Origin of the sequence: Streptomyces sp. SudanB25_2051 (assembly GCF_964272635.1) — a bacterium.
GTDB lineage: Bacteria > Actinomycetota > Actinomycetes > Streptomycetales > Streptomycetaceae > Streptomyces.
The window spans coordinates 4,532,729-4,763,414 of sequence record NZ_OZ186787.1 but is presented as its reverse complement, the minus strand read 5'-3'; the positions used below and the strand labels follow the sequence as shown (position 1 = coordinate 4,763,414).

General features: G+C 73.7%; 187 protein-coding genes, 1 tRNA gene, 2 pseudogenes and 1 riboswitch (2 of these 191 cut by a window edge). Of the genes and pseudogenes, 70 read left to right on the top strand and 120 right to left on the bottom strand.

Going from position 1 to position 230,686, the window contains the following annotated elements:
• Together ACSUPT_RS21485 and ACSUPT_RS21480 are read right to left on the bottom strand one after the other, a co-directional pair.
• Positions 1 to 816 carry the 5' portion of an acyl-CoA carboxylase subunit beta gene (locus tag ACSUPT_RS21485; protein ID WP_351966748.1) on the bottom strand. Its footprint begins 768 nt before the window's first position, so only the first 816 of its 1,584 coding nucleotides appear in the window; it begins with the start codon at positions 814 to 816; the stop codon falls past the left edge of the window.
• 175 nt (positions 817 to 991) lie between these two features.
• The gene (locus ACSUPT_RS21480; RefSeq protein WP_436946247.1) at positions 992 to 3,505 is read right to left on the bottom strand and encodes a polysaccharide lyase 8 family protein; all 2,514 of its coding nucleotides are present in this window, start codon (positions 3,503 to 3,505) and stop codon (positions 992 to 994) included.
• Between the two features lie 149 nt (positions 3,506 to 3,654).
• On the opposite strand from ACSUPT_RS21480, the gene ACSUPT_RS21475 reads away from it, so the two are divergent.
• Both ACSUPT_RS21475 and ACSUPT_RS21470 read left to right on the top strand, forming a co-directional pair.
• Complete coding sequence (locus ACSUPT_RS21475; protein WP_351966750.1) at positions 3,655 to 4,269, top strand: YceI family protein; 615 nt, start codon at positions 3,655 to 3,657, stop codon at positions 4,267 to 4,269.
• A 272-nt stretch (positions 4,270 to 4,541) separates the two neighbouring features.
• The gene (locus ACSUPT_RS21470; protein WP_436945306.1) at positions 4,542 to 5,699 is read left to right on the top strand and encodes an acyltransferase family protein; all 1,158 of its coding nucleotides are present in this window, start codon (positions 4,542 to 4,544) and stop codon (positions 5,697 to 5,699) included.
• A 126-nt stretch (positions 5,700 to 5,825) separates the two neighbouring features.
• Here the strand turns inward: ACSUPT_RS21470 and ACSUPT_RS21465 are convergent, their stop codons facing one another.
• From ACSUPT_RS21465 to ACSUPT_RS21400, 14 genes are all read right to left on the bottom strand, one after another.
• Entirely contained in the window at positions 5,826 to 7,175 is a 1,350-nt protein-coding gene (locus ACSUPT_RS21465) for a hypothetical protein (RefSeq protein WP_361658656.1), read from the bottom strand.
• 46 nt (positions 7,176 to 7,221) lie between these two features.
• Entirely contained in the window at positions 7,222 to 8,829 is a 1,608-nt protein-coding gene (cimA, locus tag ACSUPT_RS21460; protein WP_351966753.1) for a citramalate synthase, read from the bottom strand.
• A gap of 347 nt (positions 8,830 to 9,176) precedes the next feature.
• Positions 9,177 to 9,746 (bottom strand): TetR/AcrR family transcriptional regulator, encoded by a 570-nt coding sequence (locus ACSUPT_RS21455; RefSeq protein WP_351966821.1) that lies wholly within the window; start codon positions 9,744 to 9,746, stop codon positions 9,177 to 9,179.
• Positions 9,747 to 9,922: 176 nt separating this feature from the next.
• Positions 9,923 to 10,441, bottom strand: a complete 519-nt coding sequence (locus ACSUPT_RS21450; protein ID WP_436945305.1) for a hypothetical protein — start codon at positions 10,439 to 10,441, stop codon at positions 9,923 to 9,925.
• A gap of 61 nt (positions 10,442 to 10,502) precedes the next feature.
• On the bottom strand, positions 10,503 to 11,516 hold the full coding sequence (locus ACSUPT_RS21445) for an agmatine/peptidylarginine deiminase (RefSeq protein ID WP_399219833.1): 1,014 nt from the start codon (positions 11,514 to 11,516) through the stop codon (positions 10,503 to 10,505).
• An 11-nt stretch (positions 11,517 to 11,527) separates the two neighbouring features.
• Positions 11,528 to 13,210, bottom strand: a complete 1,683-nt coding sequence (locus ACSUPT_RS21440; protein ID WP_361658650.1) for an urease subunit alpha — start codon at positions 13,208 to 13,210, stop codon at positions 11,528 to 11,530.
• Positions 13,210 to 14,016, bottom strand: coding sequence for an urease subunit gamma (gene ureA / locus ACSUPT_RS21435; RefSeq protein WP_436945304.1), 807 nt, complete (start codon positions 14,014 to 14,016; stop codon positions 13,210 to 13,212). The genes ACSUPT_RS21440 and ureA overlap by 1 nt, the downstream gene beginning before the upstream one ends.
• 353 nt (positions 14,017 to 14,369) lie before the next feature.
• Complete coding sequence (locus tag ACSUPT_RS21430; RefSeq protein ID WP_361658644.1) at positions 14,370 to 15,461, bottom strand: branched-chain amino acid aminotransferase; 1,092 nt, start codon at positions 15,459 to 15,461, stop codon at positions 14,370 to 14,372.
• 261 nt (positions 15,462 to 15,722) lie between these two features.
• Positions 15,723 to 16,766, bottom strand: a complete 1,044-nt coding sequence (locus tag ACSUPT_RS21425; RefSeq protein WP_351966759.1) for a 3-isopropylmalate dehydrogenase — start codon at positions 16,764 to 16,766, stop codon at positions 15,723 to 15,725.
• A 168-nt stretch (positions 16,767 to 16,934) separates the two neighbouring features.
• Positions 16,935 to 17,069, bottom strand: coding sequence for a hypothetical protein (locus ACSUPT_RS21420; RefSeq protein WP_351966760.1), 135 nt, complete (start codon positions 17,067 to 17,069; stop codon positions 16,935 to 16,937).
• A 371-nt stretch (positions 17,070 to 17,440) separates the two neighbouring features.
• Positions 17,441 to 17,989: a GNAT family N-acetyltransferase gene (locus ACSUPT_RS21415; protein WP_351966761.1), complete on the bottom strand. Its 549-nt coding sequence runs from the start codon at positions 17,987 to 17,989 to the stop codon at positions 17,441 to 17,443.
• 41 nt (positions 17,990 to 18,030) lie between these two features.
• Positions 18,031 to 19,101, bottom strand: coding sequence for a S1 family peptidase (locus ACSUPT_RS21410; RefSeq protein ID WP_436945301.1), 1,071 nt, complete (start codon positions 19,099 to 19,101; stop codon positions 18,031 to 18,033).
• Positions 19,102 to 19,302: 201 nt separating this feature from the next.
• The gene (gene pruA, locus ACSUPT_RS21405) at positions 19,303 to 20,934 is read right to left on the bottom strand and encodes an L-glutamate gamma-semialdehyde dehydrogenase (protein ID WP_361658637.1); all 1,632 of its coding nucleotides are present in this window, start codon (positions 20,932 to 20,934) and stop codon (positions 19,303 to 19,305) included.
• Between the two features lie 58 nt (positions 20,935 to 20,992).
• Positions 20,993 to 21,919, bottom strand: coding sequence for a proline dehydrogenase family protein (locus tag ACSUPT_RS21400; protein WP_351966764.1), 927 nt, complete (start codon positions 21,917 to 21,919; stop codon positions 20,993 to 20,995).
• A 183-nt stretch (positions 21,920 to 22,102) separates the two neighbouring features.
• Between ACSUPT_RS21400 and ACSUPT_RS21395 the strand changes: the two genes are divergently transcribed.
• The 6 genes from ACSUPT_RS21395 (at position 22,103) to ACSUPT_RS21370 (ending at position 29,878) form a co-directional block, all read left to right on the top strand.
• Positions 22,103 to 23,347 carry a PucR family transcriptional regulator gene (locus tag ACSUPT_RS21395; protein ID WP_436945298.1) on the top strand — a complete coding sequence of 415 codons (1,245 nt, stop codon included), beginning with the start codon at positions 22,103 to 22,105 and terminating at the stop codon, positions 23,345 to 23,347.
• A gap of 140 nt (positions 23,348 to 23,487) precedes the next feature.
• Positions 23,488 to 24,984, top strand: coding sequence for an ABC transporter substrate-binding protein (locus ACSUPT_RS21390; protein ID WP_351966766.1), 1,497 nt, complete (start codon positions 23,488 to 23,490; stop codon positions 24,982 to 24,984).
• A gap of 59 nt (positions 24,985 to 25,043) precedes the next feature.
• Positions 25,044 to 26,759 (top strand): ABC transporter permease subunit, encoded by a 1,716-nt coding sequence (locus ACSUPT_RS21385; RefSeq protein ID WP_399219871.1) that lies wholly within the window; start codon positions 25,044 to 25,046, stop codon positions 26,757 to 26,759.
• A gap of 1 nt (position 26,760) precedes the next feature.
• A complete protein-coding gene (locus ACSUPT_RS21380; protein WP_436945296.1) occupies positions 26,761 to 27,801 on the top strand; it encodes an ABC transporter ATP-binding protein in 1,041 nt (346 codons plus the stop codon).
• Positions 27,798 to 28,478 (top strand): dipeptide/oligopeptide/nickel ABC transporter ATP-binding protein, encoded by a 681-nt coding sequence (locus tag ACSUPT_RS21375; protein ID WP_351966768.1) that lies wholly within the window; start codon positions 27,798 to 27,800, stop codon positions 28,476 to 28,478. Before ACSUPT_RS21380 ends, ACSUPT_RS21375 begins: the two co-directional genes overlap by 4 nt.
• Positions 28,475 to 29,878 (top strand): MFS transporter, encoded by a 1,404-nt coding sequence (locus ACSUPT_RS21370; RefSeq protein WP_436945293.1) that lies wholly within the window; start codon positions 28,475 to 28,477, stop codon positions 29,876 to 29,878. The genes ACSUPT_RS21375 and ACSUPT_RS21370 overlap by 4 nt, the downstream gene beginning before the upstream one ends.
• A gap of 114 nt (positions 29,879 to 29,992) precedes the next feature.
• Here the strand turns inward: ACSUPT_RS21370 and serA are convergent, their stop codons facing one another.
• The 6 genes from serA to ACSUPT_RS21340 all read right to left on the bottom strand — a co-directional run bounded on the left by serA (position 29,993) and on the right by ACSUPT_RS21340 (position 39,881).
• Positions 29,993 to 31,582 (bottom strand): phosphoglycerate dehydrogenase, encoded by a 1,590-nt coding sequence (gene serA / locus ACSUPT_RS21365; protein WP_365727054.1) that lies wholly within the window; start codon positions 31,580 to 31,582, stop codon positions 29,993 to 29,995.
• A gap of 269 nt (positions 31,583 to 31,851) precedes the next feature.
• Positions 31,852 to 32,853 (bottom strand): ketol-acid reductoisomerase, encoded by a 1,002-nt coding sequence (gene ilvC, locus ACSUPT_RS21360; protein WP_361658618.1) that lies wholly within the window; start codon positions 32,851 to 32,853, stop codon positions 31,852 to 31,854.
• A gap of 84 nt (positions 32,854 to 32,937) precedes the next feature.
• The gene (gene ilvN, locus ACSUPT_RS21355) at positions 32,938 to 33,462 is read right to left on the bottom strand and encodes an acetolactate synthase small subunit (RefSeq protein WP_071263920.1); all 525 of its coding nucleotides are present in this window, start codon (positions 33,460 to 33,462) and stop codon (positions 32,938 to 32,940) included.
• A 22-nt stretch (positions 33,463 to 33,484) separates the two neighbouring features.
• On the bottom strand, positions 33,485 to 35,338 hold the full coding sequence (locus ACSUPT_RS21350) for an acetolactate synthase large subunit (RefSeq protein WP_361658616.1): 1,854 nt from the start codon (positions 35,336 to 35,338) through the stop codon (positions 33,485 to 33,487).
• Positions 35,339 to 35,581: 243 nt separating this feature from the next.
• A complete protein-coding gene (locus ACSUPT_RS21345; RefSeq protein ID WP_351966773.1) occupies positions 35,582 to 38,479 on the bottom strand; it encodes a putative bifunctional diguanylate cyclase/phosphodiesterase in 2,898 nt (965 codons plus the stop codon).
• Positions 38,480 to 38,915: 436 nt separating this feature from the next.
• A complete protein-coding gene (locus ACSUPT_RS21340; RefSeq protein WP_351966774.1) occupies positions 38,916 to 39,881 on the bottom strand; it encodes a 2-hydroxyacid dehydrogenase in 966 nt (321 codons plus the stop codon).
• A gap of 73 nt (positions 39,882 to 39,954) precedes the next feature.
• Here ACSUPT_RS21340 and ACSUPT_RS21335 point away from each other — a divergent pair, with 73 nt between their 5' ends.
• Together ACSUPT_RS21335 and ACSUPT_RS21330 are read left to right on the top strand one after the other, a co-directional pair.
• The gene (locus ACSUPT_RS21335; RefSeq protein ID WP_351966775.1) at positions 39,955 to 40,965 is read left to right on the top strand and encodes an aldo/keto reductase; all 1,011 of its coding nucleotides are present in this window, start codon (positions 39,955 to 39,957) and stop codon (positions 40,963 to 40,965) included.
• Positions 40,966 to 41,212: 247 nt separating this feature from the next.
• Positions 41,213 to 42,373, top strand: coding sequence for a PQQ-dependent sugar dehydrogenase (locus ACSUPT_RS21330; RefSeq protein ID WP_365727056.1), 1,161 nt, complete (start codon positions 41,213 to 41,215; stop codon positions 42,371 to 42,373).
• Positions 42,374 to 42,380: 7 nt separating this feature from the next.
• On the opposite strand, the gene ACSUPT_RS21325 is transcribed toward ACSUPT_RS21330, so the two are convergent.
• The 12 genes from ACSUPT_RS21325 to ACSUPT_RS21270 all read right to left on the bottom strand — a co-directional run bounded on the left by ACSUPT_RS21325 (position 42,381) and on the right by ACSUPT_RS21270 (position 59,276).
• Complete coding sequence (locus ACSUPT_RS21325; RefSeq protein WP_436945290.1) at positions 42,381 to 45,443, bottom strand: helix-turn-helix transcriptional regulator; 3,063 nt, start codon at positions 45,441 to 45,443, stop codon at positions 42,381 to 42,383.
• Positions 45,444 to 45,457: 14 nt separating this feature from the next.
• Complete coding sequence (locus tag ACSUPT_RS21320) at positions 45,458 to 45,652, bottom strand: hypothetical protein (RefSeq protein WP_351966777.1); 195 nt, start codon at positions 45,650 to 45,652, stop codon at positions 45,458 to 45,460.
• 210 nt (positions 45,653 to 45,862) lie between these two features.
• Positions 45,863 to 48,064: an MMPL family transporter gene (locus ACSUPT_RS21315; RefSeq protein WP_351966778.1), complete on the bottom strand. Its 2,202-nt coding sequence runs from the start codon at positions 48,062 to 48,064 to the stop codon at positions 45,863 to 45,865.
• Between the two features lie 291 nt (positions 48,065 to 48,355).
• On the bottom strand, positions 48,356 to 49,870 hold the full coding sequence (gene gatB, locus ACSUPT_RS21310) for an Asp-tRNA(Asn)/Glu-tRNA(Gln) amidotransferase subunit GatB (protein WP_351966779.1): 1,515 nt from the start codon (positions 49,868 to 49,870) through the stop codon (positions 48,356 to 48,358).
• 17 nt (positions 49,871 to 49,887) lie between these two features.
• Positions 49,888 to 50,127, bottom strand: a complete 240-nt coding sequence (locus tag ACSUPT_RS21305; RefSeq protein WP_351966780.1) for a hypothetical protein — start codon at positions 50,125 to 50,127, stop codon at positions 49,888 to 49,890.
• A 272-nt stretch (positions 50,128 to 50,399) separates the two neighbouring features.
• Entirely contained in the window at positions 50,400 to 51,899 is a 1,500-nt protein-coding gene (gene gatA, locus ACSUPT_RS21300; RefSeq protein WP_399219845.1) for an Asp-tRNA(Asn)/Glu-tRNA(Gln) amidotransferase subunit GatA, read from the bottom strand.
• Positions 51,900 to 51,904: 5 nt separating this feature from the next.
• Positions 51,905 to 52,201, bottom strand: coding sequence for an Asp-tRNA(Asn)/Glu-tRNA(Gln) amidotransferase subunit GatC (gene gatC, locus ACSUPT_RS21295; RefSeq protein ID WP_351966781.1), 297 nt, complete (start codon positions 52,199 to 52,201; stop codon positions 51,905 to 51,907).
• A gap of 166 nt (positions 52,202 to 52,367) precedes the next feature.
• On the bottom strand, positions 52,368 to 54,536 hold the full coding sequence (locus ACSUPT_RS21290) for a putative bifunctional diguanylate cyclase/phosphodiesterase (RefSeq protein WP_351966782.1): 2,169 nt from the start codon (positions 54,534 to 54,536) through the stop codon (positions 52,368 to 52,370).
• 242 nt (positions 54,537 to 54,778) lie between these two features.
• Positions 54,779 to 56,971, bottom strand: coding sequence for an NAD-dependent DNA ligase LigA (gene ligA / locus ACSUPT_RS21285; RefSeq protein WP_361658603.1), 2,193 nt, complete (start codon positions 56,969 to 56,971; stop codon positions 54,779 to 54,781).
• Positions 56,972 to 56,984: 13 nt separating this feature from the next.
• Positions 56,985 to 57,998, bottom strand: a complete 1,014-nt coding sequence (locus tag ACSUPT_RS21280) for a methionine synthase (RefSeq protein ID WP_436945285.1) — start codon at positions 57,996 to 57,998, stop codon at positions 56,985 to 56,987.
• Positions 57,999 to 58,021: 23 nt separating this feature from the next.
• Positions 58,022 to 58,711, bottom strand: a complete 690-nt coding sequence (locus tag ACSUPT_RS21275; RefSeq protein ID WP_351966785.1) for an SDR family oxidoreductase — start codon at positions 58,709 to 58,711, stop codon at positions 58,022 to 58,024.
• 25 nt (positions 58,712 to 58,736) lie between these two features.
• Positions 58,737 to 59,276 carry a TIGR00730 family Rossman fold protein gene (locus tag ACSUPT_RS21270; RefSeq protein ID WP_436945283.1) on the bottom strand — a complete coding sequence of 180 codons (540 nt, stop codon included), beginning with the start codon at positions 59,274 to 59,276 and terminating at the stop codon, positions 58,737 to 58,739.
• Positions 59,277 to 59,339: 63 nt separating this feature from the next.
• On the opposite strand from ACSUPT_RS21270, the gene ACSUPT_RS21265 reads away from it, so the two are divergent.
• Complete coding sequence (locus ACSUPT_RS21265; RefSeq protein ID WP_404149387.1) at positions 59,340 to 59,666, top strand: DUF427 domain-containing protein; 327 nt, start codon at positions 59,340 to 59,342, stop codon at positions 59,664 to 59,666.
• Between the two features lie 95 nt (positions 59,667 to 59,761).
• A complete protein-coding gene (locus ACSUPT_RS21260; protein WP_404149384.1) occupies positions 59,762 to 60,379 on the top strand; it encodes an alpha/beta fold hydrolase in 618 nt (205 codons plus the stop codon).
• Between the two features lie 136 nt (positions 60,380 to 60,515).
• Here ACSUPT_RS21260 and mnmA read toward each other — a convergent pair whose 3' ends face one another.
• Positions 60,516 to 61,646: a tRNA 2-thiouridine(34) synthase MnmA gene (gene mnmA / locus ACSUPT_RS21255; protein WP_351966789.1), complete on the bottom strand. Its 1,131-nt coding sequence runs from the start codon at positions 61,644 to 61,646 to the stop codon at positions 60,516 to 60,518.
• A 61-nt stretch (positions 61,647 to 61,707) separates the two neighbouring features.
• Here mnmA and ACSUPT_RS21250 point away from each other — a divergent pair, with 61 nt between their 5' ends.
• Positions 61,708 to 62,403 (top strand): N-acetylmuramoyl-L-alanine amidase, encoded by a 696-nt coding sequence (locus ACSUPT_RS21250; RefSeq protein WP_351966825.1) that lies wholly within the window; start codon positions 61,708 to 61,710, stop codon positions 62,401 to 62,403.
• Positions 62,404 to 62,518: 115 nt separating this feature from the next.
• Here ACSUPT_RS21250 and ACSUPT_RS21245 read toward each other — a convergent pair whose 3' ends face one another.
• Complete coding sequence (locus ACSUPT_RS21245) at positions 62,519 to 62,965, bottom strand: anthrone oxygenase family protein (RefSeq protein ID WP_399219850.1); 447 nt, start codon at positions 62,963 to 62,965, stop codon at positions 62,519 to 62,521.
• 90 nt (positions 62,966 to 63,055) lie between these two features.
• On the opposite strand from ACSUPT_RS21245, the gene ACSUPT_RS21240 reads away from it, so the two are divergent.
• Complete coding sequence (locus ACSUPT_RS21240) at positions 63,056 to 63,634, top strand: TetR/AcrR family transcriptional regulator (protein WP_399219851.1); 579 nt, start codon at positions 63,056 to 63,058, stop codon at positions 63,632 to 63,634.
• Positions 63,635 to 63,766: 132 nt separating this feature from the next.
• Here ACSUPT_RS21240 and ACSUPT_RS21235 read toward each other — a convergent pair whose 3' ends face one another.
• The 3 genes from ACSUPT_RS21235 to ACSUPT_RS21225 all read right to left on the bottom strand — a co-directional run bounded on the left by ACSUPT_RS21235 (position 63,767) and on the right by ACSUPT_RS21225 (position 65,523).
• Positions 63,767 to 64,930: a cysteine desulfurase family protein gene (locus ACSUPT_RS21235; RefSeq protein ID WP_351966792.1), complete on the bottom strand. Its 1,164-nt coding sequence runs from the start codon at positions 64,928 to 64,930 to the stop codon at positions 63,767 to 63,769.
• Between the two features lie 80 nt (positions 64,931 to 65,010).
• Positions 65,011 to 65,352 (bottom strand): DUF4190 domain-containing protein, encoded by a 342-nt coding sequence (locus ACSUPT_RS21230; RefSeq protein ID WP_351966793.1) that lies wholly within the window; start codon positions 65,350 to 65,352, stop codon positions 65,011 to 65,013.
• Between the two features lie 12 nt (positions 65,353 to 65,364).
• Positions 65,365 to 65,523 (bottom strand): hypothetical protein, encoded by a 159-nt coding sequence (locus tag ACSUPT_RS21225; RefSeq protein WP_351966794.1) that lies wholly within the window; start codon positions 65,521 to 65,523, stop codon positions 65,365 to 65,367.
• A gap of 99 nt (positions 65,524 to 65,622) precedes the next feature.
• Between ACSUPT_RS21225 and ACSUPT_RS21220 the strand changes: the two genes are divergently transcribed.
• Entirely contained in the window at positions 65,623 to 66,264 is a 642-nt protein-coding gene (locus tag ACSUPT_RS21220; protein ID WP_436945280.1) for a TetR family transcriptional regulator, read from the top strand.
• A 37-nt stretch (positions 66,265 to 66,301) separates the two neighbouring features.
• On the opposite strand, the gene ACSUPT_RS21215 is transcribed toward ACSUPT_RS21220, so the two are convergent.
• The 10 genes from ACSUPT_RS21215 to ACSUPT_RS21170 form a co-directional block, all read right to left on the bottom strand.
• Positions 66,302 to 67,132 (bottom strand): thioesterase family protein, encoded by an 831-nt coding sequence (locus tag ACSUPT_RS21215; RefSeq protein ID WP_351966796.1) that lies wholly within the window; start codon positions 67,130 to 67,132, stop codon positions 66,302 to 66,304.
• A 26-nt stretch (positions 67,133 to 67,158) separates the two neighbouring features.
• Positions 67,159 to 67,836, bottom strand: a complete 678-nt coding sequence (locus tag ACSUPT_RS21210; protein WP_351966797.1) for a trimeric intracellular cation channel family protein — start codon at positions 67,834 to 67,836, stop codon at positions 67,159 to 67,161.
• 281 nt (positions 67,837 to 68,117) lie between these two features.
• Complete coding sequence (locus ACSUPT_RS21205) at positions 68,118 to 69,227, bottom strand: ABC transporter ATP-binding protein (protein ID WP_351966798.1); 1,110 nt, start codon at positions 69,225 to 69,227, stop codon at positions 68,118 to 68,120.
• Positions 69,224 to 70,225 (bottom strand): ABC transporter ATP-binding protein, encoded by a 1,002-nt coding sequence (locus ACSUPT_RS21200; protein ID WP_351966799.1) that lies wholly within the window; start codon positions 70,223 to 70,225, stop codon positions 69,224 to 69,226. Before ACSUPT_RS21200 ends, ACSUPT_RS21205 begins: the two co-directional genes overlap by 4 nt.
• A 6-nt stretch (positions 70,226 to 70,231) precedes the next feature.
• Positions 70,232 to 71,185: an ABC transporter permease gene (locus tag ACSUPT_RS21195; RefSeq protein WP_351966800.1), complete on the bottom strand. Its 954-nt coding sequence runs from the start codon at positions 71,183 to 71,185 to the stop codon at positions 70,232 to 70,234.
• Position 71,186: 1 nt separating this feature from the next.
• Positions 71,187 to 72,191 (bottom strand): ABC transporter permease, encoded by a 1,005-nt coding sequence (locus ACSUPT_RS21190; RefSeq protein WP_351966801.1) that lies wholly within the window; start codon positions 72,189 to 72,191, stop codon positions 71,187 to 71,189.
• Positions 72,192 to 72,281: 90 nt separating this feature from the next.
• The gene (locus ACSUPT_RS21185; protein ID WP_351966802.1) at positions 72,282 to 73,952 is read right to left on the bottom strand and encodes an ABC transporter substrate-binding protein; all 1,671 of its coding nucleotides are present in this window, start codon (positions 73,950 to 73,952) and stop codon (positions 72,282 to 72,284) included.
• Positions 73,953 to 74,159: 207 nt separating this feature from the next.
• Positions 74,160 to 74,939 carry an enhanced serine sensitivity protein SseB C-terminal domain-containing protein gene (locus ACSUPT_RS21180; RefSeq protein ID WP_351966803.1) on the bottom strand — a complete coding sequence of 260 codons (780 nt, stop codon included), beginning with the start codon at positions 74,937 to 74,939 and terminating at the stop codon, positions 74,160 to 74,162.
• A gap of 52 nt (positions 74,940 to 74,991) precedes the next feature.
• Positions 74,992 to 75,792, bottom strand: coding sequence for an enhanced serine sensitivity protein SseB (locus tag ACSUPT_RS21175; RefSeq protein ID WP_436945276.1), 801 nt, complete (start codon positions 75,790 to 75,792; stop codon positions 74,992 to 74,994).
• Between the two features lie 136 nt (positions 75,793 to 75,928).
• Complete coding sequence (locus ACSUPT_RS21170) at positions 75,929 to 76,582, bottom strand: AAA family ATPase (protein ID WP_361658560.1); 654 nt, start codon at positions 76,580 to 76,582, stop codon at positions 75,929 to 75,931.
• 148 nt (positions 76,583 to 76,730) lie between these two features.
• Positions 76,731 to 76,826: riboswitch (glycine riboswitch) on the top strand.
• A gap of 160 nt (positions 76,827 to 76,986) precedes the next feature.
• On the opposite strand from ACSUPT_RS21170, the gene gcvT reads away from it, so the two are divergent.
• The 4 genes from gcvT to ACSUPT_RS21150 all read left to right on the top strand — a co-directional run bounded on the left by gcvT (position 76,987) and on the right by ACSUPT_RS21150 (position 81,431).
• On the top strand, positions 76,987 to 78,102 hold the full coding sequence (gene gcvT / locus ACSUPT_RS21165; protein WP_404149356.1) for a glycine cleavage system aminomethyltransferase GcvT: 1,116 nt from the start codon (positions 76,987 to 76,989) through the stop codon (positions 78,100 to 78,102).
• A 96-nt stretch (positions 78,103 to 78,198) separates the two neighbouring features.
• Positions 78,199 to 78,573, top strand: a complete 375-nt coding sequence (gene gcvH / locus ACSUPT_RS21160) for a glycine cleavage system protein GcvH (RefSeq protein WP_351966807.1) — start codon at positions 78,199 to 78,201, stop codon at positions 78,571 to 78,573.
• 34 nt (positions 78,574 to 78,607) lie between these two features.
• Positions 78,608 to 79,867, top strand: a complete 1,260-nt coding sequence (glyA, locus tag ACSUPT_RS21155; protein ID WP_351966808.1) for a serine hydroxymethyltransferase — start codon at positions 78,608 to 78,610, stop codon at positions 79,865 to 79,867.
• 196 nt (positions 79,868 to 80,063) lie between these two features.
• The gene (locus ACSUPT_RS21150; protein ID WP_351966809.1) at positions 80,064 to 81,431 is read left to right on the top strand and encodes an L-serine ammonia-lyase; all 1,368 of its coding nucleotides are present in this window, start codon (positions 80,064 to 80,066) and stop codon (positions 81,429 to 81,431) included.
• A 72-nt stretch (positions 81,432 to 81,503) separates the two neighbouring features.
• On the opposite strand, the gene ACSUPT_RS21145 is transcribed toward ACSUPT_RS21150, so the two are convergent.
• Positions 81,504 to 81,719, bottom strand: a complete 216-nt coding sequence (locus ACSUPT_RS21145) for an EF-hand domain-containing protein (protein ID WP_351966810.1) — start codon at positions 81,717 to 81,719, stop codon at positions 81,504 to 81,506.
• A 92-nt stretch (positions 81,720 to 81,811) separates the two neighbouring features.
• Between ACSUPT_RS21145 and ACSUPT_RS21140 the strand changes: the two genes are divergently transcribed.
• Positions 81,812 to 82,450, top strand: coding sequence for a GNAT family N-acetyltransferase (locus ACSUPT_RS21140; protein WP_436945274.1), 639 nt, complete (start codon positions 81,812 to 81,814; stop codon positions 82,448 to 82,450).
• Positions 82,451 to 82,749: 299 nt separating this feature from the next.
• Here the strand turns inward: ACSUPT_RS21140 and ACSUPT_RS21135 are convergent, their stop codons facing one another.
• The 4 genes from ACSUPT_RS21135 to ACSUPT_RS21120 form a co-directional block, all read right to left on the bottom strand.
• Positions 82,750 to 83,256 carry an ATP-binding protein gene (locus ACSUPT_RS21135; RefSeq protein ID WP_351966812.1) on the bottom strand — a complete coding sequence of 169 codons (507 nt, stop codon included), beginning with the start codon at positions 83,254 to 83,256 and terminating at the stop codon, positions 82,750 to 82,752.
• Positions 83,257 to 83,701: 445 nt separating this feature from the next.
• Positions 83,702 to 84,469, bottom strand: a complete 768-nt coding sequence (locus tag ACSUPT_RS21130) for an enoyl-CoA hydratase/isomerase family protein (protein WP_023586458.1) — start codon at positions 84,467 to 84,469, stop codon at positions 83,702 to 83,704.
• Positions 84,470 to 84,556: 87 nt separating this feature from the next.
• Entirely contained in the window at positions 84,557 to 85,813 is a 1,257-nt protein-coding gene (locus ACSUPT_RS21125) for an Ig-like domain-containing protein (protein WP_436945273.1), read from the bottom strand.
• 285 nt (positions 85,814 to 86,098) lie between these two features.
• Positions 86,099 to 87,340 carry a L,D-transpeptidase gene (locus ACSUPT_RS21120; RefSeq protein WP_436945272.1) on the bottom strand — a complete coding sequence of 414 codons (1,242 nt, stop codon included), beginning with the start codon at positions 87,338 to 87,340 and terminating at the stop codon, positions 86,099 to 86,101.
• A 292-nt stretch (positions 87,341 to 87,632) separates the two neighbouring features.
• Between ACSUPT_RS21120 and glgX the strand changes: the two genes are divergently transcribed.
• The 3 genes from glgX to ACSUPT_RS21105 all read left to right on the top strand — a co-directional run bounded on the left by glgX (position 87,633) and on the right by ACSUPT_RS21105 (position 93,660).
• Positions 87,633 to 89,843 (top strand): glycogen debranching protein GlgX, encoded by a 2,211-nt coding sequence (glgX, locus tag ACSUPT_RS21115; RefSeq protein ID WP_436945270.1) that lies wholly within the window; start codon positions 87,633 to 87,635, stop codon positions 89,841 to 89,843.
• 77 nt (positions 89,844 to 89,920) lie between these two features.
• Positions 89,921 to 91,768, top strand: coding sequence for an ABC transporter ATP-binding protein (locus tag ACSUPT_RS21110; protein WP_365724947.1), 1,848 nt, complete (start codon positions 89,921 to 89,923; stop codon positions 91,766 to 91,768).
• A complete protein-coding gene (locus tag ACSUPT_RS21105; RefSeq protein WP_436945269.1) occupies positions 91,765 to 93,660 on the top strand; it encodes an ABC transporter ATP-binding protein in 1,896 nt (631 codons plus the stop codon). The genes ACSUPT_RS21110 and ACSUPT_RS21105 overlap by 4 nt, the downstream gene beginning before the upstream one ends.
• A 93-nt stretch (positions 93,661 to 93,753) precedes the next feature.
• Here the strand turns inward: ACSUPT_RS21105 and ACSUPT_RS21100 are convergent, their stop codons facing one another.
• From ACSUPT_RS21100 to ACSUPT_RS21090, 3 genes are all read right to left on the bottom strand, one after another.
• The gene (locus ACSUPT_RS21100; protein WP_361658538.1) at positions 93,754 to 94,395 is read right to left on the bottom strand and encodes a hypothetical protein; all 642 of its coding nucleotides are present in this window, start codon (positions 94,393 to 94,395) and stop codon (positions 93,754 to 93,756) included.
• A gap of 77 nt (positions 94,396 to 94,472) precedes the next feature.
• Positions 94,473 to 94,817, bottom strand: coding sequence for a hypothetical protein (locus ACSUPT_RS21095; protein ID WP_351966818.1), 345 nt, complete (start codon positions 94,815 to 94,817; stop codon positions 94,473 to 94,475).
• Between the two features lie 32 nt (positions 94,818 to 94,849).
• Positions 94,850 to 95,740, bottom strand: coding sequence for a serine hydrolase domain-containing protein (locus tag ACSUPT_RS21090; RefSeq protein WP_436945268.1), 891 nt, complete (start codon positions 95,738 to 95,740; stop codon positions 94,850 to 94,852).
• A 313-nt stretch (positions 95,741 to 96,053) separates the two neighbouring features.
• On the opposite strand from ACSUPT_RS21090, the gene ACSUPT_RS21085 reads away from it, so the two are divergent.
• Together ACSUPT_RS21085 and ACSUPT_RS21080 are read left to right on the top strand one after the other, a co-directional pair.
• Positions 96,054 to 96,893 (top strand): oxidoreductase, encoded by an 840-nt coding sequence (locus ACSUPT_RS21085; protein ID WP_351966820.1) that lies wholly within the window; start codon positions 96,054 to 96,056, stop codon positions 96,891 to 96,893.
• 545 nt (positions 96,894 to 97,438) lie between these two features.
• Complete coding sequence (locus ACSUPT_RS21080) at positions 97,439 to 99,481, top strand: M4 family metallopeptidase (protein ID WP_351967816.1); 2,043 nt, start codon at positions 97,439 to 97,441, stop codon at positions 99,479 to 99,481.
• 286 nt (positions 99,482 to 99,767) lie between these two features.
• Here the strand turns inward: ACSUPT_RS21080 and glgP are convergent, their stop codons facing one another.
• Positions 99,768 to 102,407 (bottom strand): alpha-glucan family phosphorylase, encoded by a 2,640-nt coding sequence (glgP, locus tag ACSUPT_RS21075; protein ID WP_361658527.1) that lies wholly within the window; start codon positions 102,405 to 102,407, stop codon positions 99,768 to 99,770.
• Positions 102,408 to 102,931: 524 nt separating this feature from the next.
• On the opposite strand from glgP, the gene ACSUPT_RS21070 reads away from it, so the two are divergent.
• The 4 genes and pseudogenes from ACSUPT_RS21070 to glgB all read left to right on the top strand — a co-directional run bounded on the left by ACSUPT_RS21070 (position 102,932) and on the right by glgB (position 111,061).
• Positions 102,932 to 104,968 (top strand): alpha-1,4-glucan--maltose-1-phosphate maltosyltransferase, encoded by a 2,037-nt coding sequence (locus tag ACSUPT_RS21070; protein ID WP_399219872.1) that lies wholly within the window; start codon positions 102,932 to 102,934, stop codon positions 104,966 to 104,968.
• Positions 104,965 to 106,656, top strand: a pseudogene (gene treS / locus ACSUPT_RS21065) (maltose alpha-D-glucosyltransferase); the annotation flags it as partial. The gene ACSUPT_RS21070 and the pseudogene treS, both read left to right, overlap by 4 nt.
• 454 nt (positions 106,657 to 107,110) lie before the next feature.
• A complete protein-coding gene (locus ACSUPT_RS21060) occupies positions 107,111 to 108,562 on the top strand; it encodes a maltokinase N-terminal cap-like domain-containing protein (RefSeq protein WP_361658524.1) in 1,452 nt (483 codons plus the stop codon).
• Positions 108,563 to 108,622: 60 nt separating this feature from the next.
• The gene (gene glgB / locus ACSUPT_RS21055; protein ID WP_404149318.1) at positions 108,623 to 111,061 is read left to right on the top strand and encodes a 1,4-alpha-glucan branching enzyme; all 2,439 of its coding nucleotides are present in this window, start codon (positions 108,623 to 108,625) and stop codon (positions 111,059 to 111,061) included.
• On the opposite strand, the gene ACSUPT_RS21050 is transcribed toward glgB, so the two are convergent.
• Positions 111,048 to 113,291, bottom strand: a complete 2,244-nt coding sequence (locus ACSUPT_RS21050; RefSeq protein WP_365728033.1) for a HelD family protein — start codon at positions 113,289 to 113,291, stop codon at positions 111,048 to 111,050. The two genes, glgB and ACSUPT_RS21050, sit on opposite strands and share 14 nt — an antisense overlap.
• Positions 113,292 to 113,572: 281 nt before the next feature.
• Between ACSUPT_RS21050 and ACSUPT_RS21045 the strand changes: the two genes are divergently transcribed.
• Complete coding sequence (locus ACSUPT_RS21045) at positions 113,573 to 113,887, top strand: hypothetical protein (RefSeq protein ID WP_365728035.1); 315 nt, start codon at positions 113,573 to 113,575, stop codon at positions 113,885 to 113,887.
• 97 nt (positions 113,888 to 113,984) lie between these two features.
• Here ACSUPT_RS21045 and ACSUPT_RS21040 read toward each other — a convergent pair whose 3' ends face one another.
• The 4 genes from ACSUPT_RS21040 to ACSUPT_RS21025 form a co-directional block, all read right to left on the bottom strand.
• Complete coding sequence (locus ACSUPT_RS21040; protein ID WP_361663202.1) at positions 113,985 to 114,314, bottom strand: thioredoxin family protein; 330 nt, start codon at positions 114,312 to 114,314, stop codon at positions 113,985 to 113,987.
• Positions 114,311 to 114,748 carry a MerR family transcriptional regulator gene (locus ACSUPT_RS21035; protein WP_351967823.1) on the bottom strand — a complete coding sequence of 146 codons (438 nt, stop codon included), beginning with the start codon at positions 114,746 to 114,748 and terminating at the stop codon, positions 114,311 to 114,313. The genes ACSUPT_RS21040 and ACSUPT_RS21035 overlap by 4 nt, the downstream gene beginning before the upstream one ends.
• A gap of 45 nt (positions 114,749 to 114,793) precedes the next feature.
• The gene (locus ACSUPT_RS21030; protein WP_361663205.1) at positions 114,794 to 116,038 is read right to left on the bottom strand and encodes a YncE family protein; all 1,245 of its coding nucleotides are present in this window, start codon (positions 116,036 to 116,038) and stop codon (positions 114,794 to 114,796) included.
• A gap of 289 nt (positions 116,039 to 116,327) precedes the next feature.
• A complete protein-coding gene (locus ACSUPT_RS21025) occupies positions 116,328 to 117,692 on the bottom strand; it encodes a cation:dicarboxylate symporter family transporter (protein WP_436945264.1) in 1,365 nt (454 codons plus the stop codon).
• Positions 117,693 to 117,818: 126 nt separating this feature from the next.
• Here ACSUPT_RS21025 and ACSUPT_RS21020 point away from each other — a divergent pair, with 126 nt between their 5' ends.
• The 3 genes from ACSUPT_RS21020 to ACSUPT_RS21010 all read left to right on the top strand — a co-directional run bounded on the left by ACSUPT_RS21020 (position 117,819) and on the right by ACSUPT_RS21010 (position 121,235).
• A complete protein-coding gene (locus tag ACSUPT_RS21020; RefSeq protein ID WP_436945263.1) occupies positions 117,819 to 119,693 on the top strand; it encodes a sensor histidine kinase in 1,875 nt (624 codons plus the stop codon).
• A gap of 110 nt (positions 119,694 to 119,803) precedes the next feature.
• Positions 119,804 to 120,466, top strand: coding sequence for a response regulator (locus ACSUPT_RS21015; protein WP_436946246.1), 663 nt, complete (start codon positions 119,804 to 119,806; stop codon positions 120,464 to 120,466).
• A gap of 157 nt (positions 120,467 to 120,623) precedes the next feature.
• Positions 120,624 to 121,235 carry a helix-turn-helix domain-containing protein gene (locus ACSUPT_RS21010; protein WP_361663265.1) on the top strand — a complete coding sequence of 204 codons (612 nt, stop codon included), beginning with the start codon at positions 120,624 to 120,626 and terminating at the stop codon, positions 121,233 to 121,235.
• A 60-nt stretch (positions 121,236 to 121,295) separates the two neighbouring features.
• Here the strand turns inward: ACSUPT_RS21010 and ACSUPT_RS21005 are convergent, their stop codons facing one another.
• Both ACSUPT_RS21005 and ACSUPT_RS21000 read right to left on the bottom strand, forming a co-directional pair.
• Positions 121,296 to 122,678, bottom strand: a complete 1,383-nt coding sequence (locus tag ACSUPT_RS21005; protein WP_436945261.1) for a helix-turn-helix domain-containing protein — start codon at positions 122,676 to 122,678, stop codon at positions 121,296 to 121,298.
• Positions 122,679 to 122,884: 206 nt separating this feature from the next.
• Complete coding sequence (locus tag ACSUPT_RS21000; RefSeq protein ID WP_351967828.1) at positions 122,885 to 123,910, bottom strand: ATP-dependent 6-phosphofructokinase; 1,026 nt, start codon at positions 123,908 to 123,910, stop codon at positions 122,885 to 122,887.
• A gap of 326 nt (positions 123,911 to 124,236) precedes the next feature.
• Between ACSUPT_RS21000 and pta the strand changes: the two genes are divergently transcribed.
• From pta to pyk, 3 genes are all read left to right on the top strand, one after another.
• Positions 124,237 to 126,321: a phosphate acetyltransferase gene (gene pta, locus ACSUPT_RS20995; protein ID WP_404149299.1), complete on the top strand. Its 2,085-nt coding sequence runs from the start codon at positions 124,237 to 124,239 to the stop codon at positions 126,319 to 126,321.
• A gap of 61 nt (positions 126,322 to 126,382) precedes the next feature.
• Positions 126,383 to 127,585, top strand: a complete 1,203-nt coding sequence (locus ACSUPT_RS20990) for an acetate kinase (RefSeq protein WP_436945260.1) — start codon at positions 126,383 to 126,385, stop codon at positions 127,583 to 127,585.
• A 112-nt stretch (positions 127,586 to 127,697) separates the two neighbouring features.
• Entirely contained in the window at positions 127,698 to 129,128 is a 1,431-nt protein-coding gene (pyk, locus tag ACSUPT_RS20985) for a pyruvate kinase (RefSeq protein ID WP_351967831.1), read from the top strand.
• Between the two features lie 78 nt (positions 129,129 to 129,206).
• On the opposite strand, the gene ACSUPT_RS20980 is transcribed toward pyk, so the two are convergent.
• From ACSUPT_RS20980 to ACSUPT_RS20965, 4 genes are all read right to left on the bottom strand, one after another.
• Positions 129,207 to 130,535 carry a hypothetical protein gene (locus ACSUPT_RS20980; protein ID WP_436945258.1) on the bottom strand — a complete coding sequence of 443 codons (1,329 nt, stop codon included), beginning with the start codon at positions 130,533 to 130,535 and terminating at the stop codon, positions 129,207 to 129,209.
• Complete coding sequence (locus tag ACSUPT_RS20975) at positions 130,525 to 131,052, bottom strand: DUF6114 domain-containing protein (RefSeq protein WP_365726138.1); 528 nt, start codon at positions 131,050 to 131,052, stop codon at positions 130,525 to 130,527. Before ACSUPT_RS20975 ends, ACSUPT_RS20980 begins: the two co-directional genes overlap by 11 nt.
• A 94-nt stretch (positions 131,053 to 131,146) precedes the next feature.
• Complete coding sequence (locus ACSUPT_RS20970; protein ID WP_361663226.1) at positions 131,147 to 131,821, bottom strand: DUF6230 family protein; 675 nt, start codon at positions 131,819 to 131,821, stop codon at positions 131,147 to 131,149.
• Between the two features lie 650 nt (positions 131,822 to 132,471).
• Positions 132,472 to 133,440, bottom strand: a complete 969-nt coding sequence (locus tag ACSUPT_RS20965; RefSeq protein WP_351967835.1) for a tetratricopeptide repeat protein — start codon at positions 133,438 to 133,440, stop codon at positions 132,472 to 132,474.
• Positions 133,441 to 133,667: 227 nt separating this feature from the next.
• Between ACSUPT_RS20965 and ACSUPT_RS20960 the strand changes: the two genes are divergently transcribed.
• Positions 133,668 to 134,321, top strand: a complete 654-nt coding sequence (locus ACSUPT_RS20960; protein ID WP_361663229.1) for a TetR/AcrR family transcriptional regulator — start codon at positions 133,668 to 133,670, stop codon at positions 134,319 to 134,321.
• Positions 134,322 to 134,410: 89 nt separating this feature from the next.
• Here ACSUPT_RS20960 and ACSUPT_RS20955 read toward each other — a convergent pair whose 3' ends face one another.
• The 7 genes from ACSUPT_RS20955 to ACSUPT_RS20925 all read right to left on the bottom strand — a co-directional run bounded on the left by ACSUPT_RS20955 (position 134,411) and on the right by ACSUPT_RS20925 (position 139,148).
• Positions 134,411 to 134,905 (bottom strand): N-acetyltransferase family protein, encoded by a 495-nt coding sequence (locus tag ACSUPT_RS20955; protein ID WP_436945256.1) that lies wholly within the window; start codon positions 134,903 to 134,905, stop codon positions 134,411 to 134,413.
• Between the two features lie 57 nt (positions 134,906 to 134,962).
• Positions 134,963 to 136,663: an acyl-CoA mutase large subunit family protein gene (locus tag ACSUPT_RS20950; RefSeq protein ID WP_361663234.1), complete on the bottom strand. Its 1,701-nt coding sequence runs from the start codon at positions 136,661 to 136,663 to the stop codon at positions 134,963 to 134,965.
• 94 nt (positions 136,664 to 136,757) lie between these two features.
• On the bottom strand, positions 136,758 to 137,090 hold the full coding sequence (locus ACSUPT_RS20945) for a DUF3817 domain-containing protein (protein WP_351967839.1): 333 nt from the start codon (positions 137,088 to 137,090) through the stop codon (positions 136,758 to 136,760).
• A gap of 75 nt (positions 137,091 to 137,165) precedes the next feature.
• Complete coding sequence (locus tag ACSUPT_RS20940) at positions 137,166 to 137,675, bottom strand: MarR family winged helix-turn-helix transcriptional regulator (RefSeq protein WP_351967840.1); 510 nt, start codon at positions 137,673 to 137,675, stop codon at positions 137,166 to 137,168.
• Positions 137,676 to 137,836: 161 nt separating this feature from the next.
• Entirely contained in the window at positions 137,837 to 138,364 is a 528-nt protein-coding gene (locus ACSUPT_RS20935; protein ID WP_436945255.1) for a GNAT family N-acetyltransferase, read from the bottom strand.
• A 152-nt stretch (positions 138,365 to 138,516) separates the two neighbouring features.
• On the bottom strand, positions 138,517 to 138,807 hold the full coding sequence (locus ACSUPT_RS20930; RefSeq protein ID WP_351967842.1) for an MTH1187 family thiamine-binding protein: 291 nt from the start codon (positions 138,805 to 138,807) through the stop codon (positions 138,517 to 138,519).
• Entirely contained in the window at positions 138,804 to 139,148 is a 345-nt protein-coding gene (locus ACSUPT_RS20925; RefSeq protein ID WP_351967843.1) for a DUF3817 domain-containing protein, read from the bottom strand. Before ACSUPT_RS20925 ends, ACSUPT_RS20930 begins: the two co-directional genes overlap by 4 nt.
• A gap of 177 nt (positions 139,149 to 139,325) precedes the next feature.
• Between ACSUPT_RS20925 and ACSUPT_RS20920 the strand changes: the two genes are divergently transcribed.
• The 4 genes from ACSUPT_RS20920 (at position 139,326) to ACSUPT_RS20905 (ending at position 142,011) form a co-directional block, all read left to right on the top strand.
• Entirely contained in the window at positions 139,326 to 139,964 is a 639-nt protein-coding gene (locus tag ACSUPT_RS20920) for an AIM24 family protein (protein ID WP_351967844.1), read from the top strand.
• Complete coding sequence (locus ACSUPT_RS20915; RefSeq protein ID WP_351967845.1) at positions 139,964 to 140,614, top strand: AIM24 family protein; 651 nt, start codon at positions 139,964 to 139,966, stop codon at positions 140,612 to 140,614. Before ACSUPT_RS20920 ends, ACSUPT_RS20915 begins: the two co-directional genes overlap by 1 nt.
• Positions 140,611 to 141,396 (top strand): AIM24 family protein, encoded by a 786-nt coding sequence (locus tag ACSUPT_RS20910; protein ID WP_351967846.1) that lies wholly within the window; start codon positions 140,611 to 140,613, stop codon positions 141,394 to 141,396. The genes ACSUPT_RS20915 and ACSUPT_RS20910 overlap by 4 nt, the downstream gene beginning before the upstream one ends.
• 138 nt (positions 141,397 to 141,534) lie before the next feature.
• Positions 141,535 to 142,011 (top strand): MarR family winged helix-turn-helix transcriptional regulator, encoded by a 477-nt coding sequence (locus ACSUPT_RS20905; RefSeq protein ID WP_351967847.1) that lies wholly within the window; start codon positions 141,535 to 141,537, stop codon positions 142,009 to 142,011.
• A gap of 205 nt (positions 142,012 to 142,216) precedes the next feature.
• Here the strand turns inward: ACSUPT_RS20905 and meaB are convergent, their stop codons facing one another.
• Both meaB and ACSUPT_RS20895 read right to left on the bottom strand, forming a co-directional pair.
• On the bottom strand, positions 142,217 to 143,173 hold the full coding sequence (meaB, locus tag ACSUPT_RS20900; RefSeq protein WP_351967848.1) for a methylmalonyl Co-A mutase-associated GTPase MeaB: 957 nt from the start codon (positions 143,171 to 143,173) through the stop codon (positions 142,217 to 142,219).
• 15 nt (positions 143,174 to 143,188) lie between these two features.
• On the bottom strand, positions 143,189 to 144,400 hold the full coding sequence (locus tag ACSUPT_RS20895) for an acetyl-CoA C-acetyltransferase (protein WP_351967849.1): 1,212 nt from the start codon (positions 144,398 to 144,400) through the stop codon (positions 143,189 to 143,191).
• A gap of 148 nt (positions 144,401 to 144,548) precedes the next feature.
• Between ACSUPT_RS20895 and mce the strand changes: the two genes are divergently transcribed.
• The 8 genes from mce to rfbB all read left to right on the top strand — a co-directional run bounded on the left by mce (position 144,549) and on the right by rfbB (position 155,499).
• On the top strand, positions 144,549 to 144,989 hold the full coding sequence (mce, locus tag ACSUPT_RS20890; RefSeq protein ID WP_351967850.1) for a methylmalonyl-CoA epimerase: 441 nt from the start codon (positions 144,549 to 144,551) through the stop codon (positions 144,987 to 144,989).
• A gap of 176 nt (positions 144,990 to 145,165) precedes the next feature.
• On the top strand, positions 145,166 to 149,131 hold the full coding sequence (gene scy / locus ACSUPT_RS20885) for a polarized growth protein Scy (RefSeq protein ID WP_436945253.1): 3,966 nt from the start codon (positions 145,166 to 145,168) through the stop codon (positions 149,129 to 149,131).
• A gap of 115 nt (positions 149,132 to 149,246) precedes the next feature.
• A complete protein-coding gene (locus ACSUPT_RS20880) occupies positions 149,247 to 150,182 on the top strand; it encodes a cellulose-binding protein (protein ID WP_351967852.1) in 936 nt (311 codons plus the stop codon).
• A 144-nt stretch (positions 150,183 to 150,326) separates the two neighbouring features.
• Positions 150,327 to 151,271, top strand: a complete 945-nt coding sequence (locus tag ACSUPT_RS20875; protein WP_351967853.1) for an ABC transporter ATP-binding protein — start codon at positions 150,327 to 150,329, stop codon at positions 151,269 to 151,271.
• 3 nt (positions 151,272 to 151,274) lie between these two features.
• Positions 151,275 to 152,054, top strand: a complete 780-nt coding sequence (locus ACSUPT_RS20870; protein ID WP_351967854.1) for an ABC transporter permease — start codon at positions 151,275 to 151,277, stop codon at positions 152,052 to 152,054.
• Between the two features lie 137 nt (positions 152,055 to 152,191).
• A complete protein-coding gene (locus ACSUPT_RS20865; protein WP_351967855.1) occupies positions 152,192 to 153,313 on the top strand; it encodes an ABC transporter ATP-binding protein in 1,122 nt (373 codons plus the stop codon).
• Positions 153,310 to 154,122: an ABC transporter permease gene (locus tag ACSUPT_RS20860; protein WP_351967856.1), complete on the top strand. Its 813-nt coding sequence runs from the start codon at positions 153,310 to 153,312 to the stop codon at positions 154,120 to 154,122. The genes ACSUPT_RS20865 and ACSUPT_RS20860 overlap by 4 nt, the downstream gene beginning before the upstream one ends.
• A gap of 393 nt (positions 154,123 to 154,515) precedes the next feature.
• Positions 154,516 to 155,499, top strand: coding sequence for a dTDP-glucose 4,6-dehydratase (gene rfbB / locus ACSUPT_RS20855; protein WP_361663259.1), 984 nt, complete (start codon positions 154,516 to 154,518; stop codon positions 155,497 to 155,499).
• Positions 155,500 to 155,566: 67 nt separating this feature from the next.
• Here the strand turns inward: rfbB and ACSUPT_RS20850 are convergent, their stop codons facing one another.
• Both ACSUPT_RS20850 and ACSUPT_RS20845 read right to left on the bottom strand, forming a co-directional pair.
• Positions 155,567 to 156,964: an NDP-hexose 2,3-dehydratase family protein gene (locus ACSUPT_RS20850; protein ID WP_403505441.1), complete on the bottom strand. Its 1,398-nt coding sequence runs from the start codon at positions 156,962 to 156,964 to the stop codon at positions 155,567 to 155,569.
• A 211-nt stretch (positions 156,965 to 157,175) separates the two neighbouring features.
• Positions 157,176 to 158,300 carry a DegT/DnrJ/EryC1/StrS family aminotransferase gene (locus tag ACSUPT_RS20845; protein ID WP_436945251.1) on the bottom strand — a complete coding sequence of 375 codons (1,125 nt, stop codon included), beginning with the start codon at positions 158,298 to 158,300 and terminating at the stop codon, positions 157,176 to 157,178.
• Between the two features lie 561 nt (positions 158,301 to 158,861).
• On the opposite strand from ACSUPT_RS20845, the gene ACSUPT_RS20840 reads away from it, so the two are divergent.
• The gene (locus tag ACSUPT_RS20840; RefSeq protein WP_436945250.1) at positions 158,862 to 159,167 is read left to right on the top strand and encodes a cupin domain-containing protein; all 306 of its coding nucleotides are present in this window, start codon (positions 158,862 to 158,864) and stop codon (positions 159,165 to 159,167) included.
• Between the two features lie 222 nt (positions 159,168 to 159,389).
• Here ACSUPT_RS20840 and ACSUPT_RS20835 read toward each other — a convergent pair whose 3' ends face one another.
• Positions 159,390 to 159,728, bottom strand: a complete 339-nt coding sequence (locus tag ACSUPT_RS20835; protein WP_351965760.1) for an ATP/GTP-binding protein — start codon at positions 159,726 to 159,728, stop codon at positions 159,390 to 159,392.
• A gap of 233 nt (positions 159,729 to 159,961) precedes the next feature.
• Between ACSUPT_RS20835 and ACSUPT_RS20830 the strand changes: the two genes are divergently transcribed.
• The gene (locus tag ACSUPT_RS20830; RefSeq protein ID WP_351965761.1) at positions 159,962 to 160,996 is read left to right on the top strand and encodes an LLM class flavin-dependent oxidoreductase; all 1,035 of its coding nucleotides are present in this window, start codon (positions 159,962 to 159,964) and stop codon (positions 160,994 to 160,996) included.
• Between the two features lie 73 nt (positions 160,997 to 161,069).
• On the opposite strand, the gene ACSUPT_RS20825 is transcribed toward ACSUPT_RS20830, so the two are convergent.
• Positions 161,070 to 161,462, bottom strand: coding sequence for an SCO5389 family protein (locus ACSUPT_RS20825; protein ID WP_351965762.1), 393 nt, complete (start codon positions 161,460 to 161,462; stop codon positions 161,070 to 161,072).
• Between the two features lie 220 nt (positions 161,463 to 161,682).
• Here ACSUPT_RS20825 and nucS point away from each other — a divergent pair, with 220 nt between their 5' ends.
• Complete coding sequence (nucS, locus tag ACSUPT_RS20820; protein WP_351965763.1) at positions 161,683 to 162,354, top strand: endonuclease NucS; 672 nt, start codon at positions 161,683 to 161,685, stop codon at positions 162,352 to 162,354.
• Positions 162,355 to 162,454: 100 nt separating this feature from the next.
• On the opposite strand, the gene ACSUPT_RS20815 is transcribed toward nucS, so the two are convergent.
• From ACSUPT_RS20815 to ACSUPT_RS20805, 3 genes are all read right to left on the bottom strand, one after another.
• Positions 162,455 to 165,346 (bottom strand): ATP-binding protein, encoded by a 2,892-nt coding sequence (locus tag ACSUPT_RS20815; RefSeq protein ID WP_436945248.1) that lies wholly within the window; start codon positions 165,344 to 165,346, stop codon positions 162,455 to 162,457.
• Positions 165,347 to 165,931: 585 nt separating this feature from the next.
• A complete protein-coding gene (locus tag ACSUPT_RS20810; RefSeq protein ID WP_351965765.1) occupies positions 165,932 to 166,255 on the bottom strand; it encodes an STAS domain-containing protein in 324 nt (107 codons plus the stop codon).
• Positions 166,256 to 166,400: 145 nt separating this feature from the next.
• Entirely contained in the window at positions 166,401 to 167,249 is an 849-nt protein-coding gene (locus ACSUPT_RS20805; protein WP_351965766.1) for a 3-hydroxyacyl-CoA dehydrogenase family protein, read from the bottom strand.
• A gap of 203 nt (positions 167,250 to 167,452) precedes the next feature.
• On the opposite strand from ACSUPT_RS20805, the gene ACSUPT_RS20800 reads away from it, so the two are divergent.
• A complete protein-coding gene (locus ACSUPT_RS20800; protein WP_361664708.1) occupies positions 167,453 to 168,025 on the top strand; it encodes a cob(I)yrinic acid a,c-diamide adenosyltransferase in 573 nt (190 codons plus the stop codon).
• Between the two features lie 69 nt (positions 168,026 to 168,094).
• On the opposite strand, the gene ACSUPT_RS20795 is transcribed toward ACSUPT_RS20800, so the two are convergent.
• Entirely contained in the window at positions 168,095 to 168,676 is a 582-nt protein-coding gene (locus ACSUPT_RS20795; protein ID WP_436945245.1) for a hypothetical protein, read from the bottom strand.
• Positions 168,677 to 168,810: 134 nt separating this feature from the next.
• On the opposite strand from ACSUPT_RS20795, the gene ACSUPT_RS20790 reads away from it, so the two are divergent.
• The 3 genes from ACSUPT_RS20790 (at position 168,811) to ACSUPT_RS20780 (ending at position 172,754) form a co-directional block, all read left to right on the top strand.
• Entirely contained in the window at positions 168,811 to 170,034 is a 1,224-nt protein-coding gene (locus ACSUPT_RS20790) for a sensor histidine kinase (protein ID WP_399216798.1), read from the top strand.
• A complete protein-coding gene (locus ACSUPT_RS20785) occupies positions 170,031 to 170,759 on the top strand; it encodes a response regulator (RefSeq protein WP_436945244.1) in 729 nt (242 codons plus the stop codon). Before ACSUPT_RS20790 ends, ACSUPT_RS20785 begins: the two co-directional genes overlap by 4 nt.
• 219 nt (positions 170,760 to 170,978) lie before the next feature.
• On the top strand, positions 170,979 to 172,754 hold the full coding sequence (locus ACSUPT_RS20780) for a glycosyl hydrolase family 18 protein (protein ID WP_399217100.1): 1,776 nt from the start codon (positions 170,979 to 170,981) through the stop codon (positions 172,752 to 172,754).
• A gap of 365 nt (positions 172,755 to 173,119) precedes the next feature.
• On the opposite strand, the gene ACSUPT_RS20775 is transcribed toward ACSUPT_RS20780, so the two are convergent.
• The 26 genes from ACSUPT_RS20775 to ACSUPT_RS20650 all read right to left on the bottom strand — a co-directional run bounded on the left by ACSUPT_RS20775 (position 173,120) and on the right by ACSUPT_RS20650 (position 202,124).
• A complete protein-coding gene (locus ACSUPT_RS20775; RefSeq protein WP_351965772.1) occupies positions 173,120 to 173,566 on the bottom strand; it encodes a DUF2550 domain-containing protein in 447 nt (148 codons plus the stop codon).
• A 158-nt stretch (positions 173,567 to 173,724) separates the two neighbouring features.
• Positions 173,725 to 174,099 (bottom strand): F0F1 ATP synthase subunit epsilon, encoded by a 375-nt coding sequence (locus ACSUPT_RS20770; protein WP_351965773.1) that lies wholly within the window; start codon positions 174,097 to 174,099, stop codon positions 173,725 to 173,727.
• A gap of 214 nt (positions 174,100 to 174,313) precedes the next feature.
• The gene (gene atpD, locus ACSUPT_RS20765) at positions 174,314 to 175,756 is read right to left on the bottom strand and encodes a F0F1 ATP synthase subunit beta (protein ID WP_351965774.1); all 1,443 of its coding nucleotides are present in this window, start codon (positions 175,754 to 175,756) and stop codon (positions 174,314 to 174,316) included.
• Positions 175,756 to 176,673, bottom strand: a complete 918-nt coding sequence (locus tag ACSUPT_RS20760) for a F0F1 ATP synthase subunit gamma (RefSeq protein WP_351965775.1) — start codon at positions 176,671 to 176,673, stop codon at positions 175,756 to 175,758. Before ACSUPT_RS20760 ends, atpD begins: the two co-directional genes overlap by 1 nt.
• Before the next feature lie 20 nt (positions 176,674 to 176,693).
• Complete coding sequence (atpA, locus tag ACSUPT_RS20755) at positions 176,694 to 178,292, bottom strand: F0F1 ATP synthase subunit alpha (protein ID WP_351965776.1); 1,599 nt, start codon at positions 178,290 to 178,292, stop codon at positions 176,694 to 176,696.
• Positions 178,293 to 178,429: 137 nt separating this feature from the next.
• Entirely contained in the window at positions 178,430 to 179,245 is an 816-nt protein-coding gene (locus tag ACSUPT_RS20750; protein ID WP_351965777.1) for a F0F1 ATP synthase subunit delta, read from the bottom strand.
• On the bottom strand, positions 179,242 to 179,784 hold the full coding sequence (locus tag ACSUPT_RS20745) for a F0F1 ATP synthase subunit B (protein WP_351965778.1): 543 nt from the start codon (positions 179,782 to 179,784) through the stop codon (positions 179,242 to 179,244). Before ACSUPT_RS20745 ends, ACSUPT_RS20750 begins: the two co-directional genes overlap by 4 nt.
• A gap of 42 nt (positions 179,785 to 179,826) precedes the next feature.
• Positions 179,827 to 180,069, bottom strand: coding sequence for an ATP synthase F0 subunit C (gene atpE / locus ACSUPT_RS20740; RefSeq protein WP_023586533.1), 243 nt, complete (start codon positions 180,067 to 180,069; stop codon positions 179,827 to 179,829).
• A 79-nt stretch (positions 180,070 to 180,148) separates the two neighbouring features.
• Complete coding sequence (atpB, locus tag ACSUPT_RS20735; RefSeq protein ID WP_351965779.1) at positions 180,149 to 180,958, bottom strand: F0F1 ATP synthase subunit A; 810 nt, start codon at positions 180,956 to 180,958, stop codon at positions 180,149 to 180,151.
• Positions 180,959 to 181,183: 225 nt separating this feature from the next.
• A complete protein-coding gene (locus ACSUPT_RS20730; protein ID WP_361658842.1) occupies positions 181,184 to 181,621 on the bottom strand; it encodes a hypothetical protein in 438 nt (145 codons plus the stop codon).
• 261 nt (positions 181,622 to 181,882) lie between these two features.
• Positions 181,883 to 183,280 carry an MraY family glycosyltransferase gene (locus tag ACSUPT_RS20725; RefSeq protein WP_399216801.1) on the bottom strand — a complete coding sequence of 466 codons (1,398 nt, stop codon included), beginning with the start codon at positions 183,278 to 183,280 and terminating at the stop codon, positions 181,883 to 181,885.
• A 221-nt stretch (positions 183,281 to 183,501) separates the two neighbouring features.
• Positions 183,502 to 184,788: a serine hydroxymethyltransferase gene (glyA, locus tag ACSUPT_RS20720; protein ID WP_436945241.1), complete on the bottom strand. Its 1,287-nt coding sequence runs from the start codon at positions 184,786 to 184,788 to the stop codon at positions 183,502 to 183,504.
• Between the two features lie 115 nt (positions 184,789 to 184,903).
• On the bottom strand, positions 184,904 to 185,542 hold the full coding sequence (locus ACSUPT_RS20715; protein WP_351965783.1) for a protein-tyrosine-phosphatase: 639 nt from the start codon (positions 185,540 to 185,542) through the stop codon (positions 184,904 to 184,906).
• Positions 185,539 to 186,186, bottom strand: a complete 648-nt coding sequence (locus tag ACSUPT_RS20710) for an L-threonylcarbamoyladenylate synthase (RefSeq protein WP_351965784.1) — start codon at positions 186,184 to 186,186, stop codon at positions 185,539 to 185,541. Before ACSUPT_RS20710 ends, ACSUPT_RS20715 begins: the two co-directional genes overlap by 4 nt.
• Before the next feature lie 145 nt (positions 186,187 to 186,331).
• On the bottom strand, positions 186,332 to 187,213 hold the full coding sequence (prmC, locus tag ACSUPT_RS20705) for a peptide chain release factor N(5)-glutamine methyltransferase (RefSeq protein ID WP_351965785.1): 882 nt from the start codon (positions 187,211 to 187,213) through the stop codon (positions 186,332 to 186,334).
• 115 nt (positions 187,214 to 187,328) lie between these two features.
• Positions 187,329 to 188,405, bottom strand: coding sequence for a peptide chain release factor 1 (gene prfA / locus ACSUPT_RS20700; RefSeq protein WP_351965786.1), 1,077 nt, complete (start codon positions 188,403 to 188,405; stop codon positions 187,329 to 187,331).
• Positions 188,406 to 188,542: 137 nt separating this feature from the next.
• Positions 188,543 to 188,764 (bottom strand): 50S ribosomal protein L31, encoded by a 222-nt coding sequence (rpmE, locus tag ACSUPT_RS20695; RefSeq protein WP_023586542.1) that lies wholly within the window; start codon positions 188,762 to 188,764, stop codon positions 188,543 to 188,545.
• Positions 188,765 to 188,958: 194 nt separating this feature from the next.
• Positions 188,959 to 190,047 (bottom strand): LCP family protein, encoded by a 1,089-nt coding sequence (locus tag ACSUPT_RS20690; protein ID WP_436945239.1) that lies wholly within the window; start codon positions 190,045 to 190,047, stop codon positions 188,959 to 188,961.
• A gap of 224 nt (positions 190,048 to 190,271) precedes the next feature.
• Entirely contained in the window at positions 190,272 to 192,059 is a 1,788-nt protein-coding gene (locus ACSUPT_RS20685) for a trypsin-like serine protease (protein ID WP_436945237.1), read from the bottom strand.
• Between the two features lie 251 nt (positions 192,060 to 192,310).
• Positions 192,311 to 194,362, bottom strand: a complete 2,052-nt coding sequence (rho, locus tag ACSUPT_RS20680; RefSeq protein WP_436945235.1) for a transcription termination factor Rho — start codon at positions 194,360 to 194,362, stop codon at positions 192,311 to 192,313.
• A gap of 423 nt (positions 194,363 to 194,785) precedes the next feature.
• Positions 194,786 to 195,703: a homoserine kinase gene (gene thrB, locus ACSUPT_RS20675; protein ID WP_351965790.1), complete on the bottom strand. Its 918-nt coding sequence runs from the start codon at positions 195,701 to 195,703 to the stop codon at positions 194,786 to 194,788.
• Positions 195,704 to 196,217: 514 nt separating this feature from the next.
• Positions 196,218 to 197,288: a threonine synthase gene (gene thrC / locus ACSUPT_RS20670; protein ID WP_403498649.1), complete on the bottom strand. Its 1,071-nt coding sequence runs from the start codon at positions 197,286 to 197,288 to the stop codon at positions 196,218 to 196,220.
• Between the two features lie 7 nt (positions 197,289 to 197,295).
• Entirely contained in the window at positions 197,296 to 198,585 is a 1,290-nt protein-coding gene (locus tag ACSUPT_RS20665; protein ID WP_404144699.1) for a homoserine dehydrogenase, read from the bottom strand.
• Between the two features lie 106 nt (positions 198,586 to 198,691).
• Complete coding sequence (gene lysA / locus ACSUPT_RS20660) at positions 198,692 to 200,083, bottom strand: diaminopimelate decarboxylase (protein ID WP_361658815.1); 1,392 nt, start codon at positions 200,081 to 200,083, stop codon at positions 198,692 to 198,694.
• 16 nt (positions 200,084 to 200,099) lie between these two features.
• Complete coding sequence (nrtL, locus tag ACSUPT_RS20655; protein ID WP_436945233.1) at positions 200,100 to 201,311, bottom strand: ArgS-related anticodon-binding protein NrtL; 1,212 nt, start codon at positions 201,309 to 201,311, stop codon at positions 200,100 to 200,102.
• A 288-nt stretch (positions 201,312 to 201,599) separates the two neighbouring features.
• The gene (locus tag ACSUPT_RS20650; protein ID WP_436945231.1) at positions 201,600 to 202,124 is read right to left on the bottom strand and encodes a response regulator; all 525 of its coding nucleotides are present in this window, start codon (positions 202,122 to 202,124) and stop codon (positions 201,600 to 201,602) included.
• Positions 202,125 to 202,180: 56 nt separating this feature from the next.
• Between ACSUPT_RS20650 and ACSUPT_RS20645 the strand changes: the two genes are divergently transcribed.
• Positions 202,181 to 202,252: transfer RNA gene (locus ACSUPT_RS20645), tRNA-Arg, on the top strand.
• Positions 202,253 to 202,507: 255 nt separating this feature from the next.
• Here ACSUPT_RS20645 and ACSUPT_RS20640 read toward each other — a convergent pair.
• Entirely contained in the window at positions 202,508 to 203,758 is a 1,251-nt protein-coding gene (locus ACSUPT_RS20640) for a hypothetical protein (RefSeq protein ID WP_436945229.1), read from the bottom strand.
• 642 nt (positions 203,759 to 204,400) lie between these two features.
• Here ACSUPT_RS20640 and ACSUPT_RS20635 point away from each other — a divergent pair.
• Both ACSUPT_RS20635 and ACSUPT_RS20630 read left to right on the top strand, forming a co-directional pair.
• Positions 204,401 to 205,027, top strand: a complete 627-nt coding sequence (locus tag ACSUPT_RS20635) for a hemerythrin domain-containing protein (RefSeq protein ID WP_436945228.1) — start codon at positions 204,401 to 204,403, stop codon at positions 205,025 to 205,027.
• 291 nt (positions 205,028 to 205,318) lie between these two features.
• Entirely contained in the window at positions 205,319 to 206,290 is a 972-nt protein-coding gene (locus ACSUPT_RS20630; RefSeq protein WP_351965809.1) for a type VII secretion protein, read from the top strand.
• Between the two features lie 12 nt (positions 206,291 to 206,302).
• On the opposite strand, the gene ACSUPT_RS20625 is transcribed toward ACSUPT_RS20630, so the two are convergent.
• The 6 genes from ACSUPT_RS20625 to ACSUPT_RS20600 form a co-directional block, all read right to left on the bottom strand.
• Entirely contained in the window at positions 206,303 to 207,622 is a 1,320-nt protein-coding gene (locus tag ACSUPT_RS20625) for an ABC transporter substrate-binding protein (protein ID WP_436945227.1), read from the bottom strand.
• Positions 207,619 to 208,545: a hypothetical protein gene (locus ACSUPT_RS20620; protein WP_436945226.1), complete on the bottom strand. Its 927-nt coding sequence runs from the start codon at positions 208,543 to 208,545 to the stop codon at positions 207,619 to 207,621. The genes ACSUPT_RS20625 and ACSUPT_RS20620 overlap by 4 nt, the downstream gene beginning before the upstream one ends.
• A 70-nt stretch (positions 208,546 to 208,615) precedes the next feature.
• On the bottom strand, positions 208,616 to 210,148 hold the full coding sequence (locus tag ACSUPT_RS20615; RefSeq protein ID WP_436945224.1) for a VWA domain-containing protein: 1,533 nt from the start codon (positions 210,146 to 210,148) through the stop codon (positions 208,616 to 208,618).
• A gap of 33 nt (positions 210,149 to 210,181) precedes the next feature.
• The gene (locus ACSUPT_RS20610; protein WP_436945223.1) at positions 210,182 to 212,671 is read right to left on the bottom strand and encodes a tetratricopeptide repeat protein; all 2,490 of its coding nucleotides are present in this window, start codon (positions 212,669 to 212,671) and stop codon (positions 210,182 to 210,184) included.
• Positions 212,668 to 214,623 carry a trypsin-like peptidase domain-containing protein gene (locus ACSUPT_RS20605; protein WP_436945222.1) on the bottom strand — a complete coding sequence of 652 codons (1,956 nt, stop codon included), beginning with the start codon at positions 214,621 to 214,623 and terminating at the stop codon, positions 212,668 to 212,670. Before ACSUPT_RS20605 ends, ACSUPT_RS20610 begins: the two co-directional genes overlap by 4 nt.
• A gap of 305 nt (positions 214,624 to 214,928) precedes the next feature.
• Positions 214,929 to 216,050: a Ku protein gene (locus ACSUPT_RS20600; protein ID WP_436945220.1), complete on the bottom strand. Its 1,122-nt coding sequence runs from the start codon at positions 216,048 to 216,050 to the stop codon at positions 214,929 to 214,931.
• A 41-nt stretch (positions 216,051 to 216,091) separates the two neighbouring features.
• Here ACSUPT_RS20600 and ligD point away from each other — a divergent pair, with 41 nt between their 5' ends.
• The 7 genes and pseudogenes from ligD to ACSUPT_RS20565 all read left to right on the top strand — a co-directional run bounded on the left by ligD (position 216,092) and on the right by ACSUPT_RS20565 (position 225,871).
• Positions 216,092 to 216,985 carry a non-homologous end-joining DNA ligase gene (gene ligD / locus ACSUPT_RS20595; protein WP_361658759.1) on the top strand — a complete coding sequence of 298 codons (894 nt, stop codon included), beginning with the start codon at positions 216,092 to 216,094 and terminating at the stop codon, positions 216,983 to 216,985.
• Positions 216,986 to 217,005: 20 nt separating this feature from the next.
• Complete coding sequence (locus tag ACSUPT_RS20590; RefSeq protein ID WP_351965866.1) at positions 217,006 to 217,896, top strand: ATP-dependent DNA ligase; 891 nt, start codon at positions 217,006 to 217,008, stop codon at positions 217,894 to 217,896.
• 275 nt (positions 217,897 to 218,171) lie between these two features.
• Entirely contained in the window at positions 218,172 to 220,463 is a 2,292-nt protein-coding gene (locus ACSUPT_RS20585) for a HEAT repeat domain-containing protein (protein WP_436945218.1), read from the top strand.
• A gap of 251 nt (positions 220,464 to 220,714) precedes the next feature.
• On the top strand, positions 220,715 to 221,563 hold the full coding sequence (locus ACSUPT_RS20580) for a hypothetical protein (RefSeq protein WP_436945217.1): 849 nt from the start codon (positions 220,715 to 220,717) through the stop codon (positions 221,561 to 221,563).
• Positions 221,560 to 222,909 (top strand): ATP-binding protein, encoded by a 1,350-nt coding sequence (locus tag ACSUPT_RS20575; RefSeq protein WP_436945216.1) that lies wholly within the window; start codon positions 221,560 to 221,562, stop codon positions 222,907 to 222,909. Before ACSUPT_RS20580 ends, ACSUPT_RS20575 begins: the two co-directional genes overlap by 4 nt.
• Positions 222,910 to 222,945: 36 nt before the next feature.
• Positions 222,946 to 224,396: pseudogene (locus tag ACSUPT_RS20570) on the top strand (FtsW/RodA/SpoVE family cell cycle protein).
• Positions 224,393 to 225,871 (top strand): penicillin-binding transpeptidase domain-containing protein, encoded by a 1,479-nt coding sequence (locus tag ACSUPT_RS20565; protein WP_436945214.1) that lies wholly within the window; start codon positions 224,393 to 224,395, stop codon positions 225,869 to 225,871. Before ACSUPT_RS20570 ends, ACSUPT_RS20565 begins: the two are co-directional and overlap by 4 nt.
• 126 nt (positions 225,872 to 225,997) lie before the next feature.
• On the opposite strand, the gene ACSUPT_RS20560 is transcribed toward ACSUPT_RS20565, so the two are convergent.
• The gene (locus tag ACSUPT_RS20560; protein ID WP_351965821.1) at positions 225,998 to 227,104 is read right to left on the bottom strand and encodes a ferritin-like domain-containing protein; all 1,107 of its coding nucleotides are present in this window, start codon (positions 227,102 to 227,104) and stop codon (positions 225,998 to 226,000) included.
• A 399-nt stretch (positions 227,105 to 227,503) separates the two neighbouring features.
• On the opposite strand from ACSUPT_RS20560, the gene ACSUPT_RS20555 reads away from it, so the two are divergent.
• The 4 genes from ACSUPT_RS20555 to ACSUPT_RS20540 all read left to right on the top strand — a co-directional run.
• Positions 227,504 to 228,439 carry an AurF N-oxygenase family protein gene (locus tag ACSUPT_RS20555; RefSeq protein WP_351965822.1) on the top strand — a complete coding sequence of 312 codons (936 nt, stop codon included), beginning with the start codon at positions 227,504 to 227,506 and terminating at the stop codon, positions 228,437 to 228,439.
• Between the two features lie 243 nt (positions 228,440 to 228,682).
• Positions 228,683 to 229,405 (top strand): TetR/AcrR family transcriptional regulator, encoded by a 723-nt coding sequence (locus ACSUPT_RS20550; RefSeq protein ID WP_351965823.1) that lies wholly within the window; start codon positions 228,683 to 228,685, stop codon positions 229,403 to 229,405.
• A 49-nt stretch (positions 229,406 to 229,454) separates the two neighbouring features.
• Positions 229,455 to 229,733, top strand: a complete 279-nt coding sequence (locus ACSUPT_RS20545; protein ID WP_351965824.1) for a hypothetical protein — start codon at positions 229,455 to 229,457, stop codon at positions 229,731 to 229,733.
• Positions 229,734 to 229,832: 99 nt separating this feature from the next.
• Positions 229,833 to 230,686, top strand: partial view of a C40 family peptidase gene (locus tag ACSUPT_RS20540; RefSeq protein WP_436945212.1) — the 5' portion only. 244 nt of this gene lie beyond the right edge of the window; 854 of the gene's 1,098 nt are visible here — the first part of the coding sequence; its start codon is at positions 229,833 to 229,835; its stop codon lies off the right edge, out of view.

The window sequence follows — 230,686 nt, the reverse complement described above, 5'->3', positions numbered from 1 at the left end:
GTCGCTGGGGTGGACCGGCGGGTTCTCGCGGTTGTTGGAGGGCAGCATCGACAGGAGGTAGCGGACCTCCGCGATGCAGGTCTCCTCGTCGTCGTACGCGAAGTGCGCGACGCCGGAGGTCTCCGCGTGGACGTCGGCGCCGCCGAGCCCGTTCTGGGTGATCTCCTCGCCGGTGACGGCCTTCACGACGTCGGGGCCGGTGATGAACATCTGCGAGGTGTCGCGGACCATGAAGACGAAGTCCGTGAGGGCGGGGCTGTAGGCCGCGCCGCCGGCGCAGGGGCCGAGCATCACGGAGATCTGCGGGATGACCCCGGACGCCTTCGTGTTGCGCTGGAAGATGCCGCCGTACCCGGCGAGGGCGGAGACGCCCTCCTGGATGCGGGCGCCGGCGCCGTCGTTGAGGGAGACGAGCGGGGCGCCGGCCGCGATGGCCATGTCCATGATCTTGTGGATCTTGGTGGCGTGGGCCTCGCCGAGGGCGCCGCCGAAGATCCGGAAGTCGTGCGCGTAGACGAAGACGGTACGGCCGTCGACGGTGCCCCAGCCGGTGATGACACCGTCGGTGTAGGGCTTCTTGCTCTCCAGGCCGAATCCGGTCGCCCGGTGCCGGCGCAGTTGCTCGACCTCCCGGAACGACCCCTCGTCCAGCAGGAGGTCGATGCGCTCCCGGGCGGTCAGCTTGCCCTTGGCGTGCTGCGCCTCGGTGGCGCGCTCACTCGGGCCGCGCCGGGCCGCCTCGCGCAGGGCGTGCAGCTCGGCCACACGCCCGCGGGCGTCGGCGGGCTCTCCCTGGGTTTCGTCCACAACGGTCATGCACCGACCCTACGGAGCCGACCAAGCAAAACCCGCCGTTGACTCCGTACAGTCTCCGGACTGATCTGCTGTGTGCCTTGAACAGAACCGTCTCGGAGGGCAGGCGAAGTACCAGCTTTTGGCCCTATGTGATTGTGGGGTTCCCATAAGGACCGGGTCTGGCGCCGGGCCCGGTTCAGGGGAGAACCACCTCGCAGCGGTGCGGGGCGCAGAGGGTGCCCGGGGTGATCCGCAGGCGCAGGGCGGGCCGCAGGGAGAGTACCCGGACGGCCGGGTCGTGGGCGATGACGCCGTGGGCGGGGCGGTGCCAGGTGATCTCCAGGGGGCGGCCGGTGCGGGTGGGCTCGGCGATGTGGAGGGTGGCGGTGCGGCGCCTTCGCCGCAGGAGGACGGAGGCGGGGGCGGTGGCGGTGAGGGGCCCGGTGGTGCCGGGGCGCCAGAAGTGGGCGAAGGTGAGGCCGAGGGCGCGCACGCGGACGGCCTGGCGGGCGGCGGTGTTGTCGAGGATCTCCAGCCAGCGCGGATCGGCGGCGCGGGCGGCGACGGTGCGGCGGGCGGCGCCCGGCATCACCAGATAGGCGTACGCCGTGTCGGCGGGGTCGGTGCCGTGGTCGAGCCAGAGGGTCTGGTAGCGGCGGGTGCGGCGCTCGGCGCTGGAGGCGGTGTTGATGTCGCGCCAGGCGCCGGTGCGGTCCTCGCGCAGGGTGCGGAGGGCCGCCGTGCCGTACGGCGGTGCGGGCCGCGGCGGACCGGTCCGGGCGTACGCGCCGGGGGCGGGCGGGTCGTACCCGCCGGGGCGTGACGGGTCGTACGCGCCGGGGGCGGGCGGGTCGTACGCGCCGGGGCCGGGCCTGCCGGGCGGGTGGGGTGCGTCGGGGCCGGCCGGGAAGACCCAGCCGCCGTGGCCCTCCAGGTGCGCCCAGCCGGGTCCCGTGGTGAAGCGGGCGCCGCCGTCCTCGCCGAGGTTCCGGTTGTCCACGACCGTCTCGACGGGGACGCCGTCGGCGCAGGTGATGCCCGCACCCAGGCAGACGACGGCGTCGTCGGTGAAGAACCACGCCTTGCGGGCCTCCAGGGTGGAGCCGAGTCCGCGCAGGTGCTGGCCGACCGCGGCGTACCGGCCGTCCGTCACTCCCCCGACCCAGCGCGCGTCGGGCCGGGGCGCTCCCCACTCGCCGCCCTCCCGGTCGCGCAGGCGGCGGGTCGAGACGGTCGTGCCGGGCAGCCGGTACGGGTCGACGGTGGGCCAGAACCAGTCGGTGTACTGGCCGTCGCCCGCGGTGCCGGGGCCGGGCCCCCACCAGGTGAGCATGCCGGCGCCGGTGTGCCAGCCGCGCGGGTTCTCGCCGTTGCCGCACTCGTAGTGGGCGACGCGGTGCGAGGCCATGGCGACGCAGGCGGCCCAGCCGGGGCGGTGGTGGACGGCGCGGTCCATGGCGGCGAACAGCGTGTGGCCGGCCGGCTCGGGCGCGGCGGGCACGGGCGCGGCGGCGACGGCGTGGAGCCGGGCGAGGTCGGCCACGTCGAAGCGGGGGGAGGTCAGGACGGGGCTGGTCGTGTCGCGGGCGATCCAGCCCTTGAGCAGGCGGTGCCAGCGGTCGCGCCGGTCCGCGGGGACGCTCAGCGAGAGGAGGGCGATCGCGGCGATGACGCCGTGCCCGTGGTAGTGGTCGCCGCGCAGGACGCCCGGTTCGCCGCGCAGGAGGCCGCGGCTGACGGCGCGTCCGCTGACGGCGTCCATCATCAGGCCGTTGCGCAGGAGCGGGGCGTACGCCCGCTCGACCGCGTCCAGGACGGTGTGTCGCGCCGGGTCGGTGACCTCCCAGGGGCTTCCCGCGAGCAGCGCGAAGAGGCGGGCCAGGCCGTCGAGGAGGACCTGGCCGTACGTGCCGGTGTACGGGACCGCGCCGTGCTGGATGAAGCTGCCGTCCTCGTACAGGCCGTCGCCCTCGGTCACGTACGGGAAGACGGGGGACAGCGCGTCGCGGGCGAGGGCCAGTTTGCCGGGGCGGCGGCCGAGGATGCCGCGCAGGGCGACGGAGCGGCACAGGTCGACGCGGTTGGCGCCGGTGGAGGTGCCGGAGTAGTCGCGCAGGGCGCCGTCCGGGACGAAGTGGTCGACGGCGGCGCAGGCGGCCGCGACCCGGTCCGGGGTGAGGTGGTCGTGGAGCGCGGCGACCGTGTCGAGGAGGAGGCGGGGGCTGCCGATACGCCACTCCCACCAGTTGCCGTACGGGGTGGTGGCCGGGTGGTAGACGCGGTCGGCGAGGTGGTCGAGGCCGGCGCGCACGGCGTCGAGGAGCGCGGGGTCCCCGGTGTGGCCGGTGGCGGGCTGGACGTACGCCTGGGCCATGGTCCACAGGCGGCGGTAGGAGCGGGTGATGCCGGCGGGCGGGTCGAAGGGGTCGCCGGGCCAGAGCGAGCGGGCGGTGGGCGCCATGGTGGCCAGGTGGCGGGCGGCGAGCGCGCCGGTCGCGGCGAGGCGGGTGGCGTACGGCTCGGTGGCGGGGTCGTAGTGGCCGGTGCCGAGCTGGAGGGTGAGCCAGCGTCGGCGCAGGGCGTCGTAGTCAGGGTCGTACAGGTCGCGGGTGGTGGCGGCGCGGGCGGGGGCCGGGAGGGCTGCGGTGGTCGCGGTGGTGACGGCGGCGGCGACGAGGGCGCGGCGGGAGCAGTCGGGCACGGGTCGGATTGTGCGGGTCAGAGGGGCCGCCCAGGGCGCAGCCACGCGGAGGGGCAGATCTCTCCACAGAAGTTGTTGAAGATTGAACGGAATAGGTCTACAGTCGAGGTAGTTCAAGCTTCAACGAACGCACGGAACCTCTCACCAAGGAGCACGTCATGGGTCTGTTCAACCGCAACTCCGGCACGAAGACCGCCACCGCCACCGTCCCCGCCCCGGCCGTCGACCCGGCGCTCGCCGCGCTGACCGGCACGTACCAGATCGACGCCGCGCACAGCTCGATCGGCTTCACCGCCCGCCACGCGATGGTGACCAACGTCCGCGGCGCCTTCACCGACTACGAGGGCACTCTCGTGCTGGACGGCTCGGACCCGTCCGCGTCGTCCGCGTCCATCGACGTCCGCATGGCGTCCGTCGACACGGGCAGCGCCGACCGTGACGGGCACCTGCGCGCGGCCGACTTCTTCGACGTCGAGCAGTTCCCGCTCATGACGTTCCGCTCCACCTCGGCCGAGGCGCTGGGCGGCTCGGACTACCGGATCAACGGCGACCTGACCATCAAGGGCGTGACCCGCCCGGTCAGCATCGACCTGGAGTTCAACGGCGCCGCGAAGGACCCGTTCGGCAACGAGCGCGTCGGCTTCGAGGGCAAGGCCGAGATCCTGCGCTCGGACTGGGGCCTGACCTGGAACGCCGCCCTGGAGACCGGCGGCGTGCTGGTCAGCGACAAGATCAAGCTGACGTTCGAGATCTCCGCGATCCGCACGGCGTAAGCACCACCCGCCGCGCCTGCCTGCCGCACCACCCCACAGCGCCCACCCACCGCCGCCCCGGCGGCCGAGGTGGGCGCTGGGCGTTGCGCGTTGCGCGCGTACGCCGCGGACCGGGCGGGCTCGGGCGCTCCCCCGGCGCACCTCGGGCCCCGGGCCGAATTCGCGCACCGCTCCGGCACCCTCCGGAACCCCGGCTGGGCTCGGGCGCTGCTCCGGCACCCCTCCGGGCCCCCGACCGGTCGCCCCCGCTCCCCCGCGCCCATAATCGCGGGATGCCCCGCACCGCCCGCCCCGTACGCCGCCCCGGCCCGGACCTCGCCGCGCGGGACCGCCTGCCGTCCCTGACCGGCCTGCGCTTCTGGGCCGCCCTCGTGGTCGTCCTCTACCACCTGTCGCGCCAGACCGGCACGATCCCGTGGATCAGCGACGCCACCTGGTACGGCCGCAGCGGGGTGACGTTCTTCTTCGTCCTGTCCGGGTTCGTCCTGGCGTGGACGTACGACGGGCAGCGCGTCCCGGCGAAGGTGTTCCTGTGGCGGAGGTTCGCCCGGATCTGGCCGCTGCTCGCCGTGACGACGGCGCTGTCCGTGGCGGCGTATACCGCCCTCGGCACGGACGTGACGCTCCGGTCGGTCGCGGCGACGCTCCTGCTGGTCAACGCCTGGCTGCCGGTCCCGGACCTGCTGCGCGGCGGCAACCCGGCCGCGTGGTCGCTGAGCGACGAGGCGTGGTTCTACCTGTTGTTCCCGCTGCTGACGGCCCTGCCGTGGCTGCGCTCGGCGCGCGGCCGGCTCGGCGTGGCGGTCGCCGCGAGCGCGGGCGGGCTGGCCGTGTGGCTGTGCGGGGCGGTGATCGCGGACCCGGTCGTACGGTCCTGGGCGCTCGGGTACTTCCCGGTGACCCGCACCCTGCAGTTCGCGCTGGGCGTGGCGGCGGGGCTGGCCGTGGCGCGTGGGTGGCGGCCCCGGGTGCCGCTGGGCGCGGCGGTCGCGCTGGTCGTGGCGTGGCACCTGGTGCTGATCCCCTGGTCGAGGGCGGTGCCGGACGCGCTCTGGTACAGCCCGTACCAGGCGTCGCAGCTGCTGTCGGCGCCGCTGTTCGCGCTGCTGGTCGCCGCGGCTGCCGGTGCCGACCTGGAGGGCCGCCGGACGGGGCTGGGCGGCCAGTGGGCGATCCGGCTCGGGCACTGGTCGTTCGCCTGGTACCTGGTCCACGAAATCGTGATCCGCCTCTGGCTGGGCGCGTACGGCCGCCCGGTGGGCCTGGCGGCGACGGCGGGCGTCTGGCTCCTGGTCCTCGCGGCGAGCCTGGCCCTGTCGGCCGCCGCGTACCACGGGGTGGAGCACCCCCTGGAACGCCGTCTGCGCAAGGCGGGCCCGCAGCCCGCGCGCCCGTCCACCGGGCCGAGTACGCGAGGGGCCGCCTCGTGAACGGGAAGTCCGGCGACGTACCGACGGCGTGTTCCGCCGGGACCGCCCGCCGCGCTTCCTGACGGACGCCGAGCGCGAGAGCATCGCGGCCACTGGACAAGACCCCTGGGCCTGAGAGCCGGTAGGTCAGAAGCCGCCGCCGAAGTCGCCGCCTCCGCCACCGCCGCCGAAGTCGCCGAAGCCTCCGCCTCCGCCTCCGAAGTCGCCGCCGAAGTCCGACGCGCTGAAGTCGCCGCCGGAGAAGTCGCCGCCCTCGAAGCCCTCGCCGCCGTATTCGCCCGCGTACGCCGGGGTGGCCAGGGTCGTGCCGAGCATCGTGCCGATCAGCAGGCCCGGCAGGAGCGCGCCGCCGTAGTAGCCGCCCGCCCAGGGGCCGTACGCCGGGCCCGCCTCCCAGTACGGGCGGGGGCCCCACTCCGTGGCCACCTGGCGGGCCGCCGGGTCCTGGCCGGCCTTGATGCGGGACTCGTCCGCCGCGCACACCGGGACCTCGCGGGGCGCGCCGCCGTGCGGGGCCCACGACAGGTCGGTGACGGACGGGCCGTGGCGCGGGTCGAAGAAGCAGGGTGCCCGCCGCTCGGGAAGCGGGCGGCCCTCGCGGCGGGCGGCGAGGACGGCCAGCGCGTGGCGGCCGTCCGCGAGGGCCTCGGTCACGCCCCGGACGTCGTGGGGGTGACGGGCCCCGGCCATCAGCTGCTTCGCCTTGTCGTACGCGTCCAGCGCCCGCTCGTAGTCGCGGCGCTGCGCGTCGTCGGCCGACGGGTCGGCGGGGTGGAAGTCCAGGCGGTCCAGCTCCTCGCCGTACGCCGTGATGTCCTCGTCCACCACCACGCGGAGCTTGTCCAGCGCCTCGCGCTCCTCGGACCGCTTGCGGTTGCGGCTGCGCGCGGTCGTCAGCGCCACGCCGCCCGCCACCGCCGCGAGCAGCACGCCGATGGTGATCAGGCCGCCGGCCGGTACGCCGTCGCCCGGTACGCCCTCCCAGGAGGACGGCGCCGAGCCGCGCAGCTGCGGCAGCGCCTGGTCGACGAAGGCGTTCAGCTCCGTCGCCGCGTCGACGCCCGGCTGGTGGACGGCCGAGACCAGGTTGTCCACCGCGCGCGGGGACATGACCGCCCGGTCGGCGCCCGCGTCGAAGGCGTCGCCGAGCCGGACCGCGTACACCCCGGTCACACCGGTCAGGGTGCGCAGGTCGCGCAGGAGCGTCTCCTCCGGGAACTCCGCCGTGTCCGGCAGGACGGCCACCATCAGCGGCTTGTCCGCGTCCAGGATCTTGCGCTCCAGCGCCTCCGCCTCCCCCGTCGGCAGCTCGCCGGCCGCCGCGGGGTGCACGTACACGGGGCCCTGGCGCAGCGCCTCGGCCGCCTCGCGCACCCCGTCGGACGCCTTCGCGGACGCACCGGGGGCCAGAGCCAGGAGGACCGCCAGTGCCAGGCCCACCACGACTGCCAGGAAAGAGAGGGGATTCCTCCTCATATCATCGACGGTACCCCATGTGGGCTATTTCACGAGGTTCCGTGCGCTACTTCTCCGTCGGCTTGACGCCCGCCTTCAGCAGGCCGTACGTGTACGCGTCCACCAGCGCCTGCCAGGACGCGGCGATGACGTTCTCGGCCACGCCCACCGTCGACCACTCGGTGTCGCCGTCGCTGGTGGTGATCAGGACGCGGGTCGTGGACTCCGTGCCGTGGCGGCCCTCCAGGATGCGGACCTTGTAGTCGACCAGCTCGAACTTGGCCATCTGCGGGTAGATCCGCTCCAGCGCCACCAGCAGCGCCCGGTCCAGGGCGTTCACCGGGCCGTTGCCCTCGGCGGTGGCGACGATGCGCTCGCCGTCGGCCCACACCTTGACGGTCGCCTCGTTGGCGTGCGAGCCGTCGGGGCGGTCCTCGGCGATGGCCCGCCACGACTCCGTACGGAAGAAGCGCAGCGGGCGGCCCTCGACCTCCTCGCGCAGCAGCAGCTCGAACGACGCGTCGGCCGCCTCGTACGTGTAGCCGCGCAGCTCCCGGTCCTTGACGCGGTCCACGACGCGGCCGACGAGCTCGCGGTCGTCGCCCAGGTCGACGCCGAGCTCCTTGCCCTTCAGCTCGACGGACGCGCGGCCGGCCATGTCGGAGACCAGCATCCGCATGGTGTTGCCGACCAGCTCGGGGTCGATGTGCTGGTACAGGTCCGGGTCGACCTTGATGGCGGAGGCGTGCAGGCCGGCCTTGTGGGCGAACGCGGAGACGCCGACGTACGGCTGGTGGGTGGACGGGGTGAGGTTGACGACCTCGGCGATGGCGTGGGAGATCCGGGTCATCTCCGCGAGGGAGCCCTCGGGCAGGACGCGGCGGCCGTACTTCAGCTCCAGCGCGGCGACGACGGGGAAGAGGTTGGCGTTGCCGACGCGCTCGCCGTAGCCGTTGGCGGTGCACTGGACGTGGGTGGCGCCGCCGTCGACGGCGGCCAGGGTGTTGGCGACGGCGCAGCCCGTGTCGTCCTGGGCGTGGATGCCGAGGCGGGCGCCGGTCTCGGCGGCGACGGCCGAGACGACGGCCTGGACCTGCGCCGGGAGCATGCCGCCGTTGGTGTCGCACAGGACGACGACGTCGGCGCCGGCCTCGTGGGCGGCGCGCACGACGGCCTTGGCGTACTCGGGGTTGGCCCGGTGGCCGTCGAAGAAGTGCTCGCAGTCGACGAAGACGCGGCGGCCCTGCTCGCGCAGGTACCGCACGGTGTCGCGGACCATGGCGAGGTTCTCGTCCAGGGTGGTGCGCAGCGCCAGTTCCACATGGCGGTCGTGGGACTTGGCGACCAGGGTGATCACCGGGGCGCCGGAGTCGAGGAGCGCCTTGACCTGCGGGTCGTCCGCGGCGCGGATGCCGGCGCGGCGGGTGGCGCCGAACGCGACGAGCTGGGCGTGCTTGAAGTCGATCTCGGCGAGGGCGCGGGCGAAGAACTCGGTGTCGCGCGGGTTCGCTCCGGGCCAGCCGCCCTCGATGAAGCCCACGCCGAAGTCGTCCAGGTGCCGGGCGATGGTCAGCTTGTCGGCGACGGTGAGGTTGATGCCCTCGCGCTGGGCTCCGTCGCGCAGGGTCGTGTCGAAGACATGGAAGCTGTCGTCGACGGGCTGATCCGTGGTCATGGCTGTCCTGCTCCTGTCGGATGGGCTCCGGTGCGGTCCTTCCCCGCCCGGGCCGGACGGGGGTGGGGACCCGGGACGGGGGAATGGGGGGGGTCGATCCGCTCGTCCCCATTCTCGCGCGCTCGCCGCCGGCCCTCGGGTGGGGCCGGAAAACGAAAAGACCCCTCGCGGGTGCGAGAGGTCTGCGCGCGGGTCTGAGACACGGTGTCCGCTGCCACGACGGGGTCGCTGTCGGGTCAGCGGTCACTGCGGACCGGCGCGCTGCTGCCGATAATCATCGGGTTTGCGAGCACGGCGGCAGTGTGCCACAGCCGCGCCACCTGACGGGCAGAGGTCTCACGATGCGGTCAGGCCCCGGTGCCGGGCGCGTCCTCGCGGCGCAGCAGCGTCTCGTCGAGGTGTTCGCGCACCTGGGCGAGGACCTGCTCGCGGCCGGTCCCGGGCAGGCCGACGGCGACATGGACGCTGAACCCGTCGAGGAGGGCGCGCAGCCGGGCCGCGTACCGGTCGGGGTCGACGGGGCGCAGCTCGCCGCGCGAGACGCCCTCGGCGATGAGGGCGACGAGGTCCCGGTGCCAGGCGCCCTCGATGGCGGCCTGCCGGTCGCGCGCCTCGGCGTCGGCGTTCTGCGAGCGGGTCCACACCTCCAGCCAGAGCGTCCAGTGCGGGTCGCGGGGGCCGTCGGGGACGTACAGCCCGACGTACGAGGCGAGGCGGGCGGCGACGGGCAGGTCGTGGCGCGACAGCAGGGCGCTGCGCTCGGCGCCGAGGCGGCCCTCGCTCCACTCCAGGGTGCGCAGGAGCAGCTCGTCCTTGGTGCGGAAGTAGTAGAGGAGGTGGCCGCTGCTCATGCCGACCTGCCGGCCGAGCCCGGCCATGGTGAGCCCGTCGAGGCCGCGTTCCGCGATGGTCGCCATGGCGGCGGCGAGCACGTCCTCGCGCGGCGGAGCGGTGTTGCGGCGCCGGGCGGCACGGGCGGCGGAGGCGCCGGCGGGGCCCTCGGCGGCACGCGCGTCGGCGGGGCCCTCGGCGGCGCGGGCGCGGCCTTCGGTGCGGGCCGACGGGCCTTCGGCGGGGCTGGCTTGGGCGTCGTTCACCCGTCCGTTGTACCCGATCTCCATCCGGCCTCGGTCATCCGTCCGCGCAGGGCCGCCACGGCGGCGGGGGTGGGCGGCGGCCCGGCCAGGGCGGCCGTGTCGAGGCTGAGTACCTCCAGGACGACGGCCGCCACCTGGTCGGCGGGCAGCACGCCGGAGAGCAGGGCGAGCAGGGCCGGGCCGTCCTCGTCGTCCCAGCCGTCACGCACCACCTCGCGCAGCGCCACGACCGTGTCCACGGCGGCGGGCGGCAGCTTCGTCCAGGCGCGGATGGCCCGCACCTCGTCGGCCGCCTCCGCCATGAACCACTCCATCACCTCGTACGGCACGTCGTGCCCGTCCGGGGCGAAGAGGTGGAAGGACGGCTCGCGCGCCGGGTCCTCGTCGGGGATGACGGCGGTGACCAGGCACTTCGCGTCGCGGTGGTCGAGTTCGATGTGCCAGGCGTCCTCGTGCAGGACGTAGATCCGGGTGATCCGGTAGTCGGGGTGCGGGGCGGGGCGCAGGTGGGCCATGGGCGGCAGGCTGTCAGCCGCGCCCATGGCCTGGCCAGCGGTTTTCCGTACGGGAGGGTCGTCAGACCTTGGGCTGCTGCTGGGTGATGCAGTGGATGCCGCCGCCGTGGGCGAAGACCGGGCGGGCGTCGACCAGGGTGACCGTGCGGTCGGGGAAGAGGCGGCGGAAGATCCCGGCGGCGAGCTCGTCGCGCGGGTCGCCGAAGGCGCACAGGACGACGCCGCCGTTGCACAGGTAGTGGTTGATGTACGAGTAGTCGACCCACTCGCCGTCCGCCTGGAGGACCGTCGGCGCGGGGACCTCCACCACCTCCAGGGCACGGCCGCGGGCGTCGGTCTGGGAGCGCAGCAGGGCGACGGTCTCCTGGCACGGTTCGTGGTCGGGGTGGGCCGGGTCGGGCTGGGTGTGGGCGACGACGACGCCGGGGCGGGCGAAGGCGGCGACGATGTCGACATGGCCGCGCGTGCCGTAGTCGCCGTAGTCGGCGGTCAGTCCGCGCGGCAGCCAGATCGCCTTGGTGGTGCCGAGCTTCGCGTGGATCTCCGCCTCGACCTCGGCGCGGGTCCAGCCGGGGTTGCGCTCGGGGCCGAGCTGGACCGTGTCGGTGAGCAGGACCGTGCCCTCGCCGTCGACGTGGATCGCGCCGCCCTCGTTGACGAGGGGGCTGGCGTGCACGGGGACGCCGGAGAGGTCCGCGACATGGCGGGCGATCTTCGCGTCGTGCTCCCAGCGGGCCCAGTCGGCGGCGCCCCAGCCGTTGAACACCCAGTCCACGGCGGCCAGCCGGCGCCCGTCGGTGACGAACGTGGGGCCGATGTCCCGCATCCAGGCGTCGTCGAGGTCCCGCTCCACCAGGTCGACGCCGTCGCCGAGGAGGGAGCGGGCCGACGCGGTGTCGCCGGGCGCGACGACCATGGTGACCGGTTCGAAGCGGCGTACGGCACGGGCGACGTCCGCCCAGGCGGCGCGGGCCTCGGCGAGTGCCTCGGGGGTGCCGAAGGTGGGGTTGGCGGTGGGCCACGCCATCCAGGTGCGCTCGTGCGGCGTCCACTCGGCGGGCATGCGGAAGGTCATGGGGGCGGTCCTCAGAGGAAGTAGAGGCGGTTGAGGGAGACGGAGTCGGCGGGCTCGGAGCGGACCGGGTCGCCGTCGAGGGTGACCAGGCCGGTCCGGGCGTCCACGGCGACCTCGCCGATGCGGGAGTTGAGGCGCAGGTCGGCCGGGCCGATGCCGCGCGTGCCGCGCACGGCGACCCGTCGGCGGCGGGTGGGCATCAGGTCGGCGCCCAGCTGGGCGGCCGCGCCCGAGACGAACGCCACGGAGATGTCCGCGGCCGTCGCGCCGTGCGCGCCGAACTGCGGGCCCAGTACGAGCGGTTCGCAGGTGTCCGTGGCGGCGTTCGGATCGCCGACGACCCCGTACGCGGGGAAGCCGGCCTTCAGGACGAGCTGCGGCTTCGCACCGAAGAACTCGGGCCGCCACAGCACGATGTCCGCGAGCTTGCCCGGCTCGATGGAGCCGACCTCGTGGGCGAGGCCGTGCGCGATCGCCGGGTTGATGGTCAGCTTGGCCATGTACCGCAGCACGCGGGCGTTGTCGTCGCCGTCCCCGTCGCCCTCCAGCGGGCCGAGCTCGGCCTTCATCTTGCCGGCCATGGCGAACGTGCGGCGCACGGTCTCCCCCGCGCGGCCCATGCCCTGGGCGTCCGACGAGGTGATGCCGATCGCGCCCAGGTCGTGCAGCACGTCCTCGGCGCCCATCGTCCCGGCGCGGATGCGGTCGCGGGCCATGGCGGCGTCGCCGGGCAGGTCGGTCTTCAGGTCGTGGACGGAGACGATCATGCCGTAGTGCTCGGCGACCGCGTCCCGGCCGAAGGGCAGCGTGGGATTGGTGGACGAGCCGATGACGTTGGGGACGCCCGCCATCTTCAGGACGTTGGGGACGTGGCCGCCGCCGCAGCCCTCGATGTGGAAGGCGTGGATGGTGCGGCCTTCGAGGACCTTGAGGGTGTCCTCCACGGAGAGGCACTCGTTGAGGCCGTCGCTGTGCAGGGCGACCTGGACGTCGTGCTCCTCCGCGACCCGCAGCGCCGTGTCGAGGGCGCGGGTGTGGGCGCCCATGTCCTCGTGGACCTTGAAGCCGGAGGCGCCGCCCTCCGCGAGCGCCTCCACCAGCGGGGCGGCGTCCGAGGACGAGCCGCGCGCCAGGAAGCCGATGTTGACGGGCCAGGCGTCGAAGGCGTTGAACGCGTGGCGCAGCGCCCACGGCGAGTTGACGCCGACGCCCCACACGGGCCCGAACTCCTGGCCGATGATGGTGGTCACGCCGGAGGCCAGCGACGCCTCCATGATGCGGGGCGACAGCAGGTGGACGTGGGTGTCGACGGCTCCGGCGGTGGCGATCAGGCCCTCGCCGGACACGATGGACGTGCCGGTGCCGACGACCACGTCCACCCCGTCGAGGGTGTCCGGGTTCCCGGCCCGCCCGATGGCGTGGATGCGGCCCTCGCGGATGCCGATGGACACCTTGCGGATGCCCTGGACGGCGTCGATGACCAGGACGTTGCTGATGACCAGGTCGCAGGTCTCGCGTACGGCGGCGGCCTTCAGGTGCAGTCCGTCGCGCGCGGTCTTGCCGAACCCGGCCAGGAACTCGTCGCCCGGCCTCTGCGCGTCGGACTCGACCCGGACGGTGAGCCCGGAGTCGCCCAGGCGGACGCGGTCACCGGCGCGGGGGCCGTGCACGGAGGCGTACTCGTAGGGGTCCATCAGGCGTTCTCCTCCGCTCCGGCGGCGGTCTCACGGTCGTGTACGGGACGGGGCCCGGCCCCGGGTACGGCTGCCGGCCCGGCCCCCGGCGCCGCCGGTACGGCCTCCGGTACGGCCTCCGGTGGAGCTTCGGCGCCCAGGTAGCCGCAGGCGGCGGCCCTGCGCAGGGCCTCCTCCTTGGCGCCGGGCGCGTCGAGCGGGCCGTCCACCAGCCCGGCGAACCCGATCGCCACCCGGTCGCCGCCGATGGGCACGAGCCCCACCTCGGCCTCGCCGCCCGGGTCGAACCGGACGGACGAACCCGCCGGGACGCACAGCCGCATCCCGTACGCCGCCGCCCGGTCGAAGCGCAGCCGGGGATTGGCCTCGAAGAAGTGGAAGTGCGAGGTGACGCTGACCGGCACGGCGGCGGTGTTCCGCACGGTGAGGGTGGTGACGGGGGCCGGTTCCTCGTATCCGGGTCCCGGCAGCAGCGCGCCGGGGGCGTCGTGGCCGGCGGAGGCGCCGCCGATGGGGTCGGTGACGACGGCCAGGCGGGAGCCGTCGTCGAAGACGGCCTCGACGTGGACCTCGGTCACCACGTCGGCCACGCCCGGCATGACGTCGTCGGGGCCGAGGACCGAGCGGGCCGCCTCGATCGCCTCGGCGAGCCGGCGGCCGTCGCGGGCCGCCTCGCAGACCGTGTCGGCGATGAGGGCGGTGGCCTCGGGGACGTTGAGCCGCAGCCCGCGGGCGCGGCGGGCCCGGGCGAGTTCGGCGGCCCCGAAGAGGAGCAGCCGGTCGCGTTCCGTGGGGGTCAGGCGCACGGCCTCGCACCTCCTGGCGTAGACGACGGGATTTAGAGTGTCACTCTAAAGTGGGTGCACCGCAAAGGGAAGACAGCCACCGGAATCGGCGCTCCAACGTATTGAGCATCACTCGAACAAGAAGCCCGCCGGTCCGGTGCGGGACCGACGGGCGCGGGGTGCGGGTACGGGAGGGGCCGGGGTGCGGGGATGTGTGGCAGCGCGTGCGGGCCTCCCGTACAAGAAGGTCCGGGGAAGGCCCGCACCGTGAAACGCGCCGCGCCCGCCGGGCCCGCGCAACCGCCGGACGGCGGTGGGCGGGCCGCGGCGGGCGCGGCGCGACAGGTGCGAGAGTGCGGGAAGCCCCGCGGAGGTCAGGCGACCGGGTGGGTCCAGCCGTGGGTGTCCTCGGCGGCGCCCGTCTGGATGTCCAGCAGCGCGCGGCGGAGCTTCAGGGTGACCTCGCCCGGCCGGCCGTCGCCCTGGGTCCACTCACCGGAGGCCGACTTGACCGTGCCGACCGGGGTGATCACGGCGGCCGTACCGCAGGCGAAGACCTCGGTGAGGGTGCCATTCTCGGTGTCGCGGCGCCACTGCTCGGTGGAGATGCGGCCCTCCTCCGACTCGTAGCCGAGGTCACGGGCGACCTGGAGGAGCGAGTCACGGGTGATGCCGGCCAGCAGCGAGCCGGTCAGCTCCGGGGTGACGATCTTGTTCCCGTACACGAAGTACAGGTTCATGCCGCCCATCTCCTCGACCCACTTGTGCTCCAGCGCGTCGAGCCAGACGACCTGGTCGCAGCCCTCCGCGGCGGCCTCGGCCTGGGCGAGCAGGGACGCGGCGTAGTTGCCGCCCGTCTTGGCGAAGCCCATGCCGCCGGGGACGGCGCGGACGTAGTTCTCCGACAGCCAGACCGAGACCGGCTTCACGCCGCCGGGGAAGTACGCGCCGGCGGGCGAGGCGATGACGATGAACAGGTACTCGTTGGCCGGCCGGACGCCGAGGCCGACCTCGGTGGCGATCATGAACGGGCGCAGGTAGAGGGACTCCTCGCCGCCGTGCGGCGGGACCCACGCCTCGTCCTGCCGGACCAGCGCGTCGCACGCCTCGACGAACGTCTCGACCGGCAGCTCCGGCATGGCGAGGCGGCGGGCGGAGCGCTGGAACCGCTCGGCGTTGGCCTCGGGGCGGAACAGGGAGACCGAGCCGTCGGGGCGGCGGTACGCCTTGAGGCCCTCGAAGATCTCCTGCGCGTAGTGCAGCGTCATGTTGGCGGGGTCGAGGGACAGCGGGGCGTACGGCGTGAGCTGCGCGTCGTGCCAGCCGCGGCCCTCCGTCCACTTGATCGTCACCATGTGATCGGTGAAGTGGCGGCCGAAGCCGGGGTTGGCCAGGATCGCCTCGCGCTGGGCGGCGGACAGCGGGTTCGAGGAGGGCTTGAGCTCGATCGTCGTGGGCGTCGTCATGGGTGCTGTGTCCTTCACCGGTTTGTGTGGGTCGGACCGCGCTCACGCCGCCGCTCCAGCCGCTGCCGCGGCTGCTGTCAGGACGTCCGAGCTGTACCGCATGCCGCGGCCCCGCGTTCGATTATCGCTCGCGGGCGGCGGCGGGGAAACGGGTGTACCGCGGTCCAATGGGTTCGATGGTGGCACCCCGCGGCCGCACAGGAGAAGCCGCCGGGCGCTTGTGCGACCCGGCGGCTGTGTTCTGGTGCTCCAGTCGACGGGTCAGGTCGCTACGCGTACCGCGAGCGCGTCGCCGATCTCGTCCGTGGTGCGCGCGGGCGCGCCGGCCCGCTCGGCGAGGTCGGCGGCGACCGCCTCCTCGATGCGGGCTGCCTCGGCCTCGTAGCCGATGTGGCGCAGGAGCAGCGCGACGGACAGGACGGTCGCGGTGGGGTCGGCCTTGCCCTGGCCCGCGATGTCGGGCGCGGAGCCGTGGACGGGCTCGAACATCGACGGGAACGCGCCCGTCGGGTTGATGTTGCCGGAGGCGGCCAGGCCGATGCCGCCGGTGACGGCCGCGGCGAGGTCGGTGAGGATGTCGCCGAAGAGGTTGTCGGTGACGATGACGTCGAAGCGCTCGGGCTGGGTGACGAAGAAGATCGTCGCGGCGTCGACGTGGAGGTAGTCGGTGGTGACCTCGGGGTACTCCTCGCCGACCTTGTCGAAGATCTTCTTCCACATGTGTCCGGCGTGGACGAGGACGTTGTTCTTGTGGACCAGCGTCAGCTTCCTGCGGGGGCGGGCCTTGGCGCGCTCGTACGCGTCGCGGACGACGCGCTCGACGCCGTACGCCGTGTTGACGCTGACCTCGGTGGCGACCTCGGCCGGGGTGCCGGTGCGCAGGCTGCCGCCGTTGCCCGTGTACGGGCCCTCGGTGCCCTCGCGGACGACGACGAAGTCGATGTCGGGGTGGCCGGCCAGCGGGGACGCCGTGTGCGGGAAGAGCTTCGACGGGCGCAGGTTCACATAGTGGTCGAACGCGAAGCGCAGCTTCAGCAGCAGGCCGCGCTCCAGCACGCCGGACGGCACGGACGGGTCTCCGATCGCGCCGAGCAGGATGGCGTCGTGGCCCTTGAGGGCCTCCAGCTCCGCGTCGGGGAGGGTCTCCCCGGTGCGGTGCCAGCGCTGGGCGCCGAGGTCGTACTCCCGGGTCTCCAGCTTCACGTCCTGCGGGAGGACCGCGGACAGGACCTTGAGCCCCTGGGACACGACCTCCTGGCCGATGCCGTCACCGGGGATCACTGCGAGATTGATGCTGCGAGACATGCCGGGCACCCTACTCCTCGTCCCACTGCCTGACACGGACTGTCCGCCATTCGGACTGTCCATGGTGCCGGGCGGCGGTCGGCGGGAGGTCGGACGGCGGCCGCGCCACCGAAGGGGGCGGCCGCCGTACGGGCTGGTCAGCGCGGGCCCGGGCCGGCCGGGCGCGGCTCAGTGGCCGGTGGAGCCGCCGTTGTCGCGGCGGTCCAGGGCGCGCTGGAGGGCGGCCGCGGCGTTCTGGCGCTCGGTCTCGGAGGGGCGGGTGCCCGAGTGGCGGACACGGCGGCGGGAGGTGGCAGCGGTCATGGCGGGGCTCCTTGGCGGGGCGAGGCTCGGGGAGGCGCCGGAAGGGGCGGGGAGCGCCGCCGCAGGGGTGACCTGCCAGAGGGCGTGCGCGCTCCTGTCCGCCGTTCGCTGATGGAGCGAGACGTTCGGCTCCTTCCAAGCTAAGCGAGGACGCCGCCGCTGTCTCCGTGATTACTCGGACTTCCTACTATCTGAGACGGGCGGTCCGGGAGCGGGCGTCCCAGCTCCCTCCAGGCTCCCCGCCGGCCCCGCGCACCCCGCCGTGCGGGCGCATCCCGCCGGGCCCGCGCACCCCGCCGGTGCCGATACGCCCCGCGGACCCCCGCGCCCCACTGGCACCCGTGCGTTTTGCCGTGCGGGCCCGTTCCGGGTCAGAGCACGTCGCCGTCCCGCCAGTCGAACTGCAGGGGGCCGCCCTCCGGCGCGGGCAGCGGCCGACCCGCGGCGGGGCGAAGGAACGTGCTGTCCTCCTCGCCCTCCAGCCGGGTCACGCCGTGCGGGCCGTACGCCTCGACGCGGCCGTTCCACAGGTGCCAGCCGCGGGAGCGGTACAGCGCGGCGCCCTCGTCGGACGCGGACAGGGCGCCGAAGTCGTACGCGCCGTCGACGACCTCCTCCAGCGCGGCCATCACCAGGGCGCCGAGCCCCTGGCGGCGGCGATCCGCCCGTACGCCCACGGCCTCGACGTAGCCGACGCGGTGGGCGCGCCCCGCGTGGACGACGCGGCGCATGACGACGCTGCCGTGCGCGGCGATCCGCCCCCGGTCGTCCTGGACGTACGCGTGGACGCCGCCGAGGCCGTGCTCCCAGTCCTCCTCGCCCAGGTCGCCGTCGAAGGCGTCCTCCAGCATGGCGCGGATCGCCGCGAGCACGGCCGGATCCAACTCGTAGGTGTGGGCGGTATGGAGACGATCGCTCATACCGCCCACTGTGGCACCACTCCCGCCGGGGGTGGGCGCGACTAGTACACGTTCACGCCATAGGCGGCCAGCGCCTCGCGGACCGGCTGGTGGATGGCCGAGCCGCTGGTGCCCGTGCAGCCGGAGCTGCCGGAGTGGATGCCGAGCGCGACCGAGCCGGCGAAGTGGGCGCCGCCGCTGTCGCCGCCGGCGGAGCAGGCGGTGGTGCGGACCATGCCGTAGACGGGGCCGTCGCTGTAGTTGACGGTGACGTTCACGGCGGTGACGCTGCCGCTGGTCACCTTGGTCGTGGAGCCGCTCTTCCTGATGGCCTGGCCGACGACGGCGTCGGCGGCCGAGGCGATGTCCTGGTAGCTGCCGTTGTAGAGGTTGACCCGGCCGCCGAGGTTGGTGGTCGTCGTGTAGCGGACGATGCCGTAGTCGTTGGTCGGGAAGCTGGTGCCCTCGCGCACGCCGATGGAGGTGCCGCCGGAGGTGTCCGACCAGGTGGACGAGATGTTGGTGCAGTGGCCGGCGGTCAGGAAGTACCGGACGTTGTTCTTGGTGACGTTGAACGCCGCCGAGCAGCGGGAGCCTCCGCCGTAGATGGCGTCGCCGCCGGCCACCTCGCGCGTGAAGACACCGGGGACGCGGCTGACGCGCACGGCGCCGTCGAGGGACGCGGCGACCTGGCGGAGCCGGGCGAGGTCGCGGGCGGAGACCGAGGAGTCGGCCTCGACGGCGATCTGGTTGGTGCGCGGGTCCAGGCCCCACGAGGTGCCGGGGATCTTCGCCCTGGCCTCCAGCGCGGCCATCGCGGCATCGAGCTGGGCGGCGCTGCGCTGGACCAGTTCGGCCTTGGCGCCGGCGGCGCGGGCCTTGGAGGCGGCGGCCTCGGTGGTGACGGTGACGACGAGTTCACCGGTGGCGGCGTCCACGTAGGTGCCGGCGCTCTCGTCGCCGAGGGTCCGCTCCACGGTGGCGTCGAGCGCGTGGAGGGTGGCGGCCGCGTCGGGGGCCGGGGTGGGGGTGAGGGGTGCGTCCGCGGCTCCGGCCGGGGTGGCGGCGAAGCCGAGGGAGGCGGCGACGAGCAGGGCGGACAGTCCGGTGCGCGCACGGGTGGTGCGTCTCATGCCGGTGGTCTCCTTCGTCGGTGACGGGTGGGACGTACCGCGAAGGAATTTGACATGGACCCTTCATTACCGCAAGGGGGCGCGGCGGGGCCGGGCATGGAGACGGCCCGTCGGGGGCCGGGCATGGAAACCGCCCCCGTCCGGCGTGGGGGCCGGGCGGGGGCGGTGCCTGGGGGCGGCCCGGTGGGGCCGCGGGGCGGGTCAGCCCATGTGCGGGTAGCCGTACTCGGTCGGCGGGACCAGCGTCTCCTTGATGGCGCGGGTCAGCGTCCAGCGCATCAGGTTCTGCGGGGCGCCGGCCTTGTCGTTGGTGCCGGAGGCGCGGCCGCCGCCGAAGGGCTGCTGGCCGACCACGGCGCCGGTCGACTTGTCGTTGATGTAGAAGTTGCCCGCGGCGTACCGCAGCTTCTCCATCGTGTGGGCCACCGCGGCACGGTCCTTGGCGATGACCGAACCGGTCAGCGCGTAGGCGGACACCGACTCCATCTGGTCGAGCATGGCGTCGTACTGGTCGTCCTCGTACACGTACACGGCGAGGATGGGGCCGAAGTACTCGTCCCGGAAGACCTCGTTCTCCGGGTCGGAGCACTCGATGACGGTCGGGCGGACGAAGTAGCCGACCGAGTCGTCGTACGTGCCGCCCGCGACGATCTCGCAGGCCGGGTCGGCCTTGGCGCGGTCGATCGCGGCCTTGTTCTTGGCGAAGGCGCGTTCGTCGATGACGGCGCCGATGAAGTTCGTCAGGTCGGTGACGTCACCCATCTTGATGCCGTCGACCTCGGCCGCGAACTCCTCCTTGAAGCCGGAGTTCCAGATCGAGGCCGGGATGTACGCGCGCGAGGTCGCCGAGCACTTCTGGCCCTGGAACTCGAAGGCGCCACGCGTGAGCGCGGTCTTCAGGACGGCGCGGTCGGCGCTCGGGTGGGCGACGACGAAGTCCTTGCCGCCCGTCTCGCCGACGATCCGCGGGTAGGAGCGGTACTTCTCGATGTTGTTGCCGACCGTCTTCCACAGGTGCTGGAAGGTGCGGGTCGAGCCGGTGAAGTGGATGCCCGCGAGCATCGGGTGCTCCAGGGCCACCTCGGAGACGGCGATGCCGTCGCCGGTCACCAGGTTGATGACGCCCTTGGGCAGGCCCGCCTCCTCCAGCAGCTCCATGAGCAGCACGGCGGCGTGGGTCTGCGTCGGGGACGGCTTCCACACCACGACGTTGCCCATGAGCGCCGGGGCGGTGGGCAGGTTGCCCGCGATGGCGGTGAAGTTGAACGGCGTGATCGCGTAGACGAAGCCCTCCAGCGGGCGGTGGTCCAGGCGGTTCCACACACCGGGCGCGTTCGCCGGGGGCTGCTCGGCGAGCAGGTCGCGGGCGTACTTGACGTTGAAGCGCCAGAAGTCGACGAGCTCGCAGGGCGTGTCGATCTCGGCCTGCTGGGCGGTCTTCGACTGGCCGAGCATCGTCGAGGCGGCCAGCGTCTCGCGCCACGGGCCGGACAGCAGCTCGGCGGCGCGCAGGAAGATCGCGGCGCGGTCGTCGAAGGACATCGCGCGCCACGCCGGCGCGGCGGCCAGGGCGGCGTCGATCGCGTCCTGCGCGTCCTGCTGGGTCGCGGCGGCGAAGGTGCCGATCACGGCCCGGTGGTTGTGCGGCTGCACGACGTCCACCCGCTCGCCGCCGCCCATGCGCTTGACGCCGTTGATGGTCATCGGCAGGTCGATCGGGTTCTCGGCCAGCTCCTTGAGCTTGGCCTCCAGCCGGGCCCGCTCCGGGGAGCCGGGGGCGTAGCCGTGCACCGGCTCGTTGACCGGGGCGGGGACCTGGGTCACAGCGTCCATGGGTCTCGTAACTCCTTTGGTGAGGGGTGTCAGGGGCGTGGCCCCCACGGGCTCCGGATCAGTTCTTGGTGATCATCGAGCGGACGAAGAACAGCAGGTTGGCCGGCTTCTCCGCGAGACGGCGCATGAAATATCCGTACCAGTCGGTGCCGTAGGCCGTGTAGACCCGCATGCGGTGTCCCTCGGCGGCGAGCCGGACGTGCTCGTCGCTGCGGATGCCGTACAGCATCTGGAACTCGTACTCGTCCAGTTTGCGCCCGTGGCGGCGCGCGAGCTCCTGCGTGATGGCGATGAGCCGCGGGTCGTGCGAGCCGATCATGGGGTAGCCCTCGCCCGCCATGAGGATCTTGAGGATGCGCACGTACGCGCGGTCGATCTCCGCCTTGTCCTGGTACGCCACGGAGGCCGGCTCCTTGTAGGCCCCCTTCACCAGGCGGACGCGGCTGCCGTTCGCGGCGAGGCGGCGGGCGTCCTCCTCGGTGCGGAAGAGGTACGCCTGGATGACGCAGCCGGTGCGCGGGAAGTCCTTCCGGAGCTCCTCGTGGATGGCGAACATCGAGTCGAGCGTCGTGTGGTCCTCGGCGTCCAGCGTGACGGTGGTGCCGATCGCGGCGGCCGCCTCGACGACCGGGCGGACGTTGGCGAGGGCCAGCTCGTGGCCGCCGTCCAGCGCCTGGCCGAACATCGAGAGCTTGACGGACATCTCCGCCCGCTCGCCGAGGCCGAGCGGCTCCAGGCGGCGGATGAGCTCCAGGTAGGCGTCGCGGGCGGCGGTCGCCTGCTCCGGGGTGGTGATGTCCTCGCCGACGACGTCGAGGGTGACCTCCAGGCCCTTGTCCGCGAGTTCCGTGACGATGGGGATGACCTGGTCGACCGTCTCACCGGGGATGAACCGGTCGACGACCGGCTTGGTCACCGGGGCCGCCGACACAATGCGGCGCATCTTGTCGCTGCGCGAGGCGGCGAGAATCACGGGACCCAGCACGGGGCACCTCCACGAACACGGGTTGACAACAGGATGAAGCGGCCGGAATCCGACGTCTTGGAAACGGCACGGAGAACCACCGTGAAACCTAAGGATCGCCCCGCCGCCGGGCCATCGACAGCTGTCACGCATCCGTGCCGCGGATCTCAGACATCTGTCTGAAAGCAGTGGCAGAATGTCCGGGTGAAGGGCGATTACCAAGAACTGGTGGACGAGATCTCGGCGCTTCTCGGCGCACCGGCCACGCTGGAGAACCGGGATTTCGGACTGATCGCCTTCGGCGCGCACGACAGCGACGACGCCTCCGCGATGGACCCGGTCCGCACGCGCTCGATCCTCACCCGCAAGTCCACTCCCGCCGTGCGCGCCTGGTTCGAGGGGTTCGGCATCGCCCGCGCGACCGGTCCGGTGCGCATCCCCGCCGCCCCGGACGCGGGCGTCTACCGGGACCGGCTCTGCCTGCCCGTACGGCACCGGGGCGTCGTCCACGGATACGTGTGGCTGCTCGACACCTCGCCGGGGCCCGCGCCCGAGCGGCTGGAGGCGGCCATGGAGGTCGCCGCCCGGATCGGGGCGCTGCTCGCCGAGGAGGAGCGGGCCGGCGCCGACCTGTCGCGGGAGCTGCGGGCGGCCCTGACGGCGGAGCGGGAGTGGAGCTACGACCTGGCGCTGGCCACCCTGCGCTCGGCGCTCGGCCCGGACGCCGACGGGCTGCACGCGCTGGTGTGCGTGGCGCCGTGGCCGGGCGGCGACAGCCCCTCGGTGCGTACGGCTCCGGGCCTCGCCGCCCTGTGCACGGCGCCCTGGCCGGGGCGCGGCGCACCGGGCCCCGGCGCATCGGGGCCCGCGCCGGGCGGGGGCGGCGCGCCGGGTGCGGGCGCGGCCGGCGCGGCACGGGCGGGCGGGCAGGTGCTCGGCGCCCTGGTCCGCCTCCGCTCCCCCGACGCGCTCGCGCCCGCGCTGACGGCCGGCGCCCGGCTGTGCGAGGCGGCGGGCCCGGGCGCCGTCGCCGGGGTGGCCGCCCCGCGGCGGGGCCTGCCGGAGCTGGCCGCGGCCTGGGCGGAGGCGGCGTCGGCGGCGCGCGCGGCGCTGGCCCAGCCCCGCCTCGGGCCGGTCGCGCCCTGGACGTCCATCGGCCCGTACCGGCTGCTCACGACGGTGCCGCAGGACGCCGCCGACGACCCGGTGGTACGGCCGCTGCTGGGCCGGGCGCACGCCGAGCTGGCCCGTACCGCCGAGGTGTTCCTCGACCACGCGGGCCAGGCGGGCCGCACGGCCGCCGCCCTGGGCATCCACCGGCAGACGCTGTACTACCGGCTCTCCCGCGTCGAGCAGCTCACCGGCCTGGACCTCGACGACGGCGAGGACCGGCTGCTGCTGCACATGTCCCTGAAGGCCCACCGGCTGCACGGCGGCGGCACGGGCTGAGCCCGGCACCGGGGCCGGGCGGGCGGTCCGGCCGTCGGCCCGGGCGCGGGGCAAGCGCTTCACCCAGTTGTTGAAAATAATAATCATTATGCTAGCGTCCGGGCACCGCGACCGTCCCCTGCCCGGAAGGGTGCTCCCCCGTGCGCCACCAGCCTGTCCGCCGCCGACTCCTGCCCGCCGCCGCCCTCGTCTCGGCGTCCCTCCTGCTCGCCGGGTGCTTCGCCGCACCGGACGGCGACGGCGCGGCCGACGGCGGCAAGCGGATACGGGTGGCGATGATGAACCCGCCCCGCTCCGGTCTCTCCCCGCTCTCCGACGACGCGTTCAAGCTGTCCCGCTGGTCGACCGCCGAGACGCTCGTCACCCTCGACGCGGCCGGCGACCCCCGCCCGGCCCTCGCCACCTCCTGGAAGCAGGACGGCACCCGCTGGACCTTCACCGTCCGCGACGGCGTCACCTTCCACGACGGCACCCCGCTCACCGCCCGCGACGCCGCCCGCTCCCTGACGCGCGCCGCGACCGCGTCCCCCAAGCCCCGCATCCTCGACGGCGTGGAGCTCACCGCGACCGCGTCCGGGAAGACCGTCACCGTCACCACCGCCACCCCCGACCCGCTCGTCCCGCAGCGGCTCAGCTCCCCGCAGCTGTCGATCCTCTCCGCCAAGGCGTACCGGGGGAAGACCGTCGACCCGGTCGGCACCGGCACCGGCGCCTTCCGCCTGACCCGGGTGAACGGCTCCGCCTCCGCCTCCCTCGACCGGTACGACGGCTACTGGGGCGGCAGGGCCAAGGCCCCCGGCATCGATGTGACGTTCATCCCCGACGGCACCGCCCGCGCCGCCGCCCTGCGCGCCGGCGAGGCCGACATCGTGGAGGCCGTCCCCGTCTCGCAGGCCGCCCTCCTCGACCGGGACCTCGTCACGGAGGTCCCGATGCCGCGCACCAACACCCTGTACCTGAACACCTCCAAGGGCCCCTTCAAGGACCCCGCGCTGCGGGCCGCCGTCCGCCGGGCCGTCGACGCCCGGCCGATCGTCCAGGACGTGTACGAGGGCCGCGCCGACCTCGCCGAAGGACTGCTCGGGCCCGCCGTCACCTGGGCCGACGCCCTCCGCGCGCCCCGCCGCCCGGCCCGCGCCGCCGACCCGCGCGGCGCCACCGTCACCATCGGCACCTTCACCGACCGCGCCGAGCTGCCCGAGGTCGCCCAGACCCTCCAGCAGCAGCTGCGCAAGGCCGGCTTCGACGTCCGCCTGGAGGTCCGCGAGTACGCCGCCATCGAGGCGGACGCGCTGGCCGGGGCGTTCGACGCGTTCCTCCTCTCCCGCGCGACCGTCCTGGACTCCGGCGACCCCGCCGCCTACCTGTACAGCGACTTCGCCTCGCGCGGCTCCTTCAACCTCTCCCAGCTCGCCGACCCGGCCGTCGACGCGGCGCTCGACAAGGCCGCGGCCGCGCCCTCCGGAGACGCCCGCCGCCGGGCCGTCATGGCCGCGGAGGCGGCCGTCCTCGCCACCGACGCCGCCGTGCCGCTCCTGCACGAGCGGGTCGTCCAGGGCGACGCCGCCGGTGTGGTGGGCGCCGCCCACGACCCGCGCGAGCGGCTGCTGGTCACGCCCGACACCCACGTCAGGTGACGGCGCCCGCCGCCGGGCCGCGCGCCCGGGCCGCCCGCACCCTCGCACCCGCCGCCGGGCTGCGCGCCGGGGCCGCCCGCGCCCTCGCGCTCGCCGCCGTCGTGGCCGCCGTGGGACTGCTGCCCTGGTACTCCGGGCGCGACCCCGCCCTGACCGTCCTGCGCGCACGCTCCGCCGAACAGGAGCCCACCGCCGAGGCGCTCGCCGCCGTCCGCGCCGACCTCGGCCTGGACGCGGGCCCCGCCGCGCTCCTCGCCGGCTGGCTCTCGCGCGTGGCGCGCGGCGACCTGGGCGCCTCCTGGGTGTCCGGTGCCGACGTGCTGCCGACCGTCACGGCCGGGCTGCGGGTGTCGCTCGGCCTCATGGGCGCCGCGCTCGCCGTGGCGCTGGTCCTCGCCGCCGTGCTCGCCGCCTCCGTGCCGGCGCGGGGCAGGGGCACGTCCGGGGCCGTCGCCGCGATGCTCGCCGCCGTGCCGGAGTTCCTCCTCGCCACCGTCGCCCTGGTCGTCGGAGCGGTCTGGCTCGGCTGGTTCCCGGCGGCGGGCTGGCAGGGCCCCGCCCATCTGGTGCTGCCCGCCCTCGCGCTGGGCGTCCCGGCGGGCGGGCTGCTGGGCAGGCTCGCCGCCGACGCGCTGCCCGCCGTCCTCGACGAGCGGTGGGCCGAACTGTGGCGCGCCGCCGGGGTGTCCCGGACGCGGATCGCCCGGGCCGCGCTGCGCCGCGCCCTGCCGCCGCTCGTGCCGCAGGCCGGTCTGGTCGTCGTCGGGCTGACGGGCGGGGCGGTCGCCGTCGAGACGGTGTTCGCCGTCCCGGGCATCGGCCGTACGGCGCTGGGCGCGGCCCGCTCCCAGGACCTTCCGCTGCTCCAGGGCTCCGTACTCGCCCTGCTCCTGCTCGGCCTCGCGGTCGGCGGTACCTGCGCGCTCGTACGGCGCCGGCTGCTCGGTCCGGGGCTGCGCGACGCCGGGCTGACGCTGCCGGCGCCCCGGCCGCCACGCGTCGGGCCGGCCCTGCCGCTGGCCCTGGCCGCCGTGCTGCTGGGGACGGTCGGCTGGGGTCTGCTGCGCGACCCGTACGTGCTGGACACCGCCGCCCGGCTCGCCCCGCCCTCGTACGCCCACCCGCTGGGCACCGACGGGCTCGGCAGGGACGTGCTGGCCCGCCTCGGGCACGGCGCGGCCGCGACCGTCGGCACGGCCGCCGCCGTGTGCGCGGGGAGCCTGCTGCTCGCGCTGGCCCTCGGGTTCGCGCCGCGCGCCGCGTCGGGCGTCTCCGACATCGCCAACGCGCTGCCGCCGGTGATCACCGGCATCCTCGTCGCGGCGGCGTACGGGCCCGGCGCGGGCGGAGCCGCCCTCGCGGTCGCCCTCGTGTCGTGGCCGCCGCTCGCCGCGCACGCCGCCGCCCTGGTGCAGGAGGTCCGCGCGTCCGGCTTCCTGCTGGCGCAGCGGGCGATCGGCGCCGGACCGGTGTGGGTGCTCACCCGGCACGTCCTGCCCTCCGTGGCGGGACCGGTCGCCCGGCACGCCCTGCTGCGCCTGCCGGGCACGGCCCTGGCGCTGGCGTCGCTGGGCTTCATCGGTCTGGGCGCCCAGCCGCCGGCGCCCGAGTGGGGGCTGCTCCTCGACGAGTCCCGGGCCTATGTGGAACGGGCCCCCTGGGCCGCCCTCGCACCGGCCGCCGCCCTGGCCGTGCTCGCCGCGCTCGCCGTGTCCGCCGCCGCGTACGGCGCGTCGGCCCGCACCCCCCGCCCCCGCGACCGGAAGGCCCTGTGACGTGTCCGCTGAGGAACCCCTGCTGTCCGTCCGCGACCTGCGGATCTCCTTCGACGGCGCCGAAGCCGTGCGCGGCCTGTCCTTCGACGTACGCGCCGGCGAGGTGCTGGCCCTCGCCGGAGAGTCCGGCGCGGGCAAGTCCCTCACCGCCCGGGCCCTGCTCGGCCTCGTGCCGCGCGACGCCGCCGTGCGCGGCTCCGTGCGGCTGCGCGGCCGGGGCCCGTCCGGGCAGCGCGCCGCCGGGACCGAACTCGTCGGCGCCTCCCGCCGTACGCTCGCCGGACTGTGGGGCCGCCGTGTCGCCTTCGTCCCGCAGGACGCCCTGTCCGCCCTCTCCCCCGTCCACCCGGTCGGCGACCAGATCGCCGCCGCCGTGCGGTCCCTGCACGGTGTCACGCGCCGCGAGGCCCAGGGCCGCGCCGCCGGGGCCCTCGACCGGGTCGGCGTCCCCGCCGCACGGCTCGGCGCCTACCCGCACGAGCTGTCCGGCGGCATGCGGCAGCGGGCCGTCATCGCCCTGGCGACGGCCGGCGACCCGGAGCTCGTCGTCGCCGACGAGCCGACCACCGCCCTCGACCCGGTCCTGCGCGACCAGGTGCTGGGCCTGCTCGCCGAGCGGCGCGAGACGACCGGCGGGTCGCTCGTCCTCGTCACCCACGACCTGGAGGCCGTGCGGGAGCACGCCGACCGCGTCCTCGTCCTGTACGCCGGCCGGCACGCCGAGTCGGGCCCCGCCGCGCCTGTACTCGCCCGCCCCCGCGCCCCGTACACGGCCGGGCTGCTCGCCTCCCTCCCACCCGCCGTGCCGGTGCCCGGCCGGGGCAGGCGGCTGCCCGCGATCGGCGGCACACCGCCCGCCCCCGGCGAGCCCGCCACCGGGTGCGCGTTCGCCCCGCGCTGCCCCCTGGCCGACGGACGCTGCCGCGCCGAGGTGCCCGCGCCGCGGCCCGTGGGCGCCCCGGCGGACGGCCGGGAGGTCTCCTGCCACCACGCGGCCGGACTCCCCGCGTCCCTCACCGCCTTGTTCCGGGAGGCGGCGTGAACACCCTGCTGGAGGTACGCGACCTGGTCGTCCGGTACGGGACGCGGACCGCCGTGGACGGGGTGTCGTTCGACGTGCGCGCCGGCGAGACCCTCGCCCTGGTGGGCCCCTCCGGCTGCGGCAAGTCGTCCACCGCGGCGGCCGCGCTGCTGCTGCGCCGCCCCGACGGCGGCCGCGTGCGGTTCGAGGGCCGCGAGCTGACCGGGCTGCCGGAGCGAGAACTGCGGGCGGTGCGCCCGGCCATGCAGCCGGTGTTCCAGGACCCGTACGGCTCGCTCAGCCCCCGGCAGCGGATCCGCGACGCGATCGCCGAACCGCTGCGCGTGCGGGGCCGCTGGGACCGGGACACCGGGCCGGCGCGGGTGGCGGAGCTGCTGGCGATGGTCGGCCTCGACGCCGCGCACGGCGCGCGCAGGCCGCACGAGCTGTCCGGCGGCCAGTGCCAGCGCGCCGGCATCGCCCGCGCCCTGGCGGGCGAGCCCCGGCTGCTGGTCCTCGACGAGCCCGTCTCCGCCCTCGATCCCAGCGTGCGGGCGGGTGTGCTGAACCTGCTGGCCGCCCTCCAGGAGTCGCTGGGCCTGGGCTATCTGTTCATCAGCCACGACCGGGCGCTGGTGCGGCACTTCGCCGACCGTACGGCCGAGATGCGCGCCGGCCGCCTGGTGGGCGTCTCATGAGCCCCCTCGCCCGGCTGCTGATCGCCAGCCAGTTCGCCTTCAACACCGGCTTCTTCGCCGTACTGCCGTATCTCGCCGGCCATCTGGGCGGCACGCTCGGACTGGGCGGCTGGCTGGTGGGCCTCGTCCTGGGCCTGCGCACCTTCAGCCAGCAGGGGCTGTTCGTCGTGGGCGGCGCCCTGACCGACCGGTTCGGCCCCCGCCCCGTGGTGCTGGCCGGATGCGCGCTGCGGGTGGCGGGCTTCGCCTGGCTCGCGTGGGCGGAGGCGGTGTGGGCGGTGATCGCGGCGGTGGTCCTCGTCGGGTTCGCCGCCGCCCTGTTCTCGCCCGCCGTCGAGTCCGAGGCGGCCCGGGAGGCCGTACGGCTGGAGGACACCGCCGGTCTGCCGCGCACCCGGCTCCTGGCCCGGTTCTCCGCGGCGGGCCAGGCCGGGGCGCTGCTCGGGCCCGTCCTGGGCGCGGCGCTGTCGGCGGGGGGCTTCCGGACGGCGTGCGCGGCCGGCGCCGTGGTGTTCCTGCTGGTGCTGGCCGGCCACGCGCGGCTCATGCCGGGCCGGGCGGCGGACACGACCGGCCGGGCGCGGACGGCGCGGCGGCCGGGCGCGGGTGGCACACCCGCGGAGCCGGGCCGGGCGCTGCGCCACCGGCCGTTCCTCGCGCTCACGGCCGCGTACGCCGCGTACCTGGTGGCGTACAACCAGCTCTATCTGGCGCTGCCGGCCGAGCTCGACCGGGCGACGGGCTCCCAGGCGGCCCTGGGGTGGCTGTTCGCGCTGTCGTCCGCGCTGGTGGTGGCCGGGCAGCTGCCGTTGGAGCGGTGGGCGGCGCGGCGGATGTCGTGGGCCGCGTCCCTGCGGGCCGGCCTGGTCGTCGTCGCGGGGGCGTTCGCGGCGGGCGGGGCACTGCGGGGCGCGGGCGGGCTGTGGTCGCTGGTGGTTTTCGTGGTGCTGCTGTCGATCGGCCAGATGCTGGTCTCCCCCGCCGTACGGGCGTGGCTGCCGGACCTGGTGGACGCGCGGCGGCTCGGGCTGTACACGGGGGCGATGTCGTCGCTGGCGGGCCTGGCCGTGCTGGCGGGCGGCGCCCCGGCGGGAGCCCTGGCGGGGACGGCGTGGTACTGGCCCGTCCTCGCGGCCGTCGCGCTGCTGGGCGTGGCGGCGGTGCCCCGCGGGCCGACCGCGCAGCGGGGCGGCGCGGACGGTGCCGCGGCCGGACGGGACCTGCCCGGCACGGACGGCGACATGCCCGCACCGGACCCGTCCGGTGCGGGCCGGGATCCGGACGGTGCGGAGGGGACCCGTACCGGTGCGGAGGGGAGCCGTACCGGCCCGGACGGCAGCCGTACCGGCGCGGACGGGGTGGCGGACGGTCCCGCGACCCTGCGGGCCCCGCGCTCCTGAGCTCCACGGGGTCCGCCCGCACACCCACCCCGGCCCCGCGCGGCGGGCCGCCGGACGCACGGCGCCCCCGCGCCGCACGGATGCGGGCGGGGGCGCCGGGGTGTCGCGGGTGTCTCAGACCAGGTTGACCGAGCGGACGGAGGTGGCGCCCACCTCGGCGGCCAGCTCCGTGAGGACCGGCTGCGGCACCGTGTCGTCGACGGTGAGGACCGCGAGGGCCTCGCCGCCCTCCTCGGCGCGGGAGACCTGCATGCCCGCGATGTTCAGCCCCGCCTCGCCGAGGATCCGGCCGACCGTGCCGACGACACCGGGGCGGTCCTCGTAGCGCAGGACGACCATGTGGTCGGCGAGCGCGAGGTCGATGTCGAAGTCACCGACGGCGACGATCTTCTGAAGGTGCTTCGGGCCGACCAGCGTGCCGGAGACCGCGACCTCCTCGCCGTTGCCGAGGGTGCCCCGGACGGTGATGACGTTGCGGTGGTCGGGGGACTCGCTGCTGGTGGTGAGGCGCACCTCGACACCGCGCTCCTGAGCGAACAGCGGGGCGTTGACGTACGACACGGTCTCGTCGACGACGTCCTCGAAGACGCCCTTCAGCGCGGACAGCTCCAGCACCTTCACATCGTGCTGGGTGATCTCGCCGTACACCTCCACGTCGAGGCGGACGGCGACCTCGCCGGCCAGCGCCGTGAAGATCCGGCCGAGGCGCTCGGCGAGCGGCAGGCCCGGCTTGACGTCCTCGGCGATGACCCCGCCCTGGACGTTCACCGCGTCGGGGACGAGCTCACCGGCGAGGGCCAGGCGCACGGAGCGGGCCACGGCGATGCCGGCCTTCTCCTGCGCCTCGTCCGTCGACGCGCCGAGGTGCGGGGTGCAGACGACCTGGTCGAACTGGAACAGCGGCGAGTCGGTGCACGGCTCCTTGGCGTACACGTCGAGGCCGGCGCCGGCGACGCGGCCCTCCTTCAGCGCCGAGTACAGCGCCTCCTCGTCCACGATGCCGCCGCGCGCGGCGTTGACGATGCGGACGGTCGGCTTGACCTTGTGCAGCGCCTCGTCGCCGATGAGGCCGATCGTCTCGGGGGTCTTCGGCAGGTGGACGGTGATGAAGTCGGAGACCTCAAGCAGCTCGTCCAGGGAGAGCAGCTTGACGCCCATCTGCGCGGCGCGGGCCGGCTGCACGTAGGGGTCGTAGGCGACGATCTTCATGCCGAACGCGGACATGCGCTGGGCGACCAGGACGCCGATGCGGCCGAGGCCGACGACGCCGAGGGTCTTCTCGCTCAGCTCCACGCCGGTGTACTTGCTGCGCTTCCACTCGCCGTTCTTCAGCGCCGTGTTGGCCTGCGGGATGTTGCGGGCCGTGGCGACGAGCAGGCCGCAGGCGAGCTCGGCGGCGGTGACGATGTTGGACGTCGGGGCGTTGACGACCATCACGCCGGCCTTGGTCGCGGCGGAGACGTCGACGTTGTCCAGGCCCACGCCGGCACGGGCGACGACCTTCAGCCGGTTCGCGGCGGCGATGGCCTCGGCGTCGACCTTGGTGGCGGAGCGGATCAGGATCGCGTCGACGTCGGCGATGGCCGGGAGCAGCTCCTCGCGGTTCGCGCCGTTGCAGTGCCGGATCTCGAAGTCGGGGCCGAGGGCGTCGACGGTGGCGGGCGACAGCTCTTCAGCGATGAGTACGACGGGTTTCGAGCTCACGTGAGGTCCTCACAAGTCCAGTGCGGACGGCCGTCCCGACGGCCGCAGGCGGTGGAGGGGGGCTTGCCGCGTGGAAGACGCACGACGCTGTGGGCCTGACGCGTATTGCTGGCCAGTGTAGTGGCGGCCGAGGCCGGTTTCTGCGCCTCGGTGGAAGGATCACCCACACGAGGCTGGACGCCGTGGACAAGCCTTCGACGGGCGGGTACGGGCTGGCGGGCGCACGGCCGCGGGGCCGGGCGCGTCGCCCGGCCCCGCGGCCGCGAGGCTCACGCCTCGTCGTTGTCGACCCAGCTCATGAGCTTGCGCAGCTCCTTGCCGGTGGTCTCCAGCAGGTGCTCGGAGTCCTGGGTCTTGTACTCGTTGTACTTCTTCAGGCCGCCGTGGTACTCGTCCATCCAGTTCTTGGCGAACGTGCCGTCCTGGATCTCGCCGAGGACCTTCTTCATCTCGGCCTTGGTGGCGTCGGTGATGATGCGCGGGCCCGTGACGTAGTCGCCCCACTCGGCGGTCTCGGAGACCGACCAGCGCATCTTCTCCAGGCCGCCCTCGTACATGAGGTCGACGATCAGCTTCAGCTCGTGCAGGCACTCGAAGTAGGCGATCTCCGGCTGGTAGCCGGCCTCGACCAGGGTCTCGAAGCCCGCCTTCACCAGCGCGGAGGCGCCGCCGCAGAGCACGGCCTGCTCGCCGAACAGGTCGGTCTCGGTCTCCTCGGTGAAGGTCGTCTTGATGACGCCGGCGCGGGTGCCGCCGATGGCCTTGGCGTACGACAGGGCCAGCGCGAAGGCGTTGCCGGTGGCGTCCTGCTCGACGGCGGCGATCGCCGGGACGCCGCGGCCCTCCTCGTACTGGCGGCGGACCAGGTGGCCCGGGCCCTTGGGGGCGACGAGCGCGACGTCGACGCCGGCCGGGGGCTTGATGAAGCCGAAGCGGACGTTGAAGCCGTGGGCGAAGAACAGCGCGTCGCCGTCCTTCAGGTTGTCCTTGATGGAGTCCTCGTAGACCTGCGCCTGGATCGGGTCCGGGATCAGGATCATGATCACGTCGGCTTCGGCGGCGGCCTCCGCCGGGGTCACGACGCGCAGGCCCTGCTCCTCGGCCTTCGCCTTGGACTTGGAGCCCTCGTGCAGACCGACGCGGACGTCGACACCGGAGTCGCGGAGCGACAGCGCGTGGGCGTGGCCCTGGCTGCCGTAGCCGATCACCGCGACCTTGCGGCCCTGGATGATGGACAGGTCGGCGTCGTCGTCGTAGAACAGCTCGGCCACTGGGTTTCTCCTTGGGTTTTCTGGTGGTGCGTCCCACCGTACGGCGGGGAGGGAAGGGGATGTCGGGGGGTCTCGGTACGCGGACTACGCCGAGCGGTCGAGAGCGCGCAGCGACCGGTCCGTGATGGAGCGGGCACCGCGCCCTATGGCGATCGTGCCGGACTGGACGAGCTCCTTGATGCCGAACTGCTCCAGCATCTTGAGCATCGCCTCGAGCTTGTCACTCGATCCGGTGGCCTCGATGGTCACCGCCTCGGGCGAGACGTCGACGGTCTTGGCGCGGAACAGCTGGACGATCTCGACGATCTGGGAGCGGGTCTCGTTGTCGGCGCGGACCTTCACCAGGACGAGCTCGCGCTGGATCGCGGCGCCGGGCTCGAGTTCGACGATCTTCAGGACGTTGACCAGCTTGTTGAGCTGCTTGGTCACCTGCTCCAGCGGCAGGTCCTCGACATTGACCACGATGGTGATGCGGGAGATGTCGGGGTGCTCGGTGACGCCGACGGCGAGCGAGTCGATGTTGAAGCCGCGGCGGGAGAAGAGGGCGGCGATCCGGGCCAGGATGCCGGGGGTGTTCTCCACCAGGACGGAGAGCGTGTGCTTGGACATGGGTGGTGGACTCAGCTCTCTCTCAGTCGTCTTCGCTGTCGCCGAAGTCGGGGCGGACGCCGCGGGCGGCCATGACCTCGTCGTTGGAGGTGCCGGCGGCGACCATCGGCCACACCTGGGCGTCCTCGTGGACGATGAAGTCGATGACGACGGGGCGGTCGTTGATGGCGTTGGCCTCGGCGATGACCTTGTCCAGGTCGTCGGGGCTCTCGCAGCGCATCGCGACGCAGCCCATCGCCTCGGACAGCTTCACGAAGTCCGGGATGCGGGTGCCGGCGCTCGACTCCTTGCCGGTGGCGTCGGGGCCGGAGTGCAGGACGGTGTTGGAGTAGCGCTGGTTGTAGAACAGCGTCTGCCACTGGCGGACCATGCCGAGGGCGCCGTTGTTGATGATGGCGACCTTGATCGGGATGTTGTTCAGCGCGCAGGTGACCAGTTCCTGGTTGGTCATCTGGAAGCAGCCGTCGCCGTCGATGGCCCACACCGTGCGGTCCGGGGCGCCGGCCTTGGCGCCCATGGCGGCCGGGACGGCGTAGCCCATGGTGCCCGCGCCGCCGGAGTTGAGCCAGGTGGCGGGCTGGTCGTAGTCGATGAAGTGGGCGGCCCACATCTGGTGCTGGCCGACACCGGCGGCGAAGATGGTGCCCTCCGGGGCCAGTTGGCCGATGCGCTGGATGACCTGCTGCGGGGCGAGGCTGCCGTCCTCGGGCTGGTCGTAGCCGAGGGGGTAGGTCTCGCGCCAGCGGTTGAGGTCCTTCCACCAGGCGCTGTAGTCGCCGGTGTGGCCGGCGGTGTGCTCGGCCTGGACGGCCTGGACCAGGTCGGCGATGACCTCGCGGGCGTCACCGACGATCGGCACGTCGGCGGCGCGGTTCTTGCCGATCTCGGCCGGGTCGATGTCGGCGTGGACGACCTTGGCGTACGGGGCGAAGCTGTCCAGCTTGCCGGTGACGCGGTCGTCGAAGCGGGCGCCCAGCGCGACGATCAGGTCGGCCTTCTGCAGGGCGGTGACGGCGGTGACGGAGCCGTGCATGCCGGGCATGCCGACGTGCTGCGGGTGGGTGTCGGGGAAGGCGCCCAGGGCCATCAGGGTGGTGGTGACGGGGGCGCCGGTCAGCTCGGCGAGGACCTTCAGCTCGGCGGTGGCGCCGGCCTTGAGGACGCCGCCGCCGACGTACAGGACGGGGCGCTTGGCCGAGGTGATCAGCTTGGCGGCCTCGCGGATCTGCTTGGCGTGCGGCTTGGTGACCGGGCGGTAGCCGGGCAGGTCCGTCTGCGGGGGCCAGCTGAAGGTGGTCTTCGCCTGCAGGGCGTCCTTGGCGATGTCGACGAGGACGGGGCCGGGGCGGCCGGTGGAGGCGATGTGGAAGGCCTCGGCGATGGTCCGGGGGATGTCCTCGGCCTTGGTGACCAGGAAGTTGTGCTTGGTGATCGGCATGGTGATGCCGCAGATGTCGGCTTCCTGGAAGGCGTCGGTGCCGATGGCCTTGGAGGAGACCTGGCCGGTGATCGCGACCAGCGGGACGGAGTCCATGTGGGCGTCGGCGATCGGGGTGACCAGGTTGGTGGCGCCGGGGCCCGAGGTGGCCATGCAGACGCCCACCTTGCCGGTGGCCTGGGCGTAGCCGGTCGCGGCGTGGCCGGCGCCCTGCTCGTGGCGGACCAGGATGTGGCGGACCCGCTGCGAGTCCATCATCGGGTCGTAGGCGGGCAGGATCGCGCCGCCGGGGATGCCGAATACCGTCTCGGCCCCGACTTCCTCGAGCGAGCGGATCAGGGACTGGGCTCCCGTGACGTGCTCAACGGTGGCGGCGGGCTGTCCGCCGGAACGGGGCCGTGGCTGCGGGTGGTGGGCCCCGGTGGCCTGCTCGGTCATCGACTGTCTCTTCTCGAAGCTGAGGGTTTTGACGAGAGTTTTTCGGCGGGTCTGTCGGTGTCTGTCAGGGTGTGTCGCGACGCCCCGGTGCAACAAAAAACCCCTCGTGCCGTGAGGCAAGCGAGGGGAGCGCGCCGGTGGGAGTCCGCAGGGCCATGGTGGACCTGCTCAGCCGACGCGCTTTCCAAGTACGAGAATTCGGGTGCGCATGGCACTGACCCTCCACCCGGCGCACTGTCAGTGTCAAGTGGGTGGGACGCGCGTCTCATTATGTGAGCGCATGGAGGGAAGCGAACGAGACGGGAGGACCTGGGCGGGGACCGCGCCACCGCTCAGCACGGGCAGCGGGACCTTGCCGGGGACGGGGTAGGCGTCGCGCGCCAGGGCGCGGCGGAGCCGGTGCTCGTCCAGCGGCCCGGAGAAGGCCGTCCCCTGGGCGTGGGTGCAGCCCATGGCCCGCAGGGCGCGGACCTGCTCCGGTACGTCGACGCCCTCGGCGACGGACTTCAGGCCGAGGTCGCCGGCGATCCTGAGGAGCCCGCCGGTGATCTTGTGGAGCCGGGCGGACTCGACCACGCCCTCCACGAGGCCGCGGTCCAGTTTCAGTATGTCGACCGGGAGCCTGCGCAGCGCGTTGATCGCGGCGTACCCGCTGCCGAAGCCGTCGAGGGCGATGCGGACGCCGAGGCGGCGCAGGGCGACGAGCCGCTGCTCCAGCTCCTCGAAGGAGAGGCGGGGGTCGCTGTCGGCGAGCTCCACGACGAGGGCGCCGGCGGGCAGGCCGTGCCGGGTGAGCAGCGCCTCGACCGTGCCGAGCGGTACGGACCGGTCGAGGAGGCGGCGGGCCGGTACGCGGACGGAGACGGGGGTGCGGTGGCCGTGGCGGTGGCGTTCGGCCGCCTGGGCGATGGCCTCCTCCAGCATCCAGCGGCTGAGCTCGGCGGAGCGCTCCCCCGCGTCGTCCGTGACCCGCAGGAACTCGGCGGGGGTGAACAGGATGCCCTGGGCGGAGCGCCAGCGGGGCTGCGCGGCGACGGCGGCGACCTGCCCGGTGGCCAGGTCCACGACCGGCTGGTGGAGCAGGGCGAACTCGCCGTCGTGCAGCGCCGTGCGCAGCCGGGTGGCCAGCTCGGTGCGGCGGACGACCTCGGCCTGCATCTGGGGGGCGTACAGCTCGACGCGGTTCTTGCCGCCGGCCTTGGCGCGGTACATCGCGAGGTCGGCGTTGCGCAGCAGTTCCCCGGCGGTGATGCCGGGCTCGGCGAAGGCGACGCCGATGGACGCGGCGACGCGGACCTCGGTGCCCTCGACCTCGTACGGCTGGGAGAGCGTGAGGCGGAGGCGGTCGGCGATCTCGTGGATCTGGAACTCGCGGGCGGCGGGGTCCTGGCCGGCGTCGCCGGTGATGAGCGCGGCGAACTCGTCGCCGCCGAGGCGGGCGGCGGTGTCCCCGGCCCGTACGGACTCCTGGAGGCGGCGGGCGGCGTGGACGAGCAGCTCGTCGCCTGCCTGGTGGCCGAGGCGGTCGTTGACGCCCTTGAAGCCGTCGAGGTCGATGAAGAGCACGGCCGTGCCCGAGTCGCCGGAGCGGCGGCCGCCGAGGGCCTGGCGGACCCGCCGGGTGAACAGGGCGCGGTTGGGCAGGTCGGTCAGCGGGTCGTGCTCGGCGCTGTGCTGGAGCTGCGCCTGGAGGCGGACCCTCTCGGTGACGTCGCGGCTGTTGAAGATCAGGCCGCCCTCGTGGCGGTTGACGGTGGACTCGACGTTGAGCCAGTCGCCCGTGCCGGACCTGAACCGGCACTCGATGCGGGTGGTGGGCTCGTCGGACGGCGGGGCGGCGAGGAACCTGCGCACCTCGTGGACGACGCCGCCGAGGTCGTCGGGGTGGATGAGCGCGGACAGCTCCGTGCCCATCAGCTCCTCGGCGTCCCGCCCGTACACCCCGGACGCGGCGGGGCTGACGTAGCGCAGGACGCCGTCGGGGTCGGCGATCATGATGACGTCGCTGGAGCTCTGGACCAGGGACCGGAAGTGGTTCTCCTTCTGGGCCAGTTCCTGGGCGAGCGCGATGTTCTCCAGGAGCATGATGCCCTGCCGGACGACGAGGGCGAGGACGACCGTGCAGCCGGTGAAGACGACGAAGCGGTCCACGCGGCGGCCTTCGACGAAGAAGTACAGGATGCTGAGGGTGCACACCCCGGCCGCGAGGTACGGCGTGAGCGCGGCGAGCGAGCCGGCGATGCGGCGCGGGTGGCGCTGCTGGCGCTGGCCGCGCCGGCCGTGCTCCGGGGGCGGCTGCACGGCCGGCCTGCGCACCCCCCAGGGGGCGTACGCGAGGAGCAGGGAGCCGGCGAACCAGCCCGCGTCGAGGAGCTGCCCGGAGCGGTAGGTGTCCCGCAGCAGCGGGGAGGTGAACAGGGCGTCGCACAGCACCGTGAGGGCGAGGGCGGCGATGGCGGTGTTGACCGCGGGGCGGCTGCCCTTGGCGCGGTTGCCCCGCGAGCGGCGGAAGTGCAGGGCGAGGACCATGCTCACGAGGACGATGTCGAGCAGCGGGTAGGCCAGGGAGAGGGCGGCGCGGGCGACGCTCTCGTCGTCGAAGCGGGCCGTGTGCGCCAGGGCGAGGCTCCACGAGAGCGTGAGCAGCGAGCCGGCGATGAGCCAGGAGTCCAGTGCGAGGCAGACCCACTCGGCGCGGTTGACGGGGCGCTTGGCGAGGACGAGCAGTCCGACGATGGCCGGCGGCGCGAAGAGCAGGAAGAACACGTCGGCGAGCGAGGGGTGCGGCACGGGCCGGTCGAGCACGACCTCGTACCAGCCCCAGACGGCGTTGCCGCAGGCGGCCATGGCGGAGGAGAGCGCGAACAGCAGCCAGGCGGGGCGGTACGGGTTGCCGTGCGCGCGGCCGTAGCGGAAGCAGGAGACGGCGGCGACCAGGGCGGCGGCGCTGAGCCCGAAGTCGCCCATGATCAGTGACAGTTCCTCGGAGCCCCAGCCGAACAGCGCTCCCGTGGCGTACCCGCCGCACAGGAGGGCCAGGAGGAGCTGCCCGCGGGTGCCGCCCGCACCGCCGCCGGGCGGTTCGCAGGGGGCGCCTTCGGCGACCGCGGCGCGGTCGATGACGAGGCCGGGGGCGCTCATCGGAATGCTCCCGTCCGGAGGATCTCCGTCCGGAAAGGATCGGTCGGGAGGGGTCCGGCCGGGAAGGCCCGGTCGCCCCGCCGCTTCGGATCGTCGCTGTTTCGACCGCGCATCGCCCGTCGCCCCCCTCGGATTCTGATCGGCAATCACGTCGGCATCACGTCTTCCCCGGCGCTGGTTCTTCTGCTCGACGTGCCCCCAAGTCGTGACGATACACCAGGATCGTCACTCAGGGACAGGGGCTCTATACGCTCCGTAACGATCAAGTCGGCTATACATACGCACTGCGCCCGAATCGTTCCGGAGGGTATCCGTCCGGACGTCCCTGCCGCAGGCAAAGCGCGGCGGTACATACCATCGGGGCGAAAGCCCGGGGAACGTGCCGCGGACAGCGGGCCCCGGGCACGGTGCGCGGGACCCGCGGAAACGGCTGGATCTAGCCGGTCGTCAGCACGACGTTGCGCAGTGGTTCCCCGGCGGCGAACCGGGTGACCTGCTCGGCGATCAGCCGCTTGGCTCGGGGCATGAACGCCGAGGTGGAGCCGCCGACATGGGGGCTGATCAGCACGCCCGGCGCATGCCACAGGGGGTGCCCGGCGGGCAGCGGCTCGGGGTCGGTGACGTCCAGGGCGGCGGTGATGCGGCCGCTCTCGACCTCCGCGAGCAGGGCCTTGGTGTCCACGACGGGGCCGCGGGCCACGTTGACGAGCAGGGCGCCGTCCTTCATGCGGGCCAGGAACCCGGCGTCGGCGAGGTGGCGGGTGTCCTCGGTGAGCGGGGTCGACAGGATCACCACGTCCGCCTCGGGCAGGAGTTCGCGCAGATCGGTGAACGCGTGCACGGGACCGCGCCCGGTGGTGCGGGCGGAGCGCGCGACGCGCACGACCCGCGCGCACTCGAAGGGCGCGAGCCGGTCCTCGATCGCCGCGCCGATGGAGCCGTACCCGACGATCAGCACCGACTTGTCGGCGAGCGCCGGATAGAAGCCGGCCCGCCACTCCTCGCGGTCCTGGCCGCGCACGAATCCGGGGATGTCCCGCAGCGACGCCAGCACCAGCGCGAGGGTCATCTCCGCCGTGCTGGCCTCGTGGACGCCCCGCGCGTTGCACAGCGCCACCCCGGGGCGCACGTCGGGAAGGCCGGGAGTGACGTGGTCGACGCCCGCGGAGAGGGTCTGGACGACCTCCAGGGAGGACATCGCGGCGAGCGGGCGCACCGCGATCTCCATGCCCTTCATGTACGGGACGACGTAGAAGGCGCAGCGGGCCGGGTCGGCGGGGAAGTCGGTGAGGCCGTCCCAGAGGCGGTAGGCGAGTCCGGTCGCCGCCGGGTCGGGCAGGCCGTCGATCTCGTCGGCGGGGATGGGCAGCCACACATCGGCGGTCACGTCAGCAGCAGTCATGCCAGGAGGCTAAGCGAAGGAAACGGCTCGCCATTGGTTAGTTTTGGTGGGCTGCACAGGGAGGTACGGGGAGTTGGAGCGCAGGACACTCGGGGCCACCGGGCTCGATGTGGGGGCGGTCGGCCTCGGCTGCATGCCGATGAGCTGGGCGTACAGCACCTCGCAGCAGCGCGGCGACCGCTCGCTGCGCACCGTGCACGCCGCGCTCGACGCGGGGGTGAGCCTCCTCGACACCGCCGACATGTACGGGCCGTTCACCAACGAGCTGCTGCTGGGCCGGGTGCTCAAGGAGCGGCGCGCGGACGCGTTCGTGTCGACCAAGTGCGGGCTGCTGGTGGGCGACGGGCACATCGTGGCCAACGGGCGGCCCTCGTATGTGCGCCGGGCGTGCGACGCCTCGCTGCGGCGGCTCCAGACCGATGTGATCGACCTGTACCAGCTGCACCGGGCCGACCCTGAGGTGCCGGTCGAGGAGACCTGGGGCGCGATGGCGGAGCTCGTGACCGCCGGGAAGGTGCGCGCGCTGGGGTGGTGCGCCATCGGCGTGCGGGGCGCGCGGCGCACCGGTTCGTACGACTTGTACGACGGAACGATTCGTCAGCTGGAGCGGGTGCAGCAGGTGTTCCCGGTGAGCGCGGTGCAGGCCGAGCTGTCCGTGTGGTCGCCGGAGGCCCTGGAGCGGCTGCTGCCGTGGTGCGCGGCGCGCGGGGTGGGGTTCCTCGCCGCGATGCCGCTCGGCAACGGCTTCCTGACGGGCACGCTGACGCCGGGCGGCGGCTTCGAGCCGGACGACCCGCGGGCCCGGCACCCGCGCTTCACCGCCGAGATGATGGCCGCGAACCAGCCACTGGTCGCCGGGTTGCGGCGGGTGGCCGAACGGCACGGGGGCGCGGCGGCCGGGGTGACCCCGGCGCAGGTGGCGCTGGCCTGGACGCTGGCGCAGGGCCGGCACGTGGTGCCCGTGCCGGGGACGAAGCGGGAGTGCTGGGCGGTGGAGAACGCGCGGGCGGCCGGGCTGGCGCTCACGGCGCGGGACCTGGCGGAGATCGCCGCCCTGCCGCCCGCGCGCGGCTCCTGGGACTGAGGGGGCGGCGAGGGCCCGGCCCCGGACGCGGGCCTGCGGCCTGTACGGCGCGGCCCACGGGGACGTACCGCGGCGGCCGGGCCCTGCGCGGGCACGGGCCCACGGGACGTACGGCGGCGGCCGGGGGCCTACGGCGGCGCGAGGCGCGGGTGACGGGGCCGTACGGGTGGGGTGCAAGCCCTAGGCTGGACCGGACGGGCTCCACTTCGCCGCCGGGGAAGGAACGAAGAACGTGCGACGTCCCGCTGTGACGGCCGTGTCGGCCGCTGCCGCTCTGCTGCTGGCGACCGGGTGTTCGGCGGCCGGGGGGAACGGCCCCGCGGGCCCCGCGACGGGCACGCCGGCCCGCTCCGCCGCGTCCGCCCCGGCGTCGGCCGCGCCCTCGCCGTCCCCGTCCCCGTCCGCCCCGCCCGCGAAGGGCTCCGTGCGGGTCGTGTCGACGGTCGCGCAGGGCCTCAAGTCGCCCTGGGGGCTGGCCCCGCTGCCCGGCGGCGACCTGCTGGTCTCCTCCCGCGACGAGGGCACCCTCACGCGCGTGGACGCGGAGACCGGCGAACTGACCGTGCTGGGCGAGGTGCCGGGTGTGGCGCCCGGCGGCGAGGGCGGGCTGCTGGGCATCGCCCTGTCCCCGGCGTTCGCCGAGGACCACCTCGTCTACGCGTACTTCACCACCGAGTCCGACAACCGCATCGCCCGCATGCTGTACGACGAGAGCCGGCCCGCCGGGCAGCAGCTCGGCGCGCCGGACACGGTCCTGCGGGGCATCCCCAAGGGCGTCGTCCACAACGGCGGGCGCATCGCGTTCGGGCCCGACGGGATGCTGTACGCGGGCACCGGCGACACGGGCGACACGGGCCTGGCTCAGGACAAGGCGTCGCTGGGCGGCAAGATCCTTCGGATGACCCCGGACGGGCAGCCCGTGCACGGCAACCCCGCCGCGGACTCGGTCGTCTACTCGTACGGGCACCGCAATGTGCAGGGCCTCGCGTGGGACGCGCGCAAGCGGCTGTGGGCGGCCGAGTTCGGGCAGAACACCTGGGACGAGCTCAACCTGATCGAGCCGGACGGCAACTACGGCTGGCCGGAGGCGGAGGGCAGGGGCGGCGGCGCCGGGTTCACCGAGCCGGTCGCGCAGTGGCCGGTGGCGGACGCGTCGCCGAGCGGCATCGCCGTCGTGCGCGGCTCGGTGTGGATGGCCGCGCTGCGCGGCGAGCGGCTGTGGCGGGTGCCGCTGGCGGGCGACAAGCCGTCGTCGGCGCCGCAGGCGTTCCTGGAGGGCGAGTACGGCCGGCTGCGCACCGTCGTCGCGGCCGGCGGCGACCGGCTGTGGCTGGTCACCAGCGAGACGGACACGCGCGGCACCCCGGAGGCGGGTGACGACCGCATCCTGCTGCTGGAGGTGGGGTAGCCGGCCGTCAGCGGGCCTCCTGCGGGGCGTCGAGCAGCCGGAGCCGGTGCGCCAGGGCGGCCGCCTCCGTACGGCTGGAGGCGCCCAGCTTCGCCAGGATGCGCGACACGTGGACGCTCGCCGTCTTCGGGGAGATGAACAGCTCCTCGGCGATGGCCCGGTTCGTACGCCCCCGCGCGACCAGCCGCAGCACGTCCCGCTCCCGGCCGGTCAGCCCGAAGGCGGGCCCGGGCGCGGGCGGCGCGGCGGGCTCGCCCGGGTCGAGCGACAACCGGGCGCGGGCCGCCAGCAGTTCCGCGTCCTCCCGCAAGGCGCGCGCGCCCAGCCGGACGGCCACCGCGCGGGCCTCCCGCAGCGCCTCCGCCGCCTCGTCCCGGTCCCGGCCGCCCGCCAGCAGGGCGTCCGCCAGCCGGTACCGGGCGCGGGCCAGCTCGTAGGGCCGCTGGAGCCGCTCCAGGGCGGCCACCAGCGCCGCCCACCGGTCCGGGTCGTCCCGGCCCTCGGCGCGGGCCAGCTCCGCCGCGACGAACTCCGCGTACGCCTCCCACAGCGGGACCGGCGCGGCGAGCGTCCGGGCCCCGTCCCGCACCGTCCGCACGGCCCGTTCCGCTTCCGCGTCGCCCACGACTCCCCTCGGGTCGGCTGGCCGGGCGTCGGCCTCCGCGGTGGCCGCCGCCAGCAGCAGCGGCCAGGCGTACCGGTGCGTGCCCGCCGGGAAGCCGTCGGCCACCGCCCCGGCCAGCAGTTCCCGTACCTCCCCGGTCCGGCCGCGCGCCGCGGCGACCGTCAGCTCCAGGCGGGTCAGCGGCAGCGTGAACTGCGGCATCGGCGCGTGGGCGCCGAGCAGTTCGCGGGCGCGTGCCGTGTGCGCGGCCGCCGCGTCGGTCTCGCCGCGCAGGATGTGCAGCTGGGCGAGGCGCAGCAGGGCGAAACCGCGCGGCTTGGACGAGGCGGCGGCGAGGCGCAGCAGCCGCTGCGCGCCCCGCTCGGCCTCCTCCCACAGGCCGAGCGACAGCTGCGCCTCGGCGAGGTTGCCCAGCACCCACGCCTCGTTGTCCAGCAGGCCGTGCTCGCGCGTGTAGGCGATCCCGGCCTCGGCGACCTCGACGGCCTCGCGGGACCTGCCGACGGATTCCAGGGTGGACGACAGGTTGGTGTGCGCGCGGCCCGCCTCCCCGATCAGGCGCAGCTCCACGGTCCGTTCGCGCACGGCGCGCATCTCGGCGAGGCCGCCCTCGACGTCGCCCGCGTCGACCATGAGGCTGCCGAGGGTGAGCCGGGCGTTCAGCTCGACCGGTTCGACGCCGACGAGGCGCGCGTACTCGACGGCCCGCTCGGCGGCGGTGAGGCTGTCGGGGCCGGGCGCGTGCAGCATGCCCCAGCCGGCGGCGACGGCGAGGACCTGGGCGTGCACGGCCGACGGCGGCAGGCCCCGCACCAGTTCCTGCGCGGTGGCCAGCTCCGCCCAGCCGTCGCCGCGCCCCAGATTGGTGACGAGCCGGGACCGCTCGGTCCAGAACCAGGCGGCCCGCAGCGGGTCGTCGCCGTCCGCCAGGAGCCGCAGCGCCCGTTTGACGATGGTCAGCGCCCGCTCCCGGTCGCCGCACTGGCGGGCGGCCACGGCGGCCTCGGCGAGGAGGTCCAGATAGCGCAGCGGGGTCGTGTCCGGGTCGCAGCCGCACGCCGGATACGCCTCGGCGTGGTCGATGGGGCGCACCGTGTCCCGTACGTCGCGGGGCACGTCGTCCCACAGCTCCATGGCCCGCTCCAGCAGCCGCAGCCGTTCGGCGTGGGCGTGGCGGCGGCGGGCCTCGGCGGCGGCCCGCAGCACGACGGGGAGCGCCTTCGCGGCGTCGTGCGCGTGGTACCAGTAGCCGGCGAGGCGGGTGGTGCGCTCGTCGGCCCGTACGAGGGAGGGGTCGGCCTCCAGGGCCTGCGCGTAGCGGCGGTTGATGCGGGAGCGTTCGCCGGGCAGCAGGTCGTCGCTGACGGCCTCGCGGACCAGCGAGTGGCGGAAGCGGTAGCCGTCGCCGTCGGGCACGGCGAGGAGGATGTTCGCGCCGACGGCGGCCCGCAGGGCGGCGATGAGGTCGTCCTCGGGGAGTCCGGCGACGGCGGCGAGCAGCGCGTACTCGACGGTGGAGCCGCCCTCGGCGACGGTCCTCACGACGTTCTGGGCGTCATCGGGGAGCCGTTCGACGCGGACGAGGAGCAGGTCGCGCAGGGAGTCGCTGAGGCCGCCCGGGGAGCAGCCCTGCTCGTGGCTGACGACGAGTTCCTCCACGAAGAAGGCGTTGCCGTCGGAGCGGCGGAAGATCTCGTCCACCAGCGCGGGGTCCGGTTCGGCCGCGAGGATGCCGGTGAGCTGGCGGTGGACCTCCGCGCGGGTGAAGCGGGGCAGTTCGACGCGGCGCACGGTGCGCAGCCGGTCGATCTCGGCCAGCAGGGGGCGCAGGGCGTGGCGGCGGTGGATGTCGTCGGAGCGGTAGGTGGCGAGGACGACGAGGCGCCCGCCTGCGAGGGTGCGCAGGAGGTAGGCGAGGAGGTGCCGGGTGGAGGTGTCCGCCCAGTGCAGGTCCTCCAGCACGAGGACGACGGTGTGGTCGGCGGCGACGCGTTCCAGGAGGCGTACGGCCAGCTCGAAGAGGCGGGCGGTGCCGTCGTCGGCGTGCGGCTCGTGGTGGCCGTGCGGATCGCCCAGCTCGGGCAGGAGGCGGGCCAGTTCGCCCTCCTGCCCCTCGGCCGCGGCGGCGAACGCGTCGGGCAGGGCGCGGCGCAGGGCCCGCAGGGCGGTGGCGAACGGGGCGAAGGGCAGCCCGTCGGCGCCGATCTCGACGCAGCCCCCGACGGCGACGGCGGCACCGCGCCGGCGCGCCTCGCCGAGGAACTCCTCGACGAGGCGCGTCTTGCCGACGCCCGCCTCGCCCGCGACGAGCAGCGCGCGGGGCTCGCCCTCGGCGGCGCGGGTCAGGGCGTCGGTGAGCGCGGTCAGTTCGGCGGTCCGGCCGACGAACACGGGGCTGAGCGACGTGATCTCCACGCCGCCGAGGATCGCACAGGTGTACGCCATCGGGGGCGGCCGTCTCAGGCGGCGCGGGCGAACCGGCGCCGTTCACCGCCCACCCGCCGTCCGGGCGCGTCGCCGTCGGAGCCGCGCGCGGGGCGGCCCGTGCGCCGCGCGGCGCGTGCGCGGCGGGCGAGGCGTTCGGCGTCGGCCTGCCGGACCAGTTCGGCGTGGCGGGCGGCGTGGTGGGCGGCGAGGGCGTCGTACGGGAACATCGCGGTCTCCCTGGAGGGTCGGGACCCGGTCCTTCCGGGCTGCTCCGACTCTCCTCCAGCAGGGGGTGCCCGCACATCGGGTAAGTGCCGCATCCCCACGGCGGGAGACGCCTTACGCCCCGCCCCCGAGGGCCTTACGCGGCGGGCCGGCCGGCCGCACGGGCTTACCCGCCCGCGGCAGGACCGTCACGGTGCTCCCCCGCCGCGGGGCTACGGTACGAGCTCGCCCTCGCCGCTCGCGCGCTGCCCGGGGAACTCCGTGCGGCCGGGTCCGCGGCACTCCGGGGCCTCGATGCTGATGCGCGGCAGCCAGCGGTCCAGGGAGCGCGGCAGCCACCAGTTGGCGCCGCCGAGCAGGTGCATCAGGGCGGGGACGAGCAGGGTGCGCAGGACGAACGCGTCCAGCGCGACGGCGGCGGCCAGTCCGATGCCGAACATGGCGATGACGCGGTCCCCGGAGAGGACGAACGCCAGGAACACGGCGATCATGATGACGGCGGCCGAGTTGATCACGCGGCTGGTCTCGGCGAGGCCGACCCGGACCGCGCGCCGGTTGTCACCGGTCTCCAGCCACTCCTCGTACATCCGGCTCACCAGGAACACCTGGTAGTCCATGGACAGGCCGAACAGCACGGAGACGGCGATCACCGGCAGGAACGGTTCGATGGGCCCGGCGCGGCCCAGGCCGAGCAGTTCGCTGCCCCAGCCCCACTGGAAGACCGCCACGACGATCCCGAACGCCGAGGCGACGGCGGCGACGTTCATCGCGGCCGCCTTCAACGGGATGCCGATGGACCGGAACGCCAGCAGGAGCAGCAGGCAGCCGAGCGCGATGACGACGCCGACGAACAGCGGCAGCTTGCCGACGATGACCTGGGCGAAGTCGTCGTACGCGGCGGTGATGCCGCCCACGTGGACGTCGAGGGAGCTGCCGCTCTCCGCGGCGGGCAGCACATCGGCGCGCAGCCGCTCGACCAGTTCGCTGGTCCGCTGCGACTGGGGCGCGGAGTCCGGTACGACGGTGACGACGGCGGTCCCGCCGCCCCCGCTGTAAGTGACGGGGCCGACCGACTCGACGCCCGGCGTGCCGGCGAGCTGGGCGGGCAGCCGCTCCACGGCGAGCCGGTCGCCCGCGCCGCCGAGTTCGGCGACGAGGGTCAGCGGGCCGTTGACGCCAGGGCCGAAGCCGTCGGCGAGCAGGTCGTACGCCTGGCGGGTGGTGGCCGTGGCGGGGTCGTTGCCCTGGTCGGACGTGCCCAGGCGCAGCGAGAGCGTCGGCAGGGCGAGGACCAGCATCACGACGGCGGCGACGGCGCCCAGCTTCTTGGGGTGCCGCTCCACGAACGCGGACCAGCGGGCGGCGAACCCGGTGGGCAGCTCCGGCTCGGGGCCGTGCTCGGCGAGGCGGCGGCGCTCGCGGCGGGACAGGGCCCGCATGCCGATGAGGGACAGCAGCGCGGGCAGCAGCGTGACCGACGCGGCGACGGTGAGCACGACGGTGAGCGAGGCGGCGACGGCGACGCCGTTGAGGAAGCTCAGCCGCAGGATGAGCATGCCGAGCAGGGCGATGCAGACGGTGGCGCCCGCGAAGACGACGGCGCGGCCGGTCGTGGCGACGGCGTTGCGCGCGGCCTCGGCGACGTCCAGACCGCGTTTGAGGCCCTTGCGGTGGCGGGTGACGATGAACAGCGCGTAGTCGATGCCGACGCCGAGGCCGATGAGCAGGCCGAGCATCGGCGCGAAGTCGGCGACGGTCATGACATGGCCGAGCAGTGCTATGCCGGAGTAGGCGGTGCCGACCCCGACGAGGGCCGTGGCGATGGGCAGGACGCTCGCCGCGAGGGAGCCGAAGGCGAGGAAGAGGACGACCGCCGCGACGGCGACGCCGACGATCTCCGCCGTGTGGGAGCCGCCGCCCTGGGGGACGGCGGCGACGGTGCCGCCGACCTCCACCTGGAGGCCGTCGCCCGATGCGGCGCGCGCGGTGTCCACGAGGGCCCGCGCCTGCGCCTCGGGGATGTCGTCGGCGAGCCGGTCGAAGGTGACGGTGGCGTAGCCGGTGCGGCCGTCGTCGCTGATCTGCGCGGGGCCGGACGGCGGGGTGACCGCCGCGACCCCGGGGAGGTCCTCGACCCGGTCGAGCATGGCGGTGACCCGCTGCTCGACGGCGGCGCCCCGTACGTCGCCGTGCTCGCTGTGCCAGACGATGGTGCCGCTGTCGCCGCCCCGGCCGGGGAACGCCTCCTGGAGCACCGCCGTGGCGCGGCCGGACTCGGTGCCGGGGACCTCGTAGTCGTTCGAGTACGCGGAACCGGCGACCCCGGCGGCCACCGTGACTCCGCAGAGCGCGGCGAGCCACAGCAGTACGGTGACGAGTCGGTGGCGCACGCACCACCGGGCGATCGCTGCCAAGGGCTTCGCTCCCAGATCCGGGGGGTCCTGGTCCGGTACCGGGAACCTCCCGGAGGACACATGACCGCATGGGGAACAACTCTCGCAGCGAAAAGAGATCGTTTGCCCGTTTCGTGGGTTTAGTCACAGCACCTGGAGTACACGGCGGCGGCAGTGACGGGCGGGCGGCGCCATCAGGACGCGGGGCGCGGCGGGGCGCCGGCGCGTGAGGCGCTGTGCCGGGGCGCGGGAACGCCAAGGGCGGCGCACCGGTCTCGGTGCGCCGCCCTCGTACGGCGGGTGGGGCGTGACTCAGCCCTCGCTGACGCCCAGCTTCTCCAGGATCAGCTCCCGGACCCGGGCCGCGTCGGCCTGGCCGCGCGTCGCCTTCATGACCGCGCCGACCAGCGCGCCCGCCGCGGCGACCTTGCCGCCGCGGATCTTGTCGGCGATGGCCGCGTTGGCCGCGATGGCCTCGTCCACGGCGGCGCCCAGCGCTCCCTCGTCGGAGACGACCTTGAGGCCGCGCTTGTCGACGACGGTGTCCGGGTCGCCCTCGCCCGCGAGGACGCCCTCGATGACCTGGCGGGCCAGCTTGTCGTTGAGGTCGCCGGAGGTCACCAGCTCCGTCACCCGGGCGACCTGCGCCGGGGTGATGGCCAGCCCCTCCAGGGACGTGCCGGTCTCGTTGGCGTGCCGGGACAGCTCGCCCATCCACCACTTGCGGGCCTGGTCGGCCGGGGCGCCCGCGTCGATCGTGGCGACGATCAGGTCGAGCGCGCCGGCGTTGAGGATGGCCTGCATGTCCAGAGCGGAGACGCCCCACTCCTCGCGCAGCCGGTTGCGGCGCACGCGCGGCAGCTCGGGCAGCCCGGCGCGGATCTCCTCGACCCACTCGCGGCTCGGCGCGACGGGCACGAGGTCCGGCTCGGGGAAGTAGCGGTAGTCCTCCGCCTCCTCCTTGACCCGGCCGGACGTCGTGGAACCGTCGTCCTCGTGGAAGTGGCGGGTCTCCTGGACGATCGTGCCACCGCCGATGAGCACCGCGGCGTGCCGGCGGACCTCGTAGCGGACGGCCCGCTCGACGGACCGGAGCGAGTTGACGTTCTTGGTCTCGCTGCGGGTGCCGAACTTCTCCGTGCCGATGGGACGCAGCGACAGGTTGACGTCGCAGCGCATCTGGCCCATCTCCATGCGGGCCTCGGAGACACCGAGGGCGCGGATGAGGGCGCGCAGCTCGGCGACGTACGCCTTGGCGACCTCGGGGGCGCGGTCGCCGGCGCCGACGATCGGCTTGGTGACGATCTCGATCAGCGGGATGCCGGCGCGGTTGTAGTCCAGCAGCGAGTGGGACGCGCCGTGGATACGGCCGGTGGCGCCGCCGACGTGCGTCGACTTGCCCGTGTCCTCCTCCATGTGGGCGCGCTCGATCTCCACGCGGAAGACCTCGCCGTCCTCCAGCTGGACGTCCAGGTAGCCGTTGAAGGCGATCGGCTCGTCGTACTGGGAGGTCTGGAAGTTCTTCGGCATGTCCGGATAGAAGTAGTTCTTCCGGGCGAAGCGGCACCACTCGGCGATCTCGCAGTTCAGCGCGAGGCCGATCTTGATCGCGGACTCCACGCCCGTCGCGTTGACGACGGGCAGGGCGCCGGGCATGCCGAGGCAGACCGGGCAGGTCTGGGTGTTCGGTTCGGCGCCCAGCTCCGTGGAGCAGCCGCAGAACATCTTGGTCTTGGTGCCGAGTTCGACGTGCACCTCCAGGCCCATGACGGGCTCGAAGGTGGCGAGGGCGTCCTCGTACGACACCAGGTCAGTCGTGACGGTCACGGTGAAAACAATCCCTCTCAGCCGAACAGGACGTCGTCGTCACCGACGCGCTTCAGCTCGCGCACCAGGATGGCGAGTCCGGTCGCGATGGCGGCGGCGGACACGGCGGCGTCCAGCAGCAGCAGCGTGTCGCTCTCGGTGCGGGCCTTGCGGGCCTGCTTGACCACGCTGAGCACGCCGAACGCGGTGGTGCCGATCGACAGGTAGGTGCCCGCCCTCGACTTCTTGAAGCCCTTGGCCTTGGTCAGTGCGTTCACTGTGCTCCTCCGTTCGCTTCTCCGCCCACGCGGCGCAGAGGTGCGGCTTTCGTCGTCGTCTGCGGCCCGGAGGCCACGCGTGCGTCGCTCACAGTGCTCCTCCGTTCGCTTCTCCGCCCACGCGGCGCAGAGGTGCGGCTTTCGTCGTCGTCTGCGGCCCGGAGGCCACGCGTGCGTCGCTCACAGCGCTCCTCCGTTCGCTTCTCCGCCCACGCGGCGCAGAGGTGCGGCTTTCGTCGTCGTCTGCGGCCCGGAGGCCACGCGTGCGTCGCTCACAGCGAGGGAGCCTCCTCCAGCAGCGGGTGGCCCCAGCGTGCCACGAAGGCGGCCTCGACCGCGGCGCCCACCTTGTAGAGGCGGTCGTCCTTCAGGGCGGGAGCGATGATCTGCAGTCCGACCGGCAGGTTGTCCTCCGGCGCCAGGCCGCAGGGCAGCGACATGGCGGCGTTGCCCGCCAGGTTGGTCGGGATGGTGCACAGGTCGGCCAGGTACATCGCCATCGGGTCGTCGGCGCGCTCGCCGATCGGGAAGGCGGTGGTCGGGGTCGTCGGGGAGACGATCACGTCGACCTGCTCGAAGGCCTTCTCGAAGTCGCGCGTGATGAGCGTGCGGACCTTCTGCGCGGAGCCGTAGTACGCGTCGTAGTAGCCGGAGCTGAGCGCGTACGTGCCGAGCATGATGCGGCGCTTGACCTCGTCGCCGAAGCCGGCCTCGCGGGTCAGCGAGGTGACCTCCTCCGCCGAGCGCGTGCCGTCGTCGCCGGTCCGCAGGCCGTAGCGCAGGCCGTCGAAGCGGGCGAGGTTGGAGGAGCACTCGGAGGGCGCGATCAGGTAGTACGCGGAGAGCGCCAGGTCGAAGGAGGGGCAGTCCAGCTCGACGATCTCGGCGCCCAGCTCCTTCAGCAGCTCGACGGACTCGTCGAACCGCTGCACGACGCCGGCCTGGTAGCCCTCGCCGCGGAACTGCTTGACGACGCCGACGCGCATGCCCTGGACGCTGCCGTTGCGCGCGGCCTCGACGACCGGCGGGACGGGCGCGTCGATGGACGTGGAGTCCATCGGGTCGTGCCCGGCGATGACCTCGTGGAGGAGGGCCGCGTCGAGGACGGTGCGCGCGCAGGGGCCGCCCTGGTCGAGGGAGGACGAGAAGGCGACCATGCCGTAGCGGGAGACCGCGCCGTACGTCGGCTTGACGCCGACCGTGCCGGTGACGGCGGCGGGCTGGCGGATGGAGCCGCCGGTGTCCGTGCCGATGGCGAGCGGGGCCTCGTACGACGCGAGGGCGGCCGAGGAGCCGCCGCCGGAGCCGCCGGGGATGCGGGTGAGGTCCCACGGGTTGCCGGTGGGGCCGTAGGCGCTGTTCTCGGTGGAGGACCCCATGGCGAACTCGTCCATGTTGGTCTTGCCGAGGATGACCACGTCGGCGGCGCGCAGCCTGGCGACGAGCGTCGCGTCGTACGGCGGGATCCAGCCTTCGAGCATCTTCGAGCCGACGGTGGTCGGCATGTCGCGCGTGGTGAAGATGTCCTTCAGGGCGAGCGGGACGCCGGCGAGCGGGCCCAGTTCCTCGCCGCGCTCGCGCTTCTCGTCCACGGCGCGGGCCTGCGCGAGGGCGCCCTCGCGGTCGACGTGCAGGAAGGCGTGGACCTTCTCGTCCACCGCCTCGATGCGGGCGAGGTGCGCCTCGGTGACCTCGACGGCGGTGAGCTCGCCGGAGGCGATCTTCGCCGCGATCTCGGCGGCGGTGAGCTTGATGATGGTGCTGTCCGTCATGTCGGTCAGTCCTCCCCGAGGATCTGCGGCACCTTGAAACGCTGCTTCTCCTGGGCCGGGGCCCCGGAGAGCGCCTGCTCGGGGGTGAGCGACGGACGGACCTCGTCCGCGCGCATGACGTTGGTCAGCGGCAGCGGGTGGGAGGTCGGCGGAACGTCTTGGTCGGCGACCTCGGAGACGCGGGCGACCGCGCCGATGATGTCGTCGAGCTGGGCGGCGAAGTGGTCGACCTCTTCGTCCTTCAGCTCCAGACGCGCCAGCCGTGCGAGGTGGGCGACCTCCTCGCGCGTGATGCCAGGCATGCAGCGATCCTCAGGGGTGAGTGATTGGGTTTTGGCCCAATCCTATGGGTCGTGCCGCGATGCCCGTGAAACGGTTTGCCCCTCCGTCCGTACCTCTCCGTGCGACCGGGCGGCCGCAGGGGGCGGTCCGGCCCGGGGCGGCCGGCGCCCGGAGGGGCCGTCGGGTCTAGGTGACGGGGTGGCTGGACGGGTGGCCGGAGGGGTGGTCCGGGGAGTGGTCGGACGGGACGGGCGGGGCCGGCGGGGGCTGCGGGAGCGCCGCCGCGGGGCGCTGCCAGCCGTGCACGCCGCGGGCGCGGAGCCAGGCCGTCGTCTCGTGCGGCGGCATCGCCGCGGCGACCAGCCAGCCCTGGACGGCGTCGCAGCCCAGGTCGCGCAGGCGCTCCCAGGTCTCGTCGTCCTCGACGCCCTCGGCGACGACGAGGAGGCCCAGCGAGTGGGCGAGGTCGACGGTGCAGCGGACGATCTCCGCGTCCTCCGTGTCGACGGCGAGACGGGCGACGAACGAACGGTCGATCTTCAGTTCGCTGACGGGGAGGCGGCGCAGGTGGACGAGGGACGAGTAGCCGGTGCCGAAGTCGTCCAGGGACATCTTCACGCCGTGGCCGGTCAGCCCGGCGAGGGTGTCGGCGGCGCGCTGCGGGTCCTCCAGCAGGACATGCTCGGTGATCTCCAGCTGGAGGGCACCGGCGGGCACGCCGTGCCGGGCGAGGCGGGCCGCGACGGCTCCCGCGAAGCCGGGGCTGTGGACGTCGCGCGGCGAGACGTTCACCGCGACGGGCACCTCCAGGCCCTGGGCGCGCCAGCGGGCGACCTGGCCGAGCGCCGTCTCCAGGACGTACTCGGTGAGGTGCGGCATCAGGCCGGACGACTCGGCGATGGCGATGAACTCGTCCGGGGGGACGCGGCCGCGCTCCGGGTGGACCCAGCGGACCAGCGCCTCCAGGCCGGCGACATGGCCGTCGAAGCGGACCTTGGGCTGGTAGTGCAGCTCCACCTCGCCGGCGTCGAGGGCGCGGCGCAGGTCGCCGAGGAGGCCGAGCCGGTCGGGGGTGTTGGAGTCGCGCTTGGACTCGTACACCTCCACGCCCGTGCGGTCCCGCTTCGCCTGGTACATGGCGACGTCGGCGCGCTGGAGGAGCCCTTCGGCGTCCAGGGCGTGGTCGGGGAAGACGGCGACGCCCGCGCTGGCCTCCAGGACGAGCGTGAGCCCGTCGAGGTCGAGCGGCGACGACAGGTCGGCGGCGAGGTGGCGGGCGACGCGCTGGGCGCTGGTGGTGGAGTCGGTGGCCGGGAGCAGCACGGCGAACTCGTCGCCGCCGAGCCGGGCGGCCTCGGCGCCGCGCGGCAGGGCGAGGCGGAGCCGTTCGGCGATCTGGAGGAGCAGCCGGTCGCCGGCGAGATGGCCGAGGGTGTCGTTGACGGAGCGGAAGCGGTCGAGGTCGATCAGTACGAGGGCGGCGCGGCGGTTGTCCGCCTCGGCGGCCTCCAGGGCGGTCCAGGTGCGTTCGAGCAGCCACTGGCGGTTGGGGAGGCCGGTGAGCGGGTCGCGCAGCTGCTCCTCGGCGCGGGCCCGCGCGATCCAGAGGGTGGAGTCGAGGGCGATTAAAGGCACGGCGAACAGCGGGAGCAGGACCGGGAGGGAGACGGCGACGACGCAGATGAGCGGGGCGATGCCGAGCAGCGCGACGGCGACGAGCCCCTGGCGCAGCAGGGCGGTGCGGGCGGCGGTGGGTAGCCCGCCGCCCTGCGGGGCGAGCGTGTACCACAGGACGAGCCGGGTCACCACCAGGTACGTCCCGGCCGCGAGGGCGACTTCCGGTACGGCGGCGATCCCCCATTCGAGGGGCTGCCAGGGCCGTTCGACGGACGGCACGTCGCCGAAGGCGGCGAGGACGAGCGCGGCGGCGCCGATGCCGAGGACGTCGGCGGCGCCGTGCAGCAGGCCCTGCCGCCAGCGGTGGCGGCGGGCGGCGCCGACGAGGACGACGACGGCGAGGCTGACCAGCCCGGCGGGCACCCAGCCGTACAGCAGGAGCACGGCGAGGGTGAGGGCGGCGCCGGAGCCCGTGCCGCCCCACCAGCGGTCGCGGCCGAGGGCCACGAGGTGGCCCACGACGATGCCGGTGAGGACGGCGAGGGACCAGCCGGTCGTCCCACCGGGGAAGAGGGCGTGTCCGCCGTCGACGGCGCGGTAGAAGCCGGTGGCGAGCGCGATCGCCGCGAGGGTCACGACGACGGCGGGCAGTCTGGCGAGGAACTGCTCGCAGGCCGCCGTGTACCCCGCTCGCGTACGCGGTCGTGCGACCGGGTCGGCACTCTCGGTCGGTTTCATTCCGTCCCTCTCACAGCCGGCGGTGCCGTTGCCTCTGCCTGGTGATGGCCTGTTGTCGTGCCACCACGACTGGACTTCCAACGCGGCCGCGCACGACAGGCGCACGTCACAACAGTAGGCCGCGGAGGGCGTTGACGGGCAGCGCTCTACAGCTCTTGCCCGAATGCGACCCGGCCACCCTTATCCGTCTGATATGCGCTGAACGGGTGACGTTTTCCGGCCTGTTCCATGCGCTCGTCCGTCTACTGTTCGACCGGGACGGCCACTTCGCGGGCGGCGTCGGGGCCCTGCTCCAGCAGGACGGCGAAGCCGGCCTCGTCCAGAACCGGAACCTTCAGCTGGACCGCCTTGTCGTACTTGGAGCCCGGGTTCTCCCCCACCACCACGAACGCCGTCTTCTTGGAAACGGAACCGGTGACCTTGGCGCCCGCCCGCTGGAGGGCCTCCTTCGCGCCGTCCCGCGTGTGGTTCTGGAGCGTGCCGGTGACGACGACGGTGAGCCCTTCGAGCGGGCGGGGGCCCTCGTCCTCGCCGGTGCTCTCCTCCTCCATGCGGACGCCCGCGGCGCGCCACTTGCGCAGGATCTCGCGGTGCCAGTCCTCCGAGAACCACTGCTTCAGGGAGGCGGCGATGGTCGGGCCGACGCCCTCGACGGCCGCCAGCTCCTCCTCGGTGGCCTGTTCGACGCGGTCGATGGAGCGGAACTCGCGGGCCAGCGCCTCGGCGGCGACGGGGCCGACGTGGCGGATCGACAGGGCCGTGATGACCCGTGCGAGGGGGCGCGTCTTGGCCTCCTCGATGTTGGCGAGCATCGCCAGGGCGTTCTTCTTCGGCTCGCCCTGCTGGTTGGCGAAGACGGTGACGACCTTCTCCTCGCCGGTCTTCGGGTCCCGCTTGGGCAGCCCGCTGTCCTGGTCCAGGACGTACGCCTTGATGGGCAGCAGCTTCTCGATCGTCAGGTCGAACAGGTCGCCCTCGTCCGCGATCGGCGGCTCGGCGGGCTCCAGCGGGCGGGTGAGCGCCGCCGCGGCGACGTAGCCGAAGTTCTCGATGTCGAAGCAGCGGCGCCCCGCCAGGTAGAACAGCCGTTCCCGCAGCTGGGCGGGGCACGTACGGGCGTTCGGGCAGCGCAGGTCGACGTCGCCCTCCTTCATGGGCTTCAGGGGCGTCCCGCACTCGGGGCACTCGGCCGGCATGACGAACTCCCGCTCGCTGCCGTCCCGCAGGTCCACCACGGGCCCCAGGATCTCCGGGATGACGTCGCCGGCCTTGCGCAGCACGACCGTGTCGCCGATCAGGACGCCCTTGGCGCGCACCACGTCCTGGTTGTGCAGGGTGGCGAACTCGACCTCCGAGCCGGCGACCGTCACCGGCTCCACCTGCGCGTACGGCGTGACGCGGCCCGTGCGGCCGACGCCGACGCGGATGTCGACCAGCTTGGTGTTGACCTCCTCGGGGGCGTACTTGTACGCGATCGCCCAGCGCGGGGCGCGGGAGGTGGAGCCGAGGCGGCCCTGGAGGCGGATCTCGTCCAGCTTGACGACGACGCCGTCGATCTCGTGCTCCACCGAGTGGCGGTTCTCGCCGAAGTACGCGATGAACTCCCGGACGCCGTCGATGCCGTCCACCACGCGGTTGTGCCGGGCCGTGGGCAGGCCCCACTCGTGGAGCAGGTCGTACGCCTGCGACAGCCGGTCCAGGCTCAGGCCCTCCAGGGCGCCGATGCCGTGCACCACCATGTGCAGCGGGCGCGTGGCCGTGACGCGGGGGTCCTTCTGGCGGAGCGAACCGGCCGCGGCGTTGCGCGGGTTGGCGAAGGGCTTGTCCCCGGCGGCGACCAGACGGGCGTTCAGCTCCTCGAACTTCTCCATCGGGAAGTAGACCTCGCCGCGGATCTCCACCAGGTCCGGGACGCGGTCGCCCTTCAGGCGCTCCGGGATGTCGGAGATCGTGCGGACGTTCGGCGTGATGTCCTCGCCGGTGCGGCCGTCGCCGCGGGTCGCCGCGCGCGTGAGGCGGCCCTTCTCGTACGTGAGGTTCACGGCGAGGCCGTCGACCTTCAGCTCGCACAGGAAGTGGTGCTCCGCCGAGCCGACGTCCCGGCCGACGCGCTCCGCCCAGGCGGCGAGGCCCTCGTCGTCGAAGACGTTGTCCAGGGACAGCATGCGCTCACGGTGCTGGACGGCCGTGAACTCCGTCTCGTACGTCCCGGCGACCTTCTGCGTGGGCGACTCGGGCGTACGCAGCTCCGCGTACCGCTCCTCCAGCTCCTCCAGGGACCGCAGCAGCCGGTCGAACTCGGCGTCGCTGATGACCGGCTGGTCCTTCACGTAGTACCGGAAGCGGTGCTCCTCGACCTCTTCGGCCAGCCGGGCGTGCTCCTCCCGCACCTCCGCCGGTACCGCGTCGCGCTGGTCATGCTGTTCGACAGCCACGTCGATCCTCCCGTTACTCAGGGTTGTCCGCGAGGGACTTCGCCGCCTTGACACAGTGCGCCAGCGCGCGGCGGGCATAGTCGGGCGAAGCACCCGCCAGCCCGCACGTCGGAGTGATCACCAACGACTCGGCGAGAGTCCCCGGATTCAGCCCCAGCCTGCGCCACAGCGTCCTGACACCCATGACGCTACCGGCAGGGTCTGACAACGCGCGGTCAGTGGAGGGCACGACGCCCGCGAACAGCTTCGTGCCGCCCTCGACGGCCTCACCGATCGCCTCCTCGTCACGCTCCGTGAGAAGTCCGAAATCGAACGAGATGGCCGCGGCGCCGGCCCGGCGCAGCAGCGCGAACGGCACGTCGGGGGCGCACGAGTGCACGACGGCGGGCCCGTCGTGGACGCCCATCACGTCCCGCAGCGCGCTCTCCGCGACCTGCCGGTCCACGGCCCGGTAGGTGCGGTAGCCGCTGGCGGTCCTGACCTGACCGCGCAGGACCGCGGTGAGGGAGGGCTCGTCGAGCTGGAGCACCACCCGGGCGCCCGGGACCCGGCGGCGCACCTCCGCGAGGTGGCCGCGCAGCCCCTCGGCGAGCGACGCGGCCAGGTCGCGGCAGGCCCCGGGGTCGCCGAGGGCCGCCTCGCCGCCCCGCAGCTCCAGCGCGGCGGCGAGCGTCCAGGGGCCGACCGCCTGGACCTTCAGCAAGCCGGTGTACCCCTGGGTGAACTCCTCCAGCGCGTCGAGGTCCTCGCCCATCCACGAGCGGGCCCGGCGGGTGTCCCTGCCGGGCCGGTCGCTGACCCGCCAGCCGCTGGGCTCGACATGCGCGTAGACCTCGACCAGCAGCCCCAGCGTCCGGCCGATCATGTCGGCGCCGGGGCCGCGGGCGGGCAGTTCGGGCAGGTGGACGAAGTCCTCGAAGGACCCGGTCACGGTCCTGGCGGCCTCACGGGCGTCGCCGCCCGGCATCGACCCGACCCCCGTAGCCGGGCCCCAGTTGATGTCGTCGCTGTGGTTGTTCTCGCTCACCCGGGAAGGGTACGCGCAGGCGGCTACCGGCCCGGCCGGACGGTGAGGTCCTGGATCTCCGCGTCGCGCGGCAGGTCGATGGCCGTCAGGACGGTCGTGGCGACCGACTCGGGGTCCATGAGCCCGGACGGGTCGTACTCCCTGCCCTCCTGCTGGTGGACCTTGGCCTGCATGGGGCTGGCCGTGCGGCCGGGGTAGACGGACGTGACGCGGACGCCGTGGCCGTGCTCCTCCGCGCGCAGCGCGTCGGCGAGGGCCTTCAGACCGTGCTTGGACGCGGCGTACGCGGACCACTCGGGGTTGGCGCGCAGCCCGGCACCGGAGTTGACGAACACGACGTGCCCCTGGGAGACCCGCAGCTGCGGCAGGAGCAGCCGGGTCAGCTCGGCGGGGGCGACCAGGTTGACGTCGAGCTGGGTGCGCCACGCCTTGGTGGTCAGCTCGCCGACGGGTCCGAGGTCCACGACGCCGGCGATGTGCAGCAGCGTGTCGAGCCGGTCGGGCAGTTCCTGGTGGGAGAAGGCCCACGACAGCCGGTCCGGGGCGGCGAGGTCCCCGACGAGGGTGCGGGCGCCCGGGTACAGACCGGCCAGTTCCTTGGCCCGGCCGGCGTCGCGGGCCAGCAGGATCAGGTCGTCCCCGCGCGCGTGGAGGCGGCGGGCGACGGCCGCGCCGATGCCGGAGCCGGCGCCGGTGATCAGGTGTGTGGTCATGGGGGCCATGCTCGCACCCGCGCCGTCAGCGGATCCCGGCGGCCTCTTCCAGGTAGGCGAGCGCGGAGACGCCGTCCTCGGCGAAGAACACCAGCTCGGTGAGGGGCAGCGGCAGGAAGCCCTCCTCCTCCATCCGGCGGAACTGCTGCTTCAGCCCGTCGTAGAAGCCGGCCGTGTTGAGCAGGACGACCGGCTTGCCGTGCAGGCCGTGCTTCTTCAGCTCCAGGATCTCGGTCGCCTCGTCCAGGGTGCCGGTGCCGCCCACCATGACGACGATCGCGTCGGACCGGGCCAGCAGCTGCGCCTTGCGCTCCGCCAGGCCCCTGGTCACGATCATCTCGTCGCAGCCGGGGCGCGCCTTGTGGGCGAGGAACTCCACCGACACGCCGACGAGCCGGCCGCCCGCCTGCTGCGCCGCGTCCGCCACGACCTTCATCAGGCCGGAGTCCGAGCCGCCCCACACGAGCGTGTGCCCGCCCTTCGCCAGGAGTCCGGCGAACTCGCGCGCGGGGCCGGTGTAGCGGTCGTCGAGGTCGGCGGCGGAGAGGAAGACGCAGATGTTCATGGGGCAACGGTACGCGGCGGCCGCGTCCGGGAACCGTGCCGGGCGGCCGGGCGTTGCCCCGGTATGACCACTTCGGGGCACCGCATCACCATCGAGCCGGCCGACGGGCCGGTGCGCGTCGTCCGGGACGGCGTGCGGGTCGCGTCGACCACCCGCGCCCTGGCCCTGCGCGAGACGGGCTGCCCCCTGCGGCTGTACATACCGGCCGAGGACGTGCGCGCGGACCTGCTGGAGCCCTCGCGGAAGCGCACGTACTGCCCGTTCAAGGGCACGGCGTCGTACTGGTCCCTGCCGGGCCGCCCGGACGCGGTGTGGGCGTACCCCGATCCGAAGCCCGAAGTCGCCGCCATCCAGGGGCACTTCTGCTTCTACGACGAGGGCGAGAGCTGACGGCGGTCCTTCGCGGAGGGCTTCGGCAAGGAAATTCTCCCCGGCGGCGATGAGTTGGCGGCGGCCCGCCGGTCTGCCCCTGCATGGACGATCTGATGACGAGGGCGGCGGCTCCCGCTGCGCCCGTTCCGGGGTGGGTGACGTCGGCCGACGGCACGCCGATCGCGTACGAGCGGCGGGGCGGGGGGCCGCCGCTCGTGCTGGTCGGCGGGGCGCTGTCGACGGGGGTGGGCGCGTGGCGGCTGGCCGGGCTGCTCGCCGAGCGGTTCACGACGTACACCTACGACCGGCGCGGCCGGGGCGGCAGCGGGTGCGAGGCGGCCGCGTACGACCCGCGGCGGGAGGTCGAGGACCTGGCGGCGGTCCTCGCGGTGGCGGGCGCGGGCGCCGGGGTGCACGGCCTGTCGTCGGGCGGCGCGCTCGTGCTGGAGGCCGCGGCGGCGGGGGTGCCGATGGGGCGCGTCTCGGTGTACGAGCCGCCGTACGGCGCGGACGAGGACGCCCATGACGGGGTGCCGGTCCACCGCCTGGCGCGGGTGCGCCGGCGGGTGCTGGTGCTGGACGGAGGGGCGAGCCCGCAGTGGCTGCGGGACGCGGCGCGGGCGGTCGCGCGGGCCCTGCCGTACGGCCGGCACGCCACCCTGACCGGCCAGACCCATGTGGTGGCCCCCCATGTGCTGGCGCCGGCCGTGGCCGGCTTCCACACGGAGTGAGGGCGCGCGGCGGACGGCCGGGGCCAGGCGTGGCGCGCGGCGGACGACCGGGGCGGCGGGCGGGGGCGCCCCGGACGTCGGGCCGTGGCGGGGGCGGCGGGCGCGGGCACCGGGGCGGCTCCCCGGGCCCCGGACGTCAGGCCGTGGCGGGGGCGGCGGTGCGGCGGGTGGTGGCGGCGATGGTGGCCGAGCCGACCACGCGTGTGCCGTCGTACAGGACGATCGCCTGGCCCGGCGCGACCCCGCGTACGGGCTCGGTGAAGGCGACCTTCAGCTCGTCGCCCTCCAGCACGGCCGTCACCTCCGTCTCGCCGCCGTGGGCGCGCAGCTGCGCCGTGTACGTGCCGGGGCCCTCGGGGGCGCGGCCGCACCAGCGGGGCTTGATCGCCGTGAGGGCGGTGACGTCCAGGGCCTCGGCGGGGCCGACGGTGACGGTGTTGTTCACCGGGGAGATGTCGAGGACGTACCGGGGCTTGCCGTCGGGCGCCGGGTGGCCGATGCGCAGGCCCTTGCGCTGGCCGATGGTGAAGCCGTAGGCGCCGTCGTGGCCGCCGAGCCGGTTGCCGTCCTCGTCCACGATGTCGCCCTCGGCCTTGCCGAGCCGCGAGGCGAGGAAGCCCTGGGTGTCGCCGTCGGCGATGAAGCAGATGTCGTGGCTGTCGGGCTTCTTGGCCACGGCGAGGCCCCGCCGCTCGGCCTCGGCGCGGATCTCGTCCTTGGTGGTGACCGTGTCGCCCAGCGGGAACATGGCGTGCGCGAGCTGGCGCTCGTCGAGCACGCCGAGGACGTAGGACTGGTCCTTGGCCATGTCGGAGGCGCGGTGGAGCTCGCGGGTGCCGTCGGGGAGGGTGACGACCTTGGCGTAGTGGCCCGTGCAGACCGCGTCGAAGCCCAGCGCGAGCGCCTTGTCGAGGAGCGCCGCGAACTTGATCTTCTCGTTGCAGCGGAGGCACGGATTGGGCGTGCGGCCCGCCTCGTACTCGGCGATGAAGTCCTCCACGACGTCCTCGCGGAAACGCTCCGCCAGGTCCCACACGTAGAAGGGGATGCCGATCACGTCGGCGGCGCGGCGGGCGTCGCGGGAGTCCTCGATGGTGCAGCAGCCGCGGGCGCCGGTGCGGAAGGACTGCGGATTGGCGGAGAGCGCCAGGTGCACCCCGGTCACGTCGTGGCCCGCCTCGGCGGCGCGGGCGGCGGCAACGGCGGAGTCCACGCCGCCGGACATGGCGGCGAGGACGCGGAGGGGGCGCGGGGAGGTCTCAGTCATAGCCCTACCAGGGTACGGGGCGCCGGGAACCGTCGTCGTGGCAGTGAGCGTTCTCGGTGGCATGGGCCAGGAAGAGACCGGACGGGTGAGGCGGCGCGCGGTGCTGATCGGCGGCGGCGCCGCGGTGGCGGGCGCCGCCGCGCTGGGCTGGGACGAGCTGCGGCGGCTGTGGTGGCGGCTGCCGGGCACGGAGAAGCGGCGGGTGGAGGGCGAGCTGGACCACGCGGGGGCGGTGTGGACGGCGGCGGCTCGGGCGAACTGGAGGCGGGCCGACCGGCCGGACGACTTCGGCATCGACCGGGTGGTGATCCATGTGGTGCAGGGCAGCTACGCGACGGCCCTGCGGGTGTTCAAGAACCCGGGGCACGGCGCGGCGACGCACTACGTGGTCGGCAAGGACGGGCGGATCGCCCAGATGATCCGCGAGCTGGACGTGGCGTTCCACGCGGGAAACCGGGAGATGAACGAGCGGAGCATCGGCATCGAGCACGAGGGCTTCGTGGACCGCCCGAAGGACTTCACGCCCGAGATGTACGCGGCGTCGGCGCGGCTGACGGCGGACATATGCGCCCGGTACGGCATACCCGTCGACCGGGAGCACATCATCGGCCATGTCGAGGTGGAGGGCACGGACCACACGGACCCGGGCCCCCACTGGGACTGGGACCGGTACATGGAGCTGGTCCGCCGGGCGGCGTCGGCCCCCCGCCCGTCCGCCTCCCCCGCCTCCGCGTCCCGCGCCACGCGGCAGGGATAGGCCGCCCGTCCGGGGAACCCGGGCGCGCCCCAGCCCCGCGGCGCCCGCGCCGGCGCCGCCTGCCTGACGCGTCCGGACGGGACGGGGGCCGCGGGTGCGCGGAGCGGTCGCGGGGTCAGGTGAGGGCGGCGGCCAGGAGGGCGAAGGCGGCGACGATGACGGCGACGCGGAGGTGGTGGTAGCGCTCCCAGCGGCGCAGCTGCCGCCTCCAGTCGGCGGGCCGGTTCTCGGGGGTCCAGGTCTTGTTCCGGTTGTTGATCGGGACGAGCAGCAGGAGCGACATGACCACGCTGAGGACCAGGAGGCCGGCGGCGGTGAGGACGAGTCCGGTGCCGCGATGGCCCCAGTCGGCGACGGCCCACGCCGCGCTGAGGACGAGCGAGCCGATGTACCAGAACGGCATCAGGGCGCCGAGCATGCGGCCGCCGTGGGCGTGGGCGAGCTGGGCGCTGTCCTCGGGCAGGGCGTCGAGGATCCGGTTCATGACGAAGGCGACGGAGAACTCCACCCCCACCATCAGGCCGACGGTGACGATGGTGACGACCTGGAGCGTGCCGAGCATGGTGATCCTCCGCGTTTCTAGCGCCGCTAGGTGATGAAGCAACGCTAGACCTTCCGCCGCTCGATTGTCTAGCGGTGCTAGCATCAGGGCATGTCGGTACAGGAACGCAAGCAGCGCGAACGGGCGGAGCGCGAGCGCCTCATCGTGGCGACGGCCCGTGAACTCGCCGAGGAGCAGGGCTGGGACGCGGTCACCACCCGCCGGCTCGCCGAGCGCATCGAGTACAGCCAGCCCGTCCTCTACAGCCACTTCCGGGGCAAGCGCGAGATCATCGGCGCCGTCGCCCTGCAGGGGGCCGCCGAGATGGCGGCGGCGGTGCGGGCCGCGGCCTGCGCCGCGGACGGCCCGCGCGACCGGGTCGCCGCGCTGGCCCGCGCCTACCTCGGGTTCGCCGCACACAACCCGGCGGTCTACGACGCGCTGTTCCAGCTGGACGGCGGTCTGGCGTACGCGCGGGAGGACACCCCGGAGGCGTTGAAGGACGCCTTCGCCGCGCTGATGGAGACCCTGGCCGAGGTGGCCGGGGACGGCGTCGAACCGGGGCTTTTCACCGAGACGTTCTGGGCCGCCCTGCACGGCCTGGCCACCCTGACCCGCGCGGGCCGCCTGCCGGCCGAGTACGCCGAGCGCAGGGTGGAGCTGCTGGTGGACCGGCTCGCCATCGTCTGACGCAGGCCCCCCGGCGGGCCCTCGAAGCCCTCCGGGAGACGGCAGCGCGGACAGGGCGGGCGCCCGTTCCGGCGCCCGCCCTCCATGATCGCGGGCCGGGGTGCGGCCTAGCCGAGGCCGGCGGTGCGGGCGCTAGCTGAGGCCGGCGGTGCGGGCGCGGGCGACGGCCGGGCCGATGGCCCGGGCGAGGGCGTCCACGTCGGCGCGGGTGGAGGTGTGGCCGAGGGTGAAGCGCAGCGTGCCGCGCGCCAGGTCCGGGTCGGTGCCGGTGGCCAGGACGACATGGCTGGGCTGGGCGACGCCGGCGGTGCAGGCGGAGCCGGTGGAGCACTCGATGCCCTGGGCGTCGAGGAGCAGCAGCAGCGAGTCGCCCTCGCAGCCGGGGAAGCTGAAGTGGGCGTTCGCGGGGAGCCGATCGTCGGGGTCGCCGCCGAGTACCGCGTCGGGGACGGCCGCCCGTACGGCGTCGATCAGTTCGTCGCGCAGGGCGCCGATCTCCCGGGCGAACCGCTCGCGGTGCTCGGTGGCGATCCGGGCGGCGACGGCGAACGCGGCGACGGCGGGCACGTCGAGGGTGCCGGAGCGCACGTGGCGTTCCTGCCCACCGCCGTGGAGGACGGGGACGGGGCTGTGGGTGCGGCCGAGGAGGAGCGCGCCGATGCCGTAGGGGCCGCCGATCTTGTGGCCCGACACGGTCATGGCGGCGAGCCCGGACTCGGCGAAGGAGACCGGGACCTGGCCGACGGCCTGGACGGCGTCGGAGTGCAGCGGCACGTCGAACTCGGCGGCGACGGCGGCCAGTTCGGCGATCGGCATGAGGGTGCCGATCTCGTTGTTGGCCCACATGACGGTGGCGAGGGCGACGCTGCCGGGGTCGCGTGCGATGGCCTCGCGCAGCGCGTCGGGGTGCACGCGCCCGTACGCGTCGACGGGCAGGTACTCGACGGTGGCGCCCTCGTGCTCGCCGAGCCAGTGGACGGCGTCGAGGACGGCGTGGTGCTCGACCGGGCTGGCCAGGACGCGGACGCGGCGCGGGTCGGCGGCGCGCCGGGACCAGTAGAGGCCCTTGACGGCGAGGTTGTCCGCCTCGGTGCCGCCGGAGGTGAGGACGACCTCGCTGGGCCGGGCCCCGAGCGCCTCGGCGAGCGTCTCGCGGGCCTCCTCGACGGTGCGGCGGGCCCGGCGCCCGGCGGCGTGCAGGGACGAGGCGTTGCCCGTGGCGGTGAGCTGGGCGGTCATCGCCTCGATCGCCTCCGGGAGCATCGGAGTGGTCGCGGCGTGGTCGAGGTAAGCCATGGTGCCCCGATTCTACGAGCCCGGGGCGGGCGCCCGGCGGGGGCGTATCCGGCCATTCGCCGCGGGCCCCCGCGGGGGCCTCAGCCGAGGTTCCAGGACACCGTGCCGTTGGCGGTGACCAGGGCGGCCAGTACGACGAGGTCGGCGACGCCCAGGGCCAGGCCGAGCAGGGCGCGGGCGGGGCGCCGGGTGCCCCGCCGCAGGGCGAGCACGGCGAGGCAGACGGCCATGGGGCCCAGGAGGATGTTGAAGACGAGCAGGCCGACGAGGCCGAGGACGAAGGCGGCGACGGCCATCCCGTCGGCGTCCCGGCGCACGGGCCGGGTGCCGGCGTCCCTGTTCGGGGCGCGCCCCGCGGCGTCCCGGCTCGCGGTCGGCCCGGCGCCGGCGGCGCGGCGCGGCAGTACGGCGGCGAGTCGCATCGCGGCCCCCCGTCAGTTCCGGTGGCGGGGGGCGGAGCGCTCGCGCACGGCGAAGACGAGCAGCCAGAGGGCGATGGCGGTGGCGCCGGCGGCGGTGACGGCCGGCGGCACGAAGGCCGCGGTTCCCATGAGCGTGCCCAGCAGGAGCAGGGCGGCGACGAGGAAGAGCATCGGGTTGCCTCTCGTTGAGCTGACAACTGTGCACTGACTGGTGAGTCTAGTGACGCGTACCCCTGGAGGCGTTGGGCGAACGGTTGTTTACTGCATGGCATGAGTCACACGACGGGAGCCGCGGCCGTCGCGGGCGTCCGGCAGGCGCGCAAGCTCAGGACCCGTCAGGCACTGCTGGACGCGGCGCTCGCGCAGCTGGAGGAGCGGAGCCTGAGCGGGCTGGGGCTGCGGGAGGTGACCCGGGCGGCAGGGATCGCGCCGACGGGGTTCTACCGGCACTTCCGCGACATGGCCGACCTGGGCGTCGCGCTCGTCGAGGAGTCGCTGGGCGGTCTGCACACGACGGTCCGGGCGCACCTGGCGGCGACGGCGGACAGCGAGCGGCTGATCGCCGGGGCGGTGGGGCTGGTGGCCCGTCTCGTACGGGAGCAGCCGGCGCACGTGCGGTTCCTGGCGCGGGAGCGGCACGGCGGGGTGCGGGCGGTGCGGGACGCGATCGGCGGTGAACTCGACCGGTTCGCCGGGGAGGCCGCCGACGCGCTGGCCGGGCTTCCGGAGGCGGCGGGCTGGCGGCGGGAGGACCTGCTGATGCTGGCGCGGCTGTACGTCGACCTGATGGTGACGACCGCGTACGCGCTCCTGGAGGCGGGGCCCGACGGGGCGGCGCGGGAGCGGGTCGAGGGGGAGGCGCGGCAGCGGCTGCGGCTGGTGGCGCTGGGCAGCCGCCACTGGCTGGACTGAACGCGCGCCTCCCCGGGGGGCTTGCGGGCCGGCTGCGTCAGGAGGCGTCGCGCGGGGCGCGGGCGAGCTGGCGGGACTGGGCGACGAGGCGGTCGGCGCTGTCCCACACCTCGGCGTCCTCCTCGAGGAAGCCGCCGGCGAGGTTGCGGGTGGTGATGGAGACCCGCAGCGGGCCGGGCGCGGGGCGGCAGCGGATGTGCGTGGTGAGCTCGACGGTCGGCGTCCAGCCGCTGAGGCCCAGGTCGAAGGCGGTCGGCGGGAGCGCGTCGACGGTCAGCAGCAGGGACAGCGGGTCGGGGTCGCGGCCGTCCGCGAGGCCGAACCAGCCGCGCACCTCGCCCTTGCCGGAGGGGGCGCCGACGGCCCAGCCGATGGTGGCCGGGTCGAGCTTGATGTCCAGGAGGCGGGCGATCTCGGCCGAGCCGGGCAGCGGGGTCGGCGCGTCCGCGGGGCCGAAGCAGTGCTCGTACGGCGGGATGGCGGGCGGCTTGGCGCTGGTGCGCACGTCGTCCGAGAGGGCGTCGAGGTCGCCGTACGTGGCGAGGACCCGGATGCGCTCGGTCTCGGTGCCGTCCTCCGCGTACTGGAAGAGGGACGCCTGGCCCGTCGACAGGGTGCGGCCGGTGCGGACCGTCTCGGTGCGGATCACGGCGGGGCCGGGCAGCGAGGGGGCCAGGTAGTGGGCCGACACGGAGAAGGGGTGCGGGTGCGGCAGGGCTTCGCCCAGGGCGCGGCCCAGCAGGGCGAGCAGGTAGCCGCCGTTGACGACGCCGAAGATCGTCCAGTCGGCGGAGAGGTCCGTGTCGTAGACGCCCGGGGCGCGGAGGTTCACCGCGGTGTCGCGGTCGAACTGACTGCTGCTGTCCATGGCCAGAACCGTACAACAGGTAACTACTAAGCGGTAGCTTTGTGCTCGGGCTCCTCGCGGGCGGTGGAGCGGCGGTTCCAGGCGCGGGGCGCCCGCCAGCTGTAGCGCAGCGCGAGCAGGCGCAGGACGAACGCGGCGAGGGCGGCGAGGGCGCTGGTGAAGGGGTTCAGCGCCTCGAAGCGGATGAACAGCACGACGAGGGTCGAGCCGACGATGGCCGGCACGGCGTACAGGTCGCGGTCCCAGCGCAGCAGCGACGGCGCCTCGTTCGCGAGGACGTCCCGCAGGACGCCGCCGCCGACGGCGGTCGCCATGCCGAGGACGGCGGACTGGGTGAGGCCGAGCCCGTACTCGTACGCCTTGGTCGTGCCGGCCACGCAGAACAGGCCGAGGCCCGCGGCGTCGAAGACGTTCACGGCCGCCTGGGTGCGCTCGACGACCGGGTGCAGGAAGAAGACGAGCACGGTGGCGACGAGCGGCATGACGAAGTAGCCGAGGTCGGTGAAGGCGGCGGGGGGTACGGCTCCGATGACCAGGTCGCGGAAGAGCCCGCCGCCCAGCGCGGTGACCTCGGCGAGGACGGCCATGCCGAAGACGTCGAAGTTCTTCCGCACGGCGAGGAGGGCGCCGGAGATGGCGAAGACGAAGATGCCCGCCAGTTCCAGGGCGTGGAGGACGGAGGGGGTGAACAGGTCCTGAAGCACCGCACAGTTCTACCGCGCGCCCCGCACCAGCACCCAAACCGTCCCCTCCCACCCCTGCGGGCGGGCCCCGACTGCGCTCAAGGCCCGAACACCGTTGTGGGCAGTCGTTCCTCCCCAAGGACCTTCGTCCAGGGGGGAGGAACGCATGCCCACAGCGGCGGCAGCACGCCCCGCACGGGGCCGCCCCACAAGCGGCGGGAGGCATCCCGCAGAGGGGCCCCGGCCGCTCGGGGGCCGGGGCGTCGGGCCCCCGAGCGGCACGCGGCGGCGGGGGCTCGGGGTCAGAGGGGGTTCTTGGTCTTCGGGTCCGCGGGCTCGGCCTCGGCCTCCGGAGCCGGCGCCGGCGCCGGCACGGACGTGCCGACCACCGCCTCCACCCCCGTCGGACGCGTCAGCGGCAACTCCCCCGACTCGATCTCCGCCGCGAAGTGGCACGCCACCTTGTGCCCCTCCCCCACGTCCACCAGCTCGGGCCGCTCCGAGGCGCACCGCGCCTGCGCCCACGGGCAGCGGGTGTGGAAGCGGCACCCCGCCGGGGGGTTGGCGGGCGACGGGAGGTCGCCGTGCAGGAGGATGCGCTCGCGGCGGTCCTCCACCTCCGGGTCCGGCACCGGGACCGCCGACATCAGCGCCTTGGTGTACGGGTGCTTCGGCGCCGCGTACAGCGCGTCGCTCGGCGCCTCCTCCACCAGGGAGCCCAGGTACATGACCCCGATGACGTCCGAGATGTGCCGGACGACGGCCAGGTCGTGGGCGATCACCAGATAGGTGAGGCCCAGCTGCTCCTGGAGCTCCTCCAGCAGGTTGATGACCTGCGCCTGGATCGACACGTCCAGCGCCGACACGGGCTCGTCGCAGATGATGACGTCCGGCTCCAGCACGAGCGCCCGGGCGATGCCGATGCGCTGGCGCTGGCCGCCGGAGAACTCGTGCGGGTACCGCGACAGGGCGTTGGCCGGCAGGCCCACCCGCTGCAGGATCGCCTTGATCTTCTCGCGGCGCTCCTCCTGACTGGCGCCGATGCCGTGCGCGAGCATCCCCTCGGAGAGGATCGACTCGATGTTCTGGCGCGGGTTCAGGCTGCCCAGCGGGTCCTGGAAGACCATCTGGAGGCGGCGGCGGAACTTCCGCATCTCCTCCTCGGGCAGCTTCGCCAGGTCGGTGCCGTCGAAGACGACCTCGCCGTCGGTGACGTCGACCAGCCGCAGCACGGCCCGGCCCAGCGTGGTCTTGCCGCAGCCGGACTCGCCGACCAGGCCGTACGTCTGACCGGCCTCGACCTTCAGCGAGACCCCGTCGACGGCGTAGACGTGGCCGACCGTGCGGTCGAAGAGGAGACCCTTCTTGACGGGGAAGTGGACCTTCACCCCGTCCAGTTCGAGCAGGCTCATGCCGGTACCTCCTCGGCCGGCGCGTCGGGCAGCACCGGGTTGACGCAGCGCACCCGGTGGCCTTCCGTGCGCGGCTCGGTCAGCTGGGGCGTGCCGGTGAGGCACTCCAGGGTGTAGAAGTCGCAGCGCGGCGCGAACGCGCAGCCGTCCGCCCAGGCGATCTTGTCGTTGATGGAGCCGCGGATCGGGTTCAGCGGCTCGCCGCGCGGGGCGTCCAGGCGCGGGATGGAGCCGAGGAGGCCGTGCGCGTACGGGTGCGTGGGGTGGGCGAACAGCTCGCGGCGGCCCGCCGACTCCACCGCCTTCCCCGCGTACAGCACGTTCACCTCGTCGCACAGCCCGGCGACGACGCCCAGGTCGTGGGTGATCATCAGCAGGGCGGTGCCCTCCTGGTCCACGAGCTCCTTCAGCAGCTCCAGGATCTGCGCCTGGATCGTCACGTCCAGGGCGGTCGTGGGCTCGTCGGCGATCAGCAGGCGCGGGGCGCAGGCCACCGCCATGGCGATGAGCGCGCGCTGCCGCATACCGCCCGACAGCTGGTGCGGGTACTCCTTCAGGCGCCGCGCCGGGTCGGGGATGCCGACCCGGTCGAGGAGGTGCGCGGCCTCCTTGCGGGCGGCCTCGCCCTTCAGCCCCCGGTGCCGCTGGAGGATCTCGGTGACCTGCACGCCGATCGGGATGACCGGGTTCAGGGAGGACAGCGGGTCCTGGAAGATCATCGCGAGCTTGCTGCCGCGCATGTCCCGCAGCTTCCTCGGGCTCATGGCCAGCAGGTCCTCGCCGTCGAACACGGCGCGCCCGCCGACGGTGACGCCCTTGCCGGGCAGCAGCCCCATCAGGGCGAGGGAGGTCACGGACTTGCCGCAGCCGGACTCGCCGACCAGGCCGACGACCTGGCCCTGGTCGACGGTGAAGGAGACCCCGTCGACCGCCGTCGACGGCTTGCGTCCGCGTCCGCCGAAGGTGACGGTGAGTTCGTCAACAGTGAGCAGTGGCATGGCAGTTCAGCCTCGCAGCTTCGGGTCGAGGGCTTCGCGCATGGCCTCGCCGAGCAGGGTGAAGCCGAGGGCGGTGATGATGATCCCGACCGCCGGGTAGACGGCCATCATCGGCGCGTTGTCGAAGAAGCGCTGCGCCTGGGAGAGCATCACGCCCCACTCGGGGACGGCCGGGTCCGGGTTGCCCAGGCCCAGGTAGGACAGGGCGGCGGCCTCGATGATCGCGGTGGCGAGGCTGAGGGTCGCCTGGACGATCACGGGGCTGAGCGAGTTCGGCAGGATCTGCGTGAGGACGATCCGCTTGCGCCGTACGCCGAGGGCCTTGGCCGCCAGGACGTAGTCCGTACCGCCCTGGGAGAGCATCGAGCCGCGCAGCAGCCGCGCGAAGATCGGGATCTGCACGACACCGACGGCGATCATCACGGTGGTCAGGGACTGGCCCATGACGGCCGCGATGGAGACGGCGAGCAGCAGCGACGGCAGCGACAGCAGGATGTCGATGAAGCGCATGACGACCGTGTCGACCCGCGCGCCGGCCTTGCCGCCGAGGGTGGCGGCGGCGCCGGACAGCATGCCGATCAGGGCGCCGACGACCAGGCCGATGAGCATCGACACGACGCCGACGAGCAGCGTCTGGCGGGCGCCGACGAGCATCCGGGAGAACATGTCGCGGCCCAGGTGGTCCAGTCCGAACCAGTTCTCGCCGCGGGCGCCGACGAACTTGCCCTGGTTGGCGAAGACCTCGCCGCGCCAGGTCTGCGCGGTCGGGGCGTGCGGCGCGAGCCACGGGCCGACGATCGCGACGATGACGAAGAGGGCGATGATGGCGGCGCCGATGACGGCCATCTTGCTGTTCTTCAGGCGGCGGAACGCCTCGCGCCACAGGCTGGCGCCGGTCGTCGTCTCATTGGCCTGGGTGAGCTGCGCGAGCCGGTCGATCTTGTCTGTCTTGGTGGACACGTCAGTTCACCCGCACTCTCGGGTCGATGAGGCTGTACGCCAGGTCCACCAGCAGGTTGATGACGACGTACACCATCGCGATGAACATGATGAAGCCGACGAGCACCGGGTAGTCGCGGGCGTCGATCGCGTCCTTGATGAAGGAGCCGATGCCGCCGAAGGCGAAGACGGACTCGGTGAGGACCGCGCCCGACAGGAGGGAGCCGGTGAGCAGGCCGATCGCGGTGACCACCGGCAGCAGCGCGTTGCGCAGCACGTGGCGGACGCGGACGGTGTTCTTCTCCAGGCCCTTGGACTCGGCGGTGCGGACGTAGTCCTCACCGAGGACCTCCAGGACGCTCGCGCGGGTCATCCGGACGATGACGGCGAGCGGGATGGAGGCGAGGGTGATGGCCGGCAGCGTCAGGTGGTGCAGCGCGTCCAGGGTGGCGTCGAACTCGCCGGTGAGGATGCCGTCGAGGACGGCGAAGCCGGTCACGTCGGTGGCGTCGAGTCCGGTGGTGAGCCGGCCGTAGCTGGGGAAGATGCCCAGGTTGACGGCGAAGATGCCCTTCAGGATGAGGGCGAGGAAGAAGACCGGGACGCAGATGCCGACCAGCGAGCCGGAGACGGAGGCCACGTCGAGCCAGCCGCCGCGCCGCTTGGCGGCGAGGTAGCCGAGCGGGATGCCGACGACCACGGCGATGAGCATCGCCAGGAGGCTCAGCTCCACGGTGGCCGGGAAGCGCAGGGCGAACTCGTCCCACACGGGCTGGCCGGTCTTGGTGGAGGTCCCCAGGTCGAGCTGGAAGATGCGCTTGAGGAAGCGGCCGTACTGCACCCAGACCGGCTGGTCGAGGCCCAGCGCGCGGTTGATGCGCGCCACTTCGGTGGGAGTCGCCCGTTCGCCCAGGATCGCTGAGGCGGGTCCGCCGGGCAGTCGGTTCAGCCACAGGAAGAGGAGAACCGACAGGCCGAGCAGGGTGGGTATCAGCTGTAGCAGTCTTCGTACGACGAGTCGCAGCACCCCGCATGCCCCTTTCTTACGTGTACGTCAGAAGCGGGCCCGCCCGGCCACGCAGTGCTGTGGCCGGGCGGACCCCGCGTGCGGATGCGATTACTTGAAGGAGACCTCGGCGAAGTTCTCCTGCGTCAGCGGGGAGACCTTCGGCGGGTTGACGTTCTTGCCGAACGCGATGGCCGGCGGGGACGAGGAGATCGGGAGACCCGGCAGGTACTCCATGATCGCCTCATTGGCCTTCTTGTACGCGTCCACGCGCTTGGCGGGGTCGCCAATCTTCGAGCCGGCGTTCACCGCGTCGAAGACCTTCGGCTCCTTGAAGCCCCACTGCTTGTCGTACTTGGCGAACCAGGTGCCGATGAAGTTGTAGCCGTCGTTGAAGTCACCGGTCCAGCCGAGCATGTGCAGGGCGCAGGCCCCCGCCTCGGTGGCGTCCAGGTAGTCCGGGGCCCACTTCATGGGCTTCGGGGTGACGGTGATGCCGGCCTTCTCCAGGTCGGACTTCATCAGCTCGAACATGTCCTGCGGGGCCGGCATGTACGGCCGGGTGACCTCGGTCGGGTAGCAGAACTCGAGCTTCAGCTTCGACTCGCCCGCGGCGGCCAGCAGCTGCTTGGCCTTGTTGGTGTCGTGGGCGTACGTCTTGACCTTGTCCGACCAGCCGGCGACCGTGTCGGGCATGAACTGGGTCGCGACCTTGCCGCCCTCGGGCAGCTGGGTCTTGACGATGTTCTCGCGGTCGATGGCGTGCGCGATGGCCTGCCGGACCTCGGGCTTCTTCAGCGCCGGGTTCTTCTCCTGGGTCATGCCCACGTAGAAGAGGTTGAAGACGTCACGGGTGGGGACGTTGAAGCCCTCCTTCTCCAGCGTCTTCACATCCGCGGGGGAGACGAGGTCGTAGCCGTCGATGTCACCGGCCTGGAGGGCCTGGCGGCGGCCTTCCTCGGTGGCGATCGTGCGGAAGACCAGGTTCTTCACCTTGGCCTTGTCGCCCCAGTAGTCGTCGAAGCGCTCAAGGGTGATTTCCTTGTTGCCCTTGTTCCACTTTACGATCTTGTACGGGCCGGTGCCGGCGACCGTGCCGGCCTCCTGGCTGTACTTGGGGTACGTGATGGCGTCGCCCTTGGCGGACGCGGCCTGCTTCGCGTACTCCTTGATCGCCTTCGGCGAGTGGATCGCCAGCGCCTGGAGGGAGAAGCCGCCCGGCAGGTTGGCGGAGGGCTGGTGCACCTCGATGACGGCGGTGTGCTCGTCCTTGGCGGTGCACGACTTGTAGTTCGGCTTGGGGGCTTCCTTGTCCTCGTTCTTGGCGAAGCCGCCCATGATCTTCTGCCAGTAGTACGAGACCGCGCTCGACTGGTAGGTGCCCTTCCAGTTGAACCAGTGGTCGTAGTTGGCGCAGACGGCCGCGGCGTTGAACGCCTCGCCGTCGTGGAACTTCACCCCCTTGCGGAGGTTGAACGTCCACACCGTGCCGGCCGCGTTGCCGGTCCACGACTCGGCGAGGCCGCCGACGAGCTTGCTGCCGCCGGACTCGTGCTCCAGCAGGGCCTCGAAGGCCTGGCGGGTGACGCGGAACGTCTCGCCGTCGCTGGCGAGCGCCGGGTCGAGCGAGCCGGGGTCACCGGCGCCGGCGAACACGAACGTGTCCTTGTCGCCGCCCTTGCCGCCGTCCTTGCCGCGTTCGCTGGCGCAGCCCGTCGCGATCATTCCGACGGCGAGCGCCGCGGTGACCGCCCGGACCGCACGGGACTTGAATATTCGCATGGGCCACCCCTGGTTTGGCCTAGTGAATGAGGTCTTGACCGGCCGAACACTACCGACGGGTGGCATCCCGGAGAACAGTCCGGATAGCGGTGATACCTAGTCGAGACCCGGACAGTCGCCAAACCGGTCCCATCCCGGACAAGCTCCCTGCGCCCGTTAACACGCCCGTCATACGGGGGAGTTCGGGAGGCACCCGCTGACGGGGTATCAGCGCTGCTGGGGGTATCCGTACGCGGCGGTGCCGCGCTGCGGCGGGGCGAGGTGGGCCTCGCGGTCGTAGAAGGGGCGGGCGTTGGCGCGCAGCCACAGCGCGACCGGGTCGTACCCGTCGGACATGGCGACCGTCGAGACGGGCAGCCCGTCGGGGACGGCGGAGACGGACTCCCGCATCATGGCGCGGACGGTGTCGACGGCTGCCGGGCCCGTGTCGTACAGGTCGAGGCCGATGGCGAGGTAGGGCGAGCCGAGCGCGGGCTGCACCCAGGCGCGGCGCAGGGAGCGCACGGCCGGGGTGCGGTGGGCGTTCTGGGTGAGCAGGGCGTAGAACTGCGGCAGCTCGATGGCGGGCTCGGAGAGGCGCAGCGGTCCGGCGGGCATGCGGTCCAGGCCGGTGGCGATGCGGCGCAGGTCGGCCCAGGGGACGCCGACGCCGCCGCCGGGGGCGTGCGGGTTGAGCCAGATGCCCCAGCGGTCGGGGTAGAGGGCGCGGGCCACGTCGCGGACGGCGACGACCTCGTGGGCGCGGGTCCAGCCGGAGGCGGCGAGCTCCTGCGCGGAGGTGACGCACGGGGCGTAGCCGAGGCCCTCGACCTCCATGTTCCCGTACTGGGCGTCGGGGGCGCCGGGCCGGCCCTGCCAGAGCAGCATCCACACATGGCCCTCGGCGAGGGCGTGCAGCAGGGCCTCGTACGCGTCGTAGCGCCCGGGCGTGACCTGCCGCAGCATGTGCTCGACCTTTCCGGCCGCCTCGGTGCCTGACGCGCTCACCTGATCCCGCCCCTCGTTCGCCTGCTTGCCCCAAGCTTACGGGGGCGGCCGCTCAGGAGCTGTGCTCGCGGCGGTAGAAGGGGCGCACCCTTTCGAGCATCCAGTCGCCGACGGGGTCCTGGGCGATGTCCAGGAGGACCATGTTGACCGGCCACTGCACGGGGACGGCGCCCAGGGCGCGGCCGAGGGCGTCCATGGGGGCGGCGCGGTCGGCGTCGTTCCAGGAGGTCAGCTGGACGCCGACGAAGAGGGTGGGCGCCTCGCCCTCGATGCTGGCGAGGGCGCGGCGGGCGGTGAGCACCGTGCCGGTCGCCTCGAACTCGGCGGAGGCGGCGGAGAGGAAGTCGACGGGGTCGTCCTGCCAGTCGGGTTCGAACAGGCGGACGCGGGCGCCGGACGGGCCGGCGGCCGGGCCGGGCACGGGCCCGGCGAGGGGGTCGCGGCCGGCCCGGCACAGTTCGGCGACGGCGGGCGGCGGCAGGGGCGCGCCGACGGTGCCGCCCGGGTTGAGGGCGATGCCCAGCTGCGGCGGCAGCCCGCGGGCGAACTCGACGGCCGGGGCGACGGCGTACGCCATGTGCGCGCCGGCGCAGGCGCGGAACTGGCTCTCGGAGGTGAACACCGGGACGTACGGGAGGCCGTCGAACTCCAGCGTGGGCAGGTTCAGGCCGGGGGCGCCCGGTCCGGCGCTGTCGGCAAAGCCGCCCCTGGGCAGCGGCACCCAGACGTGGCTGCGGCCGAGTACCTCGACGATGCGGGCGCCGGCGGCGTGCTGTCCGAGGGAGGCGGAGAGGACCTCCTCGAGCTCGTTGGACGGCCATGCGGTGTCGACTACGGCGGCTGCGCTGTCCACGGTGCCCCTCTCTGGCGTTACGTGCCGCAGCACCCTAGCGCGCCGCGCCCCGCTCCCGCCCCCGGCTCCCGCCTCCGCCCGCGGGCCCCGGCGGGCCGGGCAGCCGGGCGGACGGGGGGGGCGGCCGCGCGGGCGGTCAGTGGAAGCGGATGCGGGTGAGGGTCGTGGCGGCCGGGCGGTCCAGGAGGACGGCCGAGCCCGAGCCGGCGGGGAGCACGCCCCGCTCGGCGTCGCGGACGAGGCGGCCGACCGCCCTGCGGTGGCGGGCGAAGGCGTACGCGGAGACGCCCCGGCCCCGCTCCCGCTGGCCGTCGCGCGCCGTGCCGGGGTCCACGTCGAGCAGCAGCAGATGGAGGGTGCCGCCCCGGCGGCGGGCCTCGCGGGCGAGCCAGCGGCGCACCCAGGACTGGGTGCCGCAGTCGTGGACGACGACGCCCCGGCCGGTGCGCAGCCGGGCGCGCAGCCCGGCGTAGTGGGCGGCGCGGACGAGGGGGCGGTAGACGGCGTACGGCAGGAGGCGGGGCATGCGGGCCTCCCAGCGCTCCCGGGTGTCCTGGGAGTCGACGGCCCGGTCGGGCGCGACGCGGCGGATCAGGGTGGACTTGCCGCTGCCGGGCAGTCCGGAGACGACGACCACGTCGGCCTCGGCGAAGGACAGCTCGCGCGGGACGCGCCCGTCCCGGTCGCGCAGATCGCGCAGGACCGGGGCGGCCGTCGTGCGGGCGGGCAGCGCCGGCGGCGCCGGAACCCCCGCGGTCGTGGCGTACGCGCCGGACCGCTGCAACGTCATGTGCCCTCCCGAGCTCGGCTCCCCCCAGCCTGCCCAAGAAGTGTAAAGAACCGGTAATAGGGCACAAGCGATTTCGCCCCGGCCGAGGGTTTGCCGATCGGGGCCCTCGTGCGATGATGTGCGCGCCGACAACCTCATACAGGCCGCTCGAATCCGTGCGGGAGAGTTCCGGGCCGTGTCGCCCGGGCGCCGAAGGAGCAAGTTCCTCCCTTGAATCTCTCAGGCCCCGCACCGCACGTGATGAGGCAGATCTGAAAAGCGAGCCGTTCCCCGCAGCGCCGGGGCGCCGCTCCACCCAAGGTGCAAGCCGCCCCCGCGAGGGGTCACGGCGAACCTCTCAGGTTCCGATGACAGATGGGGAGGACCGTCCTCGCCACCCATGCCCCGGACCTGGGAGCCCTTTCATGAGCACTTCCCCCCGCCGCACGGCCCTCGATGCGCTGCATCGTTCGCTGGGCGCGACCATGACCGACTTCGCCGGCTGGGACATGCCGCTGCGGTACGGCAGCGAGCGGGACGAGCACAACGCCGTCCGCACGCGGGCCGGCCTGTTCGACCTCTCCCACATGGGCGAGATCACCGTGACCGGCCCGCAGGCCGCCGAGCTCCTCGACTACGCCCTGGTCGGCAACATCGGCGGCGTCGGCACGGGCCGGGCCCGCTACACGATGATCTGCCGCGAGGACGGCGGCATCCTGGACGACCTGATCGTGTACCGGCTCCAGGAGCGCGAGTACATGGTCGTCGCCAACGCCTCCAACGCCCAGGTCGTGCTGGACGCGCTGACCGAGCGGGCGGCCGGCTTCGACGCCGAGGTCCGCGACGACCGCGACGCCTACGCGCTGATCGCCGTGCAGGGCCCCGAGTCGCCGGGCATCCTCAAGTCGCTCACCGACGCGGACCTGGACGGCCTGAAGTACTACGCCGGACTGCCCGGCACGGTCGCCGGCGTCCCGGCGCTGATCGCCCGTACGGGTTACACGGGCGAGGACGGCTTCGAGCTGTTCACCGCGCCCGAGCACGCCGAGACCCTGTGGAAGGCGCTGACCGAGGCGGGCGAGGGCGTCGGCCTGATCCCGTGCGGCCTGTCCTGCCGGGACACGCTGCGCCTGGAGGCGGGCATGCCGCTGTACGGGCACGAGCTGACGACCGACCTGACCCCGTTCGACGCGGGCCTCGGCCGGGTCGTGAAGTTCGAGAAGGCCGGCGACTTCGTGGGCCGCGCCGCGCTGGAGGCGGCCGCCGCGCGCGCCGAGTCCGCGCCGCCGCGCAAGCTGGTCGGCCTGGTCGCCGAGGGCCGCCGCGTCCCGCGCGCCGGGATGGCCGTCGTCGCGGGCGGCGAGGTGATCGGCGAGGTCACCTCGGGCGCCCCGTCCCCGACGCTGGGCAAGCCGATCGCCATGGCGTACGTGGACGCGGCGCACGCCGCCCCGGGCACGCCGGGCGTGGGCGTCGACATCCGCGGTACCCACGAGCCGTACGAGGTCGTGGCGCTGCCGTTCTACAAGCGTCAGAAGTGACACGCTCGCGAGCAGGCCGCTCGCGGCGCGCGACGTGATCCCGCACACCCCCTCCCCGTTCACCAGCACTCCCGCCCGTACAGGAGAATTCAGGTCATGAGCAACCCCCAGCAGCTGCGCTACAGCAAGGAGCACGAGTGGCTGTCGCCCGCCGAGGACGGCGTGTCGACGGTCGGCATCACCGAGCACGCGGCGAACGCCCTCGGCGACGTCGTGTACGTCCAGCTCCCGGAGGTCGGCTCCACGGTCACCGCGGGCGAGACCTGCGGTGAGCTGGAGTCCACCAAGTCGGTCAGCGACCTGTACTCGCCGGTCACCGGTGAGGTCGTCGAGGCGAACCAGGAGGTCGTGGACGACCCGGCCCTGGTGAACACCGCTCCGTTCGAGGGCGGCTGGCTGTTCAAGGTGCGCGTCACGGAGGAGCCGGCCGACCTGCTCTCCGCCGACGAGTACACCGAGTACGCCGGCTGACCGGCCCGACACCCACACCCCTAGGGACCGCGTGATGTCGCTTCTGAACACCCCTCTCCACGAGCTGGACCCGGACGTCGCCGCCGCCGTCGACGCCGAGCTCCGCCGCCAGCAGAACACCCTGGAGATGATCGCCTCGGAGAACTTCGCTCCGGTCGCGGTCATGGAGGCCCAGGGCTCCGTCCTCACCAACAAGTACGCCGAGGGCTACCCCGGCCGCCGGTACTACGGCGGCTGCGAGCACGTCGACGTGGTCGAGCAGATCGCCATCGATCGCATCAAGGCGCTGTTCGGCGCCGAGCACGCCAACGTGCAGCCGCACTCGGGCGCGCAGGCCAACGCCGCCGCGATGTTCGCCCTGCTCAAGCCGGGCGACACGATCATGGGTCTGAACCTCGCGCACGGCGGGCACCTGACCCACGGCATGAAGATCAACTTCTCCGGCAAGCTCTACAACGTCGTCGCGTACCACGTCGACGACGCGACGGGCCAGGTCGACATGGCCGAGGTCGAGCGCCTCGCCAAGGAGGCCAAGCCGAAGCTGATCGTCGCCGGCTGGTCCGCCTACCCGCGGCAGCTGGACTTCGCGGCGTTCCGCCGGATCGCCGACGAGGTCGGCGCGTACCTGATGGTGGACATGGCCCACTTCGCGGGCCTCGTCGCGGCCGGGCTCCACCCGAACCCGGTGCCGCACGCCCACGTGGTCACCACGACCACCCACAAGACGCTGGGCGGCCCGCGCGGCGGTGTCATCCTGTCGACCGCCGAGCTCGCCAAGAAGATCAACTCCGCGGTCTTCCCCGGCCAGCAGGGCGGCCCGCTGGAGCACGTCATCGCGGCGAAGGCGGTCTCCTTCAAGGTCGCGGCGAGCGAGGAGTTCAAGGAGCGCCAGGAGCGCACCCTGGCCGGCGCGAAGATCATCGCCGAGCGCCTGGTCCAGGCCGACGTGGCGGAGGCGGGCGTCTCCGTCCTGTCCGGCGGCACGGACGTGCACCTGGTCCTGGTCGACCTGCGCAACAGCGAGCTGGACGGCCAGCAGGCCGAGGACCGCCTCCACGAGGTCGGCATCACGGTCAACCGGAACGCCATCCCGAACGACCCGCGGCCCCCGATGGTCACCTCGGGCCTGCGCATCGGCACGCCGGCGCTCGCCACGCGCGGTTTCCAGGCGGAGGACTTCACCGAGGTCGCCGACATCATCGCCGAGACGCTGAAGCCGTCGTACGACGCGGACGCGCTGAAGGCCCGGGTCACGGCGCTCGCCGCCAAGCACCCGCTCTACCCCGGTCTGTAGGACCGTCCGGCGCCCTCGTGGCGTCGGACACATCCGCGACCACACGGCGGGGCACCGCGCACACTGGAAGACGAGTGAGTGCGGTGCCCCGCGCCATGTCCCCCCACCCTCCCCCATCTCATCCCACCCCCTCCCCCCCCAGCCCTTCCCTGCACCACCCAGGCAGACAGCGGCGTCTACCTCTAGGAGTACTCCCGTGGCCATCTCGGTCTTCGACCTGTTCTCGATCGGCATCGGCCCGTCCAGCTCCCACACGGTCGGCCCGATGCGGGCGGCCCGAATGTTCGCGCGCCGCCTGAAGAACGAGGGGCTCCTCGCCCCGACCGCGTCGGTCCGCTGCGAGCTGTACGGCTCACTGGGCGCCACCGGCCACGGCCACGGCACCCCCAAGGCCGTCCTGCTGGGCCTGGAGGGCAACTCGCCCCGCACCGTCGACGTGGAGACGGCCGACGAGCAGGTCGAGCGGATCAAGCAGAGCGGCCGGATCAACCTGCTGGGCGCGCACGAGATCGCCTTCGACTTCGACGCCGACCTGGTCCTGCACCGCCGCCAGACCCTTCCCTACCACGCCAACGGCATGACCTTGTGGGCGTACGACGCCGACGGCGGGACGCTGCTGGAGAAGACGTACTACTCCGTCGGCGGCGGGTTCGTCGTGGACGAGGACGCGGTCGGCGCCGACCGGATCAAGCTGGACGACACGGTCCTGAAGTACCCGTTCCGCACGGGTGACGAGCTGCTGCGGCTCACCCGCGAGACCGGGCTGTCGATCTCCGCGCTGATGCTGGAGAACGAGAAGGCGTGGCGCACCGAGGAGGAGATCCGCGCGGGGCTGCTGGAGATCTGGCGGGTCATGCGCGAGTGCGTCGACCGGGGCATGTCCCGCGAGGGCATCCTGCCCGGCGGTCTGAAGGTCCGCCGCCGCGCCGCCACGACCGCCCGCAAGCTGCGCTCCGAGGGCGACGCCCAGGCGCTCGCCATGGAGTGGATCACCCTGTACGCGATGGCGGTGAACGAGGAGAACGCCGCCGGCGGCCGGGTCGTGACCGCCCCGACGAACGGCGCGGCCGGCATCATCCCGGCGGTGCTGCACTACTACATGAACTTCGTGCCGGGCGCCGACGAGGACGGTGTCGTGCGCTTCCTGCTGGCGGCGGGCGCGGTCGGCATGCTGTTCAAGGAGAACGCCTCCATCTCCGGCGCCGAGGTCGGCTGCCAGGGCGAGGTCGGCTCGGCCTGCTCGATGGCGGCGGGCGCCCTCGCCGAGGTCATGGGCGGCTCCCCGGAGCAGGTGGAGAACGCCGCCGAGATCGGCATGGAGCACAATCTGGGCCTGACCTGCGACCCGGTGGGCGGCCTCGTCCAGATCCCGTGCATCGAGCGCAACGGCATGGCCGCGGTCAAGGCCGTGACGGCCGCCCGCATGGCGATGCGCGGCGACGGCAGCCACAAGGTCTCCCTCGACAAGGTCATCAAGACCATGAAGGAGACGGGCGCGGACATGTCCGTCAAGTACAAGGAGACCGCCCGGGGCGGCCTGGCGGTGAACATCATCGAGTGCTGAGGCCCCGGTCGGGGTCCGCGTACGCCGAGGGGGCGCCGCCGCAGGAAGCGGGGCGCCCCCTCGGGCACCGGTTCAGGCCTTGTTGAGGTGGCTCCAGAACTCGTCCCAGCTCAGGAGGCCGTCCGCGTTGCCGTCCTGGGCGTTGATGATCGCCTGGGCGACCGTCTCGGTGACGTTGAAGTCGCCCAGCTGCGCCATCACGCTCTTGTACTCAGCGGCCGTGATGTATCCGTCGCCGTTCACGTCGTAACGGTCGAAAGCCTTGCGCGCAGACTCGATGTCCGCCATCGCTCCACCCCTTCATATGTCTGTACTACGGCCGTAAGAGTAACGGCAGGGGTGGCGGCCGTCGGCTGTGGGCCGTGGAGGACGATGGCGGCATGAGCGATGAGGTGGCACGTGTCCTGAGCGCCGCGGCGCGCGGCGAGTTCCCGGCGCCGGACGGCACCACGCGGATCGTCCCCCAGCCGAACCGGCGCGACGCCGGCGTGCTGGCGTTCACGGCGCATTCGGTGGTCTTCCTGGACGAGGACCCCGAGTGGATCCGCGCCGAGCTGGCCGCCGCCGGGTGCGATCCGCTGGCCGCGTCGGTGCACCCGCTGTTCCTCGCGTCGCTGATGCGCCGTACGGGCCGGACGATGGACGTGGTGGACCTGCTGACCGTGGCGTCCGCGCTGCCCGGCGAACCGCCGGTGGAGCTGCGGGAGATCGAGGACCCGGACCACCCGCGGGTGGTGCGGGCGCGGAAGTACCGCGACGACGTACGGGTGTGGCGCGCGGACGGGGGCGTCCTCATCCTGGGGCGTGCCATCGCGGGCCGCTGGGAGGCCGCGATCGAGGTGGACGAGGAGACGCGGGGCGGGGGCCTGGGGGCCCGGCTGGCCCTGGCGGCGCGCCATCTCGTGCCGGGCGGCCATGTGTGGGCGCAGCAGCCGCCGGGCAACGCGCGCAGCGTGCGGACCTTCCAGGCGGCCGGGTTCCGGGCGGTGGGCGCGGAGGCACTGCTGATCGCCAGCTGAGCGGAAATACTCGGCCGATTCAATAGTTATTCATGCTTTGCCAGGCTTGTTGTTCACTTCACCTTGGAAATGTTGGACGGATGTCCGGTGTGGGGTGCTTTGATGGCGATCGACGGTTTGGCGGCAAGGCCGCCTGTCTGCCATAGTCGGTTCCACGACCCCCTCGACCCGGGCCAGGTCGTCGACAGCGCTGTCGGACACACCCCTTTTCGTCCGCGGCGCTCCCTCAGAAGCCCCCGCGCGCCCATCACGGCGACAGGGGGCTTCTGGCGTATCCGGCCCGCGTCCGGGCGGGTGGCTCAGCGGTCGGTGACGCGGATCTCGAACCAGGTGTTCTTGCCGCGCGGCAGCAGGTCGACGCCCCAGCGGTCCGACAGCTTCTCCACGAGGAACAGCCCCCGGCCGCTGACGTCCAGGGGGCGTACCGGCATCAGACAGGGCAGACCGCGCGACGGATCGCGGACGTCCACCCGGATCCGGCCACCCCGCCGCCGGGTCATCCGTAACCCGAACGCCCGTGCGCCGGTGTGCCGCACGGCGTTGCCGACCAGTTCGGAGACGAGGAGGATCACGTCCTCGGCGATCTGCGGGCCGAGGCCCCAGGTCCGCATGACGACGATCTGGGCGAGCCGGCGGGCGATCGCGGCGGACTCGGGGCGGGAGGGCAGGCGCACCTCGTCGACGCTCGGATCGCCGTACATCTCCAGGGCCTTGAGGGCCTGTTCGTCATCCGCGGAGGGTACCCATCTCGCCGCGGTGGCCCCGCCGTGCTCCCACGGTCGCTCCACACCATCCAGCCCCGCCATGCGCACCATCATGGCCGTCCGGCGCGGCCCGCGGGGCGGTTCCGCGGGAATCGCGTCCGCGGCACCGGCGCCTCCGGGTGCCGCCGAGGGCATATGCCGGAGGCATCGGAAAACCGTCGCACCCCGCCTGACCTGCGAGGGAGGAGGGGGCCGCCGCGGCGCCGCGGATGGCCGACTTAGGGCGCCTTAACGGTTCCCTGAGGGGGCCTTAAACCACTCGGACGGGGGAATTCCCCCGGCAGGGGTTTCGGGCCCGGCACGTGCTCGGCCCGGAGGCGCTGGGAGGGGGCGCGGAAGGGGCCGGAAGGGGGCCGGAGGTGCCGGGAGGGCCCGTACGGCCTCCCCCGGCACCCCGGTAGCCCGGACCACCCCGGTCGCCCCAGTCGTCTCGGCTGCCCAACCGCCCCGGCGGCCGGCGGCCCGAGGCGGAGGCTGGGGCCGAGGCTCAGACGAACTTGGCCTTGCCCGGGCCCTCCTCGACGAAGCTGCGCATGCCGCGCTCGCGGTCCTCCGTCGCGAAGAGGCCGGCGAACCAGTTGCGTTCGATGGCCAGGCCCGTGTCGATGTCCGTCTCCAGCCCGGCGTCGACCGACTCCTTCGCGGCGCGCAGCGCGAGCGCGGGGCCCTGGGCGAGCTTGGCGGCCCAGGCGTGGGCCTGCTCGTACACCTCGGCGGCGGGGACGACCCGGTCGACCAGGCCGATCGCCAGTGCCTCGTCGGCCTTGACGTGGCGGCCGGTGAAGATGAGGTCCTTGGCCTTGGAGGGGCCGACGAGGCGGGCGAGGCGCTGGGTGCCGCCGGCGCCGGGGATGAGGCCGAGCAGGATCTCGGGCTGGCCCAGCTTGGCGTTGTCGGCGGCGATCCGGAAGTCGGCGCACAGCGCCAGCTCGCAGCCGCCGCCCAGCGCGTAGCCGGTGATCGCGGCGACGACGGGCTTGGGGATGCGGGCGACGGCGGTGAAGGAGTCCTGGAGGGCCTTGCCGCGCAGCACCATGGCCGCGTGGTCCATGACCTGCATCTCCTTGATGTCCGCGCCGGCCGCGAACACCTTCTCGCCGCCGTAGACGACCACGGCGCGCACGTCGTCGCGGCCGGCGGCCTCCTCGGCCAGTTCCTTGAGCCGGTCCTGGGTGGCGATGTCCAGCGCGTTCATCGGGGGGCGGTCCAGGCGGATGGTGCCGACGCCCGCGGAAACTTCGAGAGTCACTGTCATACGGGGCAGGTTAGCCGCCGTTAACGGCTCGGGGACCGGTGCGGTTGGTCACAGCACCGGTCCCCTGGGGCGGAATTCGCCGTTCGGCTACTTGATCCACTCCGACCACGGCATGTTCCAGCCGTTGAGGCCGTTGTCCGGCTGGATCTGCTTGTCCTTGGAGTTCTTCACGACGACCACGTCACCGATGAGGGAGTTGTCGTAGAACCAGGCGGCCGGGGTCGACCCGTCGTAGGCGCCGCGCACATCGCGCAGACCGACGCAGCCGTGGCTGACGTTGGCCGAGCCGAAGGTGCCCGGGGACGCCCAGTAGTTGCCGTGGACGAAGGTGCCCGAGGTGGACAGGCGCATCGCGTGCGGCACGTCCTTGATGTCGTACTCGCCGCCGAAGCCGACGGTCGCGCCGTTCATCCGGGTCACCTTGTACTTCTCGCTGATGACCATCTGGCCGTTGTACGTGGTGGTGGACGGGGCGCCCGCGGTGATCGGGATCGTCTTGATGGTCTTGCCGTCGCGGACGACGGTCATCGTCTTGGCGCTCGCGTCGACGGTGGAGACCTGGCTGCGGCCGATGGTGAAGCTGAACTTCTTGGCCTGCTTGCCGTAGACGCCGGGGCGGCCCTCGACGCCGTCCAGGTTCAGCTCGACGGTCACCTTGGTGCCGGGCGTCCAGTACTTCTCCGGGCGGAAGTCCAGGCGGTCGTTGCCGAACCAGTGGCCCTCGACGCGTACGGCGGGGGTGGCCGTCACCTTGATGCCGGCCTCCACGGCCGCCGGGTCGGTGATGCCGCGGGAGAACTTGATGGACACCGGCATGCCGACGCCGACGGTCTGGCCGTCCTCGGGCGTGTACTGGCCGATGAACGTGTTCTTGGGGACGAGCGTGGTGAACGTCGTGTCCTTGGCCGACTCGCGGCCCGCGGCGTCCTTGGCGACCGCGTGCACCTTGTACCGGGTCGCCGCCGCCAGGTGCCTGACCGGCTGCCAGCTCGCCCCGTCCGCCGACAGGGTGCCCTCGACGGGGCGGCCCTTGGTGTCGGTGACGGTGACCGTGGCCAGCTTGCCCTTCTCCGCGGTGACCTTCAGCGCGCCGCTGGTCGCCACCGACTCGGCGCCGTCCTTGGGCGTGATGGTGACGACGGCCTCGGACGCGGCGTTCGCCACCTGGCCGGAGCCGTTCTTGCCCGGCGCGTTCTTGCCGTCCTCCGCCGAGCCCCCGCCACCGCACGCGGTGACGAGCAGCAGCAGCGTTCCCGCGACGACGGCCAGCGGCCCCCTGCCCCGGCCCCGCCGGCCTCGCGTGGCGACCCCGGCCGACGCCCCCGATATCGGCTGCCCCTTCACGATGAACACTCCCCTCGCACGGCCCCCGGCAACGCCGTGGCCTGCACCCCCGCGCGCTGCACCCGCGCGCACCGCGCTAGATAATCACACCGGAGGCGGCACCGCGCACACCGGATTGTCACCGTTCGGTCCCAACTCGTTCACATGGCAACTTTCCGGTGCCGGGGGGTGCCTGACGCGGCGCGAGGGACGTCCGGGACGCCGGCCCGCGCGGGGCGGGCGACGGCGCGGGGGCGACCCGTACGGGGCGGGCGACGGGCGCGGGGGCGGCCCGCGTGCGCGGCGTCAGCGCAGGGCCGAACCGGCCTTCCAGCGGCGCCAGCCCATGTTCCAGCCGCCCAGGCCGTTGTCGGGGGCCACGGTGCGGTCGCGCGAGTTGACGACCTCGACGACGTCGCCGACCAGGGTCCGGTCGAAGAACCAGCCCGCCGGGGACTCGGCGCTGCCGCCCTTGACGTCCCGCAGCCCGACGCAGCCGTGGCTCACGTTGGAGGCGCCGAACACGGACGGCTCCGCCCAGTAGTTGCCGTGCAGGAAGGTGCCCGACTCGGTGAGCCGCATGGCGTGCGGCACGTCCTTGATGTCGTACTCGCTCTTGCCGCTCGCGTCCTTGAAGCCGACCGTGGCGCCGTTCATCCGGGTCACCTCGTACAGCTCGGTCACCACCATCTTGCCGTTGTACGTGGTGGTCTTCGGCGCCCCGGCCGTGACGGGCAGCGTCGCCAGGAGGCGGCCGTCGCGCCGCACCTCCATCGTGTGCGCCGCCGCGTCGACGCGGGAGACCTGCGAGCGGCCCACCGTGAAGGACACCGTCCGCTGCTGGACGCCGTACACGCCGGGCGCCGCCTCCACGTCCCGCAGCCGCATGTCCACGGTGACGCGCGTGCCGGGCCGCCAGTACCGCTCGGGCCGCAGGTCGAGGCGCTGCGCGCCGAACCAGTGGCCGGCGACCTCGACGGGCGGGTCGGCGGTGACGCGGATGGCCCGCTCCACGGCGGCGCGGTCGTGGACGGGCCGGTTGAAGCGGAACGAGACGATCATGCCGGTGCCGACCGTGGCGCGGTCCTCGGGGGCGAAGTACCCGATGAAGCGGCTCTCCGGCACGAGCGTGGCGAACGTCGTGTGCCGCGCCGAGCGGCGGCCCTCCCCGTCCACGGCGACCGCGTCCACCGCGTACTTGGCGGCGAGCGCGAGGCGCGTCCCCGGCCTCGGCCGCCAGCTCCGGCCGTCGGGCGCCACCGCGCCGGGCACCTCGGCCCGCTCCGCGTCCTGCACCCGGCGCACCCGTACGGACTCCAGCCGCCCGTCCGGCACGCGCACCTCCAGCCGGCCGTCCGGCGGCACACCGCGCGCCCCGTCCCGCGGGGTCACCCGGATCGTGTCCGCCTCGCGGGCCGCCGCGCCCTTCCCGGAGCCGCCGAGGCCCTCGAAGGGTCCGCCCGCGCCGCACCCGGAGAGACCCGCCATCACCGCCCAGACCATCGCCGCCGCGATGCCGAGCCCTGCCCGTTTCCCTACGATTCTCACGGTTCGTCCAACGACGGGCCGGGGCGGGGGAAACGTCTGTACGGGTCGTGTCGGGCGCGCCCATGTTGGGAGCCGGGCAGTCCGGGCAGAACACGGGGAGGACCGGAGCGGGGCAGTCGGGTGCCCCGGGCCGGTCGCCGGACGAGCCGCGGGAGGCCGGCAGGTGTCGAGCGCAGCCGAGCAGAGGCCAGTTCAGGGCGCCCTTCACGGCGCCGTGCCGGGAGGCGTGCCGGACACGCCCCCGGAGGTGCGCCGCACAGGCCCGGACGGGTTACGGCGCACCGGGCGGGCGGTGACCCACACGGGTCCCGGCGCCGGCGCGGGCACGGCGTCGCCGCTGCCGCCGCCGGCCGTCTGGCCGGGGTCGCCGACCCCGCTGGGCGCCCGCTTCCGTACCGGCCCGGACGGGGCGGCCGGCACCAACTTCGCGCTGTGGGCGGGCGGCGCCGAGGCCGTCGAGGTGTGCCTGTTCGCGCCGGACGGCACCGAGACGCGGGTGCCGCTGACCGAGCTGACCCACGAGATCTGGCACGGCTTCGTGCCGGGCGTGCGGCCCGGCCAGCGGTACGGCTACCGGGTGCACGGCCGCTGGGACCCGTGGACCGGCGCCCGCTGGAACCCGGCGAAGCTGCTCCTCGACCCGTACGCGCGCGCGGTGGACGGCGACTTCGACCGGCTGCCGCCCGAGGTGTACGGGCATGTGCGGGACTGGCCGGACCAGCACGTCGCCGACACCGTCCGCGACGACCGCGACTCGGCGCCGTACGTGCCGAAGGCCGTCGTCGTCCACGACGACGCGCCCGGCGACGAGTGGGCCGACGACCGCAGGCCCAAGACGCCGTGGGCGGACTCCGTCATCTACGAGCTCCACGTGCGGGGCTTCACCAAGCGCCACCCCGGCGTCCCCGAGGAGCTGCGCGGCACGTACGCGGGGCTCGCGCACCCGGCGGCGGTCGAGCACCTCGTACGGCTCGGTGTGACGGCGGTGGAGCTGCTGCCCGTCCACCAGTTCGCGCACGAGGACCATCTGCTGCGGCGCGGGCTGCGCAACTACTGGGGGTACAACTCGATCGGCTACTTCGCGCCGCACGCCGCGTACGCCGCGACCGGCACGGGCGGGCAGCAGGTCGGGGAGTTCCGGCGGATGGTGCGGGCGCTGCACGAGGCCGGGATCGAGGTCATCCTCGACGTGGTCTACAACCACACGGCGGAGGCCGGCGAGCTGGGCCCCATGCTGTCGCTGCGCGGCATCGACAACCGGGGGTACTACCGCCTCCAGCCCGACGCCCGCAGGTACGCCGACTACACCGGCTGCGGCAACACCCTGCACGTCGTGCAGCCGCAGGTGCTGCGGCTCATCACGGACTCGCTGCGCTACTGGGTCACGGAGATGGGCGTGGACGGCTTCCGCTTCGACCTGGCGGCGGCGCTGGCCCGGTCGATGCACGACGTGGACATGCTCTCGCCGTTCCTCGCGGTGATCGCCCAGGACCCGGTGCTGCGGCGGGTGAAGCTGATCGCCGAGCCGTGGGACGTGGGCAGCGGCGGCTACCAGGTGGGCGCCTTCCCGCCGCTGTGGACGGAGTGGAACGACCGGTACCGGGACGCGGTGCGGGACTTCTGGCGCGGCGCCCTGCCCGACGTACGGGACCTGGGGTACCGGCTGTCGGGGTCCAGCGACCTGTACGCGTGGGGCGGGCGCCGCCCGTACGCGTCGGTCAACTTCGTCACCGCGCACGACGGGTTCACGCTGCGGGACCTCGTGTCGTACGAGCGCAAGCACAACGAGGCGAACGGCGAGGACAACCGGGACGGCACCAACGACAACCGCTCCTGGAACTGCGGCGCCGAGGGCGAGACCGACGACGAGGCCGTGGGCGCGCTGCGCCGCCGCCAGATCCGCAACGTGCTGACCACGCTGCTGCTGTCCACGGGCGTGCCGATGCTCGTCGCGGGCGACGAGATGGGGCGTACGCAGGGCGGCAACAACAACGCCTACTGCCAGGACAACGAGATCGGCTGGGTGGACTGGTCGCTGCTGGAGGAGCCGTGGGCGCGGGAGCTGCTGGCGCTGTCCCGGCGGCTGCTGGCGCTGCGCCACGCCCATCCGGTGCTGCGGCGGCGGGCGTTCTTCTCGGGCCGGCCGCAGGGCGCGGACGGGCTGCGGGACCTGGCCTGGTTCACGGCGGCGGGCGCGGAGATGACGGAGGGCGACTGGTACGCGCCGGCGCGGACGATCGCCTTCTACCTGTCGGGGCGGGACATCCCCGGGCGCGACGAGCGGGGCCGGGCGATCGTGGACGACAGCTTCCTGGTGATCCTCCACGCGGGTGACGGACCGCTGGAGCACCGGCTGCCGGGGCCGCCGTGGGCGGAGGAGTACGAGCTCGTCGTCGACACCTCGCGGGAGGAGCAGGCCGAGGAGCCCGGCGAGGTGTGCCGGGGCGGCGCGACGGTGACGGTGCCGGCGCGGTCGGCGCTGCTGTGGCGGGTGGTGTCCTGAGACGGCGGGTGAACGGCGGGGCGTTCGGCCGAAAACCATGTGAGCGATGTCAGTGGTGAACCCTAATCTCGGTCCTGATGTCTGCCTCCGCTCTCGCCCCCTCGCGTCCCGACGCCCCCAAGCGTTCCTCCGTGCGCTCGCTGCTGCGGCTGTGGCCGTACCTGCGGCCGGTGCGGGGGCGCTTCCTCACGGCGGCCGTCATCGCGGTGGTGGCGTCCTGTCTGAGCCTGGTCATCCCGCTCGTCCTGAAGTGGATGGTGGACGGGCCCGTCGCCGACCGGGACCCGGACGGCGTGTGGCTGGGCGCCTTCGCGGTGCTGGGCCTCGGGGTGGCCGAGGCGCTGCTGTTCGGGCTGCGGCGCTGGCTGGTGGCGCGGCCGTCGACGGCGGTGGAGGCGGCCTTGCGCGCCGATCTGTTCCGGCGGCTGCAGCGGCTGCCGGTGGCGTTCCACGACCGGTGGGCCTCGGGTCAGCTGCTGTCGCGCGGGACGACGGATCTGTCGCTGCTGCGGATGTTCCTGGTGTTCCCGCTGACGTTCCTGTTCGTCAACGGCGTGACGGTGCTGGCCGGTTTCGTGGTGCTGCTGGCGCAGGACTGGTCGCTGGGGCTGTTGCTGCTGGTGCCGGTGGTGCCGCTGATCGTGGGCTGCTCCATGTTCGAGGCGCGGTACTCGAAGGCGGCGCGGCGGGCGCAGGACCAGGTGGGCGACCTGACGACGCTGGTCGAGGAGAGCGTGCTCGGCATCCGGGTCGTGAAGGGCTTCGGACGGCACCGCAGCCAGGCGCGCGTGTTCCGGGTGCTCGCCGAGCGGCTGCGCGGCACGGAGCTGCACAAGGCGCGGCTGCTGGCGGGCATCTGGGCGTTCATCACGATCGTCCCGGAGCTGGCCATCGGGGCGGCGCTGGTGCTGGGCACGGTGCAGGTGGCGGACGGCGACCTGTCGGCGGGGACGCTGGTGGCGTTCCTGTCGACGGCGCTGGCACTGCGGTGGCCGGTGGAGTCCATCGGCTTCCTGCTGGCGATGAGCCAGGAGGCGGCGACGGCGACGGAGCGGTACTTCGAGGTGATGGACCAGGCGGAGGAGCCGGCCGACTTCGCCGCCGCGGGTCCGGCCGCCGCCCGCCCGGCGCCTGAGGGCGAGGCGCCGGGGCGCGGGGACCTCGGCGGGGTGGTGTTCGAGGGCGTCGTCTTCCGCTACCCGGACGCGCCGGAGGACTCCCCGCCGGTGCTGCGCGGGGTGGACCTGCGCATCCGGCCGGGAGAGACGCTGGCGCTGGTGGGCGCGACGGGCTCGGGCAAGACGACGCTGACGGCGCTGGTGCCGCGGCTGTACGAGCTGGCGGAGGGCCGCATCCTCCTCGACGGCGAGGACATCGCGCGGATGCCCCGCGAGCGGCTGCGGTCACTGGTGTCCGTGGCGTTCGAGGAGCCGACGCTGTTCTCGGCGAGCGTCCGGGACAACGTGCTGATGGGCGCCGGCGGGGAGGCGGGCGACGCGGAGCTGCGACGGGCGCTGGACGTGGCGCAGGCCGGTTTCGTGGCCGACCTGCCGCAGGGCGCCGCGACCGAGGTGGGCGAGCAGGGGCTGAGCCTGTCGGGCGGCCAGCGGCAGCGGCTGGCGCTGGCCCGCGCGGTGGTGGGCAGCCCGCGGTTCCTCGTCCTGGACGATCCGCTGTCCGCGCTGGACGTGCACACGGAGGCGCTGGTGGAGGCCGCCCTGCGGGAGGTGCTGCGGGACACGACCGCGCTGGTGGTGGCGCACCGCCCCTCGACGGTGCTGCTCGCCGACCGGGTGGCGCTGCTGTCGGAGGGCAGGATCGCGGCGGTCGGGACGCACCAGGAGCTGCTGCGGACCAGCGCCGAGTACGCGTGGCTGATGTCGGGCGCGGCAGACACGCCGGGCGGGGAGGACGGGAAGCGATGACGGCTCAGGACCAGGCGCTGGACGACCGGCGCGAGGCGTCCGGGGAGGACCCGTACGCCGCGAAGGCCGCGGGCGGCGGGGGGCCGGACGACCGGGACCCGTTCGACCGGGACGCGCTGCCCGCGCCGAAGGGCGCCACGGGCGCGCTACTGCGTTCGCTGCTGGCGCCCAGGCGGGCGTGGGTGGCGCTGTCGGCGCTGCTGCTCCTCCTCCAGCAGGCGGCGGTGCAGGCGGGCCCGCTGCTCGTCGCGTACGCCATCGACCGTGCCGTGCCCGCACTGCGGCAGGGCGACCACGGGCCGGTGGTGGCGGTGGCCGTCGGGTACGGGCTGTGCGCGCTGGGCGCCGGGCTGTTCCAGTACGGCTTCATCGGCGCGTCGGCGCGGGTCAACCAGGACGTGCTGCTGGACCTGCGGGGGCGGATCTTCCGGCACGCGCAGGCGCTGAGCGTGGACTTCCACGAGCGGTACACGTCGGGGCGGCTCATCTCCCGGTCGACGACCGATGTCGAGTCGCTGCGGGAGCTGCTGAGCGAGGGGCTCCAGGAGCTGATCAACGTGGTGCTGTCGTTCGTCAGCATCTCCTTGATCCTGCTGTGGCTGGACTGGGGCATCGGCGCGGTGGCGGTGGCCTCGTTCGTCCCGCTGTACCTGCTGGTGCAGCTGTACCGGCGGCGGGCGTCGGTGGCGTTCAGCGCGCGGTCCACGGCGATCGCGGCGGTGATCGTGAAGTTCGCCGAGACGATGAACGGCATCCGGCCGGTGCGGGCGTTCCGCCGCGAGCGGCCCAACGACGAGGTGTTCGGCGCGCTGAACCACCACCACGAGCGGCGCAACGGCGACGCGATCCTGGAGATGGCCCGCTATGTGGTGGGCTCCCGGCTGGTGGCGAACACCGCGGTCGCCGGCATGGTGCTGTGGGGCGCCTACCGGGTCGCGGACGGCACGCTGGCGCTGGGCGTGCTGGCCGCGGCCGTGCTGTACATGCGGCGGCTGTACGACCCGATCGACCGGCTGGGGATGTTCCTCAACGCGTACGAGTCGGCCGCCGCGTCCCTGGAGAAGATCGCCGGGCTGCTGGCGCAGCGGCCCACGGTGCCCGAGCCGGAACCGGAGGCGGCGCGGGAGCTGCCGCCCCGGCCGGCCGGGGCGCCGGGACGGGAGGTCGTCTTCGAGGGCGTCAGCTTCGGCTACCGCACGGGCGGCGAGGTGCTGCCGCGCTTCGATCTGGCGATCCCGGCCGGGCAGACGGTGGCGGTGGTCGGTTCGACGGGCGCCGGCAAGTCGACGCTGGCCAAGCTGCTGGCCCGCTTCTACGACCCGTCGCGGGGGCGCGTCCTCCTCGACGGCGTGGACCTGCGGGAGCTGACCACGGCGGAGCTGCGGCGGGGCGTGGTGATGGTGACGCAGGAGGCGTTCCTGTTCTCCGGGACGGTCGCGGAAAACATCGCCGTGGGCCGCCCCGACGCGACGCGTGAGGAGATCGAGCACGCGGCGAAGGCGATCGGCGCCCATGACTTCATCGCGGCGCTGCCCGACGGGTACGACACGGACGTGCGCAAGCGCGGCGGGCGGATCTCGGCGGGCCAGCGGCAGCTGGTGGCGTTCGCCCGCGCGCTGCTCGCCGACCCGGGGGTGCTGATCCTGGACGAGGCGACGAGTTCGCTGGACATCCCCGGGGAGCGGGCCGTGCAGCGGGCGATGGACACGGTGTTGCGCGGCCGTACGGCGGTGGTGATCGCCCACCGGCTGTCCACGGTGGAGATCGCCGACCGGGTGCTGGTGATGGAGCGCGGCCGGATCGTCGAGGACGGGCCGCCGGAGTCTCTGATCTCCGGCGACGGCCGCTTCGCCGGTCTCCACCGGGCATGGCGGGAGAGCCTGGTCGGCTGAGCCGGGCCGCCGCGCGGGACGCGGAGGGGCCCGGCCGGTGGCTCCGCGCGGGACGCGGCGGCGGCCCCGGCCGGTGGCCGGCGCGGGCCCGGGTCACATGATGCCGAGGCGTTCCAGGAGGGGTTCGCGGCGGGCCCGCCGCTGGGCGTGGCCGCGCCAGCCGGCGATCGGGACCATCAGTGTCCAGGCGGTGACGCCGGCGACGAGGCTGGTGCGCATGCCGCGTGAGTCGACGCTGCCGGCCTCCGCGAGGGGCACGGCGCCCTCCGGGTCGCGGATGATCTCGATCCGGTCGCCCACCCCGTACGGCGGCGCGTCCCCCCGGTACTCCAGCCGCTCGTCGAGCGGGCCGTTCGCGCCGACGAGGGTGAAGCGGTGGGGGCCGCCGGAGTCCCGCGCCTCGTCGGCGCTGATGACGACGCGCTCGCGCACGCCGCGCCGTTCGAGCGCCGCGTCGGGGGCGTACTCGACGGAGCCGACGACGACCAGCAGCGCGGGGAGGGCCGCCAGCAGGGTCAGCCACCACGCCTGGTGCAGGACGCGCAGGGCGATCAGGAACGCGAAGCTGAACAGGACGCCCGTCGCGATCGGGATGACCTCGTGGCCGAGCGCGGCGTAGGCGATGGCGGTGTTGCCCGCGGCGATCGCCCAGGCGGACAGCAGCGTCAGCACCGTGCCGAGCACCATGGCGCGCCTGCTGGTGCCGGGAGTTCCGTCGTTCATGCCCTCGTCCATGGGGAGCAGCGTACGGACCCCGGCACGCGGGCCGGGAGGCGCGGGGCGCGGCCCTCCCGCCTCGCCGTGCGCCGCCGTCAGCGGAAGGTGTGGACGAGCTCGATGCGGCCGACGATGTGGGCGTTGAACTCCTCCAGCTCCTCGGCCGGCACCCACAGTTCGAGGATGGTCTCGCCGCCCGCCTGCCGTACGGGGTAGCGGGAGACGAAGGCCGTGTCGACCTCGAAGCGGGTGACGTGGCCGACGCCGCTGTGCCGCACGTTCCAGTCGCGGGCGATGCGGATCGCGTAGTCCTCGTTGAGCACCGGGTAGAAGATCGGCTGCTCGGGGAGGCGCGGCGGCCAGGCCCGCCAGTCGGCGGCGCGCACCAGCTCCAGCTCCTCGGGGCCGGTGGGGCGCCAGAGGGTGGTGGTCGCGTTCATGGCGGGGCTGCTTCCTTCGGGGTCACGGGGTGTCACCGATCACCGTAGGGCGGGGCTTCCTCCACCGGCGAGCGGTTTTCGGTGAGGAGCGCCGCGCCGAGCCGGTCGGTGTCCTCCGGGCGGCCGCCGAGCCGGTGCACCAGCACCCAGTCGCCGCTGTCGGTGCGGGCCCCGGCGAAGGCGGAGGCGTGCCGGGTGGCGCCGTTGTGCCAGAGGAGCCGGTCGGCGCGCTGCCAGGCGGTCGCGGGTTCGCCGAGGCGCCGCTCCACCAGCAGTCCGCTCACCACCGAGGCCAGAGCGCGGGGCGTCGCCCACAGTCCGCCGGCCGGCAGGATTGCCCCGTCCATCGTCCACCCGGCGAGCGTCCGGCCGAACCGGCCCCGCGCCCGCAGGGACCGGCCGGCGGGCGGCGCGACGGCCACCTCGCCGGCGACGCCCAGCGGCTCCAGCACATGCGCCCGCAGCAGCTCCCCGTACGGGCGGCCGGCGGCGGCCACCAGGGCGGCGCCCAGCACCGCGTACCCGAAGTTCGAGTACGCGGTGTGGCGGCCCGGCGGGTGGGCCGCCAGCCGGTCGAGGCGGGGCAGCATCCCGGTGAGGGCCTCGTCGGTGAAGGGGGCGTACGGGTCGCGGCTCGCCCCGCCGATGCCGGGAGGCAGCCGGGGCAGACCGGATGTGTGGTCCATCAGGTGCCGCAGGGTGATGCCGCAGGCGGGCGCGGCCGGCAGCCAGCGCTCGACCGGGTCGTCCACGTCGAGGAGCCCGGCGGCGGCCATGCGGACCAGGGCGGTGCCGGTGAGGACCTTGGTGAGCGAGCCGATCTCCACGAACAGCGCCGGGTCGTGGCCGTGTTCGACGCGCGGCTCGCGGCCGGGGCGCAGTACGCACAGCGGTACGGGCCGCGCGGGCGGCCAGGGGCTCATCGGCGGGCCTCCCGTCCGGCCGCCGGCCCGTCGGATCGCCGTCGCCGTCGCCGTCGTGGTGCCGGACTGGTCGCTGCTGCCACTGGTGGAACCCGTCCCCTCGGTGTCGTACGTCGTACGGGAGGACCGGATACGGACGGTGCGGGTTGCCTCGCCGCGCCGCCCCGGGAGCGGCCGGGTGCCTTCGGGCGCTCCGCCTCGCCCCGGCCCTGCTCCCGCTCCGCCCTCCCCGTCCGCTGCCGGGAGGAATCACCGGACATCAACTCCCTTGTGCGGCAGGATGGTTGGCACAGGAGAAACGGGAGGGACCGTTGTGCACAAGGTGTGGCTGATCACGGGTGCGACAAGCGGGTTCGGCCGGGCGATCGCCGAGGCCGCGATCGCCGAGGGGGACGTGGTGGTGGGCGCCGCCCGGCGGCCGGAGGCGCTGGACGACCTGGTCGCGGCGCATCCGGACCAGGTCCACGCGGTGCGGCTGGACGTGACGGACACGGCGGCGGTGGAGGCGGTCGTCGCGGACGCGGTGGCCCGGCACGGGCGGATCGACGTGCTGGTCAACAACGCGGGCCGGACCCATGTGGGGGCGTTCGAGGAGACGACCGACGCCGAACTGCGGGCCCTGTTCGACCTGCACGTCTTCGGCCCGGCCGCGCTGGTGCGGGCGGTGCTGCCGCATATGCGCGAGCGGCGGTCGGGGGCCGTGGTGCAGATGAGCAGCATGGGCGGGCAGATGTCGTTCGCCGGGTTCTCGGCGTACAGCGGCACCAAGTTCGCGCTGGAGGGCATGTCGGAGGCGCTCGCGCAGGAGGTGCGGGAGTACGGCGTGAAGGTGCTGGTGGTGGAGCCGGGCGCGTTCCGTACGTCGCTGTTCGACGGGGCGAGCGCGAGCGCGGAGTCGGAGGTGTACGCCGGGACCGTCGGGGCGACCCGGCGCATGATCGCCGAGGGTGCCGGGCGGCAGCCGGGCGACCCCGCGAAGGCGGCGGCGCTGATCCTGGCCGCGCTCGCGGCGGACGAGACGCCGCTGCGGCTGCCGCTGGGCGACGACGGGGTGACGGCGGTGCTCGGCCACCTCGACGAGGTGCGCTCCGAGGTGACGGCGTGGGAGAAGCGGACCCGGGCGACGTCGTTCGACGACGAGCCGGCCGGCTGAGACCACAGGGCCGGGCGCCCGGCGCCTGCCGGGTCGCCCGCGCCGGCCGCCCGCACCCTGCCGGACGCCCCCGCCGGGCAGGGGTCGGTCACCGCGGGGGCCGGGCGGAAAACGACCGCCCGGCCCCTCCGTCGTACGCGTTCCGCCCCGCCCCGCCCGGCCGCCGGGGCCCCCGCCGGGCGGGGCGCGGCCGCGCCCGCGTCCGGGGGCCGGTCCCGGCCGCGCCCGACCCCCGTCCGGGCCCGGTCCCGCACCGCGTCCAGCCGCGAAGCGCCCCCGTCCGGCCCGGTCCGCCGCCCGGCCGTGTGACGCCTCTTCCGGGCGGGGAACGCCCTGGCCTCGTTCACACCGCGTTGACGTCCGTTTAACGGACCTGGAATTCCACGCAACGGACGATTTCCGGCCAATCTTTTGACGCGCTCCTGACATGTGCGGTCGGGCGGTGCCACTCTTCCCCCGTTCTGCGCACCACGCTCCGCCAGCTCTGTTTGCACCGCCCGAGGGCCCACCCCGCCCCCGGTACCCCCCTCGCAAAGGAGTTCCGCGTGAGATCCACGCCATCCCGTCGCGCGACCGCGACCGGTGCCCTGATCGCCGCCGCCGCCATGCTCGCCGTAGGGGTCCAGACCGGCTCCGCCACCGCCGACGGATGGGGCAACCCGGCCCCCCAGCGCCAGGCCGCCGCACAGGCCGATCCGGGCTCGCTGCCCGCCGACCTCTCCCCCGCCCAGCGCACCGCGCTGATCCGCGCCGCCGACGCCGAGAAGGCCGCGAAGGCGAAGGAACTCGGCCTCGGCGCGCAGGAGAAGCTCGTCGTCCGCGATGTGGTCCAGGACCGCGACGGCACCACCCACACGCGCTACGAGCGGACCTACGCCGGGCTGCCGGTCCTCGGCGGCGACCTCCTGGTCACGGAGAACGCCTCGGGCCGCACCGAGAGCGTCGCCAAGGCGTCCCGCGCGGAGCTGAAGAACGTCGACACGACCGCCGACGTCGCCCCCGCGGCGGCCGAGCGCCAGGCGCTCACCGCGGCCCGCACCGAGGGCTCGAAGGCCACGGAGGCGGAGCGCGCCCCGCGCAAGGTCGTCTGGCTCGCCGAGGGCAAGCCCGTCCTCGCGTACGAGACCGTCGTCGGCGGCCTCCAGCACGACGGCACGCCCAACGAGCTGCACGTCGTCACGGACGCCACCACCGGTGAGAAGCTGTACGAGTGGCAGGCCGTCCACAACGGCACCGGCAACACCATGTACAGCGGCCAGGTCACGCTGGGCACCGCCCAGTCGGGCAGCTCCTACACGCTGACCGACACGGCGCGCGGCAGCCACAAGACGTACAACCTCAACCGCGGCTCCTCCGGCACCGGCACGCTGTTCTCCGGCGCCGACGACACCTGGGGCGACGGCACCCCGGCCAACATGGAGACCGCCGGCGCCGACGCCCACTACGGCGCCGCGCTCACCTGGGACTACTACAAGAACGTGCACGGCCGCTCCGGCATCCGGGGCGACGGCGTCGGCGCGTACTCGCGGGTCCACTACGGCAACAACTACGTCAACGCGTTCTGGCAGGACAGCTGCTTCTGCATGACGTACGGCGACGGCGCCAACAACGCCAAGCCGCTCACGTCCATCGACGTGGCCGCGCACGAGATGACCCACGGCCTGACCTCCGTCACCGCGAAGCTCGTCTACAGCGGCGAGTCCGGCGGCCTGAACGAGGCGACGTCCGACATCTTCGCCGCCGCCGTCGAGTTCTACGCCAACAACGCCAAGGACCCGGGCGACTACCTGGTCGGCGAGAAGATCGACATCCGGGGCAACGGCACGCCGCTGCGCTACATGGACAAGCCGAGCAAGGACGGCTCCTCCAAGGACTACTGGTACTCCGGCATCGGCAGCGTCGACGTGCACTACTCGTCGGGCCCGGCGAACCACTGGTTCTACCTGCTCTCCGAGGGCAGCGGCGCCAAGACCGTCAACGGCGTCAACTACGACTCGCCGACCTCCGACGGCCTGCCCGTCACCGGCATCGGCCGCGACAAGGCCGCGCTGATCTGGTTCAAGGCGCTCACCACCAAGTTCACCAGCACCACCAACTACGCGGGCGCCCGCGCCGGTACGGTCGCCGTCGCCACCGAGCTGTACGGGGCGGGCAGCCCCGAGGTGCTGGCCGTCGAGCACGCCTGGGCCGGCGTCAACGTCGGCGCCCGCCCCGGCGGCGGCGGCCCCGGCGAGCCCGGCAAGGTCTTCGAGAACACGGCCGACGTGAGCATCCCGGACGCGGGCGCGGCCGTCACCTCGTCCGTCGACGTCACCGGCGTCACCGGCAACGCGCCGAGCACCCTCAAGGTCGGCGTGGACATCGTCCACACCTGGCGCGGTGACCTGGTCGTCGACCTGATCGCCCCCGACGGCAGCGCGTACCGGCTCAAGAGCGCCAGCGGCAGCGACTCCGCGGACAACGTCCAGGAGACCTACACCGTCAACGCGTCCAGCGAGGTCGCCAACGGCACCTGGAAGCTCCGCGTCCAGGACACGGCCCGCTACGACACCGGCTACATCAACAGCTTCAAGCTGACCTTCCCGTAAGCCGGGAGGGCCGCAAGGCCCGGCAAGGCCACGAGGCCGCCGCCCTCCGGGGCGGCGGCCTCACCCGTGCGCACGGCCGTGGAACGGGCGGGGGCCGGCCGGGCTCCTCCTCCGGTACCGGTGCCGGGTCCGTCCCGTGGCCGATGCGGACCGGGACCGCAGGACGATGCCCCGGCACGGGGAGGGGCGGCAGGCTGGGCGCCGGGCCCGTCGCCCCCCGCGTGGGGAGGGGGCGACGGCCCGGGCGGCCGCACCCGCCGGACCGGTCACGGCCCCGGGGCACCGCTCAGCGCAGCAGCACTCCCGCGCCGTCCGCCGCCGACTCGGCCGGCAGGGCCACCAGGCCCAGGTCCACCCCTGCCGCGAGCAGCCGGTGCGCGGGCAGCACCCGGACCGTGTAGCCGAACGGGCCGGTGCGGTCCAGCGTGAGCGGCCCCTCGTACGTCCACCGGCCCTGCTGGTCGGGGCCGCCGCCGCCCGCGGGCTTCAGCGGGAACGCCCGCGCGTCCACCAGGCCGTCCCGGCTGTCCACCCGGCCCGCGACCGCCTGCACCTCCACGTCCTCCGGCACCAGGTCGCCGAGGGTGACCCGGACCCGCAGGGCGAGCGTCGAGCCCAGTTCGGCGACCTCGCTGGTCTCGTCCACCTCCACGTGGTCGACGGCCACGCCCGGCCAGGCGGCGCGGACCCGCGCCTTCCACTCGGCCAGCTCCCGCGCCGCCTCCGGGTCCATGGCGCGGTGCGCCCGCGCGGCCGGCGTGTACAGCCGCTCCACGTACTCCCGCACCATGCGCCCCGCCAGCACCTTGGGCCCCAGCGAGGTGAGGGTGCGGCGGACCATCTCGATCCACCGCTCGGGCAGCCCGTTCGCACCCCGGTCGTAGAAGCGCGGTGCGACCCGCTGCTCGATCAGCTCGTACAGGGCCTGTGCCTCCAGGTCGTCGCGCCGGTCCTCGTCGGTGGTGGGCCCGTCGGCGGTGGGGATCGCCCAGCCGAAGTCCGGGTCGTACCACTCGTCCCACCAGCCGTCGCGTACGGAGAGGTTGAGGCAGCCGTTGAGCGCCGCCTTCATCCCGCTCGTCCCGCACGCCTCCAGGGGCCGCAGCGGGTTGTTCAGCCACACGTCGCAGCCGGGGTACAGCTTCTGCGCCATCCCCATGCCGTAGTCCGGCAGGAAGACGATGCGGTGGCGTACGCGCGGATCGTCGGCGAACCGGACCATCTCGCGCACCAGCCGCTTCCCGCCGTCGTCCGCGGGGTGCGCCTTGCCGGCGACGACGATCTGCACGGGCCGCGTCGGGTGGAGCAGCATCTCGCGCAGCCGGTCCCGGTCGCGGAGCATCAGCGTCAGCCGCTTGTACGACGGCACGCGGCGCGCGAAGCCGATGGTCAGCACGTCCGGGTCGAGGACCTGGTCGATCCAGCCCAGTTCGGCCGCGCCCGCGCCGCGCTCCCGCCAGGAGGCGCGCAGCCGGGCCCGCACCTCGTGGACGAGCTGTTCGCGCAGCTCGCGGCGGAGCTCCCAGATGGCGGCGTCGTCGATGTCCGCGACGGCGTCCCAGCGCTCCGAGCCGCCCACGCACAGGGCGTCCTCGGCGCGGTGGGCGCCGATCTGCCGGGCGCCGAGCCGCAGCACCTCGGGGGCGACCCAGGTGGGGGCGTGGACGCCGTTGGTGATGGAGGTGATCGGCACCTCCTCCGGGTCGAAGCCGGGCCACAGTCCGGCGAACATCGAGCGGCTGACGGCGCCGTGCAGGGTGGAGACCCCGTTGGCGCGCTGTGCCAGGCGCAGGCCCATGACCGCCATGTTGAAGACGTTGGGGTCGCCGCCGGGGTAGGTCTCGCGGCCGAGCTGGAGGATCCGGCCGACGTCCACGGCGGGCAGTTCGGCGCCGGGCCCGAAGTGGCGGGCGACCAGGTCGCGGTCGAAGCGGTCGATGCCGGCGGCGACGGGCGTGTGGGTGGTGAACACCGTCCCCGCGCGCACGGCCTCCAGGGCGGCGTCGAAGTCGGTGCCCCGGTCGGTCAGCTCCCGGATGCGCTCCAGGCCGAGGAAGCCGGCGTGGCCCTCGTTGGTGTGGAACACCTCGGGCGCGGGGTGGCCGGTGAGGGCGCAGTAGGCCCGTACGGCGCGGACACCTCCTATGCCGAGGAGCATCTCCTGGAGGAGCCGGTGCTCGCTGCCGCCGCCGTACAGGCGGTCGGTGACGTTCCGTTCGCCCGGGCCGTTCTCCTCGACGTCCGAGTCGAGCATGAGCAGCGGGACGCGGCCGACCTCCGCCACCCACACATGGGCGTGGAGGCAGCGCCCGCCGGGCAGGGCGAGGCCGACGCGGACGGGGCCGCCGTCGGGGCGGCGCAGCAGGGTCAGGGGCATCTCGGCGGGGTCGAGGAGCGGGTAGTGCTCCTGCTGCCAGCCGTCGCGGGAGAGCGACTGGCGGAAGTAGCCGTGCCGGTAGAGCAGCCCGACGCCGATGAGCGGGACGCCGAGGTCGCTGGCGGCCTTGAGGTGGTCGCCGGCGAGGATGCCGAGGCCGCCGGAGTACTGCGGCAGGGCGGCGGTGACGCCGAACTCGGGCGAGAAGTACGCGATGGCGGCGGGCGGCTCGTCGGTGTCGTCGCCGGCGCTCTGGTTCTGGTACCAGCGGCGGCCGCGCAGGTAGTCGTCGAGGTCGTCGGCGGCGGCGGTCAGCCGGCGCAGGAACCTGCGGTCGCGGGCGAGTTCGCCGAGCCGCGCGGCGGAGACGGTGCCGAGGAGCCGTACGGGGTCGCCGCCGGCCGCGCGCCACCCCTCGGGGTCGACGGCCTGGAACAGCTCGCGGGTCTCGGCGTGCCAGGACCAGCGCAGATTGCGCGCCAGGTCGCTGAGGGGTCGCAGGGGGTCGGGCAGGACGGGGCGGACGGTGAATCGACGGATGGCCTTCACGTGTTCCACCTTCGCAGGGGAGATACGTACAGTGGCGGACGCACCACGGTATGCGTCCGTCGTCCGGTCCCGACGGTAGTGCCACGGCGCCGGGCGCGGCCATGGCGCACGGCGCGCGGGGCACGGGGGGCGCACTCGGGGGAGCACACGTGTTGCGGCGTGTCGCGCTCCGGCCCCGAGGCGGGTGCTTCGGTCCGCGGGCGTCCGGGCGGGTGTGGCCGCGCCCCGGTCGGTGACGGCACATGAGTCACAGGAGCCCCACCCGACACTCCCGGCGTGAAGCGGCCGGTGAATTCAGCCGTACGGGGCGCGGGCTTGCGCTGTCCGGCCGGATGCCGCCGCCCGGCGTACGGCGGGAAACCCCCGGATTGCCCACCCGACGGGTGTGGGAAGGCTCCTGCGGAACCCGCCCACCCGAGTGAACCCGGAGAGGAGCGGTGATGCCTGCGTCGCGCCAGGCCGCAACGAAGCCGTTACAAAGAGCGATACCCCGTAAGCAACCCTCAGGTGATGCTGTGAACGCGCTGATTGGTCGTATCCCCGTCCTGGACGTCTCCCCCGTCGTCGACTGCGGCAGAAGGCCCGCGAAGGCGGTGGCCGGTGAGACCTTCGAGGTGTCGGCCACGGTCTTCCGGGAGGGCCACGACGCGGTGGCCGCCGATGTGGTGCTGACCGACCCGTCCGGGCGCCCCGGACCGTTCACCCCCATGCGGGAGCTGGCGCCCGGCACCGACCGGTGGGGCGCCGAGGTCACCCCGACCTGCGAGGGCATGTGGTCGTACCACGTGGAGGCCTGGAGCGACCCGGTCACCACCTGGCGCCACGAGGCCGGCATCAAGATCCCGGCCGGCATCGACACCGAACTGGTCCTCGCCGAGGGCGCCGCGCTGCACGAGCGGGCGGCGGACGGGGTCCCGAAGGACGAGGGCCGGGAGGCCGTACTGGCGGCGGTGGACGCGCTGCGGGACGTGCGCCGCTCCCCCGCCGACCGGCTGGCGGCCGCGCTGGCCCCGGAGGTCCGCGAGGCGCTGGCCCGCCATCCGCTGCGGGAGCTGGTCACCGCCTCGAAGCCGCTGCCGCTGCTGGTGGAGCGGGAGCGGGCGCTGTACGGGTCGTGGTACGAGATGTTCCCGCGCTCGGAGGGCGCGTACACCGACGAGGACGGCCGGCCCGTGTCCGGGACGTTCCGCACGGCGGCCGAGCGGCTTCCGGCCATCGCCGCGATGGGCTTCGACGTGGTGTACCTGCCGCCGATCCACCCGATCGGCACGACGCACCGCAAGGGCCCGAACAACTCCCTGACGGCCGGCCCCGGCGATCCGGGCGTGCCGTGGGCGATCGGCTCCGCGGCGGGCGGGCACGACGCGGTCCACCCGGACCTGGGCACGCTCGCGGACTTCGACGCGTTCGTGGCGCGGGCGCGGGAGCTGCGCATGGAGGTGGCGCTGGACTTCGCGCTCCAGTGCTCCCCGGACCACCCGTGGGTGCGCAGGCGCCCGGCGTGGTTCCGGCACCGGGCGGACGGCTCCATCGCGTACGCGGAGAACCCCCCGAAGAAGTACCAGGACATCTACCCCATCGCGTTCGACGAGGACATGCGCGGGATCATCCGCGAGACCGTGCGGGTGCTGCGGCACTGGATGGCGCACGGTGTGCGGATCTTCCGGGTGGACAATCCGCACACCAAGCCGGTGGTGTTCTGGCAGAAGGTCATCGCCAACATCAACCGCACCGACCCGGACGTGATCTTCCTGGCGGAGGCGTTCACCCGGCCCGCGATGATGCGCACGCTCGGCGCGATCGGGTTCCAGCAGTCGTACACGTACTTCACCTGGCGCAACACCAAGCAGGAGATCACCGACTACCTGACGGAGCTGTCCACGGAGACGGCCGCCTACATGCGGCCGAACCTCTTCGTGAACACCCCGGACATCCTGCACGCCTACCTCCAGCACGGAGGGCGCCCGGCGTTCGAGGCGCGGGCGGTCCTCGCGGCGACGCTCTCCCCGACGTGGGGGGTGTACGCCGGGTACGAGCTGTGCGAGAACACCCCCGTGCGGGAGGGCAGCGAGGAGTACCTCGACTCGGAGAAGTACCAGCTGCGGCCGCGTGACTGGGCGGCCGCCGAGCGGGAGGGCCGCAGCATCGCCCCGCTCATCACCACGCTCAACCGCCTGCGGCGCCGCCATCCGGCGCTGCGGCGGCTTCGGAACCTCCGCTTCCACCACGCCGACAACGACGCGGTCATCGCGTACAGCAAGCGGCAGGGTTCGAACGTGGTTCTGGTGGTCGTGAACCTCGACCCCCACCACACCCAGGAGGCGACGGTTTCGTTGAACATGCCGGATCTCGGCCTGGACTGGCACGAGACCGTACCGGTGCGCGACGAGCTCACCGGTGAGACATATCACTGGGGCAGGACCAACTATGTGCGCCTGGAGCCGGGTGTCAGACCCGCGCACGTGCTGGTGGTGTGCCGGGGATCGGGGGGCTGCTCCCCCGATCAGCACAGTTCCGTCCTGCGACCGTCTCCCCCGATCGGAGGGTCACCCACATCATGACCGTGAACGAGCCCGTCCACGACACGTTCGAGGACACCCCCGCCAAGGACCGGGACCCCGACTGGTTCAAGCGGGCCGTGTTCTACGAGGTGCTGGTCCGCTCCTTCCAGGACAGCAACGGCGACGGCATCGGCGACCTCAGGGGCCTCACGGCCAAGCTGGACTATCTGCAGTGGCTGGGGGTGGACTGCCTGTGGCTGCCGCCCTTCTTCAAGTCCCCGCTCCGCGACGGCGGTTACGACGTGTCGGACTACACGTCGGTGCTGCCCGAGTTCGGTGACCTGGCGGACTTCGTCGAGTTCGTGGACGCCGCGCACCAGCGCGGCATGCGGGTGATCATCGACTTCGTCATGAACCACACCAGCGACCAGCACCCGTGGTTCCAGGAGTCCCGAGCCAACCCGGACGGCCCGTACGGCGACTACTACGTCTGGGCCGACGACGACAAGCAGTTCCAGGACGCCCGGATCATCTTCGTCGACACGGAGACGTCCAACTGGACCTTCGACCCGGTGCGCAAGCAGTACTACTGGCACCGGTTCTTCTCGCACCAGCCGGACCTGAACTACGAGAACCCGGCCGTCCAGCAGGAGATCCTGTCGGCGCTGCGGTTCTGGCTGGACCTGGGCATCGACGGCTTCCGCCTCGACGCCGTGCCGTACCTCTACCAGGAGGAGGGCACCAACTGCGAGAACCTCCCGGCGACCCACGCCTTCCTGAAGCGGGTCCGCAAGGAGATCGACGCCGCCTACCCGGACACGGTGCTGCTCGCCGAGGCGAACCAGTGGCCGGAGGACGTCGTCGACTACTTCGGCGACTACGCGGCCGGCGGCGACGAGTGCCACATGGCGTTCCACTTCCCGGTCATGCCGCGCATCTTCATGGCGGTGCGCCGGGAGTCCCGCTACCCCGTCTCCGAAGTCCTGGCCAAGACGCCGGCGATCCCGGCGAACTGCCAGTGGGGCATCTTCCTGCGCAACCACGACGAGCTGACCCTGGAGATGGTCACCGACGAGGAGCGCGACTACATGTACGCGGAGTACGCCAAGGACCCGCGGATGCGCGCCAACATCGGCATCCGCCGCCGCCTCGCCCCGCTGCTCGACAACGACCGCAACCAGATCGAGCTGTTCACCGCCCTGCTGCTGTCCCTGCCGGGGTCGCCGATCCTGTACTACGGCGACGAGATCGGCATGGGCGACAACATCTGGCTCGGTGACCGCGACGGTGTGCGCACCCCCATGCAGTGGACGCCCGACCGCAACGCGGGCTTCTCCTCCTGCGATCCGGGCCGGCTGTACCTGCCGACCATCATGGACCCGGTCTACGGCTACCAGGTGACCAACGTGGAGGCGTCGATGGCGTCCCCGTCGTCGCTGCTGCACTGGACGCGCCGGATGATCGAGATCCGCAAGCAGAACCCGGCCTTCGGGCTCGGTTCGTACACCGAACTGCCGTCGTCGAACCCGGCCGTCCTCGCGTTCCTGCGCGAGTACGGCGACGACCTGGTGATGTGCGTGCACAACTTCTCGCGCTTCCCCCAGCCGACCGAGCTGGACCTGCGGCGGTTCAACGGCCTCCACCCCGTGGAGCTCATCGGCGGGGTCCGCTTCCCCGCCATCGGCGAGTGGCCCTACCTGCTGACGCTCGCCGGGCACGGCTTCTACTGGTTCCGGCTGCGCAAGGACACGGCGCTCCCCACGAAGGCCGCCTCGTCCGCCCAGCGCACCGGCGCCGCAGCGCACGCCCCCGCGCCGGGCCACGCCACCGCCACCGGCCCCGCCGCCGCGCCCACCCCCGCGCGGCCCGCCGCTGCCGCCACCGGCCCGGCCGCCGCCGCACCGGCGTCCGAGGCGGCACCGGGGCCCGCGGCGGGAGCGGCCGGCAGGCCGGCGCCGGGGCCCTCCGGCGCGGCCGCCGCCCACCTCTGACGGCGCGTCCGCACCCCTCGCACCCCCCTGCGTCCGGGCGGGGCGTTTCCCTCGCTCCGCCCTGGGCACTGTCCCCCTCATACGTCGATTCGGGTCTATAAGGACCATCCCCGCCCGACACGTCCCGCACAGCCGGACAGCCCATGCCGCATTCCGGGACACTCTGCACGTTCCGTGCATTCTGTAGTACCCGGGGAAAGGACGCGCTGCCATGTCGGAGACCGCATCCACCGCCCGGGCACCCGTCGCCCTGCTGCCGTCACTGGCGCCGCTGCTCCACGAATGGCTGCCCCGCAGACGGTGGTTCGCCGGGAAGGGGAAGCCGGTCACCGGCTTCTCCCTCGTGTCGGCCACCGAACTGCTGCCGCTCGGCGCCGCCGGACCCGGACTGCTGCACCTGCTCGTCCGCGTCCAGCAGCCCGGCGCCGCCACCACACCCGCCCCGCCCGGCGACTGCTACCAGCTGCTGCTCGGCGTGTGCGACACGCTCCCGCCCCTGCTCGCCCCCGCCCTGATCGGGCGCGTCACCCAGGGGCCGCTCGCGGGACGCACGGTGTACGAGGCGCTCCAGGACCCGCGGCTCGCCGCACTGCTCCTGGAGCGGCTGCGGGCGCCCGGCACGATCGGCCCGCTGAGCTTCCACCGGACGGTGGCGATCCCCGACGGTCTGCCCCCGCGCGTGCTGGACGCCGAGCAGTCGAACACGTCGCTCGTCTACGGCGACGCCTACATCCTGAAGATCTTCCGGCGCATCCATCCGGGCGCCAACCCGGACCTGGAGCTGCCGCTCGCCCTCTCCCGCGCCGGCTGCGCCCGGGTCCCGGCGCCCGTCGCCTGGTACGAGGCGGGGTCCGGCCCGGACGGCGCCACCCTGGGCGTGCTCCAGCCGTTCCTGCGCGGCTCGCAGGACGGCTGGCAGCTCGCCCTGGACGCGCTGGCCGCCGGGCGGGACTTCGTCCCGGAGGCCCACGCGCTGGGCCGCGCCACCGCCGAGGTCCACACGGCCCTCGCGGAGGCGCTGCCCACGGTGCGGCTCGCCCGGCGCCAGGCGCGGGAGCTCGCGGTCGCGATGAGCCGCCGCCTGGACGCCGCCACCCAGGCGGTCCCCGCGCTCATGCCGTACGTGCCCGGACTGCGCGCCGCGTTCGAGACGGTCGCCGCGCTCGCGGAGAGCGGCAGCACATGGCGCGCCCAGCGGGTCCACGGCGACCTGCACCTGGGGCAGGCGCTGCGCAGCGCGGACGGCGAGTGGTCGGTGATCGACTTCGAGGGCGAGCCCACGAAGCCGCTCGCCGAGCGCCGCCGCCCGCAGCCGCCGGTGCGGGACGTCGCCGGAATACTGCGCTCCTTCGACTACGCGGCCCACTCGCACCGCCCGTGGCACCCCGACTGGGCGGAGCGCTGCCGCGACGCGTACTGCTCCGGGTACGCCGAGGCGTCCGGGCGCGACCCGCGCGCCGAGGCGGCGCTGCTGCGGGCGTACGAGACGGACAAGGCGGTGTACGAGGTGGTCTACGAGGCCCGGCACCGCCCCGACTGGCTGCCCGTGCCGATGGCGGCGATCCAGCGCCTGGCGTCGCCGCCGGGCGCCGGCCCGCTGCCCCCGGTGGCCGGGCGGGCGCTCACCGGGCGCACCCGCCTCTCCTCCGACCGGCTGCCCTGACCGGCGGCACCCGCCCCCGCACCACCTCACCCACCCACCTCTCCGAGGAGGACTCCCCCCGTGACCCCCCGCCGTCCGACCCGCAAGCCGCCCACGACGAGGACCGCGCAGCCGGTCGTCACCCCCCTGGAGGGCCCCGAGGCGAAGGCGCCCGAGACGCCGCACGCCGCGACCGGAGCGCCGAAGGCCGCGGCCGGGGCCCCCGCCGCCACCACCGCGGCCGCCGGAAAGGCCGCCACCGGGACCGCCCCCGAGGCCGGGCCCGCGGCCCCGGCCGGCACCGCCCCCGTGAAGGCCGCCGCCAAGCGGCCGCCCCGGCCCAGGGACGGGGCGGCCGACGGGGTGCCGGCGCACCCCGTGGAGGGCGCCGACCGGGCGCGGCTGCTGGCCGGCGAGCACCACGACCCGCACGGGCTGCTGGGCGCCCACCCGGTGCCGGAGGGAGTGGCGTTCCGCGCGCTGCGCCCGCACGCCAGGGCGGTCGCCGTGGTCCTCGCCGACGGCACGCGGCACGCCCTGCACGACGACGGCGACGGCCTGTTCTCGGGCGTCCTGCCGCTGCCGGGCGTCCCGGACGGCTACCGGCTGCTCGTCTCGTACGAGGAGGCGGAGCTGGAGGTCCACGACCCGTACCGGTTCCTGCCCGCGCTGGGCGAGCTGGACCTGCATCTGATCCGGGAGGGCCGCCACGAGGAGCTGTGGACGGCGCTCGGCGCGCGGGTGATGACCCATCAGGGCGTGGCGGGGACCCGCTTCACCGTGTGGGCGCCGAACGCGCGCGGGGTGCGGCTCGCCGGGGACTGGACGTTCTGGGACGGCACGGGGCTGCCGATGCGGTCGCTGGGCGCGAGCGGGGTCTGGGAGCTGTTCGTGCCCGGCATCGGCGAGGGCACCCTGTACAAGTTCGAGGTGGTCGGCCCGGACGGGCACCACGCGCTGCGCGCCGACCCGATGGCGCGGCGCACCCAGTGCCCGCCGGAGACCGCGTCCGTCGTCACGGCCTCGCACCACGAGTGGCGGGACGCGGAGTGGATGGCCCGGCGGGGCGAGCGGCCGGTGCACGAGGCGCCGTTCTCCGTGTACGAGGTGCACCTGCCGTCCTGGCGGCCGGGGCTGTCGTACCGGGAGCTCGCCGATGTGCTCCCGGCGTACGTCAAGGACCTCGGGTTCACGCACGTGGAGCTGATGCCGGTCGCCGAGCACCCGTACAGCCCGTCCTGGGGCTACCAGGTCACCTCGTACTACGCGCCGACGGCCCGGCTGGGCACGCCGGACGACTTCAAGTACCTGGTGGACCGGCTGCACCAGGAGGGCATCGGGGTCCTGGTGGACTGGGTGCCGGCGCACTTCCCGAAGGACGACTGGGCGCTGGCCCGGTTCGACGGGACGCCGCTGTACGAGCACCCGGACCCGCGCCGTGCCGAGCACCCCGACTGGGGGACGCTGGAGTTCGACTACGGCCGCACGGAGGTGCGCAACTTCCTGGTGGCGAACGCGGTCTACTGGTGCCAGGAGTTCCACATCGACGGGCTGCGCGTGGACGCGGTCGCCTCGATGCTGTACCTGGACTACTCCCGCGAGTACGGCGAGTGGGCGCCCAACGAGTACGGCGGGCGGGAGAACTTCGACGCGGTCCGCTTCCTGCAGGAGATGAACGCGACCGTGTACCGGCGCTGCCCCGGCGTGGTGACGATCGCGGAGGAGTCCACCGCCTGGGAGGGCGTGACCCGCCCCACCGACCAGGGCGGCCTGGGCTTCGGGCTGAAGTGGAACATGGGCTGGATGCACGACTCGCTGGTGTACGTCTCCAAGGAGCCGGTCCACCGCAAGTACCACCACAACGAGATGACCTTCTCGATGGTGTACGCGTACAGCGAGAACTACGTGCTGCCGATCTCGCACGACGAGGTGGTGCACGGCAAGCAGGCGCTGGTGTCGAAGATGCCCGGCGACTGGTGGCAGCGGCGCGCCAACCACCGGGCGTACCTGGGCTTCATGTGGGCCCACCCGGGCAAGCAACTGCTGTTCATGGGGCAGGAGTTCGCGCAGGGCGCCGAGTGGTCCCACGCGGAGGGGCCCGAGTGGTGGCTGCTGGCCGACGACTACCACTCGGCGGGCGACCACCGGGGGGTGCGCGACCTGGTGCGCGATCTGAACGCGGTGTACGCGGCGACGCCCGCGCTGTGGGAGCGGGACACCGTCCCGGAGGGCTTCCAGTGGGCGCTGGGCGACGCCGCCGACGACAACGTGTTCGCGTTCCTGCGGTACGACGCGCAGGGCTCCCCGCTGCTGGCGGTGAGTAACTTCTCGCCCGTGGTGCGGCACGACTACCGGCTGTGGGCCCCGGAGTCCGTACCGGCGTGGACGGAGGTCCTCAACACGGACGCCGCGCGGTACGGCGGCAGCGATGTGCGCAACGACGGCCCGCTGAAGCGCGGGGACGACGGGGTCCGCATGACGCTGCCGCCGCTGGCGACGGTCTGGTTCAGGCCCGCCTGAGCCGTACGAGGCCCAGCCGCCGGGTCGCCCGGGTCAGCGCCACGTACAGGTCGTTGACGCCGAGCGGTCCGGCGGCGCGGATGCCGTCGGGGTCCGCGACGATCACGGTGTCGAACTCCAGGCCCTTCGCCTGCCGCGGGTCGATGACGACGACCGGGCGGGTGAGGTCGGGGTTCGGGCCGTGCGACGCGTCGGGGAGCGCGGCCGTCAGGGCGGGGTGGTGGGCGGCGGGCGCGACGACGGCGAGCCGCCCCTCGCCCTTGAGCTCGTCGGCGACGGCCCGCGCGACCGCGGCCGGCAGGTCGTCCGTGACGGTCTCCCAGGGCGGTTCGCCGGTGGAGCGCACCGAGCGGGGCGGCTGGAAGTCCGGTTCGTCGGCGCGCCGCAGCTCGGCCGCGACCTCCATGATCTCGGCGGGGGTGCGGTAGTTGACGCCGAGCGTGACGTGCTCATAGCGGTCCCCGACGTACGGGGCGAGGATCTCGCGCCAGGAGCCGCAGCCCGCCGCGTCGCCGGTCTGGGCGGGGTCCCCGACGAGGGTCATGGAGCGGGTGGGGATGCGGCGCATCAGCAGCCGCCACGCCATCGCGGACAGCTCCTGCGCCTCGTCCACGATGATGTGGCCGAACGCCCAGGTGCGGTCGGCGGCGGCGCGCTCGGCGGCGGTGCGGTGGTCGTCCTCCTCGTGGCGCTCCGCGAACCGCTCGGCGTCGATGACGTCGTGGGCGGCGAGCACTTCGGACTCCTCGTCCTCGAACTCGTAGGTGCGCGAGGCGTACGACACGTCGAGGACGCCCTGCGCGTAGGCGACGCGGCGGGCGCGCTCGCGGGCCGCGGCGGCGCGGGCGGCGGTGTCGTCCTCGCCCAGCAGCTCCGCCGCCTCGTCCAGGAGCGGCACGTCGGCGGGGGTCCAGGGGCTGCCCGGGTCGCGGCGCACGAACTCGGCCTCGCCGTCGGGGAGGTAGCCGTAGGGGTCCTCCAGGAACCGTTCGACCAGCCGCTGGGGGGTCAGCACGGGCCACAGCTCGTCGATGGCGGCGTGCACCTCGTCGCTGGCGGCGATCTCCTTGCCGATCTGGGCGATGTCGGAGGCGTCGAGGAGGTTCGGGCCGCCGTACGGGTCGGCGCCGAGCCGGTCGGCGAGCTGGGCGGTGAGCGCGTCGATGATCCGGGTGGCGAAGCGGGGCCGGGCCAGATTGTGCGGCAGGCCGGTCCCGCGGGCGTCCCAGCGGGCGTCCTCGGCGGTGTCCCGGTCGAGGAGCAGCGTTCCGTAGTCCTCGTGGTCGATCTCCAGGGGCTCGCCGGTGGGCGGCACGGTCTGCTGGTCGCGGACGAAGGCGGCCAGCACCTCGGCCATGGCGGCGCGGCCCTTGATCTCGGCGGCCTCCGGGGTGTCGGTGCCGGTGGCGCGGACGCCGGGGAACAGCTCCCCGACGGTGGCGAGCAGCACGCCGGTCTCGCCGAGGCTCGGCAGGACGTCCCCGATGTAGCGCAGGAACGCGGTGTTCGGCCCGACGACGAGCACGGCCCGGCGGGCCAGCAGCTCCCGCTGGGCGTACAGCAGATAGGCGGCGCGGTGCAGGGCGACGGCGGTCTTGCCGGTGCCGGGGCCGCCCTCCACGACGAGGACGCCCTGGTGCGGGGCGCGGATGACGCGGTCCTGCTCGGCCTGGACGGTCCGCACGATGTCGCTCATCCGGCCGGTGCGGGCGGCGCCGAGGGCGGCGAGCAGCACCTCGTCGGCGTCGCGCCCCTCGTGGCCGCTGCGCGTGGGGTCGCCCAGGTCGAGGATCTCGTCGTGCAGGGCGGTGACCTCGCGGCCACTGGTGGTGAGGTGGCGGCGCCGGCTGAGGCCCATGGGGGTGTGGCCGGTCGCCAGGTAGAACGGGCGGGCCACCTCGGCGCGCCAGTCGATGACGAGCGGGGTGCGCTCGGCGTCGTCCTCGCGGATGCCGATGCGCCCGATGTGGTGGTCGCGCCCGTCGCGGAACACGAGCCTCCCGAAGCACAGGCCCTGGTCGCCGGCGTTGTACGCGGCGAGCAGCCCCGACTGCTCGGCGACCGCGATGTCCCGCTCGATCCTCGCCTGCCGGCCGTTCCCGGCGTTCTTGAGCGCGTCGCGCACGGCGGCCTCGGCCCGTTCCCGCAGGAGGTCGAGCCGCTCGTAGAGCCCGCTGACGAACCGCTGCTCGTCCCGCAGCGCCTCGGTCTGCCCGATTGACAATTCCACTCCCGACGCGATAACGTGTGCCTGTTGATTCCGCACGCCCGCTTTTGCGTGCCCGCATGCGGAATCCACCACTATACGCGCGCCCCCTCCCCGCCCGCCAATTCACCGGCGCGGGGTTTTTTCATGTCCGCGCCCCCTCTTCTCGCACGGGCGGCCGGACGCGCGCCCCGCCGACGGACGCGGCTTCGGACCCCGCCCGCCGAGGGGTCGTGGACGTGCGGCACGGGAGGTGCCATGATCGCGCGGGTGTCCGGCGCGGGTCCGGCCCGCAAGGAGGGGACATGGGGTTCTACCTCGGCATACCGGTCGTCCTGCTGGCGGTGCTGCTCGCCGCGTCGGGGGTCGCGGCCATCACCCGCGGCTGGGTCCTGCCCTGGACCCGGAAGGCCGTCCGGCGCACCCGCCTCCACGGCTGGGCCCAGCTGGCCATGGCCGCCGCCCTGTGCTGCCAGGTGGGCTTCGGCCTGATGGTCGGCGACCTCGGCGCCCGGCAGGCGGGAACCCTGGGCGGCAGCGTGCTCATGCTGGCCGGCATCCTGCTGATGGCGGCGAGCCAGCGCGCGCCCGGCGGCCGGCAGGACAGCCCCGCGCCCTGAGGCGCGGCGCCCCGCGGTCGCGGCCGCGCGGGGCCTCAGCCGCGGGGGCTCTGAGTCGCGGGGCCTCAGCCGCGGGGGCTCTCAGTCGCGGGGGCCCTCAGTCGCGGGGGGTGAGGTCCAGGGCCCTCAGCAGGCGCCGCTTGGACAGGGCGCCCACCACCGAGCGGACCGGCTCGCCGTCGCGGAACAGGAACGTCGTCGGGGTGGACAGCACCGCGTAGCGGGCCACCGCCTCCGGGCTGGTGTCCACGTCCACGGCCACCACGTCCAGTTCGTCCGCGTGCTCCTCGGCGACGCGTTCCAGGACGGGGGCCAGCTGCCGGCACGGAACGCACCAGGTGGCGGTGAACTCGACCAGGACGGGGCGGCCGGCGGCGAGGACCTCGGCGGCGAAGTCGGCGTCGGTGACGGTTCTCAGGGTGCTCATGTTCCGAGGGCTCCTCGTGTCGCTGACGGAGTGGGCCCCGCGAACTCGCAAGCCGGCTCGGGGGCTTCGTACGCGGTGGCGGCGGTCGCCTCGGCGGCGGCCAGATGCGCGGCGACCTGTGCCCGGACGGTGCCCAACTGGTCCATCAAGGCGTCCAGTTCGGCCAGCTTCCGCCGGTACACGGCGAGCGAGGCCGGGCAGGCGTCGCCCGTCGGGTGCCCGGCGCGCAGGCACTCGACGAACGGCCGGGTCTCCTCCAGGCCGAAGCCGAAGTCCTTCAGGACGAGGATCTGCCGCAGCAGCCGCAGGTCCTCCTCGCCGTAGGTCCGGTATCCGCTCTCGCCGCGGCGCGCCGGGAGCAGCCCGCGCGCCTCGTAGTAGCGCAGGGTGCGGGTGGTGACCCCGGCGCGCCGGGCCAGTTCGCCGATTCGCATGCTGTGAACGTACGGCTTGACGTCGGCGTCAAGGCAAGGGCCCGGTCACTCCTGCGGGGTGAGACCCGCCAGCGCCTCGGGGGCCGCGCGGCCCGTGCGCTCCCGCTGCGGGAAGTCCCCGACCTTGATCCGCGCGACCTCCTTCGCCGTGGCGTAGTCCACGACCGACACCTCGTCCCGGTTGGACAGCGTCACCCAGCAGGTGCCACCGTCCGGCCCGGTCACCGACCAGTACGGCAGGGAGCCCTGCGGGTAGTGGACGAAGCCGTCGGTGGTGAGCGCCGGGCGGGAGACGACGGCCGTGTAGTCGTCGATGGTCCCGGCCGTGCAGAGCTTGTCGCGCGCCGCGTTCATGGCCATGCCGTGGTGCGCGGAGTTCTGCGGGTAGTCGTCCGGTTCGAGCGCCGCTCCGGCCGGGCTGAAGGGCATCTCGACGGTGCGGACCGTGCGGCCGGCTTCGAGGTCGTACTCGATGAAGCCGTTCAGGTAGGAGAGCTGCGCGTACATCGTCCTGCCGTCCGGGGTCACCACGGCCGGGCGGATGCCGTGCTCGAAGGTGTGGGTGCGGACGACCTTCAGGGTCTTCGCGTCCACGACGGTGACCTGCTTGCTGCCCTTGAGGAAGTTGAGGGCCTTGGGCAGGGAGGTCACGCCGATGGACATGTTGTAGATAAGGGAGCCGTCGGCGGAGTACATGTTCTCGTGCGGGTACGTGCCCGTGGGGAACTCGCCGGTGACGCGGCCGGTGGCCGTGTCGAGCGTCTGCGCCTTGGCGGCGGTGATGGCCGACACGACGAAGGTGCGGCCGTCGGCGGAGAGCGCCGCGTGGTCGGCCTTCAGTCCCGCCAGGTGCGTCCGCCACAGCTGGCGGCCGGTGGCCACGTCGTACGCGGCGGCGTCGCCGAGGTTGCCGCGCGAGACGTACAGGGTGCGGCCGTCCGGCGACAGGTGCGCGTCGTCCACGAACTTGTCGCCGCCCGCCTGCTGCCTGACCACCTCGTACGCGGCGCGGCGCAGCGGGTCCATGCCGCGCAGGACCTCCTCCAGGTCGGGCACGACGTCCAGGGTGCCGAGGTTCCGGTACGTGCGGGCGTCGAGGAAGCTCACGGTGCCGTCGGCGCTGTTGCCGACCAGGACCACGTCCCGGAGGGCGTCGGAGACGGCGGCCTCCGGGGCGGACGGGGCCTGCGGAGCCGCGGGCTGGGCCGCCGTCGCCGCCGGGAGGGCGGCGGTGGCGAGGAGTGCGGCGGTGAGGGCGAGCGCGGAGGTCGTACGGGCCAGACGTGACATGGGGGGTCCATCCCTTCACACCGGTGCGGGTGGCGGTCGTCGCCGGGACGTGCGCGGGCGCGTACAGGTGTCATGCGCGCGCCATGTTACCGGCGGTACGCGCAGAGGGGACCCCCGTGGAACGGGTGCGGGCGCGGGGCCGGCCCTGCTCCGGCTCCCGCGCCCGCACCTCCCGGACGGCTTCTCCCGACGAGTCCCCGGCGAGGTCCCGGCGCGCGTCCCCGACGACGTCCCGGACGGCTTCCCCGGCGGCGTCCGGCCCGCGTCGCGCCCGCGTCGCGGCAGGCCGTCAGACCTTGGCGGGCTGCCCCGCGTCGGCGGGCCGCTCCGCCGGACCGCCGGCGTCGTCCGGGGCGGCCGTGCCGTGTCCGTCGTCCAGCAGGGTCGTCTCGTCGAACGGCGCCCGCCCGGCGAGCACCTCCGCCACCCGCTCCTTGTCGATCTCCTTGGTCCAGGTGCCGATCAGGACCGTCGCCACCGCGTTGCCCGCGAAGTTGGTCAGGGCGCGCGCCTCGCTCATGAACCGGTCGATGCCCACGATCAGGCCCACGCCGTCCACCAGCGCCGGCTTGTGCGACTGGAGGCCGCCCGCGAGGGTCGCGAGCCCGGCGCCCGTGACACCGGCCGCGCCCTTCGACGCGATGACCATGAAGACGAGGAGGGAGATCTGCTCGCCGACCGCCAGCGGCTGCCCCATCGCCTCGGCGACGAAGAGCGACGCCATCGTCAAGTAGATCGCCGTGCCGTCCAGGTTGAAGGAGTAGCCGGTCGGCACGGTGATGCCGACGACCGGCTTGCTGACGCCCAGGTGCTCCATCTTGGCGATCAGGCGCGGCAGCGCCGACTCGGACGACGAGGTGGAGAGGATCAGCAGGAACTCCCGCGCGAGGTACTTGAACAGCGCGAAGACACCCACCCCGGCCACCAGCCGCAGCAGCGCGCCCAGCACCACGAAGACGAAGAGGACGCAGGTGGCGTAGAAGCCGAGCATGATGACGGCGAGCGACTTCAGCGCGTCCAGGCCCGTCGAGCCGACCACCGCGGCGATGGCGCCGAACGCGCCGACCGGCGCCGCCCACATGATCATCGCCAGGATGCGGAAGACCAGCCGCTGGATGTGCCCGATGCCGCGCAGCACCGGCTCACCCGCCTTGCCCATCGCCTGGAGCGCGAAGCCCGCCAGCAGCGCGACCAGCAGGGTCTGGAGGACCTCGCCCTCGGTGAACGCCGACACGAGCGTCTTGGGGATGATCCCCAGCAGGAAGTCGACGGTGCTCTCGCTGGCCCCCTCGGCCTGCTGCGAGCCCGCCGCGCGGGTCTCCTCGGTGATGCGCAGCCCGGCGCCGGGCTCCAGCAGATTGCCGACGACCAGGCCGATCGCGAGGGCGACCGTCGACATGACCATGAAGTACCCGAGGGCCAGACCGCCGACGGCGCCCACCTTCGCGGCCTTGCGGACCGAGCCGACGCCCAGCACGATCGTGCAGAAGATGACCGGCGAGATCATCATCTTGATCAGGTTGACGAAGCCGGTGCCGAGCGGCTTGAGCTCCTTGGCCACGTCCGGCGCGGCGAAGCCGACGGCGATGCCGAGCACGACCGCCGCGATGACGGCCAGATAGAGATAGTGGGTACGTTCCCGCCGTGCGGCCACGGGGTCCTCCCTCGAAGTGTTCGCTCCACGTCCCGGTGGATCCCCGCGACTATCCACCACGCCTGTGAAGCAGGTCACCGTTGCGTGCGTTTCGTTCACGCGTTTTCGGCCGTGCAGACTTACCGCATGCGCCTCCCCCGCCCCCGCAGCCTGGCCGGCCAGCTCTTCGCGATGCAGGCCGTGCTGGTGGCGGTCATCGTGGCCGGGTGCGCCGTCTTCGCGTATGTGACCGACCGCGCCCAGGCGGAGGAGACCGCCCGCCGGCAGGCGACCGCCACCGCGACGGCCGTCGCCCGCTCCCCCTCGGTCGTCGCCGCGGCGCACTCCGACAACCCGACGGCCGCGCTCCAGCCGTACGCCGACGCCCTCACCGGCGAGCACGGCGTGACGTTCGTGGTGGTCATGGCGCCGGACGGGACGCGCTGGACGCACCCGGAGGCGGACCGGATAGGCGGCACGTACCTGGGCCACATCGACGCGGCGCGGCGCGGCGGCACGCTGACGGAGACGTACGACGGGACGCTCGGCCGGTCCGTGCGGACGGTCACGCCCGTGTGGGACCGGGACCGGATCGTCGCCCTGGTCAGCGCGGGCATCACCGTCGACCGGATCAGCGAGCAGCTGCGGCGCCAGGTCACCGCCCTGCTCGGCTTCGCGGGCGGGGCGCTGGCGCTCGGCGCGGTGGGCACCTATGTGATCAACGCGCGGCTGCGGCGCCACACCCACGGGATGAACGCCGCCGAACTGAGCCGGATGCACGACTACCACCAGGCGGCTCTGCACGCGGTGCGCGAGGGCCTGCTGATGCTGGACGGACAGCGGCGGATCGCGCTGGTCAACGACGGGGCGCGGGAGCTGCTGGGGCTGCCCGGGGACGCCGTGGGCACCCCGGTCGCCGAGCTGGGGCTGCCGCCGTCGCTGACGGGCGCGCTGCTGGCGGCCGAGCCGCGCGAGGACGAGCTGCACCTCACGGCGGACCGGGTCCTGGTCGTGTCGACCCGGCCGGTGGTCGGCGGGGAGCGGCGCGGCACGGTCGTGACCCTGCGGGACCGCACCGAGCTCCAGGCGCTGTCCGGGGAGCTCGACTCCGAGCGGGGCTTCACCCAGGCGCTGCGGGCGCAGGCGCACGAGGCGGCGAACCGGCTGCACACGGTCGTGTCGCTGATCGAGCTGGGCCGGGTGGAGGAGGCGGTCGGCTTCGCCACGGCCGAGCTGGAGCTCGCGCAGGCGCTGACGGACCAGGTGGTCGACGCGGTGGGCGAGCCGGTGCTGGCGGCGCTGCTGCTCGGCAAGTCCGCGCAGGCCGCGGAGCGGGGCGTCGAACTGGTCCTGACGGACGACAGCCGCGTCGACGACCAGCTCCTGCCGCCGCACCTGGCGCCACGGGACCTCGTCACGATCCTGGGCAACCTGATCGACAACGCCGTCGAGGCCGCGCAGGGCTCGGCCGGCTCGCGCGTGACGGTCACGCTCGCCACGGCCGGCGGCGAGCTGCTGCTGCGCGTGGCGGACACGGGCCCGGGGGTGCCGCCCGCCGACGCGGAGGCCGTCTTCACCGGCGGCTGGTCCACGCGGGGGCCGGGGCGCGGCATCGGGCTGCCGCTGGTCCGCCAGGCGGCCCACCGCGCGGGCGGCCGCGTGGAGCTGGGCGCGGCGGCGGAGGGCGGCGCGCAGTTCACGGTACGGCTGCCGCTGGGGGACGCGCGGGGATCCCGTGCCGGGGCCGGGGCCGGGGCGGGGGCCGGGGCCGGGGAGCGGCCGGAGCGGGTATCGTCACCGGGTCGCCCGGGCGGCGCGGCCGCGGGTGCGCAAGCGCGTGGCGACGGCGCCGGGAAGGCCGCGCCCGGCGGGGCTTCCGGTGCCGGGGCTTCCGGTGCCGGGGCTTCCGGTGCCGGGGCTTCCGGTGCGGGGACTGCCGGTGCCGGGGCCGTGGACGCGGCGGCCTGCGGTGACGTGCGGCCGGGGGCCGGGGACGAGGACGGGGCGGAGGCGGTGAGGTGAGCGCGGAGAGAGGCGCGGGCGCGGTCCCGGGCGGAGGCACCGGGCCGGGCGCGGGCGCCGGCGCGAGTCCCGGCGGCGGGCCGGCGGCGGGCGGGCCCGGCATCAGGGTCCTGGTCGTGGAGGACGACCCCGTGGCCGCCGACGCGCACGCGCTGTACGCCGGGCGCGTGGCGGGCTTCCGGGTCGTCGGCGTCGCCCACTCGCGCGCCGCCGCCGTGCGGCTCCTCGAACGCACGCCCGTCGACCTGATCCTCCTCGACCTGTACCTCCCGGACGGCCACGGGCTGCACCTGCTGCGTTCCCTGCGGGCCGCCGGGCACTCCGCCGACGTGATCGCCGTGACGTCCGCGCGCGATCTGGCGGTCGTGCGCGAGGGCGTGTCGCTGGGCGTGGTGCAGTACGTGCTGAAGCCGTTCACGTTCGCCACGCTGCGGGACCGGCTCGCCCGGTACGCCGAGTTCCGCGCGGCCGTGGGCGAGGCGTCCGGGCAGGACGAGGTGGACCGGGCGCTGGCCGCGCTGCGCGCCCCGCAGCCCGCCGCGCTGCCCAAGGGGCTCAGCGCGCCGACCCTCACCGCCGTCACCCGCACCCTGCGGGAGGCGCCCGAGGGCCTGACAGCCGCCGAGGCGGGCGCCGCCGTGGGCATCTCGCGCATCACCGCCCGCCGCTACCTGGAGCACCTGGTGTCCGCCGGCCGGGCCGAGCGCAGCCCCCAGTACGGGCAGGTCGGCCGCCCGGAACTCCAGTACCGCTGGCTCCCCGGGACCCGCTGAGAACCCTGGACCTTCCTCCAACATTCTCCGTTGTTCGAACGGACCGTAGCCAGGGGTAACGGTCCGCACCTAGCTTGTGCGCGTGCACCAGCGACCCACCGCTCCCACGCCCCCGTTCAACGCCCTCGCCGCGCGCCGCCTCCGCGAGGGCCTGGGCATGGCGCCCGGCCACGTCGCGTACGGGCTGCGCGCGCAGTACGGACTGGACGTCCCGCCCGAGACCGTCATCGCCTGGGAGCGCGGCGCCGCCCGCCCCGACGCACGCGAGCTCACCGCGCTCGCCGGCGTTCTGTGGTGCGCCCCCGGCGACCTCCTGGCCGCCGCGACGACCCTGCGGGAGCACCGCATGGCGCGCGGCATGGCCCCCGAGGACCTGGCCAGGCGCGTCGGGCTCGACCCCAAGGCGTACGCGCGGATGGAGGAGTCGGGCCGCTGGCGCGGCAACGAGCGGCAGACCGCCGAACTGGCGCGGGTCCTGGGCCTGGGCCCGCGCGAACTGCTGAACGCCACCGGCCGGGACGACGAGCTGGCCGAGCTGCTGCGGGACGCGGTCACCACGCGCTGGCAGGCGTACGTCCGCCCGGCCGCGAAGCTGCTGCCGATGCGCCGCGAGCACCTGGAGGACGTGCTCCAGCGGCTGCACTCCGACTACCAGGCGCGGATGGTCGCCACGTACAGCTGGGGCGACTCGGGCGGCAGCGGCGGCGAGGCGGGCCGCGAGTACCTGGACCGGATCGTCGACCACTTCTGGTCCATGGCGCGGCTGTAGGCGCCGACCGGAAGCGACCGTTCCCACTGGCGGCCGCAGGCGCCCGCGCGCCGGGCCCGCTCAGCGGTCGGCGGGGCGGTGCGGGAAGGCGAACAGCTGGCCGGTGCCGTCCGCGGCGCAGGGCTTCAGGACGACCGCCGTCCAGGGGGTGCGGGACGCGCCGGGCACGGTGACGCACAGCCCCGTGGCGGCGTTGCGGAGGCGGTGACCCCGCTCCGGACCGCCGTCCGGGGGCTCGATCCGGAACACCTCGCGCGTGCCGCGCTTGCCGCACTCCTGGTCCGTGAGCGGCGCGCCGTCCTCGTCGGCCACCTCGGCGGCCACGCCGGAGCAGCCGGGGCCGAAGTCGGGGTGGTCCGAGGCGATCCGCCACGCCCCGCCGGGCAGGCGGACCAGCGAGTACCGGGGGACGACCGCGCCGGCGCACTCCACCTGGTACACCTGCCCGCTCCGCTGCCCGCGCCGCTCGTTGAGGCACAGCCCGGAGTGCACGGCGCGGATGTCGACACCGCCGGCGGCGGGCGGGACGGCGGCGGGCGGACGGCGGTCCTCGTCGCCGCCCCCGCCGAGGTACGCGGCGACGGTCGTCACGGCGACGACCAGCGCGACGCCGCCCACGACCGGTACGAGCGCCCGGCCGGCCCACCCCCGCACGTCCCGGACCCGCCGCTCCGCGGGGTGGGCGGACGCGGGCCGGTCCTCCGCCGCCAGGTCGTCGACACGCCGGTGGTCCACGGCGGCTTCCCGGTCAGGCGTTTCGGGGCCCGGGACCTCGTGCGCCCCGCGCCGGTCCTCGGGGGCGTGGTCCCGGTCCGCCTCGGGGGCCCGGTCCCGACGGCCCTCACGATCCTCGCCGCGGCCGGACGCGTCCCGCGCCGGGGCGCCCGCGGATGCCTCGGATGCCGGGCCGGCAGGGTCCGACGGGGCGTCCGCCGAGGGCCGCCCGGCCCCGCCCGGCTGTCCGCCTTCGCCCGGCCGTACCTCCCCGCCCGGCCGTCCGTCCCCGCCGGACCCGCCGCCCTCCACAGGTCCGCCGCCCCGGCCCGGACGGCCGTCCTCACCGGGCCGTACGTCCTCGTCCGGGTCGCCGTCGTACGGCGGGCACGTGCACGCGCCGGGCGGGCAGGCGCACGGGACGGGGGCCGGCTGGTGGGTGCGGCGGGCGGCCAGGTGTTTGCGGGCGGCCAGCCAGCGTTCCGTCTCGTCCGGCCCGGCCCCGCACGCCCGCACGAAGGCGACCAGCAGCTCCTCGCGGGGCAGGGTCGCGCGCGACAGCATGTTGGCGACCGTCGAGCGCGGCAGGCTGTCGCCGACGGCCTCGGCGCGGGCGGTCAGTTCGCGGTAGGTGAGCCCCGACCAGTCCTTGAGCTCCTGCAACCGGGCGACGAACCCCGCGGGGTCGTGGACGTCCCGAGGCCCGGGAGCTCTCTCCCCCTCGGCCATCAGCGCTCCCTCTCGTCGCCGCCCGCACGCGCGGACGTCCCGGACAAGGCTCGGACATGTCCCGGACAAGCCCCAAGCCTTGTGGAAAGGGCGGAGCCGCTCAAGAGTGGTTTTCGGCCGCGGGAGCCGACGACGAGCGGCCTTGATCGTCACGGGGGTACGGTCGGGGCCGCTCGTCCGGCCGCGCGCGGCGGCGCGCCCAGGGGTCAGAAGACGGACTCCGCCTCCCGCATCCGGTCCTCGGGCACCGTCTTGAGCCGGGTCGTCGCGTCCGCCAGCGGGGCCATCGTGATGGTCGTGCCGCGCAGGGCGGTCATCATGCCGAAGTCGCCCCGGTGCGCCGCCTCCACCGCGTGCCAGCCGAACCGGGTCGCGAGGACCCGGTCGTACGCGGTCGGGGTGCCGCCCCGCTGGACGTGGCCGAGGATCACGGGCCTGGCCTCCTTGCCGAGGCGCTTCTCCAGCTCCTTGGCCAGCCGGGTGCCGATGCCCTGGAACCGCTCGTGCCCGTACTGGTCGATCTCGCCCTTGCGGTACTCCATGGAGCCCTCCGCCGGGTGCGCGCCCTCCGCGACGCAGATCACCGCGAACTTCTTGCCCCGCGCGAACCGCTCCTCGACCATCTTGACCAGGTCGTCCACCTCGAAGGGCCGCTCCGGCAGGCAGATGCCGTGCGCGCCGCCCGCCATGCCCGACTCCAGGGCGATCCAGCCGGCGTGACGGCCCATCACCTCCACGACCATCACGCGCTGGTGGGACTCGGCGGTGGTCTTCAGACGGTCTATGGCCTCGGTGGCGACCATCACGGCCGTGTCGAAGCCGAAGGTGCGGTCCGTGGACGAGATGTCGTTGTCGATGGTCTTGGGGACGCCGACCACCGGCATGCCCGCGTCGGACAGCATGCGGGCCGCCGTCAGGGTGCCCTCGCCACCGATGGGGATGAGTACGTCGATGCCGTACCGGCGCTGGAGGTCCGCGCAGTTCTCGGCGGCCTCCCGGAGGCGGGCGCGCTCCAGCCGGGCCGAGCCGAGGATGGTGCCGCCGCGGGCGAGGATGCCGCTGACCGCGTTCAGGTCGAGGGGGCGGAAGTGGCCGTCGAGCAGCCCCTTGAAGCCGTCCTCGAAGCCGATGACCTCGTCCCCGTGCCCGGTGAGCGCGCGGTGCACGACCGAGCGGATGACGGCGTTCAGGCCGGGGCAGTCGCCGCCTGCGGTGAGAACTCCGATGCGCATCGTGCTGTGTCTCCTGCTCGGTAGGGGTTCGTCGTGCCGTACGGGGCGCCACCCGAATTGTCCCACGGGCCGTGTTCCTCCCGCCGGACCGGCCGTGCCGGGGCCGCCCGGCCGGCCCCGCCGCGACGGCCCGCGGACCTGCCGGGGCGGCCGTACCCGGTCCCGCCGGAACGCCCGGCCGGGCATGCCGGGGCGCCCGTACCCGGCAAGCGCTCTACCCACTGGCGGAGGTACTGTCAAGAGGGTATGGCCGCCTCTCGCGAGGTGTTTTTCCGCCCATACGGAGCACAAGTCGCACACTCGCTTGACGGACAGGAGACCATGGCGTGGCGCGCAGCGTGTACGTGACCGGGATCGAGCGCGGGGACGGCCGTCAGGTCGTCGAGCTCGGGGTGATGGAGCTCCTCACCCGCCAGGTGGACCGGGTGGGGGTGTTCCGGCCCCTGGTGCACGACGGGCCCGACCGCCTCTTCGAGCTGCTGCGGGCGCGCTACCGGCTGTCGCAGGACCCGGCGTCGGTGTACGGCATGGACTACGCGGAGGCGGCGGCGCTCCAGGCCGAACAGGGCACCGACGCGCTCGTGTCGCGACTGGTCGAGCGGTTCCACGCGGTGGCGCGGCAGTACGAGGTCGTCCTCGTGCTCGGCACGGACTTCGCGGCGACGCAGCTGCCCGACGAGCTGGCGCTCAACGCGCGGCTGGCCAACGAGTTCGGCGCGTCCGTCATCCCGGTCGTCGGCGGCAAGGGCCGGCCCGCCGACGCGGTGCGGGCCGAGGCGCGCAACGCGTTTCGCGCGTACGAGGCGCTCGGCTGCGACGTGCTGGCCATGGTGGTGAACCGGGTCGCGGCGGAGGACCGCGCCTCGATAGCCGAGCGGCTCGCCGCCCGCCTGCCCGTGCCCTGCTACGTCCTGCCGGACCAGCCGGCGCTGTCCGCCCCGACGGTCGCGCAGATCGCCCACGCGCTGGGCGCGCGGGTGGTGCTGGGCGACGACTCGGGGCTGGCGCGCGACGCCCTGGACTTCGTGTTCGGCGGTGCGATGCTGCCGAACTTCCTGGGCGCGCTGACCCCCGGCTGCCTGGTCGTCACGCCAGGGGACCGCGCCGACCTGGTGGTGGGCGCGCTGGCCGCGCACTCGGCGGGCACGCCGCCGATCGCGGGCGTCCTGCTGACGCTGAACGAGCAGCCCAGCGATCCGATCCTCACGCTGGCCTCCCGCCTCGCGCCGGGCACGCCGGTGATCGCGGTGAGCGGCAACAGCTTCCCGACGGCGCAGGAGCTGTTCGCGCTGGAGGGCAAGATGACCGCGGCGACCCCGCGCAAGGCGGAGACGGCGCTCGGCCTGTTCGAGCGGCACGTCGACACGGCGGACCTGCTGAAGCGGCTGTCCGTGGCGCGCAGCGGCCGGGTCACGCCGATGATGTTCGAGCACGAGCTGCTGGAGCAGGCGCGCGCCGACCGCCGCCGGGTGGTCCTCCCGGAGGGCGTGGAGGAGCGGGTGCTGCGCGCCGCCGACGTGCTGATCCGCCGCGACGTGTGCGATCTGACGCTGCTGGGCGACCCGGAGGCGATCCGCAAGAAGGCCGCCGACCTGAGCATCGACCTGTCGGACGCGCAGCTGATCGACCCGGCCTCCTCCGAGCTGCGGCAGCGGTTCGCCGAGCGGTACGCGCGGCTGCGGGCGCACAAGGGCGTGTCGGTGGAGCTGGCGTACGACGTGGTGTCGGACGTCAACTACTTCGGCACGATGATGGTCGCCGAGGGCCTGGCGGACGGCATGGTGTCGGGCTCGGTGCATTCGACGGCGGCGACGATCCGCCCCGCCTTCGAGATCATCAAGACGAAGCCGGACGCGTCGATCGTGTCGTCGGTGTTCTTCATGTGCCTGGCCGACGAGGTGCTGGTGTACGGCGACTGCGCGGTGAACCCGGACCCGGACGCCGAGCAGCTCGCGGACATCGCCGTCCAGTCGGCGGCGACGGCGGCGCGGTTCGGTGTGGAGCCGCGCATCGCCATGCTGTCGTACTCGACGGGCACGTCCGGCTCCGGCGCCGACGTGGACAAGGTGCGCGAGGCGACGAGGCTGGTCAGGGCGGCGCACCCGGAGCTGAAGATCGAGGGCCCGATCCAGTACGACGCGGCCGTGGAGCCGTCCGTGGCCCGGACCAAGCTGCCGGGCTCGGAGGTGGCCGGCCGGGCGACCGTGCTGATCTTCCCCGACCTGAACACGGGCAACAACACGTACAAGGCCGTGCAGCGCTCGGCGGGCGCCGTGGCGGTCGGCCCGGTGCTGCAGGGTCTGCGCAAGCCGGTGAACGACCTGTCGCGCGGCGCGCTCGTCAGCGACATCGTGAACACGGTCGCCATCACCGCCATCCAGGCGCAGACCGCCCCGCGCACCCCCGCCTGACCCGCGCGGCGCCCCGCTCCCCCGTCCCCCTCCCGTCCGTACGACAGAAAGCACCGCCACCGTGACCAGCGCCAACCGCGTCCTCGTCCTCAACTCCGGCTCCTCGTCGGTCAAGTACCAGCTGCTCGACATGCGGGACGGATCCCGGCTGGCCGTCGGCCTCGTGGAGCGGATCGGCGAGCGCGTCTCGCGGCTGGTGCACACCCCGGCGGAGGGCGAGCGGCGGGAGCGCACCGCCCCGATGGCCGGGCACGAGGCGGCGCTGAAGGCGGTCGCGGCGGAGCTGGCCGCCGACGGGCTGGGCCTGGACTCCCCCGAGCTGGCGGCCATCGGCCATCGCGTCGTCCACGGCGGGCTGCGGTTCACCGAGCCGACCGTGATCACCGACGAGGTGCTGGCGGAGGTCGAGCGCCTGGTGCCGGTCGCGCCGCTGCACAACCCGGCGAACATCGTGGGCATCCGCACGGCGTGGGCGCTGCGCCCCGACCTGCCGCAGGTGGCGGTCTTCGACACCGCGTTCCACACGACGATGCCGGAGCACGCCGCGCGGTACGCGATCGACGTGGAGACCGCGGACGCGCACCGGATCCGCCGCTACGGCTTCCACGGCACGTCCCACGCGTACGTCTCGCGCGAGACGGCGCGGCTGCTCGGCAAGGACCCGTCCGAGGTGAACGTGATCGTGCTGCACCTGGGCAACGGCGCCTCGGCGTCGGCGGTGGCCGGCGGGCGCTGCGTGGACACGTCCATGGGGCTCACGCCGCTGGAGGGCCTGGTGATGGGCACGCGTTCGGGTGATGTGGACCCGGCGGTCACCTTCCATCTGCGGCGTGTGGCGGGGATGTCGGTGGACGAGATCGACGAGCTGCTGAACAAGCGGAGCGGCCTGGTCGGGCTGTGCGGGGACAACGACATGCGGGAGATCCGCCGCCGAATCGACGAGGGCGACGAGCGGGCGCGGCTGGCGTTCGACATTTACGTGCACCGGCTGAAGAAGTACATCGGGGCGTACTGCGCGGTGCTCGGCCGGGTGGACGCGGTGGCGTTCACGGCGGGTGTGGGTGAGAACGCGGCCCCGGTGCGGGAAGCTGCGATGGAGGGCCTGGAGCAGCTGGGCCTCGCGGTGGACCCGGAGCTCAACGCCGTGCGGTCCGGGGAGCCGCGGCTGATCTCGCCCGCGGGCTCGCGGGTGGCGGTCGCGGTGGTTCCGACCGATGAGGAACTGGAGATCGCACGGCAGACGTACTCACTGGTAAACAACTGAAATCGGGAAAAGACAACTCACTTCGAAGAACTCGACTGAGCGGCAGTCCGCCCATTTGTACATTCCGCCAGCCGGAATATTCCGCACAGAAACAAACCGATAGGATCGCCTTATGCGCCGTTCCAAAATCGTCTGCACACTGGGCCCCGCCGTCGACTCCTACGAGCAGCTGAAAGCGCTCATCGAGGCCGGCATGAACGTGGCCCGTTTCAACATGAGCCACGGAACCCACGCTGAGCACGAGGAGCGGTACCACCGCCTTCGCCAGGCGGCCGAGGACACCGGCCAGGCCGTCGGCGTCCTCGCGGACCTCCAGGGCCCGAAGATCCGCCTGGAGACCTTCGCCGAGGGCCCGGTGGAGCTGGTCCGCGGCGACGAGTTCACGATCACCACCGAGGACGTACCCGGCGACAAGTCGATCTGCGGAACCACGTACAAGGGCCTCCCCGGCGACGTGGCCAAGGGCGACCAGATCCTGATCAACGACGGCAACGTCGAGCTGAAGGTCCTGGAGGTCGACGGCTCCCGGGTGCGCTCGATCGTCATCGAGGGCGGCGTCATCTCCGACCACAAGGGCATCAACCTGCCCGGCGCGGCGGTCAACGTGCCCGCGCTGTCCGAGAAGGACATCGAGGACCTGCGGTTCGCGCTGCGGATGGGCTGCGACATGGTCGCGCTGTCCTTCGTCCGCGACGCCAACGACGTCAAGGACGTCCACCGGGTGATGGACGAGGTGGGCCGCCGGGTCCCGGTCATCGCGAAGGTGGAGAAGCCGCAGGCCGTCGCCAACATGCAGGACGTCGTGATGGCGTTCGACGGTGTGATGGTGGCGCGCGGCGACCTGGCCGTCGAGTACCCGCTCGAGAAGGTCCCGATGGTGCAGAAGCGGCTCATCGAACTGTGCCGCCGCAACGCCAAGCCGGTGATCGTCGCGACCCAGATGATGGAGTCGATGATCACCAACTCCCGTCCGACGCGCGCGGAGGCGTCCGACGTGGCCAACGCGATCCTCGACGGCGCCGACGCGGTCATGCTCTCGGCGGAGTCGTCCGTGGGCGCGTATCCGATCGAGACGGTCAAGACGATGTCGAAGATCGTCGCGGCGGCGGAGGAGGAGCTGCTCTCCAAGGGCCTCCAGCCGCTCGTCCCCGGCAAGAAGCCGCGCACGCAGGGCGGTTCGGTCGCCCGCGCCGCCGCCGAGATCGCCGACTTCCTGGACGGCAAGGCGCTGATCGCCTTCACCAAGTCCGGTGACACGGCCCGCCGGCTCTCCCGCTACCGCGCGGCCCAGCCGATCCTGGCGTTCACGACGGACGTCGCCACCCGCAACCAGCTGACGCTCAGCTGGGGCATCGAGTCCTTCGTCGTCCCGCACGTCGACAACACCGACGCGATGGTCGACCTGGTGGACGCGGAGCTGCTGAAGCTCCAGCGCTACAACGAGGGCGACCTCATGGTCATCACCGCCGGCTCCCCGCCCGGCGTCCCCGGCACCACCAACATGGTGCGCGTCCACCACCTGGGCAGCGGCGAGAACGACTGACCACCCGGTCGCCGCTCCGGCGACGACGAGGGCGGCACCCCGGAGTCCGGGGTGCCGCCCTCGCGGCCGTGAACGGGCTCACTCCTCGATGTAGTTGTGGAGGCCCGGCACGGTCAGGGTCCCCCCGAACTGGGCCGCCTGCGTGACCTGGACCTTGGTGAAGAAGGCGTACGGGACGTCCAGCGGAGGCGGCGTCTCGGGGCTGAACGTGATCGGGATGAGCCCGAACAGATTGCCCTTCAGCTCCTCCGTGTACATCGTCACCGTGCCGCCGCGGATGGTGGAGGTGGAACCCGGCCGGGACGCGACATGGCCGGTACGGCCCTCGCCGTGGACGGTCGTCTGGTGCAGGTCCTTGATGTCCACCTCGGACGCGGTGAACTTCAGGGCCTTCTTGACGGTGCCGCTGCCGGTCTTCACCTCGACGATGCCGTGGTACTTCAGCCCGCGCAGCGTGAGCATGCTGCTCTGCAGCCGCCACGGGTCGTCCGCCACGTGCGGGATGCCGGGCTCCAGTTCGGCGGCCGCGAGGGCCTCCGGGTCCGGCGTCGGGCACGGGAAGCGCGGCTTGGCGCCGTCGGGTACGTCCTGGTCCTTCTTCGGGTCCAGGCCCTTGGCGTCCTCGGGCAGCTCCCGGACCTCGGCGCCGACCCGCTCGGCGGCGTCCTTGATGGCCTCCTTGGCGGCGTCCAGCGCCTTGTCGTCCCGCTCGGCCGGCCCGGCCGGCGACGAGGGCGCCTTCGTGGGGGCGTCGGCTCCCCCGACCACCGGGTCCGCCGTCGGCTTCGCCGTCGCCGTCGCGGTGGGGGCGGGCGCCGGGGTCGCCGAAGTGGCCGCCGGGCTGGGCTCCTTCTGGCCGGTCAGGCCGCCGATGAGGTCCTTGACGGCGTCGCCGACGCCCAGCGGGTCGAGCGGATCGCGCGTCGCGGTCGCGGTCGCGGTGGGCGTGGGGCTCGGGCCCGCGGACGGGGACGTGCCCGTCAGCGGGTCCTTGACCGGCTCCTTCGCCGGTGCGGTGGTCTCGCTCGCCGTCGGCTTCCCGGTCGGCGTCCTCGTCTCCGTACCGCCGCCCGGGGACGGCGTCGGCGAGGCGCCGGGCGAGGCGGACGCCGAGGCGGAGGGCGACTGGCCCGGCCTGGGCTCCTGCGACTCGGCCGGCTCGTCCGACTGCGTCACGCACGGGCCCGGCGCGAAGGGGATGTCCTTGTCGTCCGCCAGCGCGGGGCGCGGCGTGAGGCTCATGCCGACGAGCACGGCCGTGGGCATCGCGGCCAGGGCCAGCGCCTTGCCGGCCGGGGCCTGAAGCTTGCTCAGCAGCGACTTGCGGGGGGCCGCGTGGCGCGGGCCTCTCCTCGCGCCGGCGGCCCCGTCGTCGGCCGCCGTCGGCTGCGTTCCGTCACCCCGCACTGTTCCTCCCGCCGTTGGCGTCGACAGTCGTCTCGGTGTGGTACTCGGGCACGTCCACCGGCTCCAGCGGCTCGGCGTCGTCCGCGCGGGCCGCCTTCTCCCCGGCCGGTTCGCTCTCCGGCCGTCCCGGCGCCCAGGCGATGGAGAGCGCTCCGCCGATCAGGGCGAACAGATAGCCGATGACGAACCCGCCGAAGTTGGACAGGGGGATGGACACGAGGGCGAGCAGGATGGCCGCGACACCGGCGAAGATGCGCACGGCCTGCTGGAACCACATGGTGAGGCCCAGGGTCACCAGCAGCACGCCGATGATCAGCGACCCGGCGCCCGCGGTCGTCGCCATCGAGACGGTCATCTGACCCAGGTGGAGGCTGGCGTACGGGAAGTAGGCGATCGGGATTCCGCCCAGCAGGGTGAACAGGCCCGCCCAGAACGGCCGGGTGCCCCGCCAGTCGCGGAACCGCCGCCTGACGACGCGGATGAAGTGCTCGTTCTGCTCCGGCGACTCGGCGCTCATGGAAGCTCCCTGGAACTGGTGTTGCTGTGTGAGGAGGGAGACGGGCGGGCGCGGTCGCCTCACGGGTGCCGCGCCCGCCCGCCCGGATCACCGGTCAGTAGCACTCGACGCCGGGACCGTCACCCTTGTGCAGGCGCATGCTCAGCTTGGTCAGCTTGAAGGTGCCGGCCGTGGTCGCCCACGCCTTCTGCCTCACGTTGGTGAGGGTCGCCTTCTCCGCCTGCTGGGCAAAGCCGTTCTGGTTGATCCGGTCCTTGATCGCCGGGCCCTTGCCGTGCGGCTTACCCTTGGCCGTGTCCTTCGCCGCCATGCCGATGTCGATGTTCGTGAACTCGGCTTCGGCGTCGAGGTCCGTGACGTCGAGGTACAGGTTGTGCGCGTAGACCCGGTCCTCCTGCTTCTCCGCGCCGGTACCGGCCGTCAGCTTCAGCGTGATCTTGCCGAAGACCGGGACGTCCGGGGTGACCACCGACTGGCACATGTTGGTGATCCAGGCGTTCTCGAACGTGGAGATGGCGACGGGCCGCGGAACGACCTTGTCACCTTCCTTGATGTCGGCGTAGCCCATGTCCAGACCGCCGTACTGGGCGAAGCCCTGGCCGTCCAGACGCCCGGCCGTGACCTTGAACTCCTGGCCGGAGACCGCGAACGACGCCGCGAGCGCTCCCTGGGCCATGCCGACGCCTATCGCGGCCGTCGCTGCCACGCTGGGCACCATGACGACGGCGAACCGCTTCCATCTGGTCCCACCGCGAACCTGGGACTTCATAGATTCCTCCTTCTCGGACGTACATCTCCGAGCCGGACCCGGAGGTCCGTACCGGGATGGGAGAAGTGCTACGTCCTCGGGAAGGGGAACGCCCACCGGTCGGGCGCGAGCCGCGTCCGGATCACCGGCGATCACCCCCGAGCGACAACCACCGGCCGCTCGGCGCAGGCGTCCGCGCGGCCTGTCGGACAGGCCCTGCCGGATCAGCAGGAACCCCCCTGTCCACGGCCGGCGCGTCAGCCCCGGCCCACTCGGTGGGGACCCGACCCGCGGCGCGGCTGGTTGCCGGGCTGGTGCGGTATCGGACCGAGCGTGGCCGATCGTGGTGCATTCGGGCGCGGGGCACAAGGGGGTTCGTTACCCGCTAGTAACGACTCGATAAACCGGGCGCGACGGGGCGCCGTCGGGCGGGCACACACGGTGCTACCGGCCGGTTCGACAGAAGGTGATTTCCGCGTTGATAGCGGGACATAAAGCCGACGTTGACTTACTGGAAGTAACAGCGGCCGCGTTTGCCAAGATTTGGCAAAGCGCGGCCGCGTGACGCCCCGTTTGTCGCCTTGTCGCCACATCGGCGCGCCCCCGGCCGGGCCCTGACCGGGCCCCTCAGGGGGCCGCGGGCCGGGCCGGCCGGGGCCGAGGCTCACCGGTCAGAACAGGACGCGTGCCAGATCGCCGCGCGCCTTGACGACCCGCGGGTCGTCCGGACCGATCACCTCGAACAGCTCCAGCAGCCGCACCCGCGCGGCGTTCCGGTCGTCGCCGGTGGTGCGGCGCACCGTGTCGACCAGCCGGGCGAAGGCGTCCTGCACATGGCCGCCCACCAGGTCCAGGTCGGCGGCCGCCAGCTGGGCGGGCACGTCCTTCGGGTCGTCGGCGGCGTTCTTGCGGACCTGCTGGGGGTCCATCCCCTGGACGCGGCCCAGCAGTTCGGCCTGCGCGAGACCCAGCTTGGCCTCGGCGTTCTCCGGGTCGTCCACCAGCACGTTCTTGTACGCCTGGATGGCGCCCGGGATGTCGTTGGAGTCCAGCGCCCGCACCGCCGCCTCCAGCAGCGCGTCGTACGGGCCCGCCGGAGCCGCCCCGGCCGCCGCGGGGGCCTGCCCGTCGGCGTCCACGGTCAGGCCGGTCAGGCCGAACCGCTGCTCGGCGACCTGGACGAGCTGGTCCAGGGTCTCGCGGACCTGCGGCTCGGGCGCCGCGCCCTGGAAGAGCGGCAGCGCCTGACCGGCCACCACCGCGTACACCGCCGGGATGCTCTGGATCCCGAACTGCTGGGCCAGCATCTGGTTGGCCTCGACGTCGACCTTCGCCAGCACGAGACGGCCGTTGTACTCGGTGACCAGACGCTCCAGCAGCGGGGTCAGCTGCTTGCACGGCTGGCACCAGTCGGCCCAGAAGTCGATGACGACCGGCACCTCGGCGGAACGCTGCACGATGTCGCGCTCGAAACCGGCCTCGTCGACATCGATCACCAGCGCGGACGGGGGCACGGCTCCCGCGCCGCCCTGCCGGGCCGCTTGCGCGCGCGCCTGCTCCGCCTTGGCCTTGGCCTCTCCGGCCGCCTTCACCGCGGCGAGGTCGACGACGCCGCTCATGGACATGTTCCTAGGCTGCATGGGTACATCCTCCCCCTTCCGCGCACGTAACCGGTAAGACATGGCACAAGCCGTGGCGGCACCGGGTCCCCACCCGGTGCCAGTGGTTGTCGCTGCGGGCCCACAAGCCTTTCGCTACGCGTCGTAGCGTAACTGCGCCGCCGGGCCCCCGGGGCGGCGGGCCGGGTGAACTGGCTCACACGCGCGGTGTCGGGGCACCGTGGCTACTCGCCGGTATGGTCGCCGTCATGTGCCGCCGCCACCCCACTCCCCCCGGCGCCTCGGGACGGTCCGGGCGCCCCGGGCGTCCGCGCAGCGCCGCAGCGGACACCGCGATCCTGGAGGCCACCCGTGCCGCCCTGGTCGAACTCGGCTGGTCCAAGCTGTCCATGAGCGACGTCGCCACCCGCGCCGGCGTCGCCAAGACCACCCTGTACCGGCGCTGGGCGGGCAAGAACGAGCTCGTCGTGGACGCCGTCGCCGTCCTCTTCGACGAGCTGGAGCTGCCCGACCGGGGCAGCCTCGCGGCCGACATCGAGGGTGTGGTCCACCAGTTCGCCGCGCTCCTGGAACGCCCCGAGGCCAGGACGGCGCTGATGGCCGTCGTCGCGGAGTCCACGCGCGACGAGCCGCTGCGCGAACGGATCCGCACCTCCATCGTGGACCGCCAGAAGCGGCTCGTCCTGGAGGGCAGGGCCCGCGCCCAGGCCCGCGGGGAGCTGCCCGTGCCGGAGCGCGACCGGGCGAGCGAGGCGGGCGCCGTCGACGACCTGATCTTCGACGTCATCGCGGGCGCCGTGGTGCACCGCGCCCTGGTGAGCGGCAGGCCGGTGGACGGCGAGTGGGTCCAGCGGTTCACCGCCCTGCTGCTCGGCGGGCTCGGGGCGGCCGCGCGCGGCTGACCGGGGCCGTGCCCGCGAGGCCGGCGTCCACGCGGCCGGCGTCCACGCGGCCGGCGGCGAGCGATGGGCGTCCGCGCGCGGGGGCGGTGTCAGAGCGGCCGGTACATCACGTGCAGGCCCGTGTACCCGTGGACCGGGTGGTGGAAGGCGTCCGGCACGGTGCCGACGATGCGGAAGCCCAGGTCCTCGTAGAGCCGCACGGCGTGGGTGTTGGTCTGGACGACCGCGTTGAACTGCATGCCCCGGTAGCCGGCCTCCTTCGCCCAGCGCAGGCTTTCCTCGACGAGGGCCCGGCCGATGCCGCGCCCGCCGTACTCCGGGTCGACCATGTAGCTGGCGCTGGCGATGTGGCCGCCGTTGCCCGCCTGGTTGCGGTTCATCTTGGCGGTGCCGACGACCGTGCCGTCCGCGTCGACGGCGACGACCGTGCGGTTCGGCGGCTCCAGCAGCCACCAGCCGCGCGCCTCGTCGGCCTCCAGATCCGGGGGGTAGGTGAAGGTGTCGCCCGCGGCGACGATGCGGTGGAAGAAAGGCCAGATGGCCGGCCAGTCGCCAGCGGTGGCCTCGCGGATCTCGGCGTGCACGCCCTCAGCATGCACGCCGGGATCCGCTCCGGCGACGGGTTTTCGGCGGCGGGCCGCTCAGAACCCGGCGGGCTCGGTGTACGTGCCCCACTCGTCGCGCAGGGCGTCGCAGATCTCCCCGAGCGTGGCCTCGGCCCGTACGGCGTCGAGCATCGGCTCGATCATGTTGGAGCCGTCGCGGGCGGCGGCCAGCATCGCGTCGAGCGCGCCGCGCACCTTCGCGTCGTCGCGGCGGGCCTTGCGGTCCGCGAGGATGCGCACCTGCTCGCGCTCCACCTCGTGGCTGACGCGCAGGATCTCCAGGTCGCCGGTGACGGAGCCGGTGTGGCAGTTGACGCCCACGACCCGCTTGTCGCCCTTCTCCAGGGACTGCTGGTAGCGGAAGGCCGACTCGGCGATCTCGCCGGTGAACCAGCCGTCCTCGATGCCGCGCAGGATGCCGGAGGTGATCGGGCCGATGGGGTGCTGCCCGTCCGGGTGGGCGCGCAGACCGCGCTCCTTGATCTGGTCGAAGATCTTCTCGGCGTCGGCCTCGATCCGGTCGGTGAGCTGCTCCACGTACCAGGAACCGCCCAGCGGGTCGGCGACGTTGGCGACGCCGGTCTCCTCCATCAGCACCTGCTGGGTGCGCAGGGCGATCTCCGCGGCCTGCTCGGAGGGGAGGGCGAGGGTCTCGTCCAGGGCGTTGGTGTGCAGCGAGTTGGTGCCGCCGAGCACCGCGGCGAGCGCCTCGACGGCCGTGCGCACGACGTTGTTGTACGGCTGCTGCGCGGTCAGCGAGACACCGGCGGTCTGGGTGTGGAAGCGGAGCCACTGCGCCTTGTCGGTCCTGGCGCCGTACACCTCCTTCATCCAGCGGGCCCAGATGCGGCGGGCGGCGCGGAACTTGGCGATCTCCTCGAAGAAGTCCACGTGCGCGTCGAAGAAGAAGGACAGGCCGGGCGCGAAGACGTCCACGTCCAGGCCGCGCGAGAGGCCGAGCTCGACGTAGCCGAAGCCGTCCGCGAGGGTGTACGCCAGCTCCTGCGCGGCCGTCGAACCGGCCTCGCGGATGTGGTAGCCGGAGACGGAGAGCGGCTTGTAGGCGGGGATGTGCCGGGCGCAGTGCTCCATCAGGTCGCCGATCAGGCGCAGATGGGGCTCGGGCTCGAACAGCCACTCCTTCTGGGCGATGTACTCCTTGAAGATGTCCGTCTGGAGCGTGCCGTTCAGGACGGACGGGTCGACGCCCTGGCGCTCGGCGGCGACGAGGTACATGCAGAAGACCGGGACGGCGGGGCCGCTGATGGTCATCGACGTGGTGACGTCGCCGAGCGGGATGTCCTTGAAGAGGACCTCCATGTCGGCGGCGGAGTCGATGGCGACGCCGCAGTGGCCGACCTCGCCGAGCGAGCGCGGGTCGTCGGAGTCGCGGCCCATGAGCGTCGGCATGTCGAAGGCGACCGAGAGGCCGCCGCCGCCCGCGGCCAGGATCATCTTGTAGCGCTCGTTGGTCTGCTCGGCGTTGCCGAAGCCCGCGAACTGGCGGATGGTCCAGGTGCGGCCGCGGTAGCCGGTCGGGTACAGGCCGCGGGTGAAGGGGTACTCACCGGGCCAGCCGATCCGCTCGAAGCCCTCGTAGGTGTCGCCGGGCCGCGGCCCGTAGACGGGCTCCACGGGGTCACCGGAGAGCGTGGTGAAGTCGGCGTCGCGCTTCTTGGCGGCGTCATAACGGGCCTGCCAGCGTCGGCGGCCTTCCTCGATGGCGTCAGCGTCCATACCCTCGAATTTACTAGGACGTCCAAGTAAATGTCGATGGCTGACCGCCGGGCGCGCGTCACACCCGGCGGCCGGGGGTCTCGTCAGACCCGGCTCACGCCTTGGCGGGGGCCGGTGCGGCGCCGCTGACCAGCGGCTTCACCTCGGCGACGACCTTGCGCTCGACGAAGAACGCGGCGAAGGGGATCGTGCCCGACAACAGGACCCACAGCAGCTTGCCGAACGGCCAGCGGGCCTTGGAGCCCAGGTCGAAGGCGAAGATCAGGTAGATGATGTAGAGGACGCCGTGGGTCTGGGACACCACGAAGGTCACGTCCTCGCCCATGTCGAACCCGTACTTGAAGACCATGCACGTGGACAACACGAGGAGCATGACCGCGGTGACGTAGGCCATCACCCGGTAGCGGGTCAGCACGCTGGATTTCATGGCATCGAGCGTAACCACCCGATCCGGGCGATCTTCGCGCACCCCCGCGCCCGGGGCCCGCCCGGGCGGCCGGCGCTACTTCTCCTCGAAGTCCCCCGCCGCCACCCGCAGCGGCCGCAGCATCGCGAAGATCTCCGCGCACTCCTCCGCGTCGTACGCGCCGAGGCCGAAGTCCATGGCCATCAGGTCCGCCGTGGCCGCCTCGACGACCTCGCGGCCCTTGTCCGTGATGGAGGCCAGTGTGCCGCGCCCGTCGTTGGGGTTCGGGCGCTTGTCCACGAGCCCGGAGCGCACCAGCCGGTCCACGGTGTTCGTCACGGACGTGGGGTGGACCATCAGCCGCTCGCCGATCTTCGACATGGGCAGCTCCCCCGCCTTGGAGAAGGTGAGCAGCACCAGCGCCTCGTACCGCGCGAAGGTCAGCCCGTACGGCTTGACCACCGCGTCCACCTCGGCCAGCAGGATCTGGTGGGCGCGCATGATCGAGGTGATCGCGGCCATCGAGGGGACGGGGCCCCAGCGGTCCCGCCAGAGTTCGTCGGCGCGGGCGATGGGGTCGAAGGGGAGACTGAGCGGCTTCGGCACGCCACGACCTTACCGACCGGCCACATGGCGGTCAGCCCGGTCTCACGCTTTGGTCGCCGTACGGCCTCCGGGCAGCGGGGCCCGGGCGGGCCGGGGCTCCGGGGCGGGAGGCGGGGCGCCGCCCACGGGGGTGAGGCCGCCCGCGGGCCTCGCCCGTGCCGTCAGGCGACGCGGCGGGCCAGCACCTGGCCGGGCCAGGTGCCGTCCAGGAAGGTGTCGGTGCGGGTGAAGCCGTTCTGCTCGTAGAACGCGACGAGCCGGCCTCCGCCGCCGGCCCAGCAGTCGACCCTCAGCAGCCGCACACCGGCCCGCCGGGTCTCCTCGACGGCATGGGCCAGCAGCGCCGCCCCGATGCCCCGGCCGGCGTGCCGCCGGTCGGAGACCAGCAGCCGGACGAACCGCTCGGGCTCCCCGGCCGGCGCGATCGGCATCAGCGGGCTGGGCCCGGAGTCCAGCACCATCGCCCCGACGGGCGTCCCGGCCGACTCCGCGATGTACGGGGTGTTCCCGGTCATGTACCGCTCGACCCGCTCCGCGCCGCCGGGCCTGCGCGAGTAGGGGGTCGTGCCCCACTGCTCGGTGTTGCCCCGGTCGTTCATCCAGGCCACGGCGGAGTCGAGCATGTCCAGCACAACCGGCGCGTCGGCCGGGCTGCCGGGCCTGATCCGTATGTCGTGCGCGTCGTTCATGGCGGCAGCCTAGGGCCGGAGATCGTTCTCCGGTGCGCGCCGGTGGTGCCGGGGGGCCGCCGGCCCGGCGGGTGGAGAGGCGCGGGACGGGCCCGGAGGGAGTACGGCGGCGCCCGCCCCGGGCTGCGGGGCGGGCGCCGTGCGGGTGCCGGTCAGGACAGGTGGCGTTCGACCGTCTCCACCTTGGAGGTCAGGCCGTCCGTCACACCCGGCCGGATGTCGGCCTTCAGGACCAGGGAGACGCGCGGGGCGCGGGCCTCCACCGCCGCCACCGCGCGGCGGACGACGTCCATGACCTCGTCCCACTCGCCCTCCACGGACGTGAACATCGCGTCCGTGCGGTTGGGCAGGCCCGACTCGCGGACGACGCGGACGGCCTCGGCGACGTACTCGCCGACGTCCTCGCCCACGCCCAGCGGCGTCACGGAGAACGCGACGATCACGCGTCGACCTTCCCCTCGCGGCGGGCGCGGGTGGCGATCACCGCGTCGTCGGCGGCGCGCTTCAGCTTGCGGTCCGCGTAGAAGCCGCCGAAGGGCACCACGGACAGCACGAAGTACAGCACGCCCGTCTTCACGTCCCACTTGGCGTTCTTCCAGGCGTCCAGCCAGAACACCACGTACAGCAGGAAGAGGAAGCCGTGGACGGCGCCCATGAAGGGGACGGCGTTGAACTCCGTCGTGCGCTTCAGGACCGAGCAGACGAGCAGCACGAGGAAGGAGACCGCCTCGGGGCCGGAGACGAGCCGGAGGCGGTGGAGGGCGGATGCGGTCTTGATGTCCACGGGAACAGGCACCTCTGCGTCGGGAGCGGTCTTGTGAATGGGCGCACAAGCGTCCCGCCCATTGTGGCAGGGGCGGGGAGGGGTCCGGCCCATCGGGGTGGGGGCGGGGGCGCCTGCGGGCCCGGACCGGACCGGCGGTGGTGTCGCCCGTGCCGTCCGGGCGGATACCGTCGGGCCGTGGCAACCTTCCGACTCCAAGGCAGCAAGGTCCTCGCCGTCGACCTCGGCGGGGACGCGGTCCGGGCGAAGAACGGCTCGATGGTCGCGTACGACGGCGACATGGCCTTCAAGAAGATGAGCGGCGGCGGCGAGGGCCTGCGCGGCATGGTCACCCGGCGGCTCACGGGCGAGCAGATGGAGGTCATGGAGGTGAGGGGGCAGGGCACCTGCTACTTCGCCGACCGGGCCTCCGACATCACGGTCCTCGCGCTGCACGGCGACAGGCTGAACGTCGAGGCGAGCAATCTGCTGTGCGCCGACGGCGGGCTGCGCACCGGGACGACGTTCACCGGCCTGCGCGGCGGCGCCACCGGTACCGGGCTCTTCACGACGACCGTCGAGGGCTCCGGGCAGGTGGCGATCATGTCCGACGGGCCCGCGGTGGTGCTGCGGGTGACCCCGCAGTACCCGCTCGCCGTGGACCCCGGGGCGTACGTGGCGCACCAGGGGAACCTCCAGCAGACCTTCCAGTCCGGTGTGACGTTCCGCACGCTGCTGGGCGAGGGCGGCGGCGAGGCGTTCCAGATCCGCTTCGAGGGCGACGGGCTCGTGTACGTCCAGCCCAGCGAGCGCAACACGGTGGGAGGCGACGTTTGATGCCGTTCCGGGAGATCAACTCCAAGATGGTCGAGGCCTCGGTCGCGCCGGGGCAGCGGATGTTCAGCCAGCGCGGGGCGATGCTCGCGTACACGGGTGACGTCACATTCACGCCGAACACCGCCGGGGGCCAGGGCGGCGTCATGGCGATGCTCGGCCGGCGCGTGGCGGGCGAGGCGGCGCCGCTGATGACCGTGGAGGGCAGCGGCACGGTGCTGTTCGGGCACGGCGGGCACCATGTGCAGGTCATCCGCCTGTCCGGGGAGACGCTGTACGTGGAGGCCGACCGGCTGCTGGCGTTCGACGGGACGCTGGAGCAGGGCACGATGTTCATGGGCTCCCAGGGCGGGGTGATGGGCATGGTGCGCGGCCAGGTGACCGGCCAGGGGCTGTTCACCACGACCCTGAAGGGGCACGGCGCCGTCGCCGTCATGGCGCACGGCGGGGTGATCGAGCTGCCGATCGCGCCGGGGCGGCCGGTCCACGTGGACCCGCAGGCGTATGTCGCGCACCACGGCGACGTACGCAACAAGCTGTCCACCGCGCTCGGCTGGCGCGACATGGTGGGGCGCGGCTCGGGCGAGGCGTTCCAGCTGGAGCTGAGCGGCAGCGGTGCGGTGTACGTCCAGGCGTCGGAGGAGAAGCTGTGAGCACGTCCGCGGTGTTCGACCCGTCGACTCTGCCGAGCGACGACAACGTCAACCCGTACACCTTCTGCGTGGATCTCAAGGGGTCCCGGTGGTTCCTGCAGAAGGGGAAGATGATCGCGTACTACGGGAACATCGCCTTCAACGGCGTGGGCCACGGGGCGCTGGACCGGCTGGTGCGCACGAGCTTCCACTCGCCGATGCACGCCGGGGACTGGGTGGTCGCGGAGGGCAGCGGGAAGATGCTGCTGGCGGACCGGGCGTTCGATGTGAACTCCTACGACCTGGACCAGGGCAATCTGACGATCCGGGCCGGGAACCTGCTGGCGTTCGAGCCGTCGCTGTCGCTGAAGCAGTCCATCGTGCCGGGTTTCCTGACGCTGATCGGGACGGGGAAGTTCGTGGCGGCGTCGAACGGGCCGGTGGTGTTCATGGAGCCGCCGATCCGGGTGGACCCGCAGGCGCTGGTGGGCTGGGCGGACTGCCCGTCGCCGTGCCACCACTACGACCACGGGTACATGACGGGCGTGCTGGGCGGGCTGCGGGCGCTGACGGGGATCGGCGGCGCGTCGGGCGAGGAGCACCAGTTCGAGTTCGTGGGCGCGGGCACGGTGCTGCTCCAGTCGTCGGAGGCGCTGATGCCGGAGCAGGGCACGGGAACCGTTCCGCACGAGCCGGGCGTCCCCGGTGGCGGTGCGCCGCATGGTTCAGGCCAGGGCTCCCACGGATCGGCACCGCGCCTTCCCGGCCAGCTGGGCGACCTCCAGCGTCGCTTCGGGCTGTGAGCGGTAGTCTGCGGAGTGTGACGCGCTCGAACGTCTGCGCCCTCGCGGGGGCGCAGGCGTTCGAGGACGGGGGACGGGGAAGCGAAGCGGCGTCACTTCACTTCGTCCAATTTTCAACATCTTAGGTAGAATCCATATATGGAGACCGAGACGGCCACCCCGTGGCTGACCGATACCGAGCAGTGCGCCTGGCGCACCTATCTGGACGTCAACCGACTCCTGACGTACCAGCTGGAGAAGGACCTCCAGCCGTTCGGGCTGACCTACAACGACTACGAGATCCTCGTGAACCTCTCGGAGTCACCTGAGCGGCGGCTGCGGATGAGTGACCTCGCCGCCGCCACCCTCCAGTCCAAGAGCCGGCTCTCGCACCAGATCACCCGCATGGAGAACGCCGGGCTGGTCCGGCGCGAGAACTGCGAGTCGGACCGGCGCGGACTGTACGCCGTGCTGACCGACCAGGGCATGGAGACCATGCGCAAGGTGGCACCCCACCACGTCGAGTCGGTGCGCAGGCACTTCATCGACCAGCTCTCCCCCGAGGCCCTGAACGGGCTGCACACCTCCCTGAGGCCCATCGCGGAGCACCTGCGCGGGCTGCGCGGCAAGCCGTAACCCGGCGCACCACGCCCCCGCGCTGCCCCGCGGGGCCACTCCCCCGGTGAGGGCCACGCCGACAGACCCTCCACCGCCGGGACGACACACGTGGAACGGCCCCGCCCCTGACCGGGGGACGGGGCCGTTCCACGTGTGCGGCCGGGTACGCGAGCGCGCGGCCCGCGGCGGACGCCTCCCGGCGCCCGTACGGCCTCACGCGGCCTCAGCGGCCCGTCAGGCCCGCCACCAGCTCGTCGGCCGCCGCGTACGGGTCCAGCTCGCCGGCCACGATGCGCTCGGCCAGGGCGCCCAGGCGGCGGTCGCCGCGCAGGTCGCCGATCCGCTCGCGCAGGGCGGTGACCGCGATGGTCTCCACCTCGTGCGCGGCGCGCGCCCTGCGGCGCTCCGCCAGCACCCCGTGCTCCTCCATCCACGCGCGGTGCTTCTCCAGGGCCTCCACGACCTCGTCGACGCCCTCCCCGCGCGCGGCGACCGTCTTCACGATCGGCGGCCGCCAGTCGCCCGGCGCCCGCGCCTCGCCCAGGCCCAGCATGTGGTTCAGCTCGCGGGCCGTCGCGTCGGCGCCGTCCCGGTCCGCCTTGTTCACCACGTACACGTCGCCGATCTCCAGGATCCCGGCCTTCGCCGCCTGGATGCCGTCGCCCATGCCGGGCGCCAGCAGCACCACCGAGGTGTCGGCCTGCGAGGCGATCTCCACCTCGGACTGGCCGACGCCGACCGTCTCCACGAGCACCACGTCGCAGCCGGCCGCGTCGAGCACGCGGATCGCCTGCGGCGCCGCCCAGGCCAGCCCGCCCAGGTGGCCTCGGGTGGCCATGGAGCGGATGTACACGCCTGGGTCGGAGGCGTGCTCGGACATCCGGACCCGGTCGCCGAGCAGGGCGCCGCCGGAGAACGGGGACGACGGGTCGACCGCCAGCACGCCGACCCGCTTGCCGGCCCTGCGGTACGCGGAGACCAGCGCGGACGTCGACGTGGACTTGCCGACGCCGGGCGAGCCCGTCAGGCCCACCACGTACGCGCCGCCGGAGAGCGGGGCCAGGGCCGCCATCACCTCACGGAGCTGCGGGGACGCCCCCTCCACGAGCGAGATCAGCCGGGCCACGGCGCGCGGCCGGCCCTCCCGTGCCTGGGCGACCAGTGCGGGGACGTCCACCATCACGTACAGAGCTCCTTACTTCGCCGAAGCGCTCGGGACACGGACGATCAGCGCGTCGCCCTGGCCGCCGCCGCCGCACAGGCCCGCCGCGCCGATGCCGCCGCCGCGCCGCTTGAGCTCCAGCGCCAGGTGCAGCACGATACGGGCGCCGGACATGCCGATGGGGTGGCCCAGCGCGATCGCGCCACCGTTGACGTTCACCTTTTCAGGGGAAACGCCCAGGTCCTTCATGGACTGCACCTGGACGGCGCCGAACGCCTCGTTGATCTCGATCAGGTCGAGGTCCTCGACGCCGAGGCCCTCCTTCTTCAGGGCGTGCAGGATCGCGTTGGACGGCTGGGAGTGGAGGCTGTTGTCCGGGCCCGCGACATTGCCGTGCGCGCCGATCTCGGCGATCCACTCCAGGCCCAGCTCCTCGGCCTTGGCCTTGCTCATCACGACGACGGCCGCGGCGCCGTCGGAGATCTGCGAGGAGGAGCCGGCCGTGATCGTGCCCTCCTTGTCGAACGCCGGGCGGAGCTTGGCGAGCGTCTCGACGGTGGTGTCCGGGCGGATGCCTTCATCCTTGGCGAAGATCACCGGGTCGCCCTTGCGCTGCGGGATCTCCACGGGCGTGATCTCGGCCTCGAACAGGCCGTTCTTCTGGGCGGCCGCCGCGCGCTGGTGCGACAGCGCGGAGACCTCGTCCTGCTCGGCGCGGGTGATGCCGAGGCGGGCGTTGTGCCGCTCGGTGGAGGGGCCCATGCCGATGTGCTCGAACGGGTCGGTGAGGCCGTCGTGCGCCATCGAGTCGATCATCTCGATCGCGCCGTACTTGTAGCCCTCGCGGGACTTGGGCAGCAGGTGCGGGGCGTTGGTCATGGACTCCTGGCCGCCGGCGACGATCACGTCGAACTCGCCGGCGCGGATCAGCTGGTCGGCGAGCGCGATCGCGTCGAGGCCGGAGAGGCAGACCTTGTTGACCGTCAGGGCGGGCACGCTCATGGGGATGCCGGCCTTGACGGCGGCCTGGCGGGCGGGGATCTGCCCGGCGCCGCCCGTGAGCACCTGGCCCATGATCACGTACTGCACCTGGTCGCCCCCGATGCCGGCCCGGTCGAGGGCGGCCTTGATGGCGAAGCCGCCGAGGTCGGCACCGGAGAAGGAGCTGAGCGAGCCGAGCAGCCGGCCCATCGGCGTACGGGCACCCGCGACGATCACGGAGGTGGTACCGGTCGTTCCAGACATGAGGACGATCCCCTTTCAGCCGGGAGGGCTGCGGAGTGAACGAGGGTTTACCGCCAATGTACTGAGCCGTGCCAGCCCAGGTCACCGGCCGATCGGTGTGACGGCGCGCACGTTGCGTAACCGGCCCGTGGAGCGCTGCACTGTTCGCATGCTCACGAGAATCGACCACATCGGTATCGCCTGCTTCGACCTCGACAAGACGGTCGAGTTCTACCGCTCGACGTACGGCTTCGAGGTCTTCCACACCGAGGTCAACGAGGAGCAGGGGGTGCGCGAGGCCATGCTCAAGATCAACGAGACGTCGGACGGCGGCGCCTCCTACCTCCAGCTGCTGGAGCCGATCCGCGAGGACTCCACCGTCGCCAAGTGGCTGGCGAAGAACGGGGAGGGGGTCCACCACATCGCCTTCGGCACCGCCGACGTGGACGGCGACGCCGCCGCCATCCGCGACAAGGGCGTCCGCGTCCTCTACGACGAGCCGCGGCGCGGCTCCATGGGGTCCAGGATCACGTTCCTGCACCCCAAGGACTGCCACGGCGTCCTGACGGAACTGGTCACGTCGGCTGAGCCCTCCTCAGCCGAGCACTGAACCGACGCGTCCCGGCCCGGTAGAGTGGGCCGCTCCGGGCCGGGGCCGGGTCGGGGCCGCCCTGCGGCGTCGTCGTCGGAAGCGTCGATCTGACACCATTCCCCGGGGGGCCGTTCGCCGGCGAACGGTGCCCGTACGAAGAGAGTTCGCGACCAGGGGACGGATGGGACCGCGCAGTGCGGGGCTACGAACGCCAGGAGAGCCACCGGGCTGACGACGACCACCTTTCGCGGTTCGAGGCCGAGATGGACCGGCTGAAGACCGAGCGGGAGAAGGCCGTCCAGCACGCCGAGGACCTCGGTTACCAGGTCGAGGTGTTGCGCGCCAAGCTCCACGAGGCCCGGCGCGCCATCGCGTCCCGGCCTGCCTACGACAGCGCGGACATCGGCTACCAGGCCGAACAGATGCTGCGCAACGCCCAGATGCAGGCCGAGCAGATGCGCTCCGACGCGGAGCGCGAACTGCGCGAGGCCCGCGCCCAGACCCAGCGCATCCTCCAGGAGCACGCCGAGCACCAGGCCCGTCTCCAGGCCGAGTTGCACAACGAGGCCGTGCAGCGGCGCCAGCAGCTCGACCAGGAGCTCGCCGAGCGCCGCAGGACCGTCGAGGCGCACGTCAACGAGAACGTCGCCTGGGCGGAGCAGCTGCGCGCCCGTACGGAGGCCCAGGCGCGGCGCCTGATGGAGGAGTCCCGAGCCGAGGCGGAGCAGGCCCTGGCCGCCGCCCGCGCCGAGGCCGCCCGGGTCGCGGAGGAGGCCCGCCAGCGGCTCGCCGCCGAGTCGGAGGCCGCCCGCGCCGAGGCCGAGTCGATCCTGCTGCGCGCCCGCAAGGACGCCGAGCGGCTGCTCAACGCCGCGTCCACCCAGGCCCAGGAGGCCGCCAGCCACGCCGAGCAGCTCCGTACGGCCACCGCCGGCGAGGCCGAGCAGGCCCGCCGCCAGGCCGCCGAGCTGAGCCGCGCCGCCGAGCAGCGGATGCAGGAGGCGGAGGAGCGGCTGCGGCTGGCCCGCGCCGAGGCCGACAAGGTCGTCGCCGCCGCCACCGAGGACGCCGCCAAGCGGATCGCCGCCGCCGAGTCGGCCAACGAGCAGCGCACCCGTACGGCCAAGACGGAGATCGCCCGGCTGGTCGGGGAGGCCACCAAGGAGGCCGAGGCGCTGCGCGCCGACGCCGAGCAGGCCCTCGCGGACGCCCGCGCCGAGGCAGAGAAGCTCATCGCCGAGGCCGCGGAGAAGGCCCGTACGAAGGCCGCCGAGGACTCCGCCGCGCAGCTCGCCAACGCCGCCCGCGCCGCCGAGGAGATGCTCGGCAAGGCGTCCGACGAGGCGCAGGCGACCACCCGCAAGGCGGCCGAGGAGGCCGAGCGCATCCGGCGCGAGGCGGAGGCCGAGGCCGACCGGCTCGTCGGCGAGGCCGCCGACACGGCCGAGCAGCTGCGGGGCGCCGCCAAGGACGACACCAAGGAGTACCGCGCCAAAACCGTCGAGCTCCAGGAGGAGGCGCGGCGGCTGCGCGGGGAGGCCGAGCAGCTGCGGTCGGAGGCGATCGCGGAGGGCGAGCGCATCCGCGCCGAGGCGCGCCGCGAGTCCGTCCAGCAGATCGAGGAGGCCGCCAAGACCGCCGAGGAGCTGCTGACCAAGGCGAAGGCGGACGCGGACGAGCTGCGCACGGCGGCGACCGCAGAGAGCGAGCGGGTCCGCACGGAGGCGATCGAGCGGGCGACGGCCCTGCGCGCCCAGGCCGAGGAGATCCTGGAGCGCACCCGCGCCGAGGCGGAGCAGCTGCGCGCCGACGCCGAGGAGCAGGCCGAGTCCGTGCGCGCGGCCGCCGAGGCCGCCGCCGAGGCGCTGCGCGAGGAGGCCGAGCGGGGTGTGGCGGCCCGGCAGGCGGAGGCCGCCGAGGAGCTGACGCGTCTCCACGAGGAGGCCGAGACCCGGCTCACCGCGGCCGAGCAGGCCCTCGAGGAGGCCCGCGCGGAGTCGGAGCGGCTGCGCAGGGAGGCCGCCGAGGAGACGGAGCGGCTGCGCGCCGAGGCCGCCGAGCGGCGGCGCACCCTGCAGGAGCAGGCCGAGCAGGAGGCCGAGCGGCTGCGCACCGAGGCCGCGGCGGACGCGTCCAGTTCGCGTGCCGAGGCGGAGAACACCGCCGTACGGCTCCGGGCCGAGGCCGCCGCGGAGGCGGAGCGGCTGCGGACGGAGGCGCAGGAGACCGCCGACCGGGTGCGCGCCGAGGCGCAGGGCGCGGCGGAGCGGCTCAAGACGGAGGCCGCCGAGGAGCTGGCGGCCGCGCAGGAGGAGGCCAACCGGCGCCGCCGGGAGGCCGAGGAGACCCTGGGCGCCGCGCGCGCCGAGGCGGACCAGGAGCGCGAGCGCGCCCGGCAGCAGAGCGAGGAGCTGCTGGCGTCCGCCCGCAAGCGGGTCGAGGACGCGCAGGCGGAGGCGCAGCGGCTGGTCGAGGAGGCGGACCAGCGCGCCACGGAGCTGGTGTCCGCCGCCGAGCAGACCGCGCAGCAGGTGCGGGACTCGGTGGCCGGCCTCCAGGAGGCGGCCGAGGAGGAGATCGCCGGGTTGCGTTCGGCGGCCGAGCACGCGGCGGAGCGGACGCGCACCGAGGCGCAGGAGGAGGCGGACCGGGTCCGCGCCGACGCCTACCAGGAGCGGGAGCGGGCCGCGGAGGACGCGGCGCGGGTCCGCGAGCGGGCTCAGGAGGAGAGCGAGGCGGCGAAGTCGCTCGCCGAGCGGGCCGTCAAGGAGGCGCTGGCGGAGGCCGAGCGGCTCAAGGCGGACAGCGCCGAGTACGCGCAGCGGGTGCGCACGGAGGCGTCGGACTCGCTGGCGTCGGCCGAGCAGGACGCGGCGCGCACCCGCGCGGAGGCCCGCGGCGACGCCAACCGCATCCGGTCCGAGGCGGCCGCGCAGGCGGACCGGCTGGTCACGGAGGCGTCCGCGGAGGCGGAGAAGCTGGTCGGCGACGCCACGGAGCGGGCCGAGCGGATCGTCGGTGACGCCACCGGCGAGGCGGAGCGCATCACGGCGCTGGCGACCGAGGAGGCCGACCGCCTGGCGACCGAGGCGGTCGAGGTGCTCGACGAGGCGCAGGCCGAGGCGGCCCGGCTGCGGGACGAGGCGCGCAAGGACGCCGACAAGCGGCGCTCGGACGCGGCGGAGCAGGCCGACACGCTCATCGCGGAGGCGTCCGGGGAGGCGGAGCGGCTGCGGGCCGAGGCCGCCGAGACGGTCGGCGCGGCGCAGCAGGCGGCGGAGCGCATCCGCAAGGAGGCGGCGCGCCACCTGAAGGAGACCGAGGAGGCCGCGGAGCGGCTGCGCGCGGAGGCCCGCGCGGAGGCGGACCGGGTGCTGGACGAGGCGCGCGAGGCCGCGGCGAAGCGCCGGGCCGACGCGGCCGAGCAGGCCGACCAGTTGGTGGAGAAGGCCCGCGAGGAGGCGCTGCGCGCCACGACCGAGGCCGAGGCGCAGGCGGACACGATGGTCGGCGCGGCCCGCCAGGAGGCCGAGCGGATCGTGTCCGAGGCGACCATCGAGGGCAACGCCCTGGTGGAGAAGGCCCGTACGGACGCGGACGAGCTGCTCGTGGGTGCCCGGAGCGACGCCAACGCCATAAGGGAGCGCATGGAGGACCTGCGTTCCCGGACCGAGGCGGAGATCGAGGACCTGCACGAGCGGGCCCGCCGGGAGAGCGCCGAGCAGATGCGGGTCGCCGGGGAGCGGGCCGACAAGCTGGTGCGGACGGCGGAGCAGCAGCTCGCCGAGGCCGAGGCCAAGGCGAAGGAGCTGCTGTCGGACGCCAACTCGGAGGCCAGCAAGGTCCGTATCGCCGCGGTGAAGAAGGCGGAGGTCCTCCTGAAGGAGGCCAACCAGAAGAAGGCCGAGGCGACCCGCGAGGCGCAGAAGCTGAAGGAGGACGCCGAGGCGGAGGCCGAGCGCCTGCTGGCGGAGGGCCGGGGGGAGCTGGAGGTGCTGGAGCGCCGTCAGAAGGACATCCAGGGCGAGATCGCCCGGGTGCAGGCGGTGCTGGAGGCGCTGGAGTCGTTCGAGACGCCCGCCGCGGGGAACAAGGACGGGGGCGTCAAGGCGGGAGCATCGGCCGGTACCCGTTCGAGTGGCAAGTCAAACACCGATTGAGCCACTCGAAAGGCTGGACATTCTCCCAATCAAACGGTCATCCGCTCGGTGACACGCCGCTCGGGCCCCTAGGATTCCCTCTAACACCTCACCGGTCTCATTCGACAGGAACCCCATGAGCGACACTTCCTCCCCCTTCGGCTTCGAGCTCGTGCGGCGTGGTTACGACCGCGGTCAGGTGGACGACCGCATTACCAAGCTCGTCGCCGACCGTGACAGTGCTCTGGCCCGAATCACTGCTCTGGAAAAGCGCATCGAGGAACTCCACCTCGAGACGCAGAACGCACAGGCCCAGGTGAGCGACGCCGAGCCGTCGTACGCCGGTCTGGGTGCCCGCGTCGAGAAGATCCTCCGCCTCGCCGAGGAGGAGGCCAAGGAGCTGCGCGAGGAGGCCCGCCGCGCCGCCGAGCAGCACCGCGAGCTGGCCGAGTCGTCGGCGCAGCAGGTGCGCAACGACGCGGAGGCGTACGCGGCGGAGCGCAAGGCGAAGGCCGAGGACGAGGGCGTCCGCATCGTCGAGAAGGCGCAGGCCGAGGCGAACCAGCTGCGCGCCGAGGCGCAGAAGGACGCCCAGTCGAAGCGCGAGGAGGCCGACGCGCTGTTCGAGGAGACCCGCGCCAAGGCCGCCCAGGCCGCCGCGGACTTCGAGACGAACCTCGCCAAGCGGCGGGAGCAGTCGGAGCGGGACCTGGCGTCGCGTCAGGCGAAGGCGGAGAAGCGGCTCGCGGAGATCGAGCACCGCGCGGAGCAGCTGCGCCTGGAGGCGGAGAAGCTGCGTACGGACGCGGAGCGCCGGGCCCGTCAGACGGTGGAGACGGCGCAGCGCCAGGCCGAGGACATCGTGGCGGACGCGAACGCGAAGGCGGATCGTATCCGCAGCGAATCGGAGCGCGAGCTCGCGGCGCTGACGAACCGCCGGGACTCCATCAACGCCCAGCTGACCAACGTCCGCGAGATGCTGGCCACGCTGACGGGCGCGGCGGTCGCGGCCGCGAACGTGCCGGACGACGAGCCGACGAGCCGCGGCGTCCCGGCGCAGCAGTCGCGCTGACCCGCCGGCACGGCCCGCGGCAGGACACCGCCGGCCGGGACGCGCGCCGGTCCTGTTCCCCCGTGAGGACCGTCGGCAGCAGCTGAGTGAGGCCCCCCGCCACGTCGGTTGGCGGGGGGCCTTCGGCTTCCGTAGCGTGGACGCATGATCGAACTAGAGGGCCTGACCAAACGCTTCGGTTCGAAGACGGCCGTCGACGGTCTGTCGTTCACGGTGCGGCCCGGCATGGTCACCGGGTTCCTCGGGCCGAACGGCGCGGGCAAGTCGACGACGATGCGCATGATGCTGGACCTGGACGCGCCGACGAGCGGCACGGTCCGGATCGACGGGCGGCACTACCGCGAGCTGGACGAGCCGCTGAAGTACATCGGCGCCCTGCTGGACGCCAAGGCGATGCACGGCGGCCGGACCGCCTACAACAACCTGCTGTGCCTGGCGCAGTCGAACCGCATTCCGGCGCGGCGCGTCGACGAGGTGCTGGACCTGGTCGGCCTGTCGGCGGTGGCGCACAAGAAATCGAAGAACTTTTCGATGGGAATGGGGCAGCGGCTCGGAATCGCCGCGGCGCTCCTCGGTGACCCCCGCATTCTGATGTTCGACGAACCCGTCAATGGTCTGGACCCCGAGGGAATTCACTGGATTCGCCATCTGATGCAGCACCTCGCGTCGGAAGGCCGGACGATCTTCGTTTCCAGTCATCTGATGAGCGAAATGGCCCTGACGGCGGACCACTTGGTGGTCATCGGGCAGGGCAGGCTGCTCGCCGACATGTCGATGGCCGATTTCATCCAGCGGAACTCGCGCAGCTATGTGCGGCTGCGCACCCCGGAGCGCGAGCGGACCAGGGACGTGCTCGACGCCGCCGGGCTGACCCCCGTGGAGGCCGAGGACGGCGCCCTGGAGATCGATGGGGCGACGACCGAGGCCGTCGGCGAGCTCCTCGCCGAGCACCGCGTCACCCTCCACGAGCTGAGCGCCCAGCGGGCCTCCCTGGAGGAGGCGTTCATGCGGATGACCGCCGGGTCGGTCGAGTACCACGCACACGACGGCGACGCTCCCCGGTGGGGCGCGGACGTGAAGGGGGCCTGAACGATGGCATCGGTACCCGCGGTCGTCCGGTCGGAATGGACCAAGATCCGCACGGTCGCCTCCACGGTGTGGACGCTCGCCAGCGCCTTCGTGGTGACGGTCGCGGCCGGCGCCGGGCTGAGCGCGCTGATGCGGGCGCGGTACGAGGAGCTGCCCGCGTTCGAGCGGGCCACGTTCGACCCGACGGTGATCAGCTTCTCCGGGATGCTGCTGGGGCAGCTCGCGATGGTCGTCTTCGGCGTCCTGGTGGTCGGCACGGAGTACAGCTCCGGCATGATCCGCACCTCGCTCGCGGCCGTGCCGCAGCGGGCCGTGTTCCTCTACTCCAAGATCGCCGTGGCGGGGCTGCTGGCCCTGGCGGTCGGCCTCGTCACCAGCTTCCTGTCGTTCTTCGCCGGACAGGCGCTGCTCGGCGAGCACAGCACGTCGATCGGCGAGGAGAACGTGCTGCGCGCGGTGATCGGCGGCGGCCTCTACATGGGGCTGATGGCGCTGTTCTCGATGGGGGTGACGGCGATGCTGCGCTCCTCGATGCTGTCGCTCGGCATCCTCGTGCCGTTCTTCTTCCTCGTCTCGCAGATCCTGGCCGCCGTGCCCGGCGCCCGCGAGGTGGCCCGGTACTTCCCCGACCAGGCCGGCGCCAGGGTCATGCAGGTCGTTCCGGGAGCGATGGGCCAGGAGCCGCCGCCGTACGGGCCGTGGGGCGGGCTCGGGATCATGCTGCTGTGGGTGGCGGTGGCGCTCGTCGGCGGCGGACTGGTCCTGAAGCGCCGGGACGCGTAGGTTTCGCGTAGGTTTTCGGTGGGGGGCGGAACCGTCACGGCTCCGCCCCCCTCTTATCTCTTACGGGTGGCCCTTCGGCGTGCGGGTGCGCGGCGCTTCGCCGCCCACGGCAGAACCGACCTGTGTGGGGCTGGAGAATGATCGAGGCAGTCCGCCTGACCAAGCGCTACGGCGCCAAGACCGCCGTGGACGACCTGTCGTTCCAGGTGCGGCCGGGTGTGGTCACCGGCTTCCTGGGGCCGAACGGCTCCGGCAAGTCCACCACCATGCGCATGATCCTCGGCCTGGACCGGCCCACCGCCGGGCACGTCACCGTCTGCGGCCACCCCTTCCGCGAGCTGCCCAACGCGCCGCGGCAGGTCGGCGCCCTGCTCGACGCGCGGGCCGTGCACGGCGGCCGCAAGGCCCGCAGCCACCTGCTCTCCCTCGCCCAGCTCGCGGGCATCCCCGCCAAGCGCGTGGACGAGGTGCTGGGCGTCGTCGGCCTCCAGGACGTGGCGCGGCGGCGCACCAAGGGCTTCTCGCTCGGCATGGGCCAGCGCCTGGGGATCGCGGCGGCGCTCCTCGGCGACCCGCAGGTGCTCCTCTTCGACGAGCCGGTCAACGGACTGGACCCCGAGGGCATCCTCTGGGTCAGGAACCTGATGAAGGCACTGGCCGCCGAGGGCCGCACGGTCTTCGTCTCCTCGCACCTGATGAGCGAGATGGCGCTGACCGCCGACCACCTCATCGTCATCGGCCGCGGCCGGCTCCTCGCCGACATGAGCGTCCGCGACTTCATCGCCGCGAACTCCGCCGGCTTCGCGCGGGTGCGCACCCCGCAGGGCGAGCCGGAACAGCGCGAGAAGCTGATGGCCGCGCTGACCGCGGCGGGCGGCTTCGTGCTGTCGGAGCCGGACGGGGCGCTGCGCGTGACCGGGCTGACGCTCCCCCGCGTCAGCGACGTGGCGCACGAGGCCGGGGTGCGGCTGTGGGAGCTGTCCCCGCACCAGGCGTCGCTGGAGGAGGCGTACATGCGGATGACGCAGGGCGCCGTGGACTACCGCTCCACCGACGACCGGCTCGCCGAGCTCGGCCCCGTGCCCGAGCAGCCGCCCGCCGTGCCGGACGTGCCGCTGGACGGCTGGTACGCGCCCCCGCCGCCCCCGCCGGGTACGCGACCGCCCGGCGCTCCGGGTACGCCGCCGGGCGCGGCGCCCGGCGGTGGCGGGCCGCAGCAGAGCCGTACGCACGACAGCAGCACCGAGGACGCCCGATGACCACCACCCCGTACACCTCCCCCATCCCCGTGCGCCGCGCCCACCTCGGGGACGCCCTCCTCGCCGAGTGGACCAAGATGCGGTCGCTGCGGTCGACGGTCTGGACGCTGGGCGTGATGGTCGCGCTGGTCGCCGGATTCGGACTGCTGCTGGCCTTCGTGGCGGGCCGCCTGCCCGAGGAGGAGCTGCAGCGACCGGGCTCCGTCCTCGACATGGGGCTGCCCGGGATGATGCTCGCCACGGTGAGCGTGATCACGCTGGGCGTGCTGACGATCACCTCGGAGTTCGGCACGGGCCTGATCCGCACGACCCTGACGGCGTGCCCGAGCCGGGGACGGGTGCTGGCCGCCAAGGCGATCGTCTTCTTCACGCTCGTCTTCCTGACGACCACCGTCGTCGCGGCGCTCACCGCGGCGGCGCAGAGCGCCATCCTCGGGACGACGGGAGGGGCGGGTGCCGGCCAGTGGCTGCGGGTGACCGTCGGCGTCGGCCTCTTCATGGCGTGCCTCGGGCTGCTGTCGCTCGCCGCGGGCGCGGTGCTGCGCCACTCGGCGGGGGCGATCACGGCGATGATCGGCCTGGTGCTGCTGCCGTACGTGATGGTGTTCGGCCTGTACGCGGACGGTCTGGAGACCGTGCGGGAGGCGCTGATCCAGTACTCGATCCCGGCCCTGCTCGGCTCGCTGTACGTGGAGAACGCGGCGGAGCTGCCGGGTCCGTCCGGCGGGGAGGCGCTGTGGATCATGATGGGCGCCGCCGCCGTGGCGCTGGGCGGGGCGTATCTGACCCTCGACCGGCGGGACGTCTAGGGCCTGTCTTTCGGATCAGCCCGACTCCGTGGCGCGGTGTCTTTGCCTGTGGGTGAGCGGGGCATGGCGCGTGCGGATGCAAGGCGGAGGAGGGAGCCATTGCGGTGGGGGCACCTCCCAGCGGTAGCTGGGGGACACTGGCGACCGACGACAACGCCGCAGACGTGCGTGCCAGGCCCCGCGGCCCCGGGAAGATCCGAAAGACAGGCCCTAGGGCGGCCACCGGGGGCCCGTGCGGCACGGGCCCCCGGGGCTGTTTCCCGGAAATACCGGACGGCGCCGCGTTGATTTTCCCCGGCATTTCCCGTCATCGGGCGGCGGGCTCCGCATTTCGATCCCGCTTATTCCACGGAACCATGGGCTCCGGGCGGCCGCTCCCCTAAGCTTCGGTGAATGCGTATTCTTGTGACCGGCGGGGCCGGTTTCATCGGATCCGAGTTCGTACGCCGGGCGTTGACCGGGCAGCTCCCCGTGACGCCCTCCCACGTGACCGTGCTGGACAAGCTCACCTATTCGGGCGTCCTCGCGAACCTGGACCCGGTGGCGGGGCTCGCGGGCTTCACCTTCGTCCGCGGCGACATCTGCGACGCCGCCCTCGTGGACGAGGCCATGGCGGGGCAGGACGCGGTCGTGCACTTCGCCGCCGAGTCCCACGTGGACCGCTCCATCGCGGACGCCACGCCCTTCGTGACCACCAATGTCCTGGGCACGCAGGTGCTGCTCGACGCCGCCCGGCGGCACGGCGTGGGCCGTTTCCTGCACGTCTCGACCGACGAGGTGTACGGGTCGATCAGCGAGGGCTCGTGGCCGGTGGGGCAGCCGCTGGCGCCGAACTCGCCGTACGCCGCGTCGAAGGCCGGGTCCGACCTCATGGTCCTCGCGCAGCACCGCACCCACGGCACGGACGTGGTGATCACCCGCTGCTCGAACAACTACGGCCCGTACCAGTTCCCCGAGAAGGTCATTCCGCGTTTCGTCACCCGGCTGCTGGAGGGAAAGAGGATTCCGCTTTACGGCGACGGGGCGAATGTCCGGGACTGGCTGCATGTGACGGACCATTGCCGGGGAATCGCGCTCGCGCTGACCCGCGGCCGGTCCGGCGGGGTTTACCACCTGGGCGGCGGCGAGGAATTGAGCAACCGGGAACTCGCCGGGAAAGTCCTGGAGGCGCTCGGTGCCGGCTGGGACGCGGTGGAGTCGGTGCCCGACCGGAAGGGCCACGACCTGCGGTACTCGCTGGACATCGAGGCGAGCCGGGAGGAGCTGGGGTACGAGCCGCTGGTGCCGTTCGACGAGGGCCTGGCCGGCACGATCGACTGGTACCGGGAGAACACCGGCTGGTGGCGGCCGCTGCTCGACGCGGCGACCGTCGGCTGACCCGGCCGCCGGCGCGCACGCGTCCCGACGGGGCGCCGCCCACCGGTGGCGGCGCCCCGTCGGGGGTTCACAGGCTGACCGCGCCGGCGTTGACGCACGCCAGCAGCGTGCGGGCCTGCACGTTCAGATAGTGGCCGTGCGCGGACAGGGCGGACAGCTGGTCCGGTGTCGCCCACTGGTAGCCGGGGCCCGGGTCGAGGGCCGCGGTCTCCTCGTCCGCCTCGACGAACAGATACGAGATCCGCGCGTCGAGGAACCGGCCGCCCTCCTCCGACTGGACGGCCTCGTAGCGGACCGCCCCCCGCGCGCGGGCCGCCAGGACCGTGTCGAGGAACCGGGGACGCTCCCCCGCCGGCAGGTGCTCCCAGTTCTCGGGCGTGGCCTGCACCGTCGGCGCCAGCTCCACCCGGTCCAGGAAGCCGCCCTCGACCTTCGCCTGCACGAGCAGGTGCGGGACGCCCTCCACCACCCGGTACAGGAACGCCGCGATCCCCGTGCCGCACGGCTCGAACAGGGGCTGCGACCAGCCGGAGACCTCGCGGCTGCCGGCCTCCACGGTGACGCCGGCCACCCGGAAGAAGCGGCCGTCGGGCCTGCCGATGCCCCACTCGTCGCGCTCCCACCCGGCCACGTCGGCCAGGGGGATGAGCCGCGTCGACACCTCGTGGCGGCTGCGCTCCTCCGTGAACCAGGACAGCAGCTCCGTGTCGGAGCGCAGCGCCCCCGTCGCGGGCCTGGCCATCGGGAAGCAGGAGACGACGGTGCGGACGTCCATGTTGATCACGTCGTCCCGCCGCAGCAGCTCGCCGATCTGCCCGAGGGTCAGCCAGCGGAAGTCGGGGTGCGCGGGGACGTCGCCGGTGGTCTCCACCAGCATGTTGCGGTTCGCCTTGCGGTAGAACCAGGCGCCGTGCTCGGACTGGAGGGAGTCGCCGAGGACCCGGGCGCGGCCGCGGTCGGTGAAGTACTCCAGGTACCTCACGGGCGTCCCCTTGTGGACCCGCCGGTAGTTGCTGCGGGTGGCCTGCACGGTCGGGGAGATCTGGAGCAGGTTGTGGTTGCCCGGCTCCATCTTCGCCTGCAGCAGGAAGTGGAGGACGCCGTCGAACTCCTTGGCGAGGATGCCGAGGATGCCGACCTCCGGCTGATGGATGATCGGCTGCTGCCAGCCGGTCACCGGGTCCTCCCCCACCTCGGCCGCGAGCCCCACGACGGAGAAGAACTTGCCGCTGTGGTGGCGCAGATCGCCCGTGCCCGGCTCGAACGACCAGCCGTCCAGCCGGTCCAGCGGGACCCGTTCCACCCGGAAGGGGTGGGCGCGGGCCCGCCCGGCGAGCCACTCGGGCACCTCGTCGGTGCGCAGGTCCGCGCCCTCGCCCGTGACGGCGGCGGACCGGGCGAGCCTCGCCGCCAGGTCGAGGGGCACTCTGGGCCGCAGCAGCCCCCGGCCCGCACCGGGCGTCACGCCGCCGCCCCTTCCCGCTCGTCGGCCCGGAACGCGCCGCTCCGGCCTGGCGCGACACTCCGGCCGTGCGCGCCGCTCCGGCCGTGCGCGCCGCCGAGCGGTGTCCCGGCGCTCGGGCCGGTGGCGCGGCGGAACGCCGGAGGGCCGACGGGTATGTGCTCGGTGTACCGACTTCGGGCCTGCATGGTGGTCCTTTCTGTCTCCGGTGCGGTCACAGTGCGGTGAGGACGTCGCGCAGGGCGTGGATGACGCGGTCCTGGACGGCCTCGGGGAGCGAGGGGTACATGGGCAGGGAGAAGATCTCCCCGGCGAGTTTCTCGGTGACGGGCAGGGAGCCCTTCTCCCAGCCCAGGTGCGCGAAGCCGGACATGGTGTGCACGGGCCAGGGATAGCTGATGTTCAACGCGATGCCGTGCGCCTTGAGCGCCTCGATGATCTCGTCGCGGCGCGGGTGGCGCACCACGTACACGTAGTAGACATGGGTGTTGCCCGGGTTGGTGCGCGGCAGCAGCAGCCCGCCGGGCCCGGTCAGGTCGCCCAGCCCCTCCTCGTAGCGGCGGGCGACGGCGTTGCGGCCCTCGATGTAGGCGTCCAGGCGGCGGAGCTTGGTGCGCAGGATCTCGGCCTGGACCTCGTCGAGGCGGGAGTTGTGGCCCGGGGAGCGCACGACGTAGTACACCTTGTCCATGCCGTAGTAGCGCAGCTGGCGCATGGCGTGGTCGGTGTCCTCGCGCGCGGTCAGGACCGCGCCGCCGTCGCCGTAGGCGCCCAGGACCTTGGTGGGGTAGAAGGAGAAGGCGGCGGCGTCGCCCATCGTGCCGGCCAGCCGGCCGTGGTGGCGGGCGCCGTGGGCCTGCGCGCAGTCCTCCAGGATCCTCAGCCCGTGCCTGCGCGCGATCTCCTCCAGCGGCGCCATGTCGACACACTGCCCGTACAGGTGGACCGGCAGAATCACCTTCGTCCGGTCGGTGACCGCCGCCTCGACACGGTCGGTGTCCATGAGGAAGTCGTCCTCGCGCACGTCCACGAACACCGGCGTCGCACCCGTCCCGGCGATCGCGACGACGGTGGGGGCCGCCGTGTTCGACACGGTGACCACCTCGTCGCCCGGCCCCACCCCCAGCGCCTCCAACGCCAGCTTCAACGCGTTCGTGCCGTTGTCCACCCCCGTGCACCGCATCCCCGCACCGTGGTACGCGGCGAACTCCTCCTCGAAGCCCGCCACACTCTCCCCCAGCACCAGACGCCCCGAGGCGAACACCCTCTCGACCGCGCCGAGAATGTCGGCCCTCTCCTTCTCGTACTCCGGCAGATAGTCCCAGACATGGGTCGTCACGCGTGCTCCTCGTCTTCGTGGGCGCGGCCGCGGGCATCCCTCGGCCGTGGTCGGGGTCGGGGTCGGGGAACGCGGGGGTCATCGGACCGCCCCCACGGCGGGCCGCGGACGCCGGCCGGTCTCCGCCCGGGGCCCGTCGGGCCCTTCGGGCAGGTCCGGCCGGATGGGCGGCGATGCGCGCGCCGGTCCGGTGCTTGTCCCTGGACAGTATGGTGCTCGGCCCGTTGCCGTAGAAGGAGTTCAGGAGGATCAGCGCGCCGGTTCCACCGCCGGGGAAACGCCCCCGACGGCCCGCGGGGCGGGGCCGGCCTCCTCGGGCGCGGCGGGACCGGCCGCCCTGCGGGACCGGCCGCCCGGCGGGCCGGTCCCGCGGTCACCGTGCCGGGCCGCCCAGTGGCTTGTCACATGGCCTCGGCCGGGTGATCGCGGTGCCGCCGGCGGGAGGTTTTGCCAAACGGTCGACCCACCGTCGTCCCCGCCCGGATAGCGTCCCGGCATCCGCTGAAGGTGACGGGCGGGCTGCGTGCGCCGTGGTGCGAGCAGCCCGTTGGGAGGTATGCGATGAGTCCGATCGACGTCGTGGAGACGGCGGCCGCGCTGCCGGCCGCCTGGAGCTCCCGCTCGTTGGGGCAGGTGGGGACGGCCTGTGTGAAAGTCCTGCGCATGGACGGCAGACCGGTGCAGGAAGAGGCTCACGGGGCCGATGAGGTGCTGCTCGTGCTGGAGGGGCGGCTGGAGCTGCTGGTGGAGGGCGCCGAAGTCGCCGTGCGGGCAGGCGAGATGTACCGGGTGCCGGCAGGCGCGCGACACGCTGTCCGCCCCGGCAGTCGGGGCACGTTGGTGATCGTGGAGGATCCCGGGGCGTGAAGCTGCCCGGGACCCTGGCCGGGCAAGCCGTCCATGACCGGGTCGGTGATCCGGGCGTGCCGTCCGTCTTCGGTGGGCGGCCGGTGGGCGTACCCAGGCCCCGGGTGGAGAGGGCGGTGGTCTCCGACGCCCCGCGGCCGCCTCCGGGATCAGCGCTCGGAGACGGTCCGCGAGACGGCGGGCAGCAGGTCCGTCACCGGGCCGGGGCGCTGTGCCGAGCCACTAGTAGCGGGGGGCGTTGCGGGAGCGTTGGACGCGGGTGGTGCGGCGGTCCTTCGCGTTCCAGCACGCCTTGTGCCAGTGCCGCCGGTCGTCCACCCCGCCGCCGTACTGCGGCCAGGCCACCAGGTGCGGAACGCCGGAGGGGATCTCCTGGTCGCAGCCGGGGCAGCGGTACCGCTTGCCGGCCGCGCTCGCGCCCGCCACGTTCCGTACGGACCAGTCCTCGCCGTGCCACGACTCCGTCCGCTCGAACCCCCCGTAGCGGCCGCCGTCACCGCCGCCGGTCTCGGGGGACTTCTCTCCGCCCCTCTTCTGGGGCCGGTTGCGGCGCGGGGACACGGGACACCTCACAGGGCGGGCGGGACAGGTCTGCGGTCCAGCCTAAGGGCCCCGCGAGGCCCAACGACGGGCCGCCGGGCCCCCCGTACACCCGCGCGAGACCTCCCCCGTCGGAGGGCATCCAACCGACAATCGCAAGAATCCGGCGGGTGGCCGTTGCCTATGGCACGTGTCAGACGTTGTCGGCGGTGAAGGCGAGACAAGGGCGTCGGCCGTCGAGGAGGCATGAGGCGATGCGCGTGGGAACCTTCGTGCTGGCGGCGCAGTTCCCCGGTCAGGGGCACAGCGAGGCGCTGCACAGGGCGGTCCGGTCGGCGGAGGTCGCCGAGGAGGCCGGGCTCGACTCGGTGTGGCTGGCGGAGCACCACTTCGTGCCGTACGGGGTGTGCCCGTCGGCCATCACCCTGGCCGCGCTGCTGCTGGGCCGCACGCGCCGGATCCGGGTCGGCACGGCGGTGAGCGTGCTGCCGACGGCGCATCCGGTCGCGCTGGGCGAGCAGGCCGCGCTGCTGCACATCACGTCGGGCGGCCGGTTCACGCTCGGCGTGGGCCGGGGCGGGCCCTGGGTGGACCTGGAGGTCTTCGCCGCGGGCCTGGAGGCGTACGAGCGGCACTTCCCCGAGTCGCTGGACGTACTGCTGCGCTGGCTGCGCCAGGACCGGGTCGGGGCGGACGGCGAGCGGCACCGCTTCCGCGAGGTCCCGGTCGTGCCCCGCCCGGACGAGCTGATCGACGGGGCGGCCGCGCCGGAGACGATCCTCGCCTGCACCTCCGCCAGGAGCGTCCGGCTCGCCGCCGCGCACGGCCTGCCGATGCTGCTCGGGATGCACTGCGGCGACGACGAGAAGGCGGAGATGACCGCCCTGTGGCGGAGCGAGGCCCTGGCCGCCGGGCACGACCCGGACGAGGTCGCCCGGATCGCCGGGCGGCATGTGTCGGCCGGTGTGGTCCAGCTCGCCGACCACACGCCGGACGCGGTGGAGACGCTGTTGAAGTCCGTGCCCGGCTGGCTGCGCCACGGCCTGGCCGCGCATGTCACCGCGGACGGGCGGCCCCGGGCGATGCGCGACCCGTACGCGTACACGGAGCTGCTGTGCCGGCTCCACCCGGTCGGTACGCCGCGGCTCGCCGCGGACCGGCTGGCGGCCACGGCGGAGCGGACCGGCATCCGGCGGTTCGCGCTGCTGGCGGAGGGGTCCGGCCAGCTCGCGGCGACGGAGGAGAACGTGCGCCGGCTGGGCGCCGAGGTCCTGCCCCTGCTGCGGTAGGCGCGGCTGCCGCCCCTGCACCCGTCGCGCCTCCGGAGCGAGGCGATGCGGAGCGGCAACGCGTACGCGCGTCTCAGCAGTCGCGCAGCACCGGCGACTGGTTCAGCAGTTGCGCCCGTACGGAGGTGAAGCGGGCCAGCCGCTCGTCGGCCGCCGGGTCGAGCGGGAACACCGCGACGCGGTGGCAGTTCTGGAAGGCGAGACGGACGCCGAAGTGGCGCTCCAGCGCCCCGCGTATCGCGTCGCTGGCCAGCGCGCGCAGCAGCTGCCCGCGCGCGTGCTCGTCCGGCGGAGGCGTCTGGTTGTCGGCGAAGGCGCCCCCGTCCGTCCTCAGCCGGGCCACCAGAGAACTGATCATCTCCCATGCGAAGGGCAGGGAGGTCCGGACGCAGTCGACGAAGGCCGCTTCGTCGACCTCGCCTCGCTCGGCCTGTTCCAACAGCGCCGGTGAGACGTCGAGCGACATGGGTTCTCCTCTCGCGACCCCGCCGGGAGCGGGGTCTTACGGGCAGGGAAGGAGGAGCCCCCGTACGCACACGCTGCGTGCACGAGTGACGACCTCCCGCTTCCACGGTAGGCGCGCTGTCCGGACCGCACCAGGAGATTGACCCACAACAGGCCAAGGAACCAGGGCCGTTTGGCACCGAATCGCGCGGAACCGCGTGTGTCGAGTAGCGTTGCGCACCATGCGTCTCGTCATCGCCCGCTGCTCCGTGGACTACGCGGGCCGGCTCACCGCCCACCTGCCCTCCGCCCCCCGTCTGATCCTGGTCAAGGCGGACGGCAGCGTCTCGATCCACGCCGACGACCGGGCCTACAAGCCCCTCAACTGGATGTCGCCGCCGTGCACCCTCAAAGAGGGCGAAGGCGACTCCTCGGGCGTCTGGACGGTCGTCAACAAGGCGGGCGAGAAACTGATCATCACGATGGAGGAGATCCTCCACGACTCGTCCCACGAGCTGGGCGTCGACCCGGGCCTCATCAAGGACGGCGTGGAGGCGCACCTCCAGGAGCTGCTCGCGGACCGGATCGAGACGCTCGGCGACGGATACACGCTCATCCGCCGCGAGTACCCGACGGCGATCGGCCCGGTCGACATCCTGTGCCGGGACGGCGAGGGCGGCACGGTCGCCGTCGAGATCAAGCGGCGCGGCGAGATCGACGGCGTGGAGCAGCTCACCCGTTACCTCGATCTGCTGAACCGGGACCCGCACCTGGCGCCGGTGAGGGGCGTCTTCGCCGCGCAGGAGATCAAGCCGCAGGCGCGCGTCCTGGCGACCGACCGCGGCATCGACTGCGTGGTGCTGGACTACGACGCGCTGCGCGGCATCGAGGACGACAAGCTGCGGCTGTTCTGACGCCGCGTGCACGCGCACGGCCCCGGGCGGAGCGTTCCGCCCGGGGCCGTCGCGCTGTGCGGGGCCGTCGTGCTGTGCGCGGCCGTGGCGCCGCGCCGGGTCAGGCGGCGGTGCCGCTCTGCGGGGCCGGTCCGGAGGGCGCGACGGGCCCGCTGGCGCTGGCCGACGTCCCGGCGGCGTCCCCGGTCCCGCCCGTGGTCGGGGTCTCCGTGGGCGGCGTGGTGGAGGGGGACGGCGAGTCCGACGGGCTGGGGCTGCTCGTCGTGGAGCCGGTCGGGTCGGGCGTGGTGGTCGAGCCGCCGCCGGACGACCCCGAGGTGCTCGTCGAACCGCCGGACGACGTGGTGGAGCCGCCCGTGCCGGTGCTGCCGCCCGTGTCGGTACCGCCGCCGCCTCCGCCCGTCGTCGTCGTGCCGGACGTGGTGTCGTCCCCGTCGGACGTCGAGGGGTCGGCGGCCGGATCGTCGGACGGCTCGTCGGGAGTGGAGCCGGTCGTGCCCGGCTGCTGGGAGGAACCGGGCCGGTCGCCCGTCGGCTCGGTGCCGGTTTCGCCCGTGCCGCCGCCGGACGTGCCGCTGCCGTTCTCCTCGTCGGGGGTCTCGTCGTCGAAGCCGCCCCCGCCGGTGGTGCCCGCGTCCGGCGAGCGGTCGGTGACGACCGTGCCGTCGGCCGGACCCGTGTCCCCGTCTCCCGAGGTGGCGCCGATGGTGACGACCGTGCCGAGCACGGCCGCGAGGAGGGCGCCCGCCCCGGCCGCGACGAGGTTGCGCCGGGCACCGCTCAGCAGCAGCCCCCGCATCCCCTTGCGCGCGGGCGGCTCCTCCTGTGCCTGCGCGTACTTGCCGCCGCCCGCGCCCGAGGCGCCGTACGCCCGGTCGAAGTCCGCCCCGGCGGAGCCGTGGCCGGAGGCGGAAGCGGAGCCGTGCCCGGAAGCGGAACGGCCGGCGGAACCGGCTCCCGCACCACCGTGGCCCGCGGCGACCGCCCCGAAGGCCGCGCCCGCGCCGGTCGCGGAGCCCGTACGGCCCGCGGCCCCGGCGGTGGAGCCGTACGCCCGGGTGCCCGCGTCGCCGTCCGTGCCCGGGCCGGTCGCGCCCGTGGCGGCGGCCCCGATGCCCGTACCGGCGCCCGGCCCCGCGCCGATCCCGGTACCCGCGCCGATTCCGGTACCGGAGACGCCCGTACGGCCCGGGCCGCCGGGGCCGCCGAGGGCTCCACCCGGTCCGGCCGCGGCGGGCGGCGGGCTCGCGCGCAGGCTGCCCGGCAGCGGCGTGGCCGGCTCGTCGTACGCCGCGGCGCCGCGCTCCCGGTCGGCGACGAGCGCGAGGGCGCGCCGCCCCGCGACGGTGCCGCGCTTGTCGGCGAGGGCGCCGCGCATCGCTATGGACGCCTCCAGCTCGGCGCGCGCCCGGTCGAGGTTGCCCTTGCACAGCGCGAGGACGCCCAGCTCGTGGTGGAAGTACGCCTCTTCGGCCACCTCGCCGGCGAGCCGCGCGGCGGCCTGGCCGGAGCGCAGCGCCCGCTCCCAGGCGCCCCAGTGCAGCGCGGCCGCGAGGGCGGGCGCGGCACTGCGCGCGAGCAGCACGGCGGCGCTGGCGTGCCCGGCCTCCTGGCTGGACGCGAGGGCGTGGAGCGCGGCGAGCACGGCGTCGGCCTCGGCGGCGACCCGCTCGGGCGCGACGGACGGGTGGCCCGCCCACCAGGCGTAGTGCTGGGCGGCGGTGTGGGCGCGGCCCAGGGCGCCGTCGTCGTAGCCGTGCTGGACCAGCTGCTCGATGACGCCGGACGCCAGCCGGTGGCGGGGCCCGACGGGGGTGAGCAGCCCGCAGCGGACGAGCTCGCCGAGCGCCGCGTCGGCGTGGGTGTCGCCGACGAGGGCCGGCAGGTGCGCCTGGTGCGGGACCTCGCCGCCGAGGGCGACGGCGAAGCGGAGCGTGTCGCGGGCGGCCTCGGAGAGCCGGGAGGCGAGGAGCGCGGCGGGCGCGGCGGCCTCGCCGAGGCTCGGGAGGGGCGTGTCGCGGACGTCGGCGAAGACGTCGTCGTCCGGGTCGGCGCCGTCGGCCGCCGGGGCGGGGGCGCGCAGGATGTCGCGCTGCCGCAGCAGGGCGCCCGCCTGGACGAAGCGCAGGGGCAGGCCCTCGGACTCGAACCAGAGGTCCCCGGCCCAGTTGGCCTCGTCGTCGGTGAGGGGCCGGTCGACGGCGTGCTCGAGGAGTTCGAGGGTGGTGGACCGGTCGAGGCCGGTGAGGGCCACCTCGTCCACGGACGCGTCCGGGGAGGGCGGGGGCGTGGCCGGGGTCGCGGCGAGGAGGAAGGCGCACTCGGGCGCCGCGTCGAGCAGCTCGTCCAGGGCCGCCCCGCCGAACTCCAGGTCGTCCACGACGACGACGGCGCCGATCTCGCGGACATGGGCGAGCAGTCCGGCGCGGTCGGGGCGGTGGCCCGGCGCGTCGTGGACGGCGGCGAACATCTCGTACAGGACCTCGCCGGCCGTGCGGCGGTGGCCCGAGACGCGGATGACCCCGTCGGGCGCCAGGTCGGCGCAGTCGGCGGCGACCGCGTCGAGCAGCCGGGTGCGGCCGGAGCCGGCGGGCCCGGTGAGACGGACCGAGCGGCCGCGTGAGAGGAGCCGGACGAGGCGTTCGCGCTCCTCGGCGCGCTGGAGCAGCGGCGGGTGCGGCGCGGCGGGCCCGGTCGGTACGGGCGGGGCGGCGGCGCGGTCGCGTTCGGCGCGCTGCGCGGGGGTGCGGCGGGCGGGGGGCGCGGGCCGGCGGCCGGGCGGGCAGGGCTCGATCTCGCTGCCGTCGACCGGGTTGACGGTGAGGAGGAAGTCGCCGGCGACGAGCTGGGCGGTGCGGGCGGGGGCGGGGGCCTTGCCGGCGCCGACCGGTGCGGGCAGGTCGTCGCGGGAGGCGCGGGAGCGGCCGGCGTCGCCGGTGCGGCGCGCGGCGTCGTCGCCGTCGTGGCCGGGGTCGTCCGGCTGCGGGTTCATCGGGTCCATGGTGAAAGCCCCCCAAAAGCGTGGTGCGGCGAAGCCCCTCCCGGCCGATCTGCACGCGCGTGTCGCTTCTGGTCCGGTGCCCGCCGTGTGGGTCCGTCGATGGGCAGACGTCCAAGACCCTAGACGCTCGCGGAGTGGGGGGAAACAGCCGGGGTACCGGCCGCCCCAGACGTCACGGTCTTGTGAGTATGGGCGGCTGGAACGGCCTGGGGTGTTTTGCCACCGCATGTACGGCCCGCCCGCGCCGCCCGCCCACAAGGCCCCCACGAATCACCCGCGGGACGCCCTCACGAGCTCCCCGTACGACGCCCGCCCGGCACCGGCCCGGAACCGCGCACGGCGCACACCGGGGCCCGCGCACGGCGCACAGCGGGGCCCGCGTACGGCACCTGCGCGGTGGCGGGCACGGGGCCCACGGGCCGCGCCGGACAAGAGGAACGGGCCGGCGGGCGCCTATGGGACGCCCGCCGGCCCGGTCCGCCGGAGCACCGGCCCGCCGAGGCACCGGTCCGCGAAGCACCTGCTCGCCATGGGCACCGCCGCGGCCGCCGCCCGGAGGGGGCGGCCGGATACGGCTCAGACGCGGGGCAGCGAGTCCGCGGCGAGGCCGCCCTCGATGGCGAGGATGCGGTGGAGCCGCGTGGCCACGAGGAGGCGCTGCATCTGGGGCGGCACGCCGCGCAGGACGAGACGGCGGCCGCAGCGTCCCGCGCGGCGGTGGGCGCCCATGATGACCCCGAGCCCGGTGGCGTCCCAGGAGTCGAGGCCGGTCAGGTCGAGCACCAGGTCGCCGGCTCCGTCGTCGACCGCCGAGTGCAGGATCGTACGGGCGTCCGCCGCGCTGCGGACGTCGAGGCGGCCCCCGACGACCAGCTCGGTGTGGTCGCCCCTGATGTGCATATGCGCTCCCCGGGAGTGCTGTTCGTGTTCCGTCACGTCTTTCTGTTGCAACAAGTGACTGCCGTATCACCTGAGCAGTTGCGCGTTGTAAGCGAACCGATACCAAATTCACCCCGGAGGGTGAAGCCGGTTTGGTGTGGAGGGGTCAGTGCTTGTAGAAGCCCTGCCCGCTCTTGCGGCCGATGTCACCGGCGTCCACCATCCGGCGCATCAGCTCCGGCGGGGCGAACTTCTCGTCCTGCGTCTCGGTGTAGATGTTGCCGGTGGCGTGGAGCAGGATGTCGACGCCCGTCAGGTCGGCGGTGGCGAGGGGGCCCATCGCGTGGCCGAAGCCCAGCTTGCAGGCGATGTCGATGTCCTCGGCGGAGGCGACGCCCGACTCGTAGAGCTTGGCCGCCTCGACGATGAGGGCGGAGATGAGCCGGGTGGTGACGAAGCCGGCGACGTCGCGGTTGACGACGATGCAGGTCTTGCCGACCGACTCGGCGAACTCGCGGGCGGTGGCGAGGGTTTCGTCGCTCGTCTTGTAGCCGCGGACCAGCTCGCACAGCTGCATCATCGGGACGGGCGAGAAGAAGTGGGTGCCGACGACGCGCTCGGGGCGCTCGGTGACCGCCGCGATCTTGGTGATCGGGATGGCGGAGGTGTTGGACGCGAGGACCGCGTCGTCCCGGACGAGCTTGTCCAGGGCGCGGAAGATCTCGTGCTTGACCTCGAGCTTCTCGAAGACGGCCTCGACGACGATGTCCGCGTCGGCGACGGCGTCCAGGTCGGTGGTCGTGGTGATGCGGGCCAGCGCGGCCTCGGCGTCGGCGGCGTCGAGCTTGCCCTTGGAGACGAACTTGTCGTACGACGCCTTGATGCCGTCCGTACCGCGGGTGAGGGCGGCGTCCGTGACGTCGCGCAGCACGACGTCCCATCCCGCCTGGGCCGAGACCTGCGCGATGCCCGACCCCATGAGTCCGGCGCCGATGACGGCGAGCTTCCTGGCCACGTTCATTCCCCTTCACACGCGTCCGCTTTTCGGTTCTCCGGCGGGAGGTTACTGCCCGGGAGGGTTCCTGTGGCGGTGAAGAGATGCGCGTCACGTCTCAGATGACGGACATCACATCGGAACGCCGCGTGCGGTGAGCCCGGCGCCATGTCCGGGGAGGGCGGGGGCCTTCCGGCGGGGCCGTACCTCACTAGGCTGGCCGTATGGTCAATCTGACGCGCATCTACACCCGCACCGGCGACAAGGGCACCACGGCGCTCGGCGACATGAGCCGCACCGCCAAGACGGACCTCCGGATCGCGGCGTACGCCGACGCCAACGAGGCGAACGCGGTGATCGGGACCGCCATCGCCCTGGGCGAGCTGCCGGAGGAGGTCGTGAAGGTGCTCGTACGGGTGCAGAACGACCTGTTCGACGTCGGCGCGGACCTGGCGACGCCCGTCGTGGAGAACCCGGAGTACCCGCCGCTGCGGGTGGAGCAGTCGTACGTGGACAAGCTGGAGGCCGACTGCGACCGGTTCCTGGAGGGCCTGGAGAAGCTGCGCTCCTTCATCCTGCCGGGCGGCACGCCGGGCGCGGCGCTGCTGCACCAGGCGTGCACGGTGGTCCGCCGGGCGGAGCGCTCGACCTGGGCGGCGCTGGAGGTGCACGGCGAGACGATGAACGCCCTGACGGCCACCTACCTCAACCGCCTCTCGGACCTGCTGTTCATCCTGGCGCGGGTGGCCAACAAGGAGGTCGGCGACGTCCTGTGGGTGCCCGGCGGCGAACGCTGAGCCACCGGGTCCCGGACGCCGGGCGGGCACTGGGCGCCTCAGTGCCCGCCCTCGCGGCGCAGGGCGAGCTCAGGCGTCCGTGCCGAGCGGGGTGCGCTCGTCCTTGGCGGCGGGCTCCTTCGGGGGCTTCTTGGGCCAGATCGCGTACGACGCGGCGATCACGCCGTGGATGGCCACCGCCCGCCACGCCCCGGTCATCCAGCTCTCCAGCGACCCGGTCCGGCTCGGGTCGCCCACGTACCAGATCGCGAGCTGGAGCAGGACCGTGGCGACGGCGCCGCCGAGGAGGGTGCCGAGCCACAGCCGGCCCTCGTGGCGGGCGCGGGCCTTGCCGTAGCGGGGCGGCCCGGCCGGGCGGGGCGCCCCGGCGAAGCGGTGCGCGGCGTGCCCGTCCAGCCATTTCACGGTCCGGTGCCCGTGGCCGACGGTGTAGCCGATGTACAGGGCCGCCAGTCCGTGGGTCCAGTCCGGTTCGGCGCCGCCGCGCAGGTCGACGGCGGTCGCGACGAGCAGGACGACCTCCAGCAGCGGTTCGCACAGCAGCATCGCCGCGCCGGTGCGGGGCATCTTCAGCAGGTACCGGGTGGCGAGTCCCGCCGCCAGCAGCACCCAGAAGCCGACTTCGCAGATCACGATCAAGGTGACGACCATGCCCTCAAGCCTGCCGCCGCGCGGCGCGGGCGGCGTCGTCGCGGATGACGAATCCGCACTGCATCCTTCGATGTAGTCGACGCTCCGCCCGGGCGGGGAGGCGTCGGGGCCGCGGAGGCGTGTTGGATGGGAACGTGACATTCCCCCGCCCGCATCGCAGCGATGTCTTCCTCGCCTCGACCGGCCTCGCCGGCGGCCTGGTGCTGTGGTCGCTCGGTGTCTTCAACCAGGGTGCGAAACACGCCGTTCTCGACGCGACCTGGCTGGTGCTGCTGCCGCTCGCGGTGATGACGGCGCTGGAGTTCCTGCGCCGCACCATGCCGCGCACGGTGCTGCTGATCGGGACGGTCGCGGTCGTCGCGGACCAGTTCACGCGGGGCAGTCTGGCGACGCTGCTGATGTTCACGGACCTCGTGTACGCGGCGGTCGTGTACGGCCCCCCGGCCTCCGCGCGGCGCATCCCGGTCGTCACGGGCTCGATCACGGTCGTCGTCGCGATCGCCACGCTGGCCTGGTACCGGGAGCCGTGGGCGCTGCTGCTGGGCATCATGACCGGCATGGTGTCGTTCGTCCCGGCCACCACCGGGGCGGTCGTGCGCAACCACCGGCAGGCCGCGGAGGCCGCGCGGCTGCGGGCCGAGCAGACGGCGCTGCTGGCCGAGATGGACCGCCGCGAGGCGGTGGTGGCCGAGCGTTCCCGGATGGCGCGGGAACTGCACGACATGGTGGCGGGCAACCTCTCCGCGATCGCCATCCACTCGACGGCCGCGCTCTCCCTGGACGATCCGGACACCAGCCGCGAGGCGCTCGGGGTGATCCGGGAGAACAGCGTGGAGGGCCTGGCCGAGATGCGGCGGCTGATCGCGCTGCTCCGGGACGGCGGCACCGACGAGCCGGCGCCCGCGCCCACCCTGGCCGGGCTGGCCTCCCTCGTACGGCAGGCGGCGGCGAGCGGCGCGGCGAGCGGGCTGACGTTCAGGCTGACCGCCCCGCCCCCGGACGGGGAGCTCCCGGCGCCGGTGGAGCTGGCGGCGTACCGCATCGTGCAGGAGTCGCTGACGAACGCGCTGAAGCACGCCGACGCGGGTGAGGTGACCGTCGTCGTCGACCGGGCCGAGCACGCGCTGACCGTCACCGTGACGAGCCCGTTCGACCGCGAGGCGGCGGGCCCGCGGGCACCGGGGGCGGGGGCCGGCCTCGTGGGGATGCGGGAGCGGGTGGCGCTGCTGGGCGGCGAGTTCGCGGCGGGCCCGTACGACGGGGACGCGGGCCCGGGCGGCGACGGGGCGGGGCGTACGGCATGGCGGGTACGGGCGGTGCTGCCCGTGGCGGAGGACGACAAGGAGCCGGAGACATGAGCGCCGGAGACATGGGCGGGCGGGACACCGGGGCGCGGACGGCCGGACGGCCCGTACGGGTCCTGGTCGCGGAGGACCAGAAGGCCGTGCGCGCCGGGCTGGTGCTCATCCTGCGCAGCGCGCCGGACATCGAGGTCGTCGGCGAGGCGGGCGACGGCGAGGCGGCGGTGCGGATGGCCCGCGAGCTGCGGCCCGACCTGGTGCTGATGGACGTTCAGATGCCGTTGCTGGACGGGGTGGAGGCGACGCGGCGGGTGGTGGCCGAGGGCCTCGCGGACGTGTTGGTGCTGACCACCTTCGACCTGGACGAGTACGTCTTCGGGGCGCTGCGCGCGGGCGCCGCCGGGTTCCTGTTGAAGAACGCGGAGGCGCGGGACCTGATCGAGGGCGTGCGGACGGTGGCGCGCGGCGAGGGCCTGATCGCGCCGGCGGTGACCCGGCGCCTCATCGCGGAGTTCGCGGCGCCCCGGCCGGGCCGGGCCGTGGAGCCGGGCGGCGGACCGAAGCCCGCGCACGCGCCGGACCCGAGCGTGCTGGAACCGCTCACGCGCAGGGAGCGCGAGGTCCTGTCGTGCCTCGGCGAGGGCCTGTCGAACGCGGAGGTCGCCCTGCGGCTGGACATGGCGGAGGCGACGGTGAAGACGCACGTCAGCAGGCTTCTGGGCAAGCTCGGGCTGCGCAGCCGGGTACAGGCGGCGGTGCTGGCCCGGGAGTTGGGCGTCTGACCCGACAACAGCCCACAGTGGTCTGGACCTATTGACGATTGGTCCAGACCTTCCTACGCTCACGGCGCGCACCATTCACGGACACACGGACCCCCACCATGTCCGTCCGCACCTTGAGGAGCACCGTTGAGCACGAGCACTCAAGCACCACCGCGCAGAGGAAGTCTCCTGGCCAGAGCCACGGCCGGAGCCACCGCCCTGCTGCTCCCGCTGGCCGCCATGGTCGGCCTCGCGACCCCCGCCCAGGCAGCCGCCTCGGCCACCGCCACCTACACCAAGGTCTCCGACTGGGGTGGCGGCTTCGAGGGCAAGTGGACGGTGAAGAACACCGGCACCACCGCCCTCTCCTCCTGGACCGTCGAGTGGGACTTCCCCGCCGGCACGTCCGTCGGCTCCGCCTGGGACGCCACCGTCACCAACAGCGGCAACCACTGGATCGCCAAGAACCTCTCCTGGAACGGCACCCTCGCCCCCGGGGCGTCCGTCTCCTTCGGGTTCAACGGCACCGGCAGCGGCTCGCCCACCGGCTGCAAGCTGAACGGCGAGTCCTGTGACGGCGGTCCGGGCCAGCCCGGCGACAACCCGCCGTCCGCCCCCGGCACCCCGACCGCCTCGGACATCACCGACACCTCGGTGAAGCTGAGCTGGACCGCGGCCACCGACGACAAGGGCGTCAAGAACTACGACGTCCTGCGCGGCGGCGCCAAGGTCGCCACCGTCACCGGCACGACGTACACGGACACCGGCCTGACCGCCGGCACCGACTACTCGTACAGCGTCCAGGCCCGTGACACGGCCGACCAGACCGGCCCGGCCAGCGGCTCCGTCGCGGTCCGCACCACCGGTGGCGACGGCGGCCCCGGCCCGGGCCCCGGCCCGTCGTCCACCGTCAAGATGGGCTACTTCACCAACTGGGGCGTCTACGGCCGCAACTACCACGTCAAGAACCTGGTGACGTCGGGCACGGTCAACAAGATCACCCACATCAACTACGCGTTCGGCAACGTCCAGAACGGCAAGTGCACCATCGGTGACGCCTACGCGGACTACGACAAGGCCTACACCGCCGACCAGTCCGTCGACGGCAAGGCCGACACCTGGGACCAGCCGCTGCGCGGCAACTTCAACCAGCTGCGCAAGCTGAAGGCCCAGTACCCGCACATCAAGGTGCTGTGGTCGTTCGGCGGCTGGACCTGGTCCGGCGGCTTCGGCCAGGCCGTGCAGAACCCGGCGGCCTTCGCCCAGTCCTGCTACGACCTGGTGGAGGACCCGCGCTGGGCCGACGTCTTCGACGGCATCGACCTGGACTGGGAGTACCCGAACGCCTGCGGCCTGACCTGCGACACCAGCGGCCCGGCCGCGTTCACCAAGATGATGCAGGCCATGCGCGCCAAGTTCGGCGCGAACAACCTGGTCACCGCGGCGATCACCGCGGACGCCTCGGCCGGCGGCAAGATCGACGCCGCCGAGTACGGCCCGGCCTCGCAGTACATCGACTGGTACAACGTGATGACGTACGACTTCTTCGGCGCCTGGGCGGCGAAGGGCCCGACGGCCCCGCACTCACCGCTGACCACCTACCCGGGCATCCCGCAGTCCGGCTTCACCTCCGCCGAGGCGATCGCCAAGCTGAAGGCGAAGGGCGTGCCCGCCAAGAAGCTGCTGCTGGGCATCGGCTTCTACGGGCGCGGCTGGACCGGCGTCACCCAGAAGGAGCCGGGCGGCACCGCCACGGGCCCGGCGGCCGGCACGTACGAGCAGGGCATCGAGGACTACAAGGTCCTCAAGAACACCTGCCCGGCGAACGGCACCGTGGCCGGCACCGCGTACGCCCACTGCGGCACCAACTGGTGGAGCTACGACACCCCGGCGACGGTCCAGTCCAAGATGGCCTGGGCCAAGGGCCAGGGCCTGGGCGGCGCCTTCTACTGGGAGTTCAGCGGCGACACGGCCAACGGTGAGCTGGCCACGGCCGTCCACTCCGGCCTCGGATAACCACCCCGCACCACCCCGCGAGAAATGATCGAGCCGCACCGGCTGTCCGGTGCGGCTCGATCCATTGCCGGCTCCGGTACGGCCGCAGGGGCGGCCCGGCGGTACGGCCTCGGGCCGGTACAGAGGCGGGGCGGTGCGGGCGGGCCGGCGGCATGGAGACGGGGGCCCGGGACTACGCCGGGCGGCGGCACGGACGCGGATGCCACGCAGGACGGCGGCCCGGACGCCCGCGGGTACGCCACATTCACCCTCCCCCAGACTTCGTCCGGGGGGACCCCCATGCAACGGGCAAGGAAGAACTACGCCACATTCACCCTCCCCCAGACTTCGTCCGGGGGGACCCCCATGCAACGGGCAAGGAAGAACTACGCCACATTCACCCGTTGGCCGGGGGGCGCCGCCTCCAGCCAGGCGAGGAAACCGGTCAGCGCGTCCTCGCTCATCGCGAGCTCCAGACGCGTCCCCGCGTGCAGACACGCCAGGACGACGGAGTCCGACAGCAGCGCCAGCTCCTCCTCGCCCTCCGGCATCCGGCGGTCGAGCACCTCGATCGAGGAGCGCTCCAGGACGCGGCGCGGCCGGGGCGCGTAGGAGAAGACCCGGAACCAGCCGATCTGGTCACCGCTGTACCGGGCCACCCCGTACACCCAGCCCTTGCCGGAGGTGTCGCCCTCCTCGGGGACGTTCCAGCGCAGACTGCAGTCGAAGGTGCCGCCGGACCGCTGGATCAGCCGCCGGCGCAGGCCGAAGACGAAGAGCCCGATCACCACCAGTGCGACGACCAGTGCGCTCACCAGCAGAGCGAGGAACATCTCCACCGACCTCCTCGCCTCGTCCTGTAACCGAATACGACCTGCATCTGCATCGCCTCAGCCGCGGCCCGGTCTGGAGAATCCAGGCCGAGCCGCGGCTGAGGGGCCGGGCCGCCCCGTGAGGGGCACCCGGCGAGGTTGATCAGCGACGGTGGGGACTAGGCCGCCGTCGCCGCGCGCAGCCGGACCTCGGCGCGCCGCTCCGCAGCGGCGTCCGACTCCGCCTTCGCACGCTCCAGCGCACGCTCGGCGCGCTGGGTGTCGATCTCGTCCGCAAGCTCGACGATCTCCGCGAGCAGCGACAGCTTGTTGTCCGCGAAGGAGAGGAAACCGCCGTGCACAGCGGCGACGACCGTGCCCCCCTCGCTCGTACGGATGGTCACCGGGCCCGACTCCAGCACACCGAGCAGCGGCTGGTGGCCGGGCATGACGCCGATGTCGCCGGAGGTGGTGCGCGCGATGACCATGGTGGCCTCGCCGGACCAGACACTCCGGTCCGCGGCGACCAGCTCGACGTGCAGCTCAGCGGCCAAGGGTGGCTCCTCGGGTCACCACCCGGCGGTCTTGCCGGGTGTTGGGTCATAAGTCTAGTAGGGCCGTCGGCGCCGGAGCGCCGAGGACCCGCACCGGCCGCGGGGCCGGGGGCCGGCCGCCGGGGCGGCCGGGGTCCGGGGCACGGGGGCCCCGGGAGGGGGGTGCAGCGTGAGGGGGCGGGACGCGCCCGCCCCCTCACACGTCACGCGAGCCTCAGGAGACGCCGAGTTCCTTGGCGTTCTTCTTGAGGTCCTCGAGACCACCGCACATGAAGAAGGCCTGCTCCGGGAAGTGGTCGAACTCGCCGTCGCAGATCGCGTTGAACGCGGCGATCGACTCGTCGAGCGGAACGTCCGAACCGTCCACGCCGGTGAACTGCTTCGCCGCGTGGGTGTTCTGGGACAGGAAGCGCTCGACGCGACGGGCGCGGTGGACGACCAGCTTGTCCTCTTCGCCCAGCTCGTCGATACCGAGGATAGCGATGATGTCCTGGAGGTCCTTGTACTTCTGCAGGATGCCCTTGACGCGCATGGCGGCGTCGTAGTGGTCCTGCGCGATGTAGCGCGGGTCCAGGATCCGGGACGTGGAGTCCAGCGGGTCCACGGCCGGGTAGATGCCCTTCTCGGAGATCGGACGGGAGAGAACCGTCGTCGCGTCGAGGTGGGCGAAGGTGGTGGCCGGGGCCGGGTCGGTCAGGTCGTCGGCGGGGACGTAGATCGCCTGCATGGAGGTGATCGAGTGACCGCGGGTCGACGTGATGCGCTCCTGGAGGAGACCCATCTCGTCGGCCAGGTTCGGCTGGTAACCCACCGCGGACGGCATGCGGCCGAGCAGGGTGGACACCTCGGAACCGGCCTGGGTGAACCGGAAGATGTTGTCGATGAAGAAGAGCACGTCCTGCTTCTGGACGTCGCGGAAGTACTCCGCCATCGTCAGACCGGCCAGGGCGACGCGCAGACGGGTGCCCGGGGGCTCGTCCATCTGGCCGAAGACCAGGGCGGTCTTGTCCAGAACGCCGGACTCCTCCATCTCCTGGATGAGGTCGTTGCCCTCACGGGTGCGCTCACCGACGCCCGCGAAGACGGAGACGCCCTCGTGGAGGTTGGCGACACGCATGATCATTTCCTGGATCAGCACGGTCTTGCCGACGCCGGCGCCACCGAACAGACCGATCTTTCCACCCTTGACGTACGGGGTGAGAAGGTCGACGACCTTCAGGCCGGTCTCGAACATCTCGGTCTTCGACTCGAGCTGGTCGAAGGCCGGGGCCTGGCGGTGGATCGGCCAGCGCTCGGTGACCTCGGCGTTCGCCTCGGGCACGTTCAGCACCTCACCGAGGGTGTTGAACACCTTGCCCTTGGTGAAGTCGCCGACCGGGACGGTGATGCCCTTGCCCGTGTCGGTCACCGGGGCCTGGCGGACCAGACCGTCGGTGGGCTGCATGGAGATGGCGCGGATGATGCCGTCGCCGAGGTGCTGCGCGACCTCGAGCGTCAGCGTCTTGCGCTTGCCCTCCTCGGCCGGGTCGTCGACCTCGACCGTCAGCGCGTTGTAGATCTCCGGCATCGCGTCGACGGGGAACTCCACGTCGACGACCGGGCCGATGACCCGGGCGACGCGGCCCGTGGCGGCGGCCGTCTCAACAGTGGTCGTCATTACTTGTCACTCCCCGCGGTCGCGTCGGCCAGGGCGCTGGCGCCACCGACGATCTCGCTGATTTCCTGGGTGATTTCGGCCTGGCGGGCCGCGTTGGCAAGGCGCGAGAGCGTGTTGATCAGCTCTCCCGCGTTGTCGGTCGCCGACTTCATCGCCCGGCGGCGGGCCGCGTGCTCGGAAGCGGCGGACTGCAGCAGGGCGTTGTAGATGCGGCTCTCGACGTAGCGCGGCAGGAGGGCGTCGAGGACGTCCTCCGCCGACGGCTCGAAGTCGAACAGGGGAAGGATCTCGCCCTTCGTCCCCTCCTCGTCCCCGGCCTTGGCGAGGCTGAGCGGCAGCATCCGGTTGTCCACCGGCGTCTGCGTCATCATCGACACGAACTCCGTGAAGACGATGTGCAGCTCGTCCACACCACCGTCCGCGGTGTCCTGCTGGACGGCCGCGATCAGCGGGGCGGCCACCTGCTTGGCGTCCGCGTAGGACGGGTTGTCGGAGAAGCCGGTCCAGGAGTCCGCGACCTTGCGCTCGCGGAACCCGTAGTAGGCGACACCCTTGCGGCCGACGATGTAGGTGTCGACCTCCTTGCCCTCGCCCCGCAGCCGCTCGGCGAGCCGGTCGGCCTGCTTGATGGCGTTGGCGGAGTAGCCGCCGGCCAGACCGCGGTCGCTCGTGATGAGCAGGACCGCGGCACGGGTCGGGGACTTCGCCTCCGTGGTGAGGGGGTGGTCGGTGTTCGACCCGGTCGCCACCGCCGTGACCGCGCGGGTGAGCTCGGTCGCGTACGGCGTGGAGGCCGCCACCTTGCGCTGCGCCTTGACGATGCGCGAGGCGGAGATCATCTCCATCGCCTTGGTGATCTTCTTCGTCGCGGTGATCGACCGGATGCGACGCTTATAGACCCGGAGCTGCGCTCCCATGGATCAGGTCCCTTCCGTCGTCACTTGGAGACGTTGACGGTGGCCGGGGCGTCCTCGCCGAGCAGCTTGCCGTCGAAGGTCTCGAACTGCTTCTTGAAGTCGGCGATGCACTCCGCGACCTTGTCGAGCGTCTCGTCCGACATCTTGCCGCCCTCGCGGATCGACGTCATGAGCGACTTGTGCTCGCGGTGCAGGAAGTCCAGCAGCTCCGTCTCGAAGCGGCGGATGTCCTGGACCGGGACGTCGTCCATCTTGCCGGTGGTGCCGGCCCAGACGGAGACGACCTGGTTCTCGGTCGACATCGGCTGGTACTGCGGCTGCTTCAGCAGCTCGACCATGCGCTTACCGCGCTCCAGGGCGGCCTTCGACGCGGCGTCCAGGTCGGAACCGAAGGCGGCGAACGCCTCCAGCTCGCGGAACTGGGCCAGGTCGACGCGGAGCCGGCCGGAGACCTGCTTCATGGCCTTGTGCTGGGCCGAGCCACCGACTCGCGACACGGAGATACCGACGTTCAGGGCCGGGCGCTGACCGGCGTTGAACAGGTCGGACTCCAGGAAGCACTGGCCGTCGGTGATGGAGATGACGTTGGTCGGGATGAACGCCGAGACGTCGTTGGCCTTGGTCTCGACGATCGGGAGACCGGTCATCGAACCGGCGCCCATGTCGTCGGAGAGCTTGGCGCAGCGCTCCAGCAGACGGGAGTGCAGGTAGAAGACGTCGCCCGGGTAGGCCTCGCGGCCCGGCGGACGGCGCAGCAGCAGCGACACGGCGCGGTAGGCGTCGGCCTGCTTCGACAGGTCGTCGAAGACGATGAGGACGTGCTTGCCCTCGTACATCCACTGCTGACCGATGGCGGAGCCGGTGTAGGGCGCCAGGTACTTGAAGCCGGCCGGGTCGGACGCCGGGGCGGCGACGATGGTCGTGTACTCCAGGGCGCCGGCCTCCTCCAGCGCGCCGCGGACGGACGCGATGGTGGAGCCCTTCTGGCCGATGGCGACGTAGATGCAGCGGACCTGCTTCTTCGGGTCGCCGGTGCGCCAGTTGTCACGCTGGTTGATGATCGTGTCGACGGCCAGGGCGGTCTTGCCGGTCTGGCGGTCGCCGATGATCAGCTGACGCTGACCACGGCCGATCGGGGTCATCGCGTCGACGGCCTTGTAGCCCGTCTCCATCGGCTCGTGCACCGACTTGCGCTGCATGACCGTGGGGGCCTGCAGCTCGAGGGCGCGGCGGCCGGACGTCTCGATCTCGCCGAGGCCGTCGATCGGGTTGCCGAGCGGGTCGACGACGCGACCCAGGTAGCCCTCACCGACGGCGACGGACAGGACCTCGCCCGTGCGCTGGACCGACTGGCCCTCTTCGATGCCGCTGAACTCACCGAGGACAATGGCACCGATCTCGCGCTCCTCGAGGTTGAGGGCGAGGCCGAGGGTGCCGTCCTCGAACTTCAGCAGCTCGTTGGCCATGGTCGAGGGCAGGCCCTCGACCTTCGCGATGCCGTCGCCGGCAAGGCTGACCGTACCGACCTCCTCGCGCGAGGCCGCGTCCGGCTTGTACGACTGGACAAAGTTCTCCAGCGCGTCCCGGATCTCCTCCGGCCGGATCGTGAGCTCCGCCATCTGGGTTCCCTGCTCTCCTTGTTGGGCCCGAAGTCTCTTTGGGGGATCTGGGGGCTCCCCCCAGAACTTCTGCATCCTGTGCACGGCCCAACCGGGCCGTAGGTAACGCTTGTTGGGTTTGGTGACCTGGTCTGCGGTCAGCCGGCCAGTCGCCGCGACGCCTCGTCGAGGCGGGAGGCGATCGTGCCGTTGACGACCTCGTCGCCGATCCGCACCGAGATCCCGCCGAGGACCGCGGGGTCCACGTCGAGGTTCAGGTGCATCGGGCGGCCGTACATCTTGGCCAGCACCGCGCCGAGGCGCTGCTTCTGCTGGTCGGTGAGCGGTACGGCGGACGTGACGACCGCGACCATCCGGTCCCGGCGCGCCGCGGCCAGCTTGGACAGGGACTCGAGGCCCCCCTCCAGGCTACGTCCCCGCGGCTGGGTGACCAGGCGGACGATCAGCCGCTCGGTCGCCGCGTGGGACCGGCCGCCGAGGAGGCGGCGCAGCAGCTCGCCCTTGGCGGTGGCCGTGGCGGCCCGGTCGGTCAGCGCGGCCCGCAGCTCGGGGCTGGAGGTCGCGATCCGGCCGAACCGGAACAGCTCGTCCTCGACGTCGTCGAGGGCGCCGTCCTTCTGGGCCGCGGTGAGGTCCGCGGTGTCCGCCAGCTCCTCGATCGCGTCGACCAGGTCGCGCGACTGGGACCAGCGGGAACGGACCATGCCGGAGACCAGGTCGACGGTCTCGCCGCCCACCTGACCGCTCAGCAGTCGCGTGGCCAGGCCGGCCTTGGCCTCTCCGGCCTGCGCCGGGTCGGTGAGGACCCGACGCAGCGACACCTCGCGGTCGAGCAGCGCGGTGACGGCGGCCAGCTCCTCGGCGAGCTTCCCCGCGTCGACCGACGTGTTGTCGGTCAGCGCGTCGAGTCGCTCACGCGCGGCAGCCAGTGCCTCGCGGCTCGCTCCGTTCATCGGGCGGCCTCGGCCTTCTCCTCGAGCTCGTCGAGGAAGCGGTCGATGGTGCGGCTCTGGCGGGCGACATCCTCGAGGGACTCGCCGACCAGCTTGCCGGCCAGGTCGGTGGCGAGCTTGCCGACGTCCTGCCGCAGAGCGGCGGCGGCCGCCTTGCGGTCGGCCTCGATCTGCGCGTGACCGGCGGCGACGATCTCCTCGCGCTGACGCTGGCCTTCCGCCTTCATCTCGGCGATGATCGCGGCGCCCTGCTCCTGTGCCTCCTGGCGCAGACGCGCGGCCTCATGGCGGGCCTCGGCGAGCTGAGCCTTGTACTGCTCAAGCACACTCTGGGCCTCGATCTGGGCCGACTCGGCCTTCTCGATCCCGCCCTCGATGGCCTCACGACGCTCTTCCAGAACCTTGTTGATGTTCGGGAGGAGCTTCTTGGCGAGGAAGCCGAAGACGATGGCGAAGGCGATCAGACCGACGACGAGCTCGTCGAGATGCGGGATGATCGGAGGCTGCTCCTCCGCCGCCGCAAGGAACAGAGCGTTCACATCAGTGCCTTCCGTGAATGGTGTGGGGCTGTCGAATCCGGCTTACTGGAAGACGAAGCCCATGACGATGCCGATGAGGGCGAGCGCCTCACAGAAGGCGAAACCCATGATCTGGTTGGTACGGATCAGGCCGGCCGCCTCGGGCTGACGGGCGAGGGCCTGGGTGCCGTTACCGAAGATGATGCCGACGCCGACACCGGGGCCGATGGCGGCGAGGCCGTAACCGACGGCGTTGACGTTGCCGGAGACGGTGTTCTCGGCGGCGAGGGTCTGGAGAACGGACATGCCGGATCTTCCTTCTCTTTCAATGACCCGGTGGGGGTTGGCCACCGGACGATTGCGGTTCTGTGGATGCGGGCCTGGCTCAGTGGTGCTCGGAGAGCGCGCCCTGGATGTAGCTGCAGGCCAGAAGCACGAAGACGTACGCCTGGACGGCCTGGATGAAGAGCTCGAAGGCGGTCATCACGACGACCATCACGAACGAGGCGCCGGCGTAGACCACGCCGAGGCCGTTCAGCAGGTACCAGCTCGCCAGGCCGAACATCACGAGCAGCATGTGACCGGCGAACATGTTCGCGAAGAGACGGACCGCGTGGGTGAAGGGCCGGATGATCAGGTTGGAGAGGAACTCCAGGGCCATGACCAGCGGGAGGATGGCGCCGAGGCTCTTGTCGTAGCCGAGGATGTTCTTCCAGCCGCCCGCGAAGCCGTGCTTCTTGAACGTGAGGCCGACCCAGACGACGTAGACGATCAGAGCCAGCGCGGCCGGGTACGCGATGACCGACGTCACCGGGAACTGGGCCAGCGGGACGATCGACCAGACGTTGAGGATCCAGACGAAGAAGAACAGCGACACCATCAGCGGGACGTACTTCTCGCCGTCCTTCTTGCCGATGATCTCGTAGACGATCCCGCGCCGGACGAAGTCGTACCCGGCCTCGCCGACCATCTGGAGCTTGCCCGGCACGACCTTCGGCTTGGCGAAGGCGGCCCAGAAGAAGCCGACGATGATGACGGAGCCGAGCAGCGCCAGCAGCATCGGCTTGTCGATCTCGAAGCCGCCGACCGTGGCGATGGGCTCGAACAGGAACGAGTGGAGGCCCGGAGCCGGGAAGCCGCATCCGGTGAACAGATGACAGCTCGGGTCGAAGGCAAGCGTCTGGTCAGCACTCACCGCGGGCTCCTTCAGCGTGGCGCATAGGTACGGCAACCTCGTTGTGTCGGCGCGGCACGCAGCCGCGGGTCGGCACTGGACTGGTCTTACGGATAAGGGGGCGGCGGCTAGGCGTCGAGCGTCGCGCTGGGACAGGCGCCTGCTCGGATGGCCGCGCCCGCAGTGCCGCATTTGGCATCGGACGATAGCAGCATCGCGAGGGGCTCTTTATCCCGGCCCTACCTCTCACGCCGAGGACCCGCTCTTGGCGGGCGTTCCGCCCTGCCCTGCGGCCGGGTCGACGTAGAGGATCTTGGCCTTCATCCAGCTCCGCGCCTGCGCGGTGATCCACGTGACCGTGGCCGCGAGCAGGGTGAAGGCGAAGGCCTTGAAATCGAACAGCGTCGTGTTCTTGAACATCGTCAGGAACACGAAGAGCAGAAGCAGCTGAGCCACGTAGAGCATCAGGCCCATGGCCTGAAAGAGCTGCGGCAGCGACTTGGCCGTGCGCTGCAGCACCACCAGTCCGACACCCATGAACAGGACGACGACGAGCGTTCCGACGACGCCTCCGATGGCTCCCTTGCCGCCGGCGACGACGGCACTCACCGCGGTGCCGACGGCGCCGACGACGAGCGTGGGTACGGCGGCGGGCAGGACGGTGCGGATGTCGTTGGACGGCATGGCGGCATCTCCGCTTGCTGGTGGGGGCAGTGGTGTCGTCATGGACGAGCGTAGGCCCGGTCCGAGTCAGATCTCGACGCCAACGGGCCGTCGCACGGCGGCCCCTCGGCACTGTCGCCGGGTCTCGTGAACGGTATCACAAACTATTTGAAGAGGTCTTTACCCGAACGTGTGCTGACGCTCACACATGAGAGTGGTCCTGCGCGTGTGTGCACGACAAGCAGGGGCTATGTCTGGTAATGCGCCCGCTTGGGCTTTTCGTCAACCGGGGGTTCCGGCCTTCCGCCGTTCGGGCAGGTGCGATCGGGCGCCGATCGCGGTCGCTCCGTTGACCCCGGCCGGGTACCGGCGCGGACCGTCCGTCTCGCCCTCCCCCTGCGCCGCGTCGGCGTCACGGGCCTCTCGCATCCCGTCGGCCCCGTGCGCACCGGACGCCCCGGCGGTGTCGGCAACGCCCGTCAGGGGCCCCTCCACGGCCTGCGGGTCGACCTTGCGGCGCCGGTACCGGGGCGGCACGAACGACTCCGCCCAGCGCGGCGCACGGGGCTGGAAGCGGGGCAGCAGCAGGAGCACCAGGCCCACCGCGCTCAGCGCCACGATCGGCAGGATGATCCACATGGACGCGGAGTGAACGGAGTAGGTCAGCGTCCCGAACGCGATCAGCGACGACCAGAAGTACATGATCCACACCGCGCGGCTGTGCGAGTGGCCGATCTCCAGCAGCCGGTGGTGCAGGTGGCCCCGGTCGGCGGCGAACGGCGACTGGCCGTTCCAGGTGCGCCGGACGATCGCCAGGAAGAGGTCGGCCATGGGGATCGCGATGATCGTCAGCGGCAGCAGCAGCGGCATGAAGACCGGCAGCGCGGCGTGCGTCGCCTCCCGGGTCGAGCCCTCGAAGAGCGCCAGCGAGTCCGGGTCCACCTGGCCCGTGATGGAGATCGCCGACGCCGCCAGCACCAGGCCGATCAGCATCGAACCCGAGTCGCCCATGAAGATCCGCGCCGGGTGCATGTTGTGCGGCAGGAAGCCCAGGCACATGCCCATCAGCACGGCGGCGAAGAGCGTCGCGGGCGCGGCGGCCTCGATCCCGTACCCGAACCAGATCCGGTACGCGTACAGGAAGAACGCCGACGCGGCGAGGCACACCATGCCGGCGGCCAGGCCGTCGAGGCCGTCCACGAAGTTCACCGCGTTGATGGTCAGCACCACCAGCGCGACCGTCAGCAGCGTCCCCTGCCACTGGGTGAGGCTGACCGTGCCGACGCCCGGGATCGGCAGCCACAGGATCGTCAGACCCTGCATGACCATCACGCCCGCCGCGATCATCTGCGCGCCCAGCTTGATCAGCGCGTCGATCTCGAACTTGTCGTCCAGGACGCCGATCAGCCAGATCAGCGCGGCTCCGGAGAGCAGCGCGCGCGGCTCGTTGGACAGGGTGAAGACGCTGTTCAGGCGGTCCAGGTGGTCCGCGACGAGCAGGCCCGCGCACAGCCCGAAGAACATGGCGATGCCGCCGAGCCGGGGCGTCGGCTCGCGGTGCACGTCGCGTGCGCGGATCTCGGGCATCGCGCCCGCCGCGATGGCGAACTTCCGCACCGGCCCGGTGAGCAGATAGGTCACCGCGGCCGTGATGCAGAGCGTCAGCAGGTAATCACGCACGGGCTGCCCCACAGGAATAGCTGGCCATCTCAGCCCCACACCCTAGTCGCGCCGCCTCCATGGTGTGGGACACACGGGGGCGCCGCACGGTTGCACACGGCCCGGCGCGCGGTCGCACACGGCCTTCCGGGCCCGTCGGAACCGGGTGGCGCGCCCCCTCCGCACGGACGGCCGAACGCTTCGGCCGCACGGGCCGGCCGCCCTGCCGTGCGGGACGTCCGCTACCGCCCGTACGGCGGGAACCGCCCCGCCAGCTCCCGCACCGCGGCCCGTACGGCGCCCGTCTCCGCGCCCTCGCGCAGGGCCTGCGCGAACAGCCCCGCCACCTGCTCCATCTCCGCGGCGCCCATCCCCTGCGTGGTCACCGCCGCCGTGCCGAAGCGGATGCCGCGCCCGTCCCCGTACGGCAGGGCGCAGGTGTCGACGACCATGCCCGCCGCCGCGAGCCGGGCGCGCGCGGTGCGGCCGTCCACGCCGAGCGGGGCCGGGTCGGCGGTGATCAGGTGGGTGTCCGTGCCGCCGGTCGTCACCGCGAAGCCCAGCGCGGCCAGCCGCTCGGCCAGCAACCGCGCGTTCGCGACGACCTGGTGGGCGTAGGTCCGGAAGGCGGGCGTCGCCGCCTCGCGGAAGGCGACCGCCTTGGCGGCGACGGTGTGCATCTGGGCGCCGCCCTGCGTGAACGGGAACACCGCCCGGTCGATCCGCTCCGCCAGCTCGTCCCCGCACAGCAGCAGACCGCCGCGCGGGCCGCGCAGCACCTTGTGGGTCGTCGCGCACACGACGTCCGCGTACGGCACCGGGCTGGGCGCCGCTCCCCCGGCGACCAGCCCGATCGGATGCGCGGCGTCCACGATCAGCGCCGCCCCGGCCTCGTCGGCGATGTCGCGGAACTCGGCGTAGTCCAGGTGGCGCGGATACGAGATCGAGCCGCACACGATCGCCCTCGGCCGGTGCTGCCGCGCCAGGGCGCGCACCTGGTGCAGGTCGACGAGCCCGCTCTCCGCGTCGACGCCGTAGGGGACGAAGTCGAACCAGCGGCCGGAGAAGTTCACCGGCGACCCGTGCGTCAGGTGGCCCCCGTGGGCGAGGCCCATGGCGAGGACGGTGTCCCCGGGGCGCAGCAGCGCCGCATACGCGGCCAGCACGGCCGACGACCCGGAGTGGGCCTGGACGTTCGCGTGGTCGGCGCCGAAGAGGGCGCACGCCCGCTCGACGGCGAGCCGCTCGGCGGTGTCGGCGTACTCGCAGCCGCCGTGGTGGCGCCGGCCGGGGTAGCCCTCGGCGTACTTGTTGGCCAGCCGGGAGCCGAGCGCGGCGAGCACGGCCGGGGAGGTGAAGTTCTCGGCGGCGACCAGCTGGAGGGAGTCCTCCTGGCGGCGCGCCTCCCCGTCCAGTACGTCGGCGATTTCGGGGTCCTGGCGGCGCAGGGCGCCGGCGTCCGGCCCGTACGGGGCGCCGGGGGCCTCCTCGGTCGCGGGGGCTTCGTCGACTCCGGCGGTGAGCGGCATGCGTGGCTCCAGGCGCTCCGGGCGCACGAGGCGCTTCAGGCGTGGGCGGGCCCCCCGGTCCCCCTCCACTGTAGGCCGGGGTCCGGCGGGCCGCCCGCCGGCGTGCTCGGGCCGCTCAGCGGCGTGCGGGGACCCCCGTCAGGGCGGTCACCACGGGCTCCAGGGCCTGGTTGATCTCGTCGCCCACCGAGCGGAAGAACGTGATGGGCGCGCCGTACGGGTCGTTCACCTCGTCCGCCTCGGCGTTGGGCGCCAGCAGCCAGCCGCGCAGCGCCGCCGCGGCCTGCACCAGGGCGTGGGCCCGCGCCACGACGCCGTCGGCCTCGGGGTCGGGCAGCGTCGTGGGGTCTATCGCCCGTACGAGCCGGGTGAACTCCTTGAGCGTGAACGTCCGCAGCCCCGCGCTGTGGCCCATCGATATGACCTGGGCGCGGTGGTCGCGGGTCGCCGTGAGCACCAGGTCGGCGCGGATGACGTGCTCGTCGATCAGCTCGCGGCCGACGAAGCCGCTGGCGTCCGCGCCGAAGTCCGCGAGGACGGTCTCGGCGTTGGCCTCCATCGGCGCGCCCTCGTGCCCCCACGTGCCGGCGCTCTCCACGATCAGGCCGCAGCCCGCCGGGTCGCCGATGCGGTCGCGCAGGGCGTGCCGCGTCAGCCGCTCGGTGATGGGCGAGCGGCAGACGTTGCCGGTGCTGACGTGGAGGATGCGGAACGTGCTCGCCGTGCCTATGCCACGCCCCTCAGGGGCGGTCAATTGGCCACCTCGAGGTCGGGTACGACCTTGCGCAGCTCCTCCACGGACAGCGCGCCCGCGCGCAGCAGCACCGGCACCTCGCGTGTGACGTCCACGATCGAGGAGGGCACGATGCCGGGCGTGGGGCCGCCGTCCAGGTACACGGAGACGGAGTCGCCGAGCATGCCCTGCGCGGCGTCGCAGTCCTCCGGCGCCGGGTGGCCCGTCAGGTTGGCGGACGACACGGCCATCGGGCCGACGTCGGTCAGCAGCTCGATCGCCACGGGGTGCAGCGGCATGCGGACGGCGACCGTGCCGCGGGTGTCGCCCAGGTCCCACTGCAGGGACGGCTGGTGCCGGGCGACCAGCGTGAGGGCGCCGGGCCAGAACGCGTCGACGAGCTCCCAGGCCTTCTCGGAGAAGTCCGTGACCAGGCCGTGCAGGGTGTTCGGCGAGCCGATGAGGACGGGCGTGGGCATGTTGCGGCCGCGGCCCTTGGCGTCGAGCAGGTCGGCGACGGCCTCCGGGCTGAAGGCGTCCGCGCCGATGCCGTACACCGTGTCCGTCGGCAGCACGACGAGCTCGCCGCGGCGGACGGCGGACGCGGCCTCGCGCAGGCCCGTCGAGCGGTCGGTCGCGTCGTTGCAGTCGTATCGCCGTGCCATCAGCGGGCCCTCCCAGTTTCGGTCTCTCGGTTCACTACCGGGACGCTGCGGGCACCGCCGCCCTTCGGCCCGGTCGTCGCGGGCGCCTGGTGCGCCCGGTGGTGCGCCCGCGCGCGGCGGGCACCGTGCCCCTGCCGTACGGCCGTCATGGCGTCGCCTTGCGGGCCGTCGCGAAGCGGGGGCGGTTGTTCAGGTCGGGGTGGTCGGCGGCGTCGGTCCAGCCGGCCTCCTCGTTGAAGATCCACGGCACCTGGCCGCCCTGCGTGTCGGCGTGCTCGACGACGACGAGGCCGCCGGGCCTCAGCAGCCGGTGCGCGGTGCGCTCGATGCCCCGGATCACGTCGAGGCCGTCCTCGCCGGAGAACAGCGCCATCTGCGGATCGTGGTCGCGGGCCTCGGGCGCCACGTACTCCCACTCGGTGAGCGGGATGTACGGCGGGTTGGAGATCACCAGGTCGACCTGGCCGTCCAGCTCGGGGAGCGCCGTGAGGGCGTCGCCGTGGTGGACGGTGACCCGGGTGCCCTCGGCGTTGCGCCGGGTCCACACGAGGGCGTCCTCGGACAGCTCGACGGCGTGCACGCGGGAGCGCGGCACCTCCTGGGCCATGGCGAGGGCGATGGCGCCGGAGCCGGAGCACAGGTCGACGATGAGCGGCTCGACGACGTCCATGGCCCGTACGGCGTCTATGGCCCATCCGACGACCGACTCGGTCTCGGGGCGCGGCACGAAGACGCCGGGGCCGACCTGGAGCTCCAGGTAGCGGAAGAACGCCCGGCCGGTGATGTGCTGGAGCGGCTCGCGGGCCTCGCGGCGCGCCACGGCCTCCCAGTAGCGGGCGTCGAAGTCGGTGTCCTTGACGAGGTGCAGCTCACCGCGCTTCACACCGTGCACGAACGCGGCGAGCTCCTCCGCGTCGAAGCGCGGCGAGGGCACGCCGGCGTCGGCCAGGCGCTGGGTGGCCTGGGCGACTTCCGCCAGCAGCAGGCTGCGGGGGCTCGGGGTTCTCCCCCCGGAATTCTGCTGCACGTGGTCCTCCGGGCTGCTGGTCGTACGGGGCGGGTGACGGGATCGGGCGCGGCGCCCGGCCCGGGGGCCGGCTACCGCGTCGGTGCCGGGCTCACGCGGGCCCGGCGCGCGGGGCTCAGGCCGCGGAGAGCTTCGCCGCGGCGTCGGCGTCGACGCACGCCTGGATCACGGCGTCGAGGTCACCGTCGAGCACCTGGTCCAGGTTGTAGGCCTTGAAGCCCACGCGGTGGTCCGAGATGCGGTTCTCGGGGTAGTTGTACGTGCGGATCTTCTCCGACCGGTCGACCGTGCGTACCTGGCTGCGGCGGGCGTCGGCGGCGTTGCGCTCGGCCTCCTCCTGCGCCATGGCCAGCAGGCGGGAGCGGAGGATGCGCATGGCCTGCTCCTTGTTCTGGAGCTGGCTCTTCTCGTTCTGGCAGGAGGCGACGACGCCGGTCGGCAGGTGCGTGATGCGCACGGCGGAGTCGGTCGTGTTGACGGACTGGCCGCCGGGGCCCGACGAGCGGTAGACGTCGATCCGCAGGTCGTTGGGGTTGATCTCGACGTCGATCTCCTCGGCCTCGGGCGTGACGAGGACGCCGGCGGCGGAGGTGTGGATGCGGCCCTGCGACTCGGTGGCGGGCACGCGCTGGACGCGGTGCACCCCGCCCTCGTACTTCAGCCGGGCCCAGACGCCCTGGCCGGGCTCGGTCGCGCCGTTGCCGCCCTTGGTCTTCACGGCGACCTGGACGTCCTTGTAGCCGCCCAGCTCCGACTCGGTGGCGTCGATGATCTCGGTCTTCCAGCCGACGCGCTCGGCGTACCGCAGGTACATCCGCAGGAGGTCGCCGGCGAAGAGCGCGGACTCGTCGCCGCCCGCTCCGGCCTTGATCTCGAGGATGACGTCCTTGTCGTCGCTGGGGTCGCGCGGGACGAGCAGCAGCCGGAGCTTGTCGGTGAGCTCCTCGCGGCGCTTCTCCAGCTCCTTGACCTCGGCGGCGAAGTCGGGGTCGTCGGCGATGAACTCGCGGGCGGTCTCGATGTCCTCGCCGGTCTGCTTCCAGGAGCGGTAGGTCGCCACGATCGGGGTCAGCTCGGCGTAGCGCTTGTTGAGCTTGCGCGCGTTGGCCTGGTCGGCGTGGACCGAAGGGTCGGCGAGCTTCTTCTCGAGGTCGGCGTGCTCGCCGACCAGTTCCTCGACCGCCTCGAACATCGGGGGCTCCTGGAGTGGGGTGTAGATGAGGGGGCTGCTGCGGGAGACGGGGCGGTCCGGGGGGTGACCCCGGACCCCCGACCAAAAAGCCGGTCCCGGCCGTCCGACGGACGACCGGAGACCGGCGGTACGGCTCGCTACTTCTTCGAGCCGGCAGCCTTGCCGAAGCGGGCCTCGAAGCGGGCCACACGGCCACCGGTGTCGAGGATCTTCTGCTTGCCCGTGTAGAACGGGTGGCACTCGGAGCAGACCTCGGCACGGATGGTGCCGCCCTCGATCGTGCTACGGGTGGTGAACGACGCGCCGCAGGTGCAGCTGACCTGGGTCTCGACGTACTCGGGGTGGATGTCGCGCTTCAAGGTGTCTCCTAGTTTCGGGAGGGCTCCGGGTCGCCTCCGCGGGATGCGGGTGCGTGAACCGGGGCCGACGTACCAGTCTGCCAGGACCGGCCGTATCTCCCAAAACCGGGGTGGGGGCCGTGGTATTCCACCCCGCGCGCCGCGCCTTTCGCGCGAGGGCGCGCGCCCCGCGGGGGCGGGGCCGTCCCCGCGGGTCAGCGGACGACGCCGGCGGCGTCGCCCGTGGCCGTGTCGCGGGTGGCGGAGGCCGGGACGGGCCGGTCCAGGCGCAGGGCCTGCCACACCTGCTGCGCCTGGACGTCGGCGGGGACGACGCGATTGGGGTCGACCGTGTCGTACCGGACCGGCATGGTGATCATGTGGACGTCGTCCGCGCCGAGGCCGGAGAGCCCGCGGGCGAGGGCGGCGAGCTCGGTGACGCTGTCCAGCTCGGAGTCGGGGGTGATCGCCTTGGTGGCGGTGTCGGCGAGGCCCCACAGCTTCTGCGGGCTGGTGAGGACGCCGACCCTGCCGACCTGGTCGATCAGGGCCTTGACGAACGCCTGCTGGAGCTGGATGCGGCCGAGGTCGCTCCCCTCGCCGACGCCCTTGCGGGTGCGGACCAGGCCGAGGGCCTGCTCGCCGTCGAGGGTGTGGGTGCCCTGGGGGAGGTCGAGATGGCTGCTGGGGTCCTTGATGGGCCGGGTGGTGGTGACCTGGACGCCGCCCAGCTCGTCGATGAGCTTCTTGAAGCCGGTGAAGTCGACCTCGACGTAGTGGTCCATGCGGATGCCGGTCATCTGCTCGACGGTCTTCACGGCGCAGGCGGGGCCGCCGACCTCGTACGCGGTGTTGAACATGGCCCGGTACGCGGCGGGCTCGCTGCCCCCGTCGCGGCGGGCGCACTCGGGGCGGGTGATCAGGGTGTCGCGCGGGATGGAGACGACGCTGGCCTTGGTGCGGCCCTCGTGGAGGTGGACGACCATCGCGGTGTCGGAGCGGGCGGCGCCCTCGTCGCGGCCGTACGCGCGGTTCGCGCCGGAGCGGGAGTCGGAGCCCAGGACGAGGATGTCGAGGGAGCCGTCCTCCACGTCCATGGGGCGCTCGTCGCCGAGCTGGGTGTTGATGTCGACGCTCTCGATGTTGCCGTCGAGCCTCAGGTACGCGTAGCCGGCGCCGCCTCCGCCGAGCAGCGCCAGGGCCGCCAGCGACCAGACGGCGAGGGCCAGGCCGCGCCGGGCCCCCCTCGGTCCGCCGGCGCCTTCCCCGGCGCCGGATATCCCGCCCTTGCCCTGCTCGCCCATGGTCTCCTCGATCCCCTCGCCCCGTGCACTCCCGCGGGTTCCCGCGAAGGCATCCGGTCAGACGGCGGACCGGGGGAAAGGGTTGCACGGGGCGCGGCGGGTGCCGGGGTACGGCTGTGCCCGCCGTGCGGGGCACGGCGGGCACAGGGTTCCTCCCGTGCGGGAGGGGTCCGGTCGGGCGCGGCCCGGAGGCGCCGGTTCCGGTGGCCGGGGGGCCGGTTCGCTCAGCCGAAGAGGTTGAAGGCGTTCCAGCCGGAGCCGATCTTGACGCGCGGGACGAACGGCGCCGAGGAGGAGCCGCGGCCCTGGTACAGCCAGAGCACGCCGGCCGAGTCGCGGGCCAGCAGGTCGGCCTTGCCGTCACCGTTGACGTCGCCGGTGGCGGCGTACGCGGTGAAGTTCCAGCCGCTGGTGCCGGCCAGGACGCGGGTGGTGAACGTCGCCGTGGCGGTGCCCCGGCCCGGGTACACCCACAGGCGGCCCGAGGTGTCGCGGGCCAGCATGTCGGGCTTGCCGTCGCCGGTGTAGTCGCCCTTGCCGGCGAGGGTCATGACGCCCCAGCCGGAGCCGACGCTGACGCGGGCGCCGAAGGTGCCGTTGCCGCGGCCCGGGTACAGCCACAGGTAGCCGCTCTTGTCCTGCGCGAGCAGGTCGGGCAGCGCGTCGCCGGTCATGTCGCCGGGGACCACGATGTTCTTCATGGCGCCCCAGCCGGAGCCGACGGTGTACTCCACGTACTCGTCCACGCCGTTGAAGTGGAACCACTTCAGGACGCCGCCGGTGGTGCGGTACAGGTAGTCCTGGTTGCCGTCCCGGTCGAGGTCGGCCTGGCGGACCAGGTTGTAGGCGCTGAAGTCGCCGATGTACTCACGGCCGCCGAGCGTGGTGCCGCGCGAGTAGTACTCGTACCCGTCGCCGGTGGACGTGCGGGCGAACAGGTCCGCGCGGCCGTCCCAGTCGAGGTCCGTGTCGTTGATCCGCGCGTTGACCTGGCCGACGTACGTGCTGGTCTTGGCGTAGACCCCGTACGCGCCGGTCTCGACGCAGTCCTGGACGCCCCAGGAGACGACACCGGCGATGCGGCCGCCCACGACGAGCGGGCCGCCCGAGTCGCCGTTGCACGGCGAGACGGTGCCGGCGTCCTGGCCGGTGGCCGGGTTGCCCGCGCAGGTCATCTGGCCGGCGACGAAGTCGCCCTGGAAGTACGACGAGCAGGTCGCGTCGCTGCGCATCGGCACGACGGCCTTCTGCAGCGTCTGCGAGCCGTCCTGGCTGGTGGAGCTGGTGCGGCCCCAGCCGTAGACGGTCGCCTGCGTGCCCTCGCGGTACGAGGCCGTGTCGCCGCTCTGCGTGAGCTGGAGCGACTTGTACGGCAGCGCGTGGTCCAGCGTGAGGACCGCGACGTCGCCGCCGGTGAGGTTGGCGTTGTCGTACGTCGGGCTCAGCCAGGTGCGCTCGATGTACGCCATGCGGCCGCCGTGCAGGTCCGGCTCGCCGGTCGCCGTCGTCGTCGGGATCTGGGTGGTCCCGGCCACGATGACGCCGTTGGTCGCCCAGTCCAGCCCGTACACGCAGTGCGCGGCGGTGAGGACCTTGTTGGGGGCGACGAGGGAGCCACCGCAGAAGTAGCCCTCGTCGTCCGCCTCGTCGGCGGTGCCCTGGTCGTCGTAGTAGTGCAGCTGCACCATCCACGGCGCTTCGGTGCTGGTGGCGGGCGTGCCGCCGATGATGTACGACTCCTTGGTGCCGGAGGCGGGGGCCTGGTCGGCCTCCTTCTCCTGCGCCGGGGTCGGGTCGGCCTCGCCGTCGTTGAAGTCGGCGACCGAGCCCTTGAGGCGCTCCAGCAGCTCGGCCTTGGACGGGCCCTGGGCCTTCCCGGCGTTCTGCTTGGCCGGGGCCGGGACGGGCTCCGCGGCCTGGGCGGGCGCGGCGCCGAGCAGCGCGCCGCTCAGGGCGAGTGCGGCGGCGGCCGCGGGAAGGGCGGTACGCGCCCTCCACTGGGCAGATGTCACTCAGAACTCCTCTCGGTGTGTCAGCGGGGAGGAGTCGGCCACCGGAGGCGTCAGTCGGGGTGAACGTGCACGGCACGGCCCACGCGACGACGCTTCAGCCGCCCGGCGCTTCAGGGCATGGCTCCGCCAACTCAGTGGGCGCATTCGCAAATACGTTCCCCCCCACTACGACGGGCTGATCGTACAACGCGAAACCGCCCCGCGGTCACCGAGGTGACGGCGGGGCGGCCGGATACCGCGAGGGGAAGGCGTCAGTCGTTGCCGTTGCCGGACGACGGGGTCGTCTTCTGGATCTGCAGCAGGAACTCGGCGTTCGACTTCGTCTGCTTCATCTTGTCGAGCAGCAGCTCGATCGCCTGCTGCTGATCGAGCGCGTGCAGCACCCGGCGCAGCTTCCAGACGATGGCGAGCTCCTCGCTGCCGAGCAGGATCTCCTCCTTGCGCGTGCCCGAGGCGTCGACGTCGACGGCCGGGAAGATGCGCTTGTCGGCGAGCTTCCGGTCGAGCTTGAGCTCCATGTTGCCGGTGCCCTTGAACTCCTCGAAGATCACCTCGTCCATGCGCGAGCCGGTGTCGACCAGCGCGGTGGCGAGGATGGTCAGCGAGCCGCCGTCCTCGATGTTCCGCGCGGCACCGAAGAAGCGCTTCGGCGGGTACAGCGCGGTCGAGTCGACACCACCGGACAGGATGCGGCCGGAGGCGGGCGCCGCGAGGTTGTACGCGCGGCCCAGGCGGGTGATCGAGTCGAGCAGGACGACCACGTCGTGACCCAGCTCCACGAGGCGCTTGGCGCGCTCGATGGCCAGCTCGGCGACGGTGGTGTGGTCCTCGGCGGGGCGGTCGAAGGTCGAGGAGATGACCTCGCCCTTCACCGACCGCTGCATGTCGGTGACCTCTTCCGGACGCTCGTCGACGAGGACGACCATCAGGTGGCACTCGGGGTTGTTGTGGGTGATCGCGTTGGCGATCGCCTGCATGATCATGGTCTTGCCGGTCTTCGGCGGGGCCACGATCAGACCGCGCTGGCCCTTGCCGATCGGCGACACCAGGTCGATGATCCGCGTGGTGAGCACACCCGGGTCGGTCTCCAGGCGGAGCCGGTCCTGCGGGTAGAGCGGGGTCAGCTTGTTGAACTCGGGACGGCCCCGGCCGGAGTCGGCGGCCATGCCGTTGGCGGAGTCGAGGCGGACCAGCGCGTTGAACTTCTCGCGGCGCTCGCCCTCCTTCGGCTGGCGCACGGCACCCGTGATGTGGTCGCCCTTGCGGAGCCCGTACTTGCGGACCTGCGCGAGGGAGACGTACACGTCGTTCGGGCCGGGCAGGTAGCCGGAGGTCCGGATGAACGCGTAGTTGTCGAGGATGTCCAGGATGCCCGCGACGGGGATCAGGACGTCGTCCTCGGAGACCTGCGGCTCGCCGGCGAACTCCTCGCGGCCGCGACGGCCGCGGCGGTCGCGGTAGCGGCCGCGACGGCCCCGGCGGCCGCCCGCCTCGTCGTCGTAGCCGTCGTCCTGCGGGCCGGACTGGCCCTGCGGCGCGCCCTGGCGCTGCTGGCGCTGGCCGCCCTGCTGGTCGTCGCCCTTGCCGCGGCCCTGGCGGTCGCGCTGGCGGTCACCGCGGTCGCCCCGCTCACCGCGGTCGCGGTCGCGGTCACGGCGCTCGCGGCGCTCGCGGCGGCCCTCGGCGGTGTCGGACTCGGCCGTACGGGCCTCCTGGCCCTCGGGACGGGCCTCCGTGCGGACCTCGGTACGGGTCTCGGCGCGGGCCTCGGCCTCGGCGGCGGGAGCGCCGGCCGGGGCGGTGGCGCGGCGCCGGCGGCGCTCGCCCGCGGCCTCGTCGCCCTGCTCCTGCTTCGGCGACGGCTGGCCGGGGATCTCGATCTGCTGCTGCGCGACGCCCTTGTCGGCCTTCTCGGCCTTCTCCGCCTTCGCGGTACCGGCGCCGGCCGCCTCCGCGCTCTCGGCGGCCTTGCCGGCCTCGTCGCCCGTACGGGTGCGGGAGGTGGCGCGGCGCTTGGGCTTGGTCTCGGCGGTGCCGGACTCTGTGGCCTTCGGCGCGGACGCGCCGCCCCCGGCCTGGGCTTCCTTGATGACCTCGATCAGCTGGCTCTTGCGCATCCGCGCGGTGCCCCTGATGCCGAGGCCGGACGCGACCTGCTGCAGCTCGGCCAGGACCATGCCCTCGAGGCCGGTGCCGGAGCGGCGGCGCCGTGAGGTGGTGCCAGTGGCAGCACCTGCGGCGGGCGCGGTCGTGTCGACAGTCTTGTCGGCAGTCACGCCCATCAGATCGGTGGTGTCGCTCACGAAGGGTCCTTCCCTGGAGCGGACGTCGGCCTTCTGGCTCGGCGACCGGTTGTGCTGTCCGGCCTCGGCCCTGATGTGGGTCCGTGCCGGGGCGGTGGTTCCGCCGGGATTCGGCGGCAGAAGAAATAACGTGCGTGGGTCCGGCCCGAGGCCCCCTGCCCGGCCCTCTCCTGGGAAAAGCGAGGGGGGACGCGCGCCGGTTCCGGAGCGTGCTCGAAACTGCTCAGGCAGGCTGCTCAGGCAGTTTGGGAGGCTCCCGGAAGAATGGTGGTCCCTGACGGGGACACGCAGCACCGCGCCACAAAGACGTCGGGTGCAGACTTGAGGTTAACACTACCGGCTCCAACAAACATTCCCCCTCTCACACACCGGCAATCCGTGTATCCGGCGATCCAGCGCCGCGGCGGGTCCCGCCGGGCGGCGCTACGGCGCGAGCGGCAGCACGCTCGCACCGGCGGCGTCGAGGGCGAGCCGGTTCGCCGCCCAGCCCTCTCCGGCCAGCAGCGCGACCTTGTCCGCCGCGCCGTCCTCGACCAGCGCGAGCACCGTCGGGCCCGCGCCGGAGATGACCGCGGGGATGCCGTCCGCCCGCAGCCGGTTCACAAGGGCGATGCTCTCGGGCATCGCGGGGGCCCGGTACTCCTGGTGCAGCCGGTCCTCGGTGGCGGCCAGCAGCAGCTCGGGGCGCCTGGTCAGGGCCTCGACGAGCAGCGCGGCGCGGCCGGCGTTGGCGGCGGCGTCCACATGGGGGACGGCGCGGGGCAGCAGGCCGCGGGCCGTCTCGGTGAGGACCGGGTTCGACGGTACGAAGACGACCGGGACGACCGAGCGGTCCGGGTCCATCCGGATGGCGCGGGCCGTGCCGCCCTCGGTCCAGGCGAGGGTGAAGCCGCCGAGCAGGCACGCGGCGACGTTGTCCGGGTGGCCCTCGATCTCGGTGGCGAGCTCCAGCAGCGCGGCGTCGTCGAGCCGGCTCTCGCCGCCTATGGTCACGGCGCGGGCGGCGACGATGCCGGCGCAGATGGCGGCGGAGGACGAGCCGAGGCCGCGGCCGTGCGGGATGCGGTTGGCGCAGACGACCTCGAGGCCGCGGGGCTGCCCGCCGAGCAGGTCGAACGCGGTGCGCAGGGAGCGTACGAGGAGGTGGCTCTCGTCGCGCGGCAGCGTGTCGGCGCCCTCGCCGGCGATGTCGATGTGCAGCCCGGAGTCGGCGACCCGGACGACGACGTCGTCGTACAGACCCAGCGCGAGGCCCAGGGCGTCGAAGCCCGGGCCGAGATTGGCGCTTGTGGCGGGGACGCGCACTCGTACGGCGGCGGCGCGGAACGCGGGACCGGCCATCGCTCGTTGACTCTCCTTGGATCTGGACCTGCGGGGGTGACCTGCGGGGTGGGGATGGGCGGGGGACTGCGAGGGCTTGGCTCAGACGTACGGGGACCCGGGGCCGTTTCGGCGGTCACCAACGGCGGCGTCACCCGCGGCAGATGCGGCGGGGTGGGTTCGGTACAGCCTATCGAAGGAAGGTTCTGCCGCGACATAGGGCGCACGGGAGGCGCACGATGCGTGTCGCGTGCCGCGCCGTGCTCCTCGATGACCTGGCCGCTCCCGGTGCCGGGCGGTGCGCGTCGGGGGGCGGCGCGCACCGGCGGCGTCGGCGCCGCGGGGTGCTCCCGGTGCCGGGGTGCGTCCGGTGCCGGGGTGCGTCCGGTGCCGGGGTGCGTCCGGTGCGGCCTTCCTGCGGTGGCGCCCCGCCGGGGCGGTGCCCGTCCCGGCGCGAGGCGCCCGGCGGGCCCGGCCGGCGGGGGCTCCCGGTGCGGGCCCGGCCGGTGGGGCCGGGCCCTCGGGGCCGTACGGCTCAGACCAGGCCGAGGCGCTCGGCGGCGGCGACCGCGTCGACCGGGACCGTGACGGGCTGCGGGGCGCCCGCGACCGCCCAGTCGGGGTCCTTCAGGCCGTTGCCGGTGACCGTGCAGACGATGGTCTGGCCCGCATCGACCTTGCCCTGCTCGGCGGCCTTCAGCAGACCGGCGACGGACGCGGCGGACGCCGGCTCCACGAAGACGCCCTCCTGCGCGGCCAACAGCCGGTAGGCGCGCAGGATCTCACGGTCCGTCACCTCGTCGATGAAGCCGCCGGACTCGTCGCGCGCGGCCAGCGCGTGGCTCCAGGAGGCCGGGTTGCCGATGCGGATCGCGGTGGCGATGGTCGAGGGGTCCTTGACGACCTCGCCGCGCACCAGCGGCGCGGAACCGGACGCCTGGAACCCCCACATGCGCGGGGTGCGCGAGGCGACGCCGTCCTTGGCGTACTCGGTGTACCCCTTCCAGTACGCCGTGATGTTGCCGGCGTTGCCGACGGGCAGCACGTGGATGTCGGGGGCGTCGCCGAGCATGTCGACGATCTCGAACGCGGCGGTCTTCTGGCCCTCGATGCGCACCGGGTTCACCGAGTTGACCAGCGCCACCGGGTAGTTGTCGGAGAGCGCGCGGGCCAGCGTGAGGCAGTCGTCGAAGTTGCCGTCGACCTGGAGGATCTTCGCGCCGTGGACCAGCGCCTGGCCCATCTTGCCGAGCGCGATCTTGCCCTGCGGGACGAGGACGGCGGAGACCATCCCGGCGCGCACCGCGTAGGCGGCGGCGGAGGCGGAGGTGTTGCCGGTGGAGGCGCAGATGACCGCCTTGGCACCCTCCTCCTTGGCGCGGGTGATGGCCATCGTCATGCCGCGGTCCTTGAAGGAACCGGTGGGGTTGGCGCCCTCGACCTTCAGGTGCACCTCGCAACCGGTGCGCTCGGAGAGGACCTGCGCGGGGACGAGAGGCGTACCACCCTCACGGAGCGTGACGACCGGCGTCGTGTCCGTGACCGGAAGGCGGTCCCGGTACTCCTCGATGATGCCGCGCCACTGGTGGGTGCCCTTGCTGGTCATGGGTCCTCTACTCCCCTTCAACACGCATGATGCTGGCGACACCGCGCACGGTGTCGAGCTGGCGCAGCGCCGCGACCGTCCCGTTGAGGGCCGCGTCGGGTGCGCGGTGGGTGACGACCACGAGGCTCGCCTCCCCGTCCTTGCCCTGCTGGCGGACGGTGTCGATCGACACCCCGTGCTCGGCGAAGACCGTCGCCACCTGGGCGAGCACGCCCGGCTTGTCGGCCACGTCGAGGCTGATGTGGTACCGCGTGACCACGTCGCCCATGGGGCTCACGGGCAGCTGGGTGTACGCGGAGTCGCCGGGGCCCGTCGCGCCGCCCAGGCGGTTGCGGCAGACGGCGACCAGGTCGCCGAGTACGGCGGACGCGGTCGGCGCACCGCCGGCGCCCGGACCGTAGAACATGAGCTGCCCGGCCGCCTCGGACTCCACGAACACGGCGTTGTAGGCGCCGCGCACGGAGGCCAGGGGGTGGCTGAGCGGGATCATCGCGGGGTGCACGCGCGCGGTGACGGACTCGCCGTCCGCGGCCCGCTCGCAGATCGCGAGCAGCTTGATGGTGCAGCCCATGCGCTTGGCGGAGGCGAAGTCGGCGGCGGTGACCTCGGTCATGCCCTCGCGGTACACGTCGTCGAGGCGCACGCGGGTGTGGAAGGCGATGCCGGCGAGGATGGCGGCCTTCGCGGCGGCGTCGAAGCCCTCCACGTCGGCGGTCGGGTCGGCCTCCGCGTAGCCGAGGGCGGTGGCCTCGTCCAGCGCCTCCGAGTAGCCGGCGCCGGAGGTGTCCATCTTGTCGAGGATGAAGTTCGTCGTGCCGTTGACGATGCCCAGGACGCGGTTGACCTTGTCGCCGGCGAGGGATTCGCGCAGCGGCCGGATCAGCGGGATCGCGCCCGCGACGGCCGCCTCGTAGTACAGGTCCCGGCCGTGCTCCTCGGCGGCGGCGTGCAGGGCCGCACCGTCCTGGGCGAGGAGCGCCTTGTTCGCGGAGACGACGGACGCGCCGTGCTCGAACGCGGTGGTGATCAGCGTACGGGCGGGCTCGACGCCGCCGATGACCTCGACGACCACGTCGATGTCGCCGCGTTTGACCAGGGCCGTGGCGTCGGTGGTGATCAGCTCCGGGTCGATGCCCTCGCGGACCTTCGAGGGGCGGCGCACGGCGACCCCGGCCAGTTCGACCGGGGCGCCGATGCGCGCGGCGAGGTCGTCGGCGTGCGTCGTCATGATGCGCGCCACCTCTGAGCCGACCACACCACAGCCCAGCAGCGCCACCTTCAGCGGACGCGTACGCATCATCCGACCTCGTTTCCTGTCTTTCCGCGTATTTCTACGGTGGTCCAGTCTCACTCACCGAACGGGAGTTTCTATCCATCGTCCGGATTTTGAGACATCTATTTCATCAGCCGACATCGAGACGCAGGAGATCCTCCTCCGTCTCGCGCCGGACGATCACCCGCGCCGCACCGTCGGAGACGGCCACGACGGGCGGGCGGAGCGCGTGGTTGTAGTTGCTGGCCATGGAACGGCAGTAGGCGCCGGTGGCCGGCACGGCGATCAGATCGCCCGGCGCGAGGTCGGCCGGGAGGAACGCGTCCCGTACGACGATGTCGCCACTCTCACAGTGCTTGCCGACGACCCGGCACAGCATCGGCTCGGCGTCGGAGGCCCGCGAGACGAGGGAGACGCTGTACTCGGCGTCGTACAGGGCGGTGCGGATGTTGTCCGACATGCCGCCGTCGACGGAGACGTACGTGCGCAGCCCCTCCAGCGGCTTGACGGTGCCGACCTCGTACACGGTGAACGCCGTCGGGCCGACGATGGCGCGGCCCGGCTCGACGGAGATGCGCGGTGTGGCGAGCCCGGCGGCGTCGCACTCGCGGCGGACGATCTCGCCGAGCGCCTTGGCGATCTCCTGCGGCTCGCGCGGGTCGTCGTCCGGGGTGTACGCGATACCGAGGCCGCCGCCGAGGTCGATCTCGGGCAGCTCGACGCCGTGCTCGTCGCGCACCTCGGCGAGGAGCGACACGACCCGGCGGGCGGCGACCTCGAAGCCGGCCATGTCGAAGATCTGCGACCCGATGTGCGAGTGGATGCCGACCAGTTCCAGCGAGTCGAGCTGGAGGGCGCGGCGCACGGCCTCGGCGGCCTGCCCGCCGGCGAGGGCGATGCCGAACTTCTGGTCCTCGTGCGCGGTGGCGATGAACTCGTGGGTGTGCGCCTCGACTCCGACCGTCACCCGGATCTGCACGCGCTGCCGGGCGCCGAGGTCCCGCGCGATGTGGGCGACGCGCACGATCTCCTGGAAGGAGTCAAGGACGATCCGCCCGACCCCGGCCTCGACGGCCCGGCGGATCTCGGACTCGGTCTTGTTGTTGCCGTGGAAGGCGATGCGCTCGGCGGGCATGCCGGCGGAGAGCGCGGTGGCGAGTTCGCCGCCGGAGCAGACGTCGAGGTTGAGGCCCTCCTCGTGCAGCCAGCGCACGACGGCGCGGGAGAGGAACGCCTTGCCCGCGTAGAACACGTCGGCGTCCGCGCCGAACGCCTCGGCCCAGGCGCGGCAGCGGGCCCGGAAGTCGGCCTCGTCGAGGATGTACGCGGGTGTCCCGAACTCCTCGGCGAGGTCCGTGACGGGAATGCCGGCCACGGTCAGGACGCCGTCGTCGCCGCGCCGGACGGTGCGGGACCAGACCTTCTCGTCCAGGTGGTTGAGGTCGGCGGGCGGAGCGCTGTAGTGGCCCTCGGGCAGGACGTCGGCGTGGCGGGGCCCGGCGGGGTGTGCGGAACGGCTCATGTCTCTCTCACTGCGGTCAGAGGTGGGCGGGGGCGCTGACGCCGAGCAGGGACAGGCCGCCGGCCAGCACCGTCCCGGCGGCTTCGGCGAGGGCGAGCCGGGAGCGGTGGGCGGCCGAGGGTTTCTCCTCACCGAGGGGCAGCACCGTGTGCTGGAACCCGAGGAACGCGTCGGCGAGCGCCTCCAGATGCCGGGCGAGCCGGTCGGGGGCGTGCTGCCGGGCGGCGGCGAGCAGGACGGAGGGGTGGTCGCCGAGCGCGGTGACCAGCTCCTGGGCGTGGACGTCCTCGTCGTACGCGGGCCCGAAGCCCAGGTCGGCGGCGTTGCGGAGCAGCGCGGCGGCGCGGGCGTGGGCGTACTGGACGGTGAAGAGGGTGTTGCCACTCGACTCCGTGAGGCGGAGGAGGGGCTCCGGGTCGAGGACCCGGTCGTGGGCCGCGGGCCGCAGCATGGCCCACCGCTGGGCGTCGGGCGGGAGGACAGCGGCGACGTCGTAGTGCGCGGGGTGGGGGCGGAGACGGAGCGGCTGGGTGTGGGGGGCGGGGGGCTGGGGGGTGCCGGGCTGGGGGGTGCCGGGCTGGGGGGTGCCGTGGCTGGGGGTGCCGTGGCTGGGGGCGTCGGACTGGGGGGCGGCGGCTGGCGGGGTGCCCTCGTGTGGGGTGCCGTGGCCGGGGACGTGCAGATGCGGGGCGACGGCTTGCGGGGTGCCGGGCTGGGCGAGGCGGGGGGCGTCGGGCTGGACGAGGCGGGCCGGGGCGCCCTGGGACCGGAGCAGGGCGACGACGGTGTGGGTGAGTACCTGCTGCCGCAGATCGGCGCCGTACGGGAGCGCGAACCGGACCTGGGCCTCGGGCAACCGGCTGAGGGCGTCCCCGTACCCGTACCGGAGCCCTTCCTCCCGTACGCGCTGGACGAGGAGGCGGCCGGCTGCGGCGCGGGCGTCGGGGCGGAGGGTGAGGTTGAGGAAGCCGGGGCCGGTGATGTCGACGCGCTCGATGCCGGGGGCGTCGAGGAGGCGCTCGCGCAGCACCTCGGCGACCTGCCGGGGCGGGAGGGCGGCGGGGCGGGCGAGCTGAAGGGCGGCGTTGGTGGTCCAGTCGCCGCGGCCACCGGGGCGGGGGCGCTCGACGGTGACGCGGGAGGGCACGTCGCGTATGGCTAGGACCCCGTCACCGACGGCACGTCGTACGGCGTGCAGCACGGTGAGCGTGAGGTCGGCGGGGGTCACGGGACAAGCGTAGGCGAGGAGGGGGGAGGGAACGCGAACCGGTTTCGCGATACGGTCACCCGCCACCGCCCGCACCACCCCTCCGGTGTCCACACCGACCACCCCCACGCCGAGGCCGCAGCCACACGCGCGCCCACGGCACCCGGCCCGGCGGCGCACCCCGCTGCTACGCCTGGTCCCGGCACCACGGCACTGCCCGGACCCATGGATCCACTCCGGCGGATGGCTCTGCCCGGCGTCATGAGGCTGCCGGCTCCAGGACACCCACCGACACGACGGCTCGCCCGCTCACCCCTGGCTGGTACCCGTCCGTCCGGTGCCGGGACGGCCGTCTATCGGGGGCAGGAGGAGCCCGCGTACCAGCTCGACGAGCTGGGTGGGCTCGAAGGGCTTGGGGAGGAAGGCGTCGACGCCGGCCTCCAGCCCCTGGGCCACCTCGTCCTGGTCGCACCCGCTGATGATGGCGACCGGCAGATGACGGGTCCGCTCGTCGGCGCGGAGCAGGGCGGCGGTGCGCAACCCGTCCAGCCGCGGCATGACCACGTCGAGCGTGATCACGTCGGGCTGGAACTCATGGACGACTTCCAGACATTCGGCACCGTCGGCCGCGGTCACGACCTCGAAGCCCTCAAGCTCGAGGTTGACCCTGATCAGCTGCCGGATGACCCGGTTGTCGTCCACAACCAGCACCCGACCGGAGACGCCTGACACAACTCGAGAGTAGGTCCCGCCCCACCCCCGCGTCCCGGTTTTCGCCACTTCTGCCCCTTGCGGGGGACCCCGACCACCCGACAGACGGAAATCCCTGTTCACAGGCACCCTCCGAGAGCTGGTAGGGTTCTACCCGTCGCCGCGAAACACCGGCGGACGCCCCCGTAGCTCAGGGGATAGAGCAACGGCCTCCGGAGCCGTGTGCGCAGGTTCGAATCCTGCCGGGGGCACTTCGCGAGAAGTGCCATCAAGGCGCTGGCCAGCAGAGATGCCGGTCGGCGCCTTTCTTGTGCCCATCCGGAGGAGATGCTGAGTCGACCCCGTCTCCGGATCGCGCACTCGGCTGCGTGATCCCATCGTCGGCGCCCTTCGTCGCAGTGGACGCCCCCGTCTGGGCCGCATGCGAGGTCTCCAACGGACGGTCCTGCAGCCGGGAGATGCGCTCGTGCGGCCGGCCCACGTGCGTGTGGGCGGCCGGTCAGCGCTCAGTCTTCAGTGTCGTGTTCCTCGCCTGCTCGTCGGCGGCGCACTCGTTCGGTGATGCCGTCGGCGAGCTTGTTCCTCACCGAACCGGCTCGGTCGAGGGCCTCGTTGCCGAAGCTCTTTGCCGCACCGACGCCCTTCGCCCCCGTCTCAAGCGCCTTGTCCCTGATCTCCGCCGCTGCGGCCGCCCAACGTCGTGCCTCCGACGACTGGTGACCCGACTCGATGCCGAGCCGCGCATGGAAGTCAAGGACGCCGGTCACGACCTCATTGCTCGACCGGACCACGGCCGGTGACTTGGTCGGGTGCAGCAGCACCTTCGCGTTGGCCGCTTCGGCGGCGGCGTACATCCGGGCCACCAGACGCTCGGTGCTCCGCGCGATGAGCTCCAGCCGGTTCTGCCGGGCGATCCGTATCCCGAGGCGGTGCCGGTTCAGCTCTTCCGGAGCCGCGTCCAGTACCCGGTCGAGTTCGAGTACGGCGACCGCGTCCTGCAGTTGGAAGCATCGAGCGAGAACGGCGAGCCACTCCTGGGCCTTGAGCTCGGTCCGCCTGGCCGCCTCGGCCAGCTCGCCGATCTTGGCCTTGCTCTCCATCTTCCCCGCCAATGCGTCGAGTTGACGCAGCGCGTAGGCCTGGCTCCTCGCGATCGTCTCCGACGTGTTCTGCACCTTCGACCACGTGATCTCGGAGACTCGCCCCACCTGCTCCCGGATGGTCATCGCTTCCTCGATCACGAACTCCGCCCCGACCATGTCCGCCAGCGCGGCGTCCTTCTGGGCGCGGAGCACGTCGTCGACCTTCTCGTCGATCGCGGCGAGATAGTCCGTGATCTCGTCCATGGCCTGCTGCATCGCGAGCTGCGCCATGACCGCCGCGACATTGGCCAGAGTCGCCGGGTTGGTCCGCAGCGGCCCGGGGCTCTTCGCGAATTCGACGAACCCCTTGATCCGCCCCCGGTCCCCCTTGAGAACGCCCGTGCTGAGGCCCGTCGTGGCGCTTTCCCGGAGCCCGTACTGGTCGACGCGCCGCGCGGACTCCCTGGTCAGCTTCACCCAGCGCCCTGAGCCGGCCGCGATGTCCGAACCCGCCTGCGCGGCTCCGGCCGCGCTACCGAGGGCCGACCGGAACCGTCGCGGAGCGAGGTCCTTCGAGGACAGCCCTTCGGAGACGAGGAAGCGTTCGACGGTCGCGTGATCCCCGATCACCGCCAGGCCGTCGCCGTCCCTGATCAGCTCGATCTCGCCTTCCATGGTCGCTCCTTTCGAGCCGCCCCGGACCGGGCTCTCCCCGGCGAGGGCACAGGTGTAGTCGTCGGCGCCCGCCGCTCCCCCAGGCGCGCGTCATGCGGTCGGGCGCGTCATGCGGTGGTGGTGCTCGGCGAGGACGAGGCCGTGCTGCGCTCGGTGCCGCACTCGCTCGACCCCGGGCTCGGGAGGATGGCGAGGCGCCGCCGCTGCACGCGCTGGCGGGCTGGTCGATCCGTTCAGGTGGTGAACAGGGCCGGCTAGGACACCGTCCGAGAGCCCCGCTCAGCCGCCTTCACACTATCGGGACGATCACCACTGTGACGGTCTGTTCCGCCGCCAACCGCCAAGGACCCGAACGGCCACCACGTCCTCACCGAACGGATGCCTCAGAACGCCGGCCCCTCGGCCCGCGCCACCTGCCCGACCGGCAGGAGGCGGCGCGCCGGCCGGCTCGTGTGGTGGCGGCAGGTCGCTCCGCTCGGACTGGCAGTCGTCCGCGCTGCGGCGGAATGTCACGGTCATGCGCCACGACACGGACGCTTTGGTGCGTTTGGGGGGAGAGTGGGAGGTGGGGTGCATTTTCTGGGGGAATCGGGAAACCCGCTCACGGCACCGTTGACCTTGCTGGACGCGAAAGGTTTCGCCATGGCCGATGACGTCATCACGATGATCAAGACTGACCACCGTGAGCTGGAACGCCTCTTCGACATGATGAAGAAGGAGAAGAGCTCCCGGCCGCTGGCGCTGCCCCTCGCCGTCGCCATGCTGGAGGCGCACAGCCGCGCCGAGGAGGAGTACGTGTACCCGGCTCTCGCCAAGGAGGCCGGGGAGAAGGAGGAGGCCCAGCACGCCACGGAGGAGCACCACGAGGCGGAGCACATGGGCAAGCACCTGCTGGAGCTGGACTGGGAGAGCGAAGAGTTCGACCAGGAGCTGGAGAAGTGGATCAGCGCCGTACGCCATCACGTCCAGGAGGAGGAGCAGGAGCTGCTGCCCGCGCTCGGGGAGGCCCTCGACGCGGAGCGGCTGCGGCAGCTGGGCCTGGAGTTCGCCGGGCAGCGGTCCGAGGAGCTCGCCGGCACCGCCGTCCACACGGGTGACGGCCGGCCCGCCGAGCAGCGCGGCAGCAGCGGCAGCGACAACGGCGGCAGCGGCATGACGCGTGCCGAGCTGTACGAGAAGGCCCGCGAGCTGGGCGTCGAGGGCCGCTCCCACATGAACAAGGACGAGCTCGCCGAGCAGGTGCGGGAGGCCGGCGGCGGCAACGCCTGACGGGGGTGTGCGGGCGGAGTGGATCCGCGGTGCGTGGAGCGGTGTCGGGCGGGGGCGGCTGAGGGGTTCGTACGGGGTTCAGGGGATTGCCGTCGCCGGCGTTGCCGGCGGCGGCTTTTTCCGCGCCGTTCAACCACGCGTCCCCGATGGTAGGTTCGAACGCGTGAGTGCAGTGGGCCTGATACGGGGTGCGCGCGGACTGGAGCCGGGGGGCGGGCGGCGGATGGGCGGTGGCCTTCCGGGTGGTGCGGGGCCGCGTCCCCCGCGGGCGCCGCTCACGGGAGGTGCCGCATGACGCGCGGCGACCATCTGATGCGCAGGCCCTACGTGCCGCTGCCCGCGCCCGAGTCCGTGCCCACCGTCGACGCGCGGCTCGCCTCCGCCCTGGGCCAACCCCAGCACGGCGACTCCGCCGCGCGGCGCGTCGCCGAGTCGCTGCGCGGGCTCGCCGGCTCCGCCGCCAAGGACGCCGCCGCACCGCACGGCCCCGCCGGGTGCGAGGTACGGCTGCCCGTGCCCAGCGGCCGCGTCATCGCCGTCACGTCCATCCGCGGCGGGGTGGGCAAGTCCACGGTCGCCGCGCTCCTCGGGCGTACGTTCACGCGGCTGCGGCCCGACCCCGTGCTCACCCTGGAGGCCGACGCCGCGCTCGGCACGCTCGCCGTGCGCATGGGCGCCCCGTCCGTACGGTGGTCCTGCCCGGAGCTCGCCCGCATCCTGACGCCGCGCATGGACCTGAACGACATCACCGGCTACCTCGTGCCGGTCACCGACGGCGGCTGGCTGCTCCCCGCGAGCCAGGGCCGCGTCGGGCCGCCGCTGGACGTGCCCACGTACCGGACCGTCTCCCTCGCGCTGCGCCGCCACTTCGCCGTCACCGTCGTCGACTGCGAGACCCTGCCCGGCGAGGTCGCCCGTACGGCCATGGACACCGCCCACGCCCGGGTCATCGTCGCGCCGCGCACCGCCGAGGGCGTGGGCGGCACCCGCGTCGTCCTCGACTGGCTCGGCGGGCTGCCGCACCGGCGCGCCATCGACAGCACCGTCGTCGTCCTGACCTCCAACGCCCCGGACATGACCCTCGATCTGAAGACGGCCGTCGCCCATCTGCGCGAGCCGGGCGTGACCGTGCTCCCGCTGCCGTACGACCGCCATCTCGCCCAGGGCGGCCCCATCCACCCCGCCCGTCTGGCCCGCGCCACGAACGACGCCGCCGTCGAGCTCGCCGGTACGGCCCTGCGCCGCGCCCTGGGGCTGCGGTAGCCGCCGGTGCGCTCAGCCGTTGCCGCACACCGTCGGCAGCCACGCCGCGTCCTTGTGGCGTGAGCGCACCTCCTCCAGGACCGCCAGCCGCTCCGGCAGCTCCCGCGGGGCCACCAGGAACCGCAGCGCCGCCTGGTGGAAGGCGTCCCGCATGGCCGGCGGCATCGCGTCGCTGGCGTCCCAGCAGCGCATCGTGCCCCGGCCGCGCAGCGTCGCGTCGATGCGGCCCGCCATGGGGTCGGCGTCGTACCGCCCCGCCGGCACCGCCCTGTTGGCGGTGAAGCCCAGTTGCGCGGTGCCCGGGTCCGCGAGGTGCCGGATCAGCGCCCGCGCCTCGGGGGTGTCCCGCAGCATGGCCGCCAGGTCGCCCGACACCTCCCAGGCCGTCAGGTCCCGCCGGGCGCCCGGCACCACGGCCCTGGAGTGGACGTACGTGCCGCGCGCCGCCGTCCAGTGCGCGCCCGACCGGACGAACGCCGCCTGGTGCTCCAGCCGCTCCGTCCTGCACGCCGGGCGCGAACCGCCCCACGGGTCGGCGTAGTTGGCGAGCAGCGCGCGCTCCACGCGCCGCCGGTCGCCCGCGCCGACGAGGTCGCCCCACGTCGTCCACGCCCTGCGCACGGCCCCGTCCGTCCAGGGCAGCCGGCCCGTCGCCCACTTCTGGTACGTCTCCCAGCCCGCCTGCTGGAGCAGCACGTCCTCCACCCAGTCGGTGCCCGGCCAGCCGGACGTGGCGCCGGACTCCAGGGCGAGGCACCACTCCCCCGGGTCCCGCGCGATCCGCGCGGCCTCGGCCTCCGTGAGGGCGCCCGGGTGCCACACCATGCTCTTCAGGTCGGCCTTCACCGGCACCCAGTGGACGGCGCCCGCCAGTTCGGGCGCCCACATCGGGTCGTAGTGGTCCGGGTCGAACAGGCCGTCCAGCGGCTTGAGCCTGCCCTGCCGGGCGTACGCGGCGAGCTCCCCCGGGCCCGGCATGACGACCACGTCCGGGGGCGTGCCCGCCTCCACGTCGGCGGCCAGCACCTGGCTCTCGGCCGAACTGCCCTGGTACACCACCCGGATGCGGTGCTCCCGCTCGAACGGCTCCAGCACCTGGCGCCGGAACCGCTCCTCGTCGCCGCCGGTCCAGTTGCCCAGCAGCGTCACCGAGCCCTCCCAGCGGCGCGCCCACTCCACCCCGGCGACCACGCCCGCCGCGAGGAGCGACAGGCACAGCGCCACGATCGCGTACGTACGCCGCCTGCCGCGCGGCGGCGCCCCGGCCCGGCCCCCCGGCCGCGCGCCCGCCCGGCCGCCGCCCGTCCGCTCCCCCGCTCCCCCGCCGCTCATCGGCGCGTCCCGGCGCGGTACTCGGCGATGCGCGGCAGCAGGCCGCTCACGGACAGGGCCACCAGGGCCACCCCTCCCACGAGTATCCAGTCGGACGCCGCCGCCCGTACGTCCACGTCGGCCAGGTGTGCGGCGACCCGCGCGCCCGCCGTGGCGATGCCGTCGCCGGTCGGCTCGCCCCTCAGTTCGCGCAGCGCCTCCGCCGTCGCCCCGCGCGTGCGCAGCGTGAGCCACGCCAGCGTCGCGGCGCCCGCCGCCCACAGCGCCGCCGCGGCCAGCATCGGCGCGTCGGCCAGGGCGCGGAACCGGCGGCGGGTGAACCGCTGGGCCTCCCACAGCGCCGCGCACAGGGCGGTGAACAGCGCGGCCGCCGCCGCCCACGCGAGGGTCAGCGGCGTCCCGAGCGCCGCCTGCCGGTCGGCCACGGCCAGCTGCCGGGCCCGCAGTTCGTCGAGCCGGCCCATGATGTCCTCGTCCGTGCCGGGCGCGTCCAGGACGCGGTCGGCGTAGTGGAGGTACGCGGTGCGCAGCGGGGAGCCGGCCGGTTCGCGGTGGGCCTGCTCGACCCATCCGGAGTAGACGGCGATCAGGCCGGTGACCGTCTGGAGGGTGCGGCGGCCCTCGATGCCGGTGACGTTCTCGGACGCGGCGAGCGCGAGCGCCTGGTGGGCGACGGACACCCGCGTCTGGAAGGCCCCGGTGCCCGCGCCCTCCAGGCCGGCCTCGGGGACGGCGGCGCGGGCCAGGCCCAGCGCGGACCTGGCCGTGTCGACGGCGAGCACTCCGGGCGAACTGGCCCCGGCCAGGCGCGCCGCGTCGTCGTGGACGGCCCGGTACGCGCCGAACAGGACGAGCGTCGTGGCCAGTCCGAGGGCCACCAGGAGTGTGACGCGGACCCGCAGGTCGTGCGCGGTGGTGCTCACGGCCGCTCCCGGAGACGCGGGGTGTCGGTGGTGCCCGCGGCCGCTCCCGGGGGCGGGGTGCCGGTGGCGCTCACGGCCGCTCCCTCAGGGCGTGGCCGCAGCGGGGGCAGAAGCGGGCCGCGGCCGGGGCCCGGCCGTCGCACGCCGGGCAGGCCACCGTGGCCGTGGCGGCGCCCGGTGCGCCGAGCGGGTCGTCCTCGTCCTGCTCGGGGCCGTAGGTGCTGTGGCTGCTCGCGGTGATGAGGTGCTCGAAGTCGACGGGGGCGAGGTCGGGGCGCAGCCGCACCCGTCCGGTGGCCGCGTCCTCGATGTGCACGAGCCGGCGGAGGTCGGCGAGCGGGCGGGCGGCGCCGACCGTGTGGGCGAGCCGGACGCCCCGGCCGAGGTGCTGCTCGGCTGCCCGGTGGTCGCCCCCGCGGTAGGCGTCGGCCGCGGCGGCGACGGCCTGGCCGAGCTCCCCGTACAGCTGGAAGTGGGCGACCTGGGTGTCGGTGTGCCGGGACAGGGCCGGGTCGTCCGTCCAGTGGACGACGCAGGGCAGGGGCGGCGGCAGGCGCAGGCCGCGCTCGGCGGCGGGTGCCGCGAGGGCGACGACGGCCAGTTGCAGGTCCTCGCGGCGGGGCCGGCCGGTCGGGTCGGCGGCGAGGCACAGGTGGTAGCGGCGGGTCTCGTCGCCCCAGGCGCGGGTGGTGTAGCGCAGGGTGCCGCCGGGGCCGGGCGGGCCCGCGGGCTCCAGGTCGGCCTCCGTGGGGAACACCTGCTTCAGGTACCGCACGCGGGCGCCGGGCACGGGCGTGACCTCGACGGTCAGCTCGGGGACGGTCTTGGTGAGCAGCCGGGCGGTGAGCTTCTCGTACTCGCCGGGCAGCGCGGACTCCTCCCGTACGGCTCCGGCGCTGCCGTGCAGCCGGCGGGTGACGCGCAGCAGTTCGCGGGCGTCCCAGCCGTCGCCGATGCCCCAGGCGTCGCAGACGAACCGGCCTTCCCAGGTGTCCAGTACGGCGTCGAGCGGCATGGCGTGGTCGTGCTCGTTCTTGCCGTCCGTCAGGAGCAGGACGTGGCCGATGGGCGCGCCCTGTGCGTCGAGGAGCCGGCCGGCCAGGTCGAGCCAGGCGCCGATGCAGGTGCCGCCGCCCGCGACCAGCCGGTGCAGGGCGGACTCGGCGCCGCGGCGCCGGCCGGCGGACGCGCGGGCCATCCGCTCCTGCTGCGGGTAGACCATGGCGGCGTCCTCGGTGCCCTGGACGACGGCGAACGGCGTGCCGGGCGGCAGCATGCGGATGGCTGCGGCGGCGGCCTGGCGGGCGGCGCGGAACTTCTCCTGCGGCCAGGTCATGGAGCCGGAGCAGTCCACGACCAGCACCTGGGCGAGGAGGCCGGCCGCCGCGGTACCGGCACCCTCCGCTCCGGGGCTCGCTGATCCGGTGTCTCCGGTTCCGGCCGCGGCGCCGGACCGCGCCTGGCGTCCGGTGCCGTTCACGCGGACGGTGAGCACCGCGTGCATCTCCTGTTCGCGGGTCTGTGCCGACAGGTACTTCCACTGGCTGATCTCCAGGCCGGCCGTCGTCCCCGCCGTGCCGTCCCCTGTGCTTCCCGGCGTCATGTCCTCGCGTTCCCCTCGTCGCGTGTGGGCGCCTCAGCCTTGTCTCTTCCCCCGCGGCCGTGCCGGTACGAGCCGCAGCCGCGGCGGCGGGAGGACCGCGTACGACCGGTCGAGCAGGTCGCCGCGCAGATCGCCGCCCGGCGGGCCGGCGTCCCGCGCCTGATCGGCGAGGGCCCGCAGGGAGCGGGAGAGCAGCCGGCTCAGCGCCGGGACGCTGTCCTCGTCGCCGAACACCTCGCCCGCCGGGAAGCCGGGCCCCCATCCGCCGGGCGGCCGGCAGTCGAGGGCGCTCTCGCGCAGTTCGGCGAGCAGCCGGTCGCGGGCCTCGCCGATCTCGCCGGTCCGGGCCAGCTCCGCGAACCGCCCGGCGGCCTCCCGCAGGTGGGCGGCGCTCGGCCCGCCGTCCCCGGCCGGTGTCCCGGGGGCGCCCGCCGGGTCCGTGCCCGTGCCGTGCGCGGCCCCGGCGCCCGGCAGCCGTCCGGCGAGGGCGCGCACCGCGGCGACGCGGGCCGTGTCGTGGTGGCGGGACGTCGAGGGGACGCCGTCCAGTACGGCGACGGCGCCCTCCCGGTCGCCGCCGCGCAGCCGGACCCGCGCCAGGCCGAAGGCCGCGCTGCCCTGCGTACGGTCGCGCTGCCACACGGCCTCGTAGTAGTCGCGGGTCCGCTCCTCGTCGGCGCCGAGGTACTCGGAGCAGTAGCCGAGCGCCAGCTTGGGCGCCCACTCGCCGGGCAGGGCCGCGTACACGGCGGCGAACTCCTCCTCGGCGGCCCGCACCTGGCTCTCCGCCAGCCGTACGAGCCCCCGGTGCCAGGAGACCCGCCAGTCGTACGCGCCCGCGCCCCGCCGCCGCGCCTCCTCCAGCCAGCGCCCGGCCTCGTCGGGGGCGCCCCCGCGCGCGTACGCGCGGCACAGCCACAGCGCGGCCTCCGCGGTGCCCAGCGCCGGGTCCTGCGCGGCCTGTTCGGCGACGCGCTCGGGGCTGCGCGCGGCGAGCCCGCCGAGGAGCACGGCGGCCGGGTCGTCCGGGTCGGGGATCGGTACGGGCAGGCCCCGCACGGCCTCCGCCGGCTCGGGGGCGGCCACGGGCAGGGCGCGGGGCCCGTCCGGGGCGGCGGCCCAGTGGGCGAGGTCCGGGGCGGTGCCGAGCGCGGCGCCGAACAGCGCGCCCGTGGGCGTGAACCGGGTGGAGCGCTCCGGGTACGGCTCGTGCCAGGTCAGGGCCTGGTGCTCGCGCAGCACCTCCCACAACTGGCGGGACATCTCGGCGGCCGAGGTGAACCGGGCGGCCGGCTCCGGGTGGGTGGCGCGGCGGACCAGCGCGTCGAACGAGCGGGCGGCGAGCCCGGACGCGGGGGCGGCGCGGACGGCGAGCGCCTGGAGGGTGCGGCCGACCGTGTACAGGTCGCTGTCGACGTGGAAGCCGCGTTCGTCGCGCTCCCGCTTGGGCGGGGCGTAGTCGCGGGTGTAGACGAGGCCGGAGGTGCGGTCGTCGGCGCGGCGGATGGCGCCGAGGTCGATGACCTTGATGTCGCGGCCGTAGTGGATGACGTTGTCGGGCTTCATGTCGCAGTACAGGAGGCCCTGGTCGTGGAGGTACTCCAGCGCGCCGAGGATCTTGCAGCCGTAGGTGATCACATGGTCGATGCCGAAGGGGCGGCCGAAGAGCGCGGTCAGCTCCTCGTCGGACGCGTGCCGCAGCCAGGCGAGGGAGCGGCCGGCGATGTACTCCATGACGATGTAGCCGGTCGGCTCGTCGTCGCCGGGCGCCTGGTGCTGGACGTACGTGATGATGCGGACGATGTCGCGGTGGTGGAGCGTGGTGAGCGAGCGGCGCTCCTCGACGGCGGAGCGGCGGGCGACGGCGTCGCTGGTGTTGATGAGGCCCTTGAGGACGACGAGGTGGTCGGGGACCTTGGTGTCCTCGGCGAGGTAGACCCAGCCGAGGCCGCCGGCCGCGAGGTAGCCGAGGACGCGGTAGTGGCCGCCGACGGTGTCGCCGGGGCGGAGGCGGGGCTCGAAGGAGTACGGGCGGCCGCATTCGGGGCAGAACCCGTGGTCGGGCGCGGGGCCGCCGTCGTAGGCGACGCCGATGGTGCCGGTGCAGTTCTCGAAGCCGCAGCGGCGGCCTCCGGAGGGCGGGCGCGCGGTGGTGCTCGCGGCGACGGCGGGCGCGGGGGCGTCGACGTGCGGGAGGAGGACGAGGCCGTCGCGGTCCAGCGGGGCGGGCGCGGTGGACGAGGCGGCCGGGGCCGGCGGGGTCGGCGGGGTCGGCGGGGTCGGCGGGGATGCGGCGGCGGGGGTGGCGGGTGAGGCGGGTGTGCCTGGTGAGGAGGCACTCGGCCGGTGCCCGGTCGGTCGCGGACGCGGGACCGCGGGCCCGGGTGCGGGGGCGGGCGCGGGCGCGGAGGCGGGCGGGGCCGCGGGGAGGGCCAGCCGGTGGCAGGTGTCGCAGAAGCCGGTGACCATGACGGTGCCGGCGCAGCCGGGCCTGCCGCAGGGTCTGGGCGCGGTGGTCGTCATGACGGCTCCGCACCTCCCCTCTCCCGCCGGTTCCGGCCGGGTCCCGCCTCTTCCCGCCCGCAGGCGGCCGCGCCGCCTCCGGCCGTATCCGCGACCTGTCCGGGCCCGCCGTGCGGGGCCGCGTCGTGGCCGGCCGCGTCGTGGCGGGCGGCGTCGTGGCGGGCCGTCGCGGGATCGTGCCGGGCCGCGTCGTGGCGGGCCGTCGCCGGGTCGGCGCGCTCGACCAGGGCCGTGTACGCCTCCACGGCCTCCTCCGCGGCGCGCACATCGCACGGTCGGGCGCGCAGCAGCCGGTGCGCGCGCCGGTAGAGGGCGTCGGCGTCCAGGTCCTCGGCGCCCTGCGTGAGGCTCCGGTGGAGGGCGTGGTAGCCGTCGAGGCGGCCGAGGAGTTCGCCCCGGCGGCGGCGCAGCGCCTCCAGGCGGCCGGCCGCGGCGTGCAGGCGGGCGCCGAGCCGGTCGGCGAGCCGCTCGTACGCGGCCAGGTCGGTCACGTCGGCGGGGCGTCCGGGCGGGTCCGCCGTCGCGGGGTCCGCGCCGGGGCCGGCGCCGTGGCCCGTGGCGGGTCCGGCCCGGCGGTCGGCGGCGGTGAGCAGGTGCAGGGCGGCGCCTGCCCGGTAGAGGGCGTCGTGGACGGCGGCGGGGTCGTCCGCCCGTACGGTCGCCATGGCCTCGCCCAGGGAGGCGGCGAGCGGTCCGGTCAGCTCGCGCAGCCGGGCGACGAGCCGGGCGCGGCGCTCCCGGCCGGGTCCGTCGACCAGGACGTCGCGGGCGCGCGCGTGGACGGGGCCGGTGTCGCGGAAGACGAGGAGGAGGCGGCAGCCGCGCTCCCGCAGCACGGCGAGGAGGTCGAGGAGGGCGGGCGGGTCGGCGGCCTGGTCGACGCCGACGACGACGAGGGTGAGGGGGACGCCGCCGGTCCTGATCCGCTCGACGGCGCGGTCCGCGGGGTCGGTGTGGTGCCGCCACAGGCCCATGCGTTCGGCGACCCGTTCGGCGGTCTCGGCCGCCGTGGCGCCGGTGACGTCGACGGCCAGGTCGTGGCCGCCCGCCGAGGGGACCGTGCCGGGCGCGTCGAGGGAGGCCCGGTCGACGGAGGCCGAGGTGCGTAACTCCCGGTCGGCGAGGGTGATGGCGCGCAGCAGGGTCGCGGAGCGGGCGTGCTGCGAGGGGCGTACGAGGCTGATCTTCACCTGGTCGCCGTCGCCGCGCAGCCAGGCGGCGAGGCGCTGGGCGTACGGCTCGTCGAGGGCCGGTGCGGGCGGCGTGCCGTCGGTGCGGGAGCGGAGCCGGTCGTCGACGGCGGCGGGGCCGCGCGTCCAGCGGGCGACCCGCGGCAGGTGCCGGACGATCGTCTCGGCGGGGCTCATGAACGAGAACGCGTTGCCGTGCCGGTCGCGCACGTTGGTGAGGACGATGCCGATGACCTCGCCCGTCAGATCGTCGACGACGCCCGCGCCGCCGCATCCGGGACCGGCGAGTCCGCCGGGGGTCCGCGGGCCGAGCCGGACCTGCCCGTCGCGTCCGCAGCCGCCGACGATGGCGGCGCGCAGCCAGACGCCGCCGCTTTGCCCGTGCGGGAAGCCGTACATGCGGACCGTGCGGTGCGGGGCGGACAGGCGGCGCAGGGTGACGGTCTCGTGGGCGGGCCTGGGCCGTTCGAGGCGCAGGAGGGCGACGTCGCCGCTGGGGTCGCCGTCCGCGTCGCGGGTCTCGGGGACGTACGCGTCCTCGTCCACGCGGGCGGTGACGGCGGGCACCCGGGGGCCGGGCGCGCCGACGAACTCGGCGGTGACGTGCGAGCCGGGTGGGACGACATGGGCGCAGGTGAGGACGGCATCGGGGCTCAACAGAACGCCCGCACCGGCGATTTCGCCGTTCGCCCACCGGATGCGGACCGCCCACGGCGGGGTTGTCGAGGAAGGATCGGCGCTGATACCCCCGTCGGCCACCATGGTCGGCACTATACGCGCGGGTCACGTTCCGCCCCATAGTCGTCACGCGACCCGGTGTCCGCCGGCCCCGGAGTACGGGGGTGCACAAGGGAGTTCACGATCCCGCCGAGGCGGTGACGGCCGCACCGGGCGGGCGGGCCGCCCCCGGACGCCCGTCGGGTGCGGGTGGAGCCGGCCCCGGAGTACGGGGGCGGCCGGCTGCGCGGCGCGGCACCCCGCCGCCCCGCCCTTCCACCGACCGGCCGCCGCGCTCGGGCCGGTGCCGCCCCCTCGCGGGCGCCGCCGACCACGCGGCGGCAGCGGGGCTAGGCGGACTTCCTGCGCGGGGCGGACTTCTTCGCCGCCGTCTTCTTCGCGCCGCCCGCGGAGGTCTTGCGTTCGGTGGTCTTCTTCGCCGCGGACTTCGACGCCGACTTCGCCGTCGTCTTCTTCGCGGCGGGCTTCGCCGCGGTCTTCTTCGCCGTCGACTTGCGGGCCGGTTCCTCGTCGGACGTCTTCGCGGTTCTGGCCGTGGACTTGCGGCCGCCGCTCGCCTTGGGCGCCGCCGGGGCCTTCGGGGGCGTCCGGCGGGGCAGCTCCGTGACGGACGCGGCCTCGTCCCCGGCGGCCTCCCCGCCTTCTTCGGCCTTCCCCGCCGGGGCCTCCTCGCCGCGGGCCTCGCGGGCGGCCCGCACGCTGCTTTCCAGCGCCGCCATGAGGTCGATGACCTGCGCGCCCTTCTCCGGCTTGGCCTCCGCGGGGACCTCCACGGCGCCCTCCGCCTTGGCCGCGATCAGCTCCTCGACCGCCTCGCGGTAGTCGTCGTGGAGGGTGCTGATGTCCACCTCCCCGAGCGTGTCCATCAGGGCGTCCGCGAGGTCGAGCTCGGCGTCGCGGACCGTGACCGCCGTGTCGGGCGCGACGCCCTCCGGCCGGCGGATCTCGTCCGGCCAGAGCAGGCCGTGCATGGCGATCACGTCGTCCACCACCCGCAGCATGCCGAGCCGCTCGCGGCCGCGCAGCGCGAACTTGGCGATGGCGACCCGTTCGCTGCGCTTGAGCGCCTCCCTCAGCAGCGTGTACGGCTTGGCGGCGGGCACGCCGTTCGCCGCGAGGTAGTAGGCGGCGTCCAGCTGGAGCGGGTCGATCTCGGACTCCGGTACGAACGCGACGATCTCGATGGTCTTGGCCGTCGGCAGCGGCAGCGCGGCCAGGTCCTCGTCGGTGATCGGGATCATGGTCCCGTCGGCTTCCTCGTACGCCTTGCCGATCTCCGCCGTCGAGACCTCCTCGCCGTCCAGCTCGCACACCTTGCGGTAGCGGATGCGGCCGCCGTCGGCGGTGTGGATCTGCCGGAAGGAGACGGAGCGGTTCTCGGTCGCGTTCACCAGTTTGATCGGAATGCTGACAAGGCCGAAGGAGATAGCGCCGTTCCAGATGGATCGCACGGTTCATCCCTTTCGTCCCGAAATCGTGGGATTCTCATCCTATGACGCCGATCACGGAGGTGGAGGGGCGGCGCCTCGCGCTCAGCAACCTGGACAAGGTCATCCACCCGGCCACGAGCACCACCAAGGGCGAGATCCTGCACTACTACGCGGTCGTCGCCGAGGCGCTGCTGCCGCATCTGCGCGACCGGCCCCTGTCGTTCCTGCGCTACCCGGACGGCCCCGACGGGCAGCTGTTCTTCACCAAGAACCCGCCGCCCGGCACGCCCGACTGGGTGAGGACGGCGCCCGTCCCCCGCACGGAGGACCCGCGCGCCCGGCAGGTCGTGGTCGAGGACCTGCCGTCGCTGATGTGGGCGGCGAACCTGGTCGTGGAGTTCCACACGCCGCAGTGGCGGGCCGCCGCCCCGGCCGTCGCCGACCGGCTCGTCTTCGACCTGGACCCGGGCCCGCCCGCGACCGTGGTCGAGTGCTGCCGGGTCGCCCTGTGGCTGCGCGAGCGGCTCGCGGCCGACGGCCTCACCGCGTACGCCAAGACCTCCGGCGCCAAGGGCCTGCACCTGTACGTGCCGGTCGAGCCGACGCCGTCGGAGGAGGTGTCCGCGTACGCCAGGAGCCTCGCCGTCGAGGCGGAGGCCGAGCACCCCCGGCACGTCGTGCACCGGATGGCGAAGGCGCTGCGGCCCGGCAAGGTCTTCGTGGACCACAGCCAGAACGCCGCCGCGAAGACCACCGCCGCCCCCTACACCCTGCGCGCCCGCCGGCTGCCGGCCGTCTCCACGCCGCTGACGTGGGAGGAGGTCGAGGCGTGCGGCGATCCGGCGCAGCTGGTGTTCCTGCTGGACGACCTCGGGCCGCGCCTGCAGCGGTACGGCGACCTGCTGCGGCCGCTCGTGGAGCACGAGGACGCGGGGCCGCTGCCCGGGGCGTCGTGAAGGGCCCCGTCGTGCCGCCCGTGCGGGTGGCGCTCGCGGAGACGGTCGGCACCCTGCCGCGCGATCCGGGACGCCTGGCGTACGAACCCAAGTTCGACGGGCACCGGATGGTGATGTTCCGGGGCGGGCCCGGCGAGGTGGTCCTCCAGGCGCGGTCGGGGCGGCTGGTCACGGCCGCGTTCCCGGACCTCGCGGAGGCCGCCCGCGCCCTGCCGGACGGCACGGTGCTGGACGGGGAGGTCGTCGTCTGGTCGGGCGGCCGGATCGACTTCGCGGCCGTGCAGGGGCGCGCCGCGGCCACCCCCGGCCGGGCGCCCGCGCTGGCGCGGCGGCTGCCCGCGTCGTACGCCGCCTTCGACGTGCTGGCCGCGGACGGCGCCGACCTGCGCCCCGCCCCGTACACCCGGCGGCGCGCGCGCCTGGAGGAGCTGCTGGCGGAGCTGGGCCCGCCGATCCAGGCGGTGCCGGTGACCACGGACCCGGACGTGGCGGAGGACTGGTTCGAGACGCTGACGGCCGCCGGGATCGAGGGACTGATGGTGAAGCGGCTCGACGAGCCGTACAAGCCGGGCCGCCGCGCGTGGCGCAAGCTGCGGCACACGGACACGCGGGACGCGGTGGTGATCGGCTTCACCGGCCCGCGCGAGCGCCCCGCCGCGCTCGTCCTGGTCCTCCCGGACGACGACACCCCGGTCGTGTCCAGCCCGCTCACGCCCCGGCTGCGCACCGAGGCGGGCGCCGTGCTGCGCGGCCTGCCGGAGGCGGAGGGCGGCGGCACGGCGCAGGCGGTGGGCATGGGCGAGGTCGCCTACCGGTCGGTGCCGCCCGCGCTGGAGGCGGAGGTCGCGCAGGGCACCACCCGGCACACGGTCACCACGGTCCTGCGCCTCAAGGAACCGCCGCCTCCCTGACGCACCGTCAGGCGCGCGCCGGGAGCAAGGAGTGGCACGGCGTGCAGGAGCGGCCGGCCGGTCCCGCGCCCCTCCCGGACGGCCTGCGCGACCCGACGTCAGGACGGTCCGCGAACGGGTGTCCGGGCGGCCCGCGAGCGGGCAGGAATCCGTAAAAGCGGCGTACGAAGACGTGTCCGACGCGTGTCCCGGGCGTGTCCGATTGCCGGGGCATCGCGGACCCCGGTGTGGTGCACTATTGCCCCCAAGTGCAGGGGTTCACGGGGAGGGAAGGCATGTTCACGGGGATCGAGGAGGTCGACTGGGCCTCGCTGGGTCATGCCTACGGCCCGGCCGACGACGTGCCCGCGCTGCTGCGCGGACTGGCGTCCGACGACCCGGCGGAGCGCGAGCGGGCGCTCGACGGGATGTACGGCACGGTCCACCACCAGGGCGATGTGTACGACTCCACACTGGCCTGCATCCCGTTCCTGCTGGAGCTCGTGGCCTGCCCGGAGGTCCAGGACCGGGGCTGCGTCGTGGAGTTGCTCGCCAGCATCGGCGGCATCGACCTGTCCGGCGACGACGAGCTGCAGGAACTCGACCCGGAGGACGAGGAGTTCGAGGACGCGGCCAACTACGCCATGGCCGCCGCCGCGGTGGCCGCGGGCGCCGATGTGTTCCTGGGCCTGGTCGGTGACGAGGACCGGGAGGTGCGGCTGGCGGTCCCCGGCGCGCTGGCCTCCCTGCACGGCGACCCGGTCCGGGTGCGCGATCTGCTGCGGGAGCGGCTGACCGTCGAGCGGGACTCGGAGGTGCGGCTCGCGCTGGTGGAGGCGGTCGGCCGGATCGCCCTGCGCTACGAGTCCCTGCGCGAGGAGACCGCGGGCTGGCTCGCCTGGCTGTCGGGCGCCGCCCAGGACCCCGCGCTGCGGCTGGCCGCGCTGGCCCAGCTGGCCAGGTGCGCCCCGGGGCGGCTGCCCGACGACGTGGTGCCGACGGTGACCCGGCTCCTCGCGGAGCTGCGCCGGTCCGGACCGCGCACCCCGGGTACGGGTGCCGGTACGGCCGGTTCGGGTGCCGGTACGGGGGCGGGGGCGAGCGGTCCGGGCGTCGGGGCGGGTGCCGCAATGGCCGCCGGAGGCCCCAACAGCCCCGCCAACCTGTGGAATTCAGCCAACTCCTGGGCCTCCCCGGGCGGATGGGACGGCACCCCGCCGACCGCTCCGGTGCACTCGGTGCCACCGGCGGAACCGGTCGAGCTGCGGCCCGCCGCACCGACGCTCGTCGGCCAGTTGCGGGAGCCGCGCGAGGAGCAGCGCGCCGGGCGCGGCACCGCGTGGGCGGACGATCTGCTCCGTACCCTGCACAGCGCCCTCGACGACCGGGTGGACGACCGCATCGCCCTGGTCACCGCGCAGTTGCGCAGCCCCGACAGCGCGCAGCGGACCGACGCCGTGTGGATGTGCGGCAGCCTCGTGCGCACCTGGCGCGGCGCGTACGACGAGGTGGTGCGGCTTGTCGGGGCGCAGCTGCGCGACCCGGAGCCGAGGCTGCGGGCGGCCGCGGCGAGCTGGCTGGAGGGACTGTTCGGGCTGGCCGCGCCCGCGGCGGACGACCTGGCCGCGCGGGTGGCCGCCGACCCCGCACCCTGGGCGCCCGACTGGGTGGGCGGCCGGCCCGGTACGGCGAGCGCGCTGCTGGCGCTGACCCGGGCGGGCGACGCGCGGGCGGTTCCCGCGCTGGCGCGGGCGCTGGAGCAGCCGGAGCCGGACGGCAAGCTGCTGTACGCCCTCCCCCACCTGGGCGAGGCGGGCGGCGTGCTGGTGCCGCTGCTGCGCCGCAGGCTGGGCGCGCTGCCGCTCGACGACGAGCTGGGCGAGCAGTCGGGGCCGCTGCTGCTGGCCCTGGCGAAGCTGCGGGCGGTGGAGGCGCTGCCGGAGGTGCTGCGGGTGCTGCGCGGGGCGCCGGCGTTCCGCCGCGAATGGGTGCTGGAGTCGGCGCTGCGGGCGGTCGCCGCGTTCGGCCCGGCCGCGCGGGAGGCCGCCGGGGACGTGCGCGTACTGCTGGACGACGCCTCGGCCGGGACGGTGACGGCTGCGGCGCGGGCGCTGTGGGCGGTGGAGGGCGACGCCGGGGCGGTCCTGCCGAGGCTGCGCGCGCTGCTGCGGGCACCGGACGCGCACGGGCGGCGGTCGGCGGCGTGGGCGGTGGGCGCGTTCGGCGGGTCGGCGCGGGCGGCGGCGCCGGAGCTGCGGGCCTGCCTGACGGCGCCGGACGTGTGGCTGCGGGTGGACGCGGCGACGGCGCTGTGCCGGGTGACGGGGGACCTCGGGGAGGCCCTTCCGGTACTGCTGGCGGCGTGGCGGGAGAACCGGCACACGCGCGTGGAGATCGCGGAGTGCCTCGCCGAGCTGGGCCCGGCCGACCGCCAGGCGCCGGACGCGGCCCCGCTGCTGCGCGCCGAACTGGCCTGTGCGCGGCGGCACAACGTGTCGGCCGGGGTGACCGGCGACCACGACATCCACGAGGACGAGCGCCTGCTGGCCCTGTGCCGCCGCGCCCTCGGCGACACGGGACGGGACTGAGCACCCGGTCCGTCGGGCGGACGGCGCCCTGGACGACGGCACGTCGGACGGACGGCGGCGCGTCGCGGACCGGGTGGCGCCGCCGGGCGGACGGTGTGTCGCGCCGGCGGGGGTGTCGGCGGGCTGTTACACCACCGAGGGGCGGCCGCAACGTGCCCGGACTACGGTGGCGGCGGCCCGACCGGGGCCGGGCGCCCTGGGAGCCGTAGGGTCTGCGCAGCGCCACCCGACCGCCAGGAGCACCGAAGACCGTGAAGCCGGACCGCCGCCGTCCCGCCGTGCGCCGCGCGGCCCGTCTGGTGCCGCCCGTCGCGGCCGCCGCGCTGCTCGTGCCGCTGGCCGGGTGCGGCGACGCGGGCGAGTTGCGCAGCGCGGGCGCCACCCCGACCGCCGTGGGCCCGGTGCGGCTGTGGCCCGACCTGCCTCCGGTGACCGCGCCGCCCCTGGACTACGGAGAGAGCGACACCCTGCGCGTGCCGGGTGTCCGGGTGCCGGGCGGCGACGTGCGGGGCGTGGACCCCGCGGCGGTGGTCCGCGCCGAACTGGCCGCCGAACCGGACGGGTCGGGCGGCGGCGACGGCATCGACGCGGTCACCGCGCGCGCCGTCCGCCGGTGCGGCGGCGAGCCGGAGGGCTGCCCCGTCCTGCGGCCGTACCACCGGGACCTGACGGGCGACGGCCGGGACGAGCTGATCGTCGCGGTGCGGCTCGCGGACCAGCGGGTGGCGGTGCGCTGCTACCGGGTGGAGGGCGGCGGTCTGACGCGGGTGATGTCGACGGTCGAGCAGCTGGTGAGCGTGGAACTGGCGGGCCGGGACCTGATCCTGCGGGCGGTGTCGGCGGGCATTCCCGGCTACGAGTACCGCACGGCGTGGTCGTGGGACGCCCAGCAGGGCACGATGCTGCCGGCGCGCGACGAGATCGTACGGGTCAAGCCGACACCGCCGCGCCCCGGCCCGCTGCCGTCCCCGGACAGCGACCAGCCGGACACCGAACCGGGCACCGGCCGGCCGGACACGGAAGGGCCGGGCGGGGAAGGGCCGGACACCGACCGGCCGGGCGCGGACGGCGGCCCCGGCAGCGGGGAGAGCGCCCCGTGAGCCCCGGCCCCGCGCGCCCGGACCCCGGCCCCGCGCGCCCGAGCCGCCCGGCGTATCCGGGCCGCCCCGGTCGGCCGAGGCGCCCGCGCCGTCCCGCCTGGACGGCGACGCTCACCTGGAAGGCCGCCGTCTTCATCACGCTCATGTGCTGCGCCCTCGCGGCGCTGCTGGGCGCGCTGGTGCACGTGTCGGTGACCCGGCAGACCGTGGACGCGTCCCGCGAGAAGGCGCTGGCCCGGCTGGAGGACGTGACGCGCGCGTACGAGGCGGGGGAACCGCTCCCGCCGTTCGCGGGCGTCGACCCGGAGGGCCTGCCGCCGTCGCTGCGGGACCTGGCGACGCGCGGCAGCCGGGGCACGGTGGTCGCCGACCACGAGGGACGGCCGACGATGTGGGCGGCGGGCCCGGCGGACGGGCGGGCGCTGGCCGTCCGCGTCGACTACTCGCTCGGCGCCCGCACCATCAGCGGCCTCGACCAGGCGATCCTCGGCTCGTCGGTGCTGGCCATCGCGGCGACGCTGCTGGTGGGGGCGTTCGCGGTGACGCGGGTGACGCGGCGGCTGCACCTGACGGCGCTGGTGGCGCGGCGGATCAGCGCGGGCGATCTGGACGCGCGGGTCAACGACCCCCGTACGAAGGACCCTTCGCGGCCGCAGGACGAGGTGGCGACCGTGTCGGGCGCGCTGGACACGATGGCGTCGTCGCTGCAGGGGAAACTGCTGAGCGAGCAGCGGTTCACGGCGGACGTGGCGCACGAGCTGCGGACCCCGCTGACCGGGCTCTCGGCGGCGGCCGAACTGCTGCCGCCGGGACGGCCCTCGGAGCTGGTGCGGGACCGGGTGCGGGCGCTGCGGGCGCTGACGGAGGACCTGCTGGAGATCTCCCGCCTCGACACGGGGCGCGAGCGGGTCGACCTCGACGTGTACGCGCTGGGGCCGCTCGTCGAGCGGCTGGTGCGGGGGACGGCGGCGCAGACGCGGGTGCGGATCGTGCGGGACGCGTGGGTGGAGACCGACAAGCGGCGCCTGGAGCGGGTCCTCGGCAATCTGCTGGCCAACGCGCACAAGCACGGCGCGCCGCCGGTGGAGCTGACCGTGGACGGGCCGGTGGTGACGGTCCGGGACCACGGGCCGGGCTATCCGGCGTACCTGCTGGAGCACGGGCCGCAGCGGTTCCGCACGGAGAGCGGGGGCAAGGGGCACGGCCTCGGGCTGACGATCGCGCGCGGCCAGGCGGTGGTGATCGGCGCGGAGCTGCGGTTCGCGAACGCGCCGGACGGCGGCGCCGAGGCGCGGCTGACGCTGCCGGAGTACCTGGATCCGACGGCGCGGCACAGTCAACCATAAGGGACATATCACCCCCTGCTTGCTACGTTGCGGGGCATGACCGCAGCGACGACGGACACTCCGCCGCCTCGGGTGCGTCGCCCCCGGCGGCGGGGTGTGGAGTTCTCGCTGCTGGTCTGGGCCGTCCTGTGCTCGATGCTCGGGTACGCCGCCGTGGGCCTCGCCCGCAGCGGGGCCGTACCGCACGATGTCGCCGGGTACGGCGCGGGCCTGGGGCTGCTGGCGCTGACGGGCCATCTGGCGGTGCGGTTCGGCGCCCCGTACGCCGACCCGCTGTTCCTGCCCATCGCCGTCCTGCTGAACGGGCTCGGCCTGGTCCTCATCTACCGCCTGGACCTGGAGACCCCCGCCGACCAGGCCGCGCCCACGCAGCTCGTCTGGTCGGCGCTGGGCGTGGCGCTGTTCGCGGCCGTGGTGGTGTGCCTGCGCGACCACCGGCTGCTCCAGCGGTACGCGTACGTGTCGGTGGCGGCCGCGCTGCTCCTGCTGACCGTGCCGATCTTCTTCCCGGCCGTGAACGGGGCGCGGATCTGGATCCGACTGGGCGGCCTGTCGTTCCAGCCGGGCGAGTTCGCCAAGATCCTGCTCGCGGTGTTCTTCGCCGCGTACCTGGCGGCGAACCGCGCCGCGCTCGCCCACACGGGCCGCACGCTGTGGCGGGTGCGGCTGCCCGCGGGCCGGGTGCTGGGGCCGGTCGCCGCGGTGTGGCTGGTCAGCGTGGGCGTGCTCGTCCTGGAGCGGGACCTCGGCACGTCGCTGCTGTTCTTCGGCCTGTTCGTGATCCTGCTGTACGTGGCGACGGGGCGCACCGGGTGGATCGCGGTGGGCCTGCTGCTGGCGTCGGCCGGCGCGTACGCGGTGGGGGCGGTGGAGCCGCACGTCCACGGGCGGGTGGAGGACTGGCTGCACCCGTTCGCGTCGATCGAGGCGGGGCGGGGGCCGGGTCAGCTGGCGCAGTCGCTGTTCGCGTTCGCGGCGGGCGGGATGTTCGGCACGGGTCTGGGGCTCGGCCACTCGACGCTGATCGGCTTCGCCGCCAAGTCGGACTTCATCCTCGCGACCGCCGGGGAGGAGCTGGGCCTGGCCGGGCTGACCGCGCTGTTCCTGCTGTACGCGCTGCTCGTGGCGCGCGGCTACCGCTGCGGGCTGGCCCTGCGCGACCCGTTCGGGAGGCTGCTGGCGACGGGGCTCGCGTCGATCCTGGCGCTCCAGGTGTTCGTGATCGCGGGCGGGGTGATGGGCTGATCCCGCTGACCGGGATGGCGATGCCGTTCCTCGCGCAGGGCGGCTCGTCGGTGGTCACCAACTGGATCATGGTGGCGCTGCTGGTCCGGGTGAGCCACTCGGCGCGCGCGCCCGGCCCCGACGACGACCCGGACGGCGAACCGGCGGCGGACGGGCACCCGTCGGTACCCGGCCCGGACGCGTCCGCGACGCCGCCCGCCCCCCAGACGCCCGCCGCGCCGCTGCGGGAGGGCGCCCGGTGACGACGTACATCCGCCGCGCCGCCGCCCTGTGCCTGGTCCTGCTGGTCGCCCTGCTGGTCAACGCCGCGCGCGTCCAGGTCTTCCAGGCGGACCGGCTCGGTGCCGACCCGGCCAACCGCAGGACCGTGCTGGCCCGGTACGCCGAGCCGCGCGGCGACATCCTGGTCGAGGGGCGCCCGGTCACCGGCTCCGCGGACACCGGGGAGCTGCTGCGCCACGAGCGCACGTACACCGACGGCCCCCTGTACGCGCCGGTCACCGGCCACGCCTCGCAGACCTACGGGACGTCCCTGGTGGAGGCCGCCGAGGACGCCGTCCTGTCCGGTACCAGCCCGCGCCTGGCGGGGCTCCCGCTGCTCGGCGGCCTCGGCACCGGGCGCCGCCCCGGAGGGCACGTCGCCACCACGGTCCGCGCCGCCCTCCAGCGGGCCGCGTACGAGGGGCTGGCCGGGCGGCGCGGGGCGGTCGTCGCGCTGGAGCCGGCCAGTGGACGGGTGCTGGCCCTGGTGTCCAGCCCGTCGTACGACCCCGGCGTGCTGTCCGGCACCGGTCCCGGGGTCGCCGCGGCGTGGGCACGGCTCAACGCGGCGCCGGACCGCCCGATGCTGAACCGGGCGCTGCGCGAGACGTACCCGCCGGGCTCCACGTTCAAGATCGTGACGGCGGCCGCGGCGCTGGACGCGGGCATCGTCACGGATGTGCACGCGCCGAGCGGCGCCCCCGACCCGTACCGGCTGCCCGGCACGCGCACGCTGCTGCCGAACGAGGCGGAGGGGTGCGGCGACGCGTCCCTGGCGTACGCGATCCGCTGGTCGTGCAACACGGTCCTGGCCCGCCTCGGTGTGGAGGTCGGCCTGTCCCGCATGGTGCGCGCGGCGCGGGCGTTCGGCTTCAACGACCCGGACCTGCGCGTCCCGTCGCGGGTGGCGCCGTCCCGCTTCGACACGGACATGTCCCCGGACCGGCTGGCCCTGTCGGCGATCGGCCAGTACGACACGCGGGCCACGCCGCTGCAGATGGCGATGGTCGCGGCGGCCGTCGCCGGCGGCGGGGAGGTGGCCCACCCGTACCTGGTGGATTCGGTGACCACGGCGGGCGGCGGGCTGGTCGGGCGGACGCTCAGGCGCACCTACGCCCGCGCGATGAGCCCGTCGACGGCCCGGACGCTGCGGGAGCTGATGGTGGACGTGGTGGAGCGCGGGTCCGGCAGCAAGGCGGGCATCCCGGGCGCCGAGGTCGGCGGCAAGACGGGCACCGCCCAGCACGGCGTGGGCAACCAGGGCACCCCGTACGCCTGGTTCATCGGCTGGGCCCGCGCGGCGGGCGCGCCGCGCCCCGCGGTGGCGGTGGCGGTGGTCGTGGAGGACGCGACGGCCCGCCGCGAGGAGATCAGCGGCGGCGGCAGCGCGGCCCCCATCGCCCGCGCGGTCATGGAAGCGGCCCTGGCGGCGGAGCGGGCGCGGGGCGCGGACTAGGACCGACGCGTGGAGCGCGGCAGGCGGGGGTCGACGACGGTGAGGTCGGTGTCGAGGGGGGAAGCGAACGGTTCAGTCGGCTCCGGCCTATGCCCGTGGCCTGGACCGCGGCTCCCCCGCGGCCCGCTACCCCTCCTGCCCCTCGGTGATCGCGTCCGTGACCTCCGCGACGCGTTCCGCCTCCTCGCGGGCGAAGCGCTCGGCGTCGAGGCGTTCAGCGATCTCCTCGTCCTGGGTCATCAGCGCGTCCAGGTCGGAGTCGCCGAGGTCGAGGACGCCCATGTCGACGTAGGCCTTCTGGAGCCGCTCGCCCCACAGGCCGATGTCCTTGACGCACGGGACGATCCGGCTGAACAGCAGCTTCCGGAAGACGCGCAGGAACTCGGACCGCTCCGACATCTCCTCGGCCTCCCGCCGGGGGATGCCGAAGTTCTCCAGCACCTCCACGCCGCGCAGCCGGTCGCGCATCAGGTAGCAGCCCTCGATGACGAACTCCTCGCGCTCGCGGCGCTCGGCGTCGGTGAGCTGCCGGTAGTAGTCGCGCAGGGCCATCCGGCCGAACGCCACGTGCCGGGCCTCGTCCTGCATCACGTACGCGAGGATCTGCTTGGGCAGCGGCTTGTTCGTGCTGTCGCGGATCATGCCGAACGCGGCGAGCGCCAGCCCCTCGATGAGCACCTGCATGCCCAGGTACGGCATGTCCCAGCGGGAGTCCCGCAGGGTGTCGCCGAGCAGCGACTTGAGGTTGTCGTTGATCGGGTACAGCATCCCGATCTTCTCGTGGAGGAAGCGCCCGTAGATCTCCGCGTGCCGGGCCTCGTCCATGGCCTGGGTGGCCGAGTAGAACTTGGCGTCCATGTCGGGGACCGCCTCGATGATCCGCGCCGCGCAGATCATGGCGCCCTGCTCGCCGTGGAGGAACTGGCTGAACTGCCACGACGCGTAGTGGCGGCGCAGGTCCCCCCGGTCCTTCTCCGTCATCTTCGACCAGTGGCGCGTCCCGTAGACCGTCATGGCCTCGTCCGGGGTGCCGAGCGGGTCGTACGGGTCGACCTCCAGGTCCCAGTCGATGCGCCGGGCGCCGTCCCACTGCTTGTCCTTGCCCTTCTGGTACAGGGCGAGGAGGCGCTCGCGCCCCTCGTCGTACTCCCAGGAGAAGCGGGCGGCCCCGGAGGCGGGGACCTCCCAGTTCACGGGGCCGGGCTCGTTGGCGTAGAGGTCCAGCGTCGACACAGTCGGGCTCCTTCGCGTCGGCTGCGGTGGGACCGCGGCCCCGGGGCGGGGCCGTGGGCGGGGGGTCGGGTCGGACGGCAGGGGACATTCAAGAGCATGGGGCCATGCCCGGCGCGGGCGCCTCCCGGCACGGGCGCCACCCGGCGGCGGCGCACGCACCGGCGGGCACGGGCGCCGTACGGCGGCGGCGCACGCACCGGCGGGCTCGGGCGCCACCCGGCGGCGGCGCACCGCCGGGGCGGGCGCGCGGTCGCCGGCGACGGGCCTTCTCTCGCAGGGTCCACCGTGTTAGACGCCGGGTCAACAAGTCGTGCCGGAGGGATTGACGGGCTTACTGACAGGCAGTCTCATAAGGGGGCGACCGCAGAACCCGAAGCCGACTGCGAGGTGGCCGAGACCATGACGACCGTGTCCGAACCCGATCTGCGCCTGCTGCGCGACGCGCTGGGTCCGCTCCGGGACCGTGAGCAGGTCGCCGCGCGGCTGCTGGAGTCCTCCGCCAAGCACTCGTTCGACCCCGACACCGAACTCGACTGGGACGCGCCGTTCGAGGACGGCAAGTGGTTCTGGCCGCCGGAGCTGGTCTCCCTCTACGACACGCCGCTGTGGCGGAAGATGTCCGAGGAGCAGCGCATGGAACTCGCCCGGCACGAGGCGGCGTCGCTCGCGTCGCTGGGCATCTGGTTCGAGATCATCCTGATGCAGCTGCTGGTCCGGCACATCTACGACAAGTCGCTGACCAGCAACCACGTCCGGTACGCGCTCACGGAGATCGCGGACGAGTGCCGCCACTCCATGATGTTCGCGCGCATGATCCAGAAGTCCGGGGCGCCCGCGTACCCGGTGCCGCGCGTCTACCACAACATGGCGCGGCTGCTGAAGACCGTGTCGACGACGCCGGGTTCCTTCGCCGCGACGCTGCTCGGCGAGGAGATCCTCGACTGGATGCAGCGGCTCACCTTCCCGGACGAGCGCATCCAGACCCTCGTGCGCGGCGTGACCCGCATCCACGTGGTGGAGGAGGCCCGGCACGTCCGCTACGCGCGCGAGGAGCTGCGCCGCCAGATGGTCACCGCGCCGCGCTGGGAGCAGGAGTTCACCCGGCTCAGCTGCGGCGAGGCGGCGCGGGTCTTCTCGGTCTGCTTCGTCAACCCACGGGTGTACGAGCAGGTCGGCCTCGACCGCCGCGAGGCCGTCGCGCAGGTGAAGGCGAGCGGCCACCGCAGGGAGGTCATGCAGACCGGCGCCAAGCGGCTGACGGACTTCCTGGACGACATCGGCGTCCTGCGGGGCGCGGGCCGCCGCCTGTGGAAGAGCTCGGGCCTGCTGGCGTAGGACGTGGCAGCGGGACGGACCCCGCGGACGGGTACGGACGCGGGGCCGGGCGCGGTCCCGGCTCCGGGTGCCGGTGGGCGGCCGGGTGCGGACCGGCGCGCGCGGCCGGGGGCGGACACGGGTGCCGCCCCGGGGCCGGCGTCCCGGCGGGGCCGCGGGCGCGGGGCGGTGCGTGGCCGGGTCGTGGCGGTGGTGGCCGGGCGCCGGGGGCCGCGTACACCCGGCGGGGTTACGCTCTCGGGCATGACCAGTGCCGCCACGCCCGCGTACCGCCGGCTCAGCGTCGAGGAGCGGCGCGCCCAGCTGCTCACCGCCGCGCTGTCGCTGTTCGCGCACCGGGCGCCCGAGGACGTGTCGCTGGACGACGTGGCCGAGGCGGCGGGCGTCTCCCGGCCGCTCGTGTACCGGTACTTCCCCGGCGGCAAGCAGCAGCTGTACGAGGCCGCGCTGCGGTCGGCCGCCGACCGGCTGGAGCTGTGCTTCGCCGAGCCGCCCGAGGGCCCGCCCACCGAACGGCTCGCCCGGGTGCTCGACCGGTACCTGGCGTTCGTGGACGAGCACGACGCCGGGTTCGCGGCGCTCCTGCAGGGCGGCAGCGTCGCCGAGACCTCCCGCACGACGGCCATCGTCGACGAGGTGCGCCGGTCCGCCGCCGAGCAGATCCTCGTCCACCTGGACGTCCCCGAGCCGGGGCCCCGGCTGCGGATGATGGTGCGCACCTGGATCGCGTCCGTCGAGGCGGCGTCGCTGATCTGGCTGGACGAGGGCAAGCGCCCTCCGCTCCCCGAGCTGCGCGGCTGGCTGGTCGACCACCTGGTGGCCCTGCTGGCGGCCACGGCGGCGACGGACGGGCAGACCGCGCGGGTCGTGCGGGCCATGCTCGCGCTGGAGAAGCCGGACGGGCCCGTGGGGACGCTGGCACGCCGGGTCGGGCCCGTGGTGGGCGGGGCCGCGCACCTGCTGTGAGCCGGGCCGCGCCCCTGCCGGGCGGCGGGCGGGGTGTGAGACTGGAGGGGTGCGAAGCGAGAACACCCCCTTCTCCGGCGGCCCCCTCGACGGCCGCGTCCTGCCGGTGCTGACCGGCCCGACGGGACACCCGCCGAAGTGGTACGAGGTCCCCGTCCCGAACGACGACGGCGGCCCGCCCACGGTGTACGCGTACCGCCGCGTACCCGCCGGTCACACCAAGCGGCTCGGGCTGCAGCGGGGCTGGATCTACGCGTACGAGCCCGCGGGCCGCGAACGGCGCACGCTCAAGTGGCCCTGGTCCAAGCCCGGGGCCGGACCCGCGTAGCCCGGCCGGGTGACCGGTCTGGGCCGGTTCGCCCATTCGTCGTTTCGTCGCCTTGTCTGACGAGCCATCATCTCCCCGTCGAACCGGAGGTGGTGGCCCATGACGTTCCGCAGGGGCGCGGCCGTGCTCGCGCTCGCCTCGGCGCTGGTGCTCGGCGCGCCCTGGCCCGCGCCGCAGCCGCCCCCCGCGCGCGCCGAGGGCGAGTCGGTGTCCGCGCTGCTGGCGCGGCTCCAGCGGCTGTACCGGGACGCGGAGGCGGCCGGGGAGACGTACACCGCCGCCGGGGAGGAGCTGGCCGCGCAGAGCGCCGAGGTGCGGCGCCTGGGCGGGGACCTGGCGCGCACCCGCGACGCGCTGGCGAGGGCGCGGGACGCCGCCGGGCGCCTGGCGCGCGCCCAGTACCAGGGGCGCGGCGACCTCTCCCCCGCCCTGCGGCTGCTGTTCGCGGGCGACCCGGAGCACGCCCTGGACCAGGCGCTGGTGCTGCGGCGCCTGGCGCGCGAGCAGGCGGCCACCATCGCCCGGCTGGAGGGCGGCGAGAAGCGGGCGGACGCGGTGGCCACGGCGGCGCGCAGGGCCCTGGACCGCAAGCAGGCCCTGATCGCCGCGCGGCAGCGGGCCCGCGACGGCGCCCTGGACCGGCTGCGGCAGGTCGAGGAGGCGCTGGCCGGGCTCTCGCCGGAGCGGCTCGCGGAGATCGCCGCCCTGGAGCGGGACCGGACCGGTCAGGCCCAGCGGGAGCTGCTGGGCGGCGACGCGCCGGCGGAGGAGGACGCCCCGTCCGCGAAGGGCGCCGAGGCCGTGGCGTACGCGGTGGAGCAGCTCGGCAAGCCGTACGAGGCGGGCGCCTCGGGCCCCCGCGCGTTCGACGACTCGGGGCTGGCGGCGCGGGCCTGGGCGGCGGCGGGCCTGCCGGTGCCGCGTACCAGCGGCGAGCAGTGGCGGACCCTCCC

Coding starts and splice junctions, on each gene's coding strand:
- ACSUPT_RS21470 (WP_436945306.1), top strand. CDS start 4,542: ATGCCCCGCACCGCCCGCCCCGTACGCCGCCCCGGCCCGGACCTCGCC.
- ACSUPT_RS20970 (WP_361663226.1), bottom strand. CDS start 131,821: ATGAAGTCCCAGGTTCGCGGTGGGACCAGATGGAAGCGGTTCGCCGTC.
- ACSUPT_RS21140 (WP_436945274.1), top strand. CDS start 81,812: ATGAGCGATGAGGTGGCACGTGTCCTGAGCGCCGCGGCGCGCGGCGAG.
- ACSUPT_RS20975 (WP_365726138.1), bottom strand. CDS start 131,052: ATGAGCGCCGAGTCGCCGGAGCAGAACGAGCACTTCATCCGCGTCGTC.
- gatC (WP_351966781.1), bottom strand. CDS start 52,201: ATGCCTGGCATCACGCGCGAGGAGGTCGCCCACCTCGCACGGCTGGCG.
- ACSUPT_RS20625 (WP_436945227.1), bottom strand. CDS start 207,622: ATGAGCGGCGGGGGAGCGGGGGAGCGGACGGGCGGCGGCCGGGCGGGC.
- ACSUPT_RS20730 (WP_361658842.1), bottom strand. CDS start 181,621: ATGCCGTCCAACGACATCCGCACCGTCCTGCCCGCCGCCGTACCCACG.
- ACSUPT_RS21350 (WP_361658616.1), bottom strand. CDS start 35,338: ATGACCGAGCAGGCCACCGGGGCCCACCACCCGCAGCCACGGCCCCGT.
- ACSUPT_RS21220 (WP_436945280.1), top strand. CDS start 65,623: ATGAGTCACACGACGGGAGCCGCGGCCGTCGCGGGCGTCCGGCAGGCG.
- nucS (WP_351965763.1), top strand. CDS start 161,683: ATGCGTCTCGTCATCGCCCGCTGCTCCGTGGACTACGCGGGCCGGCTC.
- ACSUPT_RS21040 (WP_361663202.1), bottom strand. CDS start 114,314: ATGAGCACCCTGAGAACCGTCACCGACGCCGACTTCGCCGCCGAGGTC.
- ACSUPT_RS20915 (WP_351967845.1), top strand. CDS start 139,964: ATGCCGTTCCGGGAGATCAACTCCAAGATGGTCGAGGCCTCGGTCGCG.
- ACSUPT_RS20935 (WP_436945255.1), bottom strand. CDS start 138,364: ATGAACGACGCGCACGACATACGGATCAGGCCCGGCAGCCCGGCCGAC.
- ACSUPT_RS21230 (WP_351966793.1), bottom strand. CDS start 65,352: ATGCGACTCGCCGCCGTACTGCCGCGCCGCGCCGCCGGCGCCGGGCCG.
- rfbB (WP_361663259.1), top strand. CDS start 154,516: ATGCGTATTCTTGTGACCGGCGGGGCCGGTTTCATCGGATCCGAGTTC.
- ACSUPT_RS20635 (WP_436945228.1), top strand. CDS start 204,401: ATGGCCGATGACGTCATCACGATGATCAAGACTGACCACCGTGAGCTG.
- ACSUPT_RS20690 (WP_436945239.1), bottom strand. CDS start 190,047: ATGGGCGAGCAGGGCAAGGGCGGGATATCCGGCGCCGGGGAAGGCGCC.
- ACSUPT_RS20760 (WP_351965775.1), bottom strand. CDS start 176,673: ATGGGAGCGCAGCTCCGGGTCTATAAGCGTCGCATCCGGTCGATCACC.
- ACSUPT_RS20830 (WP_351965761.1), top strand. CDS start 159,962: ATGCGCGTGGGAACCTTCGTGCTGGCGGCGCAGTTCCCCGGTCAGGGG.
- ACSUPT_RS20640 (WP_436945229.1), bottom strand. CDS start 203,758: ATGGAAGGCGAGATCGAGCTGATCAGGGACGGCGACGGCCTGGCGGTG.
- ACSUPT_RS21170 (WP_361658560.1), bottom strand. CDS start 76,582: ATGACGTTGCAGCGGTCCGGCGCGTACGCCACGACCGCGGGGGTTCCG.
- atpE (WP_023586533.1), bottom strand. CDS start 180,069: ATGTCCGTTCTCCAGACCCTCGCCGCCGAGAACACCGTCTCCGGCAAC.
- ACSUPT_RS21440 (WP_361658650.1), bottom strand. CDS start 13,210: ATGGACCCCTACGAGTACGCCTCCGTGCACGGCCCCCGCGCCGGTGAC.
- lysA (WP_361658815.1), bottom strand. CDS start 200,083: ATGAGCCGTTCCGCACACCCCGCCGGGCCCCGCCACGCCGACGTCCTG.
- ACSUPT_RS20825 (WP_351965762.1), bottom strand. CDS start 161,462: ATGTCGCTCGACGTCTCACCGGCGCTGTTGGAACAGGCCGAGCGAGGC.
- ACSUPT_RS21465 (WP_361658656.1), bottom strand. CDS start 7,175: ATGAGGAGGAATCCCCTCTCTTTCCTGGCAGTCGTGGTGGGCCTGGCA.
- ACSUPT_RS21340 (WP_351966774.1), bottom strand. CDS start 39,881: ATGACTGCTGCTGACGTGACCGCCGATGTGTGGCTGCCCATCCCCGCC.
- gcvH (WP_351966807.1), top strand. CDS start 78,199: ATGAGCAACCCCCAGCAGCTGCGCTACAGCAAGGAGCACGAGTGGCTG.
- ACSUPT_RS20965 (WP_351967835.1), bottom strand. CDS start 133,440: ATGCAGCCTAGGAACATGTCCATGAGCGGCGTCGTCGACCTCGCCGCG.
- ACSUPT_RS21430 (WP_361658644.1), bottom strand. CDS start 15,461: ATGACGACGCCCACGACGATCGAGCTCAAGCCCTCCTCGAACCCGCTG.
- ACSUPT_RS21090 (WP_436945268.1), bottom strand. CDS start 95,740: ATGAGCCCCTGGCCGCCCGCGCGGCCCGTACCGCTGTGCGTACTGCGC.
- thrB (WP_351965790.1), bottom strand. CDS start 195,703: ATGGCCGGTCCCGCGTTCCGCGCCGCCGCCGTACGAGTGCGCGTCCCC.
- ACSUPT_RS20800 (WP_361664708.1), top strand. CDS start 167,453: ATGGTCAATCTGACGCGCATCTACACCCGCACCGGCGACAAGGGCACC.
- ACSUPT_RS21045 (WP_365728035.1), top strand. CDS start 113,573: ATGGGGTTCTACCTCGGCATACCGGTCGTCCTGCTGGCGGTGCTGCTC.
- ACSUPT_RS20610 (WP_436945223.1), bottom strand. CDS start 212,671: ATGACGACCACCGCGCCCAGACCCTGCGGCAGGCCCGGCTGCGCCGGC.
- ACSUPT_RS21320 (WP_351966777.1), bottom strand. CDS start 45,652: ATGTTCCCGTACGACGCCCTCGCCGCCCACCACGCCGCCCGCCACGCC.
- glyA (WP_436945241.1), bottom strand. CDS start 184,788: ATGCCGCTCACCGCCGGAGTCGACGAAGCCCCCGCGACCGAGGAGGCC.
- prfA (WP_351965786.1), bottom strand. CDS start 188,405: ATGTTCGAGGCGGTCGAGGAACTGGTCGGCGAGCACGCCGACCTCGAG.
- ACSUPT_RS20960 (WP_361663229.1), top strand. CDS start 133,668: ATGTGCCGCCGCCACCCCACTCCCCCCGGCGCCTCGGGACGGTCCGGG.
- ACSUPT_RS20860 (WP_351967856.1), top strand. CDS start 153,310: ATGACCACCACCCCGTACACCTCCCCCATCCCCGTGCGCCGCGCCCAC.
- ACSUPT_RS20895 (WP_351967849.1), bottom strand. CDS start 144,400: ATGTCTGGAACGACCGGTACCACCTCCGTGATCGTCGCGGGTGCCCGT.
- ACSUPT_RS21420 (WP_351966760.1), bottom strand. CDS start 17,069: ATGACCGCTGCCACCTCCCGCCGCCGTGTCCGCCACTCGGGCACCCGC.
- ACSUPT_RS20875 (WP_351967853.1), top strand. CDS start 150,327: ATGATCGAACTAGAGGGCCTGACCAAACGCTTCGGTTCGAAGACGGCC.
- ACSUPT_RS21455 (WP_351966821.1), bottom strand. CDS start 9,746: ATGGCGACCATCGCGGAACGCGGCCTCGACGGGCTCACCATGGCCGGG.
- ACSUPT_RS20615 (WP_436945224.1), bottom strand. CDS start 210,148: ATGACGCCGGGAAGCACAGGGGACGGCACGGCGGGGACGACGGCCGGC.
- ACSUPT_RS20710 (WP_351965784.1), bottom strand. CDS start 186,186: ATGGCACGGCGATACGACTGCAACGACGCGACCGACCGCTCGACGGGC.
- ACSUPT_RS21345 (WP_351966773.1), bottom strand. CDS start 38,479: ATGAGCGCCCCCGGCCTCGTCATCGACCGCGCCGCGGTCGCCGAAGGC.
- ACSUPT_RS21250 (WP_351966825.1), top strand. CDS start 61,708: ATGGGCCAGGAAGAGACCGGACGGGTGAGGCGGCGCGCGGTGCTGATC.
- ACSUPT_RS21105 (WP_436945269.1), top strand. CDS start 91,765: ATGACGGCTCAGGACCAGGCGCTGGACGACCGGCGCGAGGCGTCCGGG.
- ACSUPT_RS21415 (WP_351966761.1), bottom strand. CDS start 17,989: ATGAGCGATCGTCTCCATACCGCCCACACCTACGAGTTGGATCCGGCC.
- ligD (WP_361658759.1), top strand. CDS start 216,092: ATGACGCCGATCACGGAGGTGGAGGGGCGGCGCCTCGCGCTCAGCAAC.
- ACSUPT_RS21060 (WP_361658524.1), top strand. CDS start 107,111: ATGTCGGAGACCGCATCCACCGCCCGGGCACCCGTCGCCCTGCTGCCG.
- thrC (WP_403498649.1), bottom strand. CDS start 197,288: ATGACCAGCAAGGGCACCCACCAGTGGCGCGGCATCATCGAGGAGTAC.
- ACSUPT_RS21445 (WP_399219833.1), bottom strand. CDS start 11,516: ATGACCTTCCGCATGCCCGCCGAGTGGACGCCGCACGAGCGCACCTGG.
- atpD (WP_351965774.1), bottom strand. CDS start 175,756: ATGACGACCACTGTTGAGACGGCCGCCGCCACGGGCCGCGTCGCCCGG.
- ACSUPT_RS21200 (WP_351966799.1), bottom strand. CDS start 70,225: ATGCCACTGCTCACTGTTGACGAACTCACCGTCACCTTCGGCGGACGC.
- ACSUPT_RS20780 (WP_399217100.1), top strand. CDS start 170,979: ATGGTCGGCCTCGCGACCCCCGCCCAGGCAGCCGCCTCGGCCACCGCC.
- mce (WP_351967850.1), top strand. CDS start 144,549: ATGCTCACGAGAATCGACCACATCGGTATCGCCTGCTTCGACCTCGAC.
- ACSUPT_RS20665 (WP_404144699.1), bottom strand. CDS start 198,585: ATGCGTACGCGTCCGCTGAAGGTGGCGCTGCTGGGCTGTGGTGTGGTC.
- ACSUPT_RS20870 (WP_351967854.1), top strand. CDS start 151,275: ATGGCATCGGTACCCGCGGTCGTCCGGTCGGAATGGACCAAGATCCGC.
- cimA (WP_351966753.1), bottom strand. CDS start 8,829: ATGACCACGGATCAGCCCGTCGACGACAGCTTCCATGTCTTCGACACG.
- gcvT (WP_404149356.1), top strand. CDS start 76,987: ATGAGCACTTCCCCCCGCCGCACGGCCCTCGATGCGCTGCATCGTTCG.
- ACSUPT_RS21325 (WP_436945290.1), bottom strand. CDS start 45,443: ATGGCGTACACCTGTGCGATCCTCGGCGGCGTGGAGATCACGTCGCTC.
- ACSUPT_RS20810 (WP_351965765.1), bottom strand. CDS start 166,255: ATGCACATCAGGGGCGACCACACCGAGCTGGTCGTCGGGGGCCGCCTC.
- ACSUPT_RS21260 (WP_404149384.1), top strand. CDS start 59,762: ATGACGAGGGCGGCGGCTCCCGCTGCGCCCGTTCCGGGGTGGGTGACG.
- ACSUPT_RS21475 (WP_351966750.1), top strand. CDS start 3,655: ATGGGTCTGTTCAACCGCAACTCCGGCACGAAGACCGCCACCGCCACC.
- ACSUPT_RS20550 (WP_351965823.1), top strand. CDS start 228,683: ATGACCAGTGCCGCCACGCCCGCGTACCGCCGGCTCAGCGTCGAGGAG.
- ACSUPT_RS21370 (WP_436945293.1), top strand. CDS start 28,475: ATGAGCCCCCTCGCCCGGCTGCTGATCGCCAGCCAGTTCGCCTTCAAC.
- ACSUPT_RS21005 (WP_436945261.1), bottom strand. CDS start 122,678: ATGGCCGAGGGGGAGAGAGCTCCCGGGCCTCGGGACGTCCACGACCCC.
- ACSUPT_RS21010 (WP_361663265.1), top strand. CDS start 120,624: ATGGCGCCCGGCCACGTCGCGTACGGGCTGCGCGCGCAGTACGGACTG.
- gatA (WP_399219845.1), bottom strand. CDS start 51,899: ATGACGGACAGCACCATCATCAAGCTCACCGCCGCCGAGATCGCGGCG.
- ACSUPT_RS21275 (WP_351966785.1), bottom strand. CDS start 58,711: ATGACCACACACCTGATCACCGGCGCCGGCTCCGGCATCGGCGCGGCC.
- ACSUPT_RS20880 (WP_351967852.1), top strand. CDS start 149,247: ATGAGCGACACTTCCTCCCCCTTCGGCTTCGAGCTCGTGCGGCGTGGT.
- ACSUPT_RS21130 (WP_023586458.1), bottom strand. CDS start 84,469: ATGACAGTGACTCTCGAAGTTTCCGCGGGCGTCGGCACCATCCGCCTG.
- ACSUPT_RS20795 (WP_436945245.1), bottom strand. CDS start 168,676: ATGGTCGTCACCTTGATCGTGATCTGCGAAGTCGGCTTCTGGGTGCTG.
- ACSUPT_RS20950 (WP_361663234.1), bottom strand. CDS start 136,663: ATGGACGCTGACGCCATCGAGGAAGGCCGCCGACGCTGGCAGGCCCGT.
- atpA (WP_351965776.1), bottom strand. CDS start 178,292: ATGGCGGAGCTCACGATCCGGCCGGAGGAGATCCGGGACGCGCTGGAG.
- ACSUPT_RS21225 (WP_351966794.1), bottom strand. CDS start 65,523: ATGCTCTTCCTCGTCGCCGCCCTGCTCCTGCTGGGCACGCTCATGGGA.
- ACSUPT_RS20585 (WP_436945218.1), top strand. CDS start 218,172: ATGTTCACGGGGATCGAGGAGGTCGACTGGGCCTCGCTGGGTCATGCC.
- ACSUPT_RS20840 (WP_436945250.1), top strand. CDS start 158,862: ATGAGTCCGATCGACGTCGTGGAGACGGCGGCCGCGCTGCCGGCCGCC.
- ilvN (WP_071263920.1), bottom strand. CDS start 33,462: ATGTCCAAGCACACGCTCTCCGTCCTGGTGGAGAACACCCCCGGCATC.
- meaB (WP_351967848.1), bottom strand. CDS start 143,173: ATGGTGGACGTCCCCGCACTGGTCGCCCAGGCACGGGAGGGCCGGCCG.
- ACSUPT_RS21000 (WP_351967828.1), bottom strand. CDS start 123,910: ATGCGCATCGGAGTTCTCACCGCAGGCGGCGACTGCCCCGGCCTGAAC.
- ACSUPT_RS21265 (WP_404149387.1), top strand. CDS start 59,340: ATGACCACTTCGGGGCACCGCATCACCATCGAGCCGGCCGACGGGCCG.
- ACSUPT_RS20905 (WP_351967847.1), top strand. CDS start 141,535: ATGGAGACCGAGACGGCCACCCCGTGGCTGACCGATACCGAGCAGTGC.
- ACSUPT_RS20785 (WP_436945244.1), top strand. CDS start 170,031: ATGAGCGCCGGAGACATGGGCGGGCGGGACACCGGGGCGCGGACGGCC.
- ACSUPT_RS21095 (WP_351966818.1), bottom strand. CDS start 94,817: ATGAACGCGACCACCACCCTCTGGCGCCCCACCGGCCCCGAGGAGCTG.
- ACSUPT_RS21240 (WP_399219851.1), top strand. CDS start 63,056: ATGTCGGTACAGGAACGCAAGCAGCGCGAACGGGCGGAGCGCGAGCGC.
- ACSUPT_RS21135 (WP_351966812.1), bottom strand. CDS start 83,256: ATGGCGGGGCTGGATGGTGTGGAGCGACCGTGGGAGCACGGCGGGGCC.
- ACSUPT_RS20630 (WP_351965809.1), top strand. CDS start 205,319: ATGACGCGCGGCGACCATCTGATGCGCAGGCCCTACGTGCCGCTGCCC.
- ACSUPT_RS20605 (WP_436945222.1), bottom strand. CDS start 214,623: ATGGTGGCCGACGGGGGTATCAGCGCCGATCCTTCCTCGACAACCCCG.
- ACSUPT_RS21425 (WP_351966759.1), bottom strand. CDS start 16,766: ATGTCTCGCAGCATCAATCTCGCAGTGATCCCCGGTGACGGCATCGGC.
- ACSUPT_RS20945 (WP_351967839.1), bottom strand. CDS start 137,090: ATGAAATCCAGCGTGCTGACCCGCTACCGGGTGATGGCCTACGTCACC.
- mnmA (WP_351966789.1), bottom strand. CDS start 61,646: ATGACTGAGACCTCCCCGCGCCCCCTCCGCGTCCTCGCCGCCATGTCC.
- ACSUPT_RS21145 (WP_351966810.1), bottom strand. CDS start 81,719: ATGGCGGACATCGAGTCTGCGCGCAAGGCTTTCGACCGTTACGACGTG.
- ACSUPT_RS21100 (WP_361658538.1), bottom strand. CDS start 94,395: ATGGACGAGGGCATGAACGACGGAACTCCCGGCACCAGCAGGCGCGCC.
- ACSUPT_RS21290 (WP_351966782.1), bottom strand. CDS start 54,536: ATGAAACCGACCGAGAGTGCCGACCCGGTCGCACGACCGCGTACGCGA.
- ACSUPT_RS21215 (WP_351966796.1), bottom strand. CDS start 67,132: ATGGACAGCAGCAGTCAGTTCGACCGCGACACCGCGGTGAACCTCCGC.
- ACSUPT_RS21110 (WP_365724947.1), top strand. CDS start 89,921: ATGTCTGCCTCCGCTCTCGCCCCCTCGCGTCCCGACGCCCCCAAGCGT.
- ACSUPT_RS20865 (WP_351967855.1), top strand. CDS start 152,192: ATGATCGAGGCAGTCCGCCTGACCAAGCGCTACGGCGCCAAGACCGCC.
- ACSUPT_RS21030 (WP_361663205.1), bottom strand. CDS start 116,038: ATGTCACGTCTGGCCCGTACGACCTCCGCGCTCGCCCTCACCGCCGCA.
- ACSUPT_RS20555 (WP_351965822.1), top strand. CDS start 227,504: ATGACGACCGTGTCCGAACCCGATCTGCGCCTGCTGCGCGACGCGCTG.
- ACSUPT_RS21035 (WP_351967823.1), bottom strand. CDS start 114,748: ATGCGAATCGGCGAACTGGCCCGGCGCGCCGGGGTCACCACCCGCACC.
- ACSUPT_RS21245 (WP_399219850.1), bottom strand. CDS start 62,965: ATGCTCGGCACGCTCCAGGTCGTCACCATCGTCACCGTCGGCCTGATG.
- ACSUPT_RS21185 (WP_351966802.1), bottom strand. CDS start 73,952: ATGCGAATATTCAAGTCCCGTGCGGTCCGGGCGGTCACCGCGGCGCTC.
- ACSUPT_RS21450 (WP_436945305.1), bottom strand. CDS start 10,441: ATGGCCCACCTGCGCCCCGCCCCGCACCCCGACTACCGGATCACCCGG.
- ACSUPT_RS21270 (WP_436945283.1), bottom strand. CDS start 59,276: ATGAACATCTGCGTCTTCCTCTCCGCCGCCGACCTCGACGACCGCTAC.
- glyA (WP_351966808.1), top strand. CDS start 78,608: ATGTCGCTTCTGAACACCCCTCTCCACGAGCTGGACCCGGACGTCGCC.
- ACSUPT_RS21205 (WP_351966798.1), bottom strand. CDS start 69,227: ATGAGCCTGCTCGAACTGGACGGGGTGAAGGTCCACTTCCCCGTCAAG.
- ACSUPT_RS21410 (WP_436945301.1), bottom strand. CDS start 19,101: ATGAGACGCACCACCCGTGCGCGCACCGGACTGTCCGCCCTGCTCGTC.
- ACSUPT_RS20750 (WP_351965777.1), bottom strand. CDS start 179,245: ATGAACGGAGCGAGCCGCGAGGCACTGGCTGCCGCGCGTGAGCGACTC.
- pyk (WP_351967831.1), top strand. CDS start 127,698: ATGCGCCGTTCCAAAATCGTCTGCACACTGGGCCCCGCCGTCGACTCC.
- ACSUPT_RS21020 (WP_436945263.1), top strand. CDS start 117,819: ATGCGCCTCCCCCGCCCCCGCAGCCTGGCCGGCCAGCTCTTCGCGATG.
- ACSUPT_RS20775 (WP_351965772.1), bottom strand. CDS start 173,566: ATGTTCCTCGCTCTGCTGGTGAGCGCACTGGTCGTCGCACTGGTGGTG.
- ACSUPT_RS21235 (WP_351966792.1), bottom strand. CDS start 64,930: ATGGCTTACCTCGACCACGCCGCGACCACTCCGATGCTCCCGGAGGCG.
- ACSUPT_RS20815 (WP_436945248.1), bottom strand. CDS start 165,346: ATGAACCCGCAGCCGGACGACCCCGGCCACGACGGCGACGACGCCGCG.
- pruA (WP_361658637.1), bottom strand. CDS start 20,934: ATGGACGCTGTGACCCAGGTCCCCGCCCCGGTCAACGAGCCGGTGCAC.